Origin of the sequence: Phyllobacterium zundukense (assembly GCF_002764115.1) — a bacterium.
Taxonomy (GTDB): Bacteria; Pseudomonadota; Alphaproteobacteria; order Rhizobiales; family Rhizobiaceae; genus Phyllobacterium; species Phyllobacterium zundukense.
In genome coordinates this window covers 195,001-425,071 of the sequence record NZ_CP017942.1, presented here as the reverse complement: position 1 = coordinate 425,071, position 230,071 = coordinate 195,001, and the positions used below count along the sequence as shown (strand labels likewise).

Below are 230,071 nucleotides of genomic sequence, written 5' to 3'. Positions count from 1 at the left end.
TTGTCGGCCCCGTCTTCCGCTTTGCTTCAGCCCTTCGGGTGCATCCCGGCCTTTTGCCGGTCCTTATCCGTGTCCATCGACACCGCAAACAAAGGAGATAAAGCGATGACGAACACCCTGATCAACTACATCCAGTTCGATGAAGCCAACACGACCCTCACCGGCAACATTGCCTCCCTCGCCTTCGACATCGAGATCACCGGCGAGGCCTTCGCCAGTGACAATGACAAGGCACCCGTCTTCCGCATCTACGGCATGACGCCACGCGGCCGCCGCGTCGAAATCGGCGGCATCTGGGAAAAGGAAAGCCAGCTGGGCAAGCCCTACTTGACCATGAGCGTCAACACCGGCCACGCCAAGCTCAACGCTAACCTCGGACGCTACCCCGGACAGGATGACGAAACGCTGATGGCAATCATCCCCTGGAGGGACTGATCAGCCGGACGGGCCCCCGCTACAAGCGGGGGCTTCCCGCGTCAGGGCTTCCTCGGTCCCGTCGATTTCCTGGAGCGGCAACAAACAAGACAGATCCGAATTTCTCCTCACTGCTGCACCTGCCGATGATCAATTGCACGCTCGAGGCATAGACAATGCCGACACTCGATTTGTGTGAGGCAAGAAATCGCGTCATATCTACCGTGTCGTTGATGACGACGGGATCGCCCAGGAACGGATTGTCGCGTGCCAGTTGCAAGGCAAGGGCATATTTGCCGCTCTGATAACGGCCATGGACGATGTTTTTCATCATGACCGCCATGTCAGTGTTCAATCCGTTTCGTGGGTGGTGTTTTAGCAGGCAGAAACAGGAGAGGGCTGGAAGGCCGGTACATCGCCATGCTCGTCCATTACCTCACGCAGGCTCGCCAGATATAAGTCGAGAGGAGTCTGCTCTTTCTCGACCGTCGATCGGCTCGGTGCAAACGACTTTTAGCCGCCTGAAACGTCACGCTTGCTGGCTGAAGATGGCGTCTCGCTGCGGGTTGCGCGCTCCAGCTTTTCGAGGTGCTCCTTGCAGATTGTCTCGACCAGTTCGTGTAGAACTTGTGTGCGTTCTCCGATCCAGGCAAGTGCTTCCTCGCTGATCTCGTAATGTTTTGAGTACCGCGCTTTGACGTAAGCCTCATTGATCCTATTGAACCAGGCGCGATACCTTTGCTGGTCGCGTGGCCAAGCCTCAGCGAGACGTCGATCACGTCCTTCTGCCATCGTTCTCAAAAAATTGAGATTGTGGGATGGAGGACTGTAATTCGTGAGAACAAGAAGGGCACAGCTATACGCCTGTTCAATAGCTTGATGAAGCATGAACGCCGCATGACGCAAAACCCTGTTGTTCATGCTTGTTTTAAAAAGCTCTAAAGCATGAACCGCAAGAGGGAATAAAAGTTGGAAATTCTGCAAGGCGATCTCAAGGGAAGCAGCTGGCGTTAGTGGCTTTGGCTCCGCCAATGGTTCGTCATCAAGTTCGTAAAGGACTATGCCTTCGCGGCGAATATCTGAGAAAAAGTACTGGCCTTCCTTGAGCGCCGTGTTCACTTCACGCCTCGAATGAACGATGAAGCCGATCTGCGTGGTGACGCCGCGATCGTGTAATAGCCGGTCGGCTGCCTTGTACCAATAGCTGGCAAAGTCGGTCAGCTTCCTGTTGTTGACGATGATCAGCAGGTCATAGTCCGAACGATAGCCTTTCATGGTGTGCGGCTCATCCACCCAGTCACCGCGGGCATAGGATCCGAACAGGATGATCTTGAGGATGCGGCCTTTCTTCTTGAATTCGGCTGTCCCGTCCTTCAACGCGTCTTGAAGTTCCTCAAGCAGGATCTCGACAATACGGGCAAGCTCGCGCTGCTTGCGTTCGGGCAGATGATCGAGGCTGGATTTCATCATAGAGCGGAGCGCTTTCGTTATCAGCTTTCAGTCATCCGGAGGTATCGCCTTCCTACTGGGCAAACCGGATACATAGCCAAATCCTCTGTAGCATCCGCTTCCAATATATCGCAAGAAGAGCAGGGTACTGCCATATCGAGCGCGTGTCGGCCAGAGCGAATGCAGTTTAGGCTCGGGGGCGCCGACTTTGGCCGCTGGCAAGGCAATCCCATTGCCCGAACCGCCTGGCAGCCATTTGCAGATCGATGAGCCCAACGGTTCTCGTGGCGGCAATACTGATGGCGATTGAGCAAACAGCAATCGCGCGCATGCATTCCAAGACGCCGAACTCCGGCCACAACATCTTCCGAATGAACATCGGGGAGTGACGAATTTGCCCAGACGATCCTCGCAAGCTCAAACACCTCTCTCCCTCTTCAGGCTCTGCCGAGCGTCCTTTCGGGCCCGCCTTGGGTGGACGCTGCCGCGATTTTCAAACTCAGGACGACGATCAAGCCTGTCATTTCGCCTCGCCCGTCATGCTTCCGGCTCGCTTCATTTGGCTTGATTATCTGTGTTGCGTTTGCCGTTTCATCCCGTCGCACCATGCTTGGGATAGAGTTCGCTGCTATAGGCTTCTAAATGGCAGGATAGGACTTCTGGTGCCAGAAGTGCGTTTCGCCCGCGGGGCGATAAAAGTACTGAGCTCTTTCAGGAGGGATGCGAGGATGGTTTTGCTGCCGTAATTCTCAGATTCTGAAACTATCAGACTCTCAGAATGTCAAACTCCGAGAGTCTGAGGTTCGCACATTCTCAGACTCTGAAAGTCTCAGACTCGCATATCTTCGGAATCTCAACCTCTGACATTCTCAGTTTCGCAGACTTTGAAAGTCTCAGATTCGCAGACTCTCAAACTCTGAACATCGAAATGGGGATAGGGTTGCGTCGTCGAGGAAATGGAATTATCACACTCTCGTGTTAGTATTTGATGACATCAGAAATCTGACGCGCCTGTTCAAATCCATCAATTTGCGATCGCTCGGGAACCGATCATATAAACGCTGGTACGAACACTACGCACGACAACGCAGCCAGCTTGCGCTCGCCATTGCCAATCTGAAGGGTGGTGTCGGCAAGTCGGTTTTGACCAGCCTGATCGCGGCTGAATTTGCGCAGTAGGGCCCGCGGCTCGCTCATTTTGACGCTATCGAAAGAGCGCGTTTCGTGAGCGGCCTGTCTCCGCCGATGACAATAATCTTGTGAAAAATCCGATACTAGGGCACAATTTGTGAACGCATCTGAAGTGCGGCGCTGTTTCAAATACGCCCGTCTCGCGCCGAGTGACAGTTCGCGTTGGAGGCTCGGCGTCGATGGATCAGGGGTTCTTTCTTCTGTTCGCTACGGTGTCCGTGATTACGGCCCTGACGGTGGTCCTGGCGCGGAATCCGGTTCACAGCGCATTGGCGCTGATGGCGTGTTTCCTGCAGATCTCGGCAATCTTCGTCTTGCTCGGGGCGCCGTTGCTCGCGGTCATCCAGATCTTCGTCTATGTCGGCGCGATCATGGTCCTATTCCTGTTCGTGATCATGATGATCGATGTGCGCGAAGCGGTGTTGGAGCGGTTCTTGCCCGGCGGCAACCTGCCGGCCCTGGTGCTGGTCGTCCTGCTTGGGGTTGAGATGATCGTGCTGGTGCTCACGAGCGCCCGCTTTTCGGTCACGGAGCCCGTCGCTAGGCGCGGCGGCGATGAGATCAAGCAGCTTAGCACGACACTTTTCGCCGACTACCTCCTGCCGTTTGAAACCGCCTCGGTAATCCTGCTAGCGGCCCTGGTAGGCGCCATCGTGCTGGCGCGGAAGGAGTCGGGGTGATGGTTCCGCTCTGGTGGTATATTTTGCTCGCAGTGGTCCTGTTCGTGATCGGAGCGGCTGGGGTGTTGCTCAGGCGCAATATTCTGGTCGTGCTGATGTCGCTGGAGCTGCTGCTCAACTCGGTCAATATCAATTTCATCGCTTTTGGGCGCACCTACGACGACTTCCGCGGGCAGATTTTCGCGATCTTCGTCATAGCAATCACAGCGGCAGAGGTTGCCGTCGCCCTTGGCATCCTGGTCGCCCTTGTGAGGAACAAATCCACGCTCAAGGTCGACGACGTGACCATGATGAAAGGATAGCGGCTTGGACCCGGTGATATCGATCCGGCCGCTGCTTGCTGTCGCCGTCGCAGGTCTGGCGGCCCTGACAGTTCTCCTTCTGAACAACCACGAGAAACTCCGCGATGTCGTCTCGCCGCTGGCCGCGACCACCATGTTTGCAATTGTCGCCTCTATGGCGCCCACGGTTCTGGCAGGCGGGACGGTCGATTTGCGCCTGTTTGAGATTCTGCCAGGTATCGATTTCGCTTTCCGGGTCGATGCGCTCGGCATGGTGTTTGCCACCGTCTCGTCGCTGCTGTGGATCGTGGCGGCGATCTATTCCATCGGCTACATGCGGCACTTGAAAGAGCATGCACAGACGCGGTTCTTCGCCTGTTTTGCTACCAGCCTCGCCGCGGCCGTCGGGGGCGCCTTCGCCGCCAATTTGTTCACGCTGGTAATCTTCTACGAGGTGCTCAGCCTCGTAACCTATCCGCTCGTCTACCACCACGAGGATCAAGAGGGATGGGCGGGCAGCCGCAAATACCTCGTCTATTTGATGGGCGCGTCGAAAAGCGTGCTTCTCGCCGCGCTGGCGCTGACCTACCACATTGCAGGGTCGCTCGACTTTGTAGCGGGGGGGCTGCTGGCTGGGGTCGATGCCTCGGCGCCACTGCTGACGGTCGTCTATTTCTGCTATCTCTTCGGGTTCGCCAAGGCCGCGGTGATGCCGATGCACGCTTGGCTGCCTGCCGCGATGGTGGCGCCGACGCCGGTCAGCGCACTTTTGCATGCAGTTGCGGTCGTCAAGATGGGCGTGTTCTGCGTGTTGCGGGTGGTGTTTCACATCTTCGGCGCAGGTCTCGTGGACGGCCTGGGGCTCGGCATCGCCACGGCCTACCTGGTTTCATTCACGATACTGATGGCGTCCGTCTACGCCCTGACGCGGGACGATCTGAAGGCGAGGCTCGCCTATTCGACAGTCAGCCAACTCTCCTACATCGTGCTGGGCGCGGTTCTGCTTTCTCCGGTAGCGATGGTCGGCGGGATCATCCACATCGCAGCGCATGCATTCTCCAAGATCACGCTCTTTTTCTGTGCCGGGTCGATCTATTGCGCGTCCGGCAAGCGCAACATCAGCGACATGGCCGGAATTGGCCGCAGGCTGCCCTGGACGATGGGGGCGTTCTTTGTCGGCTCGCTCAGCATGATCGGGGTGCCGCCGACCGCGGGGTTCGTCAGCAAGTGGTATCTGGCGCTCGGCTCCGTAGAGGCGGGGGAAATTGCGTTCCTGATCGTGCTCTTGGTGAGCTCAGTCCTGAACGCCGCCTATTTCCTGCCAATTAGTTACGTCGCTTTTTTTGGGACGGAGGCGCAGGAAAGCCCAGTGACAGTCCGTGAAATTCCGATGATGACGATCCCGCTGGTCGCAACCGCCATCCTGTCGGTGTTGATGGGCATCTTCCCCGACTATTTCCTCACCCTGGCGGAAGGAGTTGTCAGATGATCAAACGCGTCGTTGATTTCTTTGGTGACGGAAAATACGTGAATCAGCGCCACCGGCTGTTCTATCTGGTGCTCGTTCTGATCCTCGCCGCCGACTTTCTGGTCTCCCGCGAACACGCCGAATACCTGTGGGAGCGCCTGCCTGGCTGGTCCGCCGTCTACGGCTTCAGCTCGTGCGTGCTGCTCATTTTCGTTTCCAAGTTCCTCGGCCATCAGGGTGGGCTCATGCGGCGCGAGGACTATTATGACTGACTTCGTCCATCCCACCCTGCTGTTCATTCTCGGCGCCCTGCCCATCCCCTTCCTGAAAGGTTCAATCCGCAAGGCTTATCTGCTGGTGATCCCGGCATTGGCAATCCTTGCGGTGCTCACGATGCAGCCGGGCAACTACGGCGCAACGCAGATCATCGGGCAGGAAATCCTGATCGCGAAGGTCGACAAGCTGAGTATCATCTTTGCCACCGTATTCACCGTCATGGCGCAGATCGGGATAGTCTACGCGTTGCACCTGACACGCCCCGGCCAGCATGTGGCAGCATTCATCTACGTCGGCAGCGCGCTCGGCGTGGTATTCGCTGGCGACTACCTGACTCTGTTCCTGTTCTGGGAAGGTATGGCTTTTGCCTCTGCCTATCTAGTCTTCGCGCAGCGCGGCGAACAGGCGATCCGTGCTGGATTCCGGTATCTCATGGTCCATATCACCGGCGGCGTCGTTCTGCTCGGTGGCATCATTCTCCATGGGGTCTCCACCGGTTCGCTGCGCTTTGGCCCGATCGAGGGGGAAATGGGCGTGGCTGCCTACCTGATCCTTGCCGGGTTCACGCTCAACGCCGCAGTGCCGCCGCTCAACGCCTGGCTGACAGACGCCTACCCGGAAGCGACCGTCACCGGTGCGGTGTTCATGAGCGCCTTCACCACCAAGACCGCTGTCTATGTACTGGCGCGGGCGTTTCCGGGGACCGAACTTCTGGTCTGGCTTGGCACCGCGATGGCGCTCTACGGCGTCATCTACGCGGTTCTGGAGAACGACTGCCGTCGGCTCCTAGCCTATCACATCGTCAGCCAAGTGGGATACATGGTGGCGGGCATCGGCATCGGGACTGAGATGGCGGTGAACGGCGCAGTCAGCCATGCCTTCGCGCATATCCTTTACAAGGCGCTCCTGTTTATGGGGGCTGGGGCGGTGATCCACGTCACCGGGCGGCGCAAGCTCACCGAGCTCGGCGGGCTATACAGGACAATGCCGCTGACCGTTGCCCTCTATATGGTCGGCGCCTTCGCGATTTCGGCATTTCCATTCTTCTCGGGCTTCGTCACCAAATCAATGGTGGTGGCCGCCGCCGGACAGGACCACCGCGCGCTGGTGGTGCTGGCGCTCACCATGGCATCGTCAGGGACGTTCCTGCACACAGGGCTCAAGCTCCCGTACTACATGTTCTTCGGCACGGACCGAAGGCTGGAGGCGCGGGAGCCGCCCCGCAACATGTTGGTTGCGATGGGCATGGCGGCGGTGCTGTGTATTGCGATCGGGGTGTTCCCCCAGCCGCTTTACGCATTGCTGCCCTATCCGGTCGACTTCGAACCCTACACCGGCGTCCATGTCACCGAGAGCCTCGGTGTACTGATGTTTACCGCCTTGGGGTTCGTACTGTTCCTCAAGGCGCTCGACCCCGAGAACACGATCAGCATCGACACTGACTGGTTCTATCGCAAGGGCGCGCGACACTTCATGTGGCTCGCCGAAAACCCGCTGGTGCGCTGCGAGAAGGCGGTGAGCGACGTGTCCGAGACCGTGGCACTGCCCTTCCTGCATGGGGCGGCACGTGTGGGATTGTGGATCGATCTCACCGGCGTGGACGCCGTCGTGAACGGCGTCGCCCGCTCGGTCCTGCAAGGCGGCGGGGTGCTGCGGCGGCTCCAGACCGGCGTCGTGACCCATTACGCGCTGGCGATGATCGTCGGTGTGATCGCAGCCATCGTCGTCTTCGCCGTGGCGTGGCGGTAGGGGGTGCGATGGGGTTCCCGCTACTTAGCCTCATCGTATTCACGCCCGCCGCCGGGGCGGTTATTCTGATGTTTCTGCGCGGCGACGATGCGGTGCGGTGGACAGCGCTGGGGGTCACCGTCATCGACCTCGCTCTCTGCATCGCTATGCTGGCCAGCTTTGACACCACGACCCACGCGATGCAGTTCACCGAGACGCACCCGTGGGTGCCAGCGCTCAGGATCACTTACGCGCTTGGCATCGACGGAATCAGCGCGCTCTTCGTGTTTCTGACCGCCCTCCTGGGCTGGATCTGCGTGCTCGCCTCGTGGGTCGCCATCGACCGCATGCTGAAGGAGTTCATGGTCAGTCTGCTGGTCATGCAGGCACTGATGCTGGGAGTGTTCTGCGCGCTCGACCTGTTCCTATTCTATGTCTTCTGGGAGGCGATGCTGATTCCCATGTACCTGATCATCGGCGTGTGGGGCGGCGACGGCCGGGTCTATGCGGCGATCAAGTTCTTCCTCTACACGCTGGCGGGCAGTCTCCTGTTCCTGATCGGTGTCATCGTGCTCTATTTCCACGGCGGCAAGACCTTCGACATCCTCGCCCTGACAGCGCAGGATTTGCCGTTCCCCGTCCAGTCCTTTCTGTTTTTCGCATTCCTGGTTGCCTTTGCGGTCAAGGTGCCAATGGTCCCCGTCCATACCTGGTTGCCGGACGCACATGTGCAGGCGCCGACGGCGGGCAGCATAATCCTTGCCGGAGTGCTCCTGAAGATGGGTGCTTACGGATTCCTGCGGTTCTCGCTGCCGATGCTGCCGGAGGCGTCGGTGCATTATTCGACGCTGATGCTGGCGCTTTCGGCGCTTGCGATTATCTATGGCGGGTTGCTTGCGCTGGCGCAGGACGACCTGAAGAAGCTGGTTGCCTATTCAAGCATCAGCCACATGGGCTTCGTGACGCTAGGGATTTTTGCGCTGAACTTCCGCGGGCTCGAGGGCGGCATCCTGCAAATGTTCAATCATGGCGTAACGACGGGCGCGTTGTTCCTATTCGTCGGTCTGATCTACGAGCGAACACACACTCGCAGCATAGCGGATTATGGCGGGTTGATGAAGGTGGCGCCGGTCTATACCGTGTTTCTTGCGCTGTTCATCCTGTCGTCAATGGCGCTGCCGGGAACGAATTCATTCGTGGGCGAGTTGCTGGTGCTGTCGGGAGGGTTTGCGGCCAACCTGGCCATCGGCGCGGCCGCCGTTTTAGGGGCATTGCTGGGCGCGGCCTATCTGCTTGGCATGTACAGGAAAGTCGCGCTTGGTCCAGCCAGCGCCCGCGCCCGGTTCAAGATGCGCGACGTGAATGCCCGCGAGTTGGCTGCGATCCTGCCTCTGGCCGTCTTCGTGCTCTGGGTCGGGCTCTATCCGAAACCCTTTCTCAACATCATCGACGCCTCTGTGAAGCATTTACTGGCCCAAGTGCACGGTAAGGGGAGCGGCCAATGACCGACGCCGCGCTTTTCGAGTCGATCCTAGCGAGCCTGCCGGAGATCGTCGTGGTCACCGGGGCCTGCATCCTGCTGATCCTGGGACAATTTGTGCGAAAGGGGCAGGAACATTTCTTGGTCTATGCTTCTGTCGCGATCGTGCTGATTGCCGCCTTGGGAACACTCATGCTGGCGAGCGAGGTGCGGCCGGCCTACTCGGGCATGTTCATAGCCGACCGCTTCGCGGCCTTCTTCAAGTTCGTGTTCTACTTAGCCACCGTTCTTACGTTTCTCCTTTCGCGAAAATATGCCGATATCGAAGGGATCGAGAGCAGCGAATACTACGTCCTTCTGCTCTTGGCGCTGTCGGGAATGATGATTATGGCCTCGGCGACTGATCTCCTTTCGATTTATGTGGGCCTCGAATTGATGGTGCTTTGCACCTATGTGCTGACCGGCTTCCTGCGCCAGCAGCGGCGGTCGAACGAAGCGGCGCTGAAATACGTGATCCTTGGCGCGGTCTCGACCGGAATTTTCCTTTACGGCGTTTCGCTGATCTACGGGCTCACCGGCACGACGCAACTGGACGCGATCGCTGCAGCGGTGACCAGCGATCCGCTCGATCCCGGATTGCTGCTGGCGGTGGTCTTCATCGTCGCGGGGCTGGTCTTCAAGGTCGGCGCGGTGCCGTTCCATATGTGGGTGCCGGACGTCTATGAAGGCGCGCCGACGACAATCACCGCCTTCATGTCGGTGGGCCCCAAAGCGGCGGGGTTCGCGGTGATCCTGCGAGTGTTCCTCAACCCGCTGATCGCATCCTCGCACGTTTGGATCATCGTCGCGGTCATCGCGGTGGTGACAATGGCGCTTGGCAGTTTCGTGGCGCTGGTGCAGGACAATTTCAAGCGTCTCTTGGCTTACTCCAGCATCGCCCATGCCGGGTTCGCCTTGTTCGGCGTGGTGGCCGGCGGTGCGAATGGGATCGCCAGTGTGATGCTCTACCTGCTGATCTACTCTTTCATGACCCTCGGCATTTTCGCCACCGTCATCATGATGCGGAACGGCGATTTCTCGGGCGAGGATATCGAAGACTACGCGGGTTTCGCGAAGTTGCATCCCGTCCTAGCGCTTTTGATGTTGCTCTACCTGTTCTCGCTGGCCGGTATTCCTCCGACAGCCGGGTTCTTCGCCAAGTTTTACGTGCTGGTCGCGCTCGTCGAGCGAGGTTTCGTTATGCTGGCGGTGATCGCTGTGCTGCTGAGCGTCGTCGCCGCCTACTTTTACATCCGCATCGTCATGGTGATCTACATGCGCGAGCCGGTGAGGGCGTTCGACCCGGCGCTGACGCCCTTTGTCCGCGCCACGCTCGCCTTCACCGCCGCCGGCACCATCGGCATCGGCCTATTTCCGGCGTGGTTTCTGAGGCTTGCTCAGCATTCGGTGTTTGGCGGCTGATCATTGGATTTGCAATGAACCGCCCGGGGGAATAAACTGGCAGTTCAAGAAAGGTTGCCCAAGTTGCTTCCCGGGCGATCGCATTACCGGTCCAAATTGGGTCGGTTGCGGCCTGAGGAAAGCCTCGGAGTGACCGAGGCCATGTGATATGACTGCAATGGAATTCCTGCCGGTTCTTTTCATGGTCGCTGGAATTGTTCTGGTGGCGGGTGCGACGCTTTTTGTCTCCTCGCTCCTGCGCCCGTCCAATCCATATCCCGAAAAGAACATGCCCTATGAATGCGGCATGGACCCGGCCGGCGAGGCCGCCGGGGGCCGCTTCAGGGTGCAGTTCTTTATACTCGCGATCCTGTTGGTGGTCTTCGAAGTCGAGACGATGTTCCTCTTTCCCTGGGCCGTCGTCCTGAAAGACATCGGGCTGGTCGGTTATGTGGAGATGTTCGTCTTCATGTTGCTGCTTATCGTGGGTTTCGCCTACGCTTGGCTGAAGGGAGCGCTGGAATGGGAGGCGTAAACAATGCGATCCGCGACAGCGTGCTGTTCACCACGGCCGACAGCGTTATCAACTGGAGCCGCAGGTCGGCGCTTTGGCCTGAGACCTTCGGCATTGCCTGCTGCGCCATCGAGATGATCGCGGCGGGTTGTGCACGGTACGATCTCGACCGGTTCGGCGTGGTCTTCCGGCCTTCACCGCGCCAATCCGACGTGATGATTATTGCCGGCACCGTGACGCGGAAATTCGCCCCCGTCGTGCGCCGGCTCTATGATCAGATGCCAGAGCCGCGCTGGGTTATCGCGATGGGCACCTGCGCTATCTCGGGCGGGGTCTACAACACCTACGCTGTAGTGCAGGGGGCGGAGACCTTCGTGCCGGTCGATGTGCATGTCCCCGGCTGCCCGCCACGGCCCGAGGCGCTGATGCATGGCTTCCTTCTGCTTCAGGAGAAGATCAAAAAATCCAGAGCGCTAGCCGGGACTCCTCTGGACCGGATCGCGGTGCCATGAGCTTGCAGACGCTCCTCAACCGCGCCCCGATCACGGAGCGTTTCGGCGAGGCAATCGACGATCTAGGATTCGCGCATGGTGTTCATGCCTTCGCCGCTCCGCCTGAGTTGATCGTCGAGCTTTGCCGATTTCTGAAGGAACACCCGGCGCTCCGGTTCAATTTTCTGTCAGACATCTGCGGGGTGGATCATTACCCTGAAGTGCCGCGCTTCGAGGCAGTATACCACCTCTATTCGCTGCCGAATAAATGGCGCGTTCGCATCAAGTGCCGTCTGGGTGATCCGCCGCGGGTCCCGTCGGTGATTGGGGTGTGGCGGACCGCCAACTGGCATGAGCGCGAAGCCTGGGACATGTACGGGATAAGGTTCGAGGGCCACCCCGACTTGCGCCGGATCTACATGTGGGAAGGGTTCGAGGGCTTCCCGCAGCGTAAGGACTTTCCACTCCGCGGCTACAAGGACAAGCTGAACCCGTTTGGTGTCGAAGGCCCGCCGCCGTCGCAGCCCGACCTCGCCACCAAGAACATTCCATGAAGGAGACCGCTCCACCGGGAACCTATGATGACCGAAGTCACAGAACTGAGCAGGCCGGAAGGCGAAGCGCCCGACACCAAGGAGGTGCTTCTCAATCTAGGCCCGCAGCATCCTAGCACGCATGGAGTACTGCGGCTCGTCCTTGAACTGGAGGGCGAATATGTCGCGCGCGTGGACCCGCACATCGGCTACCTCCACCGCGGTACAGAAAAACTGGCCGAGAGCTTCACCTACACCCAGATTTTTCCACTGACCGATCGACTCGACTACCTCTGCCCGCCGTCAAACAACCTGGCCTTCGCGCTGGCGGTGGAGAAGCTCCTTGGCATCGAAGCGCCGATCCGCGCGCAATATATCCGCGTGCTGATGGCCGAACTGGCGCGGATCTCCGGTCATCTCCTGATCACTGGCGCACTGCCGCTGGACCTAGGCGCAATGACCGCGCTGCTTTATGCCATGCGCGAGCGCGAAATGATCATGGACCTGTTTGAGATGATCAGCGGTGCGCGAATGCACACCTCTTTCTGCCGGGTCGGTGGTGTGCGCGAGGACCTGCCCGACGGGTTTTTCCCAAAGATCAGGGAGTTCTGCGACATCTTCCCGAACCGGATACGCGACTATGAACGGCTGGTTGACAACAACCGAGTGTTTCTGAAGCGCACGCAGGGGATCGGGGTGATCTCCGCCGAGGACGGTATCGATCTCGGCCTGAGCGGCCCGAACCTGCGGGCCTCGGGCGTCGACTGGGACATCCGGCGCGACGAGCCCTATGAGATCTACGACCGGCTCGACTTCAACGTCATCACCCGCGACGACGGCGATTGCTACGCGCGCTGGCGATGCCGGGTTGAGGAGATGCGCGAGAGCGTCCGGATCATCGAACAATGCCTCGACCAGATGCCGGAGGGGCCGTTCCAGATCGACATGCCGACGATCGCTTTCCCCGTGGACAAGGACAAGGTGCATTGCTCGATGGAGGCGCTGATCCAGCACTTCGACCTGTCGGCGTATGGCTTCAAGGTGCCGAAGGGCGAGGTCTATTCGGCGATTGAGGCGCCAAAGGGCGAACTCGGGTTTTACATCATCAGCGACGGGTCGGAAAAACCGTTCCGTATGAAGGTGCGGGCACCGTCGTTCGTCAATCTTCAGGGACTGTTCGGGACAAGCAATGCGCGCTACCTGGCGGACATGATCGCCGTGTTGGGCAGCCTCGACCCGGTGATGGCTGAGGTGGACAAGTAACAGGAGATTTGGACGCGATGAACATGCGCGAAAAGATCGAAGCGGCGGCGGCGCGGTATCCGGACCAACGCTCGGCGATCATGCCCGCGCTTCTGATCGCGCAGAAGGAACATGGCCATCTGCCCGGCCCGGTGTTGGAAGAGGTCGCTGACATCCTCAATGTCGAGCGGATCTGGGTTTACGAGCTGGCGACTTTCTACACCCTCTTCCATACTGAGCCGGTGGGGATGTTCCACCTGCAACTCTGCGACAATGTATCTTGCATGCTGCGTGGATCCGAGGACTTGCTGGGGCACCTAGAGACGGTACTGGGGATCAAGAAGGGCGGCACGACCCCGGACGGGCTCTTTACACTCTCGACCGTTGAGTGCCTCGGCGCTTGCGAGATGGCCCCGGTGATGCAGCTTGGCGACGATTATCTCGGTGACCTCGACATCGCACGGATCGACGCGCTGTTGGACAGGCTGCGCGCGGTGGCGGGGCAAACGACTGGCGCCGATCTCGCCGCCGCAGCACTGCCGGGAGCCTAGCCCCATGTTCGAACCGGTCCTTCTCAGGAACGTGGACGTGCCGGACGGCCATCTGCTCGCGACCTACGTGGCCGGCGGAGGCTACCAGGCACTGGCGAAGGCGCTTCACGAGCACACGCCCGACGAGATCATCGACCTTGTCAAGAAATCCAACCTTCGCGGTCGCGGCGGGGCCGGATTCCCGACCGGGATGAAATGGAGCTTCGTGCCAAAGCGCGCCGACAAGCCGAAATACTTGTGCTGCAACGCCGATGAGGGCGAGCCGGGCACTTTTAAGGACCGGATCATCATGGAACGTGACCCGCACCAGCTAATCGAGGGTCTGGCGATCAGCGGCTACGCGATCGGGGCTGAAACCGCCTATGTCTACATCCGCGGGGAATACGCGTTGGCGATCCGGCGGCTGGAGCAGGCGATCGCTGAGGCCCATGCGAAAAGTTACCTGGGAACACGGATTCTGGGCTCGGATTTCAATTTCGTCGTTCACATCCATTGCGGCGCCGGCGCCTATATCTGCGGCGAGGAGACCGCAATGCTCGACTCGCTCGAAGGCAAGCGAGCGCAGCCGCGCCTGAAACCACCGTTTCCGGCGGTCGAAGGGCTCTACGCAAGCCCGACCGTGATCAACAACGTCGAGACGTTGGCCTGCGTTCCGCATATCATAGCGCGGGGGCCAGACTGGTTCCGTGGCATCGGCCCGGACAAAAGCCCTGGCCCCAAGCTCTATTGCCTTAGCGGGCAGGTGCGGAAACCGGGCCTTTACGAGCTGCCGATGGGGATTCCGCTGCGCGAACTGGTCGAAGACCGTGCCGGCGGGCCGCTGCGGGGACGCAAGATCAAGGCAGTGATCCCCGGCGGGGTCTCGGCGCCGCTCCTCCCGGCGTGCGAGCTGGACGTTGGGATGGATTTCGACTCGCTGGCCGCTGCTGGTTCGATGCTCGGTTCGGCCGGGGTAATCGTGATCGACGACTCGACCTGCATGGTCAAGGTTGCCACCCGGATCATCGAGTTCTTTCACCATGAGTCCTGTGGCAAGTGCACCCCGTGCCGCGAAGGACTAAATTGGGTTGTAAAAGTGCTGCGCCGGGTCGAGGCGGGGCAGGGGGCGCCGGGCGATCTGGAACAGCTGGAAGCACTCTGCAAGGGCATTTTCGGCAACACGTTCTGCGCTTTGGGCGACGGCGCGGCTATGGGGCTGCGGGCGGCACTGACGCATTTCGAACATGAATTCGTCGCCCATATCGAGGAGCGCAGGTGCCCGTTTCACTGAGGAGCATGGAAAGAAGGCCGCAAGAAAGTCATGGTTAGCATCACGATAAATGAACAAACGCTGGAAGTGGAGGCCGGCTCTACGGTGCTGCAGGCTGCCGAGCGCTTGGGCATCGACATCCCGACCTTCTGCTATCTGAAGCGGCTGCCGGCGTTGGCCTCATGCCGCATGTGCCTGGTGGAGGTCGAGGGGCAGCGGCGGCTGCAGCCTTCCTGCGCCACCGCGGTCACCGACGGCATGGTCGTGCGGACGAATACGCCGCTGATCGACGAAACACGCTCTTCCATGCTTGACATGCTTCTCGCCAACCATCCCCTCGACTGCCCCATCTGCGACAAGGGCGGCGAATGCGAGCTTCAGGACCTGGTAATGGCATACGGGCCCCGGGAAAGCCGGTTCCGCGATGCCAAACGTGTGTTCCACTCTGAGGACATTCGCCTCAGCCCGGTCATCATCATGAATGTTAACCGCTGCATCCAGTGCCAGCGCTGCGTCCGGATGTGCGAGGAGGTGGTCGGCGCGGTCGCCTTGGGTACGGTTGAAAAAGGCATGGATACCGCCGTGACCGGCTTCGAGGGCAGTCTCGCGAGTTGCGACCAATGCGGCAATTGCGTCGAGGTCTGTCCGGTTGGCGCGCTGATGAGCTTTCCTTACCGCTACAAAGCGCGGCCCTGGGATCTGGCCGAGACCGACACGGTCTGCCCGCATTGCGGCACCGGCTGCCAGTTGACAGTCGGCACGCGCAAGGGCGAGTTCATGCGGGTCCGCTCGAAAGCGGAGCACGGGGTTAATCGCGAAACGCTCTGCGTGCGGGGGCGCTTCGGCCTCGATTTCGTCATGAGCCAGGACCGGATCAAGAGGCCGATGGTCCGTCGTGATGGCGCCCTCGTTTCGGTTTCCTGGGAAGAGGCGGGGGACTACCTGCGACAGCGCCTGTCGGCCGCCGAGGGAAAAGCTGCGGGCGGGCTGGCATCGCCGCGCCTTCCCAACGAGATGCTTTATCAATTCCAGAAAGTGATGCGGACGGTATTCCGGACCAACAACATAGACTGCGCGTCGCGCTGGTCAACGCCTTTCGATACGCTCGGCCCGTTGGTGGCGGCCTTCTACACCCGCGCACCGCTGGAGGAAGTGATCGGAAACGACTGCGTGCTTGTCGTTGGTGGCAACGTGACCGACGAAAACCCGGTCACCGAATACCTGCTTCGGGACGGCGCGCGGCGGCGGCAGACCGTGTTGCTCATGCTCTCGGCGCAGCCATCGCGTCTGGACGCCGATGCGCACGTGGTCGTTCGCGTTCCGCCAGGCGGTGAGGCTGCGAGCATTGCTGCGGTGGTGGCCGGTCTTGTGGCCGCGGCTGCTCAGGCCCTACCGGGGGACGTGCTTGCGGACATCGGCGGGCCAGCGGCGGTCACCGATAGTGACGAACCGGACCGTCTGGCCACAGCGCTGCTGGAAGGCCGAAGCGTCACCGTGCTTGTCAGCGCCGATCTCCTGAGGTCGCCACGCGCGCGCGCGACGTTGCAACAGCTCAACAACCTTTTGCAGGTTCTGCGCGTACTCGGCAAGGTACTTGCGATGCAGTTCCTCTTCGACCGTGCCAACCAGCTGGGCGCCTGGGATATGGGGGTCCTGCCGACGGCGCTGCCGGGGCTACGCGCGGTCGCCGATGATACGGCGCGCGCAACTCTCGAACGGGCCTGGGGCGCCGAGATCCCGTCTGAACCGGGCGCGGATTTCGACGCCATGCTGGACCTTTGTGACACGGGGCGAATGGGCGCGCTCTATATCGCCGGAAGTGACCCCCTGATGTCCTATCCCGACCGAGGATTCGTGCAGCAGGCGCTTCGTGCCGCCGATCTCCTGATCGTGCAGGACGCCTTCCTCACCGATACTGCGGGCCTGGCCGATGTGGTGCTACCCGCTGCGAGTTATGGCGAGGAATCCGGCACTTTCACCAACAACGAAGGCCGGATCCAGAAGGTCTGCAAGTTCCGCGAACCCGCCCTCGATGTGCGGAGCAATCTGGCAGTCTTCGACTTCGTCGCGTCGCGTCGCAATCCAGCATTGCGCACATCGGTTCAACGCGAGATTTTCGACGAGATTGCCCGGCTGGTTCCGGCCTACGAGGGGCTAACGCAGGACGGGCTTGGCGCCGATGGAGCATTCACCAAGGCGGCCCTTGTGCCGCCAGTTCGCGAGTTCTTCGCCCCCCCGCCTGCCCCCATCGCAACCGACCGGCTCATGCTGATCACCGGCAACTGCCTGTTCCACAACGGATATCTTTCCGAGCACTCGGAAATCCTGAATACGGTCGCCGATGACCCCTATGTCGAGATGGGCGCGCGGGATGCCGTGCAGCTAGGGCTTTCGGATGGCGATCAGGTGGTCGTGCGGTCGGCCCAAAGCGAACTCACAGCACAGCTCAAGGTCAACAAGCGGTTTCCCAGGGGCCTCGTGTTCGTTCCCGAAAACTACAGAGCCCTGCGTCTCAACGGACTGATGCGGCGGGGCCAATACCCATGTCCGGTGGACGTTCAAAAGGCGCACGCGGCCTTCGAGATCGCCACTGTCGCCGCAGTAGGGGCGGGGCCTGAGAATCTGAGCTGAGGTATTTGCGAGGCCCCACTGTAGCCTGCTCTGACCCCGCGCCTGCACCTCAAGCTGGCCACGTCAGTGATGAGCGGTCCCGGCAATGTATTCATGTAGCGCCTGCTCGTTGCGGAGCGCTTCGTCGAGCCGGTGCTTGACCACATCGCCAATGCTCACCACGCCTACAGGCGCGCCGCCATCCATGACCAACACATGGCGCGTGCGCCGCTCGGTCATGATCGCCATCACAAAGGGCAGAAAATCCTGTGTCGAACAGGTCGCCACACTGCGGTTCATGATGTCGGCGACCCGCATTTTGGGCGCCTCGGTTCCGTATTCAGCCACCGCATAGCAGCAGTCGCGCTCCGACAGCGTGCCCAGGCACTCCCCGGGCGAACGGCTGACGACCACGAAGCCGATGTTGTTGTCCCGAAACAGCCGCAGGGCTTCTACCATCGGCTGATCCGGTGTGACCGAGATGAGCTCGGGAGACTTGGCCTTCAAGATTTGGCAGACATGCATCTGAGCCTCCTGTCTGCGCGCTCCGGCTTGACGGCAGGCGCGCGTTCACATTTGCCGGATATTCCGCCACCAGTTGTACCCCTGCGGCTCGCTCGTCTCGACTAAAACGTCCTGTTCGGTGTTCAGTCGCGCAGCGACTACGCCGCCGCCGGTCGTCGCCTTGCCCGGCTTGCCGAGCAGATTGTCACGCCCGATCACCAGGTCACGCGAGGAAAAACTAGAGAATTCGTACTGTTGGCCAAGCGCGATCGCGTCCGCCGGGCAGGCGTCCTCGCACAGCCCGCAGAATAGGCACCGGGCCATGTCGATTTCGAATTTTGCCGGGCGACGGTTGCCCTTCTCGTCCTCGTAGGGGATGACTTCGATACAGTCGCAGGGACAAATCCGCGCGCAAAGTTCGCAGGCCACGCATTTGATCTCGCCCTCTTGGTCGCGTTTCAGGAAGTGATGCCCGCGGTAACGCGAGTAGGGCAACCATTTTTCCTTGTCCGGATACTGCATGGTCACGGATCTGGAGAACATGTAGCCGAAAGTCAGACCCAAGGCGCTCGCCAGATCGGCAAAGAACGCCCATCCGATCCATGTTCCGACTCTTTCCCGTACGCGCGACATCGCCGCCCCGCTAGGAGCCGTTGCGGCCCCTAAAAGAAAACAATACCGGTTATTATTATGTTCGCCATCGACAAAGGAAGCAAGACTTTCCATCCGATCGCCATCAGTTGGTCGTAGCGGTAGCGGGGGAAAGTGAAGCGGAACCATATAAACAAATAGACGAAGAACGCGACCTTGAGCACAAACCAGAGGAGCGGTGGCAAGGGGATGAGTACGCCATTCCAGCCACCAAAGAACAGGATCACCACCAACACCGATACCAGCAACATGATGGCGTATTCGCTGATCATGAAGAACGCAAAGCGGATACCGCTGTATTCGGTATGGAAGCCGGCCCCCAAATCGCCTTCCGCTTCCGCCAGGTCGAAGGGAATGCGCTGTGCTTCGGCCAGTCCGGCGACGAAGAACACGAAGAAGCCGACCGGTTGGTATACGATGTTCCAGACATCGGCTTGCGCCCGCACGATATCGAGCAGGCTCATGGATTGCGCCAACATTACGACGCCGATGACCGCGAACCCCATCGGGATCTCGTAACTGATCATCTGCGCGCAGGTCCTGAGGCTGCCAAGGACAGCGTATTTGCTGTTAGCGGCCCAGCCGCCGAAGATGACGCCATAGACTTCGAGGCCGATCACGGCCAAGACGAAAAGGAGCGCCACATTCATGTTGGAGACGTAGAGTGTGATCTCGGCGCCGAGGATCGAGACGGTTTCGCCGAAGGGGATCGCGACGAACACCACAAAAGGCGGGGCGAGCGCCAGGATTGGCGCCAGTTTGAACAGGAAGCGGTCGGCCTCGGCCGGGATGTGGTCCTCTTTAGTTAAGAGCTTGATTCCGTCCGCCACCGGCTGCAACAGCCCGTGCCAACCCACGCGCATCGGCCCCATCCGCTGCTGCATGTGCCCGGCAATCTTGCGTTCCAGCCAGGTTAGCGGCAAGGGCAGCAGCAGCAGGATCGCAATCAGCAACGCGACCTTGAAGGCGATCAGGCCAAGGGCGACGATAAGTTCCATGATCCGCGACTACTCATTCAACGGGTTGAAACGCGCGACCGGACTTTGGCTCCGGCCATGCACTGAGCACTTTACGCTGCTACACGGTACGACGGCGACACACCACATGCAATGCCATCTTAGTTATGTCATCGCGGTAATGGTGTGTTTGGGGTTCCGTCGCAAATTTTTGAGGTGACACAATTGGACGCGAGTTCCGTTGTTCAGAAGGACGTCGATATCGATTGTCTGGACATATTAGAAAGGGTAGAAGGTATTCGCGTTGCGCGCGAAGCTTTTATCGATGCAGGCGAAGGAATCGGGTATCTTCATAAAAGCAGAATTGTAAACCGTCGGCCTTGTCGCTCAGCTCTCGATCCAAATCCCAAACGCGCCCTCAAGGGGCGCCGGGGAACTTTGGATTGACACCCCCACCCAATCTGTCGGGAACGGGCCGCCTCATCTGCCTTGCGGGTAGTTGGTATGCACACTTAGTCCGCACAAGCAGCGGTCAGGCTGCAGGAGGTATCGCATCAATCGCCACTGCCGCTACGCCGCGATTGCGCTGACAAGTGCGAGGTCGTGTTATCTCCCCTGCGCTTCGTAAATGTAGATGGTCGATTTATCATCTTCTGGTGCGAAATAGGCCATCAGGCTATTGTCTGTTGGTTCGATCCAGAACGGGTTTTGTGTCATGGGAAGCCCGGACTCCGTCCAGAGCTGGACCGGAATTTGGTAAACAGGGTGACCGGAAGCAAGATTGATGATCTCGAGACCGCCCAGCGCGAATTTCGGGCCATCCTTCTTGACCTGATAGTTGGTCAACCCACCACAGAGCATTTCGCTGTGGCCAAGATATTTGCAATCCTGATAATCGATATAGTGGGCCGGGTTCAGCGTGGCCAACTGTCCACGGTCAACATCGGCGTTCGTCACCTGTCCGTTCTCGTCAAGTGTAAAGGCGTAGAAGCGCCGCGATCCCCAGCTGACTGCGTTCAAGGTCTTCTTCTCGCTGTCGTGGACTACGCCGCCAAGATGGTCCCTGTAGCGAAAAACTTCCTGCGGCTTCATTGTCTGGGGATCGACTTTGTAGATGATGGACACGCTATTCGGCCTGTATTCGGCAACCGGTACGAAAATCGCTTTTCCGTCGAAGTCAATTCCACCCGGATGATAGATCGAGCCTTCGCCTAGGATCACATCTTCGACGAGATTGCCGTTTGAATCGACCTTGAAGAGATGACCCTTGCCTTCTCCCGTATCGCGATCATAACCGCCCTGCGACGTGTCGTATTTCGTGGTAGGCTTGGTGATCTCCACAGACGTGATGTAGAAAAAATCACCGATCTTCACCATTCCCTGTGGGTGAAACGTCGGAAAGGACAATTGGATTTGCCCGACGGCCTTCCAGACGGTTCCCCTGTCCAAGGTCTTGACCCTTTCGCTGATCGTGTCCCCGGTATCAGCGGTTTGCGAGAGGGCGGGGAAGGCAACTACCACCATCAAGGCGGCAATGGTGGTTGCCAATTTGAGATCTGCGAACATTTCACGCTCCGTCACTGTCATGTCGTTACCGAGAAGTACAATGGATCGGTGACAGCCACGTGAATTGAACAGCCCTATCACAAACTATGCCGTTGCAACGTGCGCACTCTGATGATTGATGACCTGCAAAGGTCGCCAGTGGCAATCGCGATGCCCGTAAGGCGATTGATTTGGATGTCTCGAACCATTCAAGCCGGCCGGAGCCTTCGGATAAGTCACTCCAGCGTTTGACTTCGAGTCGACGAAGCAGCATCGACCGGCGTATCAATAGATACCTCTTGCTAGCATGTCATGGTGTCGCCCAGGATGCTGCCGAAGGTACAATCCGCTCAAGCGCCCCGCGAAACAATTGGAGATTGACGGATAGCCAATACGCTGCGGATATTGCGGCTATGGATGATATCGAAATTTTTCAACGCATGGGGTTGGCGATTGCTATCGGCGCTGCGGTTGGTATCGAACGGCATTGGCGTGAAAAGGATGAGGAGGAAGGCAGCCGTACCGCCGGTATTCGTACCTTCACGCTGATTGGCCTGCTCGGCGGCGTCGCCGGATTGCTCGAACATTTTCTTGCACGTCCCGGCGGGATCCCGGGAGTCGTCCTCGTCGGATTCCTGGTGACCCTAACAGCCGTGTTCGCAGTGTTTCAGTTGCGCGAGGCGATCGCAGAGAAGAACTACAGCGCGACGTCGGTGGTTGCTGCCGTGCTGACATTCGCTCTTGCAAGTGTGGCGGTTCTCGGGAGCATGACCGTGGCATCCGCTGGTGGCGTGGTTCTCGTCGCAGTGCTTGCAAGCCGGGATTTCCTCCACGCCTCCATGCGGAAATTGCGCTGGTCCGAACTGCGCTCGGCGGTGATCCTGCTGGCGTTGACCTTCGTTGTTCTTCCCATTGTCCCAGCCGAACCCGTCGGACCATTCGGCGGTGTATCACCCTCGAAAAGCCTGATCATGATCATTGTCCTGGCTGCAATCTCCTTTTGCGGTTACATCGCTGTACGCCTGCTTGGCAGTGCGCGCGGCGAGATTGTCGCCGGTGCGATTGGCGGCGTGATCTCCTCCACGGCAGCGACGATTTCCAACGCTAGGCGCTCGACGAGTGACGACCTGGCGAGACCCCTTGCTGCGGGTGCCATCAGTGCCGGCGCCGTTTCTATGGTCCGAACCAGCTTTTTGGTCATGATGTTGGTACGGCCACTTGCTGCACAGCTTCTTCCGGTGCTGTTTGCGGGTGCAGCCGTCATGCTTGTCTATGCTGTCCTGCTTGCCCGGCGAAGTGCGCCCAAGCATGAGGAGGTCCTCCCGAAGAATCCCTTTGATCTCAATGAGGTGGTCAAGATGGCTTTTGTTCTCGTGGGTGTCGGATTTCTGGCCCGCGCCGCGAGCGAGGTTTTTGGCGACGCCGGCTTGCTCGTCGCCTCGGGTCTGTCAGGCCTTGCCGACGTTGATGCAGTGACGGTTGCGGTTTCGGGACTGCTGCCGAGCCTTTCGGCACAGACCGCTTTCCTGGCGATCGCCATTGCTGTCCTGTCCAACACGCTGGCCAAGGCTGTCTATGCGTCAATTTTCGGAACGATGGCCTTCAGCGCCCATGTCTGGAAAGCATCAGTCATGGCCATTGCCGTAGCGGCGTTGTGTCTTGTTCTGCTCAGACTGTTGTGATTTGGGATCAGTAAACCCGATTCCTCTGAGCTTGCACTGTATAAAACCCTTAATGCTTGCGTCGCTCCCCGCTGCCATCCTCTATAGCGGGATGGTATTCCGGATACTTCGTACAACAATGCCAGCGTTACGAGCCACGTTGCGAGTTCCTGACCACCCTCGGCCCATGCCCGCCACAAGCTGGTGCCACTGTCTAGTACGCCCGCGAGCGTTTTCCTGTGACCTGAACAGATAAGTGAGACATTCGGGAACGTGGTCTGCGGTTAGGATACGCCCTTGGTTCTGGACGTTAACTTATCATTTCACGCTGGCATTTTTTGACATTGGGCAGCCGGCAGCGACAAGCTCACTCGCGCCGATCTCATAGCGTCCGCCATGTGCATGGGCATAGCGGATAGCCGGCCGCGACACTTGGATGTCAATAGGTCGTGTCAGGAAAGCACGAACCTGCGATCCGTCGGGAAGGCGGAAACGAAGCCGCTCCACAACGTGACTCCGGCGTCCTCCGTCACGAGTTCCAGTGACGTTTCCGCCATGCACAAGAGAGCCTTCACCCGTTGGATGGAAACAGTCATCGGCGGTCTCGCATTACCGCACGAGCCAGCCGCCATCGACCGGCAGGATGGTGCCGGTTACATAGCTCGAGCCTGGAGCGGCAAGGAACAGCACCGAGGTATCAAGGTCGTCAGGAGTACCCCATCGTCCCATCGGGATGCGTGCGGAAATCTGACTGTTGCGCTCCGGGTCTTTTCGAAGCGCTTCGGTGTTATCGGTGGCCATGTAGCCGGGTGCAATTGCATTGACCGTTATTCCGTGCGGCGCAAGCTCGTTCGCCATGGCCTTGGTCAACCCGGCGATTCCATGTTTGGAAGCAGTATATGCCGGTACACGAATGCCACCCTGGAAAGTCAGCATGGAGGCGACATTGATGATACGCCCTGAGCGGCTGCTCTGGATCATGTGACGGGCCGCTGCTTGTGACAACAGAAACGCGGCCTTCAGATTGACATCGATGACACTATCCCAATCCTCTTCGGAATAGTCGAGAAGGTCGGCGCGACGAATGATCCCGGCATTGTTGACGAGGATGTCGATAGCCCCCAGCCTGGAGACGACTTCATCGACGATCGCCGCTGGATCGAACCGCTTGGCGAGATCGACTTGAAGCGCATGAAAGCGTCTGCCGGCTTGCTGAACCAGTTCCGCAGTCTCCGGCATCGTCGTTGAACCGAGGGCCGCAATGTCGGCTCCCGCTCCGGCCAATGCCAGCGCCATCCCTCTGCCGAGGCCTGTCCTCGCCCCAGTCACAAGCGCAACCTTACCTGAAAGATCAAACGGTGTGGCCAAAGCGGAGACCCTTTTCGTTGAATACGTGAAGCGGCGCCGTCGATAGCGACAAGCGAATATCAGTACCCGGCATTAGATCGTATTGCCCTGAAGCAACCACTAACACCTTCTGGCCGGCGACGTCGGTATGGAGAACGGTCTCGGAGCCGAGCGCTTCTACCAGTTTTATTTTTGCTGGAATGCCGTGCGTGGCGCCGCCAATCGAGATGTGCTGAGGGCGTACACCTAAGGTCACGCGTGCGCCCTTGGCGATGCTCGTGCCGTCAGCTGGTACTTCCAACCGATGTCCACCGATCAATGCCACGACCGCCTTGCTCGACTGGAGCGATTCTACCGTGCCTTCGAGAAAATTCATGTGCGGCGAGCCGATGAAGCCGGCAACAAAGCGGTTGGCCGGCGAATTATAGAGTTCCAGCGGCGTGCCGATCTGTTCGATACGACCAGCACGAAGCACCACGATCCTGTCGGCGAGTGTCATGGCCTCGACCTGATCGTGTGTCACATAGATCATCGTGGCTGAAAGCCTTGCATGGAGCGCGGCAATCTCCGCGCGCGTGGAGCCACGAAGTTCAGCATCGAGATTGGAAAGTGGCTCGTCGAGCAGGAAGGCGACCGGTCGGCGTACGATTGCCCGGCCGATGGCGACGCGTTGGCGTTGACCGCCCGAAAGCTGGCCCGGCCTTCGCTCGAGATAGGGCTCGATCTCGAGCATGCGTGCCGCCTCTCCGATGCGCTCCGCTATCTCCGCCGTCGGCATCTTGGTATTTTCCAGGCCGAATGCGAGGTTCTGGCGAACGCTCATGTGGGGATAGAGGGCATAGGACTGAAAAACCATCGCCAGCCCGCGGTCGGCGGCGGGAACGGTGTTAACCACCTTTCCGTCAATAGCGAGTTCACCGCTGGTCGGCCGCTCAAGACCGGCGATCATCCGGAGCAAGGTGGACTTGCCGCAACCGGAGGGGCCGACAAATACGACGAATTCGCTGTCCGCTATCTCAAGATTGATATCATGAAGCACATCGACACTGCCGAAGGACTTTGCGACATTGGTAAGCTTGATATGGCCCATGAATATCCCCTTTATTTCAGTCCGGTTCCGGCGATGCCGGTGGTGATGAAGCGCTGCAGGAAGATGAAGACCAGCACGACCGGGATCATGGTCACGACAGTCATGGCAAGGATGAAGTGCCATTGCACGTTCAGCTCGCCCGAATAGATGCTGAGCCCAACCTGCAAGGTGTAAAGTTCCTTCCGCGACAACACGATCAGTGGCCATAGGAAGTCATTCCAGCGCCAGACTACAGAAAAGATCGCGAGAACGGCGAGAGCCGGCGCCGTCAGGGGCAAGATGATACGCCAGTAAATCTGCCATTCCGACGCTTTGTCCATGCGGGCGGCATCGACCAGTTCATCAGGAATGGTCAGCATGTATTGGCGAAGGATAAAGACGCCGGTCGGCGTCGCGACGGTCGGCAGAATTACGCCCCAGAGGTTGTTGAAGAGGCCGAGTGCCGAGACAATCGAATAGAGCGGCACCATGATGACCGAAAGGGGCACCATCAGTGTCGCCAGGATGACAAGCATGGCTACCGTCCGACCACGAAACTCATATTTGCTGAGCGCAAAGGCGGCCATTGAATTGACGACCAGAGTGATCAGGGTGGCCACCACCGTCACGAAGACCGAATTCCAAAGGTACCGCACAAAGTCGAAGTGCGTGAACGGTTCGGTGTAATTCTCCGAAGCGAAGGACATCTCGCGAACCGGCGAGCGTTGCGAGATGTTCACCTTGATGACCTCTCCCGGATTGCCGGGATCGATCATCTGGCTGACAACGCCAATACGCCGAACTTCGGCGAGCTTTGCCTTGACGCCGTCTGGTAGCGTCACTTCATAAAGATCGAGTGGTTTGTCGAACCCCTCGACGGTCACTTTCTGGGTCACGTAGGGCAATATGGTCGGGGGAAACTCTGCAAGCGCTGCAGGCGACTTGAAGGACGAGCCGACGAGCCAGACCGCGGGACCAAACATGATGAACAGGCCCCCTACGAGCCAGACCCAGGTCACGATATCCGTCCAATGCCAGCCCTTGCCTCCTCTGCGACGAAAAAGGAATTGCGCGACACGGCTCATTTGCGGCCTCCGTTCTTTTCGCTTGACCGGCTGAGACCGAGTTGCAGCAGTGTCAGGACGACAAGAACCACGCCCATCAGGATTGAAGCTGCAGCAGCCAGTCCCGGATTGCGAAGCTGCGTGGCGAAGCCGGTCTCATAGATATACTGGGTGAGGTACAAGGTGCTGGTCCCTGGGCCTCCACCTGTGAGGACATAGACCTCATCGAATATTTGTACCGCCCGTATCAAGACAAGAACGATCACGACGAGGAGGTTGGGTGCCAGAAGTGGCAACGTAATACGCAGAAATGCACGCGTCGGCCTTGTACCGTCCATCTCTGCAGCTTCATAAAGATCCTTTGGAATAGCCTGGAGTCCGGCCAGAAGTATTAGGGTGTAGAATCCCATATGTGCCCAGATCGATACGCCGACTGTCGCAGCAAATGACCAGTTGCGGTCGTTCAGCCAGGCATAGGGTTCGAAGCCGAAGCCGTAGAGACCGAAGTTCAAGAGACCCTGACGTTGCAGGATCCATTTCCAGATGAGGCCGACGACCACCGGTGACAGCAACACGGGAAAGAAGAACATTGCGCGCCAGAAACTGCGTGCCATAAGGTCGCGATTGAGGATTAGAGCGGTTACGAGCGAGAAGCCGATCATCAAGGTGACCTGGAGCACGACAAACCACCCCGTGTTGCCCACGGCAGTCCAGAATGTGTCTTCGGCGCAGCTGTTCGGATCGAGATAGTTGGAGCAGTCGACGAGCCGGGAATATTGACCCATGCCGACAAAATTGCGGTCCGGCAGAAATAGGGCGGTGCCGCCCGTCATCGAATAGGCAAAGTTGATGAAAAACGGCAGGAGGACAAAGATGCCGAATATCAGCATATTGGGCAGGAGGAAAAAGGTCGCCATGCCGCCGATTCCGGTCGTCCGCTGCAGCCAGCGCAACGGAAAATCGATGAGCCCCATTGCAAAGCGAACCGGAAGCATAATGATTTCGCCAATGCTTAAATTGGTCTTTCCGGGAATATCTGCCATCATTGTTCGCTTCCCTCCGCCAAGCCGAAACCGGCATCATCCATTGTCGCTGATTCAACCCACAAATTGCGTCTCAAGTCTTCACTGCACCGGATGCGGGTGGCGTGGTTTCCGGCGACCTTATGAGAGTTCGGGACGACAGCAGTTCTTGGCGCTGTCGCCCTTGGCACGCGTATCGATCGTTAAAGACCGGAGTCTTTGACCTTGGCTGCAATATCCGCGTCGATACGCGAAAATGCTTCGTCAAGTTTGAGTTCGCCTGCTGCCGCCTGGCTTACGCGGGTGACCAGGGCACCATAGATGGTGTCCGACCAATACCAGCCCGGCAACTTTTGCGCGAGATCCGACAGGGAAGACGTTGACGACACAAAGGTGTTGAGAGCCGCCTTTGCCTGCTCGTCATCGGTTTTGAAATCGAGCCCTTTTTCGATCACGCCCTTGTGCGCTGGCAGGAACAGCGTGCGTTCTGAGAATTCCTTTACGATGTCTTCGCGCGCCAGATAATCCATGACCTTGGCGACCTCTTTCGGGTTCTTCGTGTATTTGATTGCCACGAGACCGGCGCCACCTGGCATCCCAGTGCAATTTGCGGATCCGCAAGGGCTGCCGGTCGCAACCCAATCGAAGTTCGAGCCGATCTTCGTGGAGAAGTTTGGCACTTGCCAGGAGCCGGAATAGTAATAGACGAGCTGGCCATTGATGAAGTCATCTGCGCCGGCGCGATAGGTCGAACCAGCGGCTGACACCCAGACGTCCTTGCTCATTGTTCCGTCGGTGACCCAACCAACAAACTTGGTGATGAAGTTCTTGGCACCGTCATCGAGCGGGGCGGGTTTGCCATCCGGACCAATATAGTTGGAGCCATAGGAAAGGTTGGGCCCGGTCAGCCGGTGGCCCGAGCGGTCAAGCGCCATCGGAAACGGCACCTTCTGGCTTTCAGCAACCTGTTTCGCAGCCTTTGCCCAGTCGTCCCAGGTTGCGTCCTTGGCCGGAATGGCGACACCGGCCTGGTCGAACAGCGTTTTGTTGGCGAAGCCGCCTGTCAGAGTAATCTGGGTCATGAAACCGGAAATCTGGTTCGAACCGTCAGGACGCATCCAGTCCGCCTGCCCACCGAAATTCTTGTCCCAATAGGCTGTGTCGGCGACCAGCGGGCGCAGATCGAGCCAGTGTTGGCTCAACGCCTTCAAATTGGTCACGCGCGCTATATCCGGACCATCGCCCGCTTCCAGCTGGACCGGTAGCTGCTCGCGCACCACGCTATAGGAAACATTGTCGAGAATGACGTTGATCCCGGGATTTTCCTTCATGAAACGGCCGAGGAGATCCTTCAGGACCTCGCCCTCCACACCATCGGAATACCACATGATGCGGACGTCTCCAGCCATGGCCGCCGTCGACGCCAAAAGTCCGATAGCGAATGCAGCTAGCATCGTACTTGTCTTGGTCATAATCTTCCTCCTCTTATGGACGAGCCTTCTCCCGCTCGTAGATAAACGGTGTGCCTGCCTCCAGGGCCGGCTTCTCCGCCGTTACTTGGTAGCCAGCATGGTTACCTCGCCGGCAATCGTGAAATCCTTCGGCAAAATGGCCCGGCCCTCAGCCTCCATTGACCCGTCTCGATGAAATTTGACAATGCCGTAGTCGGGATCCTCGATCACCAGCGTGCCGTCTGTGCCCTCGCTAATGGCGAGACCTGCGAACCTGGCTTTGACGGTCTTCAGGTCCGGCGCCGCGCAGACGCGCACGATCCAGCGTGTCTTGCGGCCATATTGGCGCAGTTCCGCGTTGGCGGACGGGCCATCCTTGATAGCTAAAAGTTCCGAGCTTCCTTGCAATAATACCGCACCTTGCCCACTGCGGGCGAGTGCAAGATTACCGTTGACTATGGTTTCGTCGAATTCGGCGACAGGGAACCAGGCGTGGGTGAAATCCGGTTGCTCGTCGAACGTGGAAAAATCGAGCACGGCCAGGCCTCGATATTGGTGCGTGCGGGGGAGGGTGCCGCAGCCGCCCCAATATGAGGGTCGACCGTACCCGAATTGAATTGTCTCGCCGGGGTGATTGATCCATATTGCGGCTTCGGGACGCTTCCCAAGCCGCAGGTGCAGGATGGTCTCCTGGTAGCCCCATTCGTTCCAGCGATAGTGTGCAGCCGATCCCATGGCGAAATCGCGGCCTTTGTAATGGTAGAGTGCGGCAAAGCTGTTCTCTCCCTGCGCGAAACGCCATTCCTGGTGTTGATCAGCCTGATGGCAAGCGATCATCTGCAAGGCTTCCGGCACGATCAGGCCATGATCGCGCAGGCAGACGGCAAGCTGCGGCAAGGCGTGGACGCGGCGGCCATACCAACCTCTGCCCCAGAACAGGCGCGCAACACCGGAAAGCTCCAGCGAGCGGCCCGCGCATAGCGTGTGCTCATAGGAGCGGCCCTGCGCTGCCGTGACCATCCCGTGATGGGCCGAGCGGGCGATGATCTCGCATAGACGCACGATGCCGTTCCTGGCGCGATCTGCGATGTCGGTGTCGGGCGAGAGGGCGGCGAGTGCGGTCAGGCCCTTGAGATCAATAGGGAAATAGGGCGCGGAATTGAACTCCGCCATTTCCCAGGCCTCGAAATGGTCAAGCCACGCACGCACGCGAGTGGCTCCGATTTTGCTCTGCGCCTCGCCCTTGCGGCCGGAGCGCGCGAAGGTCGAGCCAGCTAGGAGATGCCCGGCAAGATAGGCCGAGGTATGGAACAGGAGTGCGTGGTTTTCAGAGAAATACCACTGCACGTCGTTGCCGGGCTCGTCCATCCAATAGCGATAGTTGAGGATCGCCTGATCGATGCGGTTACGCGTCGTTTCGTTGATATCCGCGCCCCAGACCGAGCGTGCCCAGATCAGCGGAACAATCGAGAAATCGGCGCAGTCATGACAATCTTCAATCGACGGCAGGATTTCTTCGATCATGGCATCGGTGTCAGCACCGCCTCGGCCACTTGCCAGACGTGCGAAGGCGCGAACCGTGTCGCGTTCGGAAAATTGCGATATTTCGTCCAGTGTTTCCGCGATCCGGTCGGCAAGCGCGGCGGGGGCGGCTCCCTGGCGGCCGGTATGGCAGATCTCGACGCCCAGCGAGCGGGTGGCGACAAAGCCGCCAGCGTCCAGCGTAATACGGAAATGGCGAAAGTCAGCGGGCGCCTTTTCCGACGGGCAAATGGTCAGACGCGCGTCGCCAGCTCTCAGCACCAAGTCGAGGTCAAAACGTTCGGTTGACATAAAGTCACCTTCGACTGCGACATTGACCCCCACGTCGACGGGCAGTGGGGTGGCAAAAAGCAGGGTGATGTCGCCATCGAAATAGGCGGTGCGGTCGAAATGCATACCGTCGAGCGCGGCTTCTATATTCTCCGCTACCCCACTTGCGCAGGGAACCGGCACCACTACGCTCGCAGTGGGGCCGGACAGATAGTCGAGCTGGAAGAAATAGCGTGCATCACGTTCGGCCAGATCGTCGAAGAAAATGGTGATCTCGTTCAGACCCGCCATAAGCTGCAGGTCGTACTCGGATTTCGCCTCGAGATTGCGGTTGTAGGGTGCCATCCAGGCAACTTCGGTGCCATTTAACCAGAGGACCGCACCCCCGCAAGTGCCGAGCCGCACCTTGGCAGCACCAGCGACTTCGGCGTGTATAAAAGTGCGTGCCCACGTGGCGAGCCGCGTCGGACGGAACCAGAAGCCTGACAGATCGAGCCGCGGCGAGCCGAAGGGTAGCCACCACCGCGCTGCGTCGAAAGAGCCACGGGCATCGGGCCGTTGACCGCGATAGCGCTCGGCAAAAATCGTACGGCAGGGATACTCATGCGGGATGAAATTCTTGTGCTTGGTCAGGAAGAAGAAGGGATCCATTTCACCCTTCATCGGGGTGTCCGGAACATCGAAACGCTCTTCTGCGATAGCCCCGAGCTGCCAGTAGCGAATCGCCTCACCTGGCTTCAGGGCTCTCTTCATGTGGGATTTGGTGTCGTTCATTTCAGATCTGCCAGCGCTACCGGGGCCACGTCGTTGTATTCCTGGTTTTCGCCAGTCATGCCCCAGACGAAAGCGTAAGGGCCGGTCCCGGCACCCATGTGGATCGACCAGGCGGGAGAAAGCACTGCCTCGCCGTTGGCAACAAGTAGATGACGGGTCTCTTCGGGGCGGCCCATCAGGTGGATGACGCGGTCCTCGCCCGCCATGTCGAAGTAGCAATAGGCTTCCATCCGCCGCTCGTGCAGGTGCGGCGGCATGGTGTTCCACACGCTGCCTTCGGCAAGATCCGTAATGCCCATTAACAGCAGGCATGATGGCGCAACTTCCGGATGGATATACATGGCGAGGCGGCGCTTGTTCGATCGGCGCGCATCGCCAAGTTCGAGCGGCTTTGACTCAGCCTTGGGTATCAGTCGATGTGGGAGGTCGACACCGGCCGGCACCGAGTTCATGTAGAACCGGGCAGGGGTGTTGGCCGAGAGGCTCGCCACGGTTATTTCCTTGGCGCCCCGACCCACATAAAGAACGTCACGGTTCTGCAATGTGAAAACCTTGCCATCTACAGTGACGGTGCCCGCTCCGCCGAGATTGGCGATTCCCAATTCGCGCGCCGACAAGAGATAACGCGTGCCGATGTCGATCCCGGATCCGAAGGACAGGCTCTCTGAAACTGGCATAGCGCCGCCGAGGATGAGGCGATCGACATGCGTATAGGTGAAACTGACGGTGTCCGCCGCAAACAGGTCGGTGATCAGGAACTCACTGCGGAGGCGCTCCGTGTCATAGCTCTTGATATCCTCTGGCGCAGCCCCGTACAAAACCTTCATCGTCATGCCGTTTGTCCTTCTGCTCCAACGTGCTGCAATGCTTCCGAAAGGCACAAGATCGCCAAGGCCTGTCCGTAGCCCGTCGGCTGGATGGGGATATCTCTGTAGAATTGGAGATCGTGGCCCATGCGCGTGCCATAGGAGACATTGAGCACTGTGCCGGTTTCATCGATATTGTTCATCACCGCCTGCAGCGCCTTCAGGCCCCCCGTCCGCCATGCCGGCGTTCCGATACCAAGGCGGTAACCCTTCAACAGGCCGTAGCCGATGCCGGCCGTTGCGGAGATCTCTTCATAGGAGGTGGCGTCGTCAAGCAGCGTGTGCCATGCGCCAGACGCAGTCTGAAGCGGCAATAGTGCATCGACCTGTGCAAGGAGAACGCCCTGCAAGTGGTCCTTGACTGGTCTTGCCATCTCGGCCAGGTCGAAAAAATCAAGGATGCCTGCCGTGATCCAGGCATTGCCGCGCGCCCAATGAGCTCCAGCGAAATTGTGCCTGCCGTCGAAGGTCCAGCCATGGAACCACAGGCCTGTATGCGGGTCGGCGAGGTAGCGTGCATGAACAAGGAATTGCCGCGACGCCTCATCGATCAGTTCCTGTCGCCCGCTTGCCTGGCCATAGGAGGCCAGGAACAGTGCGACCATATAGAGCGTGTCGTCCCAAAGTTCGTTGTCATTGATCTTGTCAGACACGTGATGTTCAAAGCCGCCTTCCGGCGTCCGGCCCATTTCCGTGATCACACGGTTTGCCCAGTCATCCAACAGGGGCTTCCAGCGTGGATCGCCCGTCTTTGCCCAGAGAACGGAAAGACCAAGCATCGGTGCTGTCGTGTTGACGTTGAGTTGCGGTAGTCCACCCTCAAGCCGATCCGCGTACCAGTTTTCCACAAGCAAGCGAAGATCATCACGCCCTGTGAACAGCCAAAGCCGGATCAGCCCGTAGAGTCCGACGCCTTGCGGCCATTCCCAACTGTCGAAGCTGATGTAGTCGCCGGCAGTGCCGTCGAGATTCGGTTCATGGAAGCGGCCGTCATGCTTGAGTCCGGTCATTCCGGCGACAAGGCGATCGAGACCAATATGAATATCGCGGCCGTTCGGGCCCATAGTACTCCTCCCAATCAGTCCACTCTTACGGGCGGCTCTGTAGCCAGATAATGCATGTTGATTTTTCTTGCGCAATCTGAAAATTTTTTTCATAATTGCGGCAAAAGGAGATACGACAATGGCTGCCAAACCATTGCCCGGTAAGCGCGGGAAGAAGAGCCGGCGCGTGCGCCTCGTAGACATCGCCGCAACTTGTGGCGTGTCCCTCAGCACTGCGTCGCGTGCTTTGGCGGGCGAAAAAGGGGTTCGGCCAGAGATCCGCCAGCAAATTCTTGAAGCAGCCAAGGTCGGCAATTATGTCATCCCGACGGCTGTAGCGGGGCAGAAAGTCATTCTGGCAGCATCCAGCGCCGCCATGATTGACTATGTGCGCAATCAGTTCACGCTCTACGTCCTGGAGGGACTGAAAGAGCGCGCACTGGCGCTCGGACTTGAGATCGTTACTCGTCCGATCGCCGACAGGAACGAGGAACTGGCAGTGCTGAGAGAAGCGCGTGAAGATCCTGAAGTTGCGGGTGTTCTTTTTCTCACCGTGGACGACGAGGATATGCTTGCAGCGACGCGTGGCTTCGATAAGCCGATTGTCCTTCTGAACGGCGACGATCCATTTATGAGGCTCTCCAGCGTGACGCCCTGCAATCGATCAAGTGCGCGACTGGCGGCGGATCACCTGATTGATCTCGGTCACCAGCGCATCCTGTTTTTGATGCGGCCGGGCCGGCGAACGATAGAGCGGCGCTACGAGGGTTGGCAAGACGCTTTGCGGCACAGCGGTCTATCCGTAGATGAGGATCTCATCGTTTCGGTTGAAGACTGGTTGCCGGAACTCGCGGCTCAGGCCATCGCTTCGCGTATCAGCGCACGTGGTCTGGATTTCACGGCGGTTCTTGCCGCCGGCGACAGTCTTGCAGTCGGCGCTATGATGGGCGTTCAACAGAAGGGTTTCTCGGTGCCCGGCGACGTGTCGGTCATGGGAATGGATGACCTGCCGCAGGCGGCTTTCTTGAACCCACCACTGACGACCATGCACATTCCCATGCGCGAAATCGGCTCAGTAGCGCTTGATCTTTTGCGAGATAATCTATCCAGTCTGCCGATGCCGCCGCGCCGTGTGGAACTTGCCTGCCACCTCGTCGAGCGGTCATCAACCGGCCCACGACGTACGCAAGTGGATAGAATTTCACAAGCCTGATTGCAGGCAATTTTCAATTCGGGGAGATGGCAACATCGGATCTTAAGGGCATCGGCGAGTGTTCTCTGTCCCGAGGTCCATGCTGAACATCAAATCTTCCAGCTGCGCCGGCCTGCACCGAAGATTATTTTCTCGCATATGGGGATAATTACCGGCAACGAGTTCCAGTACGCGACGCGGAAACCGGCTCTATCCTTTCCACATCGTCGAGCGGAGAAGCGCCTGCATGTGCTCTGACAGGTCGAGCTCGCCTCGCGCCTCAATCTTCAAAAGATATTGAGCCTTGGCCCGGCGATCACCTTCGCTGATCGCGGGATAGGCGCAGACAGCCACCAGCGCCCTTTCCTCAGCCCAGCTCGCTCTGTCGTGGCCTCGGTCACTGCCGCCCATTTCGTGGATTGCCTTGGCGAACGCCGCGTATGTTGCCTTGTGCGCCTTGATCAGCGCCCGCAGACCGCTGGACGAACCGTGGTCCCGGCTTAGCGGCTCTGTGGCTAGAGCCGTTGCCCCAACCGTCGAAGCGATGACGGCGCTGCCGGAGTTAAGAAGCAAGGCGCGGCGGTTGATCCTGGACATGACGAGCTCCCTTGGTCTCCTCTTCACTTCATCACGGGCTGCCAAATGGTGTCGTTAACACTAGGCGGCGCGTGCTCACAGTATCATGGCTGTCGGCCCATTCATGTCAGGATGGATAATGGCACCGTTGCGATGTCACCCACAAACCAGATAGTCTGCTTGTCACATGGGAAGACAATTTCGTTACGTCTTGCAGTGCCAACGCGATGGGAGGTGCAGCTTGATGGAATCAGAAGGAACAGCCGATCTACTACAAAAGGCGCAGTCCGACGTGCTTAGAATATTTCGAACTACCGCGTCAGTGGTTTGAAACAGTTCTTGGCGGCCGCTCGCCATCTTCGACAACCAGCGCGCAGTCTCTCATAGCGATTGAGGCGTAGCGGGCCCCTCGTTGCGTGCGTCGCGCAAATAAGTTTTGGCGGGGCTCATGGAACGCTGCCGACCACTAATGGGCGCGCCGGATGCTTCGATCAGCTGCCGGTAGCGACCATCAATTGCCGCGAAGCGCGGTCCATGATCGTGACATCTACGCTCGGTGGCTAAAGCGGGCGATCCGCGCATCCTTCATAAGGCTGCGAAAGTTAGGTCCGCTGACATGCACCAGTGTCTTGTGGTCACCGCCTTCGAAATAGACGTCGTCGCTGACGTTGCCGAGGCTCTCGTCGAGAACCACCGGCACATCGTACGCCGATCCAATGGGCGGCACTGCACCGATGTCGCAATCGGCGAAAAGCGAGCTGACCTCCTCCTCCGAGGCGAGACCAAGACGCCGGTCAATCACATCCTGCAATGTGGAGAGCTCGATCCGGTGCGTGCTCGGAACAACAGCTAGAACGTACCCCATTTCGTGATGTACAACCACGGATTTGGCCAGCTTGCTGCCCGGAACATGCGCTGCTTGCGCCGACTGGCTGGTTGTTGCTGTGCGGTGATGAGCGACGGTGTCGTAGGCGATACCTGCGCCGTCGATATAGTCCTGAAGTTTCCTTGCGATCGTCATCGTAGGCACTCCTCTTGTTGCGTGGTGCCCATAGAATAGCAGACTTCAAGTCGTATTTCTCGGTCAGTGCGGATGTGTGAAGCGGTAGGCCGACAGGGAAGTAACCGCGATATATTGAACCGCTGCTTTGCCGATCTCGCCAATGCGGGCTTGACGGAGGACTAGCGCAGTTTCCGCTTCGGATTGAGGGTGCAAAAGCCACGATCTGCAAAAAGTTCAAAGCTCTCTTGCCGTTGATGCAGCAAGGCTACAATAAAAAGCCGCCATTATCAGCCTTTTCAAAGCCAGGATTATCATTGCTTTCGACATTGAACAGACGCTTTGGACTTGAGAAATGTTAGGCAACGAACCACGGTGTCAGGGCCGTTCAAACCTGTTGGTCTTGTGCTATCTTTTCCGCTGTCTTCCAAGAACGATCACCGAGAAGGCGATCGTTTTTGATGATCTTTAAACGCTGGTCCCGGAAGGTAGCGACAATGTACGAGAACGAGATCGATACGGTTAGGGCGCTGCTGCAATCCCGTCCGCGGCCCACGAGCCTCGCCGAACGTCGCCAGCGCCTCGATCTCGTGGCAGCCGCAGATCCGATCGCACCCGATATCCATTTCGAGCGTCAAATGGTCGGCATGTGTGAGGCAGAATGGTCGCTGGCACCGGAAAGCGACACCGCCAAGACGCTGCTGTTTTTCCATGGCGGCGGCTATTGCTCTGGATCGATCCAAAGCCATCGCAGGATGGTCGCCGAGACAGGTCGCGCCGCACGCGTCCGCACACTTGCACTCGGTTACCGGCTCGCGCCCGAGAGCCCGTTCCCGTCTGCGCTGGACGATGGGCTTGCCGCGTTTGAGTTCCTGCTCGCTCACGGGGTCCCCGCGGCGTCAATTGCGATTGGCGGCGACAGTGCTGGCGGTGGGCTGACGCTGGCGACTATGATACGTTTGCGTGACGCTGGCAAACCGCTGCCCGGTTGCGCTTGGTTGGTTTCGCCATGGGTCGATCTCGAAATGACCGGTGCAAGCATCGACGAGAAGGACGCCGTCGATCCGCTGATTCACCGCGACTATCTCGAAGAGCTCGCGGACGCCTATCTCGGTGGGACCAGCGCTCGCGATCCGCTCGCTTCGCCGCTCCATGCCGATCTTGCAGGGCTCCCACCGACCCTCATCCAGGTTGGTTCGGCCGAGACACTACTCGACGATGCAGTGCGGATCGCCCGCCGGCTCGGGGCGGTCGACGTGGCGACGAACCTGGAGATCTGGCCACACATGATCCACGCCTGGCATCTGTGGGCGGCACGGCTGATTTCAGGGCGAATGGCGATCGCCTCGGCTGGCGCGTTCATCAACAAACACCTGGCGACTTAAAGCGCCCCGCCGGAACCGACGCTACTGGCAGTCGAGTCTGGTGTCATCATCTGTGCAGGCTGCCGAAACTGTGGCATAAATGAGTCATGGCGATAAATGTCTTGGCAGTCGATAGCGGCGGGACGGAACAGTCGACGGGCAGTTCGGTTGCAGTCGGCTATTCCGTGGCGGTCCTCTGCTGGCTCCTGTCGGCCGGCGTCTATATCGCAGCAAAATGGGTCTCTTCCGAGATGCCGCCCTGGGCGCTCTGCTTCTGGCGCGTGCTGATCGCCTGGGCGATCCTGGTGCCGACCGTGCGAGGCCATTTCAGTTCTATGGCCGCGCTCGTGCGGGCACGTCCGCTCGAACTCCTCTTCGTCGGCGGCATCGGGCTCGCGATCTGTCAGGGCATGGTTTTCGTCGGGCTCGAATATGCCGACGCCACCACGGCCGGCATCATTGTGGCCCTGATCCCGATCATCACCATGATCCTCGCCCGTTTCATCCTGAATGAGCCGATGGGAGCCTGGCAGGTGATCGGATCGGTCATTGCCTTCCTTGGGATCGTCGTCATTGTTATCAAAGGCAGCCCGGCGGCGTTGATGCGTCTCGACGTGAATTCCGGCGAACTGTGGGTGGTCGCCGGCGCCGTCTGCTTCGGCCTCTATGCTGTTCTGCTCCGCCGCGCGAAATTCGAGTTGGAGCGTCTTCCGCTCCTGGTATTGCTGCTCGGCGCGGCAGCGCTGACTGCGCTGCCCTTCTACCTCTGGGAGCTTGCTTCCGACGAACGCTCGACACTCGACGGCAGCGGGCTTATCGCGCTGGCCTATGTGGCGATCCCCGGCGGAGCGCTGATGTATTATCTTTTCAATTGGAGCGTCGAAGCGCTGGGCGCAGCTCGGGCAGGCATGCTCCTCTATCTCCAGACGATCTTTATCGCTGTGCTCGCCTATTTTGTCCTTGGCGAGCACCTGCAACCCTATCATCTCAAAGGCGCGGCGCTCATAGTCGTCGGCCTGCTTTTTGTCATCCTGCTCAAGCCTCAGACCAAACCTGTGGCGTCAAAACCATGAGGCGCATAGCGACGGCCCCTCATCGGCATCTTTAAACGATCTTGTCTCTGGCTATCGATGGTTCGATCCAAATTTGTGGCAAGGATATCCGCAAAGCGGGCAAGTCCGAACTGGTGGATATCCGCCGCAGCGCCCAGATGATTTCGCAATCCTCGCCGCATAACTGTTCGGCATCAAAGCCGTCAGCATACCTTAACTCAGCCGTTACAACCGAACCGGAGCGTTGACTATTCAAAAAAAATCCCTCCCCACAAGAGGGAGGGTCAGATGCAGGAGCGGCCCCCGTCACCCCCAATGGCGTCATATTTTTTCCGAACGACGCTCTAAACCATTTCGTCAAACATGGTGTTGATTTTGTAAATTGCTTCCGCCCGGTTTGTCGCCCGAAGCTTTTTGAATATATTTCGGACGTGAACTTTCACGGTGTTTGGAGCGAGCTTTAGAGCATAGGCAATCGTCTTGTTTGCCTTTCCCTGCCGCAGGACCTCAATAACGTCCCGTTCCCTTGGTGTGAACATTCCCCCGCACTTGAATTGATAACGCCTGATTCCGAGCATGCGTTGAATATCATGCAGGTTCTCGGCCGCGACGAAAACACCTCCGGCCAAAGCCATCGATATTGCTTCGATGCAAACAGATATTCCGGCGTTGCCTGGAAGATAACCGCATGCACCTTGCTCTAGAACGCTCAGGATTTGCTGAGGTCCGCATAGTTCTGCCTGAACAATGACCGGGATACTCGGAAATCTCCGAACAAGCGCCTCGATCTCAGGCCCAATGGAATTATCCATGAGTCTGGAGTCGTCAGCGCACACAAGAACGACCGAAAATTCCGCCGCCTCATGTTCCTCTATATCTTCGATCGAGCCGTATGTGGCCATGCGCAGTCCAAGCCCACTCGATAGAAGTCCCCATGAAAGATGCTGTCGAGCTGCGGCACATCCGTCAATAATGGCAAGGGTCCGTTGTGGACGGAGTTCGGTCGATGCAATGCGGAACTCTGCACGGCGGGCAGCCGCATGCCGATTGAAAACGGCATGATTAGCATCCGGTATTCGTTCATACATAATTCCCGACATTTTACTTACCCCCAAAACATATTCACTGACACACGGGCGCAACGTGAAATTCAATTGCACCACGTTTGACTATCGTGATTTCGCGCGCGGCTAATGCGTGCCATGCGTTCGACCAAGAGCTGCATTGCAGCACAGGAGAGTTCTATTTCTCCTCTCTTCCGTTGCAGTGCGCCGATATCAGTCAGGCGTTTGACCGTTTGGCCGTTTATTCGCCGGATGGTTTCGCCCTGCAACAAGCGTTTCAGTGCTTCCCATTCGTCTGTCGAAAGTTCACTCATCAGAACCATGTCCGTCGCTCCAATCATGAATTGTTAGGCGAGGGCGGGATCCCTAGCGGATGCTATAGATAGATCCCGCAGCCGGATGTCTTGTCGTCGGTGCGAGCCGGCGACATTTGTTTGATCCGCTTGATGGGCTCACCGAAAATGGCATGAGCTACCGCGGCAGGTGTACTCTCGGGATTGCCCCCTCGAGTTGTTGGTGATTTTACATCGTAGAAAAGCGGGCTTAGGCGCTGCAATTAAGATCGTAATGATACCGCCAATCTGCCCGTCTATTGATTCGCTGAAGTATTTGTAAGTGTGACGCAAACCCATCGGCAACGTCGGCAAATTGATCAACTTGCCAAATGATGACCATTGATATTTGCTAGCAGGAACTATTGACATCGGTTTGCCTCCCATAAGCTAGTGAATTCTATTGATCGACTTTTCTCTCCGGATCGATCGGGGTGCCGGTTTATTGATTGAATATTACCGGAGAGGGCGTCTCTTGAACGCTGTGGTACCGTCAAAGCACCGTCAAAAATGAAGGCAGTATGAAAAAAAGACCCGGTGACGGGTCCTTTTTCTGTGTTTAGTGGGGCTTCGCGTCAACTGGTCAGCACAGCGTTCACGGCCGTGGCCGCATTGAGTAGTCCCGCTCCAAAAAAGTAACTTGGGTCGATGACATCTTCGTTGTCCGCATTCATGCAGTCGGGCGTGAGAGGACGCAAACCAGGTTCGACATTGCTGTTTAGGTTGGACGCTTCTTGAAGGATATTCTTTACAGCTACACCGTTCAACTTTCCCGTTCCACCGTGAACGGCGCGATGGGTCCGTTGCATGAGAGCTGCAACGCCGCCCACTAAGGCTGCCGCTCCAGACGTGCCGCCAAAGCTTGTATAATAACCACCGCCAACGCCGGGATTATTTGCAGATGGGAGCAATGAGGACCAGGGTGCTTTTCCTTCATCATAACCAAAGACGCCCGGAAGGTCTGTGCTAAGGAGACTGAAGTAGGAGTAGCAATATTCCTTCCCACCATCAGCGCTATACTGATGCTTGGCGGCAAAGGGAGACAGGCGATCGACGCGCAATTGATGGCGGTTGAAAACTTCACTATCATCGGAAGGAGCAACGAGAGTGAGCCCCTCGCCATAATTGCTATAGCAGGATCGAAAACCTTCGACTGTTACAGCGCCGACTGCAACGATGCCGTTGTCGGGAGCTGCAAGGCTGGCTGGATAGATGAGCTGGCTTTCACCACTGTTGCCAGCGGCGCAAATCACCGGGATCTTTCGGCTCACGCCAATAATCAACTGTTTCAGGATCTTCCATAGCCGGTCTGGGTTGGAGCCTGTCTGGGGTGCCTTGGGTTCGAGTTCCGAAGGGCCCTGTTCCGCCACGGCAATACGCGCAAACAGGTCCGCAGCATCGCGATTGGCCCAGCGCTCAAGATCGGCCTTCAATTCGTTCTTTGGTTCAACGGCGCTTCGCTTCGGATCGGGTATCCCTCGGGGCATAACGATGACGTCGACGTTCTGTAAATGCGCATAGAGGAAGGCCGCAATGAACTGCCGCGCATCCTCTTCGAATGACGTTGTGATGTTGACGAGGCGCGAAAACGGATCAGCGCCAAAATAGGGCAACAGGTTGGGATTCTTATTGGGATGTGCCTCGGTCGAATCTGGATTTGTCAGGAGATATTCTGGAGGAGATGGATTTTCGCTGTCCCCAGATGGCAACGCAGCAGGCTCTCCAACGATCAAACCGGCACAGGCAGTTCCGTGCGATGCGAACATCGTATTCGAATCGAGAAGACGCCGCTGAACGCCATTTGAGGCAGCGTATTCCGCCACGATATCGTCAAGGTATTCCTTGTCATCGTCCGATAGGCCCAAGTTTCCAAGACCTGATATGTCGAGCCCGGAGAAGAACGCCTGTTTCTCCTCCTTATAAGAACTGTTTGTATCATTGAGGATTTCCAAGGCGCGTGCACCGTATCTATGTGTCGCAAGGTCGATTGAGGCGTTGTGATCGATCCGTGTCGTCAGGTTCGGATGATCTGGAGATATCCCGACATCAATGAGAGCCACCTTTGCAGGCGAAACTGCACCCAATTCGGCAATAGTGTCCCAGACAGAACCGGTAATAACGGGATTAGCGGCGTTGCGAAGAGCACTTTCATTGTTGGAGGGGAGCGGTCTAGTCAAGGGTCCGAAATCCGCATCAATTACCCTTAACGCAGCCAGATGCCAAAGATAATAGTATCCAGCCGGCGGCTTTGTGTTTTCTGATTGGGGGGGCATCTACAACCTCATTTACGCTAGAGGAATCACTGAAGGTGAATGCATGTTCTTCACACCCATTCTTTGTGTACCGCGTTGTACGTCGTGGCGAACGCATCTCTCAGATAAGGAGCAAACCTGCGGGCCAGTTCACGTCCTCCCTTCGTGTCGCTAGGATAATGAAGGCCTGCCCATTCACGATTTTCTGCAACATTTTGCGCTATTCGGGCCAACTGTTCGGTCGCGGGATGCTCCGGCAGGATCGTGTTGAATGCAAACGCGACGGAAAAGCATTGAAATGCATGATTGCTTTGGTACGATTCGGTCGCCGGAACTGCCAGAAGGGGCCGAAGCCGCGGTTCGAACTGATGAGGTCGTATGCGATTGAACTTGCTTTTGTAAATGAGCCCAACATATTCGCATGCTGTCAGGATATTCTGAAAAAGCCCCTCGGTCTGTTCGAACCCGGCTATATTCTCGATATAGAGAGGTCGCGTAAACTCGGTGACAGATAGCGACGCTTCCTGCTGAATATCCGGTAGCCGTCTGGCGCGTTCCCGGTCGCGCTTCTGCATCGACAGGAGCACTTTGGTTTCAAGGCGAGTGAAATCCGGCCCCGGTGGTGGAGTGATGTCGAGCATTTCCCATGTGAATCGTGCAGCAGCAGTAAAGGCGTTCCGGGAAGGTTGTTGGTGTAGCCGGCGCAACTGGAACGCAGGTATCAGTTGTGAATCACCCGTGCTGATTCCCCCGAATGAGGCTTTGTTCTTGTTCTTATTCTTGTTCTTGTTCAGCGAGGACTTGTTCAACACCGTCTTATTGGCAACGCCGCCACCTGCCACAGCAGCCCCCGCCATCGGTGACGCCGGGCTGTTGACACCGGGTCCGTCCACTGCCGCGGGTACTGATTGCGGGTCCGCTTTGACAACCGGCAAAGGAGGGCAAGGTGATACATGATCGGCATCGATCTCAAATCGAAAACTGTTCATGAACTGTATCAGCGGTGATTGCGTCGCTTCGTCCACCATTTCGCATATCCTTCATGTGCTCGAACCGAATTTGAATAAGGGAAGGGCTACCGGAGCTTGACGCCGGCTTTCGTAAGGCCGGCGATCAGCATCTTGCCTCCCCCAGTGTTTAATAGCGGGTACCGATTGTCCTGGAGGGACGCGATCGAGAAATTCGGCTCGACCGTCTCAAGTCGCTCTACACATTTTCGTGCCATTTCCATCTCGCCGCGATGCGCGTGGCTTGCTGCCAGATAGCGCAAGAGAGAATTGAAATCCGGCCGCATCTTGAGTGCCTCTTCACCCGCAGAAATGGCCGCTGCGTGATCGCCGGCCAGAGCGGCACTGATGCATTTCGTGGTATCGAAATAGTACTTGTGCGGGCTGTAAAAACCCAGGTTTTGAACCCAGTTGGCAATCGCCATCGCCTTCTCAGGCTGGCCAGCATAGCAATGGAGCATGGAGTAGAGATCCCACCCGAGTGGTTGTGCTGGATTGAGCCTTATGGCTCTCTCGAACAATCCGGCGGCATAGTCGTACTCGCAAAACAAGAAGGAATGGACGTGTCCAACGAGCGCAAGAGCTATGGAATTGTTGACATCCAACTCCAGCGCCTTTCGGGCGTAGAATTGGGCTTCTTCGACAATTGCTGAGTCATAGGGATTGAAACGCTGCCCAACCCGAAAGGTTCTGATAAAAGCGAGCCATGCATAGACAGAGGAGGAGGGCCGGTCAGCCGCAATGTTATGGAGGATGCGTTCCGCACGATCGAGATCGTCCCGGGACAATCGAAAGACCGAATTGACCGCCTCGATCATAGTGGCTTCGCGTTCCAACTTTCCGCCTTCAGCGCGGAAAAGAAAGCAACCATTGACTTCATCCACCACGTGATTGATCAGCGCATGCAACTGATTGCTTTCACCTCTTTCAAGGAGTTGCCGATCGGCAATGCAACTGTCTTTCCAGATCAGGCTGTAATCGGCCAAACGCAAAATGCTCACCACGACAAGAACGGTCTGACTTGCGAGAGTTAGTTCCAGCTGAATGCCGATGGGCGTTGCCAGTGAGATTTCACCGCCCGGTTGGTTGTCGTTTTGCGAGTTCGCCCAGGGTCCTCCGCCGAAAGAAAAGTCGGTGACACGGATATCAGTTCCCTCGACGAGTGATTTTGCGATGAGGCTGGTCACTTCCGAAGCTAGAATCTGTCCATTTTCACTTTGTCCGGCGACGCGCGAGGGCAAGATCGCGACGACCCATTGTCTCGAGCCGCGGGAAACGATCTCGTCGTCCGACGGCTCATTTGCAGTCCCGCCATTCTTGTTGTCCGGATTTATTGCCGTCAAAGGAACAAGAGGAGACTGTTGCCGATGCTCACGCGCCAGTTCGAGCTTTGGTTCGAATTTATGCTGGAGCTGTCCCTCATCAAACCGACGCTGCCAGACCTGTCGCTCAAGCGTCAGCCATTCCTCGAATTCGGGATCTCTGACGTCGACCCCTTCAAGAAAATGTTCCGCCGCTAGTTCGTCATTTCCTGTTGAATGGCCTTCGGTGAGGATTTCGTCAATATCCAGCCGTATGCGGTCCATGCGGAGCGAGACGGTGTTCTTGTCAGCCAACAGGATATCACGTGCGTCACCCAGACATTTACGGATATCGAGCAATGCCTGGCGAAGACTGGCAGACGCCTGATCTTCAGGCCGGTCGCTCCAAAGCTTGTCACGGAGCCAAACTCTTGAACGTGATCCCCTTAGGGAAAGAGCCAGCATGGCAAGGACAGCCTGGGACTTTTGGGATTTTGGCGTCAAAGCCTTGCCCGACGGATCAGTGATCGCGAAGGGTCCAATAAGATACATGCGATAAGCCGCTTCGTGCTGCTGACTGCGGTCCATCAGGATTAGCCCCGGAGTAGCGTCGTGGGTTGCTTTATCTTCCTTAAAGTCAGGCTCTCGCCCGAAGTGTGGCACAAAACACAACTTTGGCAACATGTCTGCGTGTATTGGGAGCCCACGCGGGTAAACAGGAACGCTTATTTCCGAAAGATTGTGCACGATTTCCGCTCCCATGTTTGCTGCCAGATGGTTCGGCCTAATTGGAGGGAATACAGTTCATCTGTCATTCCAGCGTGAAACAAACGTGAATTGTAGTGGAAAAGTAAGTAGGTGCGGGTTATAGGAGCAAGATCAGCGCCAGGATTACACAGATAATACCGACCCGCACTAGACGGCGGCCTGCTTCCATTGTTGTTTCCGTCCAGCGTCTGAAAAATGTCGCCTTGGGCTGCAATTTTTCAATCTCAGCCCAGCCTGCGGCTAAAGCTCTAGCTATTACCGCAGTCCTCGCGCATCCTTGGCCAAGTCTGCCGGTTGCTGCGGCGCTCAGTCCTCAGTGCGCTTCAGCATGCCGAGCCCGAGCTCGTTCAGGTTGTCGATCGTGACCTGTATCGCCTTCTGGTCTGGTCCAATGGCAAAGCTCACGACAAATGGCATCGTCGGCATCTCCGCGTATGGGCGGTAGGTGAAGAGGTCCCGGTCAAAATGGCTGAGCTGGAAAACCGCCTTGCCTTCCGCCCCGATACGGATTTCCAGTGCGCCGTCCTTTTCGGCAACCACTGCCCTGCCGATATAGGGGTTGCCGTAGGTCCCGGTGTAGGCCGAAAGCGGCAGCGCAGGTAATGGTGAGGCAGGTGCCGTGCCGTAGCGGGCCACAGCCGCCTCGACGGCAGGCCCGAACAAGCCTGCATAGATTTGGTCCCAATCAGCGACCCAATCGCGGGCTGCCTTTCCCGTCATTACTAGGTCGAAGAACGCATTGGCAAGGCCATCCGGAACGCCGGTCGGGAACGCGTTCGAGAGCACGACGATGCCAAGACCTTCGGATGGTAGAAGGCTGACGACAGTGCGCGCGCCAACGCTGAAGGCGCCGGCATGGCCCCAGACCTCCCCATAGTGGCCATAATCCACGTTCCAGCCGAGACCATAAAAGACCGGCGTCCCGGTGATGGGGTTCTTACCGAGCGGCATGAGGGGAGCATGCGTCGGGCCGATTGCCTCTTCCTTGATCAGCTGCTTGCCGTTGTATTTGCCGTTGCCAAGCTGAAGACGCATCCATTGGGCTAGGTCGCGCGTATTGGAGCTGACACCGCCGGCCGGCGACTGCGGGTCGGGATCGCGCTTGGCAAGCGCTTGCCATTTGCCGTCGAGCTGTGCGTGGAGGGTGGCCCGGTTCGTGTGCATTAGGAAATCGGCGTAGCGCGAGCTGGTCGATAACATTCCAAGCGGCTTGTAGAGCTTCGCCTCCGCCGCATCCTCCCAGCTCATGCCAGCCGCCTTGGCCACAGCGACCGCGCCAGCGGTAAGGCCGAAATTGCTGTAGGAGTAGCCCGATCGAAAGCTGCTCGACGGCGTGACCTGGCGGAGCCGTTGAAGAATCGTATCGCGGTCGTAGCCGAGCTCCTCCAGCTCGTTGCCGGCGCTTCCAGGTAAGCCGCTGCGGTGAGAGAAGAGATCGCGTAGGGTCACCTGTGCGGTCGGATAGGCCTCGTAAAGCTGGAAGGATGAGTCGATGTCGGCGATCCGCGAATCCCAACTCGCCATCCCTTCGCTCACAATCGCCGCCGCGACGGTCGAGGCCATCGGCTTGGAGAACGAGGCAAGCTGGAACACCGTATCGGCGTCGACCGGCTCGCGCCTGTCTTCTTCCCTGACACCGAAGCCTTTCAGATAGACCACCTCGTCCTGATAGACGATAGCGATCGACAGACCCGGAACCTTGTCGCCATCCACGATGCGCTGGGCCATCTTGTCCAGCGCAGGGAGAGCAGCAATCACTTTGTCTTTTGTCGCATGTTCGAAGGATTGGGCGTTAGCGGCAGGCGGCACGATTCCCGTCAGCACGGCGGTGAATAAAAAAGATTGGAGGCTGAAGAAGCGGATACGCCTGGTGCCTTGGTCGAATGTGTCGGTCATGCTCGTTCCCCCAGAGTGCGCCGATGGCGCAATTATAGCTGGCTTTGCGGTGGTTGGACACTTCGTTCCAGCGCCATGTCGGCGATGGAAATGCCCTACTTCCGCAATCCCACAGCACGAGCCGGTCTGCTCAAGGCGATCAGTGAGGTGCAAACAGCGATGGACCGCATGAAACAATAAGCAAATGGAGCGGGACGTGCACGGCCCTGATATGTCTACCTGGCGAGTTAGTCGGGTTTGAATCCGAAATTGAAGAAGCTTGGCTCCGCTCGGCTGAAAGGCCAAGGCCACCAATCCATTGATGCTTTCGCGTTTCCCGCTGGCATTTTGGGTGAACCGGTCTATGCCTTCCTCTGACGAAAAAATGGTCAGCCCAAGCCTTGCAACACGTCACGGAAGCGTGGCGGATCGTATCGTGGAGTGACCCGCGGCTCTGGTGCATGGATGCGGCTGGAGTTGTTAACGGACAAAAATTGCTGGGAAAAAATCACTGCCTCGGTCCGGTTTGTAGCGTTGAGTTTCCGCATGATGTGCGAGATATAGACCTTGATCGTATTCTCCGACAAATCCAGCTCGCTGGCGATGATCTTGTTGGGCAGGCCGCGCCGCAAGGTTGCCAGTACCTGCCGCTCGCGCTCAGTGAAGGCAATCGTTGACGCTTTGGTCACCGCGAGTGTTTCATCGACCTCACCCTTTGCGACGGGCATTGGCAGCACATTGATCGTATCAGACGTACAAGACGCCGAATTCGCACAGTCCCCGTGGTCAATTACCATTGACCGCGGATAGTAAGTACCACCGGCCAGAATCAGGCGGATGGCTGCGAGGACGACTGAGATCGGCGCGGTATTTGTCGTATAGCCCTTTACGCCCAATCTGGCGACTTCTGAAACAGTCGCATCGGTTATCGATGCCTCATCGCGTTGGGTCAGCAGCATAAGCGATGTTTCTGGCCGCAATTGGTGAATATATGCGAGATTTACCGAGACCCACTCATCGGTGAGGCTACAGTTTTCTATGTTCAGAACAGCAAGATTGATATTTTTCTCAATAACACCAACCAGCCCGTCCGGTTTGGCAATGTCGTGGATGGCGACTTCGGGAAGCTCCCCTTGCAGGGCGCGAATGAGACAACTTCGCGACAAGGTCTGGCAATCAATAATGACAATTGAAGTATGTTCGCTGACAGTGCTTCGCATATTATTGAAGCCGTGCACTTCGGCAGCAAATGAGACTGACATTGATCCCCCCTACGCTTTCCCTGTTACTCCTTACAGACCGCGACCCAGATTGTTCCTCTTATAATGCCCCGTGGTGGCTTTGGTGCATCGATCCTTTTTCAACGGTTTGGACGTACCTGTTCGATCGCAATCGGTCTGATCGGTTCCGGTGATTTTTGACAGAGCGAAAATGTAGAAAAATATTCTCCATTGTCATTTACAAATCCCATGACGGCCGAAATCTCAAACATTTCTCTTAAACCGTGCACCCAAAACGGATACTTTCGACCTCATTCTGGCTGCATGTGCGAAATCATTTGCTATGCCAAAAAATTTACGACTGAACCATATATTTCATCTGTCATTCTAGCGTGAAACCAACGTGAATGGCGGTCGAAAAGTAAATAGATGCGGGTTGTAGGAGCGCCCTTGACGCTGTCGCCCAGCAGCGTCAGCTGGCTTAGCGCTTCCGTTGGATGATAATTTCAATGGCTTTTCTGACACGTGCCGCTATGAACTCGGCGTAACAGGTGACCTCCGGCACGCCCATCAATTCACCGAAGGTACCACGCGCGAGCGGCCCACCGATGAAGAGATTGTCGATGATCTCGCCCTTCTTGCTGATTGCCTGACCGGTCTTTGCCGTATGAAGGCCAAGCCCTACCGGGTCAGAAGCGAGCAGGCCCTGATCAAACAGCGACCGAACCACCGGATTGCTTTGAATAATTGCGGCATGGGCAGGACCAGTGGTGATGACAATCGCATCGAAGCCTGCGCGTTCAAGGCTCTGTGTGTATCGGCGTCGATATGAGACCTTGAATCGTCTGCTCGTTTCGTGCGCTGAATGTAGTGAAGCTGCGATAATCTCAAGTGTGCCTTCACGCAAACGGCGATCAAGCACATCCTTCACTTGTGGAGCCACGCGAAAGCGGTGGACATCCCAAAGTGCCCTCAGATGCCGCACCAGACGCCGTCGCTCGTCAGAATGCAACGCCGCCCAGATTACAGGAGCCTGATCGCGCAGCGCATCAAGGACGGGGTGCCAGGTCAGGCCCCGATTCTGTGCTTCCTTTAGTGTCTGACGCACTGTTTTCAATAAACTGGAGGCGGTTTCATCATCCGCCGAAGCTGCCGAATGGCTCCGCGGCTTGTGTGGCGTGTCCACGAGAGCGATAACCGTGACGTGAGAGCGCGACAATGGCGCCGCGATGCCCGTTTTTGTCGAGCGAGGCGATCACGTCGGCGGCGGTGAGACCTGTCCCGACGACAAGAACCGCATGATCCTGTTCGATTTCCTGTAGCGCATCCCCAGCATAGGGATCGGCAATGAAACGAGGCCCGCCAATCAAGGGTAGGAAGGCCCTCGGCACTGAGGGTAGTGGATGCGTGGTGGCAACGACAACAATATCGGCGTCGACATTCTTGTCGTCGGTCAGGACAATTGAATATCGCTCGCAGCCAGGTGTAATGCTCAGTGCTGTTGCCCGCTCGTGACGAATGCTGTCCGTATGGAGGAAAGGCTCGACATGGTTGTGAACATAGCGCCCGAATACCGAACGCTGCGGGAATTCATCGCCCTTGGTCGTCCGTGCTAGAACATCTCCGGCACTGATCGCGTCGGTTGCTAGCCACCGGGTAAAATGATCCGGCTCCGCAGAGACCATCGTCATTTTGGCAGCCGGGACATTGATCCGGTGAGCGGGATCCTTGCTTGAATAGGCCAGACCATCGCCGAGCCGCTCCCTCGGTTCAATCACGACGATCTCAATATCGCTGTGCCGTGTCTGTGCAGCCAAATGATAGGCGATGGCGGTTCCGGAGAAACCACCGCCAATGATCGCAACGATAACTGGCTCTGTCACAATGGCTTGCCCTCAATCTTGCCGGGCGATGGACACCGGCGACAGTCTCGTCAAACTGTCCCATATTAACTGACGTCGAGCTCGATGGAATTTCATGGTCGAGCGGCAAGTTCGGAAGCTCCAGCTCACCGAAACGATAGGTCTCTTCAAGGTGAGGGTAACCGGAGGGGATAAAAGTGTCGATACCGATACGGCTGTATTTCGGCCATGCGCTCGGCTATTGTAGCTGCGCCGCCAACTAATCTTGCGTCGTATTTTGGCCACGCCTGCAGGCTGCGTCAACCAGTAGGGAATCAATGCGGGACGGTCGCGGTGATGATTCCTAGATTGACAAGTCCGCTAACGATTAGTTGGACGGCTACCGCGGTTAGGAGAATGCCGAAGACAACCTCCGAGACGACAAGACTAGCTGGCTTCATTCGCTTTGCCAGTTTGTCGATATTAGTGAACACCAGATAATCCAATGCACCGACGAGCAGGATCAACCCCACGACGAGTACTGCACTTGCAACCGAGACAACTTCGCCGGAGGCAATGATAATGACCGTGATGCCGACGGGATTCAGCAAGTAGGGGACAGCAAGGGGAAAGACGGCGATTTTTGCTGGATCTATCGGCAGGCCCAGCTCATCCTTGGGCTTTTCGGTCGGTCCAGCCGCCATCTTGATCGCGAGGAGCGCTAAGATAACGCCGCCAGCGATCGCAACCGCGCCGCCAGTGATATGCAGCAGTCGCATCAGCAGAGCGCCAGTGGCAAAAAGGATCAGAGCCGTGACAACCGCCGTCAAAACCATCTGGCGGCCTATCCTGTTTTTGGTTTCGGCGTCAAAGGCATGGGTCTTTTCAAGAAAAGGCACCAGTGCGATCTTCGGTCCCATGCCAATCAGCAGGAGCAGGAGAAGCTTTGCCACGAGCGTGGCGTCAATGACAGTGAAATCCATCGGAAAGTTCCCCCTCTACACCTCTACTGGTGGAGAACTGTCGACGATGCGAAATGGATTGTCCAGCGCTCGGGCAAAAATTCTGCCGCCGCTACGACACGAACCGCAGCCTTGCGCAAGTTCACACGGGCGGCTTAGTTCAGGCTCTGCTGAGAAGTCTTACATCCGACAAGCAACGCAGTTTCCTACTACGCATCGCGCAGTGGCTGCGGTTCGCCATAGCGTTTGTAAAGCCGGCACCCGGTGCCGATGGCTGTTTCATAAAGCCTGTCGCCAGGCTTGACCTCCGCCCAGGAGGAATGCGTTTGGCCGATTGTCAGACGGGGCCGAACATTGAGACCGGCGATCGCGGAGAGTTCAGCAGCATAGGCGTCAAGCGTGTAACGGTTCATTCCGGTGTAGCACGTTGCGAGATGCAGATAGTTCTCCAGTTCCTCGTATCCGACACTGTCCCTGTTGCTGATCGTCTGGGTATTGACGCTACCGAGCAATAGCTCCGAAGCACATTGAATGACGGTGTCATCCCAGGTCGTATCCTGAAGGAAGATTTCGTGTTCCTGGGTGGTAAATCCCCGTGTTCTATGGTGCGCTGGCAAGCATTTTACAAAGGGACGGGCAACTTCTGCATCGTCGAAAATCTGGTGGACAAGCGCCTTGCCTTGCGAAAAAGACATCTGTCTGCGGATTGGTTTGATATGCGCAAGCCATGCAGCGTCACGGACCTGCGCCGCCACTGCCGCCTTGCTGAATCTGTTGATCTCGGCCACTCGGATTTACCCCTGTCAGTGCTTTGACGGCAGTTGCCATACATCAGAGGCGACTTTCTTCCATGAAATAAGGGCGTAATTTTATGTAAATTTGAAGCAATCCATAGATCGAAAGATGGAGGATCAATGCACCCTTTGTTACGCAATTGTCACATTCTGCCTGCATTCTAGGCGAGACACTTCATCCATCCGTCAACCGACCATGGAGGTGGGCTGTGAGTGACAAGGTCTTTCACGTGTTGTTCCTGTCGCAGCGCAATTCGGCCAGAAGCATGATGGCCGAAGCAATTCTTAACCGCATCGGGCATCCGCACTTTGTTGCCTACAGTGCCGGCGTTGATCCGGCAGGCGACATCGAGCCGGAGACGCGCGAGCTTTTCGAAGCAATGGGCTATCCAGCGGGAGAGCTTCACCCGAAGCACTACCGGGATTTTAGCGCCGTCGATGCCCAGAATCTCGATTTCGTCTTTACCTTGAGTGACACTGCAGCCGGCGAGTCGTTGCCCGAATGGCCGGGCCTGCCGGTCAGTGCACATTGGGCCTCATCGGATCCGGTAAAGGCAACGGGCGAGCCGTGGGAGCGAAAGCAAGCGTTCTCGCGCGCAATGGCGGAACTCGATCGCCGCCTGAAGATATTCATCAATCTTCCGCTCAGCTCGCTTGACCGGCTCAGCATCCAAAGCCATGTCGATGAAATAGGCCAGTCAAAGAGTGAATAATGAGCCGCGGGGTGGCGATCATTTGGCCTTGCCAATTCTGATTCTCTTGCCTTCGGCATCTGCCAGCGCAGTCTTGATTGCGTTGAGGAATTCTTCGGGATTGTCGATGGAGATATTGACGCTCTTGGCTTGCTTGAAGGGGTTGAGACCTGAAAGCTTGAGGTTTGCGGTCTCTTCTTCGTATCTGATTTCGTGCAGTTCTCTAATGCGCATGACGGTTCCCGGTGTTGGTTTCACAACTAGTGCCGTCACATATCTGTAAAATATCTGTCACAATCAATACCGGCTTCATGAACCTTTGGCGGCGGAAACAAGGCAGAGCCGCTTTGACGCCACTGTTTTTTCATTCGTCTGACATGTAGTCAGTTTATGGTTCGGCCATCTGATACGAAACCCGAATGGCAAAGCAAAATGAACACATCGGCAAATCGGTGGACGCCGCATTGGGCGATCCACCCCGGCCAGCATTTGCTTGAGTGCATTGAGTCCCATGGCTTGTCGGTGGAAGCATTTGCGCAGTTAACAGAGATACCAACGGCGACACTAGATGCCATCATCGCTGGCCGGTATCCGATCACATACGATATCGCCGTGCGCATAGACCGAACGCTCGGCATCATGCCGGATCTGTGGTTCGTCCTGCAATCAAAGTGGGATCGGCATCAGGAAGCGGACTTTCCTATCGCAGTTGCTACAGATGTTGAATCAAGCTGCTAGTTGTCGAAGAACTTTGGGAAGCAACCCAAGAACTTACCAGATCGCGAGCTTATTGCAGCTAGCGATCAACGTCGCATCGCCCAGACGTTCGTCAATCAGCCGACTACGCCGAGCATGGCGATCAAGAGCATGAGGGCCAAGTACATGCAGATTCGATTGGGTCTTCAGCTCGGTCGAGGGCGACAAGGTCGATGTGTCGCCTATCGATGCCGACCGGTGGACGAGCGGGCAAAATGCATCGCGGTCGATATCCTGCGTACTACCGAGGCAACGATGAGACGTTTCTGCTATTGGCCGTCATCGAGCTAGCTGCTTCTGAGCCATCTTGATCGATGCCGGTAGCAACAACGGAGACCCTGAACGTTCCCTCGAGAGCGTTGTCGAACGTTGCCCCAAGAATGATGTTGGCTTCGTCGTCCACTTCCTCGCGAATTCGCGTGGCTGCCTCATCGACTTCGAACAAGGTCATATCTCTACCGCCTGAAATAGACACCAGGACGCCTTTCGCGCCCTTCATAGACGCCACATCCAGCAGTGGGTTGGCAATGGCTGCTTCAGCTGCTGCTATAGCTCTGCCGGTGCCTGAACTTTGCCCGGTGCCCATCATAGCGCGGCCCATGTCGCGCATGACCGCCCGAACGTCGGCAAAGTCGAGATTGATCAGCCCCTCTCGAATCATCAGATCTGTAATGCACGCAACGCCTGAATAAAGAACACGGTCCGCCGTGGCAAATGCATCAGCAAACGTGGTGGATGCATCCGCTACTCGGAATAGGTTTTGGTTCGGTATAACGATCAGGGTATCAGCACTGTCGCGCAACTGTTTCAACCCGTCCTCGGCGAACGTCATTCGACGCGTGCCTTCGAAATTGAACGGCTTGGTCACGACGGCGACCGTCAATATGCCAGCGTCGCGCGCTGCACGGGCTATAACAGGTGCTGCGCCTGTTCCGGTACCGCCCCCCATGCCGGCTGTTACGAAACACATGTGGGTGCCGTTGAGATGGTCCATGATCTCGTCGATACTCTCCTCGGCAGCCGCCCGCCCGATTTCCGCGTGCGATCCGGCACCAAGGCCTTGCGTCAGATTCACGCCGAGCTGAATCAAACGGCCGGCCTTCGACATCGTCAGTGCCTGGGCATCAGTATTTGCGACCACGAATTCAGTTCCCTGAAGGCCCTCGCGGATCATATTGTTGACGGCATTCCCGCCACCACCGCCGACACCAATCACGGTAATATTCGGCTTCATTTCGGTGATTTCCGGATGCTTTAGGTTGCTCGACATCACGCTGTCCTTCCTTGCCTGCAGCAAACTGACTGCACTTTGACACGGGATGGGATTGCCGGATGAAGTACCGAAAACGAATCAAAATCAGCTCATCCCGAGCAAGGGATATGAATCAGACAAGGGTGGTTGGCGCAACCTTTTTGGCTTCTCACAAACTAGTTTTATTCCTCAGGTCGTCCCCACCCTTTGCGGATTTTACCACATCGTGCAAACTGCGGACCGCAGATCGATTTTGCACAGAACCACTTGGACCCTGGTAGGATGTTGCTTGGTCTCGCAACTCGAGGCTAACTTAAGGGAATCCAAGCCGAAAAGTCCGAACTGACCGGCACGCGCCAAAAGCAGCCTTTCGTCAACGGTTATCCGAACAACAGCTTTGCTCCTGCGCCTTGGCAAGTACCCCATCGAGGTCTAGCATACGCTCAGTGTGTGGAGACTTCGATGACCTCAAGCTTCAACGTCCACGATGCGGCCGGCTATGAGCAACTCATGGGCCGCTGGAGCCAAAAACTCGCGCCCCTGTTCATCGACTTCGTGGGGCTGGCCGACGGCGAAAAAATTCTCGACGTCGGCTGCGGCACCGGCAGCCTGACCTTTGCGCTCGCCAGGACCGCCGATCTTGGCGAGATCGTTGCGATCGACTATTCGCCCGTCTTCGTCGAGGAGGCGATCCGGCGCAACACCGACCCGCACATAACGATCCGGCAGGCGGATGCCTGCGCCTTGCCCTTCGAGGACGGCATGTTCGACCGCGCCTTGGCGCTTCTCGTGCTCCACTTCGTGCCCGAGGCAGGCAAGGCAGTCGCCGAGATGCGTCGCGTAGCGCGGCCGGGCGGCGTGGTCGCGGCGGCCGTGTGGGATCATCTCGGCGGCATGCCCGGCATGCGCATGATGGTCGACACGGTGGCGGCACTCAGCGAAGGTGGGCGCCAGCTGCGCGGACGCTATTGCTTCCAGCCTATGATGCAGCCCGGCGAAATGAAACGGACTTTTGTTGAGCAGGAACTCGTGGACGTTACACAAACCCAGCTTATGATCCGCATGGACTACCAAAACTTCGACGACTACTGGGCGCCGATTGCGGCGGGTGAAGGGCCGCTCGGCAAATATGTGGCCACGCTCGACGCCGTGGAGCGGGCGCGCACCGACGCCGCCGTGCGTGACGCCTACGAGGCCGGCCGGCCCGACGGCCCGAGGTCTTTTGCAAACGTCGCCTGGGCCTGCCGGGGCATCGTTCCCTGACCCGACAGTGGGCGAAGGGCGGAAAGCTTTCCAAGGTTCTGGCGCCGGACAGGTCGCCTGGCCATGCCATTTTGTTGAAATGGGCGGCGTTCCATCCGCAGCTTTCGAACGGGGGCGTCCGGCTCCAACCCAGAGAGGCCGCGTCGAACAGACGAAGGACGGGAACAGGCCGTCCAAACTAGCGAAAGTCAGTTCTTCGGTAAGCGTCTTTCCAAGCACGATTGGAACGATCGAAACATTGATCTCATCGACGAGATCATTTCTGAAAGGGTCTGCAGAAAGTCGGTCGAGCCTTGGGTCGACAGATCCAGTCCTCTTCATTGCCGTGCCCCCGTCAGCCAGATATTGGTGAAGCCGTCTGCATTACCGTATCCGGTCTCAGCGAGGCCCGGGTTTCTTTGCAAGCTCATGACGATGAGTAATTGATGCCCGCGTGGTGTGTAGCCAGATCCCTGGAGGCGAGATGTGAACGACACGATCTTTCAAGTACTGTCCCTGTTACAAGTTGCAGCTTGCTCCTAGTTTGTTATATTTATTACAAATCGCTGAATATTATTACAGATCCTCGAATGGGCTCGCGCGCCTGCCCTGGTATTCAAAGGAGAGGGTTACATGGCTAGCCGGAAGGCAAAACGAATTATCGATCTTTCTGAGGCTCTCGTAGAGAGGAGGGTCCTCCATCTGAAGGAGGCAGCCCTGCTTCTCAACGTTTCCGAGATGACGGTTCGTCGTGATGTCGCGGAAAATCCTGGCCAGTTTGGCTATCTTGGTGGCCATATCGTATCTGCAGCTGATATTGAAAGTGACGTTCCGTACGAATTGACGAAGGCAGCGGACAGTCACGCGACTGCCAAGAGAGAGGCTTGCGCGCACGCTGCCAAACACATTCGCCCGGATGAAACGATATTCATCGACTGCGGCACGACGCTTACCAGTCTGATTGACTACATCCCAGAAGATTATTCAATAACAGCAGTATGTTACGCTCTTAATATTGCCGAGAAACTGACTCGAAGGGCAAATATCAGTGTCGTAATGCTTGGGGGCCTTTACTATCCGTCCTCCGCCTCCTTTTCCGGGGCGTCCGGGCTTGATACGTTGAACCATCTCGGTATCAATACTGCTTTCATTTCTGCGGCGGGGGTAGATCTGGGCAGGGGGGCATCATGCGCGCATTTCCATGAAGCACCGGTGAAGCAGAAGGTGATATCGCTAGCGCAGAAATGCTATTTGGTGGTGGATAGCAGCAAGATAGGCAAGCTAAAGCCGGCTTTTTTTGCGCCAATCGAGGCGTTCCAATCGATCATTACCGAGGCAGGCGAAACGAACATTGCGCATACCGAGTAACGCAAGTGCACAAAAGTCAGAGATGGGAAATTTTTGTACAGAGACTTGACCGTCGCCTGCTTTGATGGAAGCATAACACCATTAATGGGAGAAATGTAACAAATACCCACGAAGAGCAGTGAGTTGGACGCCATAGCAGATCGCTGTTCTCCGATTGCGGGGCCATGTTGCAGATACTGGGCGGAGGTTTGTGTGGAGATCAGAGATCATTGGTGTGAGACCGGCGGTGCCTGAATTTGCCCGTGCATACCCTCTCAGCAAATAATGATGTCGATGGCACTGTGAGCTTTCGGGACAACAGGAGCTTTCGATGATGGTTGAAAAGTTGTCTGCCGGCAATCTGAAACGTACCTTTTGTCGACTACGGCAAGGCAATCGACTGGATGGACAGAACGGCCGCCGAGGGCGCACTGTACCTACCCGCGCGATTGATGTGAAGAGGATCTGGATTCCTTACGGCGAATAGGAATCTGCGCAGCCAATCCGGCGGCAGAACCGATCGCAGAGGTCAGGTGATCAAGACGCGATGCATTGCCAGCAGCCGTACTCGGCGCGGCCAGTTATTTTCGAAAAATTGCTCTTCGGCACGATTTGCCGGGGTACGACGTATCAGGGAGGACTTCTATGCTCAAGAATATCGACCCAGCTCTCAATGCGGACGTGTTGCATGCGCTTCGTTCCATGGGGCATGGGGACACGCTTGTCGTGTCCGACACTAATTTCCCCTCTGACGCGATTGCGCGACAGACTAGGCTCGGCAAGCTCCTGCGAATCGATAATGTCTCTGCCGCTCGCGCGATCAAGGCTATCCTGTCAGTCATGCCTCTGGATACGCCGCTCCAACCATCAGCCGGCCGCATGGAAATCATGGGTGCTCCTAATGAAATTCCACCCGTTCAGAGTGAAGCACAGATCGCAATCGATGAAGCCGAGGGTAAGCCGGCACCTATGTATGGCATCGAGCGTTTTGCCTTCTACGAGGAGGCCAAAAACGCTTATTGCGTAATTACCACGGGAGAAACCCGCTTCTACGGTTGCTTCCTCTTCACCAAGGGCGTGATTCCGCCGGAATCCGTCTGATCGAGGTGCAGCATGACTCGGAATGACCCGATCAAACATGTCTTCATCTGGCCTGCACTTTTGATAGTGCTGGTCATTTCGATTTTCCCGTTGATCTACTCACTGACAACGAGCTTCATGAGTCTGCGGCTCGTGCCACCAATTCCACCGCGCTTCGTTGGATTCGGAAATTATACGGAACTTTTGCAGAATCCGCGCTTTTGGCATGTCGCCTGGACGACGTCAATTATCGCCTTTATCGCGGTCGCGTTGCAATATGTCATCGGTTTTGCCATTGCGCTGGCGCTCAACGCCAGAGTTCCTGGTGAAGGCATTTTTCGTGTTGGTTTCTTGCTGCCGATGCTGGTGGCACCGGTCGCCGTGGCCCTCATCGCGCGTCAGATTCTCAATCCGACCATGGGGCCACTCAACGAGCTTATGACTTTTTTCGGATTTCCTAATCTCCCGTTCCTAACGCAAACGAAATGGGCCATCGGCGCGATTATTTCTGTCGAGGTGTGGCAATGGACACCCTTCGTCATCCTGATGCTGCTCGCCGGACTCCAAACCCTGCCTGATGATGTCTATGAGGCGGCCGCTTTGGAGAATGCAAGTCCGTGGCAGCAGTTCTGGGGCATCACGTTTCCCATGATGCTGCCGATCTCTGTCGCGGTCGTGTTCATCCGGTTGATCGAGAGCTACAAGATTATCGACACGGTCTTTGTGATGACCGGGGGAGGGCCCGGCATATCCACTGAAACATTGACGCTCTTCGCCTATCAGGAAGGTTTCAAGAAGTTCAATCTTGGTTACACCTCGGCTCTATCCTTCCTGTTCCTCATCTTGATCACCGTTATCGGCCTCGTTTACCTCGCCATCCTGAAACCCTATCTGGAGAAGCACAAATGAGCGTGCGAGCCCTCAAAGGAAACGGCCGCTGGTGGGCTCTCGCGGGCTGCTTGCTCTGGCTGGCCTTTACGTTCTTCCCGCTCTACTGGGTGGCGATCACATCCTTCAAGACGCCGCTCGGGGTGGTTGGCGGGCCGACCTACATACCATTTGTCGATTTTGAACCGAGCTTGTCGGCCTGGAGCGACCTTCTCTCCGGTCAGCGCGGCCAGTTCTACAATACCTTCATAGCATCCACGATCGTCGGTCTGTCCGCGTCGCTGCTGGCGACGGCGATCGGATCAATGGCTGCCTATGCCCTTGTTCGATTTACTTTCGAATTAAAGCTTCTGTCAGCCGTGCTTTTCGTGATCGTTGCTTTTGGTGGTTATCTGATTGGTTACAATGTTTTCGGCCTTCGTCAGGGGCCATCGCTGATCTATGCCTTCGTGGCAGCGCTCTCACTTGCGATAGCATCCAGCAGGTTTCGACTCCCCGGACCCATCCTCGGCAATAACGATATTGTTTTCTGGTTTGTCAGCCAACGCATGTTTCCGCCCATCGTTGCCGCCTTCGCCTTGTTCCTGATGTACACTGAAATGGGCAAGATGGGTGTGAAGCTGGTGGATACCTATTTCGGCTTGACCTTCGCCTATGTCGCATTCTCGCTTCCGATCGTGATCTGGCTGATGCGCGACTTTTTCGAAGCCTTGCCGATCGAGGTCGAAGAGGCGGCAATGGTTGACAATGTGCCGTCATGGCGGATTTTCTTCGGGATTGTGGTTCCCATGTCCACACCAGGCCTGATCGCCACATTCATGATTACGCTCGCCTTTGTCTGGAACGAGTTTCTCTTCGCACTCTTCCTCACCAGTTCGAAATGGCAAACCCTTCCCATTCTGGTCGCCGGGCAGAACAGCCAGCGGGGCGACGAATGGTGGGCAATATCGGCAGCCGCTTTGGTCGCGATCATACCTATGGTCATCATGGCGGGGATTTTGAGTAGGCTGATGCGGTCTGGCCTGCTTTTGGGAGCGATCAAGTGACCGTCCACCATGCACAGTCATCATTCTAATCCAGGGAGGAACACATGAGAAAATTTCTAATTGGTTCAACAGCCATGGCATTGCTCGCAATGTCCGGTGCCACATCAGCCTTTGCGTGCGATCCGGACTATACTGGCGTGACGCTGTCGGCCACCACGCAAACTGGCCCTTACATTGCTTCGGCATTGCAGCTCGCTGCCAAGGGTTGGGAGCAAAAGACTTGCGGCAAGGTCAACGTCGTGGAGTTCCCCTGGTCGGAACTTTATCCAAAGATCGTCACGACGCTGACGTCGGGCGAGGACACGTTCGACGTGATCGCCTTCGCTCCGGCCTGGGCGCCAGATTTCACTGATTATCTTTCGGAAATGCCGAAAGCCATGCAGTCGGGGCCTGATTGGGAGGACATTGCGCCTGTCTATCGTGAGTCCCTGATGGTCTGGAATGGCAAGGTTCTGTCACAGACCATGGATGGCGACGTCCACACCTACACCTATCGCATCGATCTCTTCGAAAACCCGGACAACCAGAAGGCCTTCAAAGAAAAGTATGGCTATGATCTGGCCCCGGCGAAGACCTGGAAGCAATATCTCGATATTGCCGAATTCTTCCAGCAGCCCGACAAGGGTATCTGGGGTACCGCTGAGGCCTTTCGTCGTGGCGGCCAGCAGTTCTGGTTCTTCTTCAGCCATGCGGCGGGCTATACCAATCACCCTGACCACAAGGGCTCCATGTTCTTTGATCCCGACACAATGGATGCACAGATCAACAACCCCGGCTGGGTGCGCGGCCTTGAGGAGTATATTCGGTCGTCAAAGCTGGCGCCGCCAAATGCTCTGAACTTCTCCTTCGGCGAAGTGAATGCGGCCTTTGCCGGCGGCCAGGCGGCCGAGTCGATCGGCTGGGGTGATACTGGCGTGATCGCTGCCGATCCAAAGCAGTCAAAAGTCTCGGGCAATGTTGGATCGGCCATGCTCCCTGGTTCCGATGAGATCTGGAACTACAAGACCAAGAAATGGGACAAGTTCGACCATGTCGTCGAATCTCCCTTCATGGCGTTTGGCGGCTGGCAGGCTGCGGTTCCAGCTTCCTCCAAGAAGCAGGAAGCGGCTTGGGACTATATCAAATATCTGACAAGCCCCGAGGTTTCCGGTCAGGCAGCGATCACTGGCGGAACCGGGGTAAATCCCTACCGCATTTCGCACACGACCAATCTGGATCTTTGGTCGAAGCTATTCAGCGAGCGCGAAGCAAAAGAATATCTCGGCGCCCAGAAGGATTCAGTGACGGCGAAGAACGTCGCTCTCGATATGCGTCTGCCCGGCTACTTCTCGTACACGGAAATCCTCGAAATCGAGCTTTCCAAGGCGCTTGCCGGCGAATCTACACCGCAACAGGCGCTCGACAGTGTCGCCGAGCAGTGGAACAAGCTGACGGATGAATTTGGACGCGACAAGCAGCTTGCGGCTTACCGGGCATCCATGGGCCTGCCGCTGAAATAAGCGGGCAACGTCTTCCCCGCCCCGGATATTGCCGGGGCGGGCTTTTAACTCTCTCGGAAAAGGGCAAAGCATGTCCCAAGTGCGTTTGGAACAAGTCACCAAATCCTTCGGTGGCGTTTCGGTTATCCCACCGCTTGATCTGGTGATCGCGGACAAGGAGTTTGTGGTTCTCGTCGGCCCTTCCGGCTGTGGTAAGACGACCACCTTGCGGATGATCGCCGGACTGGAACAGGCGACCTCAGGCGAAATCCGCATCGGCGACCGCGACGTCACATCTCTTCGCCCTGGCTTGCGCAATTGCTCCATGGTGTTTCAGAATTACGCCCTCTACCCACATATGACGGTTGCTGAAAACATCGGCTACGGCATGAAAGTGCGCGGCACAACCAAGGCCGAAATTGACAAGGCTGTTGCGGAAGCTGCCCGTATCCTCAACCTTGGTGCCTACCTCAACCGCAAGCCAAGCGCGCTTTCGGGGGGACAGCGTCAGCGCGTCGCCATCGGCCGCGCTATCGTCCGGCAACCGGATGTGTTCCTGTTCGATGAACCACTGTCCAATCTCGACGCCAAGCTGCGTATTGAAATGCGCACCGAAATCAAATTGCTGCATCGCCGTTTGCAGACGACCATCGTCTACGTAACACATGATCAGGTGGAAGCGATGACGATGGCAGATCGTGTTGTTGTGATGAATCAGGGCCGTATCGAGCAGGCCGCTGATCCTATCACGCTTTATGAGTTGCCTAAAAATCTCTTCGTAGCAGCATTTATCGGCGCACCAAGCATGAACTTCATCGAGGGTTCATTGGAGCGCAACGGGACTGCCATGGGGTTCCGTACCACGGGCGATGTGGTAATCCCCATCCCGGAAAACCGGGTGGCCAAGCTGGCCGAAGCAACCGGGCAACCTGTTGTGCTCGGTATTCGCCCTGAGCACACAATGACCGTCGATTCCTCCTTCCCGACGATCCCATTGAAGGTCGCTGATATCGAACCGCTTGGGCCTCATACACTGGCCATTGGCAAGGCCGGCACCGCAGCCTTCACGGCTCAGGTGTCTGCTGGCTCGAGAATCGCCCACGATGATGTCATCAACGTGCCGATCGAGCCTGACAAGATGCACTTCTTTCTGAAGAGCACGGGCGAGGCCATCGGCCGGTAGCCGGTTCTACCGAAAACCAGTTTCTTTTTTACTTGGTTGAGACATGCGTGCTGGCACGGGGGGCGACAATCAGTCCCCCTTTCTTTGATATCCGGTGCTCAGTTCTTTGATGTTGCTATTTGGATCAGGCAAATTAAGCGTTATTTCATCAACGACCGGTTCGTCCTGCTCTTCAGCGCCAATCTCCCGCAACCATTCCCGCCAGATTGCGACGAGTAATGCCATCAAGACTGGCCCTATGAACAGGCCAAGGAAGCCCATTGTCTTTACGCCGCCAATCAGCCCAAAAAAGGTTGGAAGGAAAGCCAATTTGACGGGACCACCAACAAGTTTCGGTCGCAACGTTTTGTCGACGATGAACAATTCCGTTGCACCCCAGATGAACAACAACAAGCCGGCCAGCTGCGATCCGCTTCCGACAAGATAGAGAGAAACCAGTGTAAAGCACAGGGGCGCGCCGCCCGGGACGAGGGCCATGACTGCTGTAATGACGCCGAGAGTCGCCGGTGAGGGGACGCCCGCTATCCAGTAAGCCCCTCCGAGCACGACACCTTCACCGATCGCGATGATTGTCATTCCTGTGACTGTCGAACTGATCGTTGCTGGAACAACGCGAGAGATCCGCTCCCAGCGTGTGGGTAACAGACGCTCTCCCAAACGATCGATCTGCCTGGCGAATGCTTCTCCGTCCTTGAAGATGAAGAAAAGCGCGATAAGCATGAATATCGCGGTCAAAAGCAGTGTGAACGCACCGCCGCCTGCTATCACCACCGCCCGGTAGATGCTGCCGAAATTCGCGCCTGTGCCGATCTGCAAGAGATGGCCAAGTGCCCCTGGAGGCCCCACGTGCTGAATCCACATCTGACTCAGCCATTCACCAATTAACGGCAATCCGGCGATCCATTGCGGCGGAAGTGCGCCATCGCGGTTCACCTCGACGGCCCATTTGATCCACTCGCCGACTTCATTGGCGGCATATGCTCCAGCGAAGGCGACCGGAACAATAATGAATGCGAGAAGAAGGAGAATAGCGGCAAAAGCAGCGACGGTTTTGTTGCCACCCAAGGCCGTCCGTAGACGAGTGAAGACGGGCCAGCTGGCAAATGCAATGACGAGCGCCGCAAGAACGGGAACCAGAAATCCATGAAAGAAATAGATGCCTGCAACGATGATGGCAACGATTAGCCAGCGCGCGGCGGATGCCGGCGAAATCAGTGTTCCTGATGCGCGGCCAATGGGGCGTAGCGGCTCAACATTCTTGCTGGTCATTATTCCTCCCAGGCGTCGTTTGATCCAACTCTATCAGATCGAGTTTTGAGTACTACTAGTTCTCGCTGATTCCGTACCAGCGATATCATTTCGAATGAATGAACTGTTTCTGCGGACTGCAGTGCGGTCGTACCGTCCTTCAAACGAAATATCCTGTTGACAGATATCCTACAAGTGGTTATCTAATTCGCTGCAAGATTACTGACGATCATTGGAGCGGATTCATCAATGTCCTTCAAATCGCTCAAGCCATTGTACCGGGCGCCTTTGCTCCATGTTTCCGTGCAGGAGAGTCTGCGCGCTTATATCAATGAAAATGGCCTTGAAGCCGGTGCGCCCATGCCACCGGAAGGTGAGCTTGCCAGCCAGCTTGGCGTCAGCAGGAACTCGCTTCGCGAAGGCATCAAGGCGCTGGAGTCAGTTGGCGTGTTGGAGTCGAGGCGAGGGGTGGGTGTCTTCGTCAAGGCTTTCTCCTTTGAGCCGCTGCTAGACAATCTGGCCTATGGCCTCGGAGGAGCACTGCGCCAGATCGAGGAGGTTCTCGAGATACGCCGGACGCTGGAGGTCGGCCTTATCGGCAAGACCCTGGAAAGAATTACCGACGAAGACATTCAGGAGCTAAGGCAGGTGGTGGCGCGGATGCGTGTTCACGCCGAGCGCAACGAAGCCTTCGTCGATGAAGACCGGCTATTTCACAGATTGCTATTTCGCTGCCAGGAAAATGAAACCCTGGTGAGGCTCATCGAAGTGTTCTGGCTTGCTTTCTACAAGGCGTCGGACTTCGTCAATCTCGAAAACACCGACCCGATGGCCACCTGGCGCGATCATGAAGCGATCGTCGATGCGGTCGAAACGCGAAATCTCGAAGACGCACGCAAGCGTCTCGACAGTCACTACGAGGGGATTGCTCGGGTGATTGAACACAACAAGACCAATCCATCCAATGGGAGGACTCCATGAAACTGAAAATGATAGCCTCGGCACTGGCTATATCCGCGGCGCTTTTAAGCGCTGGCGCCGTATCAATGGCACCGGCGGCGCAAGCAGCGACCTTGTCAGGTGGATTTGATGTGGGGCCGGGAGGGTTCCAGGGCAATTTCAATCCGCTGGCGGCCACGGCCGGGTTCACCTGGCTCAGTGTCTATTTCGAGCCACTTGTCAGCTATGACGAGAAGCTGCAGAAAGTCGTCGGCGCCCTTGCGGATACCTATGAAGTCAGTCCGGACCAGCTGACCTATACGTTCAAGCTGGCGGATGCAAAATGGCACGACGGCAAACCGTTCACCTCCAGGGACGCAAAATTCACCATTGAACTAGCCAAGGACGCCAAATCCGGTTCGGTTCTTGCTGCCCGTTTGAAGGCGGTTGCATCCGTTGAAGCGCCGGACGAACACACTTTGGTCATCAAGCTCAGTGCTCCGAGCGCGAGCACCCTAGATACGATGACCAAGGTGATGATGCTGCCTGAACATGCGTTGGCATCCATCCCCGCGGATCAGCTCGCCAAGAACAGCTGGTGGTCAACAACGCCCATCGGCACCGGCCCATTCAAGTTCACCAAATATGTCACCGATCAATATGTCGAACTCGCTGCCAACACCGACTATCGCGGCGGCAAGCCGGCGCTCGAGCGTGTAATCAACCGCTACTTTGCCAATCCGGCCGCGGCCATCGCCGCGCTGCGTGCAGGTGAAATACAGTTCACCTATGTTGATTCCAATGACGTTTCGACGTTCAAGGGCGACGAAGCATTCAAGGTGATCGAAGGCGACTCCTTTGTCGTGAATTATCTCGGCTTCAATCATGACTCGCCGATCTGGAAAGATATTCGCGTCCGCAAGGCCGTGATGTATGCCATCAACCGCGACGCGATCATCAAAAGCCTCTATGGCGGTGCCGCCAAACCAGCCAATTGCGCCTATGTAGTCGACCAGTTGGTGCCGCAGGGCGTTGACACGTATGCGTATGATCCGGAAAAGGCAAAAAAACTGCTCGAAGAAGCCGGATGGGCGCAGATTAATGGCGACAAGCCGATCACGCTTCTGACTTACTATACCACGCCGCTGGCTACCAATGTGCTAGCAGCTGTGCAGGCCATGCTGGCGCAGGTGGGGATAAATGTCGTGCCGCGGGCTGTTGATACGCCGACATACAACAGCATTGTACTCAACCCGACACCGGATGTGGCACAGTTCCAGATGGTCTATGCCGGTCTGCAGAATGGACCTGACGCAGGCAGTATCAATGTTGGCCTCAATGAAAAGCAAATCCCGCCAGCGGGTCCAAATGTCGTGCGTGCCCGAATGCCTGACCTCAATAAAGCTCTGGATTCAGCACTAGCGGAGCCTGACGCTTCCAAACGTGTCGCCCACTATCAGGATGTCTGCAAGGTGATGAACGCAAATCTGCCCTGGGCAACCCTGTGGGTGGCAAACCGCTATGGTGTCGTGTCGGCAAAGCTGAAGGATTTCACCTGGACGCCGGCCCCGGGTGGCGGACCGTACCAGGCTCATCCGGAAAAATGGTCGATCGCTGAATAGACCGTTCGTTTGCTTAAAGCGGGGTGGCTTCGGTCACCCCCACAAAGCGGAATCAAGATGCTTCATTATAGTCTTCGACGCCTGATGATAGGAACCGGCATGCTCGTCGCATTGAGCATGCTTATCTTCCTGCTGCTCCGTCTCACGCCGGGCGATCCGATCGATGCCTATATCGATCCGAATATCCCCATGTCGCCAACGCAACTTGTCGATCTGCGCAGCCAGCTCGGGCTAGATAAACCTTTGCCTGTGCAATACCTGGCGTGGCTGCAACAGGCTGTGACTGGTAACCTTGGCTTTTCGATCAAGCGCCAGGACCAACCGGTGTTGGGCTTGGTACTGTCGCGGATCGGGCCGACAGTATTGTTAATGGGATCCGCTCTCATGATCGCTATCGTAGCCGGCATCGCGACGGGCGTCGTCAGCGCGGTGCGCCGGAATTCTGCGGCCGATTTGTCGTTCTCCGTGTTCGCTGTCATCGGGATTTCCAGTCCGCCATTTCTTAGTGCGTTGATCGGCCTCTATGTTTTTGCAGTACGCCTGAAATGGGCACCATCCGGGGGTATGCTGACGCCCGGAACAGAATTTTCGATCGGCGATCTACTGTGGCACCTGATCATGCCTGCCGCGCTTCTTTCGATTGCCCAGGCGGCGTTGATCATGCGCTACATGCGCGCCTCGCTGCTGGAAGTCCTCAACCAGGATTATGTGCGCACCGCTCGGGCAAAGGGGGTCAAGGAATTCTGGGTCATCGCCAAGCATGCCCTGCGCAATGCACTACTGCCAGTCGTGACACTGATCGGGTCGACCATCGGCTTGGCTATTGGAGGTGCTATCTTCATCGAAAGCGTGTTCAACTGGCCCGGCATGGGGCTGTTGCTGGTCAACGCCGTAGAGACGCGCGATTACCCCGTAATCATGGGCGCCACGCTGGTCATCGGCGCTTGTGTGATCGTCGTCAATCTCCTGACCGACATAACCTATGCGGTCATTGACCCGCGCATCAAGGTGGGCTGATGCTGGCGCGTACTCCTTCTCCCAGCCCGGGTCCGACAGCCAGAGCACTGCATCGCTTCGGCCACAACAGAGCAGCGATTTTCGGCCTTTGCGCGATCGTGCCGATGTTGATGCTGATCCTGTCATACCCGCTGTGGTGGACCTTCAGGCCGAACGACATAGATCTTCTGGCCATGAACAGCAGTCCCACCGCCACACACTGGTTCGGGACCGACGGTGTGGGCCGCGACGTGTTTGCCCGCGTTCTCGAAGGCGGGCGCATTTCGCTGTTGGTAGCAGTTGCATCGACGATAGTCTCGGCGACCATCGGTTTTCTGGTCGGCGCCATCTCGGCGCTTGCTGGACGCTGGGCCGACGCGGTCACCATGCGCTTCGTCGATCTGGTGATGACGTTGCCGCCCGTTATCTTTCTGCTGGTACTCGCGTCGATTGCCGGTACCGGCATATGGCCGACGGTCCTGGTCATCTCGCTGCTGTCGTGGCCGCTATTGTCACGCATGATCCGTTCGCGCCTGCTTGAGCTGCGTGAACGGGATTTCGTCGTGGCCTCGCGCGGCATGGGGGCAGGGCTTGCTCACCTGTTGTTCCGGCATGGCCTGCCGAACTCGATCGATATTCTCGTCGTATATGCGACCCTGCAAATCGCCAATGCGATCCTGCTGGAGGCGGGCCTGTCTTTCCTAGGGCTAGGCATCGCACCTCCCGCCGCAAGCTGGGGCAACATGCTGAATGCCGCCCGATCCACTGCAGTTCTCGAACAATTTCCCTGGCAATGGCTGTTCCCTGGCGGGGCGCTGGTGCTTGCTGTCCTTGCGATCAACTTCATTGGCGATGGTCTGAGAGATGCCTTCGATCCTCGCGCCGAACTAAACTGACAAGCGAAAGAAAAACGAAAATGACAAAATTCCATGGTGTTGTTCCTCCCGTCGTAACACCGCTCAATCTGGACTTCACGGTTGATTATTCGTCCTATACAAAGGTGCTCGAACACCTGATCGGGGCAGGGTGCCACGGCGTATTCGTGCTCGGCTCGACGAGTGAAGTAGTGTTCCACGACGAAAGGACGCGGCAACAGATCCTCGAACATACGGTGAAGGTGGTCAACGGTCGCGTGCCCGTCATCGCTGGCGTCGTCGATCCGACGACCGATCGCGTTATCAATCATACCAAGGTCGCGAAGGCTGCCGGGGCCGCCGCCGTGGTCGTAACCGCGCCGTTCTATACCGTCACCAGTCAGGCTGAGACGATGGACCATTTCCGATATATCAAGGATGCGGTCGATATTCCGCTAGTCGCCTACGACATCCCCGTTTGCGTGCATGCCAAACTTGCGCGTTCGACAGTGACGACACTGGCCAAGGAAGGCGTCATCATCGGTCTCAAGGATTCCAGCGGCGATGACGGCAATTTCCGTTATGCCCTGCTTGATCTCGCTGAATACAAGGAAATGTTCCTGATGACCGGCTCGGAGATCGTCGTCGACAATGCACTGCAGATGGGTGCTCACGGCGTCGTTCCGGGCCTCGCCAATGTCGATCCGCATGGCTATGTCCGGCTGTGGGACGCCGCGCAACGCGGCGACTGGGTCGCGGCGCGCAAGGAGCAGGAACGGCTCTGCAAGCTGTTTGAAATCGTATGGGTCGCGCAGGGCCGCGTCAGCGGCGGTGCTTCGGGCGTGGGCGGATTCAAGACTGCGATGCGCAGCCTGGGCATCATCGATACGAACGTCATGCCGCGGCCACGGCAGGCACTGAATGATACGGAAACCACAAAGATCGATGCGATTCTGCGCTCCACCGGCCTGCTCGGCTGAGGGCAAAAATGGACAAGCGCATCGAACCAATTCTCGACATTCAAGGATTGCGGACAATCTTCCGCACCCGCGGCGGCGAGATCACGGCTGTCAACGGCATCGACCTGGCCGTAGCAGCCGGTGAGACGGTAGCGCTTGTCGGCGAATCCGGTTCAGGCAAATCCGTGACCAGCCTGTCGGTCATGCGCCTGTTGACCCACAACGTCGGGGCTATTGCGGCGGGGAGCATCCGGTTCAAGAGCAAGGATGGTGCGGTTCGTGATCTCGTCACGCTGGGTGAGGAACAGATGCGGACGATCCGCGGGGATGATATCGGCATGGTGTTCCAGGAGCCGATGTCCAGTCTGAACCCGGTATTTACGGTGGGGGACCAGATCGCGGAGCCTATCCGCATCCATCGCAATGCCGACCGGAAGCCGGCCATGGTTGCTGCAATCGCGCTCCTCGATCAGGTCGGCATACCTGATGCGAAACGCCGGGCTGGGCAATACCCGCACGAGCTATCCGGTGGCATGCGTCAGCGTGTGACAATCGCCATGGCGCTGGCCTGTGATCCGACATTGCTGATCGCCGACGAACCAACAACTGCACTGGATGTGACGATCCAGGCGCAAATCCTCGACCTTCTGCTCAGGCTCCAGCAAGAGCGCGGTATGGGCATGCTTTTCGTCACACACAATCTTGGAGTGGTCGCTGAAATAGCCCATCGTGTCGCGGTCATGTATGCGGGGCGGATCGTAGAGGAAGGACCGGTCGGCGAAGTTTTCCGTAATCCTCGTCACCCCTATACGCTCGGCCTTCTCGCATCAATGCCGCGGCTTGGCGATGCGACTCGCATGAAGCAGGCCGGAGAGAAACTGGCGGCCATCCCCGGTGTTGTGCCGAGCCTCGCGGATATGCCCGTTGGTTGTGCTTTTTCTCCGCGCTGCAGCTATGCGATCGATGCCTGCCGGATAGCGGTGCCACTACTTTCCGAAGTAAATGCGGTGCATCGCAGCCGCTGCATTCGGTGGCAGGAGGTGAGACGATGAGCGCCGCTCCATTCCTCGTCGTCCGCGATTTGGCGAAGCACTACGTTTCCCGAGGAACGAAACTCAATATCCTCGAAGGCATCTCTTTCGATATTGCCAAGGGCGAAGTAGTCGGCCTTGTCGGCGAATCCGGCAGCGGCAAGACCACGATTGGCCGTTCGGTATTGCGGTTGGTCGAGCCTTCGTCCGGTAGTGTGAAATTCGACGGCACGGAACTGACCCTGCTCTCGGCTTCGCAGATGCGGCGGGCGCGGCCGCGCATGCAGTATATTTTTCAGGATCCCTTTGCGAGCCTTTCACCACGCATGACCATAGGCGAGATCTTGACTGAAGGCTTGAAAATCCAGGGCATCGGCACACGTCAGGAACGCCTCGACCGGGCTCGGACAGCGCTGGCACAGGTCGATCTTCCGGCCGAAGCGATCAACCGGTATGCGCATGAGTTTTCCGGTGGGCAGCGCCAGCGCATCGGCATTGCGCGCGCTTTGACGCTTGCACCGGAATTCATCGTCGCAGACGAGCCGGTATCGGCACTTGATGTATCGATCCAGGCGCAGGTGATCAATCTTCTGCGCGATCTGCAGCAGCGGCTGGGCCTCACTATGCTGTTCATTTCGCACGACCTCGCGGTCGTGGAATATATCTGTGACCGGGTAATCGTGCTCTACCTCGGACGCATCATGGAGATTGCCTCCAGTGCCGATCTGTATTCGAAGCCGCAGCATCCCTATACACGGGCCCTTTTGTCGGCAATCCCGTCATCGGATCCAGACGCGCCGCGCAACCGCCAAATCCTGAAGGGGGATATACCGAGCCCAGCCAATCCGCCCAGCGGTTGCGTGTTCCGTACGCGTTGTCCCAACGCATTGGACGCCTGCGCTCAAACGATCCCGCAATTGCGCGAAGTTGGACCAGGCCAGTTCAAGGCCTGTATCCGCGATGATCTGAACTGAGCCCAGGAGCTTGCCTTGAAATCGGGAAAACACGCAATCAGCGGCAATTGGGCCAGTCTGCTCCTGCCTATAGAGGCAGACGACAATATAGAGTTCAATAAGCTGGGCGACGAGATCGATATTCTGGTCGATGCGGGTGTCGACGGCATTTATTCGAACGGCACGGCCGGCGAATTCCACAATCAGACCGAGGAGGAATTCGACAAAATACAGTTTGTGTTAGCTGAGCGGTGCCAAAGGGCAGGGATGCCATTCATTATCGGGGCGTGTCAGCCCGATCCGGCGATCATGCTCAATCGTGTGCGCCGTGCCGCATCGCATATGCCCGCTGCCATTCAGGTCATATTGCCGGACTGGTGGCCGCTGACCGATTCGGAAGCAATCGATTTCCTCAACAGGGCGTCCGACACTGCAAGCGGCATTCCCCTGATCCTCTACAATCCCCCACATGCAAAGCGCGTTCTCGCATCGACGGAACTCGCAACAATACTGGCTTCAGCACCCGGCGTAACAGGCGTGAAATTGGCCGATGGCGGCAAGGACTGGTATGCGGATGCCCGCGCACATCTGCACGGTGTTTCGCTTTTCGTACCCGGGCATCATCTCGCCACTGGTGTCAATGAAGGTGTCGCGGCGGGATCATTCTCCAACGTTGCGTGTCTCAGTCCGGGCGGTGCTCAACGGTGGACCGATCTGATGCAAACCGACATTGGCGTGGCTCTCGAAATTGAACAGCGGATCTGCAGGTTCATGGATGAGCATATCGTGCCGTTCAGGCAAAATTTGGGATATTCAAATGCTGCGCTCGACAAATTGCTTGCCGCCGTAGGCAATTGGGGACCTGTCGGAACGCGGCTCCGTTTTCCCTACCGCTGGATCCCAGACAGTGAGGCAGAGCGGTTGAGGGGCATCGCAAAACAGGAATTGAGCGAGATTATCATCTGACCGTAGCCCGCAATGAGTAATTGAGAGATTCATATTCCTGAGTGCCGAGCGGCGAATTATCCGTTGGAAACTGGCTGTGAGATTACAGTTTAGTCATGCGGTAAATGTACGCGGTCAGCGTTAAAGACCTACGCTTTGGGCCGGCATTTACTGAATCTCAATCGCCTATCCAAATAATGAATATTGAAAAGCTCGACGCGACCACGACCAGTGTATGTGGCCCCAGGGCCTTTACAGTGTTCAAGGGCTTGGGGGCAAATCGGCAAATGGCGTCACATCGAAACAAGAGCGAGCTCGGTCGAACACCCTCGTTGCGGGAAATATCGGAACAAGGCGCCAGCGATATCCCGGTGTCGGATGCTGCAGGGGGCGCACCGGTTCTGCATCGACTGCTCCAGGAAGAATACCAACCTGGCGAGCACGGTTTGCCTTTGGTCGGGAAAGAGCCGAATTCTCAAAACGCTATTCGTCAGAAGCAGGCGGTTCCGTGGCGGGGTAGGGCGATCAGGAGCCTTGCGGGCGTCGCCCTCCTGATCGTAGTTGGCTGGATACCGGTTCAGAGGCTCTTTCAGGTCTCGAGCGTCGAGGCTGTTGTCAATGCGCGGCTGGTGACTTTGAGAGCGCCGATTGGCGGTCTCATCGAAAAGGATATGATTCTGGATGGTACGGACAATAGCGTTCAGCAGAATGCGCCCCTCGTTCATATCGTGAATTCGAGAGTAGATCAGAGCCGGTTGAACGATGCCCGGCGCGATCTGGATCAGACGCTGGAGCAACGGGCTTCCCTTACAGAACAGGTTGAACAATTGACAAAGCTCCGCAACGATTTGCAGGTTCAGGTCGCGGCCTTCCAGGAAGGGCGTATGCGTCAATTGCAAGCGCGGGTCGCAGAAACTGACGCGTTAGTGGCTTCGGCAAATGTTGAAAACGACAAGGCGCAAGTGGAGCGTGCACGTGTCGAAGCACTCCAAACAAAGGGGTTTCTGTCACAGTCCGAATTGGACAAGGCTGTTCGTAGCGCGCGCGTTGCGGAGGAGGCCGTCAGGGGCGCAACCGCGAAACGCGATAGCGCGACTGTCGAACTGGATGCATTAGCCCGTGGCGTTTTCATAGGAGACAGCTATAATGATCAGCCACGGTCGGCGCAGCGTCTCGATGAAATCATGCAAACTATTGCGGTAGCCACAGCCGATCTGCGAAGGCAGGATCTCCGCCATGCGAACTCGCAGATTGCGGTTGCTCGCGAGAAAGCACTGTTTGCCGCCGCAAGCGAGGTCACGATCCGCGCGCCGGTCGTCGGGCAGATTTGGGAAGTGCTGGCATCGCCTGGCGAGCAGGTCGTCGCTGGACAGGATTTGATGCGGCTTCTTGATTGTTCCAATTCGGTAGTAACGGCGACGGTCAGTGAAGCCGTCTACAACCGGTTAAGCGTTGGCACGCCAGCTCGTTTCATTTTTAGGGAAGGCGGGCCTGAACACCAGGGCAAAGTGGTACAGTTAAGCGGCGTTGCATCTGTAGCAGCCAATCTCGCCATTCTGCCGTCTGCGCTGACCAAGCAATCCTACCGGGTGACGGTTTCTGTTCCGGATATAGCCGCCAGTGGGCAATGCCTGGTGGGGCGGACCGGACGCGTCGTCTTCCAGCATGATCAGGTTGCCGGTTGAGCTACTTTCGGCTCGATACCGGGTGCGCGGACAGGGCTTCCCAATCATGAACCCGATCATCTCTACCTTGTTAGAAGGTGCGGTACCGGGTCTTCTCGTGGCCGGCGCAATGCTCGTCATCTTGCCATGGCTGTCTCGCGACAGCCGATGGCGCGTCATTCCGATAGCCGCGACGCTGACCTTGACCTTGCACTATTTGCATTGGCGCGCCACCGTCACAATTCCCCCAATGGCGGACTTCAGCAATTTTGCCTTTGGCTGTCTGTTCTTTGCTATCGAGTTTATAGCGGTTACTGGATCGATCCTCTCCTATGTGACCCTGCTTCGGGTTCGCAGTCGCACGGCGGAGGCCGATGCCAACCATGAATGGCTTTTCTCCCACCGGACCATGCCGCTGGTTGACGTTTTTATCTGCACATACAATGAAGACAGAGAAATCCTGGACCGCACCATCCTCGGTGCAATGGCGATGGATTATCCTAATTTTCGAGTCTGGATTCTCGATGACAGCCGCCGGGATTGGCTTTGCCAATTATCAAAGGAACTGGGCTGCCACTATCTGGCACGGCCCGACAATAACCACGCAAAGGCAGGTAACATCAACCATGCGTTGAAACATGTTGCCGGTCTTGCGACGCCTCCGGATTTCATCTCTATTCTCGATGCCGATTTCGTGCCTGCCCGGCATTTTTTATCACGGACAATGACGCTGTTTCGCGAAGACGATGTCGGTATCGTGCAGACGCCACAACATTTCATCAATCCCGATCCTATCCAAGCCAACCTGCGTGTAGCTGATGCCTGGCCGGACGAGCAGCGCTATTTCTTCGAGGTTCTTATGCCGTCGAAGGATGATTGGGGAACCGCGTTTTGCTGTGGTACATCGTCGGTCATCCGCATGACCGCATTAGCCCGAACAGGCGGTTTCCCAACGGATTCTGTGACCGAAGATTATCTGCTGACACTACGCCTGAAGCGGCACAGCTACCGGACGGTTTATCTCAACGAACAACTGTCCCTCGGACTGGCACCTGAAGGGCTGCAGGAATATATCACTCAAAGAAGCCGCTGGTGTCTGGGATTCATGCAGATTGTCAGAGGTCCGGATGGGCCGTTCAATCTGAAAAACGGCCTGTCATTTCTCGACCGGATGAGTCTGATCGAAACCCTCCTTTATTGGAGTGCAGCCTATGCGTTCCGCATGTCGGGCTTCTTGGTGCCAATCTTCTATCTGCTTTTCGATATCCGTGCCGTCAATGTCGATGCAGCCGACGGTATCCGGCATTTCCTTCCCTATTATCTTGTGAACATTGGAGTCATCGCCTGGCTGTCGAACCAGCGCGTGTTGCCAATCCTGACCGATCTTTCGCAGGTTCTGACGGCGCGAGAAGTTTTAACTGCCGTTGTCGTGGGTTTGTTTCGCCCGCGCGGGCGGAAATTCAAGGTAACTGCCAAGGGTGGTGATCGCAGCAAAACCATCATTCAATGGCGCATGATGGCGCTGTTTGCTGCGTTGCTGGCGCTCACGATCCTCGGCATTTTCATGTCGTTCTCTGTTCACAGCAACGGATCGCTTCAGGATTCAAGTGCGATTGCCCTCTACTGGTGCTGGTACAACATCACGATTCTTCTTACTGCCATAGCGGTTTGTGTCGAGCGCCCGCGTGTCAGAAAGAACGAACGACTGCGCTGCAACGATCCAATCGTGGTAACTGCAGGCGATCGACGAGGGGTTTTTCTCATGGCTGATATATCCATTACCGGAGCGAGGCTGCTCGGCACAGCACCGGCAAATGTCGGTGCAGGCGTTACCCTTCAACTCGGTACATCATTGCTACATGGTCAAATTGCCAGGCAATCGGAGGTGGATTTCGCCATTGTGATAGAGAACACCATCGTGGCGCGTGCAGCGATGGTGCGGTACGTTTATTCCGGCAAGTTCCAATCCTCGATTGTGACAATCAAAACGGGTACCGTGATGAAGAGGGTATTCGCACGATTGTTTGGTTGAGGCCTGATTGCAGACCCATCAGGTGAGCGACCCGTCGACAATGATGATTGGCCGTCCCTGAGAGCAGTGCTCGATCCGGGCATCGACGCGGTAAATATCACGCAGCAGAGCTTGTGTAATCACTTCGCGAGTTGGACCACTGGCTATCATTGTTCCGTTGGCGATGACGATCGTGTTGTCGCAGTAGCGCAATGCGTGATTCAGATCATGCAGTGCAATCATCACGGCCATGTTCGACCGGGCCGAAAGGCTCTTCATGAAACTGAGGACCTCGATTTGGCGGAACAGGTCCAGCGCCGACGTCGGCTCGTCCATCAGCAGAACTTCGGGTTTACGCACCAGGGCCTGGGCAATCGACACCAGCTGGCGCTGGCCGCCGGATAGTTCGCCAAGGCTGCGGAATGCGAGATCGTCGATCCTGAGCGCTCCCAGTATCCGGTCGATTTCCTGCAACTCGCTGTCATGGACCTTCCAGCCCGAACCCTGCTTGGATGCGAGCAGAACGGATTCGTAAACGGTAAGCACCGCGTTGGCATCCGTATCCTGCGGCATGTAGCAGATGGTTTCATCGCCCTTGGCTGTTTCGGAGAGATGCACCAGACCAGGTCCCGAAATGAGCCCAGCAATCCGCTTGAACAGAGTTGATTTACCTGCGGCGTTAGGGCCGATAATGGCGGTCATACCGCCGGCGGTCAGCAATCCCGTGGTTACACCTGACAGTACCGTATGTTTTCCGTACTTGGCTCCAAGGCCGTCGAGCGTCAAGCTTACCATGAACGCCTCCGGTGCGTGAAAATGAGGGCGAAGAAGAATGGTACGCCGACCAGCGCCGTTATGACGCCGATCGGAAGAACAGCTCCCGGAATGAGCGTCTTGCTGACGACGGACGTGGTCGACAGGAGCAATGCGCCGCAGATGACCGATGCGGGCAGGAAGAAACGTTGATCTTCGCCAACCAGCATGCGCGCGATGTGCGGGCCAACAAGACCGACGAAGCCTATCGTGCCGACAAAAGAAACGGGGATGGCAGCCAGAAGACTCACGGTCAGCATGGTCTCAAGCCGCAAGCGGCGGACATTGATGCCGAAGCTGGCTGCCTTGTCTTCGCCGAGCCGCAAGGCCGTCAGTGCCCAGGCGCGGCGGGCAAACAACGGAACGGTGACAACCAGGACGGTAGCGGTGACCCAGACCTTTGGCCATGTCGCCTTGGTGAGGCTGCCCATGGTCCAGAACACGACAGCGGCAAGTGCCTGCTCCGAGGCCAGATATTCAAGCAGCGACAACAGCGCGTTAAACGTAAAGACAAGGGCAATGCCAAGCAGGACAATTGTTTCGACAGTGACACCGCGCATGGTTGAAGCAAAATGGATGAAGAGTGCTGCCAGCATTGCCATCAGAAAGGCGTTGATCGGCACCATGAATTGTGTAGCGACAGGAAAAACCGCGATCCCGCCAACCAGCGCAAGTGCGGCACCAAAGCCAGCCGCCGCCGAAATGCCAAGCGTGAATGGGCTGGCCAGGGGATTGGCGAGAATGGTTTGCATCTGCGCGCCCGCGACCGAAAGCGAGGCACCAACGGTCACCGCCATCAGTGCAATGGGCATACGGATATCCCAGATGACAACTCGGAGTTGATCGCTGACCGCATCGGATTGGAACAGGGCCTTGAGCACATCGGAAAGCGCGTAATTTGCGGGCCCGAGAGCCATGTCGATGGCGACGGAAAGGAACAACGCGACGCACAGCCCGCCGATCAACAGCAGCCGACGCAAGACAAGGGCACGGTAACGTCCGTGCCCCTCGATACCCGCCACTTTATCTAGCACCGTGACCATCACTCTTCGCCTGCAGGAAGTGAGACGAAATAGCCTGGACGGTAGATGATCGGCAAAAACCGTTCATGAAACTCCCTGAACGTCTTGTCTGGATCGAGATCGCCAAACAGATCGGGATGGAACCATTTGGCAAATTGCTGGATCGGAACGAACTCATAGGGAACGCCGTAGAACTGGTGCCAAACGGCGTGCACCTTGCCATTCTTGACCGCGGCGAGGCTGGAAAAGGCGGGGCGTTCCATCAACGCTTCGAGTTTTGTACGGGCGTTTTCCGGGTCAGCACCGCGCCCGACATGCACAAACTGGTTGATATCCGATTCTGCGGCCCAGTTCGCGCCCGTGACGATCACGTGGTCCGGATTGCTTACGACGATCTGCTCGGGATTGAGATCGCCAAAAGTGGTGCTGATGACGTCGGTTGCAATGTTATGGCCGCCTGCCAGTTCGACCATCTCACCAAAATTGGCAGGGCCGAAAGTTCGGCAGCACACATTGTCGCCCGAGATGCCGGGCGAGCGCTCGATGAAGACTTTGGGGCGCACGATGTTCCCCGCCTTGGCGAGGCGTTCGGTGACAAGTGCAATCTGGGCACGGCGATAGGCGATGAACTCCGCCGCCTTTGTCTTCTCGCCGAAGATGCTGCCAAGCAGCTCGATACTCTTCTCGCTGTTCTTCGCCGGATCAACCCGGAAATCGAGGTAAACGATCGCAATACCTGCGGCGGCAGCCTTTTCCTCGATACCGGATTCCTGTGCGGATTTCTGCGCCTCGAGGTTCAGGGTCAGGATATCCGGCTTCAGGGCAATAGCTCCCTCCAGGCTGAATGTCCCGCTGGGTATGTAGCCGGTTTGCGGCAGGCTTTCGAGCGCCGGAAAGCGTTCGCGGTAAGCTTCGTAGGAATCCGGATCCTTCTTGATCATGTCATCGCGCCAGCCGACGATCGTGTCGAACAGATGCTCGCCCTTTAGCGCGGCGATCACGTGAATCTGCCGCGCCTCGCCGACAAGGACGCGCTTTGCGGGTAGGTCAAGTTCCACCTGCCGGCCCGTGACGTCGGTAATTGTTGTCTTGTCAGCTACCGCCGGCGTTGCCGTCAAGAGTAAAGCAGCGGTAAGCACCAAAATAGCTCTGTTCAAAATCATCGTCTGAAAACCTCGTTCGAAAATGCCGAAAGTCGATTAGCCCTCGGCGCGCAGCGATACAAAATAGCCACTCTTATAGGGAAGCGGCAGGAAACGTTCGTGCAGCTCCTTGAATGTCATCTCGGGATCGAGATCCTTGAACAGGTCGGGATGCAGCCACTTGGCAATCTCCTGAATGGCGACAAACTGATAGGGGTTGTTATAGAACTGGTGCCAGATGGCGTGGACATTGCCGTCCTGGACGGCCTTGACACCGGTGAATGCCGGGCGCTTCGTCAGATTTTCCAGTTTGCGCAGCGCTTCCGTCTCATCGGCGCCGTAGCCGACACCGACCCAGTTGCCGCCAGGCACATAACCCTGCCAGTTGCCGCCGGTAATAATAATCTGATCCGGGTTGGATGCGATAATCTGTTCCGGGTTCACAGTGCCGAATGTGCCAGGAATAATATCCTTGGCCATATTGGTGCCGCCGGCGAATTCGACCATCTTGCCAAAGTTTTCATTGCCGAATGACATGCAGCAATCGTCGGAATAACCGCCCGCGCGCTCAACGAAGACAAGCGGCTTTGCCGGGGTTTCCCGGGCAAGAACGTCTGTGACCTTGGCGATGCTGTCGGCGCGGAACTTGATAAACTCCTCAGCCTTCTCCTCCTTGCCGAAAAGCTTGCCGATGATGCGCATGCTCGGCTCTGTGTTTTCCATGGGCTTCTCACGGAAATCCACGTAGACCAAAGGTATACCAACCTTGCCAAGTTTTTCGATATATCCCGCTTCTTCGGTCGCGGTCTTTGCGTCGACATTCATAATGATGACGTCCGGTTTGAGTGCAACCGCCTGTTCTACATCGAACGTTCCATCTTTCATGCCGCCGAAGGTTGGCAGCTTGGCAACTTCGGGATATTTCGCGAGGTAGGCAGCGTAGCTTTCCGGATCTGCCTTTGGCAGATCATCGCGCCAGCCGACGATACGCTTGAACGGTTCATCCCGGTCGAGCACAGCGGCGAAATAAATCTGCCGGCCCTCGCCAAGTATCACATGCTTGACAGGCGCATTTACTTCGACATTGCGCCCGGTCACATCCTTGATGGTGATCTTTTCCGCGAATGCATTGGCGGAAAAGAAAACGCATAGACCCATGGCGGCTAAAGCTGCCTTGTCAAACAACCGCATTCTTCGTAACTCCAGTGGAAAGCTGGTGCGTTTTATTATTTGATGACTTTATCAGTCAACATTTATCTTTTAGAACGCTTCCAAGTAAATTCACGGGACAGCCACGATGGACAGCCTAGCAGACGGATCGAACTTCAATCTTCGTGATGAAATCAAGGCCTATTGGTCGGAGCGGGCGGAGGGCTTTGATCAGTCGCCGGGACACGAGATTTTCTCCGAAGCCGAACGCGCCGCATGGCATAAACTCATTCTCAGGCATTTGGGGGAGGGCAAGGGGCGTGCCGCGCTTGACCTTGCCAGCGGCACGGGCGTCGTATCGCACCTGATGGACGATCTCGGCTTCAAGGTGACCGGGATAGATTGGGCAGACCCAATGATCGAGCTTGCCCGCGCCAAGGCGAAGGCGCGAGGACGAAAGATTGCCTTTCGCCTGGGTGATGCCGAGAATACCATGGAGCCATCCAACCATTATGATGTCATCATCAATCGGCATCTGGTCTGGACGCTGGTAGATCCAGCGACCGCTTTCACCGAATGGCTGCGCGTGCTCAAACCCGGGGGTGCAGTACTGATCGTCGATGGCGATTTCGTCAATTCGAACCGATTGGAGCGGCTAATCATCAGTTTGTCCGATATTTGCCAGCGCGTGGGACTTATGAAGGGCGAACCGGCACGATCGTCAGCTGAGCTTATGGAAACGCACCGCAGCATCCTTTCGCGCGTTTATTTCTCACAGGGCGCGCGTGCTGAAGCCGTCGCAGATCTGTTACGGCAGGCCGGCTTCGTTGATGTCACAATCGATACAGACATGCGTGCGATCCATCGCATGCAGGCCAAAAGCTTCAGTCTACTGAAAGGCTGGGCGAGGGCGTCTCAGCATCGCTACGCGATCAGAGCCCGCAAGCACCACTAAACAGCACGTCCAACGCTCTCTTGTCCGCTCATCGAGGTATCGCTGAAGTTGATTCTATAGTTTCGGTCCGACGTGCGCCGGTATCGGGCACTGATAGGGACGGCCCTCGGTTTTCTCCAGCCATTCCGCCTTGGCGCTTGCCAAAAGGTCGGGGTTTAGGATCAGGCCAAGTCCCGTGGTTGCCAGCGATTTTGCCGCGTGGGCAAAGGCTTTGTGGGCAGCCGGGCTCTTTCCCTGCGCAACCACTTGCCACGTGTGTGGTGCGGTGCCGATAGCCCATGCCGGCGCCCAGCATTGTGCGGTTGGCGTGACCCAACTCACGTCACCGACATCTGTCGACCCAGCGCGAAAATGCGATTCACCTTCGAAGTCACGCAAGCCCAAATGTAGCGGCGTTGATCCGTCCACCTTGCTGTTGAGAAACACGTCGGACTTGATCTGGTAGAGTTTGACGCTGCTCTTGATGGCTTCCTGGGTCAGTGTGTCCTGGATTTGCTTTGCAAAGGCGATATCGGCCTCATCGAACGGCACGGGTCCAAGCTGCACCATATTAGCGTGTATCGCGCTTTCGAGCGCGATATTCGGCAGAAGGTTGGTGGCCGCGCGGTCGAAGACAATCTCGACTTCCGTGTCCGTCATCATTGCTGCACCCTTGGCAATACGATCGACGCGGCTCGCCAGCTCCAGTGCAGTCGGCATTTCCGGCGCTCGGACCAAGTAAAGCGCTTCCGTCCGGGATTGCACGACATTTGCTGCCTTTCCGCCAGCGTCTGTGATGGCGTAGTGCACACGGCAATCCTGCGGCATGTGCTCGCGCAGGAAATTGACGCCGACGTTCATCAGTTCAAGTGCGTCGAGGGCGCTACGGCCGAGATGAGCACCGTTAGAGGCATGGGCAGCGATACCTTTGAAGCGGTAATAGATTTCCAACACCGCGAGATTGTTCGTGGAACGTACGCCATTGAAGGGCGCGGGATGCCAGGTCAGAGCTGCATCGACATCGTTGAAAGCGCCAGCCCGCGTCATGAAAGTCTTGCCCGATCCACCTTCTTCACCGGGGCAACCATAATAACGGACAGTACCCGGGAGGTTATTTGCCTTGAGATGGCCGGCAAGCGCTACTGCCGCCAGCATCGAACCTGTCCCAAGCAGATTGTGGCCGCAACCATGACCTGTTGCGCCGGGCGTAACCGGTTCCTCCCGGGCAATCCCGGCCCGCTGGCTAAGGCCAGCGAGAGCGTCGAACTCGCCGAGGAAGGCAATGACCGGTTTGCCGCTGCCGGCTTCGCCGATGAAGGCCGTCTCGATATCGGCAATATTGCGTTGAATGCCAAAACCGTATTTTTCCAGCATGGAAATCTGTGTTTTCACGGATTGGTGCTCGGCAAAGCTCAGCTCCGCATAATCCCAGATCGCATTGCTCATCGCAGCAAATTCGGGCTGCAGCCTGTCGACGGCCGCAGCGATAGCTGCAACGGATGGCTTGGTATTCATGTTTTATCCTTCTTGGGCATGGGGCTCCCGGGCGGCTGTGCCCGGGAGAAATGCTTGCCTGTTAGTTATCAAGTGAAACTTCCCAAACGCGTACATTCGACTGCCACACGGGTGTGCCATGCAGTTTCTTCGAAGCGCCCCATATGTCGATGAGATCGTACAGGAATATGCCGGGCACATCCTCAAGCATCAGCTCGTGGAACTGGTTGAAGATCGCCTGCCGCTTGGTCTGGTCGGCTTCCTTGTAGGCGGCTTCCATCAGCTCGATCGCTTTTGGATTGTCCCACATCAGCGAGGCATTCTTGTCCTTGTTACCAACGTAGAAACTGTACATCAGCGCCGGGTCGAGGCGAGGTGTCACCGACTGGGAGATAACCTGATATTTGCCGCTCCGGCGGCGATCCACCTGTGTCGCATAGTCAAGAACTTCGATCTGCACGTTCAGGCCGACTTGCTGCATCATAGCCTGGGCAACAACGGCAGCCGGGTAGCTTGGCACATTGCCGCGTTTGTTGGCGATGATTGTGATCGGCTCGCGCTTGTAGCCGGAGTCCGCCAGGTCCTTCTTGGCCTTTTCGAGATCCATCGAGATTTTTTTCTTCTGAACGTCTGAGTAATAGATCGAGTCCATCGAAACCATCGAAGGATTTGCTGCCCCGGTTCCGTTGGAAACGGCTACGACGAGCTGGTCTAGGTCGAGGGATTCGGCCATGGCACGGCGGACGCCGACGTTGCTCAGGACTGGATCGCGCGTTTGCATATAGAGAAGGTTCTTGCCGTTGTTGCGCTGCATGATCAGCTGAACGGCAGCATTGTCCTTGAACTCGGCCACCAGGTCCGCCGATACTTCGGCAGCGTCGAGCGCACCGGACTGAAGACCGGCCTTGACGGTCGATGCATCCGGAATCGCGGAAAACTTGACGCCATCCACCAGTGGCCGCTTGGATCCCACCATGCCGTCGGGCTTACCGTCATTGGGCGGCGACACATAGTCGTCAAACTTGGTCAAGCGGACATACTCCCCGCGTTTCCACTCGCCCCATTTAAAGGGGCCGGTGCCAATGGGGGCGATGAAAGTACCATCCGCCGCGATGGATTTCGGACTGATGATGCCGGTATAGCCGCATTCCGGACGAGCCATGAGGCCCAGGAAAACGGCAGAAGGTGCGGTGATCTTCATGGTGAGCGTGCGTGCATCGGTTGCTTCAATACCGGTCACCTTCACAGCCCGGCTGCCGTCAAAATCGGAACGGCAGGTCCATTTGGTATCTTCCGCCATATAGCGGTTCCAGTTCCAGACCACATCTTCAGCAGTCAGTGCATCGCCATTGTGAAATTTCACGTTGTCGCGCAGCTTGAATGTATAGGTGAGCCCGTCTTCTGAGACTGCTATGGACTCGGCGAGGAGCGGCTTGACATCGCCGTTTTCGGTGTAGCCCACGAGACCTTCAACGAGATGAAAGATCACGGAGTCCGTATTGCCGTCACGGTTGACGCCGGGCACATTGCTGCGGATATCGGAGCTTTGCGCGACATTGATCTCACGCGCTTCGGCAATACCGAATGCCATCATGAGGATTGTTCCTGAGAGAAGTATTTTTTTCATGGTTCCACTCTTCTTGTTTGATTGTTCGGAATTTCGTCGTCTCAGGCGTCAAGACGCCATTTCAGCGTGACGCCGCCGCTGCCGTTGAGATCGAGCGCCGGAATCGCCGAGAGCAGTTTGCGCGTGTAGGCGTTCTTCGGATCGTCGAAGATCGTGTCGCGATCACCCTGTTCAACGATCCGGCCGTCCTGCATGACGATCACGCGGTCGGCGACCTGTTCAACCACGCCAAGATCATGGCTGATGAACAGGCACGAGAAGCCGTAACGCTTCTGCAAGTTTGAAAAGAGTTCGAGGACCTGCGCACGCACGGTGACATCAAGGGCGGAGACCGGCTCGTCGGCAATCAGGAATTTCGGGCGGCGCGCTATGGCACGGGCGATGGCCACGCGCTGGCGCTGACCACCAGATAACTGGTGCGGATAGCGATCGGCAAAGGTGTCACCGAGGCCGACTTCCTCAAGCGTGTCGAGTGCGCGCTTTTTCTTTTCCGCAGCACTGAGATCAGGAACCAGTCGTAGAGCTTCTTCGACAAGAGCGAAGATGGTCATGCGAGGATCGAGTGAGGAATAGGGATCCTGGAATACCATTTGGCAATTCATGCGATAGTCGAACCAGTCGCTCTTGCAGCTCTTGCCTTGAAAGAGGATTTCGCCGCTGCTTTCCTGCACCAGACCGGCAATCGTACGTCCAAGCGTCGTCTTGCCGGAACCGGAGCCGCCAACTAGCGCTACGACCTCTCCGACATGAATATCGACGCTGATGCCGTGCAATGCCCGCTTCGCGGCACCTTTCTTGAACAGGCTCTTGCGCCCAGGATAGTCGACGACGATATCCCGCGCCGAGATCATCGGCGCCGTTACCTTGTCGATGCAACGCACATGACCACGGAACGGCAGGGATGACAGGAGCTTGCGTGTATATGGGTGCTCGGGCTTGGTGAGGATTTTCTCTGTCGTACCCTGTTCGACAACCACGCCGCGCTCCATTACGACGAAGCGGTTGGTGTAGCGCGCGACCATTGGCAGGTCATGGCTGATCAGAAGAACAGCGGTGCCTTCGGCACGGGTCAACTCCACCATCAATTCCATGACGTCTCGCTGGATCACCGCATCAAGCGCCGTTGTCGGCTCATCCGCGATCAGCAAGGCTGGCTTCAGCAGCATGACCGACGCCAGCATGATCCTCTGCCGCATGCCGCCCGAAAACTCGTGGGGGTAGGCGGTCAGCGTAGCCGCGGGATCCTTCAGTCCGACACGGGTCAGCATGCTCAGGATATTCTCGCGGCGCTCGGTAGGGCTTTGCTTTGTGTGGAGAATGAGCCCTTCCTCAAGCTGCCGGCCGATGGTCATCGATGGGTTGAGGGAAGTCATCGGTTCCTGGAAGACAACGCCGATTTCGCCGCCGCGCAATTGGCGCAGGGCACCCTCCTTGGCCTTGAGGACATCCTTCCCCTTGTAGAAGATGGAACCGCCCGCATGACGGATACCGGGTGGAATAAGAGCAATGATGGCCCGCGTTGCCAGCGTCTTGCCAGAACCGGATTCACCGACGATCCCAACGATTTCACCCGGTGCGACGTCGAAGTTGACGTTCTTGACGACCGGCATCCCGCTATGCGCGACGTTGAGCGATAGATCGCGAACGCTCAGAAGTTGCTTTTGGTCGCTCATTTCAGACCTTTCATGCGGGGATCGAGCTTGTCGCGCAGTGCATCGCCAAGGAGGTTGATACCAAGAAGCGTCAGGGCAATGCAGAGACCGGGAAAGAACCCGAGCCAGGCCGCCTGCTCGATGAAGGGCCGGCCGGCTGCAAGCATATTGCCCCATGTTGGCGCGGGAGGTGGCACACCAAGGCCAAGAAAGCTCAACGCGCTTTCCGACAGGATCGCCCAGCCGAACATGGATGTGCCGAGTACAGTGATCGGCGCGAGGCAGTTAGGGAGGACATGGCGGAACATCGTGTAGATTTCGCTGTTGCCCATGATCTTTGACGCTTCGATGAATTCCTTCTCGCGCAGCGACAGCACAGCGCCGCGTACGATGCGCGCCATGGACGGCGTGTAGGCGATCCCGAGTGCGAATATAATGCCGTACTGATTTGCACCGAAGACGGCGAGAAGGCCGAGCGCCAGCAGAATGCCGGGAAAGGCAAGCAGCGCATTGTTGAATGCCATGATGACGCTATCGACCCAGCCTCTCGCGTATCCGCTGAGCAGGCCGATCAATGTACCGGCGGTAACTGCAAAAAACACCGTGGCAACGCCGATCCATACGCTGGCCCTGGCGCCAACCATGATACGGCTCAGCACGTCGCGGCCAAACTCGTCGGTTCCCAGCAGATGCAATTCGCTTGGCGGCGCGAGCCGGGCCGTGAAGCTTAATGTCATCGGATCGAACGGTGTCCAGAACAGGCCGGTTGCCGCGACGACGAACAGAAGTGCGATGATGGTGCCGCCAATGACACCGTTAAATGTGAAACGGTTCATTCTGCTGCCACTCGCGGATCGAAAAGCGGATAAAGGAGGTCGACAATCAGGTTGACCAGGACATAGGCGAGGGCGACCAGCAGCAGACAACCCTGGATGACGGGGTAATCACGCTGAAAGATGCTGTCGACGAGGAGTCGGCCAAGGCCGGGGATAGAGAACACGGTCTCGATGACGGCAATGCCGCCGAGCAAATTGCCGAGGATCAGGCCGATCATTGTCCATGTCGGGCCGAACGCATTCTTGAAAGCATGGCGCCACAGGACAGCCTGTTCGGAAAGCCCCTTGGCACGGGCATGGGTGATATAGTCGAGCCGCAGCACTTCGAGCGTGGAGGCGCGAGCCATGCGGATGAGGACACCCATTTCGTGAATGAACAGCGTGGCGACCGGCAGCGCCATATAGATCAGACCAGCTTTCCAGTCTGTCGTCACCGAGATATAGCCAAGGACAGGTACCCAGCCGAGCTTCAACCCAAAGAACAGCAATAACAACAGGCCGAGCCAGAAGGTCGGAATAGAGAGAAGCACGGTTGCGGTGCCGACAAGGGCAAGATCAGTCAGGCTGTTTTGCTTCCATGCGGCAATGACGCCAGCTGGTACGGCAATCAGGCTGGCGATAAACACGGCAAGCACGACGATCTGGGCGCTGATGAAAAAGCGTGACAGGACAAGATGAAGTACAGGCTCGCCGGTGACGATCGATTTGCCGAAATCGCCTGAAAACAGATTGCCGACCCAGATCATGAACTGAACCGGGATACTCTGATCGAGACCCAGGGATGAGCGGAGTGCCGCAATCTGTTGCGGCTCTGCCAGATCACCGAGCATCAGTGCTGCCGGATCGCCTGGAATAAGGCGAATAAGTGCGAAAACCGTGACAGCGACAATGATTATTGTCGGCACGGCCATCAGCATTCTGCTGAGGATAAACTTTAACACCTGGTTCCCATTCTGCTCTTTTGACAGACGCTTGTCACAGTCGTGAGCTACGCCGCCGCTTGGCCTGTTGAGCCCTATCTATGAGCATATGTAAGAACATCGCGCAATATTATGAGTAATCGTCATAGGTGTATGCGTATAGGTTCTGGCCAACGGAGACTCCTCCGAAGTATGGAAAGGAGCGGAAACGTATCCCTGCTATGTCAAGCGGTTTCCTGTTCCATTGAAATCAGCATTTGTTTCAAACGCTTGATCAAGGCGTCTGCCGCAATGGAGAGCGGAACTCCTGCGGCCTTGGCGAGACCGAACTCTTGCGTCAGAGGCGGGTCAAACGGCCGGACGACCACTTTCGGATCCCGGGTAAGATTGGCGAAGAAGCTGCTGATAATTGCGACACCGAGACCATGTGCCGCAAAGGCAAAGGCAGAATTGTTGCTGTGAGTTTCGATCTTTACATTCTGCGGCACGCCTGCGCGCCGGAAAACCTCGTCGAGTTTCATACGGTTGGGCCGGTTGCGGCCGATGAGGATCAAGGGAATGCCGCGCAACTCCTTTGGCGTGATCTTTTCCAATTCAGCCAAGGCGTGCCCACTGGGGATGACGCAGACTTTGCGTCCGCTTGCGACCTTCTCCAGTTCAACGCCAGCACTTTGCTGACCCTCATAGCGCAGAAAGCCGAAATCTACCGTCCGCTGTTCGACAAGCCGGGTAATCGACATTGAGGTGTCGAAAAAGGTCTCGATGCGCACCCTTGGAAACGCTTTGTCGAAGTCAGCAAGCAACGCCGGTGTCAGATGATCGGCGAGACTGTGGGGCAATGCCATGCGTATGGATTCCGGGCCGACGGCGCCGCTACGCAGATCCTGCGCGAGGTTGCTGAAACGATCAATGCTGGAGAGGACGAGTTCGGCATCATAGGCTAGTTTTTCCGCCTCTGGTGTTGGAATGAGGCGGCCCTTGTCCCGCGCGAACAATTGCAGCGACAGATCGGATTCAAGCTGTTGCAGCAAGCGGCTGACACCTGACTGACTGAGCCCCATTGCCCGCGCAGTAGCCGTCGTCGAGCCCGTGACCAGTAGTGTCCTCAGAACTTCGAGCTGTCTGAAATTCATAAAGTCCTCATTCAACCGTTGGATGTACGGATGATGGGACCATCACTGCAGCCTTCAACGCAAGCTTGTCAAATATATATGCAGATCGGCACACGGCACTAGCACCAAGCCAGCCTCTAATGGAGCTAGGCTTCAATCTCAACATCGACAAAATCCTTGCCGCTCAGGGCATGCTCACAGTCTGTTCGCCAGGGCTGTGGCGTATTGAGCCAGTTCTTTTCAAACTCATCATATTTTGGAAGGTTGAAGGCGGCGACGCCAAGCCGCTGTTGATAGTTACGTACGCTCTGAACGCGCCGGCCAAGCTCCACCAGAAGCTCTGACCGAGGGATCGTTTCGTAATTTTTACGCTTGGTCGAGACGACAGCCTTTGCCTTAGGGTGAGAACTATTAGCCGGCACAGGTAAGATGGCGTCGAGGATAATACTCGGCTCGGTCACCTGCCCATTGGCTTGGTCATTCCAGGGTGTCGCATTTTCGCTGCCATGATGGCCGATCTTAAGGAAGTCGATTGGAGCGTTCAATTCGGCCCGCCGCCGATGCCACATGACATTCCACGCGCCGTTGGATTTTCCGGCTTTGAAGGCGGTATTCCATTCCGCGTCGCCGACGAACAGCAGCCGCTTTCCGTTCCACTCGATGAGAAGGACAATACTGGTATTGTTCGTCACTGTGCTCGATAGCTCCGCGAACGCGAAAGCCCCCGACATCATACGGGATTGCAACGTGTGAAAGTCGGATTTGCTGATACTTAAAGGGTAAGCGCTTGGTTTCTTGTTCGATGCTTTCCGGAAGAGTGCAATCGTGGAAGAAAGGCCGTGCAGCGTCTCGTCGAGTTCCTTGCCAAGATAGAAGTGATCGATATCTTTCTCGGGACTGAGCACTTTGATTGTCGCGCCGACCAGCGACGTTAGCCCGAGGTCTGCTTGCGTCATCCCTGCGTGAACATAATTCGGTGCAATGCCATTGCTTTCGGGAAGGGTCGTGCGGAGCGCCTCCATTGCGCCGTCATTGTCGATCCCGTAGAGCGCGACGAGATCCTGCAATTCGGAGCTCAAGGCGATATTCATGCTCGCAATGTTCCGCATCGCAATTGTGGCCAAGTCGTGTAGTTGCTGTACTCCGCTCCCCTGCGGATGCTGGGGATTCATCGCCGCATTCATCCATATATTGTCTATCTTGATCCGCCTGAAGAGTTCCGGATCAAAGCCGGCAATATGATCCTTGTGCTCGTGAGTAACGACCAACAGATCAAGGCGTTTCTTGCCGTCCACTGTATCGGGCAACATGGTTTTCAGATTGTCGACTGCGGCCTTTAAATGACCGATTCCGCCGACAGACCCGCAATCGATCAGAATATGAAAATCATCGACCATATTGTCGAGCCTGTGCGCTTTTGGGATCCGGCAATAGATGCAATCGCCGACCTCGACGTTGTAGGCTCTGACTAGGAGCTTATCTGCCATGGCCGGCCTCCTAGAACATCGTGTTCATCGTCGTGGATGCCAAGATGGGGCGAAAGTTCGAATCGAACTGTTCCGTCGACGACCCGGGACGTAAGCGGTGGTACACTTTTCGCAAGCAAGCCTCTTTCACCACCGATAGCTGTGCCTATTCGCCCGGCCATTATCCGCTGGACCAAAGCGGCAAGGAATGCGTCGTGGCGTTTCTTGCCTTCAATTGCCTCCTCGATAACTGCCTTGCCTGTACCGGCGAGGGGCAGCGTACCGGGCTTACGTGCCCATGCCAGCACGTTGCCGTTTTCGTCGAACGCGAGCGTACCTCCGCAAAGCAGACTCGCTATCTTACCGTTGAACTGGCCGAACTGCGCTCCCTTGAGAACGAGGTCTTCACGCCAGATGTATTGAAGAAGAACCTGTTTCGGCTGTCGACGCGCCTGACGAGTGAGTTTCTGCGCCGTGCAAAGATCCGAAACGGTGATGTCGGCGGTGTAGGGAATAAAAAGAGCTTTGCGGTTGTCATCGAGAAAACGGTAGGCGTCGGCGCGCGAGCTCGCGATCGTATCGATATCGTGAAATACCTCCAATTGCAGACGATCGAATATGTGACGCGAAGCTTTAAGCTCGGTAACCTCTGAGGCGCTGATAAGTCCTCTACGCTCGAACACATCGAGCATCATGCCGCGATAACCGTCCGGGTCTGTTGGATTGGCTATCTCCTCAGCGCGCAACACGGCCAATACATAGTCGCGAAAAGTAACGTCGACGGGCGGGAGCAGATCGAGCGGCTGAATGGCCATATGTTGCATACGCTGAATAGTGTCCCAGAACGCCTGGGGTACGGTGCGATTTCTTTTGACAACATAGTATTTTGACAAGCGAAGAATGATGTCAAACATGGCTCCCGTCAGCACTTGCGACATGTAGTGCGGGCGCTGATCATTCGCGATATCTTTGTATGTCAGGTTGTTGCGGGCACTGCGAAGATAAGGTTTATCGGTCACGTGCTTGCCGAACTGCTCTGCCAGTTTTGAAAGTGTGCTTTCGCTCTCCAGATTCCCCTTCGTTTCAGCGATGAGCTGCTGACGAAAGGCGTTGTTTCGAAATGCGATCAGAATGGCTGTAAGGTCACCCATGAATTCATGGAATGCAGCGGTCTCCGGAAGAACGGATTCGATGAAATGCGGTCGGATACCATCGAGCACTGCGTGACCGAATTCGTGATTGATGATGTCTGCCGAGAGGCACGTAAAGATACGTTCCTTGTCGCGGTCGAAATAATAGAACTGCAGCGATTTGCTCTGCCGGTCGTAGAAAGCGTTTTCACCATAGCCGGCGTGTGGAACGACGATCAGCCGGCTGCCTTCAAAACCCCACAAAATTCGCCGGCCAAGTCCAAAGCCGTTCTCGAAGAAGTCCAATGCACGTTGCAATACCGCCCACACATTGACCTGGTGAAATTGCAGTGATTCCTTGTTGGTCCGATTGAGAGCCTTGCCCTTTGTATCGACGAATGCGCTGGCCTTTTCGTCCCAACGTGCCGGGGGGACGAGGGTTTCCGTGCCTCCGTCATAATCAACTATTACGAAACGCGCGCTGGTGGGGCCATCTCCTATCCCCGGTTCCCATGGAACGAAAGCATCCTCGTCGAAAGCCAGCTTGGGGTTTTCAGCAGCAACCAGGGGATCTTGAAAGTAAAAATCGAAGGGAATGCGAAGCAGCAGCGCTTCCTCAAGGGCGCTGTCCAGAAATTGGCGCGCTGCGTAGAGACCGGTTCGCTCAATTCGAGTAATCTGCAAGTCTCTGCTTTTCTTTGCCATTCCTGCACCTTTCAGGAAAGTTGATAAGCCAGGTTCGCCTTTTCAAATGAGCAGCACGGTTCCTCCGCTATCAGATTTTTGCATCCGATCATTGCTGCCGAGCTATGTCCGTTTCACCCGGCAGCATTTCCATATCGAAGATTGATTGTGCTCAGTTCGCCGGTTGCTTGGTTTTACGGAGATACGGCAGCACACGCTCGAACCCACCGAAGCGTTGTGTGGCATCCTCGTCCGATACAGCAGCCGTGATGATGACATCCTCTCCCTGTTTCCATTGGGCAGGCGTTGCGACCTGATGTTTTGCGGTCAGTTGAATGCTGTCAATGGCACGTAGAATCTCATCGAAATTGCGGCCTGTAGTCATCGGGTAGGTGATGGTAAGTTTCACCTTCTTGTCGGGCCCGATAATGAAGACAGAACGCACGGTGGCGTTGTCGGCGGGCGTGCGCCCTTCCGACGTGTCGCCTGCCTCAGCCGGCAGCATGTCGTAAAGTTTTGCAATCTTCAGGTCACGGTCACCGATGAGGGGATAGTCGACCTCATGACCGGTTGCCGTCTTGATGTCCGCCTTCCATTTGTCATGGCTTTCAACGGGATCGACGGAAATGCCAATGATTTTGGCATTTCGTTTTGCGAATTCCGGGGCAAGACCGGCCATATATCCGAGCTCGGTCGTGCAGACCGGGGTAAAGTTCTTTGGATGACTGAACAGCACTGCATAGCTGTCCTTGATCCAATCATGGAAATGGATTTCGCCCTGCGTTGTTTCAGCGGTGAAATCCGGTGCAGTATCGTTGATACGAAGGCCCATCGCAGTTCTCCAGCTTTTTCTTAGATTGGTCTACATCGAAAGCAATGCGAGCCGAACAATACACCTGGCCCCATTTCAATGTCAGTTCTCGAACCTATCACGAGCAGCCTCAAGTGAACACATCGGTGTCAATCGGCGTTGAATTTTTGGCGACTGCCTTTGCATGAAGATAAGGAGCCGAGTGACCCAACGGAAGAATTTCTTCCAGGTCACCGCACCCAGCACCAGCCAGCTATGCAGCCGCGAATGACCACCTTCTGGGTCACCGCAAAGGGATGCTTTTCGGGAAGTGCAATGCGGATCAGGCGAGATCGATCACGCGGCCGCAGCATATTCTGAAATTCTGCCGGCAGAGCATCCGCAATCGGCAATACCTTTTCAATTGTTCCTATTGAACTCTCATTTCCGCCGCGAACCTCAACTTTCATACCTTTAGTGATCGAAAACAGATATTGATCGGGCAGATAGGCAAACAGGTAGGCCTTCCCTCCATTGATCTGCAGCAATTCGTCGCCCAAGCGCACGACCTGTCCCGGGACAGGAATTTTGGAGCCAACGACCCCTGCAACCACTGCCCGTATCTTGCCCTGATTATAAATTGCGTTCATTTTGCTGACCGCATTGCTAGCCACTTGCCTGGACTCTTCTACGACCCGAAGCTCATTTTCAGTGACCCCGGCTTGCGCAGTCAGTTCAGTGTAACGTTCTGCGGCTTGAAAGTTGGCTGTCAGCGCCTCATCTCGCCTTGTCCCGAGAACGAGCCCTCGTGCAGAAACCCGGTCAAGTCGAGCGACGGCATCGTTGCTTTCACGTGCAGAGCGCTGTGCGAGGGGCAAGAGCTCCGTAATCGTCGAGGCCTTCCCGCGCAACTCGCCTTCCCGTACTGCAAGTTCACTTGTGCGCACGGAAAGGTCTGCGATCTCCTTCACCATCTCGAAAGATTCGAGTTCAACGAGCGGCGTTCCTTCGGTGACACTGTCGCCTTCGCTGACCAGCACCTTGGTGATTGTCGCCGGATAACTGGCAGAAACGACGAACCGCTGATTGAGCACGATGCCATCCGCCGACAATATGAACATCCCGCCGACCAGGTAGTTGCCGAGCAAGAGCACAAGCCCCGCCAGAAACGCGAGGTACACTGATCTGCCAAGTCGACCGGAGGCCGATCTCTGTTGCCTGTCGAGGTTATCTATGCGGGGACGTTTCCGGATATATTTCATTTGAAGACCTCACCAGGCGCGTTCGTGGCGAACTTTAATCGGGGTGTAGTTGTCCCTGTGGGATCCTGAAAGAAACCACTCATCGACGTAAGCCATCAGGCGCACGCCTCGCATCACATAGGACATGAAGATTGAGTAGCCGGGAAGGAACGCCAGGTTGCGCCAGAAATTGGGGCGGCCCGTTGTCCAGCACGCTAACGCGAGCATCAGAGCGTCCAGAATCAGAAGCGCGATCTGCATCGCAATAAGGATTGGAATAGCGAGTGAACCAAAGTTGATTGCAAGCCAGGCAACGTAAACGGGGAATATGCAGGTCCCGACAATATTGAACAGCACGAAATCGCACTGATGTAACGCTTCGGCGAGTCGAAACTTCGGATCGAAGGGATTGAGCAGCCGGCGGTGTTTCCGAAACCGGATCCATACAGCATCGCGCTCCCAGCGCAGGCGTTGCCGGATGTAGTTGTAAACAGTGGTGGGGACATCCGTATAGCACACAGCATCCGGCACATAGGCAATGCGCCAGCCTGCTCGCCGCAGCCGCAACGTAACATCGAGATCCTCACCCCCGCCAACGTCCAGACCGCCCACTTGGCGCAAGGCTGTTCTGCGAAACGCGCTGAAAGCACCGGACGCACAAGTCACTTGGTTAATCGCTGCACTGAAGCGCTTGCCGACCGAAATCGACTCCAGATATTCGATTTCCTGAAATTGTGAGATAACACTTGCATGGGCGTTGCGCGGTGCGATGTCACCGCAGGCCGCGCCAACTCTTTCGTCCTCGAATGGTATCAAGAGATGTTCAATCGCAAACCGGTCAAACGAACAATCGCAGTCGATGTTGATGATGATGTCTCCTCGCGCGATTTCGCATGCGAGATTGGTTCCGCTCGCCTTTCCACCCCTGATGCCCGTAGTAAGAATGCAGGTCGCCAGGCCGTTGCGCACCATTTCCTGTGCGACCTTGCTCATTCCATCCGTCGAGCCGTCGCTGACGATAACAATCTCAAAATCCGAAAAGGACTGTTCCTTTAACGAGCGAACGCACGCCCCGATGGAATCCGCTTCGTTATGGCCAATGAGAACAATGCTCACTCCTGCCGGTGCGATCTCTCGCAAGGTTGGCGCTGTTGCGTTGTTTGAGGAACGGTTGCGCATGGTGACTGCGGTAAACGCAAATGGTAGGACGTATCTTGGAATGTCAAAGATGAGTGTGTACCAAAAAATCGCGACTAAACTTGCGACAGTTTGGGTTAGAAGAAACGACAAACCGATGTCGAGATCGCTCACCGGCTCGTTCCTTCACGACCCGCCCACAAAACAAGCAATGTCGGGTACAGTTTGTCGAACAAGATGGATTCGGAGTGATCCAGTATCTTCTGCGCGTAGGCGCTGAGGCTGCTTTCGGTAACACCGAGAAAAAGCACATAATCGCGATCATTGGACGAGTGAACGGACGCATTATCTCCCAGAATGCCCTGAAGATTGTCGGCTAAGAGCTTTCGCATTGAATAAAATGCGGCTTCACCTTTCTTCTCCAATAAGAGTTCGCGCGCACCGTATTGTATCTCAGCGACGACGAAATCCGATGCGCTTTCCTTGGGGTTGGAGAGCTGCCGGACCCTCCTTTGGAGTTCCTCTGGAAGATTCTGCAACAGAGCGCTCGGGAAATACTCGACTTCGACAGTATCGTTAGCTAACAAGGCGCCAGCTTGAGCGGAAAGGGAATAAGAGAAAACGTCCGATACGTTGACCGCGTCCCCATCCACCCGCATTCCACAATCCTGGCATACAAAGCCGATGGCTGGCTCAGAGGTAGTCTTCTGACATCGACCGCAGATCTCAACGCGCCCTGGTTTGTCATAGTCTTTGCCGTAGTGACGCAGTTGCTTGCTGCATTTCGGACAAACCAACGCGGTCCCCCGGCGAAAATCAGCTTCTGGGCTCAGCTGCGCGCAACTATAGTGGTGGATCAGATCCGTTTCCGATAGATGTGGCGAATGGCAAGCGGGACATTCCTCCCTGACAATCAAACGATGAGAATGGCATGCGGCGCATTCGTGATGCCGGTCAAAAAAGTTGCGCTCAAGCCACCCCTTATCGGCGAGGGCCTCAGCGATCAACATGGTCGAACGGGTATTTGGAAACGCTCTATATGCAAAATAAAATGGAGAGTCCGGCTGCCTGATCGGAGTGAGGTCATCGCCTGATACAAACAGGTAGGCGAGCATTCGCACGGCCGGCGAGCTTGGCGAGAGAAACCGGTATGACAAGCGGCTTCTGCGGTCGGAGAACTGCTTGATGCGAGCCGCTGTTTCGACCCAGGATTGTGGATTTCTCAAATTGAAAGCGACATCCGCAGCGGGACTGGATTTCCCGGTCACATTTATAACCGGGACGAGGAACAGGTCGCGCGCGCTGCGAAACTTATCCAGCGCGAACAGCTGCTTGTCGTTGGTGAGCAAGACTGCATCAACATCGCTATTGTCGACAACATCAAAAACTTCGCGAAGGTAGCGCGAGTGAGGAACTACTGCGTCAGGAAAAAGCGCTACCCGCGGAATCCGCAGTCCAAATTGATGCCACACAGCATGACAATGATCGATTGCCGTGTGCTTCTCTGCTATGGGGCTGCTATCGGGTGCAATCGACGATTCAATCAGCGAAACGTTACTACTTAACACGATTACACCTTTCCGAGTCCTCTGTGAGAGCCGAGGCCAAAATACAAGCTGTAGAGAGCTATTAGCGTCTTACTTTTTGAATGAAAGCACCTTGCCAAAAGCAGTGTCAAGCGCCTTAAGACCACATTAATCTTTATGACAATTGGCTATAATACTTATGATTGATATCTAATATTTTGATTAAACACCTTATATTTCGGGATCGATCTTGAGTCTTGAGCAGAATAGTCAAATATTAGCTTGTTATTTAGTTGGCAAATTTCGAATTGCGACGGAATTTGCAAAGCCATTCCGTGGCACGGCACGGTCGTCCACAACCCGCAGTAAAGTCCGCAACTCGAACTTGACTGCTCTCTCGTTGGCCTACCCTGCAACCTGCGACGCAGCAGACATCAACTCCTGTGGCGTTGGCACCCCGAACATATAGCGGCCTCCTTCGGGAACTTCGGTGAAGCTCCAGCGCACAACACCGTCGCGGTCGAGGAGGAACTGACCGACAAGCTGACCCTCACCGGTCGCAATCATCTGCTTGTCGGCTTCGGTAAATTCATAGCCATCCACTTCATCGAGATAAGTTGTAGCTGCTCTTGGGTCCATAGGTTCAGGCAATTCTCCCGGCAGATCGATCCGCATGGACATCACCGCATCGTTACTGAGCTTGTAAGGCCAGTTGGTTTCAGTTTCAGTGAATTCGAGTTTGGGCAAGCCAAATGCGCGATGGGAGACCCGTTCGGGATCGGATGCTGCCAACAGGTTGGGCAGTGGGTGGTAACGGAAATATAAGCGGGCACGTTCGATGGGCGTGTTGACGACAGTCAAGCTGTCGATGCCCTTCTCACGCAAGGCGCTTTCAAGTTGCGACATGGCTGCAATCTGGCGCCTGCAGAACGCACAATGCAAACCGCGAAACAAACCGACCAATACGGGCTTGTGGCCGCGAAAGTCATCAATGGCGACCTTGCCTTGGCGTGTGATTGCATCGAGCACAACATTCGGTGCCCGGTCGCCCGGCTGTAACGGTCTTTCAGTGTGAGGTTCCGACATGTGTCATCCTCCTCTGCTTGGCTAGTCAAGAAATGGCAATACAACAAGCGCCTCTGGATCGAGACCGTGCTTTGCGCAGACCTCTTGCGCCATGGCAAAGTATCGTTCCGCCTCGGCCATATCATCGAGGTCGAGATTAAGCGTCGCCAGACCATCATAGCACGGAAACAGCAGTTGTGGTTCGCGCGTTTCCTGCGCCATATCGAGTGCTTCGTTATAACAACCGAGGGCCAGTTCCGGTTGACCATGGCATTGATAGATTTGCCCGAGGACAATGAGCGGTACGGGTAAATGATCGCGCTGGTCCAGCGCACGATCGATCTCTATGGCCTTCTCGGCGGCGGGAACGCCTTCGCTCGCGCATCGGTCCGTGAAGGTACAGTAGGCGACCGCGAGATTGGAAAGAAGGCGCGCCTGAAAACCAAGATCGCCAATGTGGCGTGCCACTTTCAATCCGCGTCGGCACACCTGGATCGCCAGCTCGGGATTGACGATGGTGTAGAGCACACCAAGATTGGTGTAGCCGCGACAGGCGACGTTGAGGAGGTCTGCACCTTCGGCGACCTTGACGCTCCGCTCGACCTCGCGCACTGCCTCCTCGCTCCGTCCAAGTCGTGCCAGCGCCACTCCTTTCGTATTGAGCGCCTCGGCAGTGACCCGAGCGGCCTCGCTCTCGCCCTCTTCACCGCTATCAGGCGCCAGAATTCGAGCATAGTTCAGTGCTTCGTCCGCCCATCGCACAGCAGCAGCCTGATCACCCGTGCGAAATGCAAGATGGCCGCGTTCCTGCGCGAGATGCGCGTGCTCGATCAGCGGGTCTATTCCTTCGAGCAGCGTTGTCGCCTCAGCGTAGCGTGCCTCTGCTTGGTCGCGTTTACCTGAGTCCCAAAGCATACGCCCGACCTTGCGGAGTATCCTTGCCGTAGCGGCGCGGTTATCGGCGGCACGATATTCCTTCAAGACTTTCAAGTAATGTTCTTTGGCCGTTTCACGCTGACCGGTTGGGCCGCAGAGATCGGCAATTCGTTCACATAGCAGCAGCCATTCCTGCCCTTGCTGGTCGCCGCCTGACAAGGCCTCCAGTGCCTGCCGGTAAAGACGGAGAGCGTCGTCGTTGGCGTATGTCTTACGAGCCCTGTCGCCGGCCGCCATCAGATAGCGTGCGCCCTTGGCTCTGGCCGCGGTTTGGCTGAAATGATGACCCAGCAGTGCTAAATCTTCGAGATGTTCAGGATCTTGCCCGTGCAAACGCTCCATCGCAGTACCGATCTGGCCGTGCATATCGATACGCCTTTGCATCAGGAGATTGTCATAGATCACGGCGTGAAGCAGAGTCTGCATGAAACGATAATCTTGCGATGAGACAGAACTCGACCCAGTGACTTCCTCGATAATCTCGGCGTCACACAAGAGATCGAGCCCGGTTTCGACATTTGCCGGATCCGCCGAAATGGCCTTCAATAGCGTTGCGTTGAAGCGGGGTCCGATGACCGCAGCCTCCTGGGCCAATCTGCGGACTTCCGGCGATAACCTGTCCATCCGGGCGAGCAGCAGTGCCTGTATATTCACCGGAATGCCGGCAGCGGCGTCCTCCGCTGCAATCCGCCAGTGCGGGCCGTCCCGTTGCAGAGCGCCGATTTCGATGAGACCGCGCACGATTTCCTCGATAAACAGGGGATTGCCGCTTGCGCGCTCGAGAATCCTGCTGCACAGATCGACCGACAATCTGCTCCGGTCGAAGCCGAAAAATGCCGCGAGCAGCTTTTGCCCGTCGCTGTCGGGCAATGGCGCGAGGCGCAATACCGTTAGGCTGGTTCGGCTTGAATCAAGCAGCTCGGTATTGAATGCAGATCGGTGTGTTGTCAGGAGCATGAAGCGGCTGCGTTCCATCCGGTCCATCAAAAAGCGCAACGCTTCAAGCGAGGCAGTGTCGGCCCAGTGGAGATCTTCGACAACAAGCAATAGGGGAGATCGCGTCAGACGCCGTTCGAAGATCGTACGAACCGCGTAGAAAATTTGCCGGCGCAACTGCTCTGGCTCGACATGCCGGAGCATGTCATCAGGATCATCAAGACCGAGAACATAGAACAGAAGTGGCGTTAATTGATTAATCTCTTCAGGTGAAAGACCAAGCCCACGAAGGCCTGCTGCGAGCAAATCCTTCGTCTTGTCCGATGAATCGGCTGGATCGATTTCGTAAGCGCTTCGTAATACAGCGGCGAGAGTACCATAGGACTGTTCACCTAGGGGTGAACAGTAGGCTCGGCGAACCACGAGCTCGGCAAAACGGACGTCTTCACTGGCGCGAGCAAGAAATTCCTCGGTAAGACGTGATTTCCCAATACCAGCCTCGCCAATTAGTCGCACCAGCTGGGCTGTGCCACTACATGTCAGATCAAGACAGCCAAGCATACGATCAAGCTCAGCGTCCCGCCCGATGAACGGTGCGCTGAGGCCAAGTGTTTCAAGGCCTCGTGCACCGCGCGGCGCCTCAAGTGGACCGACCAGGCGGTGTACCGGTACGCTGCCAGCTTTGCCACGCAATGCCTGGTCGCCGAGGGATTCATAAGAGAAAATGTGCCGGGTGAGGCGGTATGTGAGCGGGCCAACAAGGACCTCGCCAGGTTTCGCCATCGACTGCAGCCGTTGTGCGCTGTTCACGGTATCGCCCGTTACTGAATAGGATTTGCTTTTGCCTGCACCGAATTTGCCGGTAACGACAGGTCCAGTGTTGATGCCGACGTGCAGCACCAGAGGTGAACCGGTGCGCGCTTGCCAGCGCTCTCCCACGCACGCTGTTCGGTTGACCATGTCCAAGGCCGCGCGAAGAGCTCTCTCCGGGTCGTCTTCGTGTGCAACCGGTGCGCCAAACAAGGCGAGCAGGGCATCACCGATGAATTTGTCGACAAATCCTCCGAAGCTCTGTACCGCCGCTGTCAGTTCCTCGAACAGTTCATTCTGGAGCGTTTGCATAACTTCCGGATCAAGCTGTTCACTCAGGGTGGTGTAGCCACAGAGGTCGGCAAACAATATGGTCACGGTGCGCCGGTCTGCCTCGGGCTCGAGCCCAGGCCGGTGCGGTGCTACGCTTGGCATAGAGGGCGCGCGGGGTGCCTCACTCGAAAATATTCCGGAACCTGGTTTCGACTGATTGCTGGTGTTTGGTGCGCCGGTGATCCGGGTGCCACATTGTGGGCAAAATGCGAAGTCCGGTGGACACAAATACCCACAACCGGGGCATGCACTCGGCTGTTTCGCGCCGCATTTTGGGCAAAACGCAAAATGGCTCTGAACTTCAAAACCGCAACTGGTGCAGTTCATCGATAACGACCTCACAGGAGCCCCGATGTGCGATCTAATATCTAGCAGCGGAGCCTGGTCCAGGTACAATGAACCTGTGGCGGCAAGCTGGCAAGCTGCGACACCTGAAGCGATCCTGCCGCCGCTTCTACAGTGCGACGATCGAGCCGGGGTGCTCGATCGTCAGCATTGCCTTAAGGTCAGTTTTTCACGGTATCCTCAAGGAAGAACCTTCCCAATGGGTTCTGGTAGAAGTTTTCAATGTTCTTGCGTGTGACGTTGATATAGGGGCTGTAGTAAAGGTCGATCCAGTTGACGTCGTCCTTGGCCATCTTCTGCAAATCTATATACATGGCTTCGCGTTTCTTCGGGTCCTGTTCCAGGCGGGCCGCCGCAACCAGATCCTTGACCTGGTCGTTCTTGTAACGGGTCATATAATTCATGTTGGTATCGTGGCCTAGGACGAATGTTGTCTTCTGGTCCGGGTCGAGAATGTCATTCGTCCAGTACATCACTGAAATATCGTAATCACCGGCGATCAGCATGTCCCAGCTCTGGCTTGGATCGACCTTCTGCAGGTTGACAGTCACGCCCGCTTTCTGCAGCTGCTGTTGCAAAAGAACGGCAATCTGTTCATCGGTTTCATTTCCTGCATTGACGACATAATTAAGCGACAATCCGCTTGCTCCGGCATCTGCAAGCATCTGCTTGGCTTTTTCCGGATCATAGGGACGCTGAAGATTGTCGGCATAATGGTAAAGCGAGCCTTTCGGAACGTAGGAATAGGCGACCTCACCGAGATTGAAAGTCACTGTGTCAACGATGGCTTTCTTGTCGATGGCCATATCCAGCGCTTGGCGCACTTCCTTCTTGGCCAGAGCACCATGCTCGTGATTGATCAAAAGGTGATCCTCACGTGTCGAGGTGTCGATTTCGACATGGAGGTTCGCGTCCTTCTTCAATTCCTCTACGCGGGAAAAGGGCACGAAAATCGCAGTGTCAAGCTGGCCGGCCTGGACGTTCAGCATGCGGGTGTTGTCATCGGGCACGGAAATCCACTCGACACCGTCGAGTTTGACCCGGTCCGCCTGCCAGAAATTCGGATTCTTTTCCAGGATGACGCGATCACCGCGCCGCCATTCCTTGACGACGAATGCGCCGGACGCGACCGGTTTTTCGGCAAATGTATCCTCGCCAAGTTCTTCCATAGCTTTTTGCGAGATCACCGATACATTCGGCAATGCCAGGGTGGAGAGGAAGGGGACGGATGGCGTCTTGAGCTTGACGACAAGCGTCTTGTCATCTTTTGCCTCGGCAGTTTCTATGACCTTGTAGGAGTCACTCCAGAGCGAGCCCTTGTTGTCGCGGATACGCAGCAAGGTATAGGCAGCATCCTTTGCCGTAATAGGCGAGCCGTCGGAGAACTTCGCGTCACGCATTATGAACGTATAGGCGCGGCCGTCTTCAGAGACCGTCCAGCTTTCAGCAAGGCCCGGCTCCAGTTTCGTGCCCGTTTTGTCGACACGCACGAGGACGTCGAACACATTTGAAAATACCCAGTTATCGACATTCTGTGCGGATTTGATCGGGTCGAATGTCGTACTGTCCTCACGCCTGCCAATGGTCAGCACACCCTGGGCCTCTGCGATGCTGGCACCGAATGTCAGCATTGCCAATGTCGTCACAATGCTGAGCCTCATCCATTTCCTGTTCATATCGGAAGTTCCCTTGTTGTTGAGTTCATGGTGATCGGGTGCTTTAGTCCCGTTGCAATATCGGCCCGGTCGGCTTGAATTTGCTCAGCCAGACGCGGTAGCCGCTTGTCGGGATTGATGTCCGGAATCGCACTGATGAGCGCGGCCGTATAGGGATGACGGGGATTTGCAAAAACTGCTTCGGACAGGCCTTCCTCGACAATATCGCCCCGGTACATGACGACAACCCGCTCACACAGATTGCGTACAATGGCGAGGTCGTGCGCGATGAAGATGAGCGTAAGGTTCATGCGCTCTTTAAGGTCGCGGAACAGATCGATGATCTGTGCCTGAATTGTCACATCAAGCGCGGCGACACATTCATCCGCAACAATCAGTTTGGGATTGACTGCCAGCGCGCGCGCAATGCCGGCGCGCTGGCATTGGCCACCACTCATGGTGTGCGGCTTTCTGGTTGCGAACGCACGCTCTAGTCCAACAAGATCGAGCAGTTGGTGGATCCTTGTCTGGATGCCGTCCGCGGGAACCTTGTCCTGGACCTTGAGAACTTCTGCCAGCATGTCGCCGATCGTCAGGCGTGGGTTGAGCGCATTGTACGGATCTTGAAACACCATAGCTGTTTCGCGGCGTAGTTTTGCCAATGCCTTGGTACGGTCCAGGGCAAGATCCGCGCCTGCGAATGTGACGTGCCCGGAAGTGAGTGGTGTCAGGCCGAGTATGGCGCGGGCAAGGGTACTCTTGCCGCTGCCGGATTCGCCAACAATACCAATCGTGTCACCAGCCATGACCTGCATGCTGACACCATTGACGGCAGTGATGAACTTTCCAGAACCGTTGAAGAGACTGGTACCAGAGGCAGGGAAACGCACGACAAGATCATCGATTTCGAGCAGTGGCGCGATTGGCGGACTGATTGCATCCGTCGTTGGCTCCAAGGAATGTTCTTCGGACGCATCGGCGATTCCGGCCGGCATGGAGGGATGACTGGCGATAAGACTTATCGTGTAAGGGTCCTTGGGTGCGGCAAGCAGTGATCGCTTCGGCCCGTGTTCCAGCAGTCTCCCCCCGCGCAGTACCGCAATGGAATCGCACGTCTGTGCGACAATGCCGAGGTCGTGGGTGATGAGGATGATCGACAGCCCGCGCTGGTCGCGAATATCCATCAGTAGGCGCAGGATTTGCGCCTGTACGGTCACGTCAAGGGCAGTTGTGGGTTCGTCGGCAATCAGGATCGTCGGGTTGCAGGAGAGGGCAATGCCGATCATCACGCGCTGGCGCATGCCGCCTGAAAACTCATGTGCGTAATTGTCGTACTGCCGCTTCGAATCTGGCAAACCGACCTGGCTCAGAATCTCGATGGCGGCTTTCCGCGCATCACGCTTTGAAGCCCCTTGATGATAGCGAATACCTTCGGCGATCTGCTCGCCCACCCGCATCACCGGATCGAGGTGGCTGGTCGGATTTTGAAAGATCATGCCGATGTCGCCGCCCCGGATCGCCCGCATGGCCGCCTCGTCCAGCCTTGTCAGATCGCGCCCCTCGAACATCACCGTACCGGCTGTGATCTCGATGGCACGGGACGGCAGCAATTGCACCAGCGACCGGCAAATCATGCTCTTGCCGGAACCGCTCTCGCCGACAAGGCCGAGAATCTCGCCCTGTGCGAGATCGAAAGAAACGGCATCGATGAGCGTGCGTGTTTCGCCTGCCAGTCTTGCGGTTACAGTCAACTCCTGGACTGATAGCAGGGGCGTGCTCATTCGCGCACCCCCAGTACTTCGCCAAGCCCGTCACCGAAGAGACTGAAACCAAAGGCCAGCACAACGATGGATAGGCCAGGAAAAAGGGTGATCCACCATGCGGTGCTGATGAAGCTCTGCCCTTCTGCAACCATGACGCCCCATTCGGCCAAAGGGGGCTGGATGCCGAGCCCAAGATAGCTGATGGCCGCTCCGTTCAGCAGAACGAGAACGGCGTCCGACATGGAGAAGACAATGGAGCCAGCCATGGCATTGGGAAGCAGGTGCCGGAACATGATCCTTGCATGGCTGAAGCCAAGGCTCACAGCAGCGACAGCATAGTCGCTATCCTTGAGCACAAGCATCTGTGTCCGGATAAGCCGGGCATAGGATACCCAGCCGACGAGCGCCATGGCGATATAGAAACTGCTGAGTCCCGGTCCAAGAATGGCGATGATCGATAGCATCAGGACGAGGAAGGGAAAGGCCAGAATGATATCGATTAATCGCATGAAGACGGTGTCGATAATTCCACCGAAATAGCCCGAGATCGTTCCGAGGACTGTTCCGATGAGGAATGGAAAGGCGACTCCGATAAAGGCGATTTGCAGATCTATGCGTGCGCCCCAGATAATGCGGGACAGAATATCGCGGCCGAAATTGTCGGTGCCGAACGGATGAAGAAATGATGGAGGAACAAGACGTAGATCGCCGTTCTGAGCAATGGGATCATAAGGCGCGATCATCGGCGCTGCGATCGCCATGAAAATGAAGAGTCCCAGGATGGCCATGCCTGCCGCAAGCGTCAATCGCTGGCCCAGCCACTGGCTCCAGCCAATGTTCGCCCTGAAGGCGTGACCGGTGCTCATAGCTTCACCCGTGGATCGATCGTCACTGTCAGAATATCGGCGACGAAGTTGACGAGCACCGTGCCGCAGGCAAAGACCATTGCCACGCCCTGAACCACCATGTAGTCGCGAGAGAATATGGCCCGCACCAACAACTGCCCCATGCCAGGGATGGCGAAGACTGTTTCGACGACCACGGTTCCACCGATCAGCCAACCGATATTGACGGCAAGGAGGTTGACCGCAGGGACCAGCGAGTTGGGCAGGACGTGCTGCCAGAATACGATGCTTTCGGGCATTCCGCGGGCACGGGCCGCGGTTGCAAGGTCTGATTGCAGCTCAATGACCATGCTGGCGCGCAGGCTGCGGGTCAGGACCGAGGAGAGGGACAGGGCGATTGTGAGGCAGGGCAAAATGAGATGGGCCAGCTTGTCGCCGAAGTTCTCGCCGTAGCCCGACACAGGCAGAATGCCGAGTTTGACGCTGAACAGGATTATAAGCATCAGTGCAAGCCAGAATGGCGGAAAGCCAATGCCCATCGTCGAAATGAGCCGGACAGCGTGATCCGGTATGCGGCCGCGATTGCGCGCTGCAATTGCTGCGAGCGGGATGGCAATCAGAATCGACAGGACAACACTGCAGAGGATGAGCGTGATTGTCGGCTCGATGCGGGTGGCGATCAGCTTCAGCACATCAATCTTGTAAAGTATTGATTTTCCCATCTCGCCATTGGCAAGGTTTTTCAGAAAGTAGAAATATTGCAGCCACAAGGGTTCATCCAAACCGTACTGCGCGCGAATGTTCGCGATTGCCGCAGGTGTGGAACGGGCGCCAAGCAGAACCCTCGCCGGATCGCCGGGAATGAGCCGCACCAGGATGAATGTGATCAGGCTGACGCCAAAAACAACGGGCAAAAACTGCAGGGGCCGATAAAGGATGAACTTATAGCGGTGCATCGGTTGGCACCCGGTTTTTGGTTTGACGCAATGTTGCCGAGTTCATAGAGCCAGCCTGTGGCGCGCGAGAAAGTCTAGCAGAACCGGATAATAGCTCTGGGGCTGTTCATAGAATGGCATGTGGCTGGCATTGGCAAAGACTTTCAATTCGGCATCGGGAAGGGCGAGTTTCATGCGCATGGCGCACGCGGGTGTAAGCTCATCGTGTTCGCCGACGGTGATGAGCGTTGGAACGGCTACTTTGGCAAGATACGGAAGCCGGTTCCAGTCTTTCAGATTACCGGTGTAGAGAAATTCATTGGGGCCTTGCATTGTGCCGTACGGACCCATGTTCCAATCATCCAGCGAGCGTTGTACTGGTGCCGGCCAGTCGGCCAGCCGGCAGACATGCCGGTAGTTGAGGATGGTGATCGCCGCCATATATTCGGGATGATCGAGCGTTCCCTGCGCTTCGTGCTTCTGCATCATGCCAACCGTTTCGGAACCCAGCGCCGACCGCAGGCGCTCAAGTTCCGAGACCAGATGCGGCATGTCGGCAACCGTGTTTTCAAGGATGAGAGTCTTCAGGTTCTGTGGATAGGTGAGGGCATAATCAATGGCAAGCCAGCCACCCCAGGAATGGCCGAGCAGATGCACCCTGCCAAGACCCAGCGCCTTGCGCACGGTTTCCGTCTCCTCGACGTAGCGGCCGATTGTCCAGAGCGAGGAGTCTTGCGGACGATCGGATGCACCGGTGCCAAGCTGGTCGAAGGCAACGACGCGAAAGCCGTGGTCTGCCAGACAGGAGTGGGCTTCGCGCAGATAATCGCACGGCAAGCCGGGGCCGCCATTGAGGCAGAACACCACCTCATCGCCTGTGCCGAAACTGTAGGCGATGACACGATGGCCATCGACCTGCACTTCGTGCCGTTCGTCAGGCTTCATTTCACGCCACATCAACTGTCTCCGAAACGCATATTTGCCTTGCTCAAGATTTGAGCATGGCTAATTTTTAGATATATCCGCACTCAACACCAGCTATAAGAAGTGATAGGGTCTGCTCCACCAGGCGGATTGCCTGGGTTTCTGATTGACGGGCGCACGGATGCTTAACGATATCGATCACATCAAACGGCAGTTCACCGCGCGGGCTACGCTGGAAGGAAGGATCGATGAAGCTTTCGAGGCGGTGAAAGCCTTCGGCTTCGATGCACTCATATATGATTATACGCCGGTTCCTTTCGACCACGACGGTGCCTTGATGATACCGTCGCTGCTCAAACTCCGAAATATCTCGGATGAAATGCGCGAATATTGGTGCGAAAGGGAATATTTCCGCATCGATCCGGTACAACAGCAGGCCATCGCGACAACCACGCCTTTTTTCTGGAACTACAGCGCCGAAGCGGACACGGTGATTAACCGGTTCATGAACGACGATCATGCGCCAGTCGTACATTATCTGCGCGAGCGGGACATGCTCTGCGGGACAACCGTTCCGATTCATTTGCCTCGCGGCGATTATGCAACGGTGACGGGCGTCCGGTTTGGTGCAGGCAGGGGCTTCGAGCGTGACGCTACCCGTCATATCGCCGATTTCGGTCTGCTGGCGCATGTGTTCCATGAGGCGGCATTTTCGGTATTCGATGAGGAGGCGCGAAGCTGTGCCACGGTTCATCTGACCGCAAGGGAACGTGAATGCATGCGTTACTCGGCAGATGGCCTTTCCGCCAAGGAAATTGCGCGCCGTATACAGCGTTCCGTGCCCACAGTCGTTATGCATCTCAATGCGGCGGCCAAAAAGCTCGGGGCAAAAAACCGGGTCCAGGCGGTTGTTCGTGCTGCCCATTACCGGCTGCTCGATTAGACCGAACCTTATCCTATAACTTATGATAGCTGCCGCCCGGTTTCCCGGCAGGCTATCCTTGTCTCCGTTGCCTGCGATTGATGGAGAAACGTGCAAATGGTCAGCTCGAAGGAAGGTTATCTGCCCTTTCGCGATTACCGCACCTGGTACCGCATAACCGGGTCACTTGACTCTTCCAGACTGCCACTCGTGGTCATTCACGGTGGACCGGGCTGCACGCATGACTATGTCGATTCCTTCAAACATATCGCGGCCGCCGATGGACGAGCCGTTATCCATTACGATCAACTCGGTAATGGCAACTCGACCCGTTTGCCTGAAAAGGGCGCGGATTTCTGGACGGTCTCATTGTTCCTCGAAGAGCTCGATGCATTGCTGAAACATCTTGGTATTCAGGACCGTTATGCGCTCCTCGGCCAGTCATGGGGCGGTATGCTCAGTGCGGAACACGCCGTGCTTCAGCCGGAAGGGCTGAAGGCGCTTGTTATTGCCAATTCCCCGGCCTCGATGCACACTTGGGTCGCGGAGGCCAACCGCCTGCGGCGCGAACTGCCCGAAACGGTTCAAGCCACACTTCTGAAACACGAGCAAGCAGGGACGCTGATGGACCCTGAATATCTTGCGGCGTCTCGTGTCTTCTATGACAGGCATGTTTGCCGGGTTGTGCCATGGCCGCCAGAGGTCGCCCGGACATTTGCGATCATGGACGAGGACTCCACCGTCTATCGCAATATGAACGGTCCGACGGAATTCCATGTCATTGGTACGATGAAGGACTGGAAAATTGTCGACCGCTTGGACCGGATCAAGGCACCGACGCTTGTGATATCTGGACGCTATGACGAAGCAACCCCGGAAGTGGTTCGCCCCTATGTCGACAATGTCCCGGGAGCTCGCTGGGTAGTCTTCGAGCAGTCCAGTCACATGCCGCATGTCGAAGAAAAAGAACTATGCCTCGCTACGGTCGCAGATTTTCTGGACTCCAGAGAAAAGTGAAAGTCACGGCCGTAGGGCGGTTCGACAGTTATCCTGCGTGAGTGGCGCTCGAACTGATCCAATTGAGCGTCTCCGTCCTACCCGTCTTGAAGGGATTTGGGTGTCACGAACCGTTGAAGTTGGCCGAGGTTTTCGCCTATGTCTGTCCAGCTTTCGACATCGAAATCGATCACAACAAGCCCTGCGGTCGGGTATTTTTGCTGAAGCCGTAACAGATCGGACTGGCGCGCCTCTCCAATAAACCTGAGTGCAAGTTCGTGGAAACCAGGATTGTGCCCGACGAGCAGAAGCACGTGAACATCGGGCCGCGTTTTCTTGATAATATCCATGATGTTGAGCGCAGGGGCATCGTAAATGCGCGGTTCGCGGTTTTGGGCGATATCCCGGGCAAAGGCAGCACGCACTAGCTCCCATGTTTCCCTGGCACGGCGCGCCGTCGATGTGATGACGAGATCTGGCAAGAGTCCTTCCTCCGCCATGTATATGCCCATCAGCGGGCTCGCCTGCTTTCCGCGTTTTGCTAGCGGCCGCTCATGGTCATCGACCCCTTCGGGCCAATCCGATTTGGCGTGACGCAGAAGCATGAGTCGGCGCATCAGAATGCTCCTTAATGTACCTGTCGGGCTGCCAATCGATATCCAGTAAAATTTTTATATGGCGATGTTGAAGCCGTCAGGTAGTTCACCAACATCGACGGTCTCGAATGTGACGCTGGAAACCGACGCCCCAGGCGGCCCTTGCCAGAATTGTGTCAACATCATCGAGACTGCCGCGTCGGGCCCGGCCATGAGGGCGGTTACCGTTCCATCATCTTCGTTGCGTACCCAACCCGTGAGCCCAAGCCGCGTGGCCTCCATCCGTGTCCAAACGCGAAAGCTAACGCCTTGCACCCTTCCTTGTATCCGTACCAGCATTGCCTTGCGTTTGTCTTCCACCGGAATCTCCTTACGGTCGTTTGCGGTGTGTGGAAGCTACTTAATGCTGCGAACGTCATTTTACTCCGCAAGCTTGTCAGTCGAGGTTTCGTAGAGGACTTTGCCCGAACTTGCGTCGACTCCGATAAGGCTTACATCATAGCCCCACAGACGGCGGACATGCCGCAAAGTGGCGTCGCGCGTGGTTTCGCCGAGAATAATGCCTTCCCGAACCGTGTGTTGTAGGCGCAACTGCCGATTACCCAGGAGATCAACATCGACGACCTGAATGTTTGGCTGGTTCATGCCGAGATCGTAGCTCCGGGCAAGCGTGCTGCGGACCTTTTCATAGCCACGCTCATTGTGGATCGATGCAACCCGATAGTGATTTTCTTTTGCCTCGTCATCCAGGGAAAATAGACGCATTTTGCGGATCAGAGCCGGGCTCAGATATTGAAGCAGGAAAGACTCGTCGCGGTGATTGGCCCACGCATCGAGCAAAGTCGCCCGCCAATCGCCATTGCCGGCAAATTCGGGAAACCAGTCGCGATCCTCGGAAGTCGGCTGCAAGCAGATGCGTTCGATATCCTGCATCATGGCAAAACCGAGTGCGTAGGGATTAAGACCAGAATAGCGCGGATCGTCGAACCCTGGTTGAAAGACGACGTTGGAATGGCTGTGCAGCATCTCCAGCAAATGGCCTTCGCTGATCCGGCCCTTATCGAAGAGCATATTCATGATGGTGTAGTGGACGAAAGTGGCGCAACCTTCGTTCATCACCTTGGTTTGCCGCTGCGGATAGAAATATTGTGCGACGATACGGACAATACGCAGGATTTCACGTTGCCAGGGCTCAAGGATCAGGCTGGTCTTCTCAAGAAAATAAAGCAGGTTTTCTTCCGGAAGATTGAGTGATTTCTTGCGCTCCAACGCATCCAGCTCCGCCTCCGTCGAATTCTCACTGTGTTTGGATTGCGGTAGCGTTCGCCACAGATCGCTGAAAACACGGTCCTCATATTCCAGCCGTTCGCGGACGCGTTCCTGTTCCCTTGCGGACGAAATGCGTGGTGGTCTCCGGTAACGGAATACGGCCTGATCCATCAGCGTATGGGCCGCATCTAGAATGGATTCCACTTCGGCGAAACCGTATCTCTCCTCGCATCGCGAGACATAACCCTTGGCGAATTCCATATAGTTCAGAATCGCGCTGGCGTCCGTCCATTGTTTGAACAGGTAATTGTTCTTGAAGAAGTGGTTGTGGCCGAATGATGCGTGGGCCGTCACCAGCGCTTGAAGCGCCATCGTATTTTCTTCCATCAGATAGGTGATGCAAGGATTGGAGTTGATGACGATTTCATATGCCAACCCCCGCCGCCCCTTGCGGTAAAGATAGTCTTCGTAGACGAAATGCTTGCCGAATGACCAGTGCTGGTAGATCAGAGGCATGCCGTTGGAAGAATAGGCGTCGAGCATTTGCTCGGATGAAATGATTTCGAGCTGGTTCGGATAGACATCAAGACCGAGGTCTCCGAGAGCGACCTCCTTGATCGCGTCGTAGGTGCGGGACAAGGTATCAAAGCTCCAGTCGGAGCCGTGAAACAGAAGGTCAGACGTACCCGCACTCTTGCTCATCTGTTATCGCCCTCAGCCGTTCTTCGCGGAAGCTGATTGCTTGGCGAAAAGCTGACGGAAGACCGGATAGATATCGCCAGGTTTCGCTATTCGCGTCATCTGAAAATTCCGCCAGTTTTCCCCGACCAGGCGATAAGAGCGCCATAGCGAAGTACCATTATCGGTTGACCGGAAGATAGCACTCTCGCGTTCATCAAGGATCTCGACATAAGCATAGTACTGGCACTGTTTCATCAGCTGGCTATTCAAAAGGTTGACACAGTGTTCTGAATCGCCCGCAAGGTTGTCGCCGTCGGACGCCTGGGCTGCATAGATGTTCCAGTCCCGGCTGGGATAGCGGTCAAGAATGATACGCTGCATCTCCTCCAGGGCTGTCGACACGACGGTTCCGCCACTTTGTGTACTGCGAAAGAATGTTTCCTCGTCGACTTCGTGAGCCTGATGCGTGTGACGGATGAAGACGATGTCGATGCGATCGTACCGTCGCTTGAGAAAAAGATGCAGCAAGACGAAAAACCGCTTGGCGAGGTCTTTCTCACGCTCCCCCATCGACCCTGAAACGTCCATCAGACAGAACATGACCGCATTTGCGTTTGGCAGTGGCATCGGCTCAAAACGATTGAACCGGATATCAACCGGGTCGATATAGGCAACCACCTTGCGCCTGCGCTGCAGGATTTCCAGCTCCAGGCGCAATTCCACCAGGCGATTGAATGTTGCAGTGCCGGGTTTTGCATGCTTCGCCTCGAGCTTTGCAATTTCATCGGCGAGGGCATCAACCTCGGCCAGCTTGGGGCGCCGCAAAGCGATGCGGCGTCCGAAGCTGTTGCGCATCGTCCGTCCGACATTGATGTTGGTTGGTGCTCCGGCGATTGTAAAGCCGGCGCGGCGCGGCTTGAAGGTGACTGCTTCCTTCAAACTCGACTTGATCATGTCCGGAAGTTCCAGATCTTCGAAAAAGAGATCGAGGACCTCCTCGCGCGACAGCACGAAACGAAAATCGTCCTCCATCTCGCCTTCGGACGCAGCTCCCTTGCCCGCGCCTGTCCCGCCGCCTTGACCTGGCTTGGGGAGCCGGTCACCGGAAATGAATTCCCGGTTGCCCGGCAAGACATGTTCCCGCCGGCCGCTGCTGCGATCCTGCTGAAAAGTCGGCTCGCTAGTGCCGTCTATGGGGAAGGGCACGGTGTGGCCGGCGTCGACGTCGACGATCTTGCCTGCCTTTATCTGCTCATGGACGGCACGCTTCAACTCTACGCGCGCGCGTCGCAGAAAGCGTTGGCGGTTGCTGAGGCTTTTGTCCTTGGGATTCAGGCGGCGATCGATGAAGCTCGGCATGCAAACACCTCTCCTCGGCGATCAGCCGGCCTTATTAACCCGCATATACCAGTCGACCAATCGGCGAACCTGCCTCTCCGTATAACCGCGTTCTACCATGCGCTGAACAAATTCCGTATGCTGTTTCTCGCTAGCGCCGTCTTTTTTCGAGCCAAAGCTGATGACCGGCAACAAGTCTTCGACCTGGCCGAACATGCGTTTCTCAATGACCTCGCGCAGCTTTTCGTAGCTCGTCCACGATGGGTTGCGGCCATTGTTCTTGGCTTTGGCACGCAAGGTGAACTTCACCACCTCGTTGCGAAAATCTTTTGGATTGGCGATGCCAGCCGGCTTTTCAATCTGCGACAATTCACTGTCGAGAATGCCGCGGTTGAGTATTTGACCAGTATCGGGATCCTTGTAGTCCTGATCCTCGATCCATGCATCGGCATAGGCGATGTAGCGGTCGAACAGGTTTTGACCGTATTCGCTGTAGGACTCCAGGTAGGCCTTCTGGATTTCATGACCGATGAATTCGGCGTAGCGCGCTGCAAGCTCCGATTTGATGAAATCGAGATAGTTCGCTTCGATTTCCTGAGGGAACTGCTCGCGTTTGACGGATTGCTCCAGCACATACATGAGATGAACGGGATCGGCAGCCACTTGCTTGGTGTCGTAGTTGAACGTTTCCGAAAGTACCTTGAAGGCAAAACGGGTGCTGATGCCGTTCATGCCCTCGTCAACACCGGCTGCATCGCGATATTCCTGCACCGATTTCGCTTTCGGATCGGACTCCCGCAGATTCTCGCCGTCGTAGACGCGCATCTTGGTGTAGAGCGGTGAGTTCTCATGCTCTGCCAAGCGTGTCGACACGGTGAAGCGGCTCAGAATTTCGAGCACCTCTGGTGCGCAAGGATTGTTGAGCAATTCGCTTTCACGCAGCAGTTTCTCATAGATTTGCTTTTCTTCCGTGACCCGTAGGCAATACGGAACCTTGACGACCGACATGCGATCGAGAAACGCCTCGTTGTTCTTGTTGTTCTTGAACTGCAGCCACTCGGATTCGTTGGAGTGAGCCAGGATGATGCCCTGGAATGGAAATGCGCCGAAGTTCTCGGTTCCGTTGTAGTTGCCCTCCTGGGTCGCCGTCAGAAGAGGATGCAGCACCTTGATGGGTGCCTTGAACATCTCGACGAACTCGAGCATGCCCTGTGTCGTTCGGTTCAATCCGCCGCTGAATGAATAAGCGTCAGGATCAGCCTGACTAAAGTTTTCAAGCTGGCGAATGTCGACTTTGCCGACGAGGGAGGAGACGTCCTGGTTGTTTTCATCACCGGGTTCTGTCTTGGCGATGCCGATCTGGCGCAGCCGGGACGGTGTAAGCTTCACCACACTGAATTTCGAAATGTCACCTGCGAATTCGTCGAGCCGTTTCGAGGCCCATGGCGAGATCAGGCCGTTGAGGCGGCGCCGGGCGATCCCGTACTTGTCTTCCAGAAGACCGGACATTTTGTTGGGATGAAAAAGACCAAGCGGCGATTCGAAAATCGGGCTGATCTGACTACCGGCCTTCAGTGTGTAAATCGGCCGGTGTTCCATGAGCTGCTTCAGTCTCTCGGCCAGCGATGACTTGCCGCCGCCGACGGGGCCGAGCAGATAGAGGATCTGTTTGCGCTCCTCAAGGCCCTGGGCCGCATAACGGAAATAGCCCACGATGCGCTCGATCGTATCTTCCATACCGTAAAAATCGGCGAAAGCCGGATAGATCTTGATTGTGCGATTTAAGAATATGCGACCGAGACGTTCATCAGTGCTGGTATCGATGAGTTTCGGCTCACCAATTGCATCCACCATTCGTTCGGACGCAGTGGCAAACATGCGCGGATCATTGCGGCAAGCGAGGAGATATTCCTGCAGGCTCATCTCTTCCTGCTTCTCGCTGCTGTAGATTTCAGAGAAGAGACTAAATACGTCAGACGCTTGCGTAGTCATGTCAACCTCCAGCCGCATGCAAATTCAAAGGAATTTGAGCTGAAGGGGCCGCCCCTCCGCTCCGAGGATTGCATGCCGAACGCTTACAGTGTCGGATGAGTCGCTGCACTGCGCAAGACACTGATTGCAGTATTATTGTGTAGTTGCAATCAAGACACGCAGATGTGTCCTTTATTAGATGACGATCACCCTTCGCCGCCATGTCCCTCTTAAGGTTATGTAGGAAGTGCAATTACTAAAGGGTATGGGTTGCGAAAAAAAATTTGCACAAAAGTGTTGGACGGCACCTACGTCCTGACGGCCCATACACTATTCAAGCGGTCTGGGCGCAAACGGCGACAGAATTCCGAGATAGGGCTTGGCTAGCGGCGCGGCATAGGCGCCGCGCTTGCTTGTCTTGAGGCCAAGAGTGACTAGGTTTTCGGCAAGCTTGACGGCCGCACTGACACCATCGATGACCGGCACGCCGTATTCTTCCTGCAAATGTCGGGCGAGATCAGCCATCCCGGCGCAGCCGAGGACGATGGCTTCCGCTGCATCAATCTCAAGCGCCTTCTCGATTTCCGCACGAAGCTTCTTCAATGATCCAGACGAGGGATCGTCGAGGGACAGCACGGGTATGTCCGCTGCACGCACGGTGGCGCGTTCCGCCATGCCATAACGGTGCACCAGACCCTTCACCGGCATGATCGACCGTTCCAGCGTGGTGACGATGCTAAAGCGCTGGGCAACCAGCGCAGCCGTCGCCACAGCGGCTTCGCAGATACCGAGAACGGGAATTGATGCCATGGCCCGCGCCGCATCGAGACCCGTATCATCGAAACAGGCAATGATCGCCGCATCGGCGCCTGCTGCCTCACCTTCGGCAATTTCCTTGAGAAGGCCCGGAACGGCAAAGGCTTCATCATAATAGCCTTCGATCGACACCGGTCCCATGCGCGACGTTCTGGCAAGGATCGCGGTCGCCGGATTTGCCACGGATTGCGCCGCTCCCTCGATCAGGGTCGTCATGCTGGCAGTCGTATTGGGATTGACGACGAGAATGCGCATTTTTGTGGTTTATCCGATGCGAGCGCGGCGGCGGCCGACGACAATAATCGCTGTTAGGGCGATGAAGATGATCAGGAACGAAAAGACTGTTGTGACGGTGCCGAGCGCGTAGAGGACCGGTGTAGTGACATTCGTCGTCATGCCGTAGATTTCCAGCGGTAAGGTATTGAAGGTGCCAGCCGTCATGAGGGTGCGCGCAAATTCGTCATAGGAGAGAGTGAAGCCGAACAGGCCGACGCCTATCAGACTTGGGGCGATCATCGGCAGCACGACGTGGCGGAAGGTTTGCCATGAGGTGGCCCCGAGGTCGCGTGCGGCCTCCTCATAGGCAGGTGAGAAGCGGTTGAAGACCGCGAACATGATGAGAACGCCAAATGGTAGGGTCCATGTCAGGTGTGCGCCAAGGCCGGACGACCACCACGCAGGCCTGATGCCCAGCACCTGAAAGAACAGACCGATGCCGAGGCTGATCAGGATCGAAGGCACGACGAGGCTGGAGATCGCCAGATAAAACAGGAAGGTCGAGCCCCTGAATTTGCGACGAAAAGCGAGACCCGCCAGCAGCGAAACCACAACGGTGATGGTGGTCGTCATCAGACCGAGGACCATCGAGCGGCGGAACGAGCCGCCAAAATCACCGACGGCCTGCTGTTCGAAAAGATTGCTGAACCAATGGATGGAGGTACCGTTCATCGGGAATGTCAGTCCTCCGGACGGCCCCTGGAACGACAAGATGAAAATCGTCGATAGGGGGCCGTAGAGGAACAGCACGAACAGCGTGAAGAAGAATGCGAGAATGTAGAATTCGCGGGATCGCTTTTCCGATTGCACGTCAGAGCTCCTTGCGAATGTCGACGACGCGAAGGATGGCGGCGACAATTAACAGGACGACGATCAGCAGAATCACGGCGTTGGCGGCAGCAGCCGGATATTGCAGCAATGAAATTTGGTTTGACATCATCAAGCCAACCGAGGCGCTCTGCCCGCCCGACATGAAGCGGACAGTGATGAAATCACCCATCACAAGCGTGACGACAAAAATCGAGCCGATAGCGATGCCCGGCTTGGCCAGCGGAATGATGACGTTGGTGAGCACCTGAAAGCCGGAGGCACCAGCGTCGCGCGCCGCCTCAATCAGCGAACGATCAATGCGCATCAGCGTGTTGAATATGGGTGTCACCATGAACAGCGTGTAGAGGTGCACCATGGCAAGGACGACGGCGAACTCGGAAAACAACAGGAATTCCAGCGGCTTCGGGACAATGCCAAGCTGGATCAACGATGAATTGATCAGTCCATTGCGGCCGAGAAACGGCACCCAGGAGATCATGCGGATGATGTTGGAGGTCAGGAACGGCACGGTGCAGACCAGGAACAATATCATCTGCATGGTTGCCGAGCGGATATGAAAGGCAAGAAAATGGGCGACCCAGAAGCCGATGACCATGGTAAGCGCCCAGACGATCACCGTGAATTTCAATGTGTTCAGATAGGTCTTCCATGTCACCCACGAACCGAGGGTCTCCGTATAGTTGAAGGTGACAAAATCGGGATAGATCCGCACGGAATCATAGTCCCAGAAGCTGACCATGCCGATGGTCAGGATCGGCAGGAGCAGGAAGAGGCCGAGGATTACCGCCAGCGGCGTAGCCTGAAGATAGGAGGAGAAGGATGAACCTCCATCGCGCCGGATCTTGCCGGCTGTTTTGGGGTTCGCCCGTTCGCTCTCCGAACTTATGGATGTATCGTCTACCACTATTGCTGCCATGGCCTGTTTCCCTTGGGAACTGTGGCCGCCCCTTGCGAGAGACGGCCAGTCGCGTACATCAAGCGGCGATGAACTCGTTCCATTTGCGGACCATGTAGCGGTCCTCGTCCATGACCGAATTCCAGCAGGCAACCGCACCCATGCGAGCTTCGAAGGCACCGCCATCGCGTACCGCACCGGCCTTTTCCATGACCTTGCCGTCGGGCGCGACGATGTCGCCCGCCGCAGCCTTGCCTTCCATCCAGTAACCCCATTCATCGGCGGTCATGAATTTCTTGGCGGTTTCGGGTGCGGCGGAATAATAGCCCTGGCGATTAAGATAGGCGCCGACCCAGCCCGAGAGATACCAGTTGATATATTCGTAGGCCGCATCAAGTTCGATACCGCTCAGATGCTTGGCAAGGCCGAGACCGCCGCCCCAAGCACGGTAACCTTCCTTCAGCGGCTGGTATTTGCAGGCGATGCCCTTGGAACGCACGGCAGCAACGGCTGGTGACCACATGGACTGGATTACGACTTCCCCGGATGCCATCAGATTGACGCTCTCGTCGAAGGTCTTCCAGAATGAGCGGAACTGGCCGTCGCCCTTCGCCTTGATGAGGAATGCGACCGTCTTATCGATCTCCTCCTTGGTCATGTTACCCTTGTCGCCATATTTGACGACGCCCATGGACTCGCAGATCATCGCTGCATCCATGATGCCGATCGACGGAATATTGATGATCGACGCCTTGCCCTTATAGGCCGGGTCCATGATGTCGGCCCAACTGCTAATGTCCCGGCCAACCAGATCAGGCCGGATGCCCAGTGTGTCCGCATTATAGATGGTTGGAATCAGCGTCATCCAGTTGGTGGGGGCGGAAGCGAACTTGACCGAATCCGCACTCTCAACGAAGCCGACGGTATGGGGGGCGGTGCCCTGTGCGATCTTGCTTTCGGGGGTCAGCTTGCCGGTGATGAAGAGCGGGGCGATCTTGTCGAAATATTTCATCTTCGACACGTCCATCGGCTGCATCACGCCGGCCGGAAAGACCTTCTTGGCGATCCAATATTCGATATCGGCGATGTCATAGCTGTCCGGCTGGGTAACGGCGCGCTGGGTTACCGCATCGGAATCGAGCGCCGTCATCTGCAAGGTGAAGCCCAGATCTTCCTTCACCTTATTGGCGACGTCATTGAGATTGGAAACACCGGTGCCGAACTGGCGCAGCGTTACGTTTTTGATGTTCTGCGCCCAGATGGTCGGAAACCCGGTGATTGCACCCGAGCCGGCAGCGAGGCCGGCTGCTGCAGCGCCGGTCTTGAGAAATGTGCGGCGGCTCAACCCTGATTTGCTGTTGGTTGTGTCTGTCATTGTCAATTCCCCTTTTTGTTGATTGGTTTCTTCAAGAGTCGAGACGGCCAAGGATGATGGCGTCGTTGATGTCCCAGGCGAGCGGGATGGCATCGCCCACCGAAACAGGCCTTTCAAAGAAGGCTTGATCACTGACGATGACCGTGAAGTCATCGATGCCAGCACCGGTGACCGAGAGTTTTACGGACGAGCCGCGATATTCGATATTGGCGACAATGCCGGTGAAGCCGAAACCAGGGGCTGCTGCATCGCTGATGCGAACGCGATCCGTACGGACGCCGATGTCGATGGGCGCGCCGGGTTCTGCCTCGCCCGAAGCGCTGAGGAAAATGCCGCCTGGGATCTCGAACGTGACCAAATCGTTCACACTCGTCGTCACGTATCCGGATATGACATTGTGGTCACCCATGAAACGGGCCACGAAAGCGGTGGCCGGTCGTTCGAATACGGTGCGCGGGTGTGCTGCCTGTTCGATCTTGCCGTCGTTCATGACCACGATCAGATCGGCGAGGGCCATGGCCTCCTCCTGGCTATGGGTTACATGCACAAAAGTTATGCCCAGATCAGTCTGGAGCTTCTTCAATTCCGCACGCATGCGGATCTTGAGGAATGGGTCGAGGGCCGATAGCGGCTCGTCCAGTAGAAGCGCTTCCGGGTCGGTGATCAGCGCGCGGGCGAGCGCGACGCGCTGTTGCTGCCCGCCAGAAAGTTGGGCCGGGCGGCGCGTTGCGTAATCGTCCATCTGCATAAGCTTGAGCATTGTCAGCGCCCTGGCGCGGCGCTGCTCTCTATCGACGCCCTTCATCTTCAGGCTGAAACCCACATTGTCCACGAGGTCAAGGTGCGGGAACAGCGCATAGGACTGGAACATCATCGCAGTTCCGCGCTTTGCCGGCGGAGAATCCGTTACGACCTTGTTTCCGAGGCGGATATCGCCGCTTGAGATTGTTTCGTGTCCGGCAATCATGCGCAGCGTCGAGGTCTTGCCGCATCCGGACGGGCCGAGAAGGCAGCAATAGGTGCCGGCCGGTATTTTCAAGCTGATCGTGTCGACGGCCGTGGTGGCGCCGTAAATTTTGGAAACAGAAACAATATCGATTTCAGCGGCTTTGCCCATGAAGCATTCCCTTTCTGACTGAAAGAGACATTGCATGTATCGTGCCAATTCTTGCGTTGCGGGCTAACTCCCTGAAATCTTTGCCTCAATATTTACGGAAGCAGGATTGGCTGTTTCGTCACGATGCTGCGACGCACAAAATATGTTCACGTTTTCAATCATCGATGAAATTGTATGCAATCTTAATATGTACCGTGTGCAATATTGGGGCTGGCCTCGCGCTCAAATCGCGCTAAAAGGAATCGAGCAGACAGGATGTGACAATGAATTCAGCGGATGGCGCATTGCCGGTGCAGGAAGACGTGCAAGATGATCGGGCGCAGGTTATTCGCGACGCCCTGCACGATGCCATTGTCGAACGGCGGCTTTCGCCCGGCGCGAAGCTTGTCGAGACGGAAGTCGGTGAGTTGTTCGACGTCAGCCGGACGGTCGTGCGGGCTTCGCTGCAGATGCTGGCTTTCGAAGGGCTGGTGAAGATAGAGCGCAACCGTGGTGCCTTCGTCGCCCATCCTTCGCCGGATGAAGCGCGCCAGATCTTTGAGTCCCGCCGCGTGATCGAACCGGATATTGCTGAGCGGGCCGCAGAACGGATGACTGAAGCCGATATCAGGATGTTCCAGGCGCATTTGAAGGAAGAGCAACGTTTGCTCGTCGAGCGTGGTCCAAATGCGCGCCGCGCAGCAATCAAGGCGTCCGGCGAATACCACCTCATGCTGGCGTCGGTCGCCGCGAACCAGATCCTTGAACGCTTCATGCGAGAACTGATCGCCCGCTCGTCTCTCGTCATCGCGCTTTATGGGCAATCCGGTGCCTCAAGCTGTGCGAGATCCGAACACGCTGATATCCTCGATGCACTTGTTGCGAGGGATGGCAAAAAGGCAGCCGAGGCGATCCGGCATCACATCGACCACATTGAGGAAGACCTCGATTACAAAGTCACGAGTAACGCGCCATTGCGGCAGGCCCTGCGTCTCTAGCAGTATTATGTCGACGGCGCCGCGGCTTACTCCCGTAAATACCAATCAGGCGTGAAGTGGCTGATCGCGATTGTGGCGCCTCCGGAATAACCGCTGAAAACAACCTCGCGATGGTAGTTGGCTTCATTAATCTAAGGCTATCGTCGGTAAACAGATGATTAAGCGGAAAGGAAACCACGCCCAGACCGACAATCGTGAAAGCTGCTCTCTGGCAAAGTACCGACAATCAGCGTATGTTTTGAATTGTGCAGGTTTAGGTCCCTTGGCCCCGCCCTTTGCACGGTGCCACTGGTGCCTTTCCCGCTCCGAACGAGATTGGGAGAATTGTTCATGGCACAATTTCATGTGATAGCTGGTGCGAATGAAACGAACGTCTATCCTGACGTCCGTAGAATTAGTGTGGCAGATGTTTTTGCTGCGCTTCGCGAGGGGCTCGATGACTTCTGGGACAAGCCCTCACATTATGTTTTTCTCTGCCTGATTTACCCGATTGCCGGATTGGTTCTCGTGCGCTGGACATCGGGCGCCAATCTTTTGCCGCTGCTTTTTCCTTTGATGTCCGGTTTTGCATTGATCGGACCGTTTGCAGCGCTCGGCCTTTATGAGATCAGCAGGCGCAGGGAACTCAATCTCGACACGTCCTGGAAACATGCGCTCGAAGTTCGGCAGTCTCCGGCGATACCTTCGATTGTGGCTGTGGGTGTCATGCTCCTCGTGCTCTTCGTTGCCTGGATATTGGTAGCACAGGCCCTCTATACGAACCTCTTTGGTCCGCAAGCACCGGAATCCATCAGCGCCTTCGTGAATCAGGTTTTCAACACCTCGGAAGGCCAGAGGATGATCCTGCTCGGCAACGGGATCGGCTTCGTCTTTGCAGTCGTCGCACTTTGCACAACCGTAATCGCCTTTCCGCTCCTGCTCGATCGTGATGTCGGTGCGTTGGCGGCAGTGGTCACATCGGTAAAGGCAGCGTGGATCAACCCCGTCCCGATAGCGCTCTGGGGATTGATTGTTGCAGCCCTTCTCCTGGTTGGCTTCCTGACGTTGTTCGTCGGCCTAGCCATCTTCATACCAGTGCTCGGACATGCGACGTGGCACCTGTATCGCAAGCTCATAGTACCTCTGCCGCGTGATGTTTTGAGCCAGGCAAGGTAAACTTCATTTCGCTTTGGAAGATTGAAACGGCGCGGCGTTGAAAAATGCCGCGCCGAAGCCGTGAGGCTTAAGGCGCTGCGCCAAAAAATACCAGCCGCGTGAGTAGCGTGTAATTCGCTTCCGAAACCATCAACGCCACGAAGACGAGCACCAATACCGGTGGAAGTAGGATGGCATAGATCAAAGCCAGGCGCTCCCATGCCATATGCATGAAAATCGCCACGATCAACCCCGCCTTCAAGACCATGAAGATCAGGATCAGCGTCCATCTGAGGTAACCCTGCACGTGAAGGTAGTCCACGAGGTATGAAAAGAAGCTGAGAACGAATAGCAGGCCCCACACGGCCAGGTATAGCTTGATGGGGTGTTGCTGATGGTCCTCCGCGTGGACCGCAGGTTGTGCGCTATGTGTTGCGGGCTGTGCCATGACTTACCTCACCACAGATAGAAGAAGGCAAAGATGAATACCCAGACCAGATCAACGAAATGCCAATAGAGCCCCGTGATTTCGACGATCTCGTAGTTACCTTTCCTCGACGTGAAAAAGCCGCGTTTCTCCGTGTCGAAATCTCCGCGCCAGACCTTGCGCGCAATAATGATCAGGAAGATGACCCCGATCGTGACGTGGGTTCCGTGAAAACCCGTGATCATGAAAAAGGTCGAACCGAACTGTGGTGCTCCCCATGGGTTTTCCCAAGGCCGGACACCCTCTGAAATCAGCTTGGTCCATTCGAATGCCTGCATTCCGACAAATGTCGCGCCAAACAGCGCCGTCAACAGCATCAGCGCAGCCGTTTTGCGGCGATCTCGCCGGTAGCCAAAATTGACGGCCATCGCCATCGTCCCGCTGCTGCTGATGAGCACGAAGGTCATGATGGCAATGAGGATCAATGGGACGTTCTGGCCCCCGATATGCAGGGCGAAAACTTCGCTGGGATTGGGCCAGGGCACCGTGGTGGACATCCGGGCGGTCATATAGGCAAGAAGGAAACAGCCGAAGATGAAGGTGTCGCTGAGGAGGAATATCCACATCATCGCCTTGCCCCAGGAAACGTTCTTGAACGTTCTCTGGTCCGAAGCCCAATCTGATGCAAAGCCACTTAATCCTGAGGGCCGAGAAAGGGCAGGGGTAGCGCTTGGCTTTACTTTAGCGGATTCATGCATCGTTACACCCCTAAGTTAGCAATTGCCGGCAGATATCGACAAAGTCATTCGCCCACCCCGCGAACAGGGCAAAAAGCACTAGCCAGACCACCAGCATGAAATGCCAGTACATGGCACAAAGCTCGACGCTTAGGCGTACCTTGTTCGGCGGGACGCCTTCCCATGCCTTAAGTGTTGTCCTGCTGAGCGCAACGAGACCGCCCACTATATGCAGACCATGCATACCGGTGATGAGATAGAAGAAACTGTTCGCCGGATTGTCGGCAAGCACATAACCGGCCGAGACCAATTCGCGCCACGCAAAGACCTGCCCGACGAGAAACCCGATGGCTGTCACAAGACCCGCCAGCAGGCCGGCCTTCATGGCCTCATTCCGATTGTTCTGCGCTTCGGTTTTCGCCCATTGCAAGGCGATACTACTCAACATCAACACGGCCGTATTAACCCAAAGCAGTCCAGGAATGGGAATTGCCCACCAATCTTCAACGCCCATACGCATGAAATAAGCGCTGATGAAGAGCGTGAACAAAGCGCCGACGACAGCCAGAAAGACACCAAGTCCGATCTTGGCTGTTGCAATGGAGGATCCGTCATAGCGGGGAACGTCACCAGCGTTCCCGACCTCAAGCCAGGGTTTCGAAGTAAGGCGTTGCTGCGCCATCCACCAGGATATAACGACAGCAAGCCCGGCCAAAAAAATCAGGATGACGCTCATGACGCATTTTCCATGGACAGCCGGTCGGTGTTCGGCTGGTTCTGCGGGATGAAATCCTGTGGTGCACCCGGAACGCTGTAGTCATAGGCCCAACGATACACAACCGGCAAGTCCTTGCCCCAATTGCCATGCGGGGGCGGGGTTGTCGGTGTCTGCCATTCGAGAGTGGTCGCTCGCCACGGATTCCCTCCGGCTTCCTTGCCTCTCCGCAGGCTCCAGATCAAATTGAACAGGAACAGCATCTGGGCAGCGCCCACTGTCAACGCCATCACGGTAATGAATTCGTTCAACGAATGGGCTGATGGCGGATTGACCGCGGACTCGCCCAGTTCGTAATAGCGGCGAGGCGCTCCCAATAGGCCAAGATAATGCATGGGGAAGAAGATCAGATAAGCGCCAAGGAACGTCACCCAGAAATGGATCCGTCCCATAGTCTCGTCCAGCATGCGTCCCGTGATCTTGGGATACCAATGATAGATGGCGCCGAATATGACCATAATCGGCGCTACGCCCATCACCATGTGGAAATGAGCGACGACAAACATGGTATCGGAAAGGGGAACGTCGACGACCACATTCCCAAGAAACAAGCCCGTCAGTCCACCATTCACAAAGGTGACGATGAAACCAAGGGCGAAGAGCATCGGCACATTAAGGTGAATGTCTCCCCGCCACAGCGTAAGCACCCAATTGTAGACCTTGATGGCGGTGGGAACCGCGATGATCAACGTCGTCGTGGCAAAGAAGAAGCCGAAATTCGGGTTCATGCCGCTGACATACATATGATGTGCCCAGACGACGAAGCTCAGCGCGCCAATGACCACGATTGCCCAGACCATCATGCGGTAGCCAAAGATATTCTTTCTCGCGTGAGTACTGATCAGATCGGAGACGATGCCAAAAGCTGGCAAGGCGACAATGTACACTTCGGGGTGGCCGAAGAACCAGAACAGGTGCTGGAAAAGGATTGGGCTGCCGCCGCCATGCTGTAGTTGTGTGCCCATTTCGACAATCGCCGGCATGAAAAAGCTGGTGCCAAGAACCAGGTCGAAGAGCATCATGACCGAGGCAACGAACAGGGCAGGGAAGGCCAGTAGCGCCATGACCGTTGCGGTAAAGATGCCCCAAATCGTTAAAGGCATGCGCATCAGGGTCATGCCGCGCGCACGGCCCTGCAGGACGGTGACCACGTAGTTCAAACCGCCCATGGTAAAGCCGATAATGAACAGGATGAGCGAGGTCAGCATCAGGATGATGCCCCCACTCTGACCGCCCGGCGTGCCGGAAAGTATCGCTTGAGGCGGATAGAGCGTCCAGCCGGCGCCCGTCGGGCCCCCTGGCACAAAAAAGCCCGCAGCGAGAACGAGCACTGCAAGGAGATAAAGCCAGTAACTCAGCATGTTTGCATAAGGGAACACCATATCCCGCGCGCCCAGCATCAACGGGATCAGGTAATTGCCGAAACCACCCAGAAACAGTGCAGTCAGGAGGTAAATCACCATGATCATCCCATGCATGGTGATGAACTGGTAATAACGGTCAGCATCGATGAAGGTAAAATAACCGGGGAAACCCAGCTGTAGTCGCATGAGCCACGAAAGAACGAGAGCAACCAAGCCGATCGACAGAGCGGTGACCGAATACTGAACGGCTATGACCTTGGCATCCTGGCTGAAGACATACGTGGTCCACCAGCTGTGCGGATGGTAAAGCTCGACATCTTCGACTTCCGCTGCGGGGACGGTGTCATCAATGCTGGATGGAATGTTGACCATCAATAGCCCTCCCTGTGTTTCTGGCTCGCTCTTCCTCCCGAAGTGCGATGTCACTCAATTCGCCGGCTGTACTTCTCCCGACGCCATCATTTGCGTAAATGTCTGCTGCTGCTGCAGCCATGTCTGATAGTCGGCTTCCGTGTCGACGACGACGGTCCCGCGCATTTGCGGATGCCCGACCCCGCAGAGTTCGGCGCACAGAACTTCAAATGTTCCGGTCCGTGTGGGCGTAAACCAGAAATAGGTGACCATACCGGGGACCATATCCATCTTAGCCCTGAACTCAGGCACGTAGAAATCGTGCAGGACGTCGATGGAGCGAAGCAGCATCTTCACCGGTTTCCCGACGGGTACATGCAATTCGCCGCCTTCGATGATGATGTCATCGAGGCCAGACGCATCGTTCTTGTTCAAGCCTAAAGGGTTGTCGCTGCTGACGTCGCGAGTCTCTGACGTCCCGAGCTGTCCATTGGCTCCGGGTAAGCGATAGCTCCATAACCATTGCTGGCCCACAACCTCAACTTCGGTGGCATCGCTTGGAACGGTCACAAATTGATTCCAGACGAACAAGCCAGGCGCCAGCATGGCGACGACCCCAATGGTGGTCACTGTGGCAAGCCAGAATTCAAGCTTCCTGTTCTCAGGCTCGTAGTGTGCGCGGTTTCCCGGCTTGTGCCGGAAACGGAACACGCAATAGGCAACGAATAGTACAACCGCGACGAATACGAAGCCTGTGATCCAGAATGTAATGATGATTGTATTATCGATGTAGTGCCAGTTTGACGCGATTGGCGTCCACCACCACGGACTCAAAAGATGAAACAGAACTGACGCAACCGCTACTAGAACCAGAATAAGTACGACAGCCATTTCTTGTCCCCTCCCTGCCTAATTGGCTGTGGACATGAACTCGCAATACGTAGAAATTTCAGCGTAGCATTTCACAAAGCAGAAATACAGGTAATCAAATCAGCTGAGGTGATGACGACCTGGATATCAACAATCGGACGCACATTTACTATCTTCAGCATGCCGAAATGTGCGCCGATGTCTGCAAGATGAGCCAATAGTGGGGCGGATAGTGCACTATTGGCTATAGTTCCACGAACGACTCGAACCCTCCGAATATCATCCGTTTGCCGTCGAACGGCATAGTCGACATGTCTCCCTTCAGTCGGGGATCTGCAATGACTTTTGCATTTATCGCGTCGCGCTGTTCGCGGGATGCATAAACGATCCAGGAAAAGACAACGATCTCATCATCGGTCGCCTGTACTGCGCGTGGAAAGGAAGTAAGTTCGCCATAGGGCACATCATCACCGGTGCATTCGACATAAGCCAGCGCGCCATGTTCTTTCCAGACCTCCCCGGCCATTCGTGCCAATGCCTTGTAGTCATCAATTTTTTCCTTGGGGACTGCGAGTAGAAAACCGTCGACATAGGACATGTGTGCCTCCTTTTCATTTGACCAATCAAGGAACGTTCGGGCGACCAGCAATCCTACAATGTTCTGTAAATTTTTTCGTTCCAGCAACCTATTGCGGATGCATGCTTTGCCACAGCCAGACGATAACGGAACCGGACCGTCCCCGGATTTGTGTTTCCAGCGGCCCCGTAAGATTCCCGGATTGGTAAGGGGCGCTATCTTGACCGGCAATCTGCAATATTTCGGTGCTCAACGCGAGCTCGGTACCGTGGCTCGCAGCGACTTCCATCAAGCGGCTCGCCACATTGACCGTATCACCGGTCGCCGTGATTTGCTGGCGACTGCCGCCACCGAGCCTGGATGCTATCACTGTCCCGAAGTGCGCGCCCATCTTGAAGCCGATCCGCGAAGCAATGGATTCTGGCAGCGACGCAAGCCATTTCCGGGTACTGTCGCAAAGCCTGACACAACAGCGCGCGGCGTTGAAGGCATCGTCGACACCGGGTTCCGGCAGGCCGAACAGGATCATCGCTCCATCGCCCATGAAGCTGGTGATTGTTCCTCCGCACGCCGCGACCTCCTCATCCACCAATTTATAGAAACCATTCAGCAACTCGCGCGTCGCATTCGGTCCCAATGTTTCGCTCAATCCGGTAAATCCGGAGAGATCGATGAATATGACGGCGGCATCCTGGCGAACAGGTTCCGCCAGGAATCCGGGGTTTCGCGCAAGCCAGTTTCCAAGGCCCGGCGCCTGAATCTGTTGCAGAAGTTTGCTTTGTCTGGCGAAATGCTGAACTCGCCGCTTCCCAAGCCAGAGCTGGATCGCGCCAAAGATGACAGCGGGTGGTATGGCGGCGGTCATCGGTAGAGCTGCACTGAGCCAGATACCGTTTGCAAATGCGGCCATGTTGATGGCGAGCCAGGCCAGAACGGCACATACGATCATCACCAGGCCGATGACGTTGCGTCGCCAAGCCAATAGGGCGACGAGCATCAGTGGCAGTCCTACTGCAAAGCCAGCGTCGACAAGACGAATATTGCGGTCACGGACAATCCCGTCTCCACTCATCAAATGCGATATCGCTGTCGAAATGACTTCGACGCCGGGCAATACCGGATCAAACGGAGTCGGGAAGACGTCACCGCCACCGGTCACGGTTGTTCCGAGGACAACGATGCGGTTTTCGATACTGTCGGGGGCGAATTGACCGTTCAAAACGGCGGCGGCACTAATCGTTCGAATTGTGCCGCGAGGACCGTAAAACGTCAACGGCAGGGTTTGGCCGATATCAGTCCTGACCACTTGTTCGCCGAGCAGAAGACGGTCAGGTTCGATGGCTGGTTCGACTCCCTTCGCCACGGAGACAACCCGCAGCGGAAACGACGCCTCGATGTGGTCGCCGCTTTTGAACAGCATCGGAACCAGTCGCGGGGTGCCATTCCGATCGGTGGCGACATTCACCACACCGACAGCTGCGACATCGGCAAACGGTTTCAACGGCAGCAAAAATCGCTCGGCGCTGGGAACACTGGCGAGCGGATCGTCTGGATTTGTTTCTATGCGCTGTTGGCCTTCGGGAAAGACGGCGGCAGCAGCGAGCACGCTGGCGGTTTTGCCGAGCGATTGCGCCAATGCCCGATCGCCATCGTCCGATCCCGGATCGACTAGCAGCATGTCGACACCGATAACCTTTGGCTTCAGGCGTGCGATTGCGTCGATCAGTTGGGCGAGCTTGGCTCGCGCAAGCGGATAGCTGCCCTCCTGGCGAACGACCTCATCATCTATGGCCACGATGGTAACTGTATCCGGTGCCGGCTTCTGTCCACCAATAACTGTCCGAAGATCGGTCATCGTGGCTTCGACACGGTCGAGAAACCACATGTCGCCGCGCATATGCGCTATGCCGAGACCAGCTCCCCAGAGCCCTGCGAGTAACAGTGCGATCAGCGTCTGAAACGCTCGTCCGCTCATTTGACTCACTGACCGAAGCGGGCCATCAACGCCGACACGCGTGCTGCCGGCCAGCGCTTTACGGTCAAGGCGCCGGTTCCTTGATCGACATCAACACCTTCGCCAGGACCAAGGAGAACGCCGGCGCTCGCGACCGGCCGCCGCACCGTGACCTGTCCCCTGACGACAAACACTGAGGTCTTGCCTGAGGCAACGTCCACCGCCCATTTTGTACCGCGGACCGCGGCAATGGCCTGTGGCGTGCTCACTTGAAAGCCGGCTCCAGACGAGCCTTGTGCAAAATCCAGCAGAAGCGCTTTGCTCTGCAATCTGGCCGCGTCCGCCTTGCCGTCCCTGTTGCGATCCGTCAGTGTGTACCTGGCCCCGCTTTCTGCGATGATGGTCAGACCGCCTTGGCAGCGCAGGAGTTGCCGGGAGGTCCCCCCGATGGGCTCCAATGCGCATCCGGATTTGTTGGATTGGGCCGAGGCAGTGCCCGCGCAGAGCGCAAATGCAAACAGTGCAGGCACCATGCCGCGGAAAATTCTAACCAATGCCATGGAAGTCTCTCCTTGCTCATGCCGCATTTGCGAGGCGTCCCCGTCCTCAGTATAGCCAATTTGCTGTGCGTCGTCCGTTATTTTGCGGCCGAAGAGCCAGCCCACCATTCGAGCGCACAGGACGTCCAGCTTCAAGTTCATTATCTGAATCAGCCATCGAATTTGTCGATGCTACCAAACATATAGCGACGCTTCTTTAGGGCAGCGATAAGTGATTGCAGGTTTGTGGCGCCGTTGTAGCTGTCCTGAAACATCTCGTCGTGCATGAGCAAAATGAGCTTGTTCGGTTGCGCCAGCTTTCCGTAAGCGAACAGGTGATCGATTTCGTTGACCAAATGATCCACCGTCTGGACAGGTTTGCCCTTGTCGTCATGCACCCATTCGTGATCCCAGCCATAGAGGTAATAGTCGGACGCTGCCACAAATTCGAAGCCCGGCTCCTCGCGATGATCCTCGGGTTTCCCGATCGCCATGTCGTCGGATGACATACCCGGTAGGCGATTCCTGCCAGGCAAGCGCGCATAGATCGGTGGTCCCCTTTAGTCCAAGCGCCTCGTTTGCCTTGTCGAGATCCGCGAGCAGTCCTTCAACGGATGAATAGAAATAGCGATAATGATTATAGGCATGGGTGTTGCTGTGGTTGCCGACGGTCACAAGCCGCATCGATTTTGCCTTTGCAACGAGTGCTTTACGATCCTGGCTTGCGTCTGCATGCATTCCCACCATGAACATGGTGGCAGGAACCTCCTCCCGGTCCACTACCTGGAGGATGTTCGATGTTCCATTCAGTGGACCGTCGTCGAATGTCAGGTATATGGTTTTTTCAGTGGCGGCCGCAGGCAGTGCCGTGAACAGGAATGGGACGACGAGCAGTTTCCGGATGACTGACTTCACGTTGGCATCTTTCGCGCAGCAACTTATGATTGCAAGGTATTGTCCGGCCATGGCCTGTCAAGCCGGATGGCAAAATATGACCCGTCATTGATGTGTGGCACCTGTATCCGGGTAGAGCTTTTCGAAAAAGGGTAGGCACTGTGCGCCCTTGCGGCTGAGAAAATCCTGGAATGCTCGCATGGCCGGCGACAAGGTGCGGTCCGTGCGCACCACGGAGAACCATTGCCTGCGGATAGGCATACCGATCACATCAAGCATCACCAACTTGCCGACTTCAAGTTCCAGGGCAATCGTGTGGGCTGAAATGAAGGCGACGCCAAGCCCCGCCATGACCGCCTGCTTGATCGTCTCATTTGACGACATCTCTGTACCGAGATCATCAAGCCGTCCGGGCAATTCGCTTAGAAAGATCTCCAGCGATATGCGCGTTCCAGATCCAGGTTCGCGGACAAGGAAGTGTTCCTGCGCTATGCGCTCCTTGGTGATATCCCGGCATTTCGCAAGGGGGTGGTCCGGCGCGGCAATCATGACAAGTGGATGGTCTCCGAAAACCGATGGGCGAAGCGGAATGTCCTTCGGAGGGCGACCCATAAGCGCGATGTCGACCTCATGATTCTTCAGGCTGGCGATGGTCTCCGCCCTGTTTCCGATCGCGAGCTTGATGGCAATGTCCGGATGTTCGTTGCGAAATGTCGCCATCAGGCGTGGTGCAAAGTACTTGGCTGTCGAGACGACGCCCAGAGTTAGGCTACCGACGCGCAACCCTTTGATTGCATCGATTTCATCGTCCAGCTGGCGCAGGCGTTCTTCGATCATTTGGGCCGCATCGAGAAAAGCCAGACCGGCGACGGTCGGGCGCAAACCCTCGTTCGTACGGTCGAACAATATGATGCTCGCATCTTCTTCAATAAGCTTGAGCTGGATCGTTACCGCCGGAGGCGTCAAACCCAGCGCATTGGCCGCTGCGGCGATGGTGCCATGTTTCATGATCGCCTGGACGGCACGGAGTTGTTTGAGTGTCAGGTTGCGCATGATTGTAACTTAAAATAATTTATCACATCAGTAAATATATTAAATTTTACTTATCACGATGTAACTGTTTCCATACTCCCGAAGTTCGACGCTTGAAGACGATCGGACACGGGAGGAAGACCATGACAACGGCCACACTGGATGCCTTCCTTGGATCTTATGCCGGAAGCGGTGATCCGCTCCACGTTGCTGTGTCATCTGTCGTCCGTCAGCTCTCGCTGACGGCTTTCAAGGTCCGCAATATCATCAACCAGGGTGCGCTCGGAAAGGCATTTGCCAACAGTCATGGCAGCAAGAATCCGGATGGTGATGCCCAGAAGGACCTCGACGTCCTGGCTGACGACATGTTTCTGGAAGCCATGCGGCAGGCGCCGGTCGCGCTATATGGTTCCGAGGAGCTGGAGCATCCGGCGTTGCTCGATCCCCGTGCACCGCTCGCGCTGGCGATCGATCCGTTGGATGGATCTTCGAACATCGATACCAATGTCTCCATAGGGACAATCTTCTCCATCCTCCCGGTGGTTGGCCAACCGGACAGCGAGCCTGGCGCTACGTTCTTTCAAAAAGGGGAGCGCCAGCTCGCTGCCGGCTTTTTTATCTACGGGCCACAGTTGGCCTTGGTTCTTACCCTCGGCAGCGGCACGCATGTGTTCGTTTTCTCTACACGGCTCGGTACTTTCGTGCAGGCTTATGAGAGCATCGTCATCACCGACCGGGCGCATGAATTCGCCATCAACGCCGCCAACTACCGGCATTGGGACGAAGCGGTACGTCTCTACGTTGATGATTGCCTGAAGGGAACCGAAGGTCCGCGCGAACGTGACTTCAACATGCGCTGGATCGCTTCTCTCGTTGCCGAAGCCTATCGTGTTCTCGTGCGCAGTGGCGTGTTCCTCTATCCCGGCGACAAGCGAAAGGGTTACGGCGAAGGCCGGATTCGCCTGATTTATGAGGCCAATCCAATCGCCTTTCTCATCGAGCAGGCAGGCGGTGGGGCGACTGATACGGTCAACCGTATCCTCGATCTGACACCCAAGAGCATGCATCAGCGCGTTCCGCTCATATTCGGATCCGCCAGGGAAGTTGCGCGGATCGGGAGGTACCACACCGAACCCAGCAATATTGGCGAGCGCGCACCGCTCTTTAGCAACCGCGGCCTGTTCAGGGCGTGATGGGAGGAGGATATCATGTCAGCAAAACATCCCATCATTTCCATTACAGGCTCATCCGGTGCCGGAACCACCTCGGTCAAGCGCATCTTTGAACTTATTTTCCGTCGCGAGCAGATCGAAGCCGCATACATCGAGGGCGATGCGTTTCATAAGTATGACCGCAATGCGATGAAGGCGAAGGTCGCGGAGGAGGAAAAGAAGGGCAACCCCAACTTCACGCATTTTCATGTCGACGCCAACGAGCTGCAAAAGCTCGACGAGGTCTTCGAGGAATATGGCCGCAGAGGGACGGGCCAGACGCGAACCTACATTCACGATGATGAGGAGGCCGAGCGCTATAACACGCCCGCAGGCACCTTTACGGAATGGCGCGATTTTCCGCCGAGCAGTTTGCTGTTCTATGAAGGGCTCCACGGCTGCGCGGTCTCTGAAGGTGTCAATCTTGCTCGCCACGCGGACCTGAAGATCGGCGTCGTGCCGGTCATCAATCTTGAATGGATCCAGAAGATCCATCGTGATCGCTCGACGCGCGGTTATTCCACAGAAGCTGTGATGGATGTCATCCTGCGCCGCATGCCGGATTATGTTCGCTATATCACGCCGCAGTTCACGCTTACGGATATCAATTTCCAGCGCGTGCCCATTGTCGATACGTCGAATCCGTTCATTGCCCGCTGGATACCGACACCGGACGAGTCAATGCTGGTCATCCGTTTTGCCCGGCCGCGCGGGATCGATTTCCCCTATCTGCTGTCGATGATCCACGATTCCTTCATGTCGCGGGCCAACTCGATTGTCGTCCCGGGCAACAAGCTGGATCTCGCCATGCAACTCATCCTGACGCCGCTGATCATGCAGTTGATCGAACGCAAAAACCGAGCCTCGTGAGGAGAAGACGATGAACACACAAGCTTTCCTTCAAGAGAACCCAGACATCGAAACCGTATCCGAACGCGATATGGCTAACGCCATTCGTGCGCTCGCGATGGATAGCGTTCAAAAGGCAAATTCCGGTCATCCCGGGATGCCGATGGGCATGGCTGATGTTGCAACGGTCCTCTTTAACCGGTTCATCAAGCTCGACCCCCTGCATCCCCAGTGGCCAGATCGCGACCGTTTTGTGCTGTCTGCCGGTCACGGCTCGATGCTGCAATACGCGCTTCATTATCTGATCGGCTACCCCGATATGCCCATAGAAGAGTTGCAGCGTTTCCGTCAGCTCGGCGCCAAGACGGCTGGCCACCCCGAATATGGCCATGCACAGGGAATCGAGACGACCACCGGCCCGCTTGGCCAGGGGATTGCAACGGCCGTTGGCATGGCGCTGGCCGAACGGCTGCTATGTGAACGTTTCGGCGAGGACATTGTCGACCACCATACCTATGTGATCGCCGGCGATGGCTGCTTGCAGGAAGGCATAAGCCATGAAGCAATCGATCTGGCCGGCCATCTGAAACTTTCTCGGCTCATCGTCTTCTGGGACAATAATTCCATTTCGATTGACGGGCCGACATCGCTCTCGACTTCCATGGATCAACTCGCGCGCTTCAAGGCTGCCGGCTTCGACGTGCAGGAAATTGACGGTCATGATTTCGAAGCAATCGCCGATTCCATCACCCGGGCAAAGGCATCGGACCGGCCTTCGCTGATTTCCTGCCGGACGATCATCGGCAAGGGTGCACCCAATCTGCAGGGAACCGAAAGGACCCATGGCGCACCGCTGGGCGATGCGGAAATAGCGGCGGCGCGCCTTGCTATCGACTGGCCGCATCGGCCATTCGAGGTTCCGGAAGCCATCGTAGAGACCTGGCGCAATGTCGCGCGCAGAGGGGCTGACGAACGACGCGAATGGTGTGTTGGTGTGTCCGCCTCATCGCGCGGTGACGAGTTCAAGCAAACGATTCAGAAGCAGTTGCCTGCGACACTGTTCGAAGAACTGACGGCATTTCGCCGTGACCACGTCGAGAAGGCGACCAAGGTTGCCACCCGCAAGGCATCGGAAATGGTGCTTGGCGTCATCAATAAGGCCACCGAACTGACGATTGGCGGTTCGGCTGACCTGACCCATTCCAATCTAACGATTACCCCCGGGATGCGGGAGGTCTCACCGGCGGATTTTTCCGGTCGCTATATCCACTACGGCATTCGCGAACACGCCATGGCAGCAGCGATGAACGGCATCGCACTGCACGGAGGCTTCGTCCCCTACGGCGGAACATTCCTGACTTTTGCCGACTACGCGCGGGGAGCCATACGGCTTTCGGCTCTGATGGGCCAGCAGGTGATCTACGTCATGACGCATGACTCGATCGGCCTTGGCGAGGATGGCCCGACGCATCAGCCGATCGAACATCTGGCAATGCTGCGTGCGACCCCAGGTATCAATGTGTTCCGGCCAGCTGATATTATCGAGACTGCGGAATGCTGGGAGTTGGCCCTGAGGTACCGGGATCGGCCGAGCGTTATCGTATTGTCACGCCAGAACCTGCCGATGCTGCGCCACGCCCATGGTGATGACAACCGGTCAAGCCGCGGTGCCTATGTCTTGCGCGAAACCGCGGAGCCGCGTGCGGTCACGCTTCTGGCAACCGGATCTGAAGTCGAGATCGCCTGCGCCGCTGCGGATATTCTTCGCGTGCAGCACAAGATCGCAGCCGCGGTCGTCTCGATGCCGTCATGGGAGCTCTTCGAAGCGCAAACACCAGCCTATCGTCGGTCGGTTCTGGCTGCGGCGCCCCGCATCGGGATTGAGGCAGCCGCTCGATTGGGCTGGGACCGTTGGATTGGCGAGAAGGGCGCGTTCATCGGAATGCAGGGCTTCGGTGCCAGCGCCCCCGCGCCGGATCTCTATCGCCATTTTGGCATCACGCCCGAAAATGTCGCCGCGACGGCACGCAAGCTTATCAACGACAAGGAATAATGATCATGGCTCGAATTACCTTGCGACAATTGCTCGATCATGCTGCCGAATATGGCTATGGCGTTCCTGCCTTCAATATCAACAATATGGAACAGGGCCTCGCCGTAATGGAAGCGGCTGCGGCCTGCGATGCGCCTGTCATCCTGCAGGCATCGCGTGGTGCGCGGTCCTATGCAAAGGACCTGATGCTGGCGCGGATGATCGATGCCCTGGTTGATATCTATCCGGCCATACCGGTTTGTATGCACCAGGATCACGGCAATGACGAAGCCACTTGCATGACGGCAATACGCCATGGCTTTACCTCGGTGATGATGGACGGGTCGCTCGAAGCCGATGCGGCAACACCAGCGTCGTACGAGTACAATGTCGAGATAACCAAGCGAGTCACAACGATCGCGCATTGGGTTGGCGTCTCGGTCGAAGGCGAACTGGGTGTCCTCGGCTCGCTCGAAAGTGGTGAAGCGGAAGCCGAAGATGGTCATGGGGCAAGCGGTGTGCTGAGCCACGACCAACTGCTGACCGATCCCGATCAGGCGGTGGACTTCGTCATGCGTACCAGGGTGGACGCACTGGCCATCGCCTGTGGCACATCCCATGGCGCCTACAAGTTCACACGCGCGCCTGACGGCGATATTCTGGCGATGGGTGTCATCGAGGAGATTCATCGCAAGCTCCCCAATACGCACCTCGTCATGCACGGCTCATCGTCTGTCCCGCAAGCCTTGCAGGATGTGATCAATAGGTTCGGCGGCGAGATGCCGCAAACCTATGGCGTTCCGGTCGAGGAGATCGAGCGGGGCATCCGCCACGGCGTGCGCAAGGTCAATATCGACACGGACTGCCGCATGGCCATGAGCGGGCAGTTCCGCCGGATCGCCACGGAAAATCCGGCAGAGTTCGATCCGCGAAAATTCCTCAAACCCGCGATGGATGCGATGCGTGACCTCTGCCGCGACCGCTTCGAGCGGTTCGGAACGGCGGGCCACGCCTCGAAAATCAAGGTCATCGGGCTCGATGACATGGCCAAACGCTACGTCGCGGGCAAGCTCGATCCGCAGATCGCCGCAGCCAAGGCTGCTTGAGACTGACATTAACAGGAAAGGACCTCACCATGTCGAACAAGTCGGAAACGGTCACAGGAAAGGACCGCTACAGGTCCGGTGTCATGGAATACAAGAAGATGGGCTATTGGGAGCCTGATTACGAACCGAAGGACACCGACATCATCGCGCTCTTTCGCATCACGCCGCAGGATGGCGTGGATCCCATCGAAGCTGCCGCTGCGGTGGCTGGTGAATCGTCTACTGCCACCTGGACGGTCGTCTGGACCGACCGCCTCACCGCGACAGAAAAGTATCGCGCCAAGGCCTACCGCGTTGATCCGGTTCCCAATGGTGAGGGCCAGTATTTCGCCTACATCGCCTACGATCTCGATCTGTTCGAGCCGGGCTCCATCTCGAACCTGACCGCGTCGATCATCGGCAACGTCTTTGGGTTCAAGCCGTTGAAGGCGCTGCGGCTCGAGGACATGCGGCTGCCAGTTGCCTATGTCAAAACCTTCCAGGGTCCGCCGACCGGCATCGTCGTCGAGCGCGAACGTCTGGACAAATTTGGCCGTCCCCTGCTCGGCGCAACGGTGAAGCCAAAGCTTGGCCTGTCCGGCCGCAACTACGGTCGCGTGGTCTATGAAGCGCTGAAAGGCGGCCTCGATTTCACCAAGGATGACGAGAATATCAACTCGCAACCTTTCATGCACTGGCGCGAACGCTTCCTCTATTGCATGGAGGCCGTCAACAAGGCGCAGGCCGCGACCGGTGAGATCAAGGGCAGCTACCTCAACGTCACCGCGGCGACGATGGAGGACATGTATGAGCGAGCCGACTTCGCCAAGGAACTGGGCTCGAACATTGTGATGATCGATCTGGTGATCGGCTATACGGCGATCCAGTCCATGGCGAAATGGGCGCGCCGCAATGACATGATCCTGCATCTGCATCGTGCCGGCCATTCCACCTATACACGGCAGAAGTCGCATGGCGTATCATTCCGCGTCATCGCCAAGTGGATGCGCCTTGCCGGCGTCGATCATATCCATGCAGGCACCGTCGTCGGCAAGCTCGAGGGCGATCCCGCGACCACACGCGGCTACTACGACATCTGCCGCGAGGATTTCAACCCGATGCGGTTGGAGAACGGCGTGTTCTTCGACCAGCACTGGGCCTCTCTCAACAAGATGATGCCGGTGGCGTCCGGTGGCATCCATGCCGGCCAGATGCACCAGCTTCTCGATCTTTTGGGCGAAGATGTCGTCCTGCAGTTCGGCGGCGGCACCATTGGCCACCCGATGGGCATTGCCGCCGGTGCCACGGCCAATCGCGTTGCGCTCGAATGCATGGTGCTCGCGCGCAATGAGGGCCGCGATATCGTGCGGGAAGGCCCCGAGATACTGCGGATGGCTGCGCGCAATTGCCAGCCTTTGCAGCAGGCGCTCGAGGTCTGGAAGGACGTGTCCTTCAACTACACCTCAACCGACTCGCCGGATTTCGTTCCGACGGCAACAGCAGCTGAATAGGAGAAGAGACATGCGTATTACCCAGGGAGCATTCTCGTTCCTGCCTGATCTGACCGATGAGCAAATCGCCAAGCAGGCACAATATTGCATCGATAATGGCTGGGCGGTGAGCCTTGAATTCACCGATGATCCTCATCCCCGCAACACCTATTGGGACATGTGGGGTCACCCCATGTTCGACAATCCGGATGCCGCGGCCCTGATCATGGAATTGAAGGAATGCCGCAAGGTCTATGGCGATAGCTATATCCGCTTCGTCGCCTTCGACAACAGCCATGGCTGGGAGTCGGTAAAACTCTCGTTCCTCGTCAACCGCCCTGCGGAAGAACCCGGGTTCCATCTGGCGCGCCAGGAAGGTGAAGGCCGCGTTGTGCGCTATACGACGAGGGCCTACTCCACAGACAAGCCAGCGGGGCAGCGCTATGGCTGACGCCAGCATCACACAGCTTGTGGAGGGCAGCGCGGAGATTCCCGCTGCCATCGACCTGCGCGCCGAATATGTTGAGTCGGGCGTAAAAGAAGTCCTCGACGAGCTCGACCGCGACCTGATCGGCCTGAAGCCGGTCAAGCAGCGCATCAAGGAAACGGCCGCCTTGCTTCTCGTTGAGCGGGCGCGCCGCCGCATGGGTCTCGCACACGAAACGCCCACGCTGCACATGAGCTTCAGCGGCAACCCCGGTACCGGCAAGACCACCGTGGCGCTGCGAATGGCGGATCTCTTGCATCGCCTCGGCTATATCCGCAAGGGACATCTCGTCTCTGTCACGCGCGATGATCTTGTAGGGCAATATATCGGCCATACGGCGCCGAAGACCAAGGAGATCCTCAAGAAGGCCATGGGCGGCGTATTGTTCATCGATGAAGCCTATTATCTGCACCGGCAGGAAAACGAGCGGGATTATGGGCAGGAGGCGATCGAGATACTGCTTCAGGTGATGGAGAACCAGCGCGACGATCTCGTCGTTATCCTGGCGGGCTACGCCGATCGCATGGACAAGTTTTTCGAAAGCAATCCAGGTTTCCGCTCGCGTATCGCCCATCACATCGATTTTCCGGATTATAGTTCCGACGAGTTGCTCAGCATCGCAGAAACAATGTTATCGAAGCAGAACTATACGTTCGATGCGGAAGGCCGCACCATCATGGCGGACTACATCGAACGCCGTCGTCTGCAGCCTCACTTCGCCAACGCGCGCTCTATTCGCAACGCGCTCGACCGGGCGAGATTGCGTCATGCCAACCGGCTGTTCGAAGCATCCAACGGGCCAACTGATGCAGCGGCGCTATCCACCATCACTGCTGACGATATCAGGGTCAGCCGCGTGTTTTCCGCATCACCAAGGGAGGAGCAAACGCCATGAATAGAAACGTGCTTATTGCGCCGTCGGTTCTTTCCGCGGATTTTTCCCGCCTGGGCCAGGAAGTCGAAGACGTCATGGCTGCCGGAGCCGACTGGGTGCATCTCGACGTGATGGACGGACATTTTGTCCCGAATATTACCTTTGGGCCGCAGATCATAAAGTCCATTCGCAACCGTACATCCGCGATATTCGATTGCCATCTGATGATCGCCCCAACGGATGCCTATCTCGGAGCCTTCGCCGACGCGGGATGCGATATCATCACGGTTCATGCCGAGGCGGGACCGCATCTCGACCGCTCGCTGCAGGCCATTCGCAATCTTGGCAAGAAAGCGGGCGTGTCGCTCAACCCGTCAACGCCGGAAAACGTCATCGAATATGTGTTGGACCGGCTGGATCTCGTTCTGCTCATGACAGTCAATCCCGGATTTGGAGGGCAGGCATTCATCCCGTCGGTCGTCGAGAAGGTCCGGCGCGTGAAGGCGATGATCGGCAACCGCCCGATCCATATCGAGATCGATGGCGGCGTGACGCCGGATACTGCGTCATTGGTTGCTGGCGCCGGAGCCGATGTGCTGGTCGCCGGTTCTGCCATCTTCAAGGGGAATGGCAAGACAGCCTATGCTGACAATATCGCCGCAATCCGTCATGCTGCCGATCATGCAAGGCACCAGAAGGCGGCCTGACCAAACCGGAGGGAAGAAATATGGCGGCGACACCACCAGTATGCAATTTCGGCTGGAAAGCTGTGGATGCCAGCCTGATCGGAACCGACGGCCAGAACCATTCAATTCTGGCGCAAGCCGGACGCCGGGGCCTCGTGGTTGCCTTCATCTGCAATCACTGTCCCTATGTAAAGGCCGTCATCAAACGCATCGTGCGTGACGCTCGCGACCTCAGGGAATTTGGCGTGGGGTTCGTCGCTATCAATTCGAATGATGCCACTGCCTATCCCGCAGATTCCTACGAGAACATGAAGCTTTTCGCAGCGGAAAATGCTTTCCCCTTTCACTATCTGCACGATGCTGACCAGAAAATCGCTCGATCCTACGGTGCAGCCTGCACGCCGGATTTCTTCGGCTTCAATGGCGCCAGCGAACTGCAATATCGGGGTCGGCTGGATGCGTCGCGCAAAGAAGAGGACGCATCCGATCTGCACCGCGATCTTTTCGAAGCCATGAAGCAGATTGCCAATTCGGGGCAGGGACCGCGCGAGCAGATCGCGTCAATCGGCTGTTCGATCAAGTGGCGTGAGATTGCCTGACGTGAGGCGCGGTGCCGCCGGCAAATCAGCCGGCGGCGATTTCGGCTATTTGAATTGGTTCAGATAAGCTTCAAGGTTGGTGATATCCTTATCGTCCTTCAAGCCGGCGAAAGCCATCTTCGTGCCTTTCACCTTTGCCTTTGGATCGTGCAGATAATCGCGCAGGCTGGCCGTATCCCAGACAAGACCAGCAGCGCCTGCCTCTTTCATCGCGGGTGAATAGGCAAAGCCTGGATGGGTGCCTGCTGTTCTTCCCATCAGTTTAAACAATGAAGGTCCGACCTTGTTTTTGTCGGTGTCAGCCACGTGACATACAGAACATTTTTTGAACACGACTTCTCCTGCCTTGGCATCACCGGCATCTTGGGCGCGGGCTCCAGCTACAGACAGAATCGCTGCTAACATACTAATCAGAATGGTAGAATAACGCATGGCATCTCCTCATTTTCGCCAAGGGTGCCCTGGACGAAGACCGGCGCCAATTTTCCATGCATTGGCGCCGCCAATTTTTTAGAACGCTTCCAGAAGTTACCGTTGGCTCCTGATAAGTCAATCGCTTGGCCGGTGAAATAACGCCGCAGCATCACGATTACGTTTTCCTCTCCGTCGCGATTGACGTCTTGAGGAGGGAACCGTAACTTAGTGATATATTTCTCATTCGGGCACCTTGAGAAACCAAAAAGACGATTGCTCCTGTCAATACCCCTCCAATTGTTGGCGGTAATACAGGCGAACGTGGTCGGGAGATGGGAGGGTGCCAAATTGGATGTGATTGATCTCGTCATAACGATTTGTCTCGTGTCGAACCCGTCAAGCTGCCGGGAAGAACGACTGCACTTCGAAGACAAGGGCGGCATGCTCAATTGCATGTTCCTTGCGCCAGCTGAAATCGCCAGGTGGTCTGAAGGACATCCCAAAGTTCGAGTTGTCCGGTGGAAGTGCGCCTATCCGACGAAGGAACTGACACTATAGGAAGACACAACGATCTGTCTGGGAGGACATCGTGACAAGAATATATCAACGCCTCTTTCGCTTCTTGTTCTTGTTTATGCTGGCTTTTGGCAGCCTTGGCATGTCGGTGAGCTTTGCTGCTGAAACAATTCGGGTCGGCGTTCTCAAGTTCGGCACGGTGAACTGGGAACTCGACACGATCAAACACCACAAGCTCGACGAGAAACATGGCGTGAATGTCGATGTCCGCTTCTTTGCCGGTGAGGATGCGACCAATGTTGCGATGATGGCGGGTGACGTCGATATCATTGTGAGCGACTGGCTTTGGGTGTCACGTCAGCGCTCGTCCGGTGAAGATCTGACTTTCGTGCCGTATTCCAGCTCTGTCGGCGCGTTGATGGTTCGCGACGGGTCGCCACTGAAGGATCTTGCCGATCTCAAGGGTAAGAAGATCGGTGTCGCGGGCGGACCTCTCGACAAAAGCTGGCTGCTCATGCAGGGCCTCGCCAAACAACAGCTGTCAATCGATCTGGCGGCAGAGAACGAGATCATCTACGGCGCACCGCCACTGCTTGCCGAAAAGGCGCAGCAGGATGAACTCGATGCGGTTCTGAATTTCTGGAATTTCTGCGCAAGATTGGAGGCCAACGGATTTCACCGATTGATCAGCACAAGCGAGGCCGCCAAAGCGCTTGGCGCTTCGGGCACGGCATCTGCGATTGGCTATATCTTCCACGAAAAATGGGCAAAAGCGCACTCACAAGCGATCGCTGGCTTCATTAGTGCCAGCCGTGACGCGAAGGCACTTCTCGCAAGTTCCGATGAGGACTGGCAACGTCTGGCACCAGTTATCAAGGCCGAAGGCCGCGAACTGGAGGTATTGCGTGACCGCTACCGGGAGGGCATTCCCAAGGCGACCGCCGAAGAAGAGGAAGCAGATGCAGCGAAACTCTATGCTGTTCTTGCTGAACTCGGAGGTTCCCGGCTTGTCGGCCCCGCCAGGACGCTGGCTCCCGGCACGTTCTGGAAGGAAAAATAAATGGGGCCAGTGGCCACTGAAACCGGACAGACTCTGAATGCCGGCCAGCCCGTCGCCGGATTGCGCCGATGGAATTCATCCGTGATGGTCGTGCTGTCGTTTGTTGTTCTGCTTGTCGTGTGGCATTTGGCAGCGACACTATGGCCAAGCCGGTCTTTTCCGGCACCTTTGCTTGTGTTGCGAACGTTCCTCAGCGAGACCGCGAGCGGCGATCTGCCCTATCATTTGGCCATTACCTTGTGGCGTGTTGCAGCCTCCTTTTTCCTCGCAATGATCATTGGCTCGGTGATTGGCGTCCTGCTTGGCAGCCATCGGCGTGCCGACCAGTTCTTCAACCCTTGGCTCATTCTCTTTCTCAATATACCTGCGCTGGTGATCATCGTGCTCGCCTATATCTGGTTCGGCCTGAATGAGGCCGCGGCGATTGGCGCGGTCGCAGTCAACAAGATTCCCAACGTCGTCGTCACGATACGCGAAGGAACACGCGCGCTTGATCCACGCTACGCAGAAATGGCTCATGTCTATCGTCTCGGTGCTCTTGATCGCCTGCGGCATATCCTGCTGCCGCAACTGCAGCCCTATATCGCCGCCGCATCGCGTTCCGGCGTTTCACTGATCTGGAAGATCGTACTCGTGGTCGAACTGCTTGGCCGATCGAACGGCATAGGCTTCCAGATCAATTTGTTCTTCCAGCTTTTCGATGTCGCCGCGATCCTTGCCTATACTCTGGCCTTCGTCGTTGTGATGCTTTTCATAGAACTTGTCGTGGTGCAGCCTCTTGAACACACATCCACTCGCTGGCGCCGCCGCGCGGCTTAAGGTCGATATCGAGCAGAAATCGTTCCGCTCTTCGAATGGCGGAACGATCGACGTACTGCACAATCTGCGCTTCGAAGTGGCGCAGAATGAATTTGCATGCATCCTCGGTCCTTCTGGATGCGGAAAGACGACGACGCTTCGTATCCTGCTTGGGCTTGAGCGGGATTATCGGGGAACCATCCAGTTGCCTGGCATCGCACATGCACGCATGGGTGCCGTGTTTCAGGAGCCGATGCTTCTGCCGTGGCGAACAGTCGAACAGAACGTGCGGCTGGCGCTGCCAAAGGATTTGAGAAATACGAATCTGGATAGCTTATTTGGGCAGCTGGGTTTGTCAAAGATGCGCGCATTCTATCCGGCAGAACTCTCCCTCGGTCTCGCTCGCAGAGCTGCGATCGCGCGAGCGCTGGCGATTGAACCGGATATTCTCTTGCTTGATGAGCCTTTTGTGTCGCTTGACGAGTCAACGGCGCAGCAGCTCCGGCATTTGTTGATGTCTGTGTGGTCGGAACGCCCGACAACTGCCTTGATGGTGACGCATAATCTGCAGGAAGCGATCATGCTCTCCGATCGCATAATTGTGTTGTCGGATCGTCCGGCGCATGTGATCGGCACTTTCGATATCCGTCTTCCTCGCCAATACCGTAACGAACAGGTCAAGGCTGATCTTCTGAGATCGTTCAACGAGAAATTCACGGCTATCAGGAACGTGCCATGAACGGACCAACACGGCGAAGCGTCCTCAAAACCGGAGCCTTATTCGCGTGTTGCGGGATGACGCATACCCGGTTTGCGCGGGCGCAAGCGGCGCCCAACGCGGTTCTGCCCGTTACAGAGATCGCGGACGGCGTGTTCGCCTTTGCCGGCATTCCGGCAATGATGACGGCAAACAATGAAGGCGGGATTTGCAACGTCGGTTTCGTTGTCGGTGCGGAAGCCGTTGCTGTGATCGATAGTGGAGGGAGTGTCGCCGAAGGCCGGGAGCTGATTGCAGCAATCCGTGCCGCCACGGACAAACCCATCCGTTATCTGATCAACACGCATATGCATCCCGATCACATATTCGGTAACGCTGCATTCAGCGATACTGGCGCTGTTGTCGTCGGCCATCGCAATCTGCCGCGCGCACTTGCGAGCCGCGGCGATTATTATTTGCAGAGCTTCCGCGACAGCATGGGCAGTGCCCTGATGGCGGAGATAAAAATCGTGCCGCCAACCAAACTTGTTGTCGATGAGGAACAACTCGACCTCGGCAAACGGCATTTGACCTTGAAGGCCTGGAACCCCGCCCACACGGACAATGACCTGACCGTTCTCGATCAGCAGTCCGGAACGTTCTTCACGGGCGATCTTTGTTTCATCGACCATCTTCCAACGATGGATGGATCGTTGCGCGGGTGGATTGCACAGCTGGAAGCCCTGAGGGCCATCAAGGCAAAACTTGCTGTTCCGGGACATGGTCCGGTGCCATCAAAATGGCCGGAAGCGCTTGAACCTGAGCAGCGCTACTTTGATGTCCTCGCCCGCGACATCCGCAAGGCAATCGCCGATGGCGTACCCATTGCGGAAGCCGTCAAGACAGCTGCTCAAAGCGAACGGGGGAACTGGCAGCTCTTCGACGAATATAACGAGCGCAATGCCACGGCTTCCTTTGCCGAGCTTGAATGGGAATGATCGTGCTGTTTGCCAGATCATCCAGCAAGGTGATATACTGATGCATGGCCGGGCACCGCCAATTTTTCTTGGTGGAGGCACAAAGATAATGACGATTAATTCAATAAACCGACGCAGCCGGATAGTTGCGGTCGTTCTTTTGACACTGCTTGGAACTGCGGTTTCCATGAATGCTGGTGCGCAGGATACGAGCGTTCCGGCAAGCACTACCTGGAATGGTTTGAAAGGTGACGTATTCGGCCAGAAGGTGATCGGGCCTGCCGATAACATTATCTCCATCGAAGCCCCGAAACGTGCTGAAGACGCAGCCATCGTCCCCGTTGATCTGCATTTCAAAACCGATGCAAAGACCGGTCGGATCAAGGCTGTCACATTGATCGTCGATGAAAATCCGGCGCCTGTCGCCGCCGTGTTCACATTCGGAAAGGATGCGGGCGTAACCCATCTTGCAACACGGTTGCGGGTCAATGCCTATTCCTATGTCAGGGCGATAGCGGAGACGGAAGACGGCAAGCTTCATATGACGGAGACGTTCGTGAAAGCGTCAGGAGGCTGCTCCGCGCCTGCGATGAAAAACCAGGCTGAGGCGATGGCTTCGCTCGGGAAAATGAAACTGCGGGTGTTCCCCACCAACGCACCCGGCACCGAGCCGATGACACGCGCAACCGAGATGCAGCTGATGATACGCCATCCCAACAATTCCGGCCTGCAGATGGACCAGATCACCCGCTACTATATTCCCCCGCATTTCATTCAGGGACTTACGGTCTCGCAAGGCGATCGCCTGATCATGTCCATGGAGGGCGGGATATCAATTTCGGAGGATCCGAACTTCCGGTTCGAATTCGATGCCAAGCCTGGCGAGGATGTCAAGGTCGAGGCAGCGGACACGAAAGGCAAGAAATTCCAGGACGAATGGCCGCTGGAATCGTCGAGTCTTTGATCCTGGCCCGACAACCTTCTAGAAACACCGCATATCGGCCTCGGCCTGGGCGCGCTTCAACTCGCTTGTTGCAGCCTTGGCCGGAGCGCTTTCGCGGAAGAGCACACCGTTCTCCCCAGGGACCTGTCCCATCTGTTTGAAAGTTTCTGCAGCCACGTAGTGGTCATAGGTTACAACGGAGGCAATCACATCGATCGAACAGGAGCAGCGTTGAAGCATATCGCGGTTCTCACCATTGGCTTTCATGCACCCGTAGACGTATTCGGCAAGCGTCGAAGTGGGGTAATCTGACGCAGCCTTCGCCGGCAAAGGGGTCGCAATTGCTGCAGTTGCTAACAAGGCAATATTCGCGATTTTTGGCGTGATCATGAGATATCTCGCTTTCATCCAGTTAAAATATACATTTTATAAGTAGATAGCAAAAAATAATATTGATTGGCAAATATTAATGCGGATCAAAGTATCAAATTATGTGACAGCGGCGTTTGACAGAATATGTCAATTAATGCGGCTACTTACTGCATTGCAAAAATAGTATATTGCAATGCAGCAAATATAAATTGATAATCGTGCTTGCGTAATGCATTTCTTTCTCCTATCGTCCACTTGTTTCCGGCTTCAAGGACGTTGCCGTCAAGGGAGTGGTGACAGTCTTCGTAGGCCAAGCGAGGTGGGCAGTAACGGTGCCCTCTGCGCGCCTGGCTTTGTCGTGACACGCTGCCGGAAATACTTCCCCATTTGCGTGAGCTAATGGAGCGAGCCCGCTACTGAAACGGATTCGTCCGATGGTTCATAAATGTGAACTTAGGGAGGACTCAAAATGCGTGTACACAAGAATTTAATGGGAATTGCATTGGCTACGACGGCCATGTCGTTCTCATTGGCGGGTGGAGCCTTAGCCAATGATGACGTACAGGGATTGATCTCTGATTCAAAAAACTGGGCGATTCAGACTGGCGATTATGCCAATACCCGGTACTCCAAACTCAACAAGATCACCAAGGACAACGTCAAGAACCTTCAGGTTGCCTGGACGTTTTCGACCGGTGTGCTACGCGGCCATGAAGGAGGCCCTCTCATCGTCGGCGATGTGATGTATGTCCATGCGCCTTTTCCAAATACGGTGTATGCACTCGATCTGAACAATGACGGCAAGATCCTCTGGAGGTATGAGCCCAAGCAGGATCCAAACGTTATTCCAATCATGTGCTGCGATACAGTCAATCGTGGCGTCGCCTACGGCGATGGCAAGATATTCCTCTACCAGGCGGATACGACGCTCGTTGCTCTCGACGCAAAGACAGGCAAGGTCGCATGGTCGGTCAAGAACGCTGAAGTAATAGACGGCAGCAAGGGCGAGTCTGGAACCTCAGCGCCAATGGTTGTGAAAGACAAGGTCATTGTCGGTATTTCCGGCGGTGAATTTGGTGTTCGCGGCTCATTGACAGCCTACAATATCGCGGACGGCAAACAGGCCTGGCGTGCATGGTCAATGGGTTCGGACAAGGAAACGTTGATCGATCCGGAAAAAACCACGCATCTCGGCAAGCCGGTCGGTGCTGACTCCGGTACCAATACCTGGGAAGGCGATCAGTGGAAGATCGGTGGTGGTACAACATGGGGTTGGTATTCATACGATCCCAAGCTGAACCTGATTTACTATGGCACGGGTAATCCATCGACTTGGAATCCGAGCCAGCGTCCCGGCGATAATCGCTGGTCCATGACCATCATGGCACGCGATGCCGATACAGGGATGGCCAAGTGGCTCTATCAGATGACCCCGCACGACGAATGGGACTATGATGGCGTCAACGAAATGATCCTGGCCGATGGCATTGAAATCGAGGGCAAGCCTCGGGATGTCCTCGTACACTTCGACCGCAATGGCTTCGCGTATACGATGGATCGTGCAACGGGTGAACTTCTGGTCGCAAAGAAATACGATCCAGCGGTCAACTGGGCGACTGAAGTCGATATGGATAAGGACAGCAAGACCTATGGCCGTCCGAAAGTCGTGGACAAGTACTCGACACAAGTGCAGGGCGAAGACGTCAATACGACGGGCATCTGCCCGGCGGCTCTTGGTACCAAGGACCAGCAGCCGGCGGCCTACTCGCCAAAGACCAAGCTCTTCTACGTTCCAACGAACCATGTCTGCATGGACTATGAGCCTTACAAGGTAAACTACACCGCCGGTCAGCCTTATGTCGGCGCAACGCTTTCCATGTATCCGGCTCCGAACAGTCATGGTGGCATGGGTAATTTCATCGCCTGGGATGCGGCAAAGGGTGAGATTGTCTGGTCCAAACCCGAACAGTTCTCGGTTTGGTCAGGTGCTCTCGCGACCGATGGCGATGTTGTCTTCTACGGAACGCTCGAAGGCTATCTGAAGGCGGTCGATAAGGACGGAAAGGAACTTTACAAGTTCAAGACACCTTCCGGCATCATCGGCAACGTCACCACGTACGAACATAAGGGCAAACAATATGTTGCCGTTCTGTCCGGTGTTGGTGGCTGGGCAGGTATCGGCCTTGCTGCCGGGTTGCTGGCGCCTGAAAACGCCACGGCGTGGCACGGTGCCGTTGACCAGGGCAGAGCCCAGGGCGACGAAGCTGCTGTCATCGGCACGGCGGGTCTGGGCGCTGTCGGCGGCTATGCCGCTCTGGCGGACTATACAACCTTGGGCGGTCAGCTGACCGTTTTTACCGTTCCCGAGTAATTCCGGAACGATGTGGACACATTGAGCTTGCAGATGCAGGCCTGGAAAATAGGGTGCCCGGTTCCAACCAGGCCGGGCCCCTTGTGTCACCAAAATTGATGATCAATCACAACCGTCGAGCCGGTGCCGGGAGGCGCTGACTGTCGGATTGGAATGCGAGGATCCCGAATGCCTATTAGAATGACATTTCTTGCCGTTACTGCCGGACTTGCCCTGTTGGCGTCTCAAGGCAGCACCTATGCCGACGACAAGGCAGCCGCTGCGGTTGCCGCCGACGACAACGGCAAATATACCGACAAGGAGGGGAGCCCAACATTCAAGATAAACGACGGGACCGTCGACTGGTATACCTATAGTGGTTATCGCCGGTTCAACTCAGAATGCCATGTATGCCATGGGGCCGATGGTGCGGGATCGTCCTTTGCGCCGGCTCTGGCCGAGTCCCTGAAGAACATAAACTATGCGGACTTCATGTCGATTGTCGCTGCGGGACGCAAGAACCTCAGTGCCGGCAATGAAAAAGTCATGCCTGCCTTCGGCGAAAACAAGAATGTATACTGCTATATGGATGATCTCTACGTCTATCTGCGGGCTCGTGCCGTTGGCGATCTTCCGCGAGGCCGTCCTGCAAAACACGAGGACAAGCCACAAGCTGCCAAAGATGCGGAAGCATCCTGCATGGGTGGATAAGATGATGCGGCATAGGCGAGCTTTGGTGAAATGGATTGGCGGTTGCATGATGGCGGCAGTGATCGCCGCCCCGTCCGGCGTTCTCGCTCAAGGGGCTGGTCTCGGTGCTGCCGGCGAACTAGTCGATCCGGATGTGCTTCGCGTTTGTGCGGATCCATCCAATATGCCGTTCTCGGATGAGAGCGGCAAAGGGTTCGAGAACAGGTTGGCTGATCTTGTGGCCGCGAAGACTGGACGCAAATCTGTGGCCTATACTTGGTATCCGATGTCGACAGGATTTGTGCGTAATACGCTGCGGGCAAATCGCTGCGACATCATCATGGGTTATGCCCAAGGCGACGAACTGGTGCAGAACACCAACGCCTATTACCGTTCGACCTATGTCATGATCTACAAGAAGAACAGCGGTCTCGATGGCGTCGAGCTCATTGAAGACCCGAAACTGGCAGGAAAGAAAATTGGTGTCGTCGCCGGCACACCGCCGGCCGCCAATCTGGCCAAGGCGGGCTTGATGCGCAACGTGCACCCCTATCCGCTGATGGTTGATACACGCCTTGCGCCTTCCATGGCTGACGTCATGCTGAAGGAACTGAAGAGCGGCGTGATCGATGCAGCCATCCTTTGGGGGCCGATGGCCGGATACTATGCGAAAGAAATCGATCCAGATCTGACAGTTGTGCCGCTGGTGAAGGAAAAGTCCGGGCATATGGCCTACCGGATCACCATGGGTGTCCGTCCTTCCGACCAGGAGTGGAAACGCACACTGAACAAGGTGATCAGAGAGAACCAGGCGGAGATCAACAAGATATTGCTCGATTACCAGGTTCCGCTGATCGATGAGAATAACAAGCCGATTACGCAATAGCCGGACACTGAGCACTGCGGACAGGGAGTGATGTGAGAAAACTGATTTGGAATTGTTTTGGAGCAGTGACTGGTTTGCTCGTCATGATGACGGCTGCAGTATCTGCGGCTGAGACTGTTCCGGAACCAGAAGGATACAGGACGGAGGATTATCGCGCCCCGGTTCCTGCGACGCTGAAAGGGGCAATGGTTGCGACGACCGATGAAACCATTGCCCTCTGGAAAGACAAATCGGCAGTGTTTGTTGATGTCCTTCCCCACGATCCTAAACCGGCAAATCTCCCGGCGGGAACGATCTGGAAGGAAAAAATACGGGAGGATATTCCCGAAAGTATCTGGCTCCCCAATGTGGGATACGGAGTCATAAACAAGGAGACGGAAGCCTACTTCCGTAAGGGGCTGAAGTCTCGATTGGGAGACGACATGAATCGAAAGGTGCTTTTCTACTGTATGGCGAATTGCTGGATGTCCTGGAACGCGGCCAAGAGGGCCGTCGAGTGGGGATACCGCTCAGTCTTCTGGTACCCCCTGGGTACCGACGGCTGGGTAGCGGCGAATCAGCCTACACAAAGAAATGAACCCTATTAATTCCAATCCTGCGCCAGGGTGGCGTATGATGCCGGAGAGAAAAGATCAGATCTCTGATCTTTGAATGAGAAGGAGGAAAGCATGAAGAAAACATGGACGAAGCCTACCATGTGCCAGGTTGCTGCAGGGATGGAACTTTCCCGTTACCTGCCAGCCGAACTGAAAGCGAAGAAGTAAACTCCAACCATCGCCCTGCGTGATCTGATTGCGCGGGGCGACTTGGGTTCGATGATGGCGCTGGAAACGTGTTTCCGGCAGAGGGAAATTTGCCCGTAATGCGATTGAAAATCATCGGCTCCGCGGCAGGGGGTGGATTTCCGCAATGGAATTGCAATTACCGATTGAGCCGTGGAGCGTGGAACGGCGAAACGAACATTCGACCCCGGACCCAATCCAGCCTTGCTGCCAGCGTGAACGGGAGTGACTGGGTCTTGTTCAACGCATCTCCCGACATCCGCCAGCAGATCGCGGCAACGCCGGAGCTTCAGCCCCGAGTCGAGGGTCCGCTGCGCGCAACACCGATCCGGGCGGTTATTCTGACCAATGCCGATGTCGATCACATTGCCGGGCTGCTTAGCCTGCGCGAGCGCGAACCTTTCGTCATCTATGCGACGCGCCGTGTGCTGCAGGTCCTCGAAGCCAATTCTATTTTCAACGTTCTCGACCGTTCCGTCGTCCAGCGGTGTCAACTCGTTCTGGGCGAACAGACCGACATCATAGGTGTGAACGGCGAGCCCACCGGCATCATCGTTGAAACATTCGCCGTACCCGGCAAGGTGGCCCTGTTTCTCGAAGACCAGACCAAGGCGGTCAATGGTTTTGGCACGGAGGAGGGCGATACGATTGGGTTGCGCATTTCTTCGCGGGCAGATGATCGTGCGGCGTTCTATATTCCGGGTTGCGCGCGCATCGATCACTCCCTGACGCAACGACTGTCGGGTGCCGATTGCCTTCTCTTCGACGGAACCGTCTTCACCGATGACGAAATGATCACTGCGGGTGTGGGAGCAAAGACCGGCGCGCGCATGGGCCATTTACACATTTCTGGTGAGGATGGCTCGATGGTTTCCTTGGCGGATATTGGCATCAAGCGGCGGGTCTATGTTCACATCAACAATACCAATCCAATTCTCGACGAAACCTCGCCCGAACATGCGGCAGTAAATGAGGCGGGATGGGAAGTAGCCTATGACGGCATGGAGGTTCGGCTTTGAGCGAATTTGGCGATGCGGCGCGCAATGGATTGTCACCGGCTGGTCTTGAAGCAGTGCTGCGGGAGGTGGGCGCTGCCCGTTACCACAATCGGCATCCATTCCATCACCAGATGATGAGCGGTGCCTTGACGAAAGCGCAGATGCAGGCCTGGGCACTTAACCGCTATTGCTACCAGTCCGTCATTCCACGCAAGGATGCGATGATCATCGCGCGCTCCGACGATCCGGAATTTCGTGCGGAATGGCGCAAGCGGGTCGAAGATCATGACGGCAGCGATGGCTGGAATGGCGGTATCGCCCGCTGGCTGAAGCTGGCGACGGGCCTTGGCCTCGATGCCGACGCCGTCAAGAGTGAAAAACTCGCGCTGCCCGCCACACGGTTTGCTGTCGGCGCTTATCTTTCCTTCTGTACCAATCGCACACTGCTCGAGGCTGTTGCATCGTCACTCACCGAACTCTTCTCGCCGGTTATCATCGGTGAGAGGGTTCCGGCCATGCTGGCGAAGTATGACTATGTGACCGCGGATATTCTCGCCTATTTCGACAAGCGCCCGACCCAGGCGTCGCGCGACTCCGATTTCGCGCTGGCCTATGTGATGAACCATGCCGACAATCCTGAAAGGCAGCAGGCAGTGATCGACGCCCTGGTCTTCAAGTGCGACGTACTGTGGGCGATGCTGGATGCTCTGGCTCATGCCTATGGTGAGAAGGGCAATATTCCGCCCGGTGCCTTTGATCCGGAGGCGGCATGATCGAGACAACCCGCGTTCGCACAGTTCTGTCGATGCAATCGAAACCGGTTTTGAAGCGGCATGTGCGGCTGCAGTATGATAGGGTGCGCGGAGCGTGGGCGCTCTTGTCGCCGGAGCGGGTGTTCTGGCCGAACGAAGTCAGTCTCGACATCCTGCGGCTCTGTGACGGCCGGTACAGCGTGGCGCAGATGATTGCCCTGCTGGGCGATCAATATGGAGCGGACGAAGCGGAGATTACGCCGGATGTGACCGGCTTTCTCCAGGAATGGTCCGACAAGTTTCTGGTGACGCTATGACGGAACCTGTTCTACCCCCGATCGGCATGCTGGCGGAATTGACGCATCGCTGCCCGCTGCAATGCGCCTATTGCTCCAATCCCGTCGAACTTTTGAAGGCCAATCGTGAAATGGACACGCAGGGCTGGATTTCGTTGTTCGAGCAGGCAGCAGATCTGGGTGTCCTGCAGGTCCACCTTTCTGGCGGCGAACCAACCTTGCGAACCGATCTTGCCGAGCTGATTGCCAGTCTCGCCGGGCGCGGTGTCTATACCAATCTCATCACAGCGGGCGTTGGAATTGCCGAGGGCCGAATTGAAGCCTTCGCAGAGGCAGGCCTCGATCATATCCAGCTCAGTTTCCAGGGTGCCTTTGCGGCGACGACGGAAAAGATCGGCAATTCTCGCGGCGCCCATGAGAAAAAACTTGAAACAGCCAGACGCGTACGGGAGATCGGCCTGCCGCTGACGATCAATGCGCCGATCCACCGTCACAACATGGAGGAAGTGCCGGATTTCATCGCGCTCGCGCTGTCCCTCGGCGCAGAACGGCTGGAAATCGCCAATGTGCAATATGCTGGGTGGGCGCTTCTCAACCGCCAGGCATTGATGCCGGAACGCGAAGCCGTCGAGCGGCAGGTTGAGATCGTCGAGGAAGCGCAGGAGCGGTTGCGCGGCATCATGACGATCGACTTCGTCACGCCCGACTATTTCGCCATTTACCCGAAGCCATGCATGGGTGGCTGGGCGCGCGACGCGTTTATGGTTGCGCCAGACGGTACGGTCCTTCCGTGCCATGCCGCCGGCACGATCAAATCCCTAAGTTTCGAGCGCTTCGGCGATTGGGATCTCAGCCGGATCTGGCATGAATCATCGGCGTTCAATGCTTTTCGCGGGACGGATTGGATGCAGGAGCCATGCCGGAGCTGCGAGCGCCAGGAGATCGACTGGGGTGGCTGCCGCTGTCAGGCGATGGCAATCGCCGGCGACGCTGCGGCGACCGATCCCGCCTGCATCAAATCTCCGCTGCATGCGCGGATGGGAGCACTGATCAAGGAAGCGACGGATACGAAGTCAGCCGATGCTGGATCGGATGCATTCACCTACCGCCGTATCGGCCGCAGTGTCGAACCTATTGCTTGATCATCGACTGGCCGATGGTTTTTGACAGGCCGTAGAGCCGCTGTTCGATGATCGTTGGGACCTCGCAGACATAGGTCAAGGATTGCACCCGTTCCTCGAAAATGCGGGTTTCCCATTTCAGCCGCTCGTCGCGACGGTCCAGTTCCTCCGGATTGGTATCCGGCTTGGCACGCATCGCATCGATTTCGGAAGCCTCCTTGCGCAGATCGGCAGCAAGGTCGCGTTGTTTGCCGGCATAACGCGAAATGCCGGAAATCACCTGTTCGCGCTCCCGGTTCAGCGTATCGAACAGTCCCTGGAACAGCATATAGAGCTTGTCGTTCACCTGGTCCTTCGGCAGACCGGCAGCAAATTCGACGATCTGCTTTTGCGCCACATCGACCGGGTTGCGCCGCGCCGCCAATTCGCCAACCAGGTCATCGATCGTCGGATCGGCATTCCAGTTTTTCGCAGCTTCCGGGATGTCGGGGCCGTTCCATACCTGACCAACTGAAAGTTCCGGTACCTTGCGCTGGATGCATGGCCAGCTGGGGTCATTGCTTGCTGCCGAAAACGTTGTGTCGGGTGACGCAACAAGCAGGAGGAGGCCGGCAGAAGCACCGATGATGATGCGTAATCGTTTCAATTGTTTCCGCCCTCCTGCTTTTTGATAACGAGACCGCGTGACGGGTCATAGGCAATAATGGCGCCTGCAATGAAGACGACGGTAAAGCCGCAGACTACGGCGAGCGAGGTCCATTCGATCTGCCCGTAGAAGGCAAACCGGATGAGTTCGACCGCGTAGGTGAAGGGATTGAGCAGGCATATCTTGTAGAGGAGGGGGCTTGCCTCCTGTACCCGCCAGAGCGGGTAAAGCGCCGACGACGCGAAATACATCGGGAAGATCACGAAGTTCATGATGCCGGCGAAATTCTCGAGCTGCTTGACCAGCGAGGAGAGCAGCATGCCCAGCGCACCCAGCATCATACCGGCAAGGAAGAGCGCTGGTAGTGTCAGGAAATAGCCGGACACAGGCGCCTTAACGCCCCAGAACCAGGCGATGAACAGAAATGCATAGACCTGGATGATCGAAACGGCGACCCCGGCCAGAAGTTTGGACACCAAGAGGAACCAGCGCGGGAACGGACTGACAAGCAGCGTGCGCATGTTGCCCATCTCCCGGTCATAGACCATCGAGAGCGATGATTGCATGCCGCTGAACAGCAGGATCATCCCGCAAAGACCGGGTGTGATATAGACCTCGTAGAGCACATAGGTCTGATAGGGCGGAATGATCGAAACGCCGAGCACCTGCCGGAACCCTGCCGCGAAGATGAAAAGCCACAGCAGTGGCCGGACAAGCGACGAGATGAAGCGCTCGCGCTGATTGAGGTAGCGCAAACCCTCGCGAATGAGAATGCCCTTGAGACAGACCAGATATTGCATCACGCCGAAGCGCTTCCGCACCGCTGGTCGCGCAATCTGGCCGTGATCTGTGATGTCAGTCATGGCCTGTGCCCTGGAGTGAAGGTGACGATACCGGTAAGTCGCGAAAAGGCTTCATTGATCGTCTCGGCTCCCGCCGCCTTGACCACATCTTTCACCGCGCCATTGGCTACCAGTCTGCCCCTGTCGAACACGATGACCTGATCGGCATGACCGACCTCATCGATCAGGTGCGTGGCCCAGAGAACGCTGATCCCATTGTCTTGCACCAGCTTGCGGATATCAGCGAGAATCGTTGCGCGCGACTTAATATCGAGTCCAACCGTTGCTTCATCGAGAAGCAGCAGCGATGGCTGGTGCAGCAGGGCCCGCACGATCTCGATACGCCTGATCTGTCCGCCGGACAGACTGCGGGCCTTTTCGTAGAGGCGGTCACTCATGTCAATCGACTGCAGAAGCTCGTGAATGCGCTGGTTCGCTTCACGCGCTCCGATCCCGTGCAGCGATGCATGGTAGGACAGGTTCTGGTGCACCGAGAGGTCGAGATCGAGTGTTCGTGCCTGAAATACGATCCCGAGGCGCCGTAGCGCATCACCCGGCCTGCGATTGATATCGTGACCAAACACCTGGATCCTGCCATTTCGGGTAGCGAAGAGGTGACTGATCAACGAAAACAGTGTCGTCTTGCCAGCCCCGTTCAATCCGAGCAGCACGGCAAAACGGCCAGGTGCTATGGAAAAAGAAATGTCGTCCAGCGCCTGCCGTTTCCCGTAGGCGTAGCTCACTGCGGCCAGGTCAAGTGCCGGAACATCGGCTTCCGGCAATGATTTGCCTTGAACGTTGGTCAATCCGGCATTCGTACCCATCGCGCTCCACCCTTGGCACCTTATGCAGCTGTCAGTCAGAGACTGTCTGACGCCTATTTGATCGTTATCTTACCCTTCATCCCCTTGTCGGCAAGGTCTGGAACCGACCAGGTATATTCACCGGGGCGCACTGCCGTGAACTGTACGTTGATTGTGCCCGGCGCGTCGAATTCAAGCCAGGCCGGCCCGCCGTTCATGTGCACTTCGAGATCATGGATGACAATCTGGTTCATCCAGACATTGCGAAAAAGATCCGTGACGAACTTGTACTCCAGACCGGCAGCGGAAGTGATCTTCCAGCGGTAGCCCTGTCCGGCCACCAGTTCAAAATCTTTCTGGTTCACCGAAAAATCATCCGTCTTCGAGCCAAGGATGAGCTCAGGCACATTCTTGCTGGCGCGGCTGACTGCGGGCGTCTTTGCCTGCGTCTCGGCGTTGGGCTTAGGCGCAGCCTGGTCGTCATCATCGTCATCCGCCTGCGCAAATGCGAAGGATTGGGCGACGACGATGCTGAGAAATGCAGCCAATGCGAGCGATTTATAGTTCGTCATGTTATTCCTCCCTTTGGATAATTCTGAATTAGTTCGGAGATACCGCCACACCCCATGGCAATTGCCCGACCGTCACCGATTTGACGGCCTCGTCGCTCGCCGTGTCGATGAAAGTAATGTCGTTGGACAGACCGTTCGTACTGATGATGGTCTTGCCGTCGGGCGTGAAAGCCAACTGCCAGACCCGCTGGCCGACCAGTATGTATTTCTCCACTTCGTAGGTTTCCGCATTGACGACGGCAACGCGATTGGCCGGACCAAGCGCGACATAGGCTTTCTTCCCGTCGGCTGTGATGCGTACGCCGACTGGCTGGATCTGCTCGGTTCGTAGCCCCTGAATTTCGAAGGTGATCTTGTGCGTCACCTCGCGTTTTTTGTTGTCGATGACCGAGACAGTCCCGCCAATCTCCGCGGATACCCAGACCTCCGAGCCATCTGGCTTGAATTGTGCGAAGCGTGGGCGGGAATCGACGAGCACGTTATCGGTTATCTCATGCGTCGTTGTGTCGATGAAATGCGCCATGTTGGTCGTTTCGGAGGTGTTGACCATGGTCTTGCCATCGGGGCTGATGCCCATGCCTTCCGGCTCGACACCCACCGGTATTTCCGCAATCACGCCTTTCGACTCGACATCGATCACCGTGACGAGATTGTCGTCCTCATTGGCGACGTAAAGCGTCTTCCCGTCGGGCGACAGCACGAAAAGCTCCGGGTCGGGTCCGGACGGAAGCGAGCCGATGATCTCATTGGTGCTGGTGTCGATGATCTCCACCGTATCGTCATCGCTAGCGCAGACGTAGAGCAGTTTCCCGTCATGCGAAATGGTGATCCCGCGTGGACGCTGGCCGACATCGATTGTCTTCACCACCTCCATCGTTGCGGAATCGACGACGGTTACCGTATTGTCCTTCTCGTTGGATACGTAGACCATATTTGCCCATGCGGGCTGTGCAAAGAATGGCAGCGCCACGGTCGCAGCGAGCAAGCACAAATGTCGTCGCATTTCTTTCCTCCCATTACGATTCTTAGTTCAGCTTGCACTTGGTCTCCGGGCGGTCGATCCCCAACGTATCGAGCTCGGAAAATTGATGCAGGAAGCCTTCTTGCGGCGATGTCGAGACGACGCCGTGCGCGTCGCCAAGCAGGATCGGTTGTCTCAACTGCCAGTTCCAGTTTCGAAACGTAACCTTCTGTCCCTTGAAGGCTGCAATCGAAAACTCGTCCGCCTTGATGAAGGCTTCAACTTGGGCCGGGTCATTTCCCTTGGTGCGCGTGACAGCTTCGCCCAATATTCGAACTGCCGTCCAGGCCTGCATGTCTTTCGACCGCATCCGGCGCCCGGTCGCCTTGTCGAAGCGGTTCTGGATCTGCGAGCCGCCCCATTGTTCACTGGCTGGATGCCAGCTCGAGGGAGTAAGTCCGGCCGTTCCTGCAACAGGACGTGGTGTCCATGTCCGGTAGGGAACATAGCTGCCGAAAACCTCGCTCTCGTCCGCCACAACCACCACGTCATGTTCAGGCAGGTTTTGCGTGAAGACCGGCATCTGCTTTTGCACCTGGATCACGCCTGTATCAGTTCTACGGGCGCTACCCTTGTCCTCGTACAGGCGCTCCTCGACGATTGTTGCACCGAACCTTGCCGCCGCGCGGCGAATGGCATCAGCGTACAGTTGATCGCGTTCGTGCGAGCCATAGAGCAGCACCCATTTGCGCCATTGTTTCCAGACTAGGTATTGAGCCAGGCCGTCAGCCAGCATGGTGCGTGTTGGCGCCGTGTGGAAGACGTTGGACCGGCATTGCTCCTCGCGCAGAATGTCATCCGTGGCGCCGACATTGAAAAGCAGCACACCATTGTCCTTCGCGAGGTCGGCTATCGACAGCAATTGCTTGGCCGAAATGTCGGTCAGGATGAAGCGGTCGCCGCGGGCAAGCATTTCCTTGAAAACAGGAACGACATCCGCCTCGAACTTCGTCTCCGCCACGTCGAGCGCGAAAGCCTGGCCAAGAAATTTTCCGGTGGTGTTGTTGTCATTGATTGCGACACTGGCACCGGCTACACCCTCGTCGCGGGGAGGAATATCGAGAACGGAAAGCGCCAGCTGCGGTTCATAGGCACGCAGGTAACCGATCTGCGTTTCAACCGTTGGCTTTGCGTTCTTGTCGGTCGATGTCTGTTGAGCAGACAGCTCAGACACGTTGACGAAGAGCAAAAAAAAGCCGATTAAAAACGCAAGAGTGTGTGGCACCGTACTCTTCATGACCATACCATTCAGATATGCCGCCATTCACGTGATGGCGATCGCTTAAGAACAGAGGTGCCCAGAGTGTTTTTAAACAACCCCGCAATAATCTCAACCCTCCTTGTCAGCTTTTCTTGGCCGACGGACGAGATTCTTCATCGCTACGACAGGGCACGTCCATGACCAAAATGCTGGCGAGTGTGCGGAACCGGCAGGAAGCGGAAATCGTCTTTCAGAATGGTGCGGATATTATTGATCTGAAGGACCCCGCAAACGGGGCGCTGGGAGCGGTTGAAGCGGACAAGCTCTTGGAAGTTATCGAATTTATTTCCGGCAGACGGCCCGTCAGCGCCGCATGTGGCGATCTTCCCATGCAGCCTGAAATCATTCGCCGCAAGGTGGAAGAAATTGCTGCGACGGGAGTGGACTTCATCAAAATCGGCTTCTTTCCCTCTGACCAATTGGCTGCTTGCGTGGAGGTGGTGAAGCCGCTCACCTCGCACAAAAAATTGATTGCCGTTCTCTTCGCTGACCACCGGAACGAATATGACGACGACTTGCCTGAACGATTTGCAGCGGCCGGTTTTCACGGCGTGATGATCGACACAGCCAACAAGTCCGCAGGCCGGCTGCTTGATCACATGACGCCCGACCAGATTGGCCATTTCGTCAAGGATTGCCAGTCGCATCGATTGATGTCCGGTGTCGCGGGGTCGCTCGAGGCGCCAGATGTGCCAAGGCTGCTGGCTTTCAAGCCGGACTTTCTCGGCTTTCGCGGAGCACTGTGCGCCGGGCTCGGCCGTAACTCGCCCATCGATGCGCAGGCGACCACTAAGATACGGGCGCTGATACCCGAAGCACAGGGGCTGGGGGCACCAACCGGAGTCGACTACAAGCTCCTGGCAGCGCGCGGCTATTTCCCTGATCCAGCCGAAGCAGGGCTTGGCACCGACAAGATTTTCGTCCGTGATTTTGTTCTGCCGGTACAGATAGGCGCCTATAGTTTCGAGCACGGCAAGTCGCAGAAAGTGCGTTTTGACGTAACGGCTGATGTCTTGCGGGTGACGCGCAATCCGGAAGACATGCGCCATGTCGTTTCCTACGATCTCATCATGGATGGCATCCGGGCCATTGTCGCGCAAGGACATGTCGAGCTGGCCGAGACGCTGGCGGAGCAGGTGGCGGCATTCGTACTGGACAATCCGCGCGTAACCCGCGTGGTGGTACGAGCCGAGAAGCTTGAACTTGGACCTGGCGGTGTTGGTGTCGAAATCGAGCGGAAAAACGACGCAAGGAACTCGACACGGTCCAGGCATTCCCCAGGCAAGGCCGAGCCGGTACACGCACACGGAGGCAGGAAGGGCGCCTCGTCATGAAGCCACTCGTCGTGAAACTGGGAGGAAGCACGGCGGGTCAGGAGGAAATGCAGCGCTGGATCGAGGTCTTGGCGACCGCCGCCTTTCCGCTCGTCATCGTGCCTGGTGGTGGTCCCTTCGCTGATCAGGTCAGGGTTTCGCAGAAGCGCCTGGCCTATTCGGATAAGGCCGCTCATGCGATGGCGATACTCGCCATGGATCAGTTCGGCATTGCCATTGCGGACCGTAACACGCGCCTGCAGCCTGCCCGCTCGGTCGTCGAAATTCATGAGGTGCTTGACGCGGGGAACATGCCCGTGTGGCTTCCATCCTTTATGACGATTGACGCATCGGATATTCCCTGTTCCTGGGATGTCACCTCGGATTCACTCAGTGCCTGGCTGTGTGGACAGTTGCGCTTCAATTCACTCCTGCTGATCAAGCAGACTGACGAGTATCAGCACTATGCCAGCGTTACGGATCTTGCCGAAGCGGGCATCGTCGATAGCCTGCTGCCTGCCATGCTGTGTGAGGGCACACGCGTTCACGTCGCGGGTCCCCAGGCGTTGGATTTGCTCGATTTGCCCTTGGCATCTATCCCCGGACGCATGATCATGCAGTACAGAATGGCCGCCGAAGGATTCGTTGCGCAATGACACGACTTCATACACCGCGCTGGGCGTGGGCGCTGACCGGCTCGGGCCATTTCTTCGTGGAAAGTTTTGATCTGATACGCACGCTGGAGCATTGCGATGTCTTTGTCTCAAAGGCAGCGAATGAAGTGCTGCGCATGTACGGGCTGAAACTCGATTTTCCGGAAACCATGCGGGTATTGCACGACAAGACGGCAAGCTCCATTCCGATCGGCGGTTTCTACCACGGCGTCTATCATACGGCGGTAATTGCACCCGCAACATCGAACACAGTGGCGAAATGCGTGGTCGGGATTTCCGACTCGCTGCCGACCAACGTCTATGCGCAGGCGGGCAAGTGTCTGGTACCGTCGATCGTCTTTGCCTGCGATACGGCGCCCGAACTTGAAACCATGGCGCCGGGCGGTATGGTCAAGGTCTACCCCCGCCCGATCGATCTCGAAAACACCGCACGGCTCAAGACATATGAGCGCACACATGTCGTTGAATCGCTTGCCGAGCTGCAAGCGGCGATCGCTGATCGCCAGAAAGCGATCGCAGGCGATGGCTGAGCGTCTGTTGTTTCTGACCGGGCATCTGGCCCGATCAAGGTTGGAACGGGTTCTGGCAGACCTTGGGCAGACGGCGTTCTCCTATGAGATCATTGATATCGGTGTGAAAGTTGCGGCGCTCATGACCGAGGAGATCATTTCCCGTCGCCTGAAGCCGCCTGTCACTGCCGACAGGGTTATTCTTCCCGGCCGCTACAGGGGCGATCTTGACCGGCTGAGCGAGCGGTTCGAGGTTCCTTTCGTGCGCGGGCCCGACGAAGTTGCTGATTTGCCGGTTTTTCTCGGGCGGGTTGGCAAACCGGTTGACCTTTCGCGGCATGAGATGCGCATCTTCGCGGAAATCGTCGACGCCTCGGCGCTGTCACTTGATGCGTTGAGGCAGCGTGCTGCAACGCTGGCAGCTGCCGGAGCTGATGTCATCGACCTTGGCTGTCTTCCGGAAACGCCGTTTCCGCACCTTGCCGAAGCCGTTCGCCTGCTCAAGCAACAGGGCCTTTCCGTCAGCGTCGATTCGGCGAACCTTGAAGAACTCGAAACCGGTGCTGCTGCCGGCGCAGACTATCTTCTCAGTCTTACTGAGGAAACGATCGGCATCGCCATCAAATACGGCGTTACACCAATTCTCATCCCGGCCATTCCGGGCGACCTCAACTCGCTTGGCCGTGCCATCGATGCTGCGAAGGCTGCGAATATTTCCTTCATCGCCGACCCAGTGCTCGATCCCATTCACTTTGGCTTTGCTGCATCGCTCGGACGCTTCCTAGAAGCGCGACGCCGTTGGCCCAATGTCGAAATGATGATGGGCACAGGCAATCTGACGGAACTCACCGATGCGGATTCGTCTGGTGTAACGGCAATCCTTGCCGGTCTTTGCTCCGAGCTGTCGATCGGCAATGTGCTGGTGGTCAATGTCAGCCCGCACACGGTGCGCACGGTCGAGGAACATGATCGCGCTCGCCGCATCATGTTCGCGGCCAAGCAGGACCATGCTCTGCCGCGCGGCTATGATGCCGGCCTGTTGCAGATCCACGACCGCAAGCCGTATCCCAACAGTATCGAAGATATCGACGCACTCGCCGATGATGTGCGCGATGCCAATTTCCGCATCATGACCGCACCGGACGGCGTCCATATCTTCAATGGCAAGGGCCACCAGGTATCCAGGGATGCATTTGAACTTTTCCCGGGCCTCGGCGTTGAAGGCGACGGGGCGCATGCTTTCTATCTGGGTGCAGAGCTGACCAAGGCCGAAATCGCCTGGAAGCTGGGCAAGCGCTACGCACAGGACGAACCGCTCGCCTGGGGTGCGGCGGCGCCGGAGAAGCAACAAGACCGCACGCGACTGGCCGAAGCAGGCCACACATTGCGAACGAAGAAGGATGTGGCGCCATGACCTACATCAGGGAGACTATCGTAACGACGGTCGATGTCCGGGGCATCGCCCATATCGCCCCGCTCGGCATTATCCAGCAAGACGATGGCTGGATTATCGCCCCGTTTCGCCCTTCAAAGACGCTGGAAAATCTGGCTACTGTTCCCTATGCGATCGCCAATTACACGGACGATATGCTGGTCTTTGCCGGCTGCCTGACCGGGCGCAAGGATTGGCCGACCGTTGCCGTCAAGAATTGCCCGGTGCCGCGACTTCAGTCTGCGCTCAGCCATTCGGTACTCAAGGTCGTCTCAGTCAACGATGATGGCTTGCGCCCACTCCATTTTTGCAAGGTGGTTTCGGAAGCGACGCACGCCCCCTTTACGGGACTCAATCGCGCCAAGGCCGCCGTGCTCGAGCTCGCTATCCTGGTCAGCCGGCTGCATATGCTTTCTCCGGAGAAAATAGATGCGGAAATCGCCTATCTGACCATAGCCATCGAGAAGACCGCGGGGCCCGACGAACAAGAGGCCTGGTCATGGCTCATGCAGCGGGTCAAGGATCACCGCGATGCTGCCGATGCAAAAGGCAAGGATGCGGTGGTGCATCACCACGGAGGCCATATTTAGATGGGACTATGCTCCCTGCAGATGCATTGAACCTAGCAAAGCGACCGCTGCTGCAGGCGCTGCCTTGCTGGCGTCGTCCCGGGCGTCCTCTGTGGCAGGGATCAGCGAACCGAAATCCAAGTAAGGCCGTTCAAGGCGCTTCGCGAGCTCTTTGATCTGCGGGCGTCCGATGCCTGCACCGATCACCGGCGCCGTGCGGTCCGGCGAGAGATTGCGTGCGACGCGGAATGCGGCGTCATGGATCATGCGCAGCTGGTGTTCGCTGAACCACCGCGCGATGTCGATCCACTCATCCTCGTCGAGATCAGCACTGTCACGACCGACCATCCGCGCCAGCCGCGCGATCGATCCAGCGACAGATTTCGCTTGACGATCGGCCGACGGATATTTGTCATCCGCTTCGTCGAGCGTACCGAGGATGCGGCCAAGGTCGGCGGTATTGGCGAAATATTCGTTCATCAGTGGCGTCATCTGCCCTCGTACCGGGACGAGACCCGCGATGCCGATAAGAGCCGAGCGGGCAAACCCGGTATAGACCAGTTCGCCGGTCAAAAGCCGCTCGGCATCGGAATAGCCATGATTGGCCAGTTCGCCATTCTTGAGTGCAAGGATGTCCGTCGTGGTCGAACCCATGTCGACGAAGAGTCCTGTGTCTGAGAGCTTCGCGCTCAGGGAAGCTGTTGCGTGCCAGTTGGCCGATGCGACATCACCTCCAAGGCTACGCGCTGAACCCACATCGCAAAAACCGGCGCGACCGGCATAGATCAGCGTACTCGCCACACCGAACTCTTCCTCGACGAGGTCGAGCAAACTGGCAATTCCGGCATCGCGTGAGGCGAAGGTATCGGAGAGTTCGCCGGTCATGGTGAAGACATTGAAATTGTTCTCCACGCGCAGGGGGCCAAGTTCCCGCAGGGCTTCGCGCAACTGATCGACGCCGAGCCAAAGCGGCGTTTTCAGGATTTTTGCCGAGACAATCTTGCCGTCCTGGCATTGGGCCATCTTCAGATGGGCACCGCCCAGATCCCAGCCGGTAACCAGGGGCTTTCCTTCGTTGGCAAATCGGGATTTCATGGGCACATCATTCCTTGGATTCGACAAGTGCATATCATTCCCGTACTCGACATAAAAGAAGGTCTCGTCGTTCGCGCCCGCATGGGTAACCGCGATGCGTACCAGCCTATTGAAACGCCGATCAGCTCGACGGCCAATGTCCTCGACGTGGCGAACGGCCTGCGTGCGCTCCATCCTTTTCCGGTTCTCTACGTTGCCGATCTCGACTCAATACAGGACCGCCCATCGCCCCGGAATGTCTTGAACCAATTGATGCCACTGCTTACCAAGTCCGATATCTGGCTCGACGCAGGCTTCAGTGAAAGGGCTCAACTGGAGCCCATTCTCGCAACGCCCGGTATCTTGCCGGTTCTGGGTTCCGAGTCCCAAACAGACCCTTCCGTGCTCGCAACGCTATGCACAAACCCGCGCCTGATCCTGTCTCTTGATTTTCGCGGCGACGAGTTCCTAGGCCCCCGGTCGATCCTCGAGGACGCGGAGAATTGGCCATCCCGAGTGATCGTCATGACTCTCGGCCGGATCGGCGCCAATGCGGGACCGGACTTCGATCGTCTTGCAGAGATCAAGCGCCGCGCTGAAGACCGAACCGTCATCGCTGCTGGAGGTATACGTAGCCTGCATGATCTTGAACGGCTGGAAACAATGGGCATATCGGCTGCGCTCGTAGCAACGTCGCTCCACAACGGCGCGCTGACACCGGAAGCGATTTCGTCTCTGATGAAAAACGAGAACATCCGGCACGGTTGAGAAGGGGAGGAAGAGTGCTCCTTCTCCCCTTTCTCCGTGCTAGAAACCCAGAAGTTTTGCCAACCGGCGCAACAGGCCATCCGGTTCGCCAGAGGGCGTGCTCTGTGCGGGGTTGTCTCTTGTCTAGGCGCTAAACGGATGCTTGACAGAGTCGCGCTGAGCGGTTGCTTCCGCAGCAGTCGGCTTGCCCGTCACTGCGCGTTGGATGGCTTCCTTCGTTGCACGGTAATTGAAGTCCTGGATCTTGGCATCGCTTTCGGCCTCCCAATGGATGAAGACGCCAACACAGATGAAAATGTCGTCAGCTTCTTCAGCCGGAATGGTGCCATCGGCAACACTGTCCTGAACTGCCTTTGCAACGGCGTGCTGAGCAGGTCCGAACATCTGGACCGCCTGCTTGGCGCCCTTGATCGTAACCTTGTTGAACATCACGGTGTTCGGCTTGCATGCCAGGTTCGGTGCGATAACGGCAAGAAGGGAGGTGAATCCGTCCTTGTTGTTCGTCAACGCATGGCAGAATGCCGACTCGACCGCGCTGCCTCGCGGTCCGATCAGAAGATCGATATGCGCAACTTCATTTCCGTCGCCAATAAGCGACTCGCCAACCATAACTTTATTGATTTTCGCCACGGCCTAATTCCTCCCTATAGCGGTCCCAAATGGTTTGTCCAAAGACGCCGTACCTCTCGAGACACGACTCTCGATGGACAGCTATCCTTGTTCGCAGCACCCTTGAGTTGGGGGTCGGTTGGCCAGATAGCAGCGGATGAAATCCGCTGTCGAAATTCAAGCATTTACCTCAACATTATGCAAGGCCAAGTTGAGTTTTAATGCAAAAAGCGTGGCAACTGTCAGGTCGGCGGAAGTCCCTGGATTGATGCCGTCGGCTTTGAGCTGCACATCAAAAGCAAGAAGTACTTTTTCCCGCTCTTTTCCATCGGTCAAACCTTCAATGCGCCTGAGATTTCGCTCGCCTTCCTGGCGTGTTTTCTCGGCAACGAGATTGCCATGCTTGCGGATGATGTGGCTGTCGGGAAAGGCCGACAGGAAGTGCAGATAGATGAAAACGGCAGGCCACATCCCCCGCTCGTCGCGGTCGACCGCAGCTTTGTGCGCCTTGAGCCCGCCAGTGAAAATGTCGGCAAACCCGGTCACATATTGCCGGGCAATCATGTCCCGGTCAGCAGCCTCCCGCATTGCTTCGAGGAGCGATACTTCCGGCTCTATCGACACATCGTGTTTCGGAGCAGAACCGAGCCCGCCCGGCTGCGCCAGCACAATTGCCGAAAACACGTCGCGTGCATCATCGATACCCAATTTCTCAAGCGTTGTCGTGACGCTTGCTTGCAGATCCGGGTCGCCGGTTTCAGCAGCCTTTGCCAGAGGAACGCATAGCAGCAGAATACCGAGATTGGTGTTGGTTCCGATCTTGTTTCGCGTTGCCGTGACCGCGGCGAGAATGCGCTGACCCGTAGAAAGGGCAGGGTCACTCACGGCATGGGACGACACCTGAGCACTTTCAAAAAACTGCCCGGCGTTCATGCGATGACCATCAGCAAAACGATGGACGTTCCCCGGTTTCAGCGCCTCGATTTCTTGGTAACAAGCGTCGATATAGGCTCGCCTGATCTGTTCGCGCGTCGGTTTCACGCCGCCGGTCTCTCATCCAGTTGAGGCACGATCCGGGCGGCGAGGGCATTGGCGATGCAATCAGCAATCTTTACAGGAACGACCGATTGCAGCCCGGTCCAGGCCGGCATGCTGTTGACCTCGAGAACCAGAAGCCGTCCATCCACAGCCGGGACAATATCGATACCGGCGAAATCGGTGCCGATTGCTGCGGAAGCAGCCAGGGCGAGGCTTTCCAGCTTGGCACGCAGCGGGCCCTCAACAGGTTCCGCCTTTGCTCCCTTGGCGATATTGGTGATCCATCCCTCGGCGCGACGCGTGATCATGCCCAGCACTTCTCCGGCGCAGGTGAAGACCCGGTAATCGCAGAAGGGCGGTCCGGAATGCGCCACGAAACGCTGGAGATAATAGACATCATCGATCTCTTCCGGTGCGGGCAGGTCTTCGATACGGCGGATAAGCCGGATACCCTTTCCCTGCGAACCGAACAGCGGTTTCAACACAAGCGGACCGTGACCGAGTTCACGCTCCGCCACAGCCTTCGCATTTGCGAGACTCTCGACGGCGAAGGTCTCCGGCGTGGGCAAGCCCGCCTGCGCCAGAAAGAATGTAGTGGTTGATTTGTCGACGCAGCGCTCGATGGCCTTTGCCGAGTTCCAGACCGGAACGTCTAAATGGGCAAAGGCATGCAATATGCCGAGACGGCGGGTAATCGCCTCGAATGTTCCCGATGAAATGGATCGAACAATCACTGCCGCAGGCAGGCCGCCATTCATCCCTGGAATTGCGATACCCGATGGATATCGGCTGTCGAAACCGATATCCGCTAAAGCGAGTGCCAGGACGTCAAATCCGAGCGTCTTGAACGAGGATTGAAGCTGCCTCACCTGACGATCAGGCCGGTCGGATAGGATCAGTATCGTGTCTGGCATTTTTGTGTCGTCACCCCAGGGATCGTTCCAGCATTGCAGTATCAGAATTGCCACTGCGGAAGGTATCACCCGTTTCGATGGCGGTGACAATCACCTCCGCAGGGCTGAACAAATGCGGGTCGATGGCGTAGAAATCGCCTTTGAACTTCTTGAAGATATCAGCGAACGGCTGCCCGTGGTCTCGGGATGTCCGGCTCGGAAGCTGTTCTGCCAGATCGCGTGCGGCTGCAGAGCTGCCGCGCACATAGAGTTGGACGATACCACCATAGATGATCGCGTCATTCGTCCGGCCCATGGCCTGCAGGAAATCCGGATGCGGGGCAGGGATAGGCGCCCGCCCGGCGCCATCAACGATAGCCTCGAGTGGAAAGTTGAGGTCGTGTGCCTTATGCAATGCCACCTCGAGCACCCGGCCGACGATCTGCATGGAACCTGTCAGGCTTTGTGTCGGCGCATAGATGAAAGTCAGTTTTTCCGGATCGAGACCCGTCGTTTTCGATACTTTCTCGACAATTGCCGCGGGCGGAGGCGCTGCGGTTTCGAGCACGACGACTGACGATTCCGCATCCGGTTCGCGATAGGTGATTTTCTCGAAAAGCGGTTCGACGCGTGCAAGTGCCCGTACCGGACCGGATCCCATGGCAAAATACTTCTCGTGCGAAAGATTCCACCCGGCATACTGGCTGCCAAGGCAGGCAAGCACCGGTTGCGAAGAGCGAACATCGACGGAATACGGCCATTTGCCCGCACCAAACGCTGCCGACACCGTGCCCAATCCGCCCATGCAGATTTCAACGATCCGCAGGCCAGCCTCGATACCGCCCGGACTGCTTGCACCGGCGTCTATCAGATGTTCGCCAAGGCTGCCGCGGCTGTGACCAACACCAAGCCGGTCCGCATCCTCGATCATCGCATCGGCAATGCGTTGCGCACTTCTGTTCAGATAGGCCTTACCGTCCCTCATCGGAAATCCTCCCTCCAATGGACTGCGAGTTCCTTGACGCGGCTCTTGACGGCCTTCATCGCGGCAGCAGCCGAATTTGCTGTTGCGAAAACCGTGCAGACGGGATCGCCCGCTCGAAGTGCGGTGCCCGACAGCTGGTGGTCTGCAGTCATTGCGGGCCACGCAACTTGCGGAAAGGCGCTGATGGCTTTCGCGGTATAGGCAATCGCCGATGCAGCCGAGCCTCGATAGGCTGGTATCGATAAATTGCACCCCATGGCTGCGCGCAAATGCTCCCGAATCAGCGGCGTTTCCTCGCTGTCGAAAATGTCGAGCGTTGCGCCCGGACGCGGATTGATCTCGATGAGATGGAGGCCGCAATCGTCCTCGATGAAGTCGGCACTGCACAGCCCGGCGAGGCCCGTACGCCTGGTCAATGCTGTCAGCCGGTCCTCGATCCACGCAGCCTTTTGCCCGTCGTAGCGTTGAAGCCGGACGGCGCCGCCATAGCGGAACGGCGTGTTTTTTGAGCGCGAAGACCATTGGCGGCTGAAGCCGACAATATGGGCTTTGTGCCTGTCGGCGAGAAAAAGCGCTGAAAGATTTTTCCCGGAAATGAAACGCTGAAAGTAACGTTCGGGCCCGGAAGCATCGCCATTCGCCGGCTTCACATGCGAACCACCCGCCCCGCCTGTCAGTTTCGTCAGCCATTCCTGCGGGTTTTCGGGGATATCAAAACGAATGTCAGGATGCGGAATTTTCAGCTCGGAACAGAGGCGGGAAAGACTGACCGGATCCTTGACCAGCCGGATCGTTTTCGCGCTGTTTCCGGACACAGAGAATTCTTTCGAAATCGCGTCGATCATTTCCGGTTTTCGTTCGAAACCGGAGCCGAAGACGACGGCAACAGGCTCATCACCACCCGCGAGTTCGCTCAGCGTCTCGACGATCCGGTCTTCATCGATTCCGGCCTGCAGGCTGCCCGACAGCTTCACCGCACGATCCGCCAGTGCGAGCGTGTCCGCATCGTTGAAAAGGTCGGCGACAAGCGGCCGGAATCCCCCCCGCCTCGCTGCTGCGGCAAGCGAGCGGCCCGAGATTGCGGCGATCAGGATCGCGGCGTTATTTGGCAAGGTCGCGAGCAAGGGTGAATGCATCCCGGAAATCTAGGATGACCGGCTTTTCGGCCTTGATCATCCGTTCGAACAAACCAGCCTGCGTCTTGTATTTGACGTTGCCAATGGAGAGCGGACCAATGCCGACAGCCTGTGTCGCATCGAGTTTCTCACCATTGGCATTGACTTTCAGCCCTTCGATACCTGCCGGGGGAACTGCATTCACATCTGCGACAACCAGCAGCCCGCCTGCCGAACCGAGCTGCGCTTTCGAGATCACCTGCACGCCTGCCTTTGCTGCCGCAAGAACAACCTCCGTGCCCTCGACGATGGTAGCCTTTTTGGCTTCCGTGGATCCATCAGCCGCTTCGACTGTCACATTGAACCGCTGCTTGATCGAGGCTGCAATCTCCTGCACGCGTTCAATGCCGTCGTGGCCAACGATTGTCACCATTGCACCTTCGCCAGCCGCAATAACCGCCGTACAGTACCCGACCACGCCGGTTGCGCCAAAGACCGCTACCGAGGTTCCGTTGAGTTCGCGGTCGTGGTGTTTGATCAGCGCTTTCTCGACCTTGGCAACCATGGCCGCTGCGGTTGTGAACGATCCGGCCGGATCGGCAAACACCGAGACTTCGAAGGGCGGCACCATGGATTTCCTTGCCGCGTCGAGCATGTCGAGCGCCAGCGGGGCATCCTTGCCGGCAAGGAAAATGCCGGTCGCGACACCTGCATCCGGCGGGCGCGAAAAGATGGCATCCTGAACGAGGTTGCCGACATCGGAAAGTTCGACATCCGTATAGGGGATCACCGCATCATAGCCCGCATCGAGCGCCATGTTGACGTCGAACGGACTCATGTGCCGAAGGGGTGTCAGCATATGAAGGATCGTTTTGCGGCTCATGTTTTCCGCTCCTCTTTGACCATAGTGCCCATGGTTCAAGCTCTGGCGAGGTTCAAGGCGGTATGCGTGATATCCGCGCCCGCATTTCTGCCCGCAACAATCTGGATGGTAGTGCCGGGAGTATGTCCACCGATCTCGCCGACGATGCGTTCCGCATCGGCCTGTGAGGCGGCAAAGGCAAAGCCCGTCGGCCCCCATGAACTCTGGCCGATCCCGACAGCACCAGCCTTTGCAAGGCGGTGCAATGTGGTCTCGACCTGCCTGCTGGTGAAAACGCCGCCCTGTGCCGGTGAAAAGTAAGTGCCGATTTCGGTCTGGACGGCCTCCACCGCGCTGCCGAACGAGGCGAGGTCCTGTTCGACGAGAGCGGGCATGACGCTCATCAGCACATGACGGCAGATCAGCGCCGAAGTCGCTGCCGGGAACGGCGGCAATGTGCGGAAGGCTTCGAGCTCGGCTTCGCCATGAATGCCCTGCGTCGAGGTATCGAGGACAAGGATGATGCGCCAGGCTTCTGGAAACGGAATGCGCGAAATGACTGTCGGCGCCTGTTGACCGAACCCTTTGCCCGCGTCGACGATCACGCCGCCGTCTTCGAATGCAGCTATGCCGATCCCCGATCGCGAGCCACGTCCGAGCAGGACCGCATCATTGGCGGTGTCGAGTGGTAGCGCATGCAGCGTCCGCAGCCCGGCGGCTACCGCAAGGGCTATCTGCGTTCCGGAACCGAGGCCGATATGGCGCGGGATGGCCCGCTGCACGGTGACCCGGTGCTGTGCCTTGATGCCAAGATGAGGGCAAAGCGTCGCGATGTGCTGCGCGATACGGGCCTGTTCCTCGCCATGAATGTGTGTGTCTGTCGCACGGGAAATTGTCAGGACTGTCGCAATATCCTGAATCGGCAAGCCAACGCTTCCAAACCGGTCTTGACCTGAGCGCGGTATATCGAGAAAGCCGAGGTGCAGGCGAGCGGGCACTTTGATCGTGACGGATTCCGACATTTGTTTAATCTTTACACAATCTCAAAAATCGGGCCCTGCACTATGATATCGTCTTTCAAACGAGGCGCAAGCATGATGCGCAAAGAATAGGGAGTAATGCGAATGACCGATGAAACAAAGGCGGCCAAACCCAAGGAAAAAGTCTATTCGGAAAGCGAAATTGTCGCAAAGCTGCAAAGCGATTTGCCGCATTGGCGCTATGAGAACGGCTGGATTCGGCGCAAATACAAGACACATGGGTGGAAATCGACACTGATGGTCATCAACACGGTCGGGCATCTGGCGGAAGCCGCCTGGCATCACCCGGATCTCAAGGCCTCCTATGCCTGGGTGGAGGTTCTGTTGCAGAACCATGCGGCAAAGGGCATCACCGACAAGGATTTCGAACTCGCCAGGAAGATCGAAAGTGTAGTTCAGTGGCAGCCCGGCAAAGAGGCGGGATCGCTGGAAGGAACGCCGCAAACCGACCAGCGCTTCGCCTATGTTAAGTACGACGATTGATCGCATGATTTTTTGCTGGGCCGCAGGGTTCACATTCGAGAAAAATTAGTTAAGCTCAGGTTGGCACCAGAAAGTTGCGGAATATGTCGGTTGCATGGGTTGGCAGCCAGCCGGTCTCTTTGATGGATGCAATTCAGAATGCTGCGAAGCTTCTGGCATCAAGCCGCTGTCCAGTTTTTACCCTCGATACGGATGTGCATGGCACACGCAGTGCCATCGCGCTGGCTGAGAGGTTAGGCGGTGCTTACGATCATGCGCTGGGCGAGACTCTCGCCAATGAGGTGTCCCTGTTCACCGACCACGGCGGGATGTTCACGACGCCGGGCGAAGCGCGGCGGCGCTCCAGCCTGATCGTCCTCGTCGGGGACATTCCCGCGTCGCATCATGACATGCTGGTGACATGGGCATCCACGCAGCCCGATCTCGGCGATCGCCAGCAGCGCAGCTGGTTCCACATCAATGACTCTGCAACAAATTCCGCTGACGCCAGCAAGCTCGGGCGCAAACTGAAGGCCGTTTCTCTTGGAGCGGAGGGCCTGACGCTCGGCGGAGCGCTCGCCGTTCTTCGCGCCCAATTGCAGGAGCGTCAGGTTACATCTTCCTTGAGCAATATCGACCGGCTCAGGAAAGCCCTGACCAAAAGCCAGTTTCCGGTCTTCGTCTTTTCCGGCGCTTCCGGCGAAGCGGCAAGCCTTGTCATGCTGCAGGGTCTGATCGCCGACCTGAACAGGAAGGGACGCGCGAGCAGCGTGTTTCTGCCCGCCGATGACGATGCATGGGGCACCGCTCTCACCTCCCTGTGGATGACCGGATTTCCACCCCGGACAGGTTTCTCGAATAGCCTCCCAAGCTATGACCCCGTGCGATGGGACATCCAACGCATGATCCGCGACAAGGAAGCGGATCTTCACGTCTGGATGTCGACGAGGGGCGGCAAAACTCCCCCCAGGGGGGGCAGGATTGCCTTGATTTCACTGAGCAAAGATGAAGGTCCAACTGCTGGAGCAGCGGTCAGCATTTCAGTAGGAAAAGCCGGGGTCGATCATGACGGCGTCAGCTATTCCAGCAGGGTAGGCACATTCAGGGCCGTCGCGGCGTCCGCGCCGTCGCTATTGCCAAGCCTCTCGAGCATCGTGCAGCAATTGGCGGAAGCCTTGCCCGGCAGGAGGGCCCTGCCATGCTGACCCGGCTTGTCGGCGGAGAGGTTGTCGATCCTGTCAATGGCGGAACCCGCCAGCGCGACGTCTGGATGAGGGATGGCGTGCTGATCGATGCGCCGGAAGGCGAGGCGGCCGAGCAGACGCATGATGTCTCGGGCTGCATCGTCATGGCCGGCGCCATCGATATCCACTCGCATATTGGCGGCGGCAATGTGAACACGGCCCGGCTGCTGCTGCCCGAACATCATGCGGCCCACCAGCCCCGACCTGCCAATACGCCGCTTTCCAATGCCGGCTGGTCTACCTTCCAGACTGGCACTCTCTATGCGCAAATGGGCTTCACTACGGTGGTCGAACCCGCCATGGCGCCGTACACGGCCCTGCACACGCATCTTGAACTCGCCGATATTCCGATCATCGACAAGGCGACGTTGGCAATTCTCGGCAATGACGATTTCACCCTGTCGCTGCTTCGCAATGGTAAATCCTCGGCGATGCTTGATGACTACATCGCCTGGGTCGTCGGTTCGACCCGCGCTCTTGGGGTCAAGGTCATCAATGCCGGTGCGGCCGCGGCCTTCAAGGAGAATGTCCGCTCCTTCTCTCTGGACGATGTCGTGCCCGAATATGGCGTCAGTTCGCGCAAGATCGTCAAGTCGCTGCAGGCTTCGGTGAGCCGTCTCGGAATACCGCACCCGCTCCATGTTCACGCCAACAATCTCGGCATTGCCGGCAGCGCCGATACGGCCGCTGACACCATAGCAGCGACCGAGGGCGTGCCGCTGCATCTCGCGCATCTGCAGTTCTATGGCTACGGCACGGAAGGCAAACGCAAGTTCTCCTCCGAGGCGGCGCGACTGGCGGAACTCGTCAATGCGAACCCCGATGTCACCATCGATATCGGTCAGGTGATGTTCGGCCAGACCGTGACGATTTCCTCCGACGTGCTGCGGCAGTTTACGGCCATCGGCAACGCCAATCCGAAGAAAACCGTTATCATGGACGGCGATGGCAATGGCGGGGGCGGCATCGTTCCCTATCGCTACAAGCAGGATTATTACGGCTCTTTGCAGTGGGCAGTGGGGCTTGAGCTTTTCCTGCTCATCACCGATCCATGGCGGGTATTCTTCACAACCGATCATCCGAACGGCGCGCCTTTCACTTCTTATCCGGAACTCTTCGAACTGTTGATGAGCAGCAGTGCTCGTGATGCGAAATCCGCGGAGTTGAACGCAACAGCACTGGAGTTGACAACGCTCGCCTCAGTCCGGCGTGAATACAACTTTGAAGAAATTGCCATCATGACCCGTGCGGCTCCGGCCAAATTACTCGGTCTCAAGGATCGCGGCCATCTGGGAGCTGGAGCCATCGCCGATGTTGCGGTTTATCGCAAGGGCAAGGACATTGCCAAAATGTTCCGGGAGGCGGCGCTGGTTTTCAAGAATGGCGATCTCGTGGTCAAGAACGGCAAGGTTACCCATTATCGTTGGGGCAAGACGTTGCGGCTCAATCCGCCGCCGGACAAGGCGATGGTCAAGCGCATGAAGGATTATCACGAAGAGCGCTATGGCTTGTCGCTCGATTGGTTCACCTTCCCTGATTCCGCGATCCAAAGAGATGCGCCATTTGCGGAGGTCTCATGCAACAACTGACCCGCAACGGCGTATTGATCGACGACACTTTTGCCGAGGCTTTCGGCATGCGGGCGACGGCGATTATCATCACTGCGCCGACGCTGAAATGGGCCCGGCAGGCTGCCATCACCATGACCGGTTATGCGACGTCGGTCATCGGCTGCGGTTGCGAGGCAGCGATCGACATGGACGTGCCGGAGACGAGGACGCCGGACGGTCGCCCGGGCTGCCGTGTCATGATTTTTGCGATGGGCACGGACGAGTTGCAGAAGCAATTGAAAAGCCGGCTAGGACAATGCGTCCTGACATCGCCCGGCAGCGCCTGCTTTGCTGATCTTGAAGGTTCGGCGCCGCTCGATCTCGGTAATTCGCTGCGTTATTTCGGCGATGGCTGGCAGATATCGAAGAAATTCGGTGGCAGGCACTACTGGCGCGTGCCGGTCATGGATGGGGAATTCCTGTGCGAAGCGACGACGGGACTGACCAAGAATGCCGTGGGTGGAGGCAATCTGTTGTTTCTCGCGGCCGACAACGTCAAGGCCTTGCATGCTGCCGAACGTGCTGTTGCTGCGATCGAGAAAGTGCCGGGAGCGATTATGCCGTTTCCGGGTGGCATCGTCCGCTCCGGCTCGAAAGTCGGCGGCAAGTACAAGGGCATGATGGCATCGACCAATGATGCCTTCGCACCGACGCTGCGCGGTGTTGTCAACAGTGCCTTGACGCCTGACGTCAATGCGGTTCTGGAAATCGTCATCGATGGCGAGACCAGTGATGCCGTTGCGGCAGCGATGCGGGCAGGGTTGAAGGCTGTCATTGATCTTGGCCCGAAGAAGGGTGCGCTTCGTATCAGCGCCGGCAATTACGGCGGCAAGCTTGGCAAGTTTCACTATCATTTGAAGGACTTGCTGCCATGAAAGCGCTGACCTTCTCTCTCCTCGCAGATCCGGAAGCGCGACTGGATCTTTCGGTTCTCACGCCAGTGTCGCTCACCGGACTTACAGCACTGGAGATCGCCAAGCTGCGCGTTGGCACAGGCCGCGATCCTGCTTTGGTCGGCGATGTCTTCAAGGTCACCGGCAAGGATGCGAACAACCTCGTGCTCGATGGAAGCAGTTCGCGATTCGACAAGGTTGGTTCCGGACTGACTGGCGGTTCGATACGCGTCACCGGCAATGTTGGCAGCCAGGCGGGCAGGAAAATGTCCGGCGGGTCGTTGCTTGTCGAAGGCAATGCTGGTGATCATGCCGGGTCGGGCATGGCTGGCGGCCGTATCGAGATCCAAGGTAATTGCGGAGACAATCTCGGCGGGCCACTCGCGGGGGAAGTCACCGGCATGGAAGGCGGCGTGCTGATCGTTCGCGGCAGGGCTGGTCATTATGCAGGAGACAGGTTGCGCCGCGGCATGATCGCCATCCTCAAAGGGTGCGGCGACCACGCAGGATACCGGATGATTGCCGGAACCATTGTCGTGACCGGGCGTGTCGGTGCAATGCCAGGCTATCTGATGAAACGCGGCTCCCTGCTGTTTGATCGCCGCCCCGAACAGCTCTCGCCAACTTTCGTTGCCTGCGGTGAATCGGACATCGCATTTTCCAGCCTTTTCGATCAATTTCTCATCAGCGAGAAGATTCTGGACAAGCCACTGCTCGGCCAAAAACCCGGCAAATATGGTGGCGACAATGCGGTGTCGGGCAAGGGTGAGATCCTGTTCAGACGCGGGCGCTAGAGGCAAGAACAGCAATTCCACCCCGCCCCGGACCTGCGGTCCGACCCTCCCCCTGATGGGGGAGGTCGTAGCGAAGCTGCGGGTGGGGGTGAAACAGTCATTCCGAAAATAATCGTGGCTATTTATCCAACACCTTCAAACCTCGTTTATCCTATTCCCGTCCTTTCCATGGGGAGCTGCTTCCGGAGCCGTTCGAAAGTGGGGGAGGACGGCGTGTCGATGTGCGGGCAACGGACCCGGGCATTGGCCGACCTGTTCGTCTTCGGAGGTCAATCTGCCTGACACACAGATATTGCCTGCGTTGTTGATGCCGACGCCAATTGTGCGGACACTGCACCGACGGCGACGATGGGCCCGGACTCCAGGCGCTCATCCACTCGCCCCGCGGAACAGGCAGAAGCCGGCCGGCAGGGGGAAAACGTCAGCGGGCGGTCTTCGGATCGCATTATACTTCTACAAAGACGCGCTTCGACGACCGCCCGTCTTCCCAACCATTCAATGGCCAGACGCAAAAGCGGGCGTGGCAAGGGAGGGGATATGCAGGAAATGGATGTCATCGTTGAACCACGCCCATCCGGTTTCCCACACTTCCTTAAGATTGAAAACGTAAGTTGAATGAAGAGCTTCGCTATAGTGACTGGCATTCGGGACCGGCTCGACTATAACGGGATTCTACGAACACCCAATCTTGCCAAAACAGGAAAGTTGATGAGGTGACTGACCGAAAATCACCACTCGCTCCGTTCAAGCACGAGACCTTCCGGACTATCTGGATCGCCAGCCTTTCCTCCAATTTCGGTTCTTTGATCCAGGCGGTCGGCGCGGCCTGGATGATGACGACCATCTCGAATTCCGTCGATATGGTTGCTCTGGTGCAGGCCTCGACTGCATTGCCGATCATGCTTTTTTCGCTGATCTCGGGCGCATTGGCGGATAATTTCAACCGGCGCCGGGTCATGCTCGTCGCACAGTCCTTCATGTTGGCCGTCTCGGTGCTGCTGACGGTTTTTGCCTATCTTGACCTCATCACGCCGTGGCTTCTTTTGACCTTCACCTTCCTTCTCGGTTGTGGAACGGCACTGAACAACCCGTCATGGCAGGCCTCGGTCGGTGATATGGTCCCGCGCGAAAATCTGCCGGAGGCCGTTGCTCTCAATAGCATGGGTTTCAACCTTACCCGCAGCGTTGGTCCGGCGATCGGCGGTTTGATTGTCGCCGTGGCGGGCGCCGCCGCCGCTTTCGCAGTCAATGCAGTCAGTTACCTGCCTCTTATCTTCGCGCTGCTTCGCTGGCAGCCCCAATATCCCCCAAATCCCTTGCCGCGTGAAACACTGGGCCGAGCTGTCTCTGCGGGTCTACGTTATGTGGCCATGTCGCCAAATATCGGCAAAGTCGTTTTTCGCGGCTTCGTCTTCGGTTTCTCGGCCAGTGCTGTGCTCGCGCTCCTGCCGCTGGTTGCACGTGATCTTGTCGGTGGCGGGCCGCTGGTCTACGGCACCATGCTCGGTTCATTCGGTATCGGTGCCATCGGCGGCGCGCTCCTCAGTGCGCGGCTTCGCGAATTTCTGTCGAGCGAAGCCATTGTGCGCATTGCCTTTGCGGGATTTGCCGTCAGCGCCACGATTGCGGCATTGAGTCCAAGCGCTTGGACAACCAACGCCGGGCTTCTGTCGGCCGGCGCTTGCTGGGTATTGGCTTTGTCGCTGTTCAACATCACGGTGCAGCTCTCGACACCGCGTTGGGTGGTTGGCCGTGCCTTGTCGCTGTACCAGACAACGACATTCGGCGGCATTGCTGGGGGCAGCTGGTTGTGGGGTATCGCGGCCGCAGAATACGGGGCGGACAAGGCACTGCTTGCCTCGAGCGCGGTCATGCTTCTCGGCGCCGTCATCGGGCTTCGTTATGCATTGCCGGAATTCAACACGCTCAACCTCGATCCGCTCAATCGCTTCAGCGAGCCGCTGCTGGCGTTGGATCTCAAACCGCGCAGCGGCCCGATCGTGATCATGATCGACTACGTCATTGCTGAAGAAGACGTCCCGGAATTCCTCGCCGCCATGGCCGAACGGCGGCGTGTGCGTATTCGCGATGGGGCAGGGCACTGGGCGTTGATGCGCGATCTGGAGAACCCCGAGATCTGGACCGAGAGCTATCACACGCCGACCTGGGTGGAATATGTCCGCCACAATCAGCGTAGGACCCAGGCAGATGCGGCAATCGGCGACCGGATTCGAGCATTCCATCGGGGTGTCACCGATCCGCGTGTGCATCGCATGATCGAGCGGCAAACGATCCTTCCGCACGATATAGCCGCTCACAAGACTCCGATCGATATGTCATAGGTCGTGTCGTGGGCGCCTATGGTTTCAGGTCGAATGCGCCCTTGAAGCTGCCGTCCATGTAGAATGGCACGGAGGTATGGACATGGGCGATGCGCCACGTGCCGCCTTGCCTGATCAGGCCGAGTGTCTGGCGAAACCAGACATCGACCTGCATACCGTCGGTCTTGGTGCCGGTCATGCGCACGAGGCTCCTTGCGAAAGCCACATCGCCTCCGGCGTGGATCTCGACGTCGCGCGCCTCGCCGCCGATCGGGCCTCGCCAGGTGGCGAACCAGCCCTGCAGGTCTTCGGCATCCTTGCCTGTGTATTGCAAGGGCGGAGCAAGCGTGAACTGAACCACATCGTTGGTCAGATGCGATATAACCCGCGCCGCATTCTTGTCGCCAATCGCCTTCGACCAGTCATCAATCACAGCTGCAACCGCAGCCTTTTCGCTTGTGGGCGTCATGTCGTTCTCCTTCCATCAAAGCTTCGAGACAAGAGCTGCAAGCTGGTCGGCGCAGATGCCCCAACCCTCGTGAAAGCCCATCTTCTCGTGGGCTTCGCGGTCCGCAATCGTCCAATGACGGGCGAGCGCGGTGTACTTGGTCTTTCCGCCATGATCCTCGAAGGTAAGGATCAAGGTCATGAAGGGCTTTTCGGAAGGTTCCCAGGCTTTTGTGAAAGCATCGGTGACGACGATCCGCTCATTCTCGACGACTTCGAGATAGACGCCGTGGTTGGGAAACTCATTGCCATCAGGTCCGCGCATGATGATGAAGTTGGCGCCGCCAACACGGACATCGAGTTCCGCATGCGGCGTCGTATAGGGCAGGGGTGCAAACCACTGTTTCAGCAGTTCAGCATCCGTCCAAGCCTTGTAGACTTTCTCGCGCGGGGCATCGATGATGCGGGTCAGCACGAGATCGCGATCGGGATTCGGGATGGTATCGTAGGCCACTGGTGTTCTCCTTGTTTGATCAGTTCTGACCCAAGGACGAATGAGCAGCTGGCATTCCGACACTACAGGCGAAATTTTTACAGGGAAATAATATCGGGCAGGCACTCAGTCCTGGGCCAGCCTGTCGAGATGCATGCGGATGTGCGCCGCTTCGGCAGCGGTATTGGCGAGGGAAATGGCGCGGTTGAAAGCCTCGCGGGCCTCGTCGGTGCGGCCAATTTTCATCAGCAGGCCGCCTTTCACGCCAAAGAAGTGGAAATAGCCGGAGAGTCGTTCTTCGAGCGGCTCGATCAGGGCCAAGGCCTCGGCGGGGCCGCGCACCTTTGCGACCGCAACGGCGCGGTTGAGAGTGATGATCGGCGACGGCGTCAAACGCTCGAGCGCAGTGTAGAGCAGATCGATTTCTGCCCAGTCGGTATCGTCGGCGTGCAACGCCCGCGCGTGGAGCGCGGCGATGGCCGCCTGGATCTGATAGGGTCCGGGACGCCTGTGCCGCATGGCCTTGTCGATCAAGGCAAGTCCCTCGTTGATCATCTTCCGGTTCCACAGGCTCCGGTCCTGGTTTTCCAGCAGTATCACCGACCCTTCCGCATCAAAACGAGCTCCGGCCCGGGCATTTTGCAAAAGCAGCAGGGCGGCCAATCCCATGATCTCCGGCTCGGTTGGAAAAATCCGCAGCAGCAACCTCGACAGCCTTATGGCTTCCTCGCAAAGAGGGAAGCGGGTTTGTTGCTCGCCGCTGCCAGCCGAATATCCTTCGTTGAAGATCAGGTAGACCATCGCCGCAACCGCGGCGAGCCGTTCCGCCCGTTCGATGGCATCCGGTGCCTCAAACGGTACCTCGCCGGCGCCGATACGGCTCTTTGCGCGGGTGATGCGCTGTTCCATTGCGCTTTCACTGACGAGGAATGCCCGCGCGATCTGCCGGACTGAAAGGCCGGATACGATCCGGAGCGCCAACGGGATTTGCTGCGTGGCCGGAAGATCGGGATGACAGCAAATGAACAGCAGGCGCAGGATGTCGTCGCGATAGTCGGAGCCGTCGATCTTCTCTGCGATTGCGGTTTCAGCGTCCTCGAGGTCGGACAAATGTTCTTCAGGAGGCAGCGGCTGCTGCTTTGCCTGACGCCGTACCCCGTCGATAGCGCTGTTACGCCCAACGAAAATCAGCCAGGCAGTCGGGTCTCGGGGTGGACCATTTTTTGGCCAGTTCTTCAAAGCGCGCAGGCAGGCTTCCTGAAACGCCTCTTCCGCCGTATCGAGATTGCGGAAATACCGAAGCAGCGCGCCGACCGCCTGAGGGCGGGCGGCGGTGAGGGCGGCATCGATCCATGCGGTATCGCTCATGGGAAGTTCGATCCTGGCCTGAAAATGGCAATTGGCCGGATTTCGTATGAACCCGTCCCAGGGTTCGCTCGTGCGAGATCGCGTGCGGTGTCGATGGCTTCGTCCAGCGAAGCGCAATCGACTACATAGAAGCCGAGGAGTTGCTCCTTCGTTTCAGCGAAGGGTCCGTCAATAATGATGGGATCCTCGCGGCCTTTCCTGAGCGTTGTCGCGGCCGTGGTAGGAAGCAGTCGCGCAACAGGGCCGAGGCGTCCCTGCTCTCTGAGCTTCTCCTGGACAACGGCAAGTCGATCCATGACGGCGTCATCTTCTTCCTTGCTCCAGGAGCCGACGACATCTTCGGGATTATAGCAGAGTATGGCATAAAGCATTCGGATCGTTCCTCCTTAAATAAAGACGATCCAGTATGGCCAATCCCGACAGCGGGTCGAGAAAAATAATGAATTTTCGTGGGCCGCTGTATTCATTACAAAATGGGGGGCGATTGCGACAGCAATGCCCCCTGTCATCAGGCGTTGCAGTTTGAAAAGACCTATCGGCAAGGGTACCCGGGCGCGATCCTGCAAGTCGGTCGCGGGCGATATGGCGGCCTTGGAAGAGGAGGGCGGTGCCCGTAATATGGCGGGCGGACAACAATTGTCGGCCGAACGACGATCGTTGGTCGTATGACAGCCGAGCGTTCAAGATAATTCGCTGAGAGCCAGCCTCGCATGCCTTGATATCCAACTTGGCACCAGTTTGACTGGCACGACAAAATGGTAACGCGCAGACCCGCTGCCAGAGTTGCAACTCGGCCATAGGTTGTACCGGGGCCTGTGCGGAGATTAACGTTCCCGGTTGTGTATGCGACATCAGCGGCTGCATAAGCCGGCCACGCAAACAATCCGATACTAATGAAAATTGCTGATAGCAGCTTCCTGCACGTCATAGCCCCTCCCATCTTCGTCTATGTTTCCTGGTGGAAATCAAATGCGATTTTCAAGATTTTGTCTAGTCGACTTTCTCGCAATTTGGCAAATTTGCTTGTTATAGATTGTCTGTTAAGGAGAAAATATACAGTGTTTATGATATACAAGAATATATACGCAATTATTATCAAGTAAATCTTTACTAATTTTATTATAGTTTGTTCGAAGTAAAAATATGCCTTGTTATAATTTGTAAACGCAATCTTGTATTGCGACAAACATCTAATTTATGTAAATAATATAATATATCCATCAGTAACGGGATCGTGAATTAATATTAATATGATAAATAAATAATTGGGATTACATCAAATACAAAAGTGAACTAATCTGATTGATGGGAGGTATCCATAATCACATCAACTTGCGAGCTGGTTTGTATGCCAGGCTTTTGCTCCAACCCATCATGTTTTGGTATCGCTTCCTTGTAGCGCAACCTCTTGGAGGATGCAGTGGTGCGAGTAGTTTCTGTTTTCCGAGTACCCATTTGGGCTGGACTGCTACTGGCGGTAAGCTCAGTCTCTTTCGGCAACGCATATGCCGCGTCAGGTATTTGTGCCACGCTGAAGAAACAACTTGTAGCTGTATCAAATAGCAGTGAAGGGTCACAAAAATATAACCGTGGCGCACAGCAACAGGCCCTGCAGCTTCAGCAGATGCGGGCAAAGGCGAGCAAGCAAGGTTGCGGCGGTTTTCTCTTCTCTCGCGGCGACCCAGCTTTGTGCAAGCGGTATGCGCAAACCATCGATAAGATGTCCGCCAGGCTCGCAAAGCTCCAGAACGCCAGTGATCGATCTCGAGGGCCGTCCCGCCAGCAAATTCTCGCTTCAATGAGTGCCAATGGCTGCAACGGCGGCGCGATCACGGCGCGTAGCAATGATCAGCCGTCTAGTACTGGTCGCAAGACCCTCTTTGAGGTTTTGTTTGGCCCGAGCAGCGGGCGGAATTCTGGCCCGTCGGCAAACGAGCTGGCGAAACGGCAAATTGATGAGCGTGCAGCACAACGAAAGAACCGGTTGACACATGCTCCGGAGACGCTTGCCACATCCTATGAAGGGACCGATCCGGCTGGGAACGTCATTGTCAAGAAGGGAGGATATCGAACACTTTGCGTTCGCACGTGCGACGGCTATTACTTCCCGATCTCGTTTTCAAGCCAACCGCGAAATTTTGCCCGCGATCAGAATGCTTGCACCGCGATGTGCCCAAGCGGGAATGCGCAATTGTACTATCATGCGGTGCCGGAACAAGAATCCGATGACATGATATCTGTTGCAGACAAGAAGCCCTACAGCGAGCTGCCGAATGCGTTCAACTATCGCACGTCGGGCCTGAGATCAGTACCGGGTTGCAGCTGCCACGCCGCGCAGGGAAGCGTACCCATCGTGTCGGAACAGTCGACATCCGATCCGCAATCGCAATCATCGAGCATAATGGCTGTGTCCAAGGAAGACACGGATCCGGGTGTTGTCGCGGCAGTCCCGATGGAGGACCCTGCTCAAGGCGACATTGATGAAACAGAGACAGAGCCGCAAGATGTAAGAATGGTCGGTCCGGCGTTCTTTCCAGTGGAAACCAAAGCCACCGATTTCAGATCGCCGCCACCAGAGAAGGGAGTCAAGGAAAGCAGCGCTGGCCTTCTCACTCCGGAAAACATTGTTAAGACGATTGCATCAGATATTATGAAAAGAATTCAATAACGGATGATGGCTTTGGACGTCGTTCGTTCGAACGAGCGAGAGGCCGATATGGCAAAGCCAGCATGGTCGCCGGGACAGTATCTTAAATTCGAGGACGAGCGCACCCGCCCGGCAAACGATCTGCTTTCCGCTGTTCCCAACAGGGAAGTTAAATTTGCTGTCGATCTTGGGTGCGGTCCGGGCAACTCCACCGAGGTGCTTGTGAAGCGGTTTCCACAGGCCGTCGTTCTGGGCATCGATTCTTCTGCAGAGATGATTGCAGAGGCCCAATCGAGACTACCCAGCTGCAATTTTGCAACGGCCGATGTGGATAGCTGGCAGCCGCACCAGAATGCCGATCTTCTCTATGGCAACGCTGTGATGCAATGGCTGCCAGACCACGAGCGGTTGTTTCCAAGATTGATGGGTTTTTTGAATGCAGGCGGTTCCCTGGCGATACAGATGCCGGACAATCTGGAGGAGCCGACGCATGTGGCGATGCGCGAAGTAGCCTCAGGGGGAAGCTGGGCAGACAGAATGGCAAAAGCGGATTTCGCTCGCACCACGATAGGAAACGCCTCCTTCTATTATCAATTGCTCCGGCCGCTTAGCCAACGAGTCGAGGTCTGGCGTACCACCTATCATCATCCCTTGCAGGGGCTTGATGGTATCGTCGAATGGTTCAAGGGCTCCGGGCTGCGGCCATATCTGTCCTTGCTTGACGAGGACGAGCGATTGCCCTTTCTTGAAAAATACAAGGAGCGCATCTCACAGTCTTATCACCTGATGAAAGACGGCATGGTACTCTTGCCATTTCCACGTATTTTCATCGTTGCCACGCGGTAATATTGGCGGCTTCTTCCAACCCTTCCGGGTTTATCTGGCGTTCTTCGAAATCAATAAAATATTGAAGCTGTTTCGCAAATGAATGCGGAATAGGTGCCTAGTATCGCCGAAGCGAAAGACGCACAATCATACTTGCGGTGGCAACACTGAAGAGTTGACTGGCATGCGGAGGAGTGTGTGCCCGTCATCTCTTGATTGGAGAATTATCGAAAACTCAATATCGGATGCCGGCAAATAGCGCTCGGAGCGTCACGCGGCAACCAGAGGCTTAGGCGTTTGCCAAGGGGAGGAATTATGCTCGAGAAGCTTTTCAAGCTTAGCGACCACAACACGACTGTGCGTACGGAAGTGTTGGCCGGACTGACGACATTCCTGACGATGTCGTACATTATTTTTGTCAATCCAGAGATTCTGTCTTCCACCGGCGTGGATCGCAATGCGGTGTTTGTCGCAACCTGTATCGCGGCTGCTCTCGGCTCGGCGGTCATGGCTATGGTAGCCAATTGGCCCATCGGTATGGCTCCTGGGATGGGCCTCAATGCTTTCTTTGCCTTCACTGTCGTGGCGGCCATGGGCTTCACCTGGCAGCAGGCACTTGGCGCCGTCTTCATTTCCGGCTGCATCTTCCTGCTGCTTACGGTGACAGGGATACGAAGCTGGCTCGTTGCAGGAATTCCCAAATCGTTGCGCAGCGCGATCGCGGCCGGTATAGGTCTTTTCCTCGCATTCATTGCTTTGAAAAATTCCGGCATCATCGTCGCCAATCCCGCAACATTTGTTGGGCTTGGCCATCTCGGCAGCACTGGTACGCTGCTTGCTATTCTTGGCTTCTTCGTTATCGCTGCGCTTGATGCACTCAAGGTGCGCGGATCGATCCTGATTGGCATACTGGTCGTGACCATCCTGTCGATGATCCTCGGGGTGAGCGAATTCAAGGGCGTATTCTCGGCACCGCCAAGTCTGGCGCCAACCTTTCTTCAGCTGGATATTACCGGTGCTTTGCATACGGGGCTCCTGCAGGTCATCCTGGTATTCGTGCTCGTTGAAGTCTTCGACGCGACCGGAACCTTGATCGGTGTCAGCAAGCGCGCCGGGCTGATCGAAGAGGGAAAGCCGAACAATCTTGGCCGTGCCCTGTTCGCCGACAGTACGGCGATCGTGGCCGGCTCCTTGCTCGGCACCAGCAGCACAACGGCCTATGTCGAAAGCGCATCCGGCGTTCAGGCAGGCGGGCGCACCGGACTGACTGCCTTGACCATTGCGGTCCTGTTTCTGGCGGCGCTGTTTATTGCACCTCTGGCAGCATCCGTACCCGGCTATGCAACCGCCCCGGCCTTGCTTTACGTTGCTGGTCTCATGATGCACGAGCTTGTCGATATCGAATGGAGCGATGTCACCGAATCGACGCCTGCGGCGCTGACCGCATTGATGATCCCGTTCACCTATTCGATTGCCAACGGCCTCGCCTTCGGCTTCATCAGCTATGTGGTGCTGAAGACGTTCACAGGTCGGGTAAGTGTTATCCATCCGGCGACATGGCTGGTTGCGATCCTCTTCGTTGTGCGATTTGCGCTGTTCCCTGCTTAAAATGCCGATACGAGGCGGATGGGGTGATTGCGCCGCATCCGCCTCGTTGTTATTTCAAGGGGTCGAACAAGCCACTGAACAAGGTTCTCCAATGAAGCAGCTGACCTCAACAACGAATATTCTCGACGCGCTGCTGGACGCGATGGAGCACCAAATTATTCCAATGACGGAAGAGGGCGTTGCGGCAGGCAACAAGGTTTTTGGCGCGGCCTTGCTTCGCAAATCGGATCTTTCAGTCGTGCTTGCAGAAACAAACAATGAAACGGAAAACCCGCTCTGGCATGGCGAAGTCCACACGTTGAAGCGGTTCTACGAGATCAGTGACGGCAGGCGTCCTGATCCATGCGATCTGATTTTCCTCTCGACCCATGAACCCTGTTCAATGTGTCTTTCGGCGATAACCTGGGCGGGCTTTGATAATTTCTATTACTTCTTCAGCCATGAAGACTCGCGCGACGCATTTGCCATTCCGCATGACCTCAAAATCCTCAAGGAAGTTTTCACCCTGGAGCCTGGCGGTTACAATCGGGAGAACGCGTTCTGGAAAAGCTACTCCATCCACAAGATGATCGCCGAGCTGCCTGAACCAGATAGGGACAGACTGCAGAAGCGCGCGGCAGCGATCAGCGACAAATATGCCGAGCTTTCGCAGCTTTATCAGGCTGGCAAAGACAAGAACTCCATTCCGCTTAATTGACCAGGCTCAATCGATCGTTCAACTCGTTAAAGTAAGATCTGAAGTTTGTGAGAACAGAAAAATGGCCGCGATTGAAGCGGCCATTTTCCTTGGGTGTCAGCGAATGAGAAACGGTTCGCGATAGAAATGCTCTTGCAGATTGATGCCATCACCACCGCGGTCGATGACGACGAAATCGGAGTGGCCTTCGAGCGGTGTCAAAATGCCATGCCAGATATTGCGATGGATATTTACGCCCTGGCCAGTCTTCGTCAGAAAAGCGACTGGATCACCTGGGCCGTCCGGCTGTTCATGAGCGGCCACCACCAGAAAGGGATTCTGCGACAACGGCACGAATGCCTGGCTGCCGAAAGGGTGGCGCTCAACCATTTCAAGCCTTAGCGGCAATTCGTAAGGCTTGCCGCGCAGCAGGCTGATCAAGGTCCGGGCATTTTCGCCCGTCGTTTCGACCTTGGCCAGGTCGTGATAGCGCATGCACATGCCATGGTTGATCGGAAAGCTGTCAGCCCCATCGATCTCGATAACATCCCCGAAAGGCCGAAAGGCCTCCCGGGTCAATGGTTGAACAAGGATCTCGCGCATGTGCCTATCCGCGAACGATCTTGCCAAACAGACGTAACCTGCTGACGCCACCATCCGGGTAGATGTTGAATCGCGCGTGCGTTACCGCACCGTTTTGCCTGATCTGATTGGGTCCATATTCATGGACAGTATCGGCAGCCAGTTTTTGCTGCGGCAGGATTTCTTCCCAGAACATGGACGAGGCGACAACCAGCTCATCGAGGCTCTCGCCGGCATCGCCAAGATCGGCGACCTGGATGGAACAGGCATCCGGGTAATTGCCCTTGAAATATGCGGTATCGACGATCGCGCTTTCGATTGTTCCGCGGGCTGCAAGCTTGATGATGATCCAGTCATTGCCCGGTTCACGGCGACGGCGCGTTTCCCAGCCGTCACCCATGTTGAGTCCCCGGCCGGGTGCCAGAAGACGCTGATGACCATAATGAGCGTTCGACATGGCGACGACACGCCCGCCGAGGAGCGACGAGGCGAGATCGACGGCTGAACCGCTGACATTGCTCGTATCCAATGAGGGCTGGCCGTAAACCCGCAGCCGCGCCACACCGCCATCCGGATGGATATGCAGGCGAACATGGCTCCAGACCGCGTTTGACGCGCAGGCAAAATAATGCTGTGCGCTTGGCCCCAACTGGCTCAGACCGAGCACCTCGGTCCATTCGGTTGCATCGTCGGGTTCACCCGTAGAATTGCATGCTTCAATGCGGCAGGCCGGAGGATAGTTTCCGGTGAAATGCGCGGTGTCGACATCGAAGCCGGCGATCGTTCCGGGAGCAGCAAGTTGGACAATCGCATAATCATGGCCGCTGCTGCGGCGCCGGCGTGTCTCCCAGCCGTCCATCCACTTGCCGTGATCGTCGAACTTCTCGGGATAGAAGATCGCGGGATCATCGTTCAGCATACGCTCCAAAGGGGCAAAGAACTCGTCGGTTGCAAAAAGCGGCTTTGCACCCAATCCCGCCGAGGCGAGATTGATCGAATTCTTTGCGAATGCGGGTAGGTCTTCAACGGGACTTGACATTTTAACTCCTCAGTTTGGCAGCATGGCCTGAAGCCGGAGAAGGGCGATCCTCTCCACCTCTCGGCACGCAGTGTTGAATTCGGTTTGGCGATCGTTGGAGATCCGGGTCCGGAAGGCGCTAAGGATTTCATCCTTGCTGCGGCCCTTGACCGCAATGATGAAGGGGAATCCAAAAGTCTCGACATAGCGCGCATTGAGTGCGGTGAACTGCTCGCGCTCGTTGTCAGTCAGGGCATCGAGGCCAGCAGAGGCCTGTTCCCTTGTCGAGCTTTCGGTTAGCCGCTTGGCTTGCGCCAGCTTGCCGGCAAGATCCGGGTGTGCGTTCAGGACGCCGAGACGTTCGTCGCTCGAGGCGCTGCGAAAGGCGACAGTGAGTGCAGCATGAAGCCCGACAGCATTGTCATGCGCTGGCGAAAGTTCCGCGGCATAGGCGCGGCGGGCAATCCAGTCCGAATGCTCGAAGACACCGCCGAAGCGTTCGACGAATGCGGCTTTATCAAGAGCTGACGGTCGGGTGCCTTGCGGCTTGTATGGGTGATTGATCGCCCAGTGCCGCGCAATGTCGACGCGGCGTGCAAGCCAGATTTTTTCGTGACCCTGCACATAATCGATAAAACGGGAGAGGGCGGCAACTCGCCCTGGCCGGCCCGCAAGGCGGCAATGCAGACCGATGCTCATCATTTTTGGGAAACCGGCTTCGCCTTCCGCGTAGAGGGTGTCGAAGCTATCCTTCAGATAGGCGAAGAACTGGTCGCCTGAATTGAAACCCTGCGGCGTAGCGAACCGCATGTCGTTGGCGTCGAGCGTATAAGGAATGACGAGCTGGTGCCGACCGCCATGTTCGTGCCAATAGGGCAAGTCGTCGGCATAGGAATCGGAGACATAGTCGAAACCGGTTTCTTCCGTCACAAGGTCGACCGTATTGATGGAGCAACGGCCCGTGTACCAGCCGCGTGGGCGCGCGCCGGTAACGGCGCTATGGATGCGAATGGCTTCGAGCATGTGCTCGCGCTCGGCCTCTTTGCTGTAATCCTTGTAGTCGATCCATTTCAAGCCATGGGACGCGATCTCCCAATCCGCATCGAGCATGGCCCGCACTTGTGCCGGTGAGCGCTGCAGGGCTATCGCAATACCGTAAACCGTAGCTGGAACATTCTTCGCGGTAAGCAGCCTATGCAGACGCCAGAACCCGGCGCGCGCGCCATATTCGTAGATCGACTCCATGTTCCAGTGCCGCTGGTCGGGCCAGGCCTGCGCGCCGACGATCTCCGAAAGGAATGCTTCGGAAGCCGCATCCCCGTGCAAGACGCAGTTCTCGCCGCCTTCCTCGTAATTGACGACGAACTGAACTGCGATCCGTGCGCCATCCGGCCAATTGGCTTGCGGCGGGGTCGCGCCATAACCGTGCATGTCCCTCGGATATCTCATCAATGCCGTCCCTCCTCAGACGGGGTGCTCAATCACTCCCTTGAATAATCAAATTATAGGCGAAGCATTCCCCCAGAAAATTTTGAAAGTCCTGCAATCAAGCGCTCGCTACCCCGAGGCGGTGTCTGCGGGCAAACTGGGCGATGGAAAATTGAAAGTTCTCCTTGGGAGGGACGAACGCTTATGAGCCGACAGAACGAAGCAGCCGGACGCCTGACCACTCATGTGCTCGATACGGCGAGCGGCAAGCCTGCTGCCAAACTCCGGATCGACCTCTTTCGCATCGACGGCGATCGCTTGATGCCTTTGCACAGCACGCGGACCAATGAGGACGGACGCTGCAACAAGCCGCTGCTGACTGGCGCGGATATGCGTTCGGGCGCCTACGAACTTCGCTTTCACGTCGGCGAGTATTTCGGCAGTGAGCCAGCGATTGGTCAAACACCATTTCTCGACGTGGTTCCGATCCGTTTCGGCATCGATGACGAGAATGTGCATTACCATGTGCCGCTTCTCGTCGCGCCGTTTGGCTATTCAACCTATCGCGGGAGCTGATCGCACATGGAAATCCAGATCCGCATCAGCATCCGGTTTCTGCTGAACGACAAAATCATCGAACGAGCCGATGTTTCCCCGACGGAAACACTTCTCGATTTTCTCCGGCTGACACGTAAATTGCGCGGCACGAAGGAAGGTTGTGCAGAGGGCGATTGCGGCGCGTGCACGGTTCTCGTCGGGCGGCTGTTCAATGGCCAACTCAAATATGAATCGGTAAATGCCTGCATCCGGTTCGTCGGTTCGCTGGATGGCTGTCACGTCGTCACAGTCGAGGCGCTGGCTGGAATGGACGGAACCCTGCATCCGGTGCAGCAGGCGATGGTAGATACCCACGCCTCGCAGTGCGGCTTCTGTACCCCCGGTTTTGTCATGTCGCTCTACGGATTGTGGATGCAGAATCCGCAACCAAACACCCAGGAAATCGAGAAGGCACTGCAGGGCAATCTTTGCCGCTGCACCGGTTATGCAGCCATCATCCGCGCCGCCGAGAGTGTCTCGACAGTCGGGGATTTGAAGAAAGACCCGCTGGTGGCCGAACGGGCGCGCGTTACCGGACAACTGCTTGCGCTGAAAGACGGCAAGCGCGTTGTTGTCGGCGAGGGCAAGCAACAGCTTGTTCTTCCCGCCAACGTCGATGACTTCGCGGACGTGCTGGAGAACAACCCGAATGCCACCATCGTCGCAGGCTCGACTGATGTCGGGCTTTGGGTAACGAAGTTCATGCGCGAGATCGGGCCGGTTGTGTTCATTTCGCATCTGGACGAGTTGCGCCAGATCAGTGAAAGCGAGGGTGCTCTGACACTTGGTGCAGGTGTCAGTTACACGGAGGCCTATCCCTCCATCATCCGCCATTTCCCGCAATTGACGGAATTGTGGAACCGCATTGGCGGTGAGCAGGTTCGCAACATGGGAACGATCGGCGGCAATGTGGCCAATGGTTCGCCGATCGGTGACACACCACCCGCTCTGATCGGACTTGGCGCGACCGTCCTGTTGCGCAAGGGTAAAATCCGCCGATCGGTTCCGATCGAGGAATACTTCATTGAGTACGGCAAACAGGACCGTTCGCCCGGCGAATTCGTCGAAGCGATCCAAATCCCCTATCTCGATGCCGAAGATCTTTTCGGTGCCTACAAGATTTCCAAACGCTTGGACGAAGATATCTCATCCGTCTGCGGGGCATTCCGGATCGGTCTCGATGACCGAGGCAGGGTCAAGAGTGCGGTCATCGCCTTTGGCGGCATGGCCGGCACGCCGAAGCGGGCTTGCTCAGTTGAAAAGGTATTGACCGGCGCTGTGTGGGACGAAGGGACGATTGAAAAGGCGTCAGCTGCGTTCTCCGACGATTTCACACCGCTGACGGATTGGCGCGCCTCGGCAGACTATCGCCTGTTGGTGGCAAAGAATCTGCTGCGGCGTTTCTATCTCGAAACGGGTGGTGAGAAGAACATTCGATTGAACCGCTATGAAGCGGCGTTTGGGTGAGGAGCGCGCAATGAACTCAATTCAGCCGATAGCCCGCATCCGCGGCGGTGTTCACGAACAGCAGCCACATGAGTCGGGCCACAAACATGTCGCTGGCTCAGCCGAATACATTGATGACATGCCTGAGCCGTCCGATACGCTGCACGCCTATCTTGGCCTGTCACAACGCGCGCACGCCGAAATTGTGTCCGTTGACTATGAAGCGGTCAGGGCTTGCGCCGGCGTTATCGGGATTCTTACGGTTGATGATATTCCCGGCCACAACGACGTCAGTCCTGCCGGCAAACATGATGATCCGGTGTTTGCCATCAAGGTCGAATTCCATGGTCAGCCCATCTTTGCTGTGATTGCTGAAACACGGCAGATTGCGCGGCAGGCGGCCGCGAAAGTCAAAATAGAATATCGCGATCTTGACCATGTCACCGATGTGTTGGAAGCCGAAAAAGCCAATTATCCGCTGGTGATCGATCCGCTGAAGCTTGAGCGCGGCGATATTGCGTCGGGTCTCGCCAATGCCAAGAACCGCGTCCGCGGCGAGATGCGCATTGGCGGTCAGGACCATTTCTATCTGGAGGGTCACATCGCTTTCGCCATACCCGGCGAAGATGACGACGTGACGGTTTTTTCCTCGACCCAGCATCCGAGCGAAACGCAGCATATGATCGGCCACGTTCTGGGCGTTCCTTCCAATGCCGTGACGGTCAATGTGCGGCGCATGGGCGGTGGCTTCGGCGGTAAGGAAACGCAGGCCAACCTCTTCGCTGCTGTCGCGGCAATCGCTGCCAAGAAGTATCACCGGGCAGTGAAAATTAGGCCGGACCGGGACGACGATATGGTCGCGACGGGAAAGCGCCACGACTTCCACGTGACCTACGAACTCGGCTTTGACGATCAGGGCCGCATTGAAGCGGTGGACGCCACATATTCAGCGCGTTGCGGCTTTTCAGCCGACCTCTCCGGGCCGGTGACGGACCGGGCTCTCTTCCACGCCGATAATTGCTATTTCTATCCGAATGTGCGGTTGCGTTCGCGGCCCCTGAAAACAAACACCGTCTCCAATACCGCATTTCGCGGCTTCGGCGGCCCGCAAGGGATGGTTGGCGGTGAGCGGATGATCGAGGAAATCGCCTATGCGCTTGGCAAGGATCCGCTGGAAATTCGCAAGGCCAATTTCTACGGTGGCGAAGGCCGGAATGTTACGCCCTACCATCAGACGGTCGAAGACAACATCATCCCGCAGATCATTGCGGAACTTGAAGAGTCTTCCGAATACGCGGCGCGGCGCGAGGCGATTGTCAACTTCAATCGGCAAAGCCGGATCATCAAGCGTGGCATAGCGCTGACTCCGGTGAAATTCGGCATTTCTTTCACCAAGACCGAGTATAATCAGGCTGGCGCGTTGGTCCACGTCTATACTGACGGTTCGATCCATCTCAACCACGGCGGAACCGAGATGGGACAGGGGCTGAACACCAAGATAGCCCAGGTTGTTGCCGATGAATTCCAGGTCGATCTCGACCGCATCAAGATTACGGCAACGACGACGGCGAAGGTACCGAACACATCTGCTACCGCTGCATCCTCCGGCTCCGATCTCAACGGCATGGCGGCAGCCAATGCGGCTCAGCAGATCAAGGATCGCCTGGTCCAGTTTGCGGTGGAACAATACGGCGTGATGAAAGAGCAAGTCGTCTTCGAGCCGAATACGGTGCGGGCTGGTGATCAGCTCATTCCATTTCCGGAATTTATCAGGGCGGCCTACGGCGCCCGTGTGCAACTCTCCGCTGCAGGCTTTTACAAGACACCCAAAATCCATTGGAGCCGGGCAGAGGGCAGGGGCCGTCCCTTCTACTATTTTGCCTATGGTGCCTCCGTGTCGGAAGTCAGTATCGATACCTTGACCGGCGAATACCAGGTCGATCGCACCGATATCCTGCATGACGTCGGCAAGTCGCTGAACCCGGCGCTCGATCTCGGTCAAGTCGAAGGCGCTTTCGTTCAAGGAATGGGTTGGCTGACGACCGAAGAACTTTGGTGGGATGCCAAGGGCCGGCTGCGCACGCATGCGCCGTCCACCTACAAGATCCCGCTTGCGTCGGACCGCCCCCGCCAGTTCAACGTCAATCTTGCCAGCTGGTCCGTCAACCGCGAGGAGACGATCCGCCGGTCCAAGGCAGTGGGCGAGCCACCCTTCATGCTGGCGATCTCGGTGCTTGAGGCCATCTCCATGGCCGTTGCCAGCGTTGCCGACTACCGCATCTCGCCCCGTCTCGACGCACCAGCGACGCCGGAGCGCGTCCTGATGGCGATCGAACGGTTGAGAACGGCGGACAGGGGAAAGTGATCATTCCATGCCGACGAACCGCGACGATATCAGGGATTTTCTCAACCGCCGGAAACAGGCCGTTCTGGTCGAAGTGAAAGAGGCTGACGGCTCCACGCCGCGCGAAGCCGGGGCCTGGATGCTTGTTGCTGCTGATTGCATTTTCGGTACCATCGGTGGTGGGCAGCTTGAGTATATGGCGATCGACCATGCCCGCAGGGCGTTGAACAACGGGTTGGGCGCACAGGAAATGACCATCGCTCTCGGTCCGGAAATCGGCCAGTGCTGTGGGGGGCGTGTTGCGCTCAACTTCCAGCGAGTGGATCGAGGTGTAGCCATGACATTGATCGAGAAGGTCGATCTTGAGATTGCCCGGCGTCCGCATGTCTATATCTTCGGTGCGGGACATGTCGGTGATGCAATGGCAATGGCACTGTCATTGGTGCCGCTGCGGATCATATTGGTCGACACGCGCGAAGACGAACTTTCCGCCACGCAGGTTCCCGGGATTGAAACATGTCTCACGGCCATGCCGGAAGCGGTCGTTCGGGATGCACCAGCCGGAAGTGCCTTCGTGGTCCTGACCCATGACCACGCGCTCGATTTTCTGATTACTGCCGAAGCGCTTGCCCGGGACGATGCGTCATATGTCGGGATGATCGGGTCGAAGACCAAAAGGGCAACGTTCCGCAATTGGCTGACGCGCGAAGTCGGCCGTCCGGAGATATTCGACAGGCTTGTCTGTCCCGTCGGAGGAACTGCGGTCAAGGACAAGCGTCCAACTGTCATAGCGGCGCTCGCAGCAGCGGAAATCATGACCTCGGCGCTCAATCACCGAAATCCGCAAACTGCGGTTATCCGGGAACGCAAGCGGGTTCCTGCCTGATTAATTCAACTATTTCAGCATCTCGTTGACCAGGCGCTGGCAGCGCTCGGTCATGAAATCGATCATCAGCCGCACTTTCGGGTCCTGAAACCGCTTGTGCGGATAGATCGCCGCAAGCTGAATGCTGACTGGCGGCGTATCTTCGAGGATCGCTCGCAAAGTTCCGTCGTTCAAATGGCTTTTGACCTCAAACAGCGGTTTGTTGATGATGCCACGGCCATCCAGTGCCCATCGCGTCAGGACATCGCCATCGTCTGAATCATAGGGCCCGCTGACTTCCAGCTTACGCGGGCCTTCCGGTGTCTGCAGCGTCCAGTAATATTCCTTGGAACCCGGATACCGCAAAAGCAGGCAGTCATGGTGTTCAGATATCAGTTCGTCGAGCGTCGCCGGCGTACCGCGCTTTTCCAGATAGTCCGGTGATGCGCAGATTACGCGTTCGCAATTCATGATGCCGCGCATGCGCAAATTGGAGTCTTCGAGGATGCCGAGCTTGAAGGCGACATCAACACCTTCGCTCATGATATCGATGTTGTGGTCTGACAGCCTCAGCCGCACTTCGATATCCGGATACTTGTCGTGAAATTCCGGAATGCCCGATGCGATCAGGCGCCGGCCAATGCCGAGCGGGGCAGTGATACGGATCGCACCTTTCGGCTTCTTGGAGAGATCGGCAATTGCCGCCTCGGCCTCGTTGATGGCCTCGATGATCTTCACCGCGCCCTCATAGAAAACCTTCCCATGCTCGGTCGGGGTCAGCTTGCGCGTTGTGCGATTGAAGAGGCGCACACCAAGATGGCGCTCGAGTTCCTTGATGCGATTACTGGCCACCGCCGGTGAAGCGCGCTGATCGCGCCCGGCTGCAGAAAGGTTTCCCAGTTCGACGACGCGAACGAAAACACGAAGGTTATCAAGGTATGACATGGTTTTCGCTCGAAGACTTACACTGTCCAATCATCTAGCATTTTAAAGTTTTTTTTGAAAGAGATGGGTGCATTAGGGTGTTTCACATGAGCATAGGCTTTGGCACATACTCCCGGTAATAAATGGGAGAGCCGCATGTACGAATTCGCTATTGCCTGGGACTGGTTGAATTTTGCCTTTCGCTGGGTGCATGTCATCACAGGCATTGCCTGGATCGGCTCATCCTTCTATTTCGTGGCGCTGGATCTCGGTCTGCGTCAACGCCCCGGGCTTCCTGCCGGAGCCCATGGCGAGGAATGGCAGGTCCATGGTGGCGGCTTCTATCACATCCAGAAATATCTGGTGGCGCCCGAGCAGATGCCCGAGCACCTGACCTGGTTCAAATGGGAGTCCTATGCGACCTGGCTGTCGGGCTTTGCCATGCTCTGCATCGTCTACTATGCGGGCGCCGATCTCTATCTGATCGATCCGCATGTGCTGGACGTTTCGCGGCCTGTCGCCATCGCGATTTCACTTGCCTCTATCTTTGGCGGCTGGATCGCCTACGACCTCATCTGCAAGTCGCCGCTTGGCAGAAACGACACGCGGCTGATGGTTCTGCTTTATTTCATCCTGGTCTTCGTGGCGTGGGGCTATACACACCTCTTCACGGGACGCGCTGCATTCCTGCACCTTGGAGCATTCACCGCAACGATCATGTCCGCCAACGTGTTCATGATCATTATCCCCAATCAGAAGAAAGTCGTGGCAGACCTGATCGCTGGAAAGGTCCCGGATCCGGCGCTCGGCAATCAGGCAAAGCAGCGTTCGACGCACAACAACTACCTGACCTTGCCGGTGCTGTTCCTGATGTTGTCGAACCATTATCCGCTGGCGTTCGGCACGCAGTACAACTGGATCATCGCGTCGCTGGTCTTCCTGATGGGCGTCACGATCCGCCATTGGTTCAACACCCGCCATGCCCGCAAGGGTGAGCCGACCTGGACCTGGCTCGTGACCGCCATCCTCTTTATCATCATCATGTGGTTGTCGACCGTGCCGAAGATCTTGTCAGGCGATACTGAAGATAAAATCTCGGCAGTCCAAAAGCCATTCATTGCCGCCGAAGCCTTTCCCAAGGTACGCGATGCCATTCTTGGCCGGTGCTCGATGTGCCACGCGAAGGAACCTGGCTGGGAGGGGATCATCGTTCCGCCGAAAGGCGTGATACTAGAGACAGATAGCCAGATCGCCGCGCATGCGCGCGAAATCTATCTGCAGGCTGGGCGCTCGCATGCGATGCCGCCCGCCAATGTCAGCGGCATCACCGATGAGGAGCGGCGTCTCCTCGCCAGCTGGTACGAGACTACAGTTCAGGGAGGAACAGTCCAATGAGCAAACTGCTTTTACGCGGCCGGGTGCTGACTTTTGTCGATGAGCCCAAGAGCATCGACGATCAATCCGCCTACAACTATTTCGAGGATGGTGCTGTTCTGGTCGAGAACGGCAAGGTCGTTGACGTTGGCGAGTATGCTGCACTCATATCTGTCGCTGATCCCCAAACCGAGGTTGTCGATCATCGCCCGCATCTGATTCTTCCCGGCCTCATCGACACCCATCTGCATTTTCCGCAGACGCAGGCGATCGCCTCCTATGGCGCGCAGCTGCTCGAATGGCTCAACACTTACATCTTCGTCGAAGAGCAGAAATTCTCGTCCACCGCCCATGCCGATTTCATTGCCGAGCGGTTCATGGATGAACTGCTCCGCAATGGCACGACGACGGCGGCTGCGTACTGCTCCATTCATTTGGAAAGCGTCGATGCCTATTTCACGGCAGCCGAGAAGCGCAACATGCTGATGATCGGCGGTAAGGTCATGATGGACCGCAATGCACCCGATGCGCTGCGCGACACGCCGCAGTCCGGTTATGACGACACCAAGGCCCTGATTGCCAAGTGGCATGGCCGTGGTCGTGCGCATTATGCGATCAGCCCGCGCTTCGCCATCACATCGACGCCGGAGCAGATGGACATGAGCCGTGCCTTGGTGCGCGAACATCCGGAATGCTATGTGCAGACGCATCTCTCCGAAAACAAGGACGAGATTGCCTTTGCGACGTCGCTCTATCCTTCGGCAAAGGATTATACCGATATTTACGCCAGCTATGGCCTGCTCGGATCGAAGACGCTGCTCGGGCACTGCATCTTTCTTTCGGACCGGGAGATATCGGCGCTCGCGGAAACGAAGTCGGTCGCGGTCTTCTGCCCTACCTCCAATCTGTTCCTCGGCAGCGGGCTCTTCGATCATGGTCGCTTCCGTGATCTCGGTGCCCGCACCTCAGTCGCAACCGATGTCGGCGGTGGAACCAGCTTCTCGATGCTGGAGACCATGAGCGAAGCCTACAAGGTCCTGCACGTGCAGGGGCAGCGGCTGTCGCCATTTGCGTCATACTATATGATGACGCTCGGCAACGCTCGCGCGCTTGGCCTCGAAGATCGCATCGGCTCCCTGCATGCTGGCGCGGACGCCGATATCACCGTCCTCGACAGCCGGGCCAAACCGGCAATGGAACTGCGCATGCGCACGGCAACGACGCTGGCCGAGGAACTGTTCATCCTTCAGACGATGGGCGATGACCGGTCGGCGGCCGAGGTCTATGTTGCCGGCAAGCCCATGAAGAGCGGGCTCGATAAACCGGCCGCAACGAGCACTCGCACACGGTCTATGCCGGAATTGCAGACTGCCTGATATGTAAAAGGGGAGCGATGCTCCCCTGTTTATTCTATAATTCGTCCGGCCGTCTCCCGCCCATCGCCGCTGTCAGCTCGTCGGCGGTCCGGCGAATGACCGGGCCAAGCACATTGAGCTTGTCCTTCGGCAAGCGGACGGCCGGTCCGGAAATCGAAATCCCGGCAATTGCTTCGCCATGCTCGTTGAAGAGCGGTGCCGCGATACAGCGCATGCCGAGCGTATGTTCCTCATCATCGACCGACCAGCCGCGTGCACGGATCTGCTGAATATCCTTCAGCAGCGCGGGCAGCGTATCCAGCGTGTGGTCTGTGAAATGCGTCAGGGCCTTACCGCTCAGCGTCTGCCCGATATCCGTATCGGACCAGGTTGAAAGAATAGCCTTTCCGATGCCAGAGGCATGAATTGGTCCGCGACGCCCGGGACGAAAGAAGGCGCGCATGGGTGCGTGGCTCTCGATCTGGGAAATGAAGACGACGTCGCCTTCATCTTCGATAGCGACATTTGCCGTCTCTCCGCACTCATCCATCAATCGCTTCAGGAAAGGCCGGCTGATCGTTCCAAGCTTGCGATAGCGCAGGAAGGCGTTACCAATCTCAAAGGCGCGAACGCCGATTGTCCAGTCACCGGATTCCGGATCATGCGTCAGCATCCCATGATTGGCGAGCGACGTCAGCAGCCGGTGGACTGTGGAAGGTGCCATGCCGCTATGATCGGCGAGGTCGGTCAGCGTCGAACCATCATTGTCAGCAATGATACTCAGCAGATTGAGGCTGCGATCCAAAACCTGGACGGAGGAGGGTGCCGAGTTTTCCCCCGCCTTGCGGCCCCGTTTGCCCTTCAATGATGCCGATTGCGAAGCCATGGATTCCCCGGTGTCCTGTTTCATTTTCTCCCTTTGGCATAGCCGCGATGGATTCATTTTACCAGTTTTGTTGAAAATGTTTATTTCCATATCATGGGAATGATTTCCATATTTTAATTGAGAAGTCATCGGAATGGACTATGCTCTCATCAAATCTGGAGGAATGATCATGACCAAAATGCGTGCCGTTGATGCTGCCGTCCATATCCTGGAGAAGGAGGGGATTGCTTGCGCCTTTGGCGTACCGGGTGCTGCCATCAATCCGTTTTATTCGGCGCTGAAAGCCCGTGGATCAGTTCGCCATATCCTTGCACGCCACGTTGAAGGCGCTTCCCATATGGCTGAGGGTTACACCCGCGCTGAACATGGAAATATCGGCGTCTGCATCGGCACGTCAGGCCCGGCCGGTACGGATATGATCACCGGTCTTTATTCAGCATCGGCAGATTCAATTCCGATCCTGTGTATCACCGGGCAGGCTCCGCGTGCGCGCCTCGACAAGGAAGATTTTCAGGCCGTCGATATCTCGTCGATTGCCAAGCCCGTGACCAAATGGGCGGTAACGGTGATGGAACCCGGCCTCGTTCCCTATGTATTCCAGAAAGCCTTCCACATCATGCGCTCGGGCCGTCCAGGTCCCGTTTTGATCGACCTGCCGCTCGATGTGCAATTGGCGGAGATCGAATTCGATCCCGACACCTATGAGCCGCTGGAACCTTACAAGCCTGCAGCCACGCGAGCGCAGATCGAAAAGGCCCTGACAATGCTCAACGAGGCAGAACGCCCGTTGATCGTTGCTGGCGGCGGCATCATCAATGCCGATGCCTCCGATCTGCTGGTAGAATTTGCCGAAATCACCGGGGTTCCGGTCATTCCGACCCTGATGGGTTGGGGCACGATCCCCGACGATCACCGGCTGATGGCAGGCATGTGCGGCCTGCAGACATCGCACCGTTACGGCAATGCGACCATGTTGGCGTCGGACTTCGTTCTCGGGATCGGCAATCGCTGGGCGAACCGCCACACCGGCAATGTTGCGACTTACACAGAGGGGCGTAAATTTGTCCACGTCGACATCGAGCCGACGCAGATCGGCCGGGTCTTCTCACCGGATTTTGGCATCGTGTCCGATGCTGGCAAGGCATTGAAGCTTTTTCTCGACGTTGCGACCGAGTGGAAAACTGCGGGTAAACTGCGCGACTGGTCGAAATGGGCAGAGGAATGCCGTGGCCGCAAGCGGACGATGCTGCGCAAGACCCATTTTGACCAGACGCCGTTGAAGCCGCAGCGGGTCTATGAGGAAATGAACAAGGTTTTTGGCCGCGAGACTTGCTACGTAACAACCATTGGTCTCAGCCAGATCGCCGGGGCGCAGTTCCTGCATGTCTACAAGCCGCGAAACTGGATCAATTGCGGCCAGGCCGGCCCGCTCGGCTGGACCTTGCCGGCTGCGCTTGGTGTGCGAGCAGCAGATCCGAACAGGCCGATCGTAGCGCTTTCTGGCGACTATGATTTCCAGTTCATGATCGAGGAACTTGCGGTCGGCGCACAACATAAACTGCCTTATCTGCATGTTGTCGTGAACAACTCTTATCTGGGGTTGATCAGGCAGGCGCAACGCGGTTTCGACATGGATTTCGAGGTCAGTCTTGCCTTCGATAACATCAACGCGTCAGGCGATGCAGAGAAGGGCTATGGCGTTGATCATGTGGCCGTCGCAGAAGGACTTGGATGCAAGGCCATCCGTGTCCGCAGCCCCAATCAGTTCGCCGACGCGTTTGCCGAGGCGCAGGCCCTGATGGACGAGCATGAGGTACCGGTTGTGATCGAGTTCATCCTGGAGCGTGTTACCAATGTCTCCATGGGGGCGGATATCAACGCGGTCGTCGAGTTCGAGGAGCTTGCCGAGCGTAACGAGGATGTGCCGACTGCGGTCGCCGCATATCTTGACTGAGAACGCAATCCATTCCGGGAGGTATGTATGCCCAAATTTGCCGCCAATTTGACAATGCTCTTCAACGAAGTTCCGTTTCTGGAACGCTTTGCCCTTGCGAGCGAGGCAGGATTTGAAGCGGTCGAATACCTTTTCCCTTATGACTATAAGGTCGAGGAACTGAAGCAGGAATTGGCCGAGAACAAGCTTGTTCAGGTCCTTCACAACCTTCCAGCAGGCAACTGGGCGGCGGGCGAGCGCGGTATAGCAGTGCTGCCGGACCGGATCGATGAATTCCGGCGCGGCGTCGCAACGGCTATTGATTATGCCACGGCACTCGGTTGCAAACAGATCAATTGTCTATCGGGCATCGCCCCGAGTGGTTTGGCGGACAATACCCTGCGCACAACCTTCGTCCCTAATCTGCGGCTCGCCGCGCAAGAACTTGCCAAATACGATATCCGGCTGCTGATCGAGCCAATCAATAATTACGATATTCCGGGCTTCTATCTGAACACCGTCGAGCAGGCGGCTTCGATCATCGAAGAGGTCGGCAGCGACAATCTGTTCATCCAATATGACCTTTACCACCAGCAGCGGACGCGAGGCGAACTCGTTGCAACCTTTGAGCGGCACAAACAACGCATCGCGCATATCCAGCTCGCCGACAATCCGGGAAGACACGAGCCCGGCACGGGTGAAATCAATTATCCATTCGTATTCGCGGCACTGGATCGTGCTGGCTACGAAGGCTGGATCGGCTGCGAATATAAACCAAAAACAGAAACGCAACGCGGACTTGGCTGGTTGAACGAAGCTTCAACGACGCAAAAGCACGCGGACATCATCAGGATCAGGAGCTGAACATGGCGGATATAGGGTTCATTGGACTGGGCATCATGGGCACGCCCATGGCGCGCCATTTGCAGGATGCCGGGCACGACCTCTACACCTCGAAATTCTTCATCGAACCGAGGCAGGAACTGATCGATAACGGTCTGAAGATTGTCGAAAGCCCGAAAGCATTGGCCGAGAAGACCGACATCATTATCCTGATGCTACCGGACACGCCGGAAGTGAAAGACGTTCTCTTTGGCGAAAACGGTGTGGTATTCGGACTGAAGCCCGGCAAGCTGGTCATCGATATGAGCTCGATCTCGCCGATCGAGACCAAGGAATTTGCCAGGAAAGTCCGCGAAACCGGCAGCGAATATATCGATGCGCCAGTCTCCGGCGGCGAGGTGGGCGCCAAGAATGCAACACTCAGCATTATGGCTGGCGGTGAGCAAAGTGCCTTTGACCGCGCCTTGCCTCTCTTCAAGCTGCTGGGCAAGAACATTACGCTTGTCGGCGATTGCGGCGATGGACAGGTAACGAAGGTTGCGAACCAGATCATCGTGGCGCTGACGATCGAAGCCATATCAGAGGCGTTGGTGCTGGCGTCGAAAGCAGGCGCCAATCCGGCCCGGGTGCGAGAGGCTCTGATGGGCGGGTTTGCCTCGTCGCGCATTCTTGAACTTCATGGCGACCGCATGATCAAGCGAACCTTCGAGCCGGGCTTCCGGATATCGCTGCATCAGAAGGATCTCAACCTGGCGCTGCAAAGTGCAAAGACGCTCGGAGTCTCGCTGCCGAATACGGCATCGACGCAGGAGTTGTTCAACAGCTGCGCAGCCAATGGTGACGGCGGTCTCGATCACTCGGGCCTGGTTCGTGCGCTTGAGCGCATCGCCAATCATGAAGTCGCCTAAGCAGGTGGGGGTAAATGAAGGAGCGAGGGCCTGCTATCGGTAGGGTAGCGGCCCTTGCCGTTTGAGGGTTCACTCCCATTTTGCCTCACCAAGCGCGTCGAGCGGTATTTTCAGATAGCGCTTGCCATTGGCTTCGGCCTGCGGAAGCCGCCCGCCACTGATATTGACTTGCAGAGCAGCCAGAATGAGCCTCGGCATTGGCAATGTCTTGTCGCGCGCTGTTCGCATCGCAACGAATTCCGCTTCGGTCTTGCACTTCGACACGTGTGTGTTGCCGGATTTCTGTTCGGCCACCGTGCTTTCCCATAATGGCTCGCGGCCACCGGGTTGATAGTCATGACCGACGAAGACCCTGGTCTCCTCGGGCAGGGCAAGGATCGCCTCGATCGATTGCCACAGCTGCTCTGCGCTTCCGCCAGGAAAATCGGTGCGTGCCGTCCCGCTATCAGGCATGAACATTGTATCGTGGACGAAAGCAGCATCGCCGATGACGTAGGTGATCGATGCGAGAGTATGGCCGGGTGAGAACATCACGAAACCGTCCATATCGCCAATCTTGAAGCGGTCGCCGGCACTAAACAGTCTGCTCCACTGCGATCCGTCGGCCGGAAAGTCAGGCCAGTTGTAGAGTTTCTTCCACAGCGCCTGCACCTCGACAATATGGCTTCCGATTGCAGTCGCAGCCCCGGTTTTCAATTGCAGGTAGTGCGCGGCGGAAAAGTGATCCGCATGCGGATGCGTTTCGAGGATCCATTCGACCTTCAAGCCGTTTGCTTCCACATAATGCAGAATCTGATCCGCGTTGAACGTTGCGGTCGCCCCTGATTTTTCGTCAAAATCCAGAACCGCATCAACAATGGCACAGTGTCTGGTTCCAGGATCTGTAACGACATATTGGACGGAACTGGTCCGCTTGTCGAAAAATGCATGAACGTCCGGCTTTATGGCGGCTTCTATCATCTGCAGGTCCCCCGACTTGAAGGTGTTTGCAACTCTCTCCGGTTTTGGTTGGGAATGTCAATTGGCGGGCCGGAAATCTCAGGGACAGTTATTGCCAAGGAGTAAAGCAAGACGCTAACTGGGGCGACTTCTTCCATTCCGCACCAATGCCGCAAAAGAAAGCTTCAACCATGGCCAATCCGACAAAGTCACGAATTCTCTGTGTCGGAGCGCTGACCATGGATACAATTTTCCGGCTGGATCGACTGCCGTCCGGACCAGGGAAATTCATCCCCGTCGAGGCCGTCGAGATTGCCGCCGGGATGGCGTCTAGTGCCGCGGCGAGCATTGCCCGCCTTGGTGGCAATGTTTCACTCTGGGCCTCGACCGGGCACGACGATATCGGGCGGCGGGTGATTGCCGAATTGACAGCCGAGGGGGTGGATTGCTCGCACGTCCGACGTATCGATGGCGCTCGCTCGGCGTTTTCCTCGATCTTTGTCGATGCGACTGGAGAGCGGATGATCGTTCCGTTCTATGATGCAGCACTGTTATCGGTGCCCGAGGTGACGCCGTCGATCGCGGACGGCGCCTTCGACGTCGTGATGACCGACGTGCGCTGGCCGCTTGCCGCTGCCGAGGCACTGAAAGCTGCGCGAGAAGCCGATGTTCACGGCGTCCTCGATGCCGATACGGCGCCGCTCGAAACGCTGGAAATGCTGCTGCCGCTTGCCTCGCATATCGTCGCCTCCGAACCGGCAGCGGAACTGGTGACCGGCGAAAGCGATCCGGAAAGGGCGACCGTGGCTCTTGCAGCGCTCTATGGTCGCGATGGCACATTCATTGCCGTTACCGGCGGCGGTAGAGGATGCTTCTGGTACGATGAGCTTGAAGGCGAGGTGCGCCACATGCCTGCCTTTCAAGTGAATGTGGTGGACACGCTTGCGGCGGGCGATGTTTTCCATGGCGCCTTCGCCTGGGGTCTCGTTCGCGGCTATCCAATGTACCAGATCATGCGCTTTGCCAGCGCTGCCGCAGCAATCAAATGCTCCCGCTTCGGCGGCCGTCGCGGCGCACCGACAAAATCCGAAGTCGACGATTTCCTTTCCTGACAACACGGTTTGACGACCCGTCGGGCCGTAAAAAGTCAGCGCGGACATATTGACATGTGACTGACATGTTAGTACGTTCTTAGTCGTACACAAGATTGGGAGAAGCAATTGTCTGGGGATCGATTTGGACTTTCCGCCGCGCTAACCACGCCCTTCGATACCAAGATGCGTATCGACGTGCCGAAAGCCGTCAATCATGCCCAGCATTGCCTGCAGAGCGGTTGTACAAGCGTGACGTTGTTCGGAACCACGGGCGAGGGCTCTTCGATCGGCAATGACGAGCGTGAGATCGTGTTCAACGCATTCCTCAGCGCCGGGATCGAGCCGGCACAGATCGTCATCGGTGTCATGGCCAATTCCTATTTGGACGCAGCGGCACAAGCCCGCGTCGCACTTCATGCCGGATGCCGCGGCGTGCTGCTCGCTCCGCCTTCCTACTTCAAGAATGTCAGCGACGATGGATTGTTCGTCTGGTTCTCGTCGGTCTTTGCCGAAATCGGCACGTCGGCGAGAAGTGTCATTCTCTACAATATTCCGTCAGTAACAGCCGTTGAAATCTCGGTCGCTCTGGTTAGCCGGTTGCGCGAAGCCTTCCCCAATGTCGTTGCGGGCGTCAAGGATTCGTCGGGCAACTGGAGCTATACCGAGACGCTGCTGGCCAGGCACAAGGATCTGGCGATCCTCATTGGCGACGAACGCGATCTTGCTGCCGGCGTGCGACTTGGCGGACAGGGCGCGATCTCGGGCATGGCGAATCTTTATGCGGATCGTCTGCTGCCCATGATCAATGAGGGTCGCGAAGATCCGACGATGATTGAAGCGGTCAACGAACTTCTGAAATTTCCGGTTACACCGGCGGTTAAGGCGATGGTCGCGCACCATAGCGGCGACGATGGCTGGCGCCGGGCACGGGCGCCACTGCAAGCCCTGTCGGATTCTGATTTCAAGCGTCTTACCGGTATCTTCGACCGCTTGTTTGTCGCGGCCGCTGCGTAATAAAGGGAGTGACGAAGCGACTCGTCAGGGAGGTCGGGCATGGATGATGGTAACGAGCCGGTAAGATTGCGAGAGAAGGCTTATGCGAGCTTCACGGAGCATCTTCTGGCCCGTGATATCAATCCGGGTCAGTTCGTGTCACAGCGTCAGCTTGTTGCGATGACTGGAATGCCGCTTGGAGCCATTCGCGAACTGGTGCCCCGTCTGGAGGCAGAGGGGCTGGTCAAGACCATTCCGCAACGTGGCATCCAGATTGCGCATATCGATCTCAACCTGATCCGCGAAGCGTTCCAGTTTCGTTTGTTCATGGAAAAGGAGGCGATCGCACTGTTCTGCCTTTCCGCATCCGACGAACTGCTGGCAAAGCTGCGCAAGGAGCATGAAGACACGCTAGAGGAAGCCATGCAGGGCAGGGAGACACCCGAGCTTGAACTCCAGGCGCAGACGATCGACTGGAACCTGCATGAAACGATCATCGATTCCCTCGGGAACGGGATCATTGCAAAGGCATACCGCATCAATGCGATCAAGATGCGCCTGATCAACCAGGAGCGGTTTCGCATTACCGGTCGTGTTGTCCCGGTCATGCGGGAGCATCTTGCGGTGCTGACCGCCATCGAAACCCGAGACCCGCAGACGGCGATGGATGCGATCGCAGTGCATATCAACAATGCGAGGAATTTGGCACTGAAACTTTAAATCGTTCGAAGCCGGTAATGGGAGTTGCAGCTTCGCATGAGTCACACGAGGAGGAAACAATGAGCATGAACTTCGTTAAACCGACGCGACGCCAGTTCCTGGCCGGGTCAGCGGCCCTTGGTGCTGCCAGCATCACCGGATTGAGGCCGGCATTCGCCAATGTCGACTGGAAGAAATATGCAGGCACCACGATCGAGGTCAACCTGATCAAGAGCCCGCGCGGCGATATCCTGCAGAAATACCAGAAGGAGTTCGAGGAACTCACTGGCATCAAGGTCAATTCCGAACAGACGCCCGAGCAGCAGCAGCGCCAGAAGGCCGTCATCGAGTTGACATCCGGCAAGCCAAGCTTCGACGTTATCCATATCAGCTATCACGTCCAGAAGCGGCAGTTCGAAAAGGGCGGCTGGCTTGCCGACCTGACGCCTTTCCTCAAGGACCCAAGCCTGACTGAACCTTCCCTGGTCGAGAGCGACTTCGCCGAAGCTGGTCTGGCTTTTGCCAAGGACAAGAACGGCCGTTTCGGCGGACTGCCATTCTCGGTGGACTACTGGATTGTCTACTGGAACAAGGAGCTCTTTGCCGCCAAGGGTGTCGAATTTCCGAAGACGTTCGATGAACTTGTCGCTGCCGCCGAAAAGCTGACCGACAAGGACAATGGCGTTTATGGTTTTGTCGCTCGTGGTATGAAGAATGCCAACACGCCGGTCTGGGCCAGCCTGATGCTTGGTTACGGCAAGAGCACGGTCGAGGATGGCAAGCTGCAGACGGATACGCCTGAAGCCATCGAGGCTGCAACGCTTTACCAGCGTCTGATGACCAAATCGGCGCCTCCCGGTGTTACGGGCTTCAACTGGGCGGAATGCCAGTCCAGCTTCCTGCAGGGCAAGGTCGCTATGTGGCTCGATGGTATCGGCTTCGCGCCACCGCTCGAAAACCCACAGAAGTCCCGTGTCGTTGGCAAGGTCGGCTACGGCGTCATGCCCAAGGGTCCGGTTGCCCAGGCTGCACCGACATTTGGTGACGGCATTGGCGTAACAGAAGGCTCGTCGAAGAAGGAAGCCGCTTATCTCTACTGCCAGTGGGCGATTTCGAAAGAAATGGGCGCACGCCTGCTACAATCGGGCTCGGGCGTTCCGTTCCGCAACTCGGTTCTCAACGATCCGGAAGTGCTCAAGGGCGTGACCATGCCGTCCGAGTGGGCGAAAGTTTTGTCGGAATCGGCGCCGATCAGCAAGCTGTGCCTGCCGGTCATCGTTCCTGTCACGGAGTTCCGAGACGTAATGGGTGTTGGATTGACCAATCTCCTTGGTGGAGCCGATCCTGCAACGGAAATGAAACGTGCGACGGAAGAATTCCGTCCAGTCCTGGCCCGTAGTGAAAGCTGATGACAATCGCCGCCCCGACCATGACCAGTGAAAAGCAAAATGCCAAAACGAAGGCTGGCAAAAGCCGGCTGAAGCCAAGCTATTGGCCGTTTGTCATCCCGGCATTGGTCATTGTCGGGGCGGTCATCATCTTCCCCTGGGCGTTCACCCTTTGGATGAGCGTCAATGAGTGGCATCTGGGCGGTGAAAAAAGCTTCGTCGGCTTCGCCAATTTTGCCCGGCTTGCCAGTGACGTTCGCTTCTGGCAATCGATGAGCAATACTGTGCTCTACACGGTCCTGTCCGTCGTGGCACCGCTGTTCTTCGGTACGATTGCCGCACTGGTCTTCGACAGCAAACTGCCGATGCGCGGCTTGTTGCGCGGCATATTCGTCATGCCGATGATGGCGACGCCCGTGGCGATCGCCCTCGTCTGGACCATGATGTTCCATCCGCAACTGGGTGTCCTCAACTACCTGCTGTCGCTGATCGGCATCGGTCCGCAGGAATGGATATTCAATCAGAACACCGTGATCCCATCGCTCGTGCTGGTCGAGACTTGGCAGTGGACGCCGCTCGTCATGCTGATCGTGCTGGGTGGACTGGCGGCGATGCCGCGCGATCCCTTCGAGAGTGCCGAGATCGACGGCGCCAATGGCTGGCAGAAGTTCCGTTATATCACCTTGCCGATGATCCTGCCCTTCATGATGGTTGCCGTGATCATTCGCTCCATCGATGCGCTGAAAAGCTTCGACATCATCTTTGCCATGACCCAGGGCGGGCCAGGCACCGCCTCGGAGACGATCAACATCTATCTCTATAATGTCGCCTTCTCCTATTACGACATCGGCTATGGTTCGGCGCTCGCCGTTGTCTTCTTTATCGTCATCATCACCATGTCGCTCGCGCTGCTCTACCTGCGCCAGCGGACAAAGTGGAACAGCTGAGGAGACAAGCCATGGCGCGCCGCAATTTGCTTAAATCCGTAGGTACAGCCTTTATCGTCTTCGTGATTGTTTCACCGGCAATCTTCTTCTTTTTGTGGATGCTGTCGCTTTCGCTGAAATACGAAATCGACAACGGGGCCTATCCGCCGATCTTCATTCCGGAGCATTTCGCCTGGTCAAACTATACGGACATCTTCGCCACCAATGATTTCCTGCACTATTTCTGGAACAGCCTTCTGGTGACAGGCACCGCGACGCTGCTGGCGCTGCTGGTTGGTGTTCCGGCAGGCTACGGTATAGCCCGCCTGCGCGCGGACAAGGCGGCCATTGTTGTCATGATCGCCCGCATGACGCCCGGCCTGTCCTATCTGATCCCGCTCTTCCTGCTGTTCCAGACCTTGGGGCTCTTGGGTACGCTCTGGCCGCAAATCATCATCCACCTCGTCGTGACAGTGCCAATCGTCATCTGGATCATGATTGGCTACTTCGAAACCACGCCGATGGAGCTCGAGGAAGCCGCAATGATCGACGGCGCAACCTCGTGGCAGGTGTTCCGCATGGTCGCACTGCCGATCGCGAAACCTGGCATCGTCGTGTCGCTGATCCTGGCAGTCATCTTCTCGTGGAACAATTTCGTCTTCGGTATCGTGCTCGCCAGCCGCGAAACGCGAACGCTGCCGGTTGCCGTCTATAACATGCTGTCGTTCGAACAGGTGAGTTGGGGACCGCTAGCCGCTGCTGCCTTTGTGGTAACGCTGCCGGTGCTGCTTCTTACGGTCTTTGCACAACGCCAGATCATTGCCGGTCTTACTGCCGGTGCCGTCAAGGGCGGTTAATTCAAGAAAAGAACAGGAGGGTCGCATGGCCTCGGTCTCCATCAGGGACGTCACCAAGACTTACGGCAATGTCAACGTCATGCATGGCGTTTCGGTCGACATCGAAGACGGCGAGTTCGTTATTCTGGTCGGACCTTCCGGATGCGGGAAATCGACACTGCTGCGCATGATCGCCGGTCTTGAGGAAATCACCGGCGGCGAGATCGCCATCGGCAGCCGTGTGGTCAACGACCTGCCGGCGAAAGAGCGCGATATCGCCATGGTGTTCCAGAACTACGCGCTCTACCCGCACATGACCGTTGCGGACAATATGGGCTTCGCGCTCATGCTGAAGAATGCGCCGAAGCAGGAGAAGGAAAGCCGCGTCGGACGTGCAGCAGAGATCCTCGGCCTCGAAAAGCTGCTGGATCGTTTTCCACGGCAGCTATCCGGCGGCCAGCGCCAGCGCGTCGCCATGGGCCGTGCAATCGTGCGCGACCCGCAGGTGTTCCTGTTCGACGAACCGCTGTCCAATCTCGACGCAAAACTTCGCGTGCAGATGCGTAGCGAAATCAAAGGTTTGCACCAACGTCTTGGCACAACGATCGTTTACGTGACCCATGACCAGATCGAAGCCATGACGATGGCGGACAAGATTGTCGTCATGAAGGACGGCCTTGTCGAACAGATTGGCACGCCGCTGGACCTTTATGACTATCCCGCAAACCTGTTTGTTGCCGGGTTTATCGGCTCGCCGGCGATGAATTTCCTCAAGGGCAAGGTCGAAGGTGGCGCGTTTGTCACGCCGGACGGCATCCGATTGCCGTTGCCAAACGGCGCGGGCTCACCCACGGCCGCCGAGGCAACCTATGGCATCCGCCCCGAGCACATCAGGATCGCCGATCAGGGAATTCCAGTCAAAGTCGATGTGGTCGAACCGACGGGCTCCGAGATCATGGTGGTGGGCAAGATTGGAAATCAGGAGATTTCCTGCCTGTTCCGCGATCGTCTGTCGATCAAGCCAGGCGACACCCTCCATGTCGCGATTGATCCGGCGACCAGCCATCTGTTCGACACGGCGAGTGGTGCACGGATCGGCAACATGGCATTGCCGAATTAGAGCAACCTAGACACCGTAGCGCTCGGTGCGGATGATTGCAGCCGGAACATCTGCCGCAATCAGCGCGTCGGTGGCCGCGGTGACGAAGGCATTCGAGCCGCAGACGAATACCTGTTTTGGGGGCGATGGCATGCGGGGCAGCAATTCCGCGACCATCGCCGGATCGATACGCCGGCCGTAGTCGGCATTATGTGCCGCATGTTCGCGCGTAAGGGTGAGGGCAAGATCGAAATCATCGCCTTCCTGCTTGAGCGACAGTAATTCATCCCGGAAAATCAGCTCGTCCCATGTCCGTGCGGAATAGAGCAGCAGGACGGGCGCCGATGAATTTTGCGCCGCGCGGTGGCGAGTCATCGACACGAGTGGCACCACGCCGGACCCGCCACCGATCAGCAGGAGCGGCCCGCCATCTTCTACGGTCCAGATGAAATGCCCGCCGATGGGACCACGCAATTCGATCTCGTCGCCAATCGTCGCGATATCATGGAAGAAGGTGGATACCTCACCATCATCCAGCCGTTCGATGGCGAGCTCAATTGTCTCGCCACTTTCGGGCGTCGATGCGATAGAATAGCTGCGCTGCGCCTGATAACCATCGGGGGCGCTCAGTCGTACGTCAACATGCTGGCCCGGCAGGTAGGCCAAGGGCCGGGAGGGCTTGAAAAAGAAACTGGTGACGCGGGGTGTCTGCCTGACGATTCCCGTTATCGTCGCCTTCTGCCATTTCGCCTGTGTGGCGAGCATCTGCTCCTGCATTCTCAGTCGCCAGTGTAGCGCTGCTCGCGCCACGGATCGCCATAGGTGTGGTAGCCGCGCAGTTCCCAGAAGCCGGGTTCATCGCGTGTCGTGAATTGCAGGCCGTTGATCCACTTTGCCGATTTCCAGAAGTAGAGATGCGGGACGAGCAGACGGGCCGGGCCGCCGTGGTCCGGGACCAGGGGCTTGCCGTCATAATGCGTCGCGATCATCGCCTTACCGCCGAGAAGGTCCTTTGCAGGTACATTTGTCGAATAGCCGTCATAGGAATGCGCCAGCGTGAATTCCGTCGGCGGTTCTATGCCAGCTTCCGCCAGGACATCATCAATCAGCACGCCCTGCCAGCGCGTATCGAGTTTCGACCAGGCAGTGACGCAATGAATATCGCGGGTAAATTTCGTTTGCGGCAGCGCATTGAATTCGGCCCAGGTCCATTTGATGACCGGCTTGGGACCGACCTTGAGCGTGAAGGACCAGTCGTCCGTGCGGATACGCGGTGTCGGTCCGGCAGACAGCACCGGAAAATCGTCAGTCAGGGACTGCCCGGGCGGGATGCGATCTGTGGTTTCCGGCGGTTGCCGCCGGCCGGTAAAGCCGCGTGTCGTCATCGGTTGTCACTCCTGATGCGATAGAACCACAGTTGGCAGCCTCAGCCAAGTCCGGACCGGCCTATCCGTGGTTGATCATGATGTGGCGCACGGCGGTGTAATCCTCGAGCGCATAGACCGACATGTCCTTGCCGTAGCCCGATTGCTTGACACCGCCATGCGGCATTTCATTGGTCAGCATGAAGTGGGTGTTGATCCATGTGCAGCCATATTGCAAGCGGGAGGCGGCTTTCATCGCCTTGGAAATATCCTGCGTCCATACGGAAGAGGCGAGGCCGTAATCGCTGTCATTGGCCCAGGCAACGGCCTGATCGTCGTCTTTAAATCGCGTCACGGAAACCACGGGGCCAAACACTTCGCGGCGGACGATCTCGTCCTCCTGGGTCGCGCCCGCAACCACTGTCGGCTGGAAGAAGAAGCCGTTCTTGCTGCCAGCACTGCCGCCTGTCGTGATCTCGATATGCTTCTGCTCGGTCGCCCGTTCGACGAAACTAGCAACGCGGTCACGCTGACGGCCGGAGATCAACGGGCCTATTTCATTGACCGTATCGTCTTCCTCATTGTAGCGGATCGTGGAGACGGCAGAGGTGAGGTCCGCAACCAGCTTTTCGTAGATGCCGTCCTGCGCATAAATTCGGCAAGCTGCTGTACAGTCCTGTCCGGCATTGTAATAGCCGAAGGTGCGGATGCCGTTCACGACCGCTTCGAGATCGGCGTCGTTGTAGACGATGACAGGAGCCTTGCCGCCAAGTTCCAGATGCGTGCGTTTCACCGTCTTTGCCGCCGCCTGCAGCACCTTCTTGCCGGTGGCAATATCGCCGGTGATCGACACCATGCCTATCTTCGGGTGGTTGATCAGCGCATTGCCAACCGTTTCGCCGCGCCCGAGAATGACATTGACGACGCCCTCCGGCAGAATCCCGGCCAGCAGCCGAGCCATTTTCAGCGCGGTGAGTGGTGTCTGTTCCGACGGCTTGAACACCACCGTGTTGCCACCTGCGATAGCGGGCGCCAATTTCCATGCCATCATCATCAGCGGGTAGTTCCAGGGTGCAATGGAACCGACAATGCCGATGGCATCGCGGCGGATCATTGAAGTATGGCCCGGCAGATATTCACCAGCGACCGGAGACGTGAGAGTGCGGACCGCGCCGGCGAAGAAGCGCCAGCAATCGATGATCGCTGGCAGTTCATCGTTGCGCACCGCATTGATCGGCTTGCCGCAATTGAGGGCTTCGAGCGCAGCGAAATCATCCGCATGCTTCTCGATGGCGTCTGCGATCTTCAGAAGGTATACGGATCGCTCGGCAGGCGTGGTACGCGACCAGCTGGTAAATCCCTTTTCTGCGGCGTCAACGGCAGCATCGATCTGGCTGTGGGAGGCCTCGGCAAGATCGATGATCTTGGCACCAGTCTTCGGATTGAGGACGTGTTCCTCTGCTTCCGTTCCGGCTTCAAACTTTGAACCGATCAGCAATTTCGTATCCATGACATGTTCTCCCATATTATTTGCCCGAGCCGGCGATCTGGTCGCCGTCGCGCGTGAGGTAGTAGGCCGCGAGGATTGGCAGGAACGTCACGATCACCACGACCATCGCAACGACATTGGTCACGGGGCGTTGGCGCGGGCGGATCAGTTCCTGCAGCATCCAGATGGGCAGGGTCGATTGTTGCCCGCCGGTGAAAGTGGTCACAATGACCTCGTCGAACGACAGCGCGAAGGCGAGCATGCCGCCGGCAAGCAGTGCGGTGCCGATATTCGGCAGAATGATATGACGGAAGGTCTGGAAACCGTTCGCGCCAAGATCCATCGAGGCTTCCATCAACGAACCGGAGACGCGGCGGAAGCGCGCTACGGCATTGTTGTAGACAACGACGATGCAGAAGGTCGCGTGACCAAGGACGATGGTCCAGAACGAGAAGGGAATATCCGCCAGGCTGAACGCTGAGCGCAGGGCAATGCCGGTGATAATGCCTGGGAGGGCGATGGGCAGGATGACCAGTAGCGAAATGGTCTCGCGTCCAAAGAAACGTGTCTGGCTGACGGCTGCAGCGCAGAGTGTTCCAAGGACCAGAGCAATGACTGTCGAAATCGAAGCCACGCGCACCGATAATGACAGGGCTTGCCAGACATCCGGCCTGTCCCACGTCACCGCGAACCATTTCAAGGTCAGGCCGGGCGGCGGGAACTGATAGCTTTTTTCCTCGGTCGTGAAGGCATAGAGAAAGATCAGAAGCAATGGCAGGTGCAGGAAGAGCAGCCCGCCAGCAGCCGCGATTTTCAAGCCCAAAGGTGCGGTGCTGGATTTGTCAGAGCGCATCGAAAGCCCCCATCCGTCTCGCCATCCACAAATAGAAGCCCATGATCATGATGGGTACGACCGTGAAGGCTGCAGCCAGCGGGATATTCCCGGCCGTGCCTTGCTGGGCATAGACAGCCTGGCCGATGAAGAGCCGGGAGGAACCAACGATCTGCGGGATGATGTAGTCGCCGAGGGTCAGCGAGAAAGTGAAGATCGATCCGGCAACAATACCGGGCAGAGCCAGTGGAAACAGCACATGCCGGAAGGTCTGTTGCGGGGTGCCACCAAGATCGGATGAGGCCTCGATGAGGTTGCTCGGGACGCGCTCAAGCGCTGCCTGGATCGGTAGGATCATGAACGGCATCCACACATAGACGAAGACAATGAATGTGCCGGTGTAGCTCACCGACAGGGAATTGCCGCCGATGACGGGGAGTGATAGCCAGGCGTCGAGCAGCCAGAGCAGGTTCAGCTTCGTCAGGAGCCAAGTGAGGATGCCTTCCTTGGCAAGGATGAGCTTCCAGGCGTAGATCTTGACGAGATAGCTCGACCAGAGCGGCAGCATGACGCCGAGATAGAAGAACACCTTCCATTTTCCCCGGGCGTAGCGGGCGGCATAGTAGGCGATGGGAAAGGCAATGACGGCCGAGACCAGCGTCACGATGGCAGCCATCGACACTGTTCGCACGATGATGTCGAAATTGGCTTCGTTCAGGAGCTGCCTGTAGGTCGCAAGTGTGAATTCGTAGTTGATCAGCCCGGAATAATCATCGATCGAGAAGAAGCTTTGCAGCAGCAGCGCGAAAAGCGAACCGAGATAGATGACACCCAGCCAGAGAAGCGGCGGCGCAAGTAAAATAGTAAGAAGCACATGCGGGTGCTTCCAGAGGAAATCCGAGATGCGGCTGCTCAGGTTGCCGCGGTCGCGGAGAATCGATCGTTGTTGGACGATCGCGCTCATGACGCCGCATCCATCAGATGCAGATCAGTGCGATCGAAACTCAACCTGACCGGGTTGCCCTCCGCGGGGATCGATGTCGCCGCCGGGCTCATGACATTGATCTTTGTACCGTTGACGCTGACGAGCACGCGATTGGCGGCACCGAGGAAACTGCGCGATAGGACGGTGCCATCGAGGACAAGCTTGCCGGCGCTGCTGCCACCCAGCGTGATCGCCTCCGGCCGCAGGCTCGCATATCGGCCCGCCGCGCCCAGTTGCGCGACAAATTCTGGCGGCAGGACATTCGAGGAACCGACGAAATCGGCCACAAAGCGCGTTTTCGGCTGTTTGTAGACTTCCTCCGGTGTGCCGAGTTGCTGAATCTTGCCGTCATTGAAGACGGCAATTCGGTCGGCCATGGAGAGCGCCTCGCCCTGGTCGTGAGTAACGAAGACAAAGGTGATGCCAAGGGATTTCTGCAGGGATTTCAGCTCCTCCTGCATCTGCTCGCGCAGTTTCAGATCGAGCGCGCCGAGCGGCTCGTCCAGAAGCAGAACTTTCGGCTTGTTGACCAATGCCCGCGCGAGGGCCACACGCTGGCGCTGGCCGCCCGAAAGCTGGCCGGGACGCCGAACGCCGTAGCCCGGCAGCTTGACCATGGCGAGCGCGTCTTCCGCCGCCTTTTGCCGCTCTTGCCTGCCGACGCCCTTGACCATCAGGCCATAGGCTACATTGTCGAGGATGTTGAGATGTGGAAACAGGGCGTAGTCCTGGAAGACCGTGTTGACGCTGCGCCTGTAGGGCGGCACGCCTTCCGCGGTTTCACCGAAAATCTCGATGTGCCCGCCCGTCGGCTGTTCGAATCCTGCCATCAATCGCAGGCAAGTGGTCTTGCCGGAGCCTGAAGGGCCAAGCATGGCAAAGAACTCACCTTCGGCAATGGCTAGATCGACCGCGTCCACGGCGCGCACGGCCCCGAAATGGCGCGATACATTTTCGAACAGGACGGCGGCAGTCATGGCTTGCTCCAGGGCGCGGGTTATCTCCCCATGTAGGGGAGAAAGGATTTTGGCCTCTTGCTAAATCCTTAGAAAATCCAAGAGAGGGGATTTGTTGGCGCCAGAACTATCCCCTCTCTGGCGATTTCTGGCACTTGAGCTTCGCTTTGCTCGCTAAGTGCCGAAATCACTTTCTCTCCCACGAGGGGAGAGATAATCGACATCGGCCGTTGCGGCCGATCACCGTCCGCCGATCACACCGATATAGTCGGAGACCCAGCGGTGATAAGGCACACACTCGCTCTGGCTTTCGCACTTCGTAACCGGCGTCCTCCAGAACTTGATCTTGTCGAAATCATTGTAGCCGTTGGTGGCGCAGCCTTCGTCAGTCAGAAGCTCATTGCCTTTGCAGGCTGCCCCGACCGAAGGATTGGCGCCGAACCAGGCGGAAACATCGCCCTGTACCTTCGGAGACAGCGAATGTTCCATCCACAGATAGGCGCAGTTCGGATGCGGGCTGTCGACATGCAGCATGGTCGTATCCGCCCACCCCGTGGCGCCTTCCTCAGGGACAACAGATGCGATGGGTTTCTTCTCCGCTTTCAGCAAATTGACCTGGAACGGCCATGAACCGGAGGCTACCACACCTTCATTCTTGAAGTCGTCGATCTGGATCATCGCATCGTGCCAGTAGCGGCCGGCGAGGGTCCGCTGCACTCGCAGGAGATCAAGCGCCGCTTTGTACTGGTCTTCGTTGAGTTCATACGGGCTCTTGATGCCCAGTTCTGGCTTGTGGAACATGAGGTAGTTGGCGGCGTCGGCAACGTGGATCGGGCCGTCATAGGCCTGGATCCGCCCCTTGTTCGATTTACCGTCCGGCAGGGTCATCTCCTCGAACACAACGTTCCAGCTGGACGGCGCCTTATCCTTGAAGGCATCCGTATTATACATGAGCACGTTTGGGCCCCAGACATAGGGCACGCCGTAATGGACATCCTTGACCGTATGCCACGGCGCATTCTGAATGCGTTCGTCGAGAGTCTTCCAGCTTGGTATGAGATCGGTGTTGATCGGTTGCACGCGCTTGCCAGCGACGAGACGTAGCGAAGCATCGCCGGAGGCGGTGACAAGATCGAAGTCGCCTTCATTCATCAGTGCGACCATCTCATCCGATGTCGCAGCAGTCTTGACGCTGACCTTGCAGCCGGTTTCCTTTTCAAAGCCTGTGACCCAGTCGTAGGCCTTGTCCGTGTCTCCGCGTTCGATATAGCCAGGCCACGCGACAATGGAGAGTTCGCCTTCGCCCTTGCCAAGCTCCTTCAACGCTTCCTGAGCGAGGACCTGTGTCGTGAAGGCAAGGGAAAGCGTCAGCGCAGTGCAGGATTTCAGAATCTGCTTCATCTCAATTCTCCCGTTTGGGCCGCATTTTGCGGCCTATGTTCCCGGAAAATAGAGTGCCTTTATTTCCCCGCATTCGCAAATTCATTTATGAGAAGGTAGATATCGGAATTTCCGATACCGCAACGTTTTAACGTCCGCGTCCGCTTCGCAGAGCCTCGGCGATGCCGACGAAATCGCGTGCCGCCTGCGGCAGGCTGGAGCCCTTGCGCCAGACCATGCCGACCTGCACAACGGGCAGGGCGCCCGAGACGTCCCGGCTTTCGATCCGGTCACCTTCGAGTGACCATGGGCGGTAGACAAGATCCGGCAGCAACGCGATGCCGGCGCCTGTCGCAACCAGGCTGCGGACGGCTTCGACCGAGCGCGTGCGGAAGGCCACGTGCGGACGCGCACCAAGCGCGGTCAACAGCTTACCGGTGTTTTCTTCGATTTCATCAACGGTCAGCATGATAAGCGGTTCGCTGGCAATATCGTTGATCGAGATGATATCTGCGCTGACCAGCGGATGACCCAGCGGCAGCCACAGCCTATAGGGGGATGTCTCGATGATTTCTGCTTGCAACGCCATGCGGTCGCGCAGGTTGGAGATGACCATTACCGCTACATCCAGTTCGCCGCCAACCAGCAGGTGTTCGAGATAGGAGCCGTTGTCCTCGATGGCACTGACCTCGACACCGGGGCTGGCACGGCGAAAGCGGGCCAGAAGGTCGGACAATACGTAACCGGCGACCAGCGAGGTGACACCCAGATTGAGCTTCCCCGCCGGCTTGGGCGTTTCTGCGGAAAAGGACCGGCGGGCATCTGAAACACCCGCCAGGATCTTGGTTGCATGCCGCAGGAACTGGTGGCCGTTATAGGTGATATCGAGTCCGCGCGGGTGCCGCTCGAAGAGCTCAACGCCGAGGTCGTTCTCGAGTTCCTTCACGGCCTCCGTGATCGACGATTGCGAGATCGACAGGTTTTGCGCGGCACGTGTGATCGAGCCCTGTTCCGCGACAGCGACGAAGTATTGCAATTGCCGGAGTGTGAATGCCATGTGTGACTTAACACTGTGAGATGGCAAATTGGCAAGCGACCCGCCCGCCGGAAGGCGCTGGACAAATATTGCCGATTGTTAATGATATTATAATATTATAAATAGAATGAAGAGGTTGGGAGACCGGCAGGGAGGCAGGGCCGTTGGCGTTTCGAGCGGGCGGTGATTGTTAGCTGAGTTCCCCTGTAACACACACAAATAGCAGGCGAAGAGTTGGCAGACAACGAGCTCACCAATTACGATTTTCGCACGGCGGGACAGGCGCGCACGCATCATGGCCATGTCATGCGCGATCTCGGGCTGAAAATCATCAGCGGCGCTTATCCGGAAAACACCATTCTGCCCGGCGATGCCGAGTTGCTCGAGCGATTCGGCGTTTCCAGGACCGTGCTGCGCGAGGCATTGAAGACGCTCGCTGCCAAGGGCTTGATCCAGCCAAAAGCCAAGATCGGCACACGTGTGCTCGAGCGTTCGCACTGGAACCTTTTCGATCCGGATATTCTTGTCTGGCATTTTGAAGCGGGAGCAAGCGCGCATTTTCTTTCGAGCATTGTCGAAATGCGTCTCGCCCTGGAGCCCGAGGCAGCAGGCCTTGCCGCGCTTCGGCGCACTGACGCACAGCTTCAGAAGCTATACCATTGGGTCGCGAGGATGGGGAGCGCCCGCGACTCCGCGCAGGATTTCGTCTATAGCGACCTGCAATTCCACATTGGGATTGCCGATGCTTCCGGGAATCCGTTTATGCGCTCGATCAGTGCCCTGATCGAAGTTGCACTTGTCACCACCTTTACCATCAGTTCGCCAATACCCAACTCGGAAAGCCATATTCGTTCGGTTGCACGGCACACGGCAATCGCCGACGCAATCAAGGCCGGCGACGCAGAAGCGGCCAAGGAGGCCATGCGTGTCGTTATCCGCGAAGGGGCGGAACGGGTGCTGACCGCCGGCCATACAGGGGATGTGTAGGCTTCGGCTTAGATCCAGCCGCCAGTGCAATCAAAGCGCTGTCACCTTGACCTTCGATGGTTTTTCGACCTTGAGCGGATTGCGCAAAGGCAAGCCAAACGCCGGTGCCTCGATCTCAAACACATCGCCGTTTTCTGTTTTCACGCCATCGGCAAAGGAAAGCGTCGCCGTACCAAACATATGCACGTGAATATCGCCGGGCTGGCGAAACACTGCATATTTGAAATGGTGATGCTCGAGATTGGCAATCGTATGGGACATGTTGTCTTCGCCGGACAGGAACGGCTTTTCCCATATGGTCTTGTTCTTTCGCAGGATACGCGAGGTACCCCTGATATCGGCAGGCAGATCGCCGACGATCAGTTCCGGACCAACCGAACATGGCCGGAGTTTCGAATGGGCCAGATAGAGATAGTTGACGCGCTCCATGACATGATCGGAAAACTCGTTGGCGAGCGCGAAGCCGAGGCGGAAGGGCGAACCATCGGGGCCGATCACATAGATGCCCGCGATCTCGGGCTCCTCGCCGGCATCGTCGGCAAAGGCGGGTGAGATGAGCGGCTGTCCCGGACCTGTCAGCATGGACCCGTTACCCTTATAGAACCATTCGGGCTGAACGCCGGCCTGGCCCTTCTTCGGCTTGCCGTTCTCCAGTCCCATGCGGAACATCTTCATCGAATCGGTGAGGGTTTCCTCCTTGGCATCGCCGATCTTGCGGTGCATGGCATCGCGCGTTGCGGCCGATCCGAGATGCGTGAGACCGGTACCAGTCAGGTGGATGTGCGCTGGATCGTGCGTATCGACGGGGGGAAGCAGGCGGCCTTCCGCATAGGCCGCGGCGATATCCAGTTTCTTGCCGAGTCCACGGTTTTCCACAATGGTCGCGATGCCGGTCTTCGCTTCGATCGCCGCATGCGCCAATTCCAGCACAGACCGCGTTCGCTTTACTTGCCGGAATTCATCACCGACGCGCGCGGCCACTTGCCGCTTTCCATTGGCATTCATCAACTGAACCAGATTCAAGGCTTTCCTCCCGGATGTTTGGGTATATGAATTATAGGTCCGCAAATTAAGCGATCGAACCATCTTTTCAAAAATATTATAATAGTATTATATTGATGTAAACGACCTTTGATGGATCGGTCCACAGGTCGGGACGAGCCGGTGAGGGACATTATCACATCATGGCGAAAGCCCTATTCCAAAAGTCATACTTTTCGGATAGATGTTGAAATGACCCGCTCTGGGAGGAACTGGTTCGGTGCAAAAATGTCGGTGAAGCCGAGAATATCGCATCGGACATGATTGGAAAACTGGGAGGAACAGACGTGAAAATGCTCAAACTATTTGCCGCGGGATTGATCGCACTTGGTGTGATGGGTACGCAAACCTTTGCCCAGGACAAGGGTTCCGTCGGCATTTCCATGCCGACTAAATCCTCGGCGCGCTGGATTGCCGATGGCGACAACATGGTGAAGGCGCTGAAAGAACGCGGTTACGCTACCGATCTGCAATATGCGGAAGACGACATTCCAAATCAGCTGGCGCAGATTGAGAATATGGTCACCAAGGGCGTGAAGGTTCTTGTGATCGCTGCAATCGACGGCACGACCTTGTCGAACGTTCTGCAGCAGGCGCACGATGCCGGCATCAAGGTCATTTCCTATGACCGCCTGATCCGCGACTCCGGCAATGTCGATTACTACACGACCTTCGACAACTTCCAGGTTGGCGTTCTGCAGGCTGGTTCTCTCGTGAAGGCTCTTGGCCTTCCGGAAGCAAAAGGCCCGTTCAATATCGAGCTGTTCGGCGGCTCGCCCGACGATAACAACGCCTTCTTCTTCTATGATGGTGCCATGTCCGTCCTGCAACCTCTGATCGACAGTGGCAAGCTCGTCGTCCAGTCCGGTCAGACCGGCATGGACAAGGTCGGCACGCTGCGCTGGGATGGTGCTGTTGCCCAGGCGCGCATGGATAATCTCCTGTCGGCCTATTACACTGACAAGAAGGTCAATGCGGTTCTTTCGCCCTACGACGGTCTGTCGATCGGTATCCTTTCGTCGCTGCGCGGTGTGGGCTATGGCACGGCTGACCAGCCATTCCCGTTCGTTTCCGGACAGGATGCCGAAGTACCATCGGTCAAGTCGATCATTGCCGGTGAGCAGTACTCGACCATCTACAAGGACACCCGCGAGCTGGCCAAGGTAACGGCCAACCTCATCGACAAGGTTCTCAAGGGCGAAGAGCCGGAAATCAACGACACCAAGACCTATAACAATGGTGTCAAGGTCGTTCCGTCCTACCTGTTGAAGCCAGTCGAAGTGGACAAGACCAACTGGAAAGAAATCCTGATTGGTGGTGGCTACTACACGGAAGATCAGATCAAGTAGGTCTTTGATCAGTGCCGAACCCTGCGTTCTTCGCGCAGGGTTCGTTGCCATGTCGATAGAGGCTCGCCGGTTAATGTTTTCGGTGGCGCGAGGGCGCAGAGCCAAATATAAATTGCAGAAGGAAACGACGCCACAGCAGGCCATATTGCTGCAAAAGCGTCGATGAGGATCTCGATGGAAACCATCCTCGAAATGCGCAACATCACCAAGACATTTCCTGGTGTGAAGGCGCTGAACAATGTCAATCTGGATGTGCGCAAAGGCGAAATTCACGCTCTGGTGGGCGAGAACGGCGCGGGCAAATCAACCTTGATGAAGGTGCTAAGCGGCGTCTATCCGCACGGCAGCTACGAAGGCGAAATATTTTACAACGGCCAGGAGCAGCATTTTCGCGATATTGGCGACAGTGAAAAGCAGGGCATCATCATCATTCACCAGGAGCTGGCGCTCGTTCCGCTCCTGTCCATTGCCGAAAATATCTTCCTTGGCAACGAACCGGCAAAGTTCGGCATTATCGACTGGCACATCGCGGAAAACCGCACTCGCGAACTTCTCGCCAAAGTCGGCTTGAAGGAAGATCCGCTGACGTTGATCACCAATCTCGGTGTGGGCAAGCAGCAATTGGTGGAGATTGCCAAGGCCCTTTCGAAGGAAGTCGAACTCCTCATTCTCGATGAGCCAACGGCCAGCCTTAACGAAAAGGACAGCGACGCTTTGCTGGCGCTGCTGCTGGAATTCAAGGCGCATGGCATTTCCTCCATTCTCATTTCGCACAAGTTGAACGAAGTCGGTAAAGTTGCCGACCGCATCACAGTGCTGCGCGACGGCGCCACGATCGAAACCCTGGACAAGGATGAGATCTCGGAAGACAGGATTGTTACGTCCATGGTCGGGCGCCAGCTGGCGGATCGCTTTCCGCAGCGTGAACCCGACATTGGCGAGGTGGTGTTCGAGGTGAAGGATTGGGTGGTCCACCACCATATCCACAGCGATCGCACCGTCATCAATGGCATCAACCTCAATGTTCGGAAGGGAGAGGTTGTCGGCATCGCCGGACTTATGGGCGCCGGGCGTACGGAATTTGCCATGAGCGTCTTCGGCAAGGCCTACGGCCGCAAGATTAGCGGTGAGGTTTTCATCAAGGGCAAGAAGGTGGACGTCTCGACCATCGGCAAGGCGATCGACAACGGCATTGCCTATGTCACGGAAGACCGCAAGACCTTTGGCCTCAATCTGATCGATCACATCAAGCATAATGCCACGATCGTCAACCTCGTGGGCGTCTCGCACAATGGCGTGCTTGATGACATGGCGGAATTGAGGGTGGCGAATGAATATCGCCGCAAGACCAATATCCGTTCATCGAGCATCTATCAGAAGACCGGGAATCTTTCCGGTGGCAATCAGCAGAAGGTTGTCCTGTCGAAGTGGCTGTTTGCCAATCCGGACCTGCTGATCCTCGATGAGCCGACACGCGGTATCGATGTTGGCGCGAAATACGAAATCTATACGATCATCAACCAACTGGTAAGCGAAGGCAAAAGCGTGCTGATGATCTCGTCGGAAATGCCAGAGCTGCTCGGCGTCTGCGACCGGATCTATGTAATGAACCAGGGCAGGCTCGTCGGCGAAATGCCGGCCAGTGAAGCCAGCCAGGAAAAAATCATGCGCGCCATTATCCGTGCTGAAGGGAAAGCATCATGACTATTGAAACCGCAGCAACCCAAGGGAAAAAAGACTTCAAGACGGATGGATCCGCGCTGAAGGGCAACTACCGCGAATACGGTTTGGTGCTGGCACTTATTCTTATCATGCTGTTTTTCCAATTCACGACCAACGGCGTGTTGTTCAGGCCGGTCAACCTGACCAATCTGGTATTGCAGAACAGCTACATCATCATCATGGCTCTCGGAATGCTGCTGGTGATCGTGGCTGGACATATCGATCTTTCGGTGGGGTCGGTGTCCGGATTCATCGGCGGTCTTGCTGCCGTGATGATGGTCCGGTGGCAAATCCACTATATTCCGGCGACAATCCTGTGCCTCATCATGGGTGGCGCCATTGGCGCGGCCCAAGGTTACTGGGTTGCCTATCACAAGATACCCTCCTTCATCGTCACCCTGGCCGGCATGCTTGTGTTCCGGGGACTGGCGTTGTGGCTGCTTGGCGGCCAGTCCGTCGGTCCATTCCCCCCGCAATTCCAGTTGCTGAGTTCCGGTTTCATTCCCGACTTTTTCGGCTATCCGGGGTTCAATATAACCTCGATGCTTGTCGGCATTGCCCTCGTAGCATTGATGATCTATTTCAGCGTGCGCGGACGCGCCAAGCGCGAGAAGCATGGCTATGAGGGTGAACCCTTTGCACTCTTTGTCGCAAAGAACCTGATCATTGCCGGGATCGTGCTGTTCCTCACCTATCTGCTGTCCTCCTACAAGGGACTGCCGAATGTCCTCATCGTCATGTCGATCCTGATTGCGCTTTTCGTCTTCGTCACCAAGCGCATGACGGTCGGCCGCCGCATCTACGCGATGGGTGGCAATGAGAAGGCGGCGAAGCTCTCCGGCATCAAGACCGAACGGCTGACCTTCCTGACCTTCGTCAATATGGGTGTCCTTGCTGCGCTTGCCGGGCTGATCTTCGCAGCGCGTCTCAACACAGCAACGCCGAAGGCGGGCCTCGGCTTCGAACTCGACGTGATCGCGGCTGTGTTCATTGGCGGCGCATCGGCGATGGGCGGCGTCGGACAGGTCATGGGGGCGGTGATCGGCGCCTTCATCATGGGTGTCATGAACAACGGCATGTCGATCATGGGCGTCAATATCGACTGGCAGCAGGTGATCAAAGGCCTCGTCCTGCTCGCTGCCGTCATCTTCGACGTCTACAACAAGAACAAGGCTTGAACGATCTGCTTCCGTTTATCTGTGCTCGGCCCCGTCCCACAAAGGCGGGGCCGATCACTTTATATCCACTGATTCCATTTTGACTCTTAATCGGCGTAATGCATGAATGCCGCGCGAACTCAAACAGCAGCGGATTTCTCATCCATGGATAACGCCAAGCCCGCCTCAAGCGATCGCGCTCCCTCGCATCTGTTCTACCAGTCGCGCCTGCGCCGTCCCCTGGTCGACCGCGCCGAGGGCATCTATCTCTGGGATCAGAACGGCAAGCGGTACATCGACGGGTCTAGCGGTGCGATGGTGGTCAATATCGGTCACGGCAACCGCCATGTCATCGATACGATGAAAAAGCAGATGGACAAGGTGACCTTCGCCTATCGCCTGCATTTCGAGAACGAGCCGGCGGAAGATCTGGCAGGTCGCATTGCCGGCTATATGCCGGAGGGCATGGACAAGGTTTTCTTTGTCTCCGGTGGCTCCGAAGCCGTCGAATCCTGTCTCAAGCTTGCCCGGCAATATGCGGTGGCGACTGGCCAGGCGCAGCGCTGGAAGGTTATTTCGCGGTTTCCATCCTATCATGGCGGTACGCTCGGCGCGCTCGCGGTCACCGGTTATGCCGCGCTGACCGACCCCTTCACCGCCATGATGAAGGAAATGCCAAAAATCCCGGCGCCGACGGCTTACCTCGACCGGGACAATTTCAGCATTGAGGAACGCGGCCTGCGCTATGCCGACAAACTCGAGGAAGCCATCCTTGCGGAAGGGCCCGAATCCGTTCTCGCCTTCATCATGGAGCCGGTGGGCGGCGCATCGACCGGTGCGCTCGTTGCTCCGGACAGCTATTATGGTCGTATCCGTGAGATCTGCGACCGCCATGGCGTACTGCTCATTCATGACGAGGTGATGAGCGGTGTCGGGCGCACCGGAAAGTTCCTCGGCGGCGATCACTGGAATTGCCGGCCGGACCTGATCGCCCTGTCGAAGGGGTTCGGCTCGGGTTACAGCCCGCTCGGCGCCATGGTTGCGCCATCGCGAATGGTGCAACCGGTTCTCGATGCGGGCGGCTTCCAGCACGGCTACACCTATGCTGGCAATCCGCTTGCCTGCGCGGCGGGGGGTGCCGTCCTTGACGAGATCGAGCGGCTCGATCTTATGGGCAATGCCGCGGCGATGGGCGATTTGCTCAAAGGCGAACTCGTTATGCTTTCGAAGCGCTTTCCCTTCATCGGTGATGTGCGCGGCAAGGGTCTGCTGCTCGCTGCGGAGTTTGTCGAAAACACCGTGACGATGCAGCCTCTAGCCAAAGAGAAGAACGCGTTCCAGCGTGTCATCGACATCGCCTATGACAAGGGCCTCATCATTTATTCACGCCGCACGCGCGGCGGTGTCGAGGGCGACCATTTCCTGGTCTGCCCGCCGATGATCGTCACGCGCGAGCAGATCGGCGAAATTGTTGCCATTCTCGATGACACGCTGCAGGACCTTGCTTCCGAGCTGAACCTACCTGTGAACAGGTGAGGGGACATCATGGCCAAGAAGAAAGTCATTATCACCTGCGCCGTCACCGGCTCTGTCCATACGCCGACCATGAGCCCCTATCTGCCGGTAACGCCGGATCAGATTACGGCGGAGGCGATCGCCGCAGCCGAAGCCGGCGCGTCCATCCTGCATCTGCACGCGCGCAACCCGGAAAACGGCCGACCCTCCGCCGACCCGAATGTCTTCATGCAGTTTCTGCCGCGCATCAAGCAGGCGACCGACGCCGTCATCAACATCTCGACCGGTGGCAGTTCGCTGATGACGCTGGATGAGAGGCTTGCCGCTGCCACGCGGGCCGAGCCGGAGATGTGTTCGCTCAATATGGGCTCGATGAATTTCGGTCTTTACCCGGCACTCGACCGGTTTACGCAATGGCAGCATGAATGGGAGCCGCAACTGCTGGAAGCCACGCGCAGTTCCATCTTCAAGAATACATTCGCCGATATCGAAGATATTTTGATACGGTTGGGGGAGGGCTGCGGCACGCGTTTCGAGTTCGAATGCTATGATGTCGGCCACCTTTATACATTGGCGCATTTCCGAGACCGGGGCCTGGTCGCGGGACCGCTGTTCATCCAGTTTGTCTTTGGCGTGCTGGGAGGCATCGGCGCCGATCCGGAGAATCTGACCCATATGAAGCGAATTGCCGACAAGCTCTTTGGCGACAGCTACAGTTTTTCCGTGCTGGCGGCGGGCCGTCATCAGATGCCGATGACCACCATGGCAGCGGCCATGGGCGGCAATGTTCGGGTCGGGTTGGAGGACAGCCTCATGCTCGGCCGCGGCGAGCTGGCAAAATCCAATGCCGATCAGGTCAAACGCATCCGTGACGTGCTGGAAGCTTTGTCGCTCGATGTGGCGACACCGAATGAGGCGCGCACCATGCTCGGCCTCAAGGGCAGCGACAAGGTTGCGTTCTGATGGCCGTCGCGATCAGGCAAGCGACCATCGACGATGCCGCGCTGTTGCATCAGGCGATCCTAAAACTCGCGGAAAGCATGGATGCTGTTGAAAGGGTAAAGAGCACACCTGACGCTTTGCGCCGTCACGGCTTCGGCGGCGATCCGGCATTCGAAGCGCTTATCGCCGAAATCGACGGCGCCTTCGCTGGCATGTGCCTGTATTTTCCCAGCTTCTCCACATGGCGAGGCAAGCCCGGTATCTATGTGCAGGACATTTTCGTCGAAGAACGGTTTCGCGGCAGGAAGATCGGCGAGCGCCTGCTGCAGGCGGCCGCTGAACGAGGGCTGGCAAAAGGCGCAGCTTATTTGCGCCT

Annotated in this window: 217 protein-coding genes and 3 pseudogenes (1 of these 220 cut by a window edge); 107 read left to right on the top strand and 113 right to left on the bottom strand. The window is 56.9% G+C overall.

Translation table 11 applies throughout. From position 1 onward, the window contains the following. Window positions 1-105: 105 nt before the first annotated feature. On the top strand, window positions 106-435 hold the full coding sequence (locus BLM14_RS25070) for a DUF736 domain-containing protein (protein WP_100002736.1): 330 nt from the start codon (window positions 106-108) through the stop codon (window positions 433-435). 19 nt (window positions 436-454) lie between these two features. On the opposite strand, the gene BLM14_RS25065 is transcribed toward BLM14_RS25070, so the two are convergent. Continuing rightward, window positions 455-769, bottom strand: a complete 315-nt coding sequence (locus BLM14_RS25065; RefSeq protein ID WP_133123985.1) for a hypothetical protein — start codon at window positions 767-769, stop codon at window positions 455-457. A gap of 158 nt (window positions 770-927) precedes the next feature. Continuing rightward, window positions 928-1,881, bottom strand: coding sequence for a nucleotidyltransferase and HEPN domain-containing protein (locus tag BLM14_RS25060; protein ID WP_100002924.1), 954 nt, complete (start codon window positions 1,879-1,881; stop codon window positions 928-930). Between the two features lie 957 nt (window positions 1,882-2,838). Here BLM14_RS25060 and BLM14_RS25050 point away from each other — a divergent pair. From BLM14_RS25050 to nuoG, 15 genes are all read left to right on the top strand, one after another. Then, window positions 2,839-3,042: a hypothetical protein gene (locus tag BLM14_RS25050; protein ID WP_100002730.1), complete on the top strand. Its 204-nt coding sequence runs from the start codon at window positions 2,839-2,841 to the stop codon at window positions 3,040-3,042. Between the two features lie 191 nt (window positions 3,043-3,233). Continuing rightward, the gene (locus BLM14_RS25045; RefSeq protein WP_100002728.1) at window positions 3,234-3,734 is read left to right on the top strand and encodes an NADH-quinone oxidoreductase subunit J family protein; all 501 of its coding nucleotides are present in this window, start codon (window positions 3,234-3,236) and stop codon (window positions 3,732-3,734) included. Then, a complete protein-coding gene (gene nuoK, locus BLM14_RS25040; protein WP_100002726.1) occupies window positions 3,734-4,036 on the top strand; it encodes an NADH-quinone oxidoreductase subunit NuoK in 303 nt (100 codons plus the stop codon). Before BLM14_RS25045 ends, nuoK begins: the two co-directional genes overlap by 1 nt. A gap of 4 nt (window positions 4,037-4,040) precedes the next feature. Then, complete coding sequence (locus BLM14_RS25035; protein WP_100002724.1) at window positions 4,041-5,504, top strand: monovalent cation/H+ antiporter subunit D family protein; 1,464 nt, start codon at window positions 4,041-4,043, stop codon at window positions 5,502-5,504. After that, window positions 5,501-5,755, top strand: coding sequence for a hypothetical protein (locus BLM14_RS25030; RefSeq protein WP_100002722.1), 255 nt, complete (start codon window positions 5,501-5,503; stop codon window positions 5,753-5,755). Before BLM14_RS25035 ends, BLM14_RS25030 begins: the two co-directional genes overlap by 4 nt. Further along, window positions 5,748-7,508 (top strand): Na(+)/H(+) antiporter subunit D, encoded by a 1,761-nt coding sequence (locus BLM14_RS25025; protein ID WP_100002720.1) that lies wholly within the window; start codon window positions 5,748-5,750, stop codon window positions 7,506-7,508. Before BLM14_RS25030 ends, BLM14_RS25025 begins: the two co-directional genes overlap by 8 nt. An 8-nt stretch (window positions 7,509-7,516) precedes the next feature. Beyond that, window positions 7,517-8,992 (top strand): NADH-quinone oxidoreductase subunit M, encoded by a 1,476-nt coding sequence (locus BLM14_RS25020; protein WP_100002718.1) that lies wholly within the window; start codon window positions 7,517-7,519, stop codon window positions 8,990-8,992. Continuing rightward, window positions 8,989-10,428, top strand: a complete 1,440-nt coding sequence (locus tag BLM14_RS25015; protein ID WP_100002716.1) for an NADH-quinone oxidoreductase subunit N — start codon at window positions 8,989-8,991, stop codon at window positions 10,426-10,428. The genes BLM14_RS25020 and BLM14_RS25015 overlap by 4 nt, the downstream gene beginning before the upstream one ends. Window positions 10,429-10,576: 148 nt before the next feature. Continuing rightward, window positions 10,577-10,942, top strand: coding sequence for an NADH-quinone oxidoreductase subunit A (locus BLM14_RS25010; protein ID WP_100002714.1), 366 nt, complete (start codon window positions 10,577-10,579; stop codon window positions 10,940-10,942). Beyond that, a complete protein-coding gene (locus tag BLM14_RS25005) occupies window positions 10,930-11,433 on the top strand; it encodes a NuoB/complex I 20 kDa subunit family protein (RefSeq protein WP_100002712.1) in 504 nt (167 codons plus the stop codon). Before BLM14_RS25010 ends, BLM14_RS25005 begins: the two co-directional genes overlap by 13 nt. Next, the gene (locus BLM14_RS25000; protein ID WP_100002710.1) at window positions 11,430-11,966 is read left to right on the top strand and encodes an NADH-quinone oxidoreductase subunit C; all 537 of its coding nucleotides are present in this window, start codon (window positions 11,430-11,432) and stop codon (window positions 11,964-11,966) included. Before BLM14_RS25005 ends, BLM14_RS25000 begins: the two co-directional genes overlap by 4 nt. Before the next feature lie 27 nt (window positions 11,967-11,993). Beyond that, entirely contained in the window at window positions 11,994-13,208 is a 1,215-nt protein-coding gene (gene nuoD, locus BLM14_RS24995; protein WP_100002923.1) for an NADH dehydrogenase (quinone) subunit D, read from the top strand. 17 nt (window positions 13,209-13,225) lie between these two features. Then, window positions 13,226-13,738, top strand: coding sequence for an NADH-quinone oxidoreductase subunit NuoE (locus BLM14_RS24990; RefSeq protein ID WP_100002708.1), 513 nt, complete (start codon window positions 13,226-13,228; stop codon window positions 13,736-13,738). 4 nt (window positions 13,739-13,742) lie between these two features. Continuing rightward, window positions 13,743-15,008 carry an NADH-quinone oxidoreductase subunit NuoF gene (gene nuoF, locus BLM14_RS24985; protein WP_100002706.1) on the top strand — a complete coding sequence of 422 codons (1,266 nt, stop codon included), beginning with the start codon at window positions 13,743-13,745 and terminating at the stop codon, window positions 15,006-15,008. 30 nt (window positions 15,009-15,038) lie between these two features. Next, a complete protein-coding gene (gene nuoG / locus BLM14_RS24980; RefSeq protein WP_100002704.1) occupies window positions 15,039-17,618 on the top strand; it encodes an NADH-quinone oxidoreductase subunit NuoG in 2,580 nt (859 codons plus the stop codon). Between the two features lie 63 nt (window positions 17,619-17,681). On the opposite strand, the gene BLM14_RS24975 is transcribed toward nuoG, so the two are convergent. The 4 genes from BLM14_RS24975 to BLM14_RS24960 all read right to left on the bottom strand — a co-directional run bounded on the left by BLM14_RS24975 (window position 17,682) and on the right by BLM14_RS24960 (window position 21,274). After that, window positions 17,682-18,122, bottom strand: coding sequence for a CBS domain-containing protein (locus BLM14_RS24975; RefSeq protein ID WP_100002702.1), 441 nt, complete (start codon window positions 18,120-18,122; stop codon window positions 17,682-17,684). Between the two features lie 45 nt (window positions 18,123-18,167). After that, complete coding sequence (locus BLM14_RS24970) at window positions 18,168-18,734, bottom strand: NADH-quinone oxidoreductase subunit I (RefSeq protein ID WP_100002700.1); 567 nt, start codon at window positions 18,732-18,734, stop codon at window positions 18,168-18,170. A gap of 29 nt (window positions 18,735-18,763) precedes the next feature. Then, window positions 18,764-19,750, bottom strand: a complete 987-nt coding sequence (gene nuoH / locus BLM14_RS24965; RefSeq protein WP_100002698.1) for an NADH-quinone oxidoreductase subunit NuoH — start codon at window positions 19,748-19,750, stop codon at window positions 18,764-18,766. 564 nt (window positions 19,751-20,314) lie between these two features. After that, complete coding sequence (locus BLM14_RS24960; RefSeq protein ID WP_100002697.1) at window positions 20,315-21,274, bottom strand: DUF6454 family protein; 960 nt, start codon at window positions 21,272-21,274, stop codon at window positions 20,315-20,317. 392 nt (window positions 21,275-21,666) lie between these two features. Between BLM14_RS24960 and BLM14_RS24955 the strand changes: the two genes are divergently transcribed. After that, window positions 21,667-22,935 (top strand): MgtC/SapB family protein, encoded by a 1,269-nt coding sequence (locus BLM14_RS24955; protein WP_100002696.1) that lies wholly within the window; start codon window positions 21,667-21,669, stop codon window positions 22,933-22,935. Window positions 22,936-23,366: 431 nt separating this feature from the next. Here the strand turns inward: BLM14_RS24955 and BLM14_RS31305 are convergent, their stop codons facing one another. From BLM14_RS31305 to bglB, 9 genes are all read right to left on the bottom strand, one after another. Continuing rightward, window positions 23,367-23,510, bottom strand: a complete 144-nt coding sequence (locus tag BLM14_RS31305) for a hypothetical protein (RefSeq protein ID WP_157929596.1) — start codon at window positions 23,508-23,510, stop codon at window positions 23,367-23,369. A 13-nt stretch (window positions 23,511-23,523) separates the two neighbouring features. Further along, window positions 23,524-24,282, bottom strand: a complete 759-nt coding sequence (gene kduD, locus BLM14_RS24945) for a 2-dehydro-3-deoxy-D-gluconate 5-dehydrogenase KduD (protein ID WP_100002692.1) — start codon at window positions 24,280-24,282, stop codon at window positions 23,524-23,526. Next, window positions 24,266-25,351, bottom strand: a complete 1,086-nt coding sequence (locus BLM14_RS24940) for an ABC transporter ATP-binding protein (protein WP_100002691.1) — start codon at window positions 25,349-25,351, stop codon at window positions 24,266-24,268. Before BLM14_RS24940 ends, kduD begins: the two co-directional genes overlap by 17 nt. 11 nt (window positions 25,352-25,362) lie before the next feature. Beyond that, the gene (locus tag BLM14_RS24935) at window positions 25,363-26,415 is read right to left on the bottom strand and encodes a carbohydrate ABC transporter permease (protein WP_100002690.1); all 1,053 of its coding nucleotides are present in this window, start codon (window positions 26,413-26,415) and stop codon (window positions 25,363-25,365) included. Next, window positions 26,412-27,440, bottom strand: a complete 1,029-nt coding sequence (locus BLM14_RS24930; RefSeq protein WP_100002688.1) for a carbohydrate ABC transporter permease — start codon at window positions 27,438-27,440, stop codon at window positions 26,412-26,414. Before BLM14_RS24930 ends, BLM14_RS24935 begins: the two co-directional genes overlap by 4 nt. A 179-nt stretch (window positions 27,441-27,619) precedes the next feature. Next, complete coding sequence (locus tag BLM14_RS24925; RefSeq protein WP_100002686.1) at window positions 27,620-28,888, bottom strand: ABC transporter substrate-binding protein; 1,269 nt, start codon at window positions 28,886-28,888, stop codon at window positions 27,620-27,622. An 81-nt stretch (window positions 28,889-28,969) separates the two neighbouring features. Beyond that, window positions 28,970-31,453, bottom strand: a complete 2,484-nt coding sequence (locus BLM14_RS24920) for a hypothetical protein (protein WP_100002684.1) — start codon at window positions 31,451-31,453, stop codon at window positions 28,970-28,972. Then, the gene (kduI, locus tag BLM14_RS24915) at window positions 31,450-32,286 is read right to left on the bottom strand and encodes a 5-dehydro-4-deoxy-D-glucuronate isomerase (protein ID WP_100002682.1); all 837 of its coding nucleotides are present in this window, start codon (window positions 32,284-32,286) and stop codon (window positions 31,450-31,452) included. Before kduI ends, BLM14_RS24920 begins: the two co-directional genes overlap by 4 nt. Then, complete coding sequence (gene bglB, locus BLM14_RS24910; protein ID WP_100002680.1) at window positions 32,283-33,383, bottom strand: beta-galactosidase BglB; 1,101 nt, start codon at window positions 33,381-33,383, stop codon at window positions 32,283-32,285. Before bglB ends, kduI begins: the two co-directional genes overlap by 4 nt. A gap of 118 nt (window positions 33,384-33,501) precedes the next feature. Between bglB and BLM14_RS24905 the strand changes: the two genes are divergently transcribed. Beyond that, window positions 33,502-34,575, top strand: coding sequence for a LacI family DNA-binding transcriptional regulator (locus tag BLM14_RS24905; RefSeq protein ID WP_100002678.1), 1,074 nt, complete (start codon window positions 33,502-33,504; stop codon window positions 34,573-34,575). 189 nt (window positions 34,576-34,764) lie between these two features. Here the strand turns inward: BLM14_RS24905 and BLM14_RS24900 are convergent, their stop codons facing one another. Both BLM14_RS24900 and BLM14_RS24895 read right to left on the bottom strand, forming a co-directional pair. Next, window positions 34,765-35,151: a hypothetical protein gene (locus tag BLM14_RS24900; RefSeq protein ID WP_100002676.1), complete on the bottom strand. Its 387-nt coding sequence runs from the start codon at window positions 35,149-35,151 to the stop codon at window positions 34,765-34,767. 526 nt (window positions 35,152-35,677) lie between these two features. Continuing rightward, window positions 35,678-36,151 carry an aminoacyl-tRNA deacylase gene (locus BLM14_RS24895; protein ID WP_100002674.1) on the bottom strand — a complete coding sequence of 158 codons (474 nt, stop codon included), beginning with the start codon at window positions 36,149-36,151 and terminating at the stop codon, window positions 35,678-35,680. Window positions 36,152-36,627: 476 nt separating this feature from the next. Between BLM14_RS24895 and BLM14_RS24890 the strand changes: the two genes are divergently transcribed. Next, on the top strand, window positions 36,628-37,515 hold the full coding sequence (locus BLM14_RS24890) for an alpha/beta hydrolase (protein WP_100002673.1): 888 nt from the start codon (window positions 36,628-36,630) through the stop codon (window positions 37,513-37,515). Window positions 37,516-37,601: 86 nt separating this feature from the next. Beyond that, window positions 37,602-38,567, top strand: coding sequence for a DMT family transporter (locus BLM14_RS24885; RefSeq protein WP_100002671.1), 966 nt, complete (start codon window positions 37,602-37,604; stop codon window positions 38,565-38,567). Between the two features lie 323 nt (window positions 38,568-38,890). Here the strand turns inward: BLM14_RS24885 and BLM14_RS24875 are convergent, their stop codons facing one another. The 12 genes and pseudogenes from BLM14_RS24875 to BLM14_RS24820 all read right to left on the bottom strand — a co-directional run bounded on the left by BLM14_RS24875 (window position 38,891) and on the right by BLM14_RS24820 (window position 51,956). After that, window positions 38,891-39,646, bottom strand: a complete 756-nt coding sequence (locus tag BLM14_RS24875; RefSeq protein WP_100002668.1) for a LuxR C-terminal-related transcriptional regulator — start codon at window positions 39,644-39,646, stop codon at window positions 38,891-38,893. 50 nt (window positions 39,647-39,696) lie between these two features. Next, window positions 39,697-39,933, bottom strand: coding sequence for a hypothetical protein (locus BLM14_RS24870; protein ID WP_100002666.1), 237 nt, complete (start codon window positions 39,931-39,933; stop codon window positions 39,697-39,699). 584 nt (window positions 39,934-40,517) lie between these two features. After that, window positions 40,518-42,215, bottom strand: a complete 1,698-nt coding sequence (locus BLM14_RS24865; RefSeq protein WP_100002664.1) for a S8/S53 family peptidase — start codon at window positions 42,213-42,215, stop codon at window positions 40,518-40,520. A 50-nt stretch (window positions 42,216-42,265) separates the two neighbouring features. Then, the gene (locus BLM14_RS24860; RefSeq protein ID WP_162293242.1) at window positions 42,266-43,222 is read right to left on the bottom strand and encodes a phosphatase PAP2 family protein; all 957 of its coding nucleotides are present in this window, start codon (window positions 43,220-43,222) and stop codon (window positions 42,266-42,268) included. A gap of 47 nt (window positions 43,223-43,269) precedes the next feature. Then, the gene (locus BLM14_RS24855; RefSeq protein ID WP_100002662.1) at window positions 43,270-45,090 is read right to left on the bottom strand and encodes an SARP family transcriptional regulator; all 1,821 of its coding nucleotides are present in this window, start codon (window positions 45,088-45,090) and stop codon (window positions 43,270-43,272) included. 486 nt (window positions 45,091-45,576) lie between these two features. Then, window positions 45,577-47,166 (bottom strand): serine hydrolase, encoded by a 1,590-nt coding sequence (locus tag BLM14_RS24850; RefSeq protein WP_100002660.1) that lies wholly within the window; start codon window positions 47,164-47,166, stop codon window positions 45,577-45,579. 368 nt (window positions 47,167-47,534) lie between these two features. Beyond that, window positions 47,535-48,407, bottom strand: a complete 873-nt coding sequence (locus tag BLM14_RS24845) for a response regulator transcription factor (protein ID WP_100002658.1) — start codon at window positions 48,405-48,407, stop codon at window positions 47,535-47,537. Between the two features lie 439 nt (window positions 48,408-48,846). Continuing rightward, complete coding sequence (locus tag BLM14_RS24840) at window positions 48,847-49,473, bottom strand: FAD/NAD(P)-binding protein (RefSeq protein WP_100002656.1); 627 nt, start codon at window positions 49,471-49,473, stop codon at window positions 48,847-48,849. A 28-nt stretch (window positions 49,474-49,501) separates the two neighbouring features. Continuing rightward, the gene (locus BLM14_RS24835) at window positions 49,502-50,248 is read right to left on the bottom strand and encodes an FAD/NAD(P)-binding protein (protein WP_157929595.1); all 747 of its coding nucleotides are present in this window, start codon (window positions 50,246-50,248) and stop codon (window positions 49,502-49,504) included. Window positions 50,249-50,264: 16 nt separating this feature from the next. After that, window positions 50,265-50,490, bottom strand: a pseudogene (locus BLM14_RS32780) (alkanesulfonate monooxygenase); the annotation flags it as partial. A 51-nt stretch (window positions 50,491-50,541) separates the two neighbouring features. Continuing rightward, window positions 50,542-51,189, bottom strand: coding sequence for a MarC family protein (locus BLM14_RS24825; protein WP_100002653.1), 648 nt, complete (start codon window positions 51,187-51,189; stop codon window positions 50,542-50,544). A 188-nt stretch (window positions 51,190-51,377) separates the two neighbouring features. Then, window positions 51,378-51,956: a hypothetical protein gene (locus tag BLM14_RS24820; protein WP_100002651.1), complete on the bottom strand. Its 579-nt coding sequence runs from the start codon at window positions 51,954-51,956 to the stop codon at window positions 51,378-51,380. Window positions 51,957-52,171: 215 nt separating this feature from the next. Here BLM14_RS24820 and BLM14_RS24815 point away from each other — a divergent pair, with 215 nt between their 5' ends. After that, window positions 52,172-52,675 carry an arsenate reductase/protein-tyrosine-phosphatase family protein gene (locus BLM14_RS24815; protein WP_100002649.1) on the top strand — a complete coding sequence of 168 codons (504 nt, stop codon included), beginning with the start codon at window positions 52,172-52,174 and terminating at the stop codon, window positions 52,673-52,675. Between the two features lie 18 nt (window positions 52,676-52,693). Here BLM14_RS24815 and BLM14_RS24810 read toward each other — a convergent pair whose 3' ends face one another. Then, window positions 52,694-52,888, bottom strand: a complete 195-nt coding sequence (locus BLM14_RS24810; protein ID WP_100000747.1) for a hypothetical protein — start codon at window positions 52,886-52,888, stop codon at window positions 52,694-52,696. 198 nt (window positions 52,889-53,086) lie between these two features. Between BLM14_RS24810 and BLM14_RS24805 the strand changes: the two genes are divergently transcribed. Further along, window positions 53,087-53,392 carry a HigA family addiction module antitoxin gene (locus BLM14_RS24805; protein WP_100002647.1) on the top strand — a complete coding sequence of 102 codons (306 nt, stop codon included), beginning with the start codon at window positions 53,087-53,089 and terminating at the stop codon, window positions 53,390-53,392. A gap of 307 nt (window positions 53,393-53,699) precedes the next feature. Here BLM14_RS24805 and ftsZ read toward each other — a convergent pair. After that, window positions 53,700-54,680: pseudogene (gene ftsZ, locus BLM14_RS24800) on the bottom strand (cell division protein FtsZ); the annotation flags it as partial. A 444-nt stretch (window positions 54,681-55,124) separates the two neighbouring features. Here ftsZ and BLM14_RS24795 point away from each other — a divergent pair. The 8 genes and pseudogenes from BLM14_RS24795 (at window position 55,125) to BLM14_RS24760 (ending at window position 62,926) form a co-directional block, all read left to right on the top strand. Beyond that, the gene (locus tag BLM14_RS24795) at window positions 55,125-55,925 is read left to right on the top strand and encodes a class I SAM-dependent methyltransferase (RefSeq protein WP_100002643.1); all 801 of its coding nucleotides are present in this window, start codon (window positions 55,125-55,127) and stop codon (window positions 55,923-55,925) included. A 612-nt stretch (window positions 55,926-56,537) separates the two neighbouring features. Then, window positions 56,538-57,272, top strand: a complete 735-nt coding sequence (locus tag BLM14_RS24790; RefSeq protein WP_100002641.1) for a DeoR family transcriptional regulator — start codon at window positions 56,538-56,540, stop codon at window positions 57,270-57,272. Window positions 57,273-57,523: 251 nt separating this feature from the next. Further along, window positions 57,524-57,738: pseudogene (locus BLM14_RS32085) on the top strand (hypothetical protein); the annotation flags it as partial. 158 nt (window positions 57,739-57,896) lie between these two features. Then, the gene (locus tag BLM14_RS24780; RefSeq protein ID WP_100002639.1) at window positions 57,897-58,352 is read left to right on the top strand and encodes an RbsD/FucU family protein; all 456 of its coding nucleotides are present in this window, start codon (window positions 57,897-57,899) and stop codon (window positions 58,350-58,352) included. Window positions 58,353-58,364: 12 nt separating this feature from the next. Further along, window positions 58,365-59,240 carry a carbohydrate ABC transporter permease gene (locus BLM14_RS24775; protein ID WP_100002637.1) on the top strand — a complete coding sequence of 292 codons (876 nt, stop codon included), beginning with the start codon at window positions 58,365-58,367 and terminating at the stop codon, window positions 59,238-59,240. After that, window positions 59,237-60,265 (top strand): carbohydrate ABC transporter permease, encoded by a 1,029-nt coding sequence (locus BLM14_RS24770; protein WP_100002635.1) that lies wholly within the window; start codon window positions 59,237-59,239, stop codon window positions 60,263-60,265. Before BLM14_RS24775 ends, BLM14_RS24770 begins: the two co-directional genes overlap by 4 nt. A gap of 44 nt (window positions 60,266-60,309) precedes the next feature. Then, window positions 60,310-61,764, top strand: coding sequence for an ABC transporter substrate-binding protein (locus tag BLM14_RS24765; protein ID WP_100002633.1), 1,455 nt, complete (start codon window positions 60,310-60,312; stop codon window positions 61,762-61,764). Window positions 61,765-61,834: 70 nt separating this feature from the next. After that, a complete protein-coding gene (locus tag BLM14_RS24760; protein ID WP_100002632.1) occupies window positions 61,835-62,926 on the top strand; it encodes an ABC transporter ATP-binding protein in 1,092 nt (363 codons plus the stop codon). 69 nt (window positions 62,927-62,995) lie between these two features. On the opposite strand, the gene BLM14_RS24755 is transcribed toward BLM14_RS24760, so the two are convergent. Then, window positions 62,996-64,195, bottom strand: a complete 1,200-nt coding sequence (locus tag BLM14_RS24755) for an AI-2E family transporter (protein ID WP_100002631.1) — start codon at window positions 64,193-64,195, stop codon at window positions 62,996-62,998. Window positions 64,196-64,423: 228 nt separating this feature from the next. On the opposite strand from BLM14_RS24755, the gene BLM14_RS24750 reads away from it, so the two are divergent. The 10 genes from BLM14_RS24750 to BLM14_RS24705 all read left to right on the top strand — a co-directional run bounded on the left by BLM14_RS24750 (window position 64,424) and on the right by BLM14_RS24705 (window position 76,169). Further along, window positions 64,424-65,155, top strand: coding sequence for a FadR/GntR family transcriptional regulator (locus tag BLM14_RS24750; RefSeq protein ID WP_100002629.1), 732 nt, complete (start codon window positions 64,424-64,426; stop codon window positions 65,153-65,155). Continuing rightward, window positions 65,152-66,735 carry an ABC transporter substrate-binding protein gene (locus tag BLM14_RS24745; protein WP_100002627.1) on the top strand — a complete coding sequence of 528 codons (1,584 nt, stop codon included), beginning with the start codon at window positions 65,152-65,154 and terminating at the stop codon, window positions 66,733-66,735. Before BLM14_RS24750 ends, BLM14_RS24745 begins: the two co-directional genes overlap by 4 nt. Window positions 66,736-66,792: 57 nt before the next feature. Continuing rightward, window positions 66,793-67,752, top strand: a complete 960-nt coding sequence (locus BLM14_RS24740; protein ID WP_100002625.1) for an ABC transporter permease — start codon at window positions 66,793-66,795, stop codon at window positions 67,750-67,752. After that, a complete protein-coding gene (locus BLM14_RS24735; protein WP_100002623.1) occupies window positions 67,752-68,627 on the top strand; it encodes an ABC transporter permease in 876 nt (291 codons plus the stop codon). The genes BLM14_RS24740 and BLM14_RS24735 overlap by 1 nt, the downstream gene beginning before the upstream one ends. A 20-nt stretch (window positions 68,628-68,647) precedes the next feature. Continuing rightward, window positions 68,648-69,565, top strand: a complete 918-nt coding sequence (locus BLM14_RS24730; protein WP_100002621.1) for a dihydrodipicolinate synthase family protein — start codon at window positions 68,648-68,650, stop codon at window positions 69,563-69,565. A gap of 8 nt (window positions 69,566-69,573) precedes the next feature. Continuing rightward, window positions 69,574-70,596 carry an ABC transporter ATP-binding protein gene (locus BLM14_RS24725; RefSeq protein ID WP_100002619.1) on the top strand — a complete coding sequence of 341 codons (1,023 nt, stop codon included), beginning with the start codon at window positions 69,574-69,576 and terminating at the stop codon, window positions 70,594-70,596. Then, entirely contained in the window at window positions 70,593-71,549 is a 957-nt protein-coding gene (locus BLM14_RS24720) for an ABC transporter ATP-binding protein (RefSeq protein ID WP_100002617.1), read from the top strand. Before BLM14_RS24725 ends, BLM14_RS24720 begins: the two co-directional genes overlap by 4 nt. Window positions 71,550-71,564: 15 nt before the next feature. Continuing rightward, a complete protein-coding gene (locus BLM14_RS24715; RefSeq protein ID WP_100002615.1) occupies window positions 71,565-72,494 on the top strand; it encodes a dihydrodipicolinate synthase family protein in 930 nt (309 codons plus the stop codon). 266 nt (window positions 72,495-72,760) lie between these two features. Further along, entirely contained in the window at window positions 72,761-74,158 is a 1,398-nt protein-coding gene (locus BLM14_RS24710; RefSeq protein WP_157929594.1) for an HlyD family secretion protein, read from the top strand. Between the two features lie 46 nt (window positions 74,159-74,204). Beyond that, window positions 74,205-76,169, top strand: a complete 1,965-nt coding sequence (locus tag BLM14_RS24705; protein ID WP_157929593.1) for a glycosyltransferase — start codon at window positions 74,205-74,207, stop codon at window positions 76,167-76,169. An 18-nt stretch (window positions 76,170-76,187) separates the two neighbouring features. Here the strand turns inward: BLM14_RS24705 and BLM14_RS24700 are convergent, their stop codons facing one another. Genes BLM14_RS24700 through BLM14_RS24685 form a run of 4 tightly spaced genes read right to left on the bottom strand, consistent with a single transcriptional unit; the run spans window position 76,188 to window position 80,316 of the window. Then, on the bottom strand, window positions 76,188-76,943 hold the full coding sequence (locus BLM14_RS24700) for an ABC transporter ATP-binding protein (protein WP_100002609.1): 756 nt from the start codon (window positions 76,941-76,943) through the stop codon (window positions 76,188-76,190). Beyond that, window positions 76,937-78,004, bottom strand: a complete 1,068-nt coding sequence (locus tag BLM14_RS24695; RefSeq protein WP_162293241.1) for a FecCD family ABC transporter permease — start codon at window positions 78,002-78,004, stop codon at window positions 76,937-76,939. The genes BLM14_RS24700 and BLM14_RS24695 overlap by 7 nt, the downstream gene beginning before the upstream one ends. Then, complete coding sequence (locus BLM14_RS24690) at window positions 78,004-79,146, bottom strand: ABC transporter substrate-binding protein (protein ID WP_100002605.1); 1,143 nt, start codon at window positions 79,144-79,146, stop codon at window positions 78,004-78,006. Before BLM14_RS24690 ends, BLM14_RS24695 begins: the two co-directional genes overlap by 1 nt. A gap of 36 nt (window positions 79,147-79,182) precedes the next feature. Continuing rightward, a complete protein-coding gene (locus tag BLM14_RS24685; protein WP_100002603.1) occupies window positions 79,183-80,316 on the bottom strand; it encodes an ABC transporter substrate-binding protein in 1,134 nt (377 codons plus the stop codon). A 106-nt stretch (window positions 80,317-80,422) separates the two neighbouring features. On the opposite strand from BLM14_RS24685, the gene BLM14_RS24680 reads away from it, so the two are divergent. Beyond that, window positions 80,423-81,229: a class I SAM-dependent methyltransferase gene (locus BLM14_RS24680; protein ID WP_100002601.1), complete on the top strand. Its 807-nt coding sequence runs from the start codon at window positions 80,423-80,425 to the stop codon at window positions 81,227-81,229. Between the two features lie 54 nt (window positions 81,230-81,283). On the opposite strand, the gene BLM14_RS24675 is transcribed toward BLM14_RS24680, so the two are convergent. From BLM14_RS24675 to BLM14_RS24585, 19 genes are all read right to left on the bottom strand, one after another. After that, window positions 81,284-82,723: a M20 family metallopeptidase gene (locus BLM14_RS24675; protein ID WP_100002599.1), complete on the bottom strand. Its 1,440-nt coding sequence runs from the start codon at window positions 82,721-82,723 to the stop codon at window positions 81,284-81,286. A 61-nt stretch (window positions 82,724-82,784) separates the two neighbouring features. Beyond that, a complete protein-coding gene (locus BLM14_RS24670) occupies window positions 82,785-84,329 on the bottom strand; it encodes an ABC transporter substrate-binding protein (RefSeq protein ID WP_100002597.1) in 1,545 nt (514 codons plus the stop codon). Between the two features lie 41 nt (window positions 84,330-84,370). After that, window positions 84,371-86,002 (bottom strand): ABC transporter ATP-binding protein, encoded by a 1,632-nt coding sequence (locus BLM14_RS24665; RefSeq protein WP_100002595.1) that lies wholly within the window; start codon window positions 86,000-86,002, stop codon window positions 84,371-84,373. Further along, window positions 85,999-86,817 (bottom strand): ABC transporter permease, encoded by an 819-nt coding sequence (locus tag BLM14_RS24660; RefSeq protein WP_100002593.1) that lies wholly within the window; start codon window positions 86,815-86,817, stop codon window positions 85,999-86,001. Before BLM14_RS24660 ends, BLM14_RS24665 begins: the two co-directional genes overlap by 4 nt. Continuing rightward, window positions 86,814-87,758 carry an ABC transporter permease gene (locus BLM14_RS24655; protein ID WP_100002591.1) on the bottom strand — a complete coding sequence of 315 codons (945 nt, stop codon included), beginning with the start codon at window positions 87,756-87,758 and terminating at the stop codon, window positions 86,814-86,816. Before BLM14_RS24655 ends, BLM14_RS24660 begins: the two co-directional genes overlap by 4 nt. Window positions 87,759-87,961: 203 nt before the next feature. Next, complete coding sequence (locus tag BLM14_RS24650; RefSeq protein WP_100002589.1) at window positions 87,962-88,870, bottom strand: LysR family transcriptional regulator; 909 nt, start codon at window positions 88,868-88,870, stop codon at window positions 87,962-87,964. A 125-nt stretch (window positions 88,871-88,995) separates the two neighbouring features. Next, complete coding sequence (locus BLM14_RS24645; RefSeq protein ID WP_100002588.1) at window positions 88,996-90,336, bottom strand: ComEC/Rec2 family competence protein; 1,341 nt, start codon at window positions 90,334-90,336, stop codon at window positions 88,996-88,998. Continuing rightward, the gene (locus tag BLM14_RS24640) at window positions 90,318-92,150 is read right to left on the bottom strand and encodes a gluzincin family metallopeptidase (RefSeq protein ID WP_100002587.1); all 1,833 of its coding nucleotides are present in this window, start codon (window positions 92,148-92,150) and stop codon (window positions 90,318-90,320) included. The genes BLM14_RS24645 and BLM14_RS24640 overlap by 19 nt, the downstream gene beginning before the upstream one ends. 151 nt (window positions 92,151-92,301) lie before the next feature. Continuing rightward, a complete protein-coding gene (locus tag BLM14_RS24635; RefSeq protein WP_100002585.1) occupies window positions 92,302-92,961 on the bottom strand; it encodes a peroxiredoxin in 660 nt (219 codons plus the stop codon). A gap of 209 nt (window positions 92,962-93,170) precedes the next feature. Next, window positions 93,171-94,100 (bottom strand): HlyD family secretion protein, encoded by a 930-nt coding sequence (locus BLM14_RS24630; protein ID WP_237143642.1) that lies wholly within the window; start codon window positions 94,098-94,100, stop codon window positions 93,171-93,173. 90 nt (window positions 94,101-94,190) lie between these two features. Then, complete coding sequence (locus BLM14_RS24625) at window positions 94,191-95,471, bottom strand: glycosyltransferase family 2 protein (protein WP_100002582.1); 1,281 nt, start codon at window positions 95,469-95,471, stop codon at window positions 94,191-94,193. Beyond that, on the bottom strand, window positions 95,468-96,865 hold the full coding sequence (locus tag BLM14_RS24620) for a TackOD1 domain-containing metal-binding protein (RefSeq protein ID WP_100002581.1): 1,398 nt from the start codon (window positions 96,863-96,865) through the stop codon (window positions 95,468-95,470). The genes BLM14_RS24625 and BLM14_RS24620 overlap by 4 nt, the downstream gene beginning before the upstream one ends. A 363-nt stretch (window positions 96,866-97,228) precedes the next feature. Next, window positions 97,229-97,909 carry a peroxiredoxin-like family protein gene (locus BLM14_RS24615; protein ID WP_100002579.1) on the bottom strand — a complete coding sequence of 227 codons (681 nt, stop codon included), beginning with the start codon at window positions 97,907-97,909 and terminating at the stop codon, window positions 97,229-97,231. A gap of 21 nt (window positions 97,910-97,930) precedes the next feature. Further along, entirely contained in the window at window positions 97,931-101,230 is a 3,300-nt protein-coding gene (locus tag BLM14_RS24610; RefSeq protein ID WP_100002578.1) for an adenylate/guanylate cyclase domain-containing protein, read from the bottom strand. Between the two features lie 179 nt (window positions 101,231-101,409). After that, window positions 101,410-102,924 (bottom strand): ABC transporter substrate-binding protein, encoded by a 1,515-nt coding sequence (locus BLM14_RS24605; RefSeq protein WP_100002576.1) that lies wholly within the window; start codon window positions 102,922-102,924, stop codon window positions 101,410-101,412. Then, on the bottom strand, window positions 102,921-104,684 hold the full coding sequence (locus BLM14_RS24600) for a dipeptide ABC transporter ATP-binding protein (RefSeq protein ID WP_100002574.1): 1,764 nt from the start codon (window positions 104,682-104,684) through the stop codon (window positions 102,921-102,923). Before BLM14_RS24600 ends, BLM14_RS24605 begins: the two co-directional genes overlap by 4 nt. Continuing rightward, a complete protein-coding gene (locus BLM14_RS24595) occupies window positions 104,681-105,532 on the bottom strand; it encodes an ABC transporter permease (RefSeq protein ID WP_100002572.1) in 852 nt (283 codons plus the stop codon). The genes BLM14_RS24600 and BLM14_RS24595 overlap by 4 nt, the downstream gene beginning before the upstream one ends. Then, on the bottom strand, window positions 105,529-106,467 hold the full coding sequence (locus BLM14_RS24590; protein ID WP_100002570.1) for an ABC transporter permease: 939 nt from the start codon (window positions 106,465-106,467) through the stop codon (window positions 105,529-105,531). Before BLM14_RS24590 ends, BLM14_RS24595 begins: the two co-directional genes overlap by 4 nt. Window positions 106,468-106,509: 42 nt before the next feature. Beyond that, window positions 106,510-107,403: a proline iminopeptidase-family hydrolase gene (locus BLM14_RS24585; RefSeq protein ID WP_100002568.1), complete on the bottom strand. Its 894-nt coding sequence runs from the start codon at window positions 107,401-107,403 to the stop codon at window positions 106,510-106,512. Between the two features lie 148 nt (window positions 107,404-107,551). Between BLM14_RS24585 and BLM14_RS24580 the strand changes: the two genes are divergently transcribed. Beyond that, window positions 107,552-108,313, top strand: a complete 762-nt coding sequence (locus BLM14_RS24580; protein ID WP_100002567.1) for a helix-turn-helix transcriptional regulator — start codon at window positions 107,552-107,554, stop codon at window positions 108,311-108,313. Window positions 108,314-108,409: 96 nt separating this feature from the next. After that, window positions 108,410-109,309, top strand: coding sequence for a proline iminopeptidase-family hydrolase (locus BLM14_RS24575; RefSeq protein WP_418314271.1), 900 nt, complete (start codon window positions 108,410-108,412; stop codon window positions 109,307-109,309). A 77-nt stretch (window positions 109,310-109,386) separates the two neighbouring features. On the opposite strand, the gene BLM14_RS24570 is transcribed toward BLM14_RS24575, so the two are convergent. The 10 genes from BLM14_RS24570 to BLM14_RS24525 all read right to left on the bottom strand — a co-directional run bounded on the left by BLM14_RS24570 (window position 109,387) and on the right by BLM14_RS24525 (window position 120,453). Beyond that, window positions 109,387-109,905 carry a SixA phosphatase family protein gene (locus BLM14_RS24570; protein WP_100002563.1) on the bottom strand — a complete coding sequence of 173 codons (519 nt, stop codon included), beginning with the start codon at window positions 109,903-109,905 and terminating at the stop codon, window positions 109,387-109,389. A 54-nt stretch (window positions 109,906-109,959) separates the two neighbouring features. Then, window positions 109,960-110,223 carry an acylphosphatase gene (locus tag BLM14_RS24565; protein ID WP_100002921.1) on the bottom strand — a complete coding sequence of 88 codons (264 nt, stop codon included), beginning with the start codon at window positions 110,221-110,223 and terminating at the stop codon, window positions 109,960-109,962. Between the two features lie 81 nt (window positions 110,224-110,304). After that, window positions 110,305-111,855, bottom strand: a complete 1,551-nt coding sequence (locus BLM14_RS24560) for a SpoVR family protein (RefSeq protein WP_100002562.1) — start codon at window positions 111,853-111,855, stop codon at window positions 110,305-110,307. A 12-nt stretch (window positions 111,856-111,867) separates the two neighbouring features. Continuing rightward, the gene (locus BLM14_RS24555) at window positions 111,868-113,193 is read right to left on the bottom strand and encodes a YeaH/YhbH family protein (RefSeq protein ID WP_100002560.1); all 1,326 of its coding nucleotides are present in this window, start codon (window positions 113,191-113,193) and stop codon (window positions 111,868-111,870) included. Window positions 113,194-113,214: 21 nt separating this feature from the next. Then, window positions 113,215-115,164 carry a PrkA family serine protein kinase gene (locus BLM14_RS24550; protein WP_100002920.1) on the bottom strand — a complete coding sequence of 650 codons (1,950 nt, stop codon included), beginning with the start codon at window positions 115,162-115,164 and terminating at the stop codon, window positions 113,215-113,217. Window positions 115,165-115,473: 309 nt separating this feature from the next. Next, window positions 115,474-116,214, bottom strand: coding sequence for an aspartate/glutamate racemase family protein (locus tag BLM14_RS24545; RefSeq protein ID WP_100002558.1), 741 nt, complete (start codon window positions 116,212-116,214; stop codon window positions 115,474-115,476). 9 nt (window positions 116,215-116,223) lie between these two features. Continuing rightward, the gene (locus BLM14_RS24540; RefSeq protein ID WP_100002556.1) at window positions 116,224-117,045 is read right to left on the bottom strand and encodes an ABC transporter permease; all 822 of its coding nucleotides are present in this window, start codon (window positions 117,043-117,045) and stop codon (window positions 116,224-116,226) included. A gap of 1 nt (window position 117,046) precedes the next feature. Further along, window positions 117,047-117,982: an ABC transporter permease gene (locus BLM14_RS24535; protein WP_100002554.1), complete on the bottom strand. Its 936-nt coding sequence runs from the start codon at window positions 117,980-117,982 to the stop codon at window positions 117,047-117,049. Window positions 117,983-118,040: 58 nt separating this feature from the next. After that, window positions 118,041-119,336, bottom strand: a complete 1,296-nt coding sequence (locus BLM14_RS24530) for an ABC transporter substrate-binding protein (protein ID WP_100002552.1) — start codon at window positions 119,334-119,336, stop codon at window positions 118,041-118,043. A 31-nt stretch (window positions 119,337-119,367) separates the two neighbouring features. Beyond that, a complete protein-coding gene (locus BLM14_RS24525; protein ID WP_100002550.1) occupies window positions 119,368-120,453 on the bottom strand; it encodes an ABC transporter ATP-binding protein in 1,086 nt (361 codons plus the stop codon). Between the two features lie 263 nt (window positions 120,454-120,716). On the opposite strand from BLM14_RS24525, the gene BLM14_RS24520 reads away from it, so the two are divergent. Continuing rightward, a complete protein-coding gene (locus BLM14_RS24520) occupies window positions 120,717-121,430 on the top strand; it encodes a GntR family transcriptional regulator (protein ID WP_100002548.1) in 714 nt (237 codons plus the stop codon). Window positions 121,431-121,760: 330 nt separating this feature from the next. After that, the gene (locus BLM14_RS24515) at window positions 121,761-122,585 is read left to right on the top strand and encodes a DUF2189 domain-containing protein (protein ID WP_100002546.1); all 825 of its coding nucleotides are present in this window, start codon (window positions 121,761-121,763) and stop codon (window positions 122,583-122,585) included. A 67-nt stretch (window positions 122,586-122,652) separates the two neighbouring features. On the opposite strand, the gene BLM14_RS24510 is transcribed toward BLM14_RS24515, so the two are convergent. The 11 genes from BLM14_RS24510 to BLM14_RS24465 form a co-directional block, all read right to left on the bottom strand. Beyond that, a complete protein-coding gene (locus tag BLM14_RS24510) occupies window positions 122,653-123,012 on the bottom strand; it encodes a cytochrome C oxidase subunit IV family protein (RefSeq protein WP_100002544.1) in 360 nt (119 codons plus the stop codon). An 8-nt stretch (window positions 123,013-123,020) separates the two neighbouring features. Continuing rightward, complete coding sequence (locus BLM14_RS24505; protein ID WP_100002542.1) at window positions 123,021-123,749, bottom strand: heme-copper oxidase subunit III family protein; 729 nt, start codon at window positions 123,747-123,749, stop codon at window positions 123,021-123,023. Window positions 123,750-123,759: 10 nt separating this feature from the next. Next, complete coding sequence (locus tag BLM14_RS24500) at window positions 123,760-124,464, bottom strand: cytochrome c oxidase subunit 3 (protein ID WP_100002540.1); 705 nt, start codon at window positions 124,462-124,464, stop codon at window positions 123,760-123,762. Then, on the bottom strand, window positions 124,461-126,239 hold the full coding sequence (gene ctaD, locus BLM14_RS24495) for a cytochrome c oxidase subunit I (protein WP_100002539.1): 1,779 nt from the start codon (window positions 126,237-126,239) through the stop codon (window positions 124,461-124,463). The genes BLM14_RS24500 and ctaD overlap by 4 nt, the downstream gene beginning before the upstream one ends. A 54-nt stretch (window positions 126,240-126,293) precedes the next feature. Beyond that, on the bottom strand, window positions 126,294-127,109 hold the full coding sequence (locus BLM14_RS24490; protein WP_100002537.1) for a cytochrome c oxidase subunit II: 816 nt from the start codon (window positions 127,107-127,109) through the stop codon (window positions 126,294-126,296). Window positions 127,110-127,332: 223 nt separating this feature from the next. Then, a complete protein-coding gene (locus tag BLM14_RS24485) occupies window positions 127,333-127,686 on the bottom strand; it encodes a DUF1428 domain-containing protein (protein ID WP_100002535.1) in 354 nt (117 codons plus the stop codon). An 88-nt stretch (window positions 127,687-127,774) separates the two neighbouring features. Then, window positions 127,775-129,640 (bottom strand): CHASE2 domain-containing protein, encoded by a 1,866-nt coding sequence (locus BLM14_RS24480; protein ID WP_100002534.1) that lies wholly within the window; start codon window positions 129,638-129,640, stop codon window positions 127,775-127,777. Window positions 129,641-129,645: 5 nt separating this feature from the next. After that, the gene (locus BLM14_RS24475) at window positions 129,646-130,179 is read right to left on the bottom strand and encodes a FecR domain-containing protein (protein WP_418314270.1); all 534 of its coding nucleotides are present in this window, start codon (window positions 130,177-130,179) and stop codon (window positions 129,646-129,648) included. A 149-nt stretch (window positions 130,180-130,328) separates the two neighbouring features. Then, on the bottom strand, window positions 130,329-130,556 hold the full coding sequence (locus BLM14_RS32080) for a polysaccharide deacetylase family protein (RefSeq protein WP_237143640.1): 228 nt from the start codon (window positions 130,554-130,556) through the stop codon (window positions 130,329-130,331). Beyond that, the gene (locus BLM14_RS24470; protein ID WP_237143639.1) at window positions 130,549-131,073 is read right to left on the bottom strand and encodes a polysaccharide deacetylase family protein; all 525 of its coding nucleotides are present in this window, start codon (window positions 131,071-131,073) and stop codon (window positions 130,549-130,551) included. Before BLM14_RS24470 ends, BLM14_RS32080 begins: the two co-directional genes overlap by 8 nt. An 84-nt stretch (window positions 131,074-131,157) precedes the next feature. After that, on the bottom strand, window positions 131,158-132,105 hold the full coding sequence (locus BLM14_RS24465) for a LysR family transcriptional regulator (protein WP_100002532.1): 948 nt from the start codon (window positions 132,103-132,105) through the stop codon (window positions 131,158-131,160). A gap of 122 nt (window positions 132,106-132,227) precedes the next feature. Between BLM14_RS24465 and BLM14_RS24460 the strand changes: the two genes are divergently transcribed. The 9 genes from BLM14_RS24460 to BLM14_RS24420 are packed head-to-tail and all read left to right on the top strand — an operon-like array spanning window position 132,228 to window position 141,397. Next, window positions 132,228-133,277 (top strand): class 1 fructose-bisphosphatase, encoded by a 1,050-nt coding sequence (locus tag BLM14_RS24460; RefSeq protein ID WP_100002530.1) that lies wholly within the window; start codon window positions 132,228-132,230, stop codon window positions 133,275-133,277. A gap of 15 nt (window positions 133,278-133,292) precedes the next feature. Continuing rightward, window positions 133,293-134,165, top strand: coding sequence for a phosphoribulokinase (locus BLM14_RS24455; RefSeq protein ID WP_100002528.1), 873 nt, complete (start codon window positions 133,293-133,295; stop codon window positions 134,163-134,165). A 10-nt stretch (window positions 134,166-134,175) separates the two neighbouring features. After that, window positions 134,176-136,197, top strand: a complete 2,022-nt coding sequence (tkt, locus tag BLM14_RS24450; protein ID WP_100002527.1) for a transketolase — start codon at window positions 134,176-134,178, stop codon at window positions 136,195-136,197. Between the two features lie 5 nt (window positions 136,198-136,202). Further along, entirely contained in the window at window positions 136,203-137,282 is a 1,080-nt protein-coding gene (gene fba / locus BLM14_RS24445) for a class II fructose-bisphosphate aldolase (protein ID WP_100002918.1), read from the top strand. Window positions 137,283-137,311: 29 nt separating this feature from the next. Then, window positions 137,312-138,772 (top strand): form I ribulose bisphosphate carboxylase large subunit, encoded by a 1,461-nt coding sequence (locus tag BLM14_RS24440; protein WP_100002525.1) that lies wholly within the window; start codon window positions 137,312-137,314, stop codon window positions 138,770-138,772. A gap of 10 nt (window positions 138,773-138,782) precedes the next feature. Then, complete coding sequence (locus tag BLM14_RS24435) at window positions 138,783-139,202, top strand: ribulose bisphosphate carboxylase small subunit (protein ID WP_100002523.1); 420 nt, start codon at window positions 138,783-138,785, stop codon at window positions 139,200-139,202. Then, window positions 139,195-140,133 (top strand): CbbX protein, encoded by a 939-nt coding sequence (gene cbbX / locus BLM14_RS24430; RefSeq protein WP_100002521.1) that lies wholly within the window; start codon window positions 139,195-139,197, stop codon window positions 140,131-140,133. Before BLM14_RS24435 ends, cbbX begins: the two co-directional genes overlap by 8 nt. Continuing rightward, complete coding sequence (rpe, locus tag BLM14_RS24425) at window positions 140,130-140,819, top strand: ribulose-phosphate 3-epimerase (protein ID WP_100002520.1); 690 nt, start codon at window positions 140,130-140,132, stop codon at window positions 140,817-140,819. The genes cbbX and rpe overlap by 4 nt, the downstream gene beginning before the upstream one ends. 20 nt (window positions 140,820-140,839) lie before the next feature. Beyond that, window positions 140,840-141,397, top strand: coding sequence for a thioredoxin family protein (locus BLM14_RS24420; RefSeq protein ID WP_100002518.1), 558 nt, complete (start codon window positions 140,840-140,842; stop codon window positions 141,395-141,397). A gap of 45 nt (window positions 141,398-141,442) precedes the next feature. On the opposite strand, the gene BLM14_RS24415 is transcribed toward BLM14_RS24420, so the two are convergent. Together BLM14_RS24415 and BLM14_RS31450 are read right to left on the bottom strand one after the other, a co-directional pair. Beyond that, window positions 141,443-141,802 carry a c-type cytochrome gene (locus BLM14_RS24415; protein WP_418314274.1) on the bottom strand — a complete coding sequence of 120 codons (360 nt, stop codon included), beginning with the start codon at window positions 141,800-141,802 and terminating at the stop codon, window positions 141,443-141,445. 5 nt (window positions 141,803-141,807) lie between these two features. Further along, complete coding sequence (locus tag BLM14_RS31450) at window positions 141,808-141,984, bottom strand: hypothetical protein (RefSeq protein ID WP_162293240.1); 177 nt, start codon at window positions 141,982-141,984, stop codon at window positions 141,808-141,810. A gap of 461 nt (window positions 141,985-142,445) precedes the next feature. Here BLM14_RS31450 and BLM14_RS24405 point away from each other — a divergent pair, with 461 nt between their 5' ends. From BLM14_RS24405 to BLM14_RS24385, 5 genes are all read left to right on the top strand, one after another. Further along, window positions 142,446-143,387 carry an ABC transporter substrate-binding protein gene (locus BLM14_RS24405; RefSeq protein ID WP_100002916.1) on the top strand — a complete coding sequence of 314 codons (942 nt, stop codon included), beginning with the start codon at window positions 142,446-142,448 and terminating at the stop codon, window positions 143,385-143,387. An 84-nt stretch (window positions 143,388-143,471) separates the two neighbouring features. Then, window positions 143,472-144,206, top strand: coding sequence for an ABC transporter permease (locus BLM14_RS24400; RefSeq protein WP_100002915.1), 735 nt, complete (start codon window positions 143,472-143,474; stop codon window positions 144,204-144,206). After that, window positions 144,166-144,924, top strand: a complete 759-nt coding sequence (locus BLM14_RS24395; RefSeq protein WP_100002514.1) for an ABC transporter ATP-binding protein — start codon at window positions 144,166-144,168, stop codon at window positions 144,922-144,924. The genes BLM14_RS24400 and BLM14_RS24395 overlap by 41 nt, the downstream gene beginning before the upstream one ends. A 56-nt stretch (window positions 144,925-144,980) precedes the next feature. Then, complete coding sequence (locus BLM14_RS24390; protein ID WP_100002512.1) at window positions 144,981-145,880, top strand: quinoprotein relay system zinc metallohydrolase 2; 900 nt, start codon at window positions 144,981-144,983, stop codon at window positions 145,878-145,880. A gap of 88 nt (window positions 145,881-145,968) precedes the next feature. After that, window positions 145,969-146,823 (top strand): quinoprotein dehydrogenase-associated SoxYZ-like carrier, encoded by an 855-nt coding sequence (locus BLM14_RS24385; RefSeq protein ID WP_100002510.1) that lies wholly within the window; start codon window positions 145,969-145,971, stop codon window positions 146,821-146,823. 18 nt (window positions 146,824-146,841) lie between these two features. Here the strand turns inward: BLM14_RS24385 and BLM14_RS24380 are convergent, their stop codons facing one another. Continuing rightward, on the bottom strand, window positions 146,842-147,192 hold the full coding sequence (locus BLM14_RS24380) for a hypothetical protein (protein WP_237143638.1): 351 nt from the start codon (window positions 147,190-147,192) through the stop codon (window positions 146,842-146,844). Window positions 147,193-147,691: 499 nt separating this feature from the next. On the opposite strand from BLM14_RS24380, the gene BLM14_RS24375 reads away from it, so the two are divergent. The 9 genes from BLM14_RS24375 (at window position 147,692) to pqqE (ending at window position 155,070) form a co-directional block, all read left to right on the top strand. Beyond that, window positions 147,692-149,545, top strand: coding sequence for a methanol/ethanol family PQQ-dependent dehydrogenase (locus BLM14_RS24375; protein ID WP_162293246.1), 1,854 nt, complete (start codon window positions 147,692-147,694; stop codon window positions 149,543-149,545). A gap of 168 nt (window positions 149,546-149,713) precedes the next feature. Further along, window positions 149,714-150,235 carry a c-type cytochrome, methanol metabolism-related gene (locus tag BLM14_RS24370; RefSeq protein WP_237143637.1) on the top strand — a complete coding sequence of 174 codons (522 nt, stop codon included), beginning with the start codon at window positions 149,714-149,716 and terminating at the stop codon, window positions 150,233-150,235. Window positions 150,236-150,239: 4 nt separating this feature from the next. Continuing rightward, window positions 150,240-151,100 (top strand): substrate-binding domain-containing protein, encoded by an 861-nt coding sequence (locus tag BLM14_RS24365; protein ID WP_418314269.1) that lies wholly within the window; start codon window positions 150,240-150,242, stop codon window positions 151,098-151,100. A gap of 83 nt (window positions 151,101-151,183) precedes the next feature. Further along, window positions 151,184-151,687 (top strand): PQQ-dependent catabolism-associated CXXCW motif protein, encoded by a 504-nt coding sequence (locus BLM14_RS24360; protein WP_100002500.1) that lies wholly within the window; start codon window positions 151,184-151,186, stop codon window positions 151,685-151,687. Window positions 151,688-151,768: 81 nt separating this feature from the next. Continuing rightward, window positions 151,769-151,864 carry a pyrroloquinoline quinone precursor peptide PqqA gene (locus BLM14_RS24355; RefSeq protein ID WP_100002498.1) on the top strand — a complete coding sequence of 32 codons (96 nt, stop codon included), beginning with the start codon at window positions 151,769-151,771 and terminating at the stop codon, window positions 151,862-151,864. 98 nt (window positions 151,865-151,962) lie between these two features. Beyond that, on the top strand, window positions 151,963-152,901 hold the full coding sequence (pqqB, locus tag BLM14_RS24350) for a pyrroloquinoline quinone biosynthesis protein PqqB (protein WP_100002496.1): 939 nt from the start codon (window positions 151,963-151,965) through the stop codon (window positions 152,899-152,901). Continuing rightward, the gene (gene pqqC / locus BLM14_RS24345) at window positions 152,898-153,653 is read left to right on the top strand and encodes a pyrroloquinoline-quinone synthase PqqC (protein WP_100002494.1); all 756 of its coding nucleotides are present in this window, start codon (window positions 152,898-152,900) and stop codon (window positions 153,651-153,653) included. The genes pqqB and pqqC overlap by 4 nt, the downstream gene beginning before the upstream one ends. Then, window positions 153,650-153,949, top strand: coding sequence for a pyrroloquinoline quinone biosynthesis peptide chaperone PqqD (gene pqqD, locus BLM14_RS24340; RefSeq protein WP_100002492.1), 300 nt, complete (start codon window positions 153,650-153,652; stop codon window positions 153,947-153,949). Before pqqC ends, pqqD begins: the two co-directional genes overlap by 4 nt. Then, window positions 153,946-155,070, top strand: coding sequence for a pyrroloquinoline quinone biosynthesis protein PqqE (gene pqqE / locus BLM14_RS24335; protein ID WP_100002490.1), 1,125 nt, complete (start codon window positions 153,946-153,948; stop codon window positions 155,068-155,070). Before pqqD ends, pqqE begins: the two co-directional genes overlap by 4 nt. Here the strand turns inward: pqqE and BLM14_RS24330 are convergent. From BLM14_RS24330 to BLM14_RS24305, 6 genes are read right to left on the bottom strand one after another with little or no spacing between them, the layout of a single operon-like run. Then, complete coding sequence (locus BLM14_RS24330) at window positions 155,060-155,695, bottom strand: hypothetical protein (protein WP_100002488.1); 636 nt, start codon at window positions 155,693-155,695, stop codon at window positions 155,060-155,062. The two genes, pqqE and BLM14_RS24330, sit on opposite strands and share 11 nt — an antisense overlap. Then, a complete protein-coding gene (locus tag BLM14_RS24325) occupies window positions 155,692-156,495 on the bottom strand; it encodes an ABC transporter permease (protein WP_162293245.1) in 804 nt (267 codons plus the stop codon). Before BLM14_RS24325 ends, BLM14_RS24330 begins: the two co-directional genes overlap by 4 nt. A 59-nt stretch (window positions 156,496-156,554) precedes the next feature. Next, entirely contained in the window at window positions 156,555-157,361 is an 807-nt protein-coding gene (locus BLM14_RS24320) for an ABC transporter ATP-binding protein (RefSeq protein WP_100002484.1), read from the bottom strand. 53 nt (window positions 157,362-157,414) lie between these two features. Further along, window positions 157,415-157,912: a cupredoxin domain-containing protein gene (locus BLM14_RS24315; protein WP_100002483.1), complete on the bottom strand. Its 498-nt coding sequence runs from the start codon at window positions 157,910-157,912 to the stop codon at window positions 157,415-157,417. Between the two features lie 28 nt (window positions 157,913-157,940). Next, on the bottom strand, window positions 157,941-158,915 hold the full coding sequence (locus BLM14_RS24310; RefSeq protein WP_100002481.1) for a YVTN family beta-propeller repeat protein: 975 nt from the start codon (window positions 158,913-158,915) through the stop codon (window positions 157,941-157,943). Between the two features lie 22 nt (window positions 158,916-158,937). Then, window positions 158,938-160,170, bottom strand: coding sequence for an ABC transporter substrate-binding protein (locus BLM14_RS24305; protein WP_100002914.1), 1,233 nt, complete (start codon window positions 160,168-160,170; stop codon window positions 158,938-158,940). 161 nt (window positions 160,171-160,331) lie between these two features. Here BLM14_RS24305 and BLM14_RS24300 point away from each other — a divergent pair, with 161 nt between their 5' ends. From BLM14_RS24300 to BLM14_RS24280, 5 genes are read left to right on the top strand one after another with little or no spacing between them, the layout of a single operon-like run. Then, window positions 160,332-161,528, top strand: a complete 1,197-nt coding sequence (locus tag BLM14_RS24300; protein WP_100002479.1) for a (5-formylfuran-3-yl)methyl phosphate synthase — start codon at window positions 160,332-160,334, stop codon at window positions 161,526-161,528. Continuing rightward, the gene (locus BLM14_RS24295) at window positions 161,525-162,163 is read left to right on the top strand and encodes an amino acid kinase family protein (RefSeq protein WP_100002477.1); all 639 of its coding nucleotides are present in this window, start codon (window positions 161,525-161,527) and stop codon (window positions 162,161-162,163) included. The genes BLM14_RS24300 and BLM14_RS24295 overlap by 4 nt, the downstream gene beginning before the upstream one ends. Continuing rightward, the gene (locus BLM14_RS24290) at window positions 162,160-162,711 is read left to right on the top strand and encodes a flavoprotein (protein ID WP_100002475.1); all 552 of its coding nucleotides are present in this window, start codon (window positions 162,160-162,162) and stop codon (window positions 162,709-162,711) included. Before BLM14_RS24295 ends, BLM14_RS24290 begins: the two co-directional genes overlap by 4 nt. Then, on the top strand, window positions 162,704-164,104 hold the full coding sequence (locus BLM14_RS24285; protein WP_100002473.1) for a DUF6513 domain-containing protein: 1,401 nt from the start codon (window positions 162,704-162,706) through the stop codon (window positions 164,102-164,104). The genes BLM14_RS24290 and BLM14_RS24285 overlap by 8 nt, the downstream gene beginning before the upstream one ends. Next, window positions 164,101-164,712, top strand: coding sequence for a DUF447 domain-containing protein (locus tag BLM14_RS24280; protein ID WP_100002471.1), 612 nt, complete (start codon window positions 164,101-164,103; stop codon window positions 164,710-164,712). The genes BLM14_RS24285 and BLM14_RS24280 overlap by 4 nt, the downstream gene beginning before the upstream one ends. A gap of 6 nt (window positions 164,713-164,718) precedes the next feature. Here the strand turns inward: BLM14_RS24280 and BLM14_RS24275 are convergent, their stop codons facing one another. Next, window positions 164,719-165,786: a hydantoinase/oxoprolinase family protein gene (locus tag BLM14_RS24275; protein WP_100002470.1), complete on the bottom strand. Its 1,068-nt coding sequence runs from the start codon at window positions 165,784-165,786 to the stop codon at window positions 164,719-164,721. Window positions 165,787-165,813: 27 nt separating this feature from the next. On the opposite strand from BLM14_RS24275, the gene BLM14_RS24270 reads away from it, so the two are divergent. Next, window positions 165,814-166,533, top strand: coding sequence for a HisA/HisF-related TIM barrel protein (locus BLM14_RS24270; protein ID WP_162293238.1), 720 nt, complete (start codon window positions 165,814-165,816; stop codon window positions 166,531-166,533). A 123-nt stretch (window positions 166,534-166,656) separates the two neighbouring features. Here the strand turns inward: BLM14_RS24270 and fae are convergent, their stop codons facing one another. From fae to BLM14_RS24235, 7 genes are all read right to left on the bottom strand, one after another. Next, window positions 166,657-167,163, bottom strand: coding sequence for a formaldehyde-activating enzyme (gene fae, locus BLM14_RS24265; protein ID WP_100002468.1), 507 nt, complete (start codon window positions 167,161-167,163; stop codon window positions 166,657-166,659). A 156-nt stretch (window positions 167,164-167,319) separates the two neighbouring features. Then, window positions 167,320-168,183 carry a triphosphoribosyl-dephospho-CoA synthase gene (locus BLM14_RS24260; protein WP_100002466.1) on the bottom strand — a complete coding sequence of 288 codons (864 nt, stop codon included), beginning with the start codon at window positions 168,181-168,183 and terminating at the stop codon, window positions 167,320-167,322. Further along, window positions 168,180-169,094, bottom strand: coding sequence for an ATP-grasp domain-containing protein (locus BLM14_RS24255; protein WP_100002464.1), 915 nt, complete (start codon window positions 169,092-169,094; stop codon window positions 168,180-168,182). The genes BLM14_RS24260 and BLM14_RS24255 overlap by 4 nt, the downstream gene beginning before the upstream one ends. 10 nt (window positions 169,095-169,104) lie before the next feature. Then, the gene (gene mch / locus BLM14_RS24250) at window positions 169,105-170,058 is read right to left on the bottom strand and encodes a methenyltetrahydromethanopterin cyclohydrolase (protein WP_100002462.1); all 954 of its coding nucleotides are present in this window, start codon (window positions 170,056-170,058) and stop codon (window positions 169,105-169,107) included. Next, a complete protein-coding gene (locus tag BLM14_RS24245) occupies window positions 170,055-171,194 on the bottom strand; it encodes an ATP-grasp domain-containing protein (RefSeq protein ID WP_100002460.1) in 1,140 nt (379 codons plus the stop codon). The genes mch and BLM14_RS24245 overlap by 4 nt, the downstream gene beginning before the upstream one ends. Then, complete coding sequence (locus tag BLM14_RS24240) at window positions 171,160-172,056, bottom strand: NAD(P)-dependent methylenetetrahydromethanopterin dehydrogenase (RefSeq protein WP_100002458.1); 897 nt, start codon at window positions 172,054-172,056, stop codon at window positions 171,160-171,162. The genes BLM14_RS24245 and BLM14_RS24240 overlap by 35 nt, the downstream gene beginning before the upstream one ends. 35 nt (window positions 172,057-172,091) lie before the next feature. Then, a complete protein-coding gene (locus BLM14_RS24235) occupies window positions 172,092-173,057 on the bottom strand; it encodes a beta-ribofuranosylaminobenzene 5'-phosphate synthase family protein (RefSeq protein ID WP_100002457.1) in 966 nt (321 codons plus the stop codon). Window positions 173,058-173,159: 102 nt separating this feature from the next. Between BLM14_RS24235 and BLM14_RS24230 the strand changes: the two genes are divergently transcribed. The 6 genes from BLM14_RS24230 (at window position 173,160) to BLM14_RS24205 (ending at window position 180,420) form a co-directional block, all read left to right on the top strand. Beyond that, window positions 173,160-173,558: a 4a-hydroxytetrahydrobiopterin dehydratase gene (locus BLM14_RS24230; RefSeq protein WP_100002455.1), complete on the top strand. Its 399-nt coding sequence runs from the start codon at window positions 173,160-173,162 to the stop codon at window positions 173,556-173,558. An 83-nt stretch (window positions 173,559-173,641) separates the two neighbouring features. Continuing rightward, window positions 173,642-174,742, top strand: coding sequence for a molybdopterin-binding domain-containing protein (locus tag BLM14_RS24225; protein WP_100002454.1), 1,101 nt, complete (start codon window positions 173,642-173,644; stop codon window positions 174,740-174,742). Then, entirely contained in the window at window positions 174,736-176,370 is a 1,635-nt protein-coding gene (locus BLM14_RS24220) for a formylmethanofuran dehydrogenase subunit A (protein ID WP_100002452.1), read from the top strand. Before BLM14_RS24225 ends, BLM14_RS24220 begins: the two co-directional genes overlap by 7 nt. Further along, window positions 176,358-177,266 carry a formylmethanofuran--tetrahydromethanopterin N-formyltransferase gene (gene fhcD, locus BLM14_RS24215; RefSeq protein WP_100002450.1) on the top strand — a complete coding sequence of 303 codons (909 nt, stop codon included), beginning with the start codon at window positions 176,358-176,360 and terminating at the stop codon, window positions 177,264-177,266. Before BLM14_RS24220 ends, fhcD begins: the two co-directional genes overlap by 13 nt. Then, on the top strand, window positions 177,263-178,078 hold the full coding sequence (locus BLM14_RS24210) for a formylmethanofuran dehydrogenase subunit C (RefSeq protein WP_100002449.1): 816 nt from the start codon (window positions 177,263-177,265) through the stop codon (window positions 178,076-178,078). The genes fhcD and BLM14_RS24210 overlap by 4 nt, the downstream gene beginning before the upstream one ends. Window positions 178,079-178,791: 713 nt before the next feature. Then, the gene (locus tag BLM14_RS24205; RefSeq protein WP_100002447.1) at window positions 178,792-180,420 is read left to right on the top strand and encodes an MFS transporter; all 1,629 of its coding nucleotides are present in this window, start codon (window positions 178,792-178,794) and stop codon (window positions 180,418-180,420) included. 16 nt (window positions 180,421-180,436) lie between these two features. Here the strand turns inward: BLM14_RS24205 and BLM14_RS24200 are convergent, their stop codons facing one another. From BLM14_RS24200 to BLM14_RS24180, 5 genes are all read right to left on the bottom strand, one after another. Beyond that, window positions 180,437-180,868 (bottom strand): YybH family protein, encoded by a 432-nt coding sequence (locus BLM14_RS24200; RefSeq protein ID WP_100002445.1) that lies wholly within the window; start codon window positions 180,866-180,868, stop codon window positions 180,437-180,439. Between the two features lie 15 nt (window positions 180,869-180,883). Next, the gene (locus BLM14_RS24195; RefSeq protein ID WP_100002443.1) at window positions 180,884-181,360 is read right to left on the bottom strand and encodes an SRPBCC family protein; all 477 of its coding nucleotides are present in this window, start codon (window positions 181,358-181,360) and stop codon (window positions 180,884-180,886) included. Window positions 181,361-181,465: 105 nt separating this feature from the next. Beyond that, a complete protein-coding gene (locus tag BLM14_RS24190; RefSeq protein WP_100002441.1) occupies window positions 181,466-182,707 on the bottom strand; it encodes an RNA polymerase sigma factor in 1,242 nt (413 codons plus the stop codon). Beyond that, the gene (locus BLM14_RS24185; RefSeq protein WP_100002440.1) at window positions 182,704-183,078 is read right to left on the bottom strand and encodes a YciI family protein; all 375 of its coding nucleotides are present in this window, start codon (window positions 183,076-183,078) and stop codon (window positions 182,704-182,706) included. The genes BLM14_RS24190 and BLM14_RS24185 overlap by 4 nt, the downstream gene beginning before the upstream one ends. Window positions 183,079-183,239: 161 nt before the next feature. After that, window positions 183,240-183,635 (bottom strand): SH3 domain-containing protein, encoded by a 396-nt coding sequence (locus BLM14_RS24180; protein ID WP_100002912.1) that lies wholly within the window; start codon window positions 183,633-183,635, stop codon window positions 183,240-183,242. A gap of 492 nt (window positions 183,636-184,127) precedes the next feature. On the opposite strand from BLM14_RS24180, the gene BLM14_RS24170 reads away from it, so the two are divergent. The 4 genes from BLM14_RS24170 to BLM14_RS24155 all read left to right on the top strand — a co-directional run bounded on the left by BLM14_RS24170 (window position 184,128) and on the right by BLM14_RS24155 (window position 188,484). Beyond that, a complete protein-coding gene (locus BLM14_RS24170; RefSeq protein WP_133123988.1) occupies window positions 184,128-185,375 on the top strand; it encodes a DUF2865 domain-containing protein in 1,248 nt (415 codons plus the stop codon). A 48-nt stretch (window positions 185,376-185,423) separates the two neighbouring features. Further along, on the top strand, window positions 185,424-186,200 hold the full coding sequence (gene tam, locus BLM14_RS24165; protein ID WP_100002911.1) for a trans-aconitate 2-methyltransferase: 777 nt from the start codon (window positions 185,424-185,426) through the stop codon (window positions 186,198-186,200). Window positions 186,201-186,494: 294 nt separating this feature from the next. Next, the gene (locus BLM14_RS24160; RefSeq protein ID WP_100002435.1) at window positions 186,495-187,787 is read left to right on the top strand and encodes an NCS2 family permease; all 1,293 of its coding nucleotides are present in this window, start codon (window positions 186,495-186,497) and stop codon (window positions 187,785-187,787) included. 91 nt (window positions 187,788-187,878) lie between these two features. Further along, the gene (locus BLM14_RS24155) at window positions 187,879-188,484 is read left to right on the top strand and encodes a deaminase (RefSeq protein ID WP_100002433.1); all 606 of its coding nucleotides are present in this window, start codon (window positions 187,879-187,881) and stop codon (window positions 188,482-188,484) included. Window positions 188,485-188,580: 96 nt separating this feature from the next. Here BLM14_RS24155 and BLM14_RS24150 read toward each other — a convergent pair whose 3' ends face one another. From BLM14_RS24150 to puuE, 3 genes are read right to left on the bottom strand one after another with little or no spacing between them, the layout of a single operon-like run. After that, complete coding sequence (locus BLM14_RS24150) at window positions 188,581-189,066, bottom strand: ureidoglycolate lyase (protein ID WP_100002432.1); 486 nt, start codon at window positions 189,064-189,066, stop codon at window positions 188,581-188,583. Window positions 189,067-189,070: 4 nt separating this feature from the next. Then, window positions 189,071-190,084, bottom strand: coding sequence for an allantoicase (alc, locus tag BLM14_RS24145; protein WP_100002431.1), 1,014 nt, complete (start codon window positions 190,082-190,084; stop codon window positions 189,071-189,073). 9 nt (window positions 190,085-190,093) lie between these two features. Then, entirely contained in the window at window positions 190,094-191,512 is a 1,419-nt protein-coding gene (gene puuE / locus BLM14_RS24140) for an allantoinase PuuE (RefSeq protein WP_100002429.1), read from the bottom strand. A gap of 183 nt (window positions 191,513-191,695) precedes the next feature. Here puuE and uraH point away from each other — a divergent pair, with 183 nt between their 5' ends. The 4 genes from uraH to xdhC are packed head-to-tail and all read left to right on the top strand — an operon-like array spanning window position 191,696 to window position 196,764. Continuing rightward, window positions 191,696-192,067: a hydroxyisourate hydrolase gene (gene uraH, locus BLM14_RS24135; RefSeq protein WP_100002427.1), complete on the top strand. Its 372-nt coding sequence runs from the start codon at window positions 191,696-191,698 to the stop codon at window positions 192,065-192,067. Between the two features lie 6 nt (window positions 192,068-192,073). Continuing rightward, window positions 192,074-193,555, top strand: coding sequence for a xanthine dehydrogenase small subunit (gene xdhA, locus BLM14_RS24130; RefSeq protein ID WP_100002425.1), 1,482 nt, complete (start codon window positions 192,074-192,076; stop codon window positions 193,553-193,555). A gap of 10 nt (window positions 193,556-193,565) precedes the next feature. Then, entirely contained in the window at window positions 193,566-195,899 is a 2,334-nt protein-coding gene (gene xdhB / locus BLM14_RS24125) for a xanthine dehydrogenase molybdopterin binding subunit (RefSeq protein ID WP_100002910.1), read from the top strand. 7 nt (window positions 195,900-195,906) lie between these two features. Further along, window positions 195,907-196,764: a xanthine dehydrogenase accessory protein XdhC gene (xdhC, locus tag BLM14_RS24120; protein ID WP_100002423.1), complete on the top strand. Its 858-nt coding sequence runs from the start codon at window positions 195,907-195,909 to the stop codon at window positions 196,762-196,764. 9 nt (window positions 196,765-196,773) lie between these two features. Here xdhC and BLM14_RS24115 read toward each other — a convergent pair whose 3' ends face one another. After that, window positions 196,774-197,688, bottom strand: coding sequence for a LysR family transcriptional regulator (locus BLM14_RS24115; RefSeq protein WP_100002421.1), 915 nt, complete (start codon window positions 197,686-197,688; stop codon window positions 196,774-196,776). A 135-nt stretch (window positions 197,689-197,823) separates the two neighbouring features. Between BLM14_RS24115 and BLM14_RS24110 the strand changes: the two genes are divergently transcribed. Next, the gene (locus BLM14_RS24110) at window positions 197,824-199,062 is read left to right on the top strand and encodes a urate hydroxylase PuuD (RefSeq protein ID WP_100002419.1); all 1,239 of its coding nucleotides are present in this window, start codon (window positions 197,824-197,826) and stop codon (window positions 199,060-199,062) included. Then, window positions 199,059-200,417, top strand: coding sequence for a guanine deaminase (gene guaD / locus BLM14_RS24105; protein ID WP_100002417.1), 1,359 nt, complete (start codon window positions 199,059-199,061; stop codon window positions 200,415-200,417). The genes BLM14_RS24110 and guaD overlap by 4 nt, the downstream gene beginning before the upstream one ends. Window positions 200,418-200,451: 34 nt before the next feature. Here guaD and BLM14_RS24100 read toward each other — a convergent pair whose 3' ends face one another. Next, the gene (locus BLM14_RS24100) at window positions 200,452-201,306 is read right to left on the bottom strand and encodes an IclR family transcriptional regulator (protein ID WP_237143670.1); all 855 of its coding nucleotides are present in this window, start codon (window positions 201,304-201,306) and stop codon (window positions 200,452-200,454) included. Between the two features lie 145 nt (window positions 201,307-201,451). Here BLM14_RS24100 and gcl point away from each other — a divergent pair, with 145 nt between their 5' ends. Genes gcl through BLM14_RS24085 form a run of 3 tightly spaced genes read left to right on the top strand, consistent with a single transcriptional unit; the run spans window position 201,452 to window position 204,966 of the window. Continuing rightward, complete coding sequence (gene gcl, locus BLM14_RS24095) at window positions 201,452-203,236, top strand: glyoxylate carboligase (protein ID WP_100002908.1); 1,785 nt, start codon at window positions 201,452-201,454, stop codon at window positions 203,234-203,236. A gap of 27 nt (window positions 203,237-203,263) precedes the next feature. After that, window positions 203,264-204,079: a hydroxypyruvate isomerase gene (hyi, locus tag BLM14_RS24090; RefSeq protein WP_100002415.1), complete on the top strand. Its 816-nt coding sequence runs from the start codon at window positions 203,264-203,266 to the stop codon at window positions 204,077-204,079. Continuing rightward, window positions 204,019-204,966, top strand: coding sequence for a 2-hydroxy-3-oxopropionate reductase (locus BLM14_RS24085; protein ID WP_100002413.1), 948 nt, complete (start codon window positions 204,019-204,021; stop codon window positions 204,964-204,966). Before hyi ends, BLM14_RS24085 begins: the two co-directional genes overlap by 61 nt. A 69-nt stretch (window positions 204,967-205,035) precedes the next feature. On the opposite strand, the gene BLM14_RS24080 is transcribed toward BLM14_RS24085, so the two are convergent. Beyond that, a complete protein-coding gene (locus tag BLM14_RS24080; protein ID WP_100002411.1) occupies window positions 205,036-205,926 on the bottom strand; it encodes an MBL fold metallo-hydrolase in 891 nt (296 codons plus the stop codon). 218 nt (window positions 205,927-206,144) lie between these two features. On the opposite strand from BLM14_RS24080, the gene BLM14_RS24075 reads away from it, so the two are divergent. From BLM14_RS24075 to BLM14_RS24045, 7 genes are all read left to right on the top strand, one after another. Then, entirely contained in the window at window positions 206,145-207,017 is an 873-nt protein-coding gene (locus BLM14_RS24075) for a PfkB family carbohydrate kinase (RefSeq protein WP_237143668.1), read from the top strand. A gap of 165 nt (window positions 207,018-207,182) precedes the next feature. Further along, complete coding sequence (locus BLM14_RS24070; RefSeq protein ID WP_100002906.1) at window positions 207,183-208,013, top strand: dihydrodipicolinate synthase family protein; 831 nt, start codon at window positions 207,183-207,185, stop codon at window positions 208,011-208,013. A gap of 39 nt (window positions 208,014-208,052) precedes the next feature. After that, window positions 208,053-208,712, top strand: a complete 660-nt coding sequence (locus tag BLM14_RS24065; RefSeq protein WP_100002410.1) for a GntR family transcriptional regulator — start codon at window positions 208,053-208,055, stop codon at window positions 208,710-208,712. 59 nt (window positions 208,713-208,771) lie between these two features. After that, window positions 208,772-210,100 (top strand): ABC transporter substrate-binding protein, encoded by a 1,329-nt coding sequence (locus tag BLM14_RS24060; protein ID WP_162293237.1) that lies wholly within the window; start codon window positions 208,772-208,774, stop codon window positions 210,098-210,100. A gap of 20 nt (window positions 210,101-210,120) precedes the next feature. Beyond that, window positions 210,121-211,026, top strand: coding sequence for a carbohydrate ABC transporter permease (locus tag BLM14_RS24055; RefSeq protein WP_237143673.1), 906 nt, complete (start codon window positions 210,121-210,123; stop codon window positions 211,024-211,026). A gap of 11 nt (window positions 211,027-211,037) precedes the next feature. Continuing rightward, window positions 211,038-211,862 (top strand): carbohydrate ABC transporter permease, encoded by an 825-nt coding sequence (locus tag BLM14_RS24050; RefSeq protein ID WP_100002406.1) that lies wholly within the window; start codon window positions 211,038-211,040, stop codon window positions 211,860-211,862. 25 nt (window positions 211,863-211,887) lie between these two features. Continuing rightward, window positions 211,888-212,961 carry an ABC transporter ATP-binding protein gene (locus BLM14_RS24045; RefSeq protein ID WP_100002404.1) on the top strand — a complete coding sequence of 358 codons (1,074 nt, stop codon included), beginning with the start codon at window positions 211,888-211,890 and terminating at the stop codon, window positions 212,959-212,961. A gap of 6 nt (window positions 212,962-212,967) precedes the next feature. Here the strand turns inward: BLM14_RS24045 and BLM14_RS24040 are convergent, their stop codons facing one another. The 8 genes from BLM14_RS24040 to BLM14_RS24005 all read right to left on the bottom strand — a co-directional run bounded on the left by BLM14_RS24040 (window position 212,968) and on the right by BLM14_RS24005 (window position 221,003). Next, a complete protein-coding gene (locus tag BLM14_RS24040; protein ID WP_237143667.1) occupies window positions 212,968-213,717 on the bottom strand; it encodes a ferredoxin reductase in 750 nt (249 codons plus the stop codon). A gap of 2 nt (window positions 213,718-213,719) precedes the next feature. After that, window positions 213,720-214,325, bottom strand: a complete 606-nt coding sequence (locus tag BLM14_RS24035) for a sulfite oxidase-like oxidoreductase (protein WP_100002402.1) — start codon at window positions 214,323-214,325, stop codon at window positions 213,720-213,722. Window positions 214,326-214,386: 61 nt separating this feature from the next. Continuing rightward, the gene (locus BLM14_RS24030) at window positions 214,387-215,814 is read right to left on the bottom strand and encodes a gamma-aminobutyraldehyde dehydrogenase (protein WP_100002903.1); all 1,428 of its coding nucleotides are present in this window, start codon (window positions 215,812-215,814) and stop codon (window positions 214,387-214,389) included. A gap of 16 nt (window positions 215,815-215,830) precedes the next feature. Then, entirely contained in the window at window positions 215,831-216,646 is an 816-nt protein-coding gene (locus BLM14_RS24025; RefSeq protein ID WP_100002400.1) for an ABC transporter permease, read from the bottom strand. Beyond that, the gene (locus BLM14_RS24020) at window positions 216,636-217,589 is read right to left on the bottom strand and encodes an ABC transporter permease (protein WP_100002399.1); all 954 of its coding nucleotides are present in this window, start codon (window positions 217,587-217,589) and stop codon (window positions 216,636-216,638) included. Before BLM14_RS24020 ends, BLM14_RS24025 begins: the two co-directional genes overlap by 11 nt. Continuing rightward, a complete protein-coding gene (locus BLM14_RS24015; RefSeq protein ID WP_100002397.1) occupies window positions 217,586-218,587 on the bottom strand; it encodes an ABC transporter ATP-binding protein in 1,002 nt (333 codons plus the stop codon). The genes BLM14_RS24020 and BLM14_RS24015 overlap by 4 nt, the downstream gene beginning before the upstream one ends. Before the next feature lie 219 nt (window positions 218,588-218,806). Next, window positions 218,807-219,967 carry an ABC transporter substrate-binding protein gene (locus BLM14_RS24010; protein WP_100002395.1) on the bottom strand — a complete coding sequence of 387 codons (1,161 nt, stop codon included), beginning with the start codon at window positions 219,965-219,967 and terminating at the stop codon, window positions 218,807-218,809. Between the two features lie 127 nt (window positions 219,968-220,094). Then, on the bottom strand, window positions 220,095-221,003 hold the full coding sequence (locus BLM14_RS24005; protein ID WP_100002393.1) for a LysR family transcriptional regulator: 909 nt from the start codon (window positions 221,001-221,003) through the stop codon (window positions 220,095-220,097). Window positions 221,004-221,216: 213 nt separating this feature from the next. On the opposite strand from BLM14_RS24005, the gene BLM14_RS24000 reads away from it, so the two are divergent. Next, window positions 221,217-221,969, top strand: coding sequence for a FadR/GntR family transcriptional regulator (locus BLM14_RS24000; RefSeq protein WP_237143666.1), 753 nt, complete (start codon window positions 221,217-221,219; stop codon window positions 221,967-221,969). 30 nt (window positions 221,970-221,999) lie between these two features. Here the strand turns inward: BLM14_RS24000 and araD1 are convergent, their stop codons facing one another. Next, window positions 222,000-222,992 (bottom strand): AraD1 family protein, encoded by a 993-nt coding sequence (gene araD1, locus BLM14_RS23995; RefSeq protein WP_100002389.1) that lies wholly within the window; start codon window positions 222,990-222,992, stop codon window positions 222,000-222,002. A gap of 311 nt (window positions 222,993-223,303) precedes the next feature. On the opposite strand from araD1, the gene chvE reads away from it, so the two are divergent. The 6 genes from chvE to BLM14_RS23965 form a co-directional block, all read left to right on the top strand. Next, window positions 223,304-224,359 carry a multiple monosaccharide ABC transporter substrate-binding protein gene (gene chvE / locus BLM14_RS23990; protein WP_237143672.1) on the top strand — a complete coding sequence of 352 codons (1,056 nt, stop codon included), beginning with the start codon at window positions 223,304-223,306 and terminating at the stop codon, window positions 224,357-224,359. A gap of 174 nt (window positions 224,360-224,533) precedes the next feature. Continuing rightward, window positions 224,534-226,063: a multiple monosaccharide ABC transporter ATP-binding protein gene (gene mmsA / locus BLM14_RS23985; protein WP_100002385.1), complete on the top strand. Its 1,530-nt coding sequence runs from the start codon at window positions 224,534-224,536 to the stop codon at window positions 226,061-226,063. Next, window positions 226,060-227,259 (top strand): multiple monosaccharide ABC transporter permease, encoded by a 1,200-nt coding sequence (gene mmsB, locus BLM14_RS23980; RefSeq protein WP_100002383.1) that lies wholly within the window; start codon window positions 226,060-226,062, stop codon window positions 227,257-227,259. The genes mmsA and mmsB overlap by 4 nt, the downstream gene beginning before the upstream one ends. 144 nt (window positions 227,260-227,403) lie before the next feature. Continuing rightward, window positions 227,404-228,774, top strand: coding sequence for an aminotransferase family protein (locus BLM14_RS23975; protein ID WP_100002902.1), 1,371 nt, complete (start codon window positions 227,404-227,406; stop codon window positions 228,772-228,774). A 9-nt stretch (window positions 228,775-228,783) separates the two neighbouring features. Next, window positions 228,784-229,716, top strand: a complete 933-nt coding sequence (kce, locus tag BLM14_RS23970) for a 3,5-dioxohexanoate:acetyl-CoA acetone transferase (protein WP_100002382.1) — start codon at window positions 228,784-228,786, stop codon at window positions 229,714-229,716. Continuing rightward, a protein-coding gene (locus tag BLM14_RS23965) for a GNAT family N-acetyltransferase (RefSeq protein WP_100002380.1) crosses the window boundary here: on the top strand, window positions 229,716-230,071 show its 5' portion. The gene runs 145 nt beyond the window's last position; only the first 356 of its 501 coding nucleotides appear in the window; the start codon lies at window positions 229,716-229,718; its stop codon lies off the right edge, out of view. Before kce ends, BLM14_RS23965 begins: the two co-directional genes overlap by 1 nt.

What these genes read in the sequence shown, in the direction of transcription:
- nuoF (WP_100002706.1), top strand. Translation starts at nt 13,743, where the DNA reads ATGTTCGAACCGGTCCTTCTCAGGAACGTGGACGTGCCGGACGGCCAT.
- BLM14_RS24295 (WP_100002477.1), top strand. Translation starts at nt 161,525, where the DNA reads ATGAAGCCACTCGTCGTGAAACTGGGAGGAAGCACGGCGGGTCAGGAG.
- BLM14_RS24875 (WP_100002668.1), bottom strand. Translation starts at nt 39,646, where the DNA reads ATGTCGGGAATTATGTATGAACGAATACCGGATGCTAATCATGCCGTT.
- nuoH (WP_100002698.1), bottom strand. Translation starts at nt 19,750, where the DNA reads ATGGAACTTATCGTCGCCCTTGGCCTGATCGCCTTCAAGGTCGCGTTG.
- BLM14_RS24505 (WP_100002542.1), bottom strand. Translation starts at nt 123,749, where the DNA reads ATGCATGAATCCGCTAAAGTAAAGCCAAGCGCTACCCCTGCCCTTTCT.
- BLM14_RS24685 (WP_100002603.1), bottom strand. Translation starts at nt 80,316, where the DNA reads ATGCGGTTGTTTGACAAGGCAGCTTTAGCCGCCATGGGTCTATGCGTT.
- BLM14_RS24765 (WP_100002633.1), top strand. Translation starts at nt 60,310, where the DNA reads ATGAGAAAATTTCTAATTGGTTCAACAGCCATGGCATTGCTCGCAATG.
- BLM14_RS24705 (WP_157929593.1), top strand. Translation starts at nt 74,205, where the DNA reads ATGAACCCGATCATCTCTACCTTGTTAGAAGGTGCGGTACCGGGTCTT.
- BLM14_RS24065 (WP_100002410.1), top strand. Translation starts at nt 208,053, where the DNA reads ATGGATGATGGTAACGAGCCGGTAAGATTGCGAGAGAAGGCTTATGCG.
- BLM14_RS24355 (WP_100002498.1), top strand. Translation starts at nt 151,769, where the DNA reads ATGAAGAAAACATGGACGAAGCCTACCATGTGCCAGGTTGCTGCAGGG.
- BLM14_RS24290 (WP_100002475.1), top strand. Translation starts at nt 162,160, where the DNA reads ATGACACGACTTCATACACCGCGCTGGGCGTGGGCGCTGACCGGCTCG.
- BLM14_RS24075 (WP_237143668.1), top strand. Translation starts at nt 206,145, where the DNA reads ATGGATACAATTTTCCGGCTGGATCGACTGCCGTCCGGACCAGGGAAA.
- BLM14_RS24725 (WP_100002619.1), top strand. Translation starts at nt 69,574, where the DNA reads ATGGACAAGCGCATCGAACCAATTCTCGACATTCAAGGATTGCGGACA.
- tam (WP_100002911.1), top strand. Translation starts at nt 185,424, where the DNA reads ATGGCAAAGCCAGCATGGTCGCCGGGACAGTATCTTAAATTCGAGGAC.
- BLM14_RS25020 (WP_100002718.1), top strand. Translation starts at nt 7,517, where the DNA reads ATGGGGTTCCCGCTACTTAGCCTCATCGTATTCACGCCCGCCGCCGGG.
- BLM14_RS24030 (WP_100002903.1), bottom strand. Translation starts at nt 215,814, where the DNA reads ATGGATACGAAATTGCTGATCGGTTCAAAGTTTGAAGCCGGAACGGAA.
- nuoK (WP_100002726.1), top strand. Translation starts at nt 3,734, where the DNA reads ATGGTTCCGCTCTGGTGGTATATTTTGCTCGCAGTGGTCCTGTTCGTG.
- BLM14_RS24610 (WP_100002578.1), bottom strand. Translation starts at nt 101,230, where the DNA reads ATGAACTGCACCAGTTGCGGTTTTGAAGTTCAGAGCCATTTTGCGTTT.
- BLM14_RS24615 (WP_100002579.1), bottom strand. Translation starts at nt 97,909, where the DNA reads ATGTCGGAACCTCACACTGAAAGACCGTTACAGCCGGGCGACCGGGCA.
- BLM14_RS24760 (WP_100002632.1), top strand. Translation starts at nt 61,835, where the DNA reads ATGTCCCAAGTGCGTTTGGAACAAGTCACCAAATCCTTCGGTGGCGTT.
- BLM14_RS25060 (WP_100002924.1), bottom strand. Translation starts at nt 1,881, where the DNA reads ATGAAATCCAGCCTCGATCATCTGCCCGAACGCAAGCAGCGCGAGCTT.
- BLM14_RS24885 (WP_100002671.1), top strand. Translation starts at nt 37,602, where the DNA reads ATGGCGATAAATGTCTTGGCAGTCGATAGCGGCGGGACGGAACAGTCG.
- xdhC (WP_100002423.1), top strand. Translation starts at nt 195,907, where the DNA reads ATGCCGACGAACCGCGACGATATCAGGGATTTTCTCAACCGCCGGAAA.
- BLM14_RS24755 (WP_100002631.1), bottom strand. Translation starts at nt 64,195, where the DNA reads ATGACCAGCAAGAATGTTGAGCCGCTACGCCCCATTGGCCGCGCATCA.
- BLM14_RS24240 (WP_100002458.1), bottom strand. Translation starts at nt 172,056, where the DNA reads ATGAGCCGCAAAACGATCCTTCATATGCTGACACCCCTTCGGCACATG.
- BLM14_RS24595 (WP_100002572.1), bottom strand. Translation starts at nt 105,532, where the DNA reads ATGAGCACCGGTCACGCCTTCAGGGCGAACATTGGCTGGAGCCAGTGG.
- BLM14_RS24365 (WP_418314269.1), top strand. Translation starts at nt 150,240, where the DNA reads ATGCGGCATAGGCGAGCTTTGGTGAAATGGATTGGCGGTTGCATGATG.
- bglB (WP_100002680.1), bottom strand. Translation starts at nt 33,383, where the DNA reads ATGGGCCCGAACGGCCGCGATATTCATATTGGTCTCGATCGCCTTGTC.
- BLM14_RS24420 (WP_100002518.1), top strand. Translation starts at nt 140,840, where the DNA reads ATGGCGGCGACACCACCAGTATGCAATTTCGGCTGGAAAGCTGTGGAT.
- BLM14_RS24900 (WP_100002676.1), bottom strand. Translation starts at nt 35,151, where the DNA reads ATGTCCAGGATCAACCGCCGCGCCTTGCTTCTTAACTCCGGCAGCGCC.
- BLM14_RS24650 (WP_100002589.1), bottom strand. Translation starts at nt 88,870, where the DNA reads ATGAATTTCAGACAGCTCGAAGTTCTGAGGACACTACTGGTCACGGGC.
- BLM14_RS25030 (WP_100002722.1), top strand. Translation starts at nt 5,501, where the DNA reads ATGATCAAACGCGTCGTTGATTTCTTTGGTGACGGAAAATACGTGAAT.
- BLM14_RS25015 (WP_100002716.1), top strand. Translation starts at nt 8,989, where the DNA reads ATGACCGACGCCGCGCTTTTCGAGTCGATCCTAGCGAGCCTGCCGGAG.
- xdhB (WP_100002910.1), top strand. Translation starts at nt 193,566, where the DNA reads ATGAACTCAATTCAGCCGATAGCCCGCATCCGCGGCGGTGTTCACGAA.
- BLM14_RS24100 (WP_237143670.1), bottom strand. Translation starts at nt 201,306, where the DNA reads ATGAAACAGGACACCGGGGAATCCATGGCTTCGCAATCGGCATCATTG.
- ctaD (WP_100002539.1), bottom strand. Translation starts at nt 126,239, where the DNA reads ATGGTCAACATTCCATCCAGCATTGATGACACCGTCCCCGCAGCGGAA.
- BLM14_RS24670 (WP_100002597.1), bottom strand. Translation starts at nt 84,329, where the DNA reads ATGAAAAAAATACTTCTCTCAGGAACAATCCTCATGATGGCATTCGGT.
- BLM14_RS24070 (WP_100002906.1), top strand. Translation starts at nt 207,183, where the DNA reads ATGCGTATCGACGTGCCGAAAGCCGTCAATCATGCCCAGCATTGCCTG.
- nuoG (WP_100002704.1), top strand. Translation starts at nt 15,039, where the DNA reads ATGGTTAGCATCACGATAAATGAACAAACGCTGGAAGTGGAGGCCGGC.
- BLM14_RS24935 (WP_100002690.1), bottom strand. Translation starts at nt 26,415, where the DNA reads ATGAGCCGTGTCGCGCAATTCCTTTTTCGTCGCAGAGGAGGCAAGGGC.
- BLM14_RS24690 (WP_100002605.1), bottom strand. Translation starts at nt 79,146, where the DNA reads ATGATTTTGAACAGAGCTATTTTGGTGCTTACCGCTGCTTTACTCTTG.
- BLM14_RS24530 (WP_100002552.1), bottom strand. Translation starts at nt 119,336, where the DNA reads ATGACAGACACAACCAACAGCAAATCAGGGTTGAGCCGCCGCACATTT.
- BLM14_RS24485 (WP_100002535.1), bottom strand. Translation starts at nt 127,686, where the DNA reads ATGTCCTATGTCGACGGTTTTCTACTCGCAGTCCCCAAGGAAAAAATT.
- BLM14_RS24150 (WP_100002432.1), bottom strand. Translation starts at nt 189,066, where the DNA reads ATGCGCGAGATCCTTGTTCAACCATTGACCCGGGAGGCCTTTCGGCCT.
- BLM14_RS24010 (WP_100002395.1), bottom strand. Translation starts at nt 219,967, where the DNA reads ATGAAGCAGATTCTGAAATCCTGCACTGCGCTGACGCTTTCCCTTGCC.
- BLM14_RS24400 (WP_100002915.1), top strand. Translation starts at nt 143,472, where the DNA reads ATGGTCGTGCTGTCGTTTGTTGTTCTGCTTGTCGTGTGGCATTTGGCA.
- BLM14_RS24795 (WP_100002643.1), top strand. Translation starts at nt 55,125, where the DNA reads ATGACCTCAAGCTTCAACGTCCACGATGCGGCCGGCTATGAGCAACTC.
- BLM14_RS24315 (WP_100002483.1), bottom strand. Translation starts at nt 157,912, where the DNA reads ATGACGAACTATAAATCGCTCGCATTGGCTGCATTTCTCAGCATCGTC.
- BLM14_RS24570 (WP_100002563.1), bottom strand. Translation starts at nt 109,905, where the DNA reads ATGCGCCGACTCATGCTTCTGCGTCACGCCAAATCGGATTGGCCCGAA.
- fhcD (WP_100002450.1), top strand. Translation starts at nt 176,358, where the DNA reads ATGCAACAACTGACCCGCAACGGCGTATTGATCGACGACACTTTTGCC.
- pqqD (WP_100002492.1), top strand. Translation starts at nt 153,650, where the DNA reads ATGATCGAGACAACCCGCGTTCGCACAGTTCTGTCGATGCAATCGAAA.
- BLM14_RS24745 (WP_100002627.1), top strand. Translation starts at nt 65,152, where the DNA reads ATGAAACTGAAAATGATAGCCTCGGCACTGGCTATATCCGCGGCGCTT.
- rpe (WP_100002520.1), top strand. Translation starts at nt 140,130, where the DNA reads ATGAATAGAAACGTGCTTATTGCGCCGTCGGTTCTTTCCGCGGATTTT.
- BLM14_RS24770 (WP_100002635.1), top strand. Translation starts at nt 59,237, where the DNA reads ATGAGCGTGCGAGCCCTCAAAGGAAACGGCCGCTGGTGGGCTCTCGCG.
- tkt (WP_100002527.1), top strand. Translation starts at nt 134,176, where the DNA reads ATGAACACACAAGCTTTCCTTCAAGAGAACCCAGACATCGAAACCGTA.
- BLM14_RS24520 (WP_100002548.1), top strand. Translation starts at nt 120,717, where the DNA reads ATGAATTCAGCGGATGGCGCATTGCCGGTGCAGGAAGACGTGCAAGAT.
- BLM14_RS24200 (WP_100002445.1), bottom strand. Translation starts at nt 180,868, where the DNA reads ATGACGCCCACAAGCGAAAAGGCTGCGGTTGCAGCTGTGATTGATGAC.
- BLM14_RS25070 (WP_100002736.1), top strand. Translation starts at nt 106, where the DNA reads ATGACGAACACCCTGATCAACTACATCCAGTTCGATGAAGCCAACACG.
- BLM14_RS24585 (WP_100002568.1), bottom strand. Translation starts at nt 107,403, where the DNA reads ATGTGGCGTGAAATGAAGCCTGACGAACGGCACGAAGTGCAGGTCGAT.
- BLM14_RS24465 (WP_100002532.1), bottom strand. Translation starts at nt 132,105, where the DNA reads ATGCGCAACCTGACACTCAAACAACTCCGTGCCGTCCAGGCGATCATG.
- BLM14_RS24515 (WP_100002546.1), top strand. Translation starts at nt 121,761, where the DNA reads ATGGCACAATTTCATGTGATAGCTGGTGCGAATGAAACGAACGTCTAT.
- BLM14_RS24500 (WP_100002540.1), bottom strand. Translation starts at nt 124,464, where the DNA reads ATGAGCGTCATCCTGATTTTTTTGGCCGGGCTTGCTGTCGTTATATCC.
- BLM14_RS24750 (WP_100002629.1), top strand. Translation starts at nt 64,424, where the DNA reads ATGTCCTTCAAATCGCTCAAGCCATTGTACCGGGCGCCTTTGCTCCAT.
- BLM14_RS24305 (WP_100002914.1), bottom strand. Translation starts at nt 160,170, where the DNA reads ATGAAGAGTACGGTGCCACACACTCTTGCGTTTTTAATCGGCTTTTTT.
- BLM14_RS24930 (WP_100002688.1), bottom strand. Translation starts at nt 27,440, where the DNA reads ATGATGGCAGATATTCCCGGAAAGACCAATTTAAGCATTGGCGAAATC.
- BLM14_RS24020 (WP_100002399.1), bottom strand. Translation starts at nt 217,589, where the DNA reads ATGAGCGCGATCGTCCAACAACGATCGATTCTCCGCGACCGCGGCAAC.
- hyi (WP_100002415.1), top strand. Translation starts at nt 203,264, where the DNA reads ATGCCCAAATTTGCCGCCAATTTGACAATGCTCTTCAACGAAGTTCCG.
- BLM14_RS24180 (WP_100002912.1), bottom strand. Translation starts at nt 183,635, where the DNA reads ATGACGTGCAGGAAGCTGCTATCAGCAATTTTCATTAGTATCGGATTG.
- BLM14_RS24060 (WP_162293237.1), top strand. Translation starts at nt 208,772, where the DNA reads ATGAGCATGAACTTCGTTAAACCGACGCGACGCCAGTTCCTGGCCGGG.
- BLM14_RS24635 (WP_100002585.1), bottom strand. Translation starts at nt 92,961, where the DNA reads ATGGGCCTTCGTATCAACGATACTGCACCGGATTTCACCGCTGAAACA.
- BLM14_RS24665 (WP_100002595.1), bottom strand. Translation starts at nt 86,002, where the DNA reads ATGAGCGACCAAAAGCAACTTCTGAGCGTTCGCGATCTATCGCTCAAC.
- BLM14_RS24695 (WP_162293241.1), bottom strand. Translation starts at nt 78,004, where the DNA reads ATGGTCACGGTGCTAGATAAAGTGGCGGGTATCGAGGGGCACGGACGT.
- BLM14_RS24110 (WP_100002419.1), top strand. Translation starts at nt 197,824, where the DNA reads ATGTACGAATTCGCTATTGCCTGGGACTGGTTGAATTTTGCCTTTCGC.
- mmsA (WP_100002385.1), top strand. Translation starts at nt 224,534, where the DNA reads ATGGAAACCATCCTCGAAATGCGCAACATCACCAAGACATTTCCTGGT.
- BLM14_RS24375 (WP_162293246.1), top strand. Translation starts at nt 147,692, where the DNA reads ATGTCGTTCTCATTGGCGGGTGGAGCCTTAGCCAATGATGACGTACAG.
- BLM14_RS24535 (WP_100002554.1), bottom strand. Translation starts at nt 117,982, where the DNA reads ATGGCAGCAATAGTGGTAGACGATACATCCATAAGTTCGGAGAGCGAA.
- BLM14_RS24300 (WP_100002479.1), top strand. Translation starts at nt 160,332, where the DNA reads ATGACCAAAATGCTGGCGAGTGTGCGGAACCGGCAGGAAGCGGAAATC.
- BLM14_RS24035 (WP_100002402.1), bottom strand. Translation starts at nt 214,325, where the DNA reads ATGACGACACGCGGCTTTACCGGCCGGCGGCAACCGCCGGAAACCACA.
- chvE (WP_237143672.1), top strand. Translation starts at nt 223,304, where the DNA reads ATGCTCAAACTATTTGCCGCGGGATTGATCGCACTTGGTGTGATGGGT.
- BLM14_RS24825 (WP_100002653.1), bottom strand. Translation starts at nt 51,189, where the DNA reads ATGGATTTCACTGTCATTGACGCCACGCTCGTGGCAAAGCTTCTCCTG.
- BLM14_RS24455 (WP_100002528.1), top strand. Translation starts at nt 133,293, where the DNA reads ATGTCAGCAAAACATCCCATCATTTCCATTACAGGCTCATCCGGTGCC.
- BLM14_RS24360 (WP_100002500.1), top strand. Translation starts at nt 151,184, where the DNA reads ATGATGACGGCTGCAGTATCTGCGGCTGAGACTGTTCCGGAACCAGAA.
- BLM14_RS24545 (WP_100002558.1), bottom strand. Translation starts at nt 116,214, where the DNA reads ATGCGCATTCTCGTCGTCAATCCCAATACGACTGCCAGCATGACGACC.
- BLM14_RS24220 (WP_100002452.1), top strand. Translation starts at nt 174,736, where the DNA reads ATGCTGACCCGGCTTGTCGGCGGAGAGGTTGTCGATCCTGTCAATGGC.
- BLM14_RS24780 (WP_100002639.1), top strand. Translation starts at nt 57,897, where the DNA reads ATGCTCAAGAATATCGACCCAGCTCTCAATGCGGACGTGTTGCATGCG.
- BLM14_RS24640 (WP_100002587.1), bottom strand. Translation starts at nt 92,150, where the DNA reads ATGGCAAAGAAAAGCAGAGACTTGCAGATTACTCGAATTGAGCGAACC.
- BLM14_RS24895 (WP_100002674.1), bottom strand. Translation starts at nt 36,151, where the DNA reads ATGACGATCGCAAGGAAACTTCAGGACTATATCGACGGCGCAGGTATC.
- BLM14_RS24865 (WP_100002664.1), bottom strand. Translation starts at nt 42,215, where the DNA reads ATGCCCCCCCAATCAGAAAACACAAAGCCGCCGGCTGGATACTATTAT.
- BLM14_RS24475 (WP_418314270.1), bottom strand. Translation starts at nt 130,179, where the DNA reads ATGGCATTGGTTAGAATTTTCCGCGGCATGGTGCCTGCACTGTTTGCA.
- BLM14_RS24855 (WP_100002662.1), bottom strand. Translation starts at nt 45,090, where the DNA reads ATGGACCGCAGTCAGCAGCACGAAGCGGCTTATCGCATGTATCTTATT.
- BLM14_RS24805 (WP_100002647.1), top strand. Translation starts at nt 53,087, where the DNA reads ATGAACACATCGGCAAATCGGTGGACGCCGCATTGGGCGATCCACCCC.
- BLM14_RS24370 (WP_237143637.1), top strand. Translation starts at nt 149,714, where the DNA reads ATGCCTATTAGAATGACATTTCTTGCCGTTACTGCCGGACTTGCCCTG.
- BLM14_RS24920 (WP_100002684.1), bottom strand. Translation starts at nt 31,453, where the DNA reads ATGAACGACACCAAATCCCACATGAAGAGAGCCCTGAAGCCAGGTGAG.
- BLM14_RS24025 (WP_100002400.1), bottom strand. Translation starts at nt 216,646, where the DNA reads ATGCGCTCTGACAAATCCAGCACCGCACCTTTGGGCTTGAAAATCGCG.
- BLM14_RS31305 (WP_157929596.1), bottom strand. Translation starts at nt 23,510, where the DNA reads ATGACTGTTTCCATCCAACGGGTGAAGGCTCTCTTGTGCATGGCGGAA.
- BLM14_RS24230 (WP_100002455.1), top strand. Translation starts at nt 173,160, where the DNA reads ATGACCGATGAAACAAAGGCGGCCAAACCCAAGGAAAAAGTCTATTCG.
- BLM14_RS24155 (WP_100002433.1), top strand. Translation starts at nt 187,879, where the DNA reads ATGAAGCAGCTGACCTCAACAACGAATATTCTCGACGCGCTGCTGGAC.
- BLM14_RS25045 (WP_100002728.1), top strand. Translation starts at nt 3,234, where the DNA reads ATGGATCAGGGGTTCTTTCTTCTGTTCGCTACGGTGTCCGTGATTACG.
- BLM14_RS24490 (WP_100002537.1), bottom strand. Translation starts at nt 127,109, where the DNA reads ATGGCTGTCGTACTTATTCTGGTTCTAGTAGCGGTTGCGTCAGTTCTG.
- BLM14_RS24440 (WP_100002525.1), top strand. Translation starts at nt 137,312, where the DNA reads ATGTCGAACAAGTCGGAAACGGTCACAGGAAAGGACCGCTACAGGTCC.
- BLM14_RS24970 (WP_100002700.1), bottom strand. Translation starts at nt 18,734, where the DNA reads ATGTCGCGCGTACGGGAAAGAGTCGGAACATGGATCGGATGGGCGTTC.
- BLM14_RS24860 (WP_162293242.1), bottom strand. Translation starts at nt 43,222, where the DNA reads ATGGTGGACGAAGCGACGCAATCACCGCTGATACAGTTCATGAACAGT.
- BLM14_RS24940 (WP_100002691.1), bottom strand. Translation starts at nt 25,351, where the DNA reads ATGGGCCATATCAAGCTTACCAATGTCGCAAAGTCCTTCGGCAGTGTC.
- BLM14_RS24710 (WP_157929594.1), top strand. Translation starts at nt 72,761, where the DNA reads ATGGCGTCACATCGAAACAAGAGCGAGCTCGGTCGAACACCCTCGTTG.
- uraH (WP_100002427.1), top strand. Translation starts at nt 191,696, where the DNA reads ATGAGCCGACAGAACGAAGCAGCCGGACGCCTGACCACTCATGTGCTC.
- BLM14_RS24045 (WP_100002404.1), top strand. Translation starts at nt 211,888, where the DNA reads ATGGCCTCGGTCTCCATCAGGGACGTCACCAAGACTTACGGCAATGTC.
- BLM14_RS24775 (WP_100002637.1), top strand. Translation starts at nt 58,365, where the DNA reads ATGACTCGGAATGACCCGATCAAACATGTCTTCATCTGGCCTGCACTT.
- BLM14_RS24660 (WP_100002593.1), bottom strand. Translation starts at nt 86,817, where the DNA reads ATGAACCGTTTCACATTTAACGGTGTCATTGGCGGCACCATCATCGCA.
- BLM14_RS24055 (WP_237143673.1), top strand. Translation starts at nt 210,121, where the DNA reads ATGACCAGTGAAAAGCAAAATGCCAAAACGAAGGCTGGCAAAAGCCGG.
- BLM14_RS24210 (WP_100002449.1), top strand. Translation starts at nt 177,263, where the DNA reads ATGAAAGCGCTGACCTTCTCTCTCCTCGCAGATCCGGAAGCGCGACTG.
- BLM14_RS24960 (WP_100002697.1), bottom strand. Translation starts at nt 21,274, where the DNA reads ATGTTCGCAGATCTCAAATTGGCAACCACCATTGCCGCCTTGATGGTG.
- BLM14_RS24160 (WP_100002435.1), top strand. Translation starts at nt 186,495, where the DNA reads ATGCTCGAGAAGCTTTTCAAGCTTAGCGACCACAACACGACTGTGCGT.
- BLM14_RS24870 (WP_100002666.1), bottom strand. Translation starts at nt 39,933, where the DNA reads ATGGTTCTGATGAGTGAACTTTCGACAGACGAATGGGAAGCACTGAAA.
- BLM14_RS25025 (WP_100002720.1), top strand. Translation starts at nt 5,748, where the DNA reads ATGACTGACTTCGTCCATCCCACCCTGCTGTTCATTCTCGGCGCCCTG.
- BLM14_RS24040 (WP_237143667.1), bottom strand. Translation starts at nt 213,717, where the DNA reads ATGCAGGAGCAGATGCTCGCCACACAGGCGAAATGGCAGAAGGCGACG.
- BLM14_RS24080 (WP_100002411.1), bottom strand. Translation starts at nt 205,926, where the DNA reads ATGATAGAAGCCGCCATAAAGCCGGACGTTCATGCATTTTTCGACAAG.
- BLM14_RS24015 (WP_100002397.1), bottom strand. Translation starts at nt 218,587, where the DNA reads ATGACTGCCGCCGTCCTGTTCGAAAATGTATCGCGCCATTTCGGGGCC.
- nuoD (WP_100002923.1), top strand. Translation starts at nt 11,994, where the DNA reads ATGACCGAAGTCACAGAACTGAGCAGGCCGGAAGGCGAAGCGCCCGAC.
- BLM14_RS24280 (WP_100002471.1), top strand. Translation starts at nt 164,101, where the DNA reads ATGACCTACATCAGGGAGACTATCGTAACGACGGTCGATGTCCGGGGC.
- BLM14_RS24735 (WP_100002623.1), top strand. Translation starts at nt 67,752, where the DNA reads ATGCTGGCGCGTACTCCTTCTCCCAGCCCGGGTCCGACAGCCAGAGCA.
- mch (WP_100002462.1), bottom strand. Translation starts at nt 170,058, where the DNA reads ATGAGGGACGGTAAGGCCTATCTGAACAGAAGTGCGCAACGCATTGCC.
- pqqB (WP_100002496.1), top strand. Translation starts at nt 151,963, where the DNA reads ATGCGATTGAAAATCATCGGCTCCGCGGCAGGGGGTGGATTTCCGCAA.
- BLM14_RS24845 (WP_100002658.1), bottom strand. Translation starts at nt 48,407, where the DNA reads ATGTCAGTCTCATTTGCTGCCGAAGTGCACGGCTTCAATAATATGCGA.
- BLM14_RS24320 (WP_100002484.1), bottom strand. Translation starts at nt 157,361, where the DNA reads ATGGGTACGAATGCCGGATTGACCAACGTTCAAGGCAAATCATTGCCG.
- gcl (WP_100002908.1), top strand. Translation starts at nt 201,452, where the DNA reads ATGACCAAAATGCGTGCCGTTGATGCTGCCGTCCATATCCTGGAGAAG.
- BLM14_RS24555 (WP_100002560.1), bottom strand. Translation starts at nt 113,193, where the DNA reads ATGCCGAGCTTCATCGATCGCCGCCTGAATCCCAAGGACAAAAGCCTC.
- kce (WP_100002382.1), top strand. Translation starts at nt 228,784, where the DNA reads ATGGCCAAGAAGAAAGTCATTATCACCTGCGCCGTCACCGGCTCTGTC.
- BLM14_RS24325 (WP_162293245.1), bottom strand. Translation starts at nt 156,495, where the DNA reads ATGCAATATCTGGTCTGTCTCAAGGGCATTCTCATTCGCGAGGGTTTG.
- BLM14_RS24310 (WP_100002481.1), bottom strand. Translation starts at nt 158,915, where the DNA reads ATGCGACGACATTTGTGCTTGCTCGCTGCGACCGTGGCGCTGCCATTC.
- BLM14_RS24390 (WP_100002512.1), top strand. Translation starts at nt 144,981, where the DNA reads ATGACGCATACCCGGTTTGCGCGGGCGCAAGCGGCGCCCAACGCGGTT.
- puuE (WP_100002429.1), bottom strand. Translation starts at nt 191,512, where the DNA reads ATGAGATATCCGAGGGACATGCACGGTTATGGCGCGACCCCGCCGCAA.
- BLM14_RS24115 (WP_100002421.1), bottom strand. Translation starts at nt 197,688, where the DNA reads ATGTCATACCTTGATAACCTTCGTGTTTTCGTTCGCGTCGTCGAACTG.
- BLM14_RS24275 (WP_100002470.1), bottom strand. Translation starts at nt 165,786, where the DNA reads ATGAAATCCCGATTTGCCAACGAAGGAAAGCCCCTGGTTACCGGCTGG.
- pqqE (WP_100002490.1), top strand. Translation starts at nt 153,946, where the DNA reads ATGACGGAACCTGTTCTACCCCCGATCGGCATGCTGGCGGAATTGACG.
- BLM14_RS24955 (WP_100002696.1), top strand. Translation starts at nt 21,667, where the DNA reads ATGGATGATATCGAAATTTTTCAACGCATGGGGTTGGCGATTGCTATC.
- BLM14_RS24740 (WP_100002625.1), top strand. Translation starts at nt 66,793, where the DNA reads ATGCTTCATTATAGTCTTCGACGCCTGATGATAGGAACCGGCATGCTC.
- BLM14_RS24590 (WP_100002570.1), bottom strand. Translation starts at nt 106,467, where the DNA reads ATGCACCGCTATAAGTTCATCCTTTATCGGCCCCTGCAGTTTTTGCCC.
- guaD (WP_100002417.1), top strand. Translation starts at nt 199,059, where the DNA reads ATGAGCAAACTGCTTTTACGCGGCCGGGTGCTGACTTTTGTCGATGAG.
- BLM14_RS24550 (WP_100002920.1), bottom strand. Translation starts at nt 115,164, where the DNA reads ATGACTACGCAAGCGTCTGACGTATTTAGTCTCTTCTCTGAAATCTAC.
- BLM14_RS24680 (WP_100002601.1), top strand. Translation starts at nt 80,423, where the DNA reads ATGGACAGCCTAGCAGACGGATCGAACTTCAATCTTCGTGATGAAATC.
- BLM14_RS24890 (WP_100002673.1), top strand. Translation starts at nt 36,628, where the DNA reads ATGTACGAGAACGAGATCGATACGGTTAGGGCGCTGCTGCAATCCCGT.
- BLM14_RS24510 (WP_100002544.1), bottom strand. Translation starts at nt 123,012, where the DNA reads ATGGCACAGCCCGCAACACATAGCGCACAACCTGCGGTCCACGCGGAG.
- BLM14_RS24565 (WP_100002921.1), bottom strand. Translation starts at nt 110,223, where the DNA reads ATGCTGGTACGGATACAAGGAAGGGTGCAAGGCGTTAGCTTTCGCGTT.
- BLM14_RS25010 (WP_100002714.1), top strand. Translation starts at nt 10,577, where the DNA reads ATGACTGCAATGGAATTCCTGCCGGTTCTTTTCATGGTCGCTGGAATT.
- BLM14_RS24720 (WP_100002617.1), top strand. Translation starts at nt 70,593, where the DNA reads ATGAGCGCCGCTCCATTCCTCGTCGTCCGCGATTTGGCGAAGCACTAC.
- BLM14_RS24385 (WP_100002510.1), top strand. Translation starts at nt 145,969, where the DNA reads ATGACGATTAATTCAATAAACCGACGCAGCCGGATAGTTGCGGTCGTT.
- BLM14_RS24225 (WP_100002454.1), top strand. Translation starts at nt 173,642, where the DNA reads ATGTCGGTTGCATGGGTTGGCAGCCAGCCGGTCTCTTTGATGGATGCA.
- BLM14_RS24435 (WP_100002523.1), top strand. Translation starts at nt 138,783, where the DNA reads ATGCGTATTACCCAGGGAGCATTCTCGTTCCTGCCTGATCTGACCGAT.
- BLM14_RS23975 (WP_100002902.1), top strand. Translation starts at nt 227,404, where the DNA reads ATGGATAACGCCAAGCCCGCCTCAAGCGATCGCGCTCCCTCGCATCTG.
- BLM14_RS24185 (WP_100002440.1), bottom strand. Translation starts at nt 183,078, where the DNA reads ATGCTTTATGCCATACTCTGCTATAATCCCGAAGATGTCGTCGGCTCC.
- BLM14_RS24790 (WP_100002641.1), top strand. Translation starts at nt 56,538, where the DNA reads ATGGCTAGCCGGAAGGCAAAACGAATTATCGATCTTTCTGAGGCTCTC.
- BLM14_RS24415 (WP_418314274.1), bottom strand. Translation starts at nt 141,802, where the DNA reads ATGTTAGCAGCGATTCTGTCTGTAGCTGGAGCCCGCGCCCAAGATGCC.
- BLM14_RS24675 (WP_100002599.1), bottom strand. Translation starts at nt 82,723, where the DNA reads ATGAATACCAAGCCATCCGTTGCAGCTATCGCTGCGGCCGTCGACAGG.
- BLM14_RS24575 (WP_418314271.1), top strand. Translation starts at nt 108,410, where the DNA reads ATGGTCAGCTCGAAGGAAGGTTATCTGCCCTTTCGCGATTACCGCACC.
- BLM14_RS24600 (WP_100002574.1), bottom strand. Translation starts at nt 104,684, where the DNA reads ATGAGCACGCCCCTGCTATCAGTCCAGGAGTTGACTGTAACCGCAAGA.
- BLM14_RS24730 (WP_100002621.1), top strand. Translation starts at nt 68,648, where the DNA reads ATGACAAAATTCCATGGTGTTGTTCCTCCCGTCGTAACACCGCTCAAT.
- BLM14_RS24285 (WP_100002473.1), top strand. Translation starts at nt 162,704, where the DNA reads ATGGCTGAGCGTCTGTTGTTTCTGACCGGGCATCTGGCCCGATCAAGG.
- BLM14_RS24645 (WP_100002588.1), bottom strand. Translation starts at nt 90,336, where the DNA reads ATGGCAGATAAGCTCCTAGTCAGAGCCTACAACGTCGAGGTCGGCGAT.
- BLM14_RS24190 (WP_100002441.1), bottom strand. Translation starts at nt 182,707, where the DNA reads ATGAGCGATACCGCATGGATCGATGCCGCCCTCACCGCCGCCCGCCCT.
- kduI (WP_100002682.1), bottom strand. Translation starts at nt 32,286, where the DNA reads ATGACGATGAAGGTTTTGTACGGGGCTGCGCCAGAGGATATCAAGAGC.
- BLM14_RS24560 (WP_100002562.1), bottom strand. Translation starts at nt 111,855, where the DNA reads ATGAGCAAGAGTGCGGGTACGTCTGACCTTCTGTTTCACGGCTCCGAC.
- BLM14_RS24380 (WP_237143638.1), bottom strand. Translation starts at nt 147,192, where the DNA reads ATGATCACGCCAAAAATCGCGAATATTGCCTTGTTAGCAACTGCAGCA.
- alc (WP_100002431.1), bottom strand. Translation starts at nt 190,084, where the DNA reads ATGTCAAGTCCCGTTGAAGACCTACCCGCATTCGCAAAGAATTCGATC.
- BLM14_RS24925 (WP_100002686.1), bottom strand. Translation starts at nt 28,888, where the DNA reads ATGACCAAGACAAGTACGATGCTAGCTGCATTCGCTATCGGACTTTTG.
- BLM14_RS24605 (WP_100002576.1), bottom strand. Translation starts at nt 102,924, where the DNA reads ATGAACAGGAAATGGATGAGGCTCAGCATTGTGACGACATTGGCAATG.
- BLM14_RS24525 (WP_100002550.1), bottom strand. Translation starts at nt 120,453, where the DNA reads ATGGGCAAAGCCGCTGAAATCGATATTGTTTCTGTTTCCAAAATTTAC.
- cbbX (WP_100002521.1), top strand. Translation starts at nt 139,195, where the DNA reads ATGGCTGACGCCAGCATCACACAGCTTGTGGAGGGCAGCGCGGAGATT.
- BLM14_RS24235 (WP_100002457.1), bottom strand. Translation starts at nt 173,057, where the DNA reads ATGTCGGAATCCGTCACGATCAAAGTGCCCGCTCGCCTGCACCTCGGC.
- xdhA (WP_100002425.1), top strand. Translation starts at nt 192,074, where the DNA reads ATGGAAATCCAGATCCGCATCAGCATCCGGTTTCTGCTGAACGACAAA.
- BLM14_RS24580 (WP_100002567.1), top strand. Translation starts at nt 107,552, where the DNA reads ATGCTTAACGATATCGATCACATCAAACGGCAGTTCACCGCGCGGGCT.
- BLM14_RS24810 (WP_100000747.1), bottom strand. Translation starts at nt 52,888, where the DNA reads ATGCGCATTAGAGAACTGCACGAAATCAGATACGAAGAAGAGACCGCA.
- BLM14_RS24975 (WP_100002702.1), bottom strand. Translation starts at nt 18,122, where the DNA reads ATGCATGTCTGCCAAATCTTGAAGGCCAAGTCTCCCGAGCTCATCTCG.
- BLM14_RS24480 (WP_100002534.1), bottom strand. Translation starts at nt 129,640, where the DNA reads ATGAGCGGACGAGCGTTTCAGACGCTGATCGCACTGTTACTCGCAGGG.
- BLM14_RS24990 (WP_100002708.1), top strand. Translation starts at nt 13,226, where the DNA reads ATGAACATGCGCGAAAAGATCGAAGCGGCGGCGGCGCGGTATCCGGAC.
- BLM14_RS24050 (WP_100002406.1), top strand. Translation starts at nt 211,038, where the DNA reads ATGGCGCGCCGCAATTTGCTTAAATCCGTAGGTACAGCCTTTATCGTC.
- mmsB (WP_100002383.1), top strand. Translation starts at nt 226,060, where the DNA reads ATGACTATTGAAACCGCAGCAACCCAAGGGAAAAAAGACTTCAAGACG.
- BLM14_RS24255 (WP_100002464.1), bottom strand. Translation starts at nt 169,094, where the DNA reads ATGCCAGACACGATACTGATCCTATCCGACCGGCCTGATCGTCAGGTG.
- BLM14_RS24700 (WP_100002609.1), bottom strand. Translation starts at nt 76,943, where the DNA reads ATGGTAAGCTTGACGCTCGACGGCCTTGGAGCCAAGTACGGAAAACAT.
- fba (WP_100002918.1), top strand. Translation starts at nt 136,203, where the DNA reads ATGGCTCGAATTACCTTGCGACAATTGCTCGATCATGCTGCCGAATAT.
- BLM14_RS24245 (WP_100002460.1), bottom strand. Translation starts at nt 171,194, where the DNA reads ATGCATTCACCCTTGCTCGCGACCTTGCCAAATAACGCCGCGATCCTG.
- BLM14_RS25000 (WP_100002710.1), top strand. Translation starts at nt 11,430, where the DNA reads ATGAGCTTGCAGACGCTCCTCAACCGCGCCCCGATCACGGAGCGTTTC.
- BLM14_RS24460 (WP_100002530.1), top strand. Translation starts at nt 132,228, where the DNA reads ATGACAACGGCCACACTGGATGCCTTCCTTGGATCTTATGCCGGAAGC.
- BLM14_RS24905 (WP_100002678.1), top strand. Translation starts at nt 33,502, where the DNA reads ATGGCTGCCAAACCATTGCCCGGTAAGCGCGGGAAGAAGAGCCGGCGC.
- BLM14_RS25005 (WP_100002712.1), top strand. Translation starts at nt 10,930, where the DNA reads ATGGGAGGCGTAAACAATGCGATCCGCGACAGCGTGCTGTTCACCACG.
- BLM14_RS24005 (WP_100002393.1), bottom strand. Translation starts at nt 221,003, where the DNA reads ATGGCATTCACACTCCGGCAATTGCAATACTTCGTCGCTGTCGCGGAA.
- BLM14_RS24405 (WP_100002916.1), top strand. Translation starts at nt 142,446, where the DNA reads ATGCTGGCTTTTGGCAGCCTTGGCATGTCGGTGAGCTTTGCTGCTGAA.
- BLM14_RS24850 (WP_100002660.1), bottom strand. Translation starts at nt 47,166, where the DNA reads ATGACCGACACATTCGACCAAGGCACCAGGCGTATCCGCTTCTTCAGC.